Genomic DNA, 228,484 nt, shown 5'->3' on the forward strand with positions numbered 1-228,484 from the left:
GCGAGGTGCAGGGACACTGTTGCGCGCCACGGAATCAGCGGGATTGGATGACATGACGGACAGCACCATGATCAGGTGGATCGACGGCGGGGCGCCGGCGGCAATCAGCGGCGGAACCACCTGGGGCATGCCGTTTGCGCGCGGCACCGTTCCCGCCGCCTCCGCGCTGCACGTCACCGATGCTGACGGAGCCGCGGTGCCAAGCCAGGCCTGGCCGCTGGCCACCTGGCCCGACGGATCACTGAAATGGGCCGGCCTTGCGCTGCCGGCCACGGACACGCCGTCGGCAGGCTACCGCGTGGCGTACGACGCCGGCGACGCACCGTCCGGCGGCGGCCTCCCGCCGTCGTCCGTTCCGCCAGCCGTTCCCGGCGCGCGGGTCAGCGTCACCGAAGGCGCGGAGACGGTCACCGTGGACACCGGGGTCCTGCAGATGGTTATCGGCCGCGGCGGCTCAACCCTGTTCAGCGAACTCATCCGCAATGGCCGCACCGTGGCACGGGACGCGCAGCTGGTCAGCCTCCTGCAGGACGGCGTTCCGGAAGAAGCGGGAACTGCCGTCCGCAACTCCTTCACCGGCGAAGTCACCGCAGTCGTGGTGGAACAGGACGGCCCGGTCCGGGCGGTGGTGCGGCTCGAAGGGCGGCACCGCCAAGACCGTGCCGGGGCCGCGGCGCGGAGCTGGCTGCCATTCGTGGTGCGGTTCTACTTCCATGCCAACGCCCGCAGCGTGCGGATGGTGCACTCCTTCACCTGGGACGGTGACGCGGACCGCGACTTCCTGGCAGGGCTCGGCGTCCGCTTCACCGTGCCCCTGGAGGCCGAACTCCACAACCGGCACGTCCGGATAGCCGGAGCCGGCGGCGGCTTCCTTGCCGAAGCGGTCCGCGGCCTCACCGGGCTGCGCCGCGACCCGGGCGCGGAAGTACGGGCAGCCCAGGTTGCCGGTCACCCCACCCCGGACCCCTCATCATGGAACCCCGAGGTGTCCGGCCGGCTGGACCTGATACCCGCGTGGGGAGACTACACCCTCACGCAGCTCAACGCGGACGGCTTCGAACTGCGCAAACGGACCGCCCCGGGCCACGGTTGGGTGGGCATCCAGGGCGGCACCCGCTCCGGCGGCTTCTGTTCCCTCAGCGATACCGCCGGCGGACTCGGCGTGGGCGTCAAGGATTTCTGGCAGTCGTACCCCGGGCAGCTGGATATCCGTGGCGCTGCCGGCAGCGACGGTACGCTGACTGCCTGGCTCTACTCCCCCGAGGCCCAGCCGATGGACCTGCGGTTCTACCATGACGGGCTGGGACAGGACACGTTCGAGGACCAGCTTGAGGGCTTGGAGATCACGTACGAGGACTACGAGCCCGGCTTCGGGGACCCCGCCGGGATCGCCCGCACGCATGAGTTAAATCTCTTTGCCTATGACGCCACACCGTCCACCGCGAACCTTGCCGCGGACGCCGCCGCCGCATCCGTTCCGGCACTGCTGCAGGCCAGCCCGGAATACCTGCATTCGGTCAACGTCTTTGGCGACTGGGCGCCGGTGGACCGCAGCACCCCGGCACGTGCACGGCTCGAGGACAGCCTGGATTTCCTCTTCGATTTCTATGCCGGGCAGGTGGAACAGCGCCGCTGGTACGGATTCTGGAACTACGGCGACGTCATGCACACCTACGACTTCGACAGGCACACGTGGCGCTACGACCTCGGCGGCTACGCCTGGGACAACTCGGAGCTCTCCCCGGACCTGTGGCTCTGGTATTCCTACCTTCGTACCGGCCGGGCGGACATCTTCCGGTTCGCCGAGGCCATGACCCGGCACACGGGCGAGGTGGACGTCTACCACCTGGGTCGGTGGAAGGGCCTGGGCTCCCGGCACAACGTCCAGCACTGGGGCTGCAGCGCCAAGCAGCTGCGGATCAGCACCCCCGCCTACCGCCGCTTCCACTACTACCTGACCGCGGACGAACGCACCGGGGACCTGCTGACGGAATTGGTGGACAGCGACCAGAACTTCCTGGGCCTGGACCCTGTCCGCAAGGTCCGCCCGGACGCAGCCACCTACCGGCCCAACCGCGGCGCCCTGGGGGTGGGACTGGGCACTGACTGGGGCTCGCTGGCCGCCACGTGGCTGACTGACTGGGAGCGCACCGGCAACCCGCGTTCCCGGGACCGGCTGCTGGGCACCATGGCGGACATTGGCGCGCTGAAGTACGGCTTCTTGACCGGCGAGGCGCTGTACGACCTGGACGCAGGCCGGTTCGATACCGGCCGGGAGATGATCTCCGTTTCCCACCTCAGCGCCGTGTTCGGCCTGGTGGAGATCTGCAGCGAACTCATCGACCTGGTGGATGATCCCGGCTTTGAGCGCGCCTGGCTGCAGTACTGCCGGCTGTTCCTGGGCACCAAGGAGGAGCAGGTTGCCGAGGTGGGCGAACCGCTGGCGGGCATCTACCTCACCCAGGCCCACAGCAGGCTGACCGCGTACGCGGCGGCACGCCTGCAGGACCAGGGCCTCGCGGCCCGGGCCTGGGAGAGCTTCGCCGAAGGCGGAGAGCATCTGAATCACGAGTCGGCGTTCACGCTCCGCAGAATCGAACCGCCCTACGTGCTGCTGCCCGTGGATGAGGCGCCCACGGTGTCCACCAACGACGCGTCCCAGTTCGGCCTTGCGGTCATCCAGAACCTGGCGCTGGTGGGGGACCATTTGCGCTGATCCGGGTCACGGGCCGGTAACGGCGTTTTCGGCTGTGCAGAAGTTACCGAGTCGACGCCCTGGCCGTGTTTACAGCGGCTTTCGGCCCGCCATAGGGTGCTGCACCTAGCAAGGTTGATGGCGACCTTGGGAAGGGATTCGAGCACCATGAAGAGCAAAATTGCCGCCGTGGCCCTGGCCGCCGCCAGCCTGTGCCTGGCCCTGCTGGTTGGCGGCCCCACCGCGGCCAATGCTGCGGATAAACCACTGATCGGCCTGACATTCGACGACGGCCCCTCCGTCCAGCGCACGGCCTTCGTCCTGGACGTCCTGAAGCAGAAAGGCGTGAAGGCCACGTTCTTCCTCCAGGGAAACCACGCGCAGCAGTACCCGGACCTCGTCCGACGGATCAAGGCCGAGGGGCATGTCATTGGCAACCACTCCTGGGACCACGCCAATTTCCCGGACCTTAACCAGACACGGCAGCGGCAGGAGGTGGACCGCACCAACGCGGCAATCAGCGCCATCACGGGCACGGCACCCAAGCTGATGCGGTTCCCGTTCGGCAACAGCACGTCCTACTCACTGAACTACATCCGGAGCATCGGCATGAGCGGCGGAATCCAGTGGCGCTGGCACGTGGGACAACCCGGTGACTTCGAATGCCCGGGCGCAGCGGGAGTGCAGAAATACATCCTGGACGAGGCAGCTCCCGGCGCCATCATCCTCCTCCACGACGGCAACGACGTCCTGTCCTGCCCGGCATCACAGTGGAACTACCTTGCGCGCACCATTGATGCACTGCGGGCCAAGGGCTACGACTTCGGCGTGGTGGCACCCTCTGCCACGGCGGACCCGCTCAACGAGGGCTCCTACGGGGTGGTCGTGAAGCCCTGAGGCGCCATTCGTACCCGCGTTTCCGACGGCGGCACCCGGCTTCTGTTCGCAGCAGGGCCGGGTGCCGCCGTCGCGCTTTTCCCGTTTCCCCCTCCCGCCCGGGGGTAGCAAGGTTCGCCGGCAGAAGGTAACTTAATAAGCATGCTGATGATTTTCCATCGGCTTCCGGTCACAGAGCAAAGGAGACGTTATGAGCACGAAGGTGGAAAAACGCATTCTGGTGAACGTACCGGTCAGCACGGCCTACAACCAGTGGACCCAGTTCGAGGACTTCCCGCACTTCATGGGCGGCGTCAAGAGCGTCAAGCAGCTCAGCGACGACAGGCTTGAATGGGTGGCGGAGATCGGCGGGATCCGCAGGCAGTGGGAGGCCAGGATCCTCGAGCAGGTACCGGACCGCAGGGTCGCCTGGGCCGCCACGGAAGGAGCCACCAACGCCGGCGCCGTCGACTTCGAGGACGTGGGCGGCGGCCAGACCTCCCTCCAGCTGACACTGGAGTACGAACCCGAGGGCCTCATCGAAAAGGTGGGCGACAAGCTCAACGTGGTGGACCGGCAGGCAGAGTCGGACCTCCAGAAGTTCAAGGAGTTCATCGAGGACGAGGGCTACGCCAGCGGCGCCTGGCGCGGCAGCGTGAACCCCGGCGCCTCGGTGGGGACGCCCGGCGTCGAGCATGCAGGGGCATCCCTTGGCGACTCCGGCAAGGCCGGCGTCTCCGGCAAAATGGCCGCCGGCGTGGGCGCAGCGGCTGTGGCCGGGGCGGCAGCAGCCATGGCGGCCGGCGGCAACCGGAACGAACCCGAGGTCGTGGAGGCAACACCGCACACCCCGGCTGTTCCCGCTGAACACGCCGTGCCGGTCGAGCCGCTCACGGCCGGTGCCACTACCGGCTCGGCTGAGGCCGGCACCGGGGTCACCGGCGCGGGTGTCACGGGCTCGGGTGTCACGGGCTCGGGTGTCACGGGCGCTGGAGCCGCAGGAACGACGGCGGCAGCCGGTTCCGACGGGTCCGTCGCCGATCTGGGTGATGACAGGATCGGGCACCCGTTTGACCAGACCAACGGGCTGGTGGACACCTCCGGCGAATCGGATGAAACCGCCGAGGGCGAGAACCTGAGCGCCGGTGAACGCCGCGAGGACGAGCGCCGGCCCGACGGCGGCATGCCGCCGGTGGGAGGCAACCTCGGCCAACACTGAGGGACCTGGCCGGCGCTGACGGACCCCGGCCGGTCCCCGGCATCCGGGGCACCAAGCCCGGTGCCGCCGTCGGACGCTTCGGTCCCTGAAGGCCAAAGTGCCGCCCGCCCCTCCCCCGGGGCGGGCGGCACTTTGCTGCCTGCTACTTGTCGGTTCCTGCGTAGTAGACCGACGGGGCAGCGGGAGTCTCCATACCCACGCCGATGAAGAAGCTCGGGTGCGGGGGCTGGTTGTATCCCACGGTTTCCCGGGCCACACCGGTCCGGTACATGGGATCGTGCATCAGGGTCCGGAGGCGTACCTCGGTGGGTGCGGTGTTCGTGTAGATCCGCAGCTCGGTGCTGTCCGTGGACGGGTAGACGAGCTCTTCGCGCCAGTCGCCCAGCAGGTCGGCCTGCAGTGACGGGTTGCCCTTGGTGTGGTTGTTGGTGCGGGCGCCCGTGGCGGTCAGCAGCCGGTCGCTGGATTCGGTGTTCCAGTTCCACTTGGAGATGGTGGGCACGCCCATGCCGGCCTCGGCGTCGAACTCGTGGTCCACCACCTCGCGCAGGAGGTCACCGTCCCACCAGGCCATGAAGTTCGCGGCCGGGATCTTGTCGGAGATCCGCTCGCCCTTGGCGGACATCAGGTAACCCACGGTGGAGTTCCAGGCGACATCCCCGCCCACGGCCCAGCTCTCGGAGCCGGGGAAGCGTGGATCGATGTCGCCGGTGGCACCCCGGCCGGTGTCCTTGAACGCAGGAATGCTCCACAGCACCTCGCCGGTGGCGGCGTCGCGGAAGGTGGCGCCGCGGTTGCCGCTCTGGCTCATGCTTTCGTGGACGGCGAAGGTTTCCAGGCCCGGGCGGGACGGGTCCAGGTCACCGGTATGGATCGCATCGCCGTGGCCCAGCTTGGTGTTGTAGAGCGGCTTGCCGTCGTCATCAATGGTCATGGAGCCGAAGACGAACTCATCCTTGCCGTCGGAGTCTACGTCCGCGACGGACAGGTTGTGGTTGCCCTGGCCCTTGTATTCGGCGCCGGCAATGTCGGAGTCGAACGTCCAGCGCTTCACCAGCTTGCCGTCCACCAGGTCGTAGGTGACCAGGACGGTGCGGGTGTAGTAGCCGCGGCTGAACATCAGGGAGGGCTTTTCGCCGTCCAGGTAGGCAACACCGGCCAGGAACCGGTCCACCCGGTTGCCGTAGTTGTCGCCCCATGCAGCGACGCTGCCCCGCGGCGGGTCATAGGGAACAGTGTCCATGATGGTTCCGGTGGTGCCATTAAAGACCGTCAGGTACTCGGGTCCGGACAGGACGTAGCCAGCGCTGTTGCGGTAGTCCGCGGCGGCGTCGCCGATGACGGTGCCGGCTGCGTCAGTGGTGCCGTCCGCAGTCTTGAAGGAGACCTCGGCCTTGCCGTCGCCGTCGAAGTCGTAGGCCAGCATCTGGGTGTAGTGGGCCCCGGCGCGGATGTTGCGGCCCAGGTCGATGCGCCAGAGCTTGGTGCCGTCCATCTTGTAGGCATCGACGTAGACGTTGCCCGTGAACCCGGATTTGGAGTTGTCCTGCGCGTTGGACGGGTTCCAAAGCTGGATGATCTCGTAGGCGCCGTCCCCGTCAAGGTCCGCCACGGTGGAGTCGTTGGCGCTGTAGGTGTAGGGCTTTCCGTCCTTGCTGATACCGCCTGCCGGCTTGTCCAGCTTGATGGCCAGGTAGTCCTGCGCCAGCGGGGTGAAGGCGGCGCTGAGCTTGTCCTGGCCGTTGCCGTTGCCCACCGTCTTGATGACGTACTTGGAGGCGGCCGTGCCGTCCGGGTCAACGTAGGTGGTGGTGCTGCGGATGGGCTCGACGGTGATCTGCACGCCGTCGCGGATGACGTGGAAGCCCACGCTGTCCTTGTCCAGGCCCAGCATCCGCCAGCCGAGGGTCACGCCTTGGTCCGTGAGGACTGCGACGGGTGCGCGGTCGAGCTTTTCCACCTGCCTCTTAAGGGTGGCTTTGCCGGCCTGTCCGGGGGCTCCGGACGGATCCGCCTGGGCCAGTGGGAGGCCGGTGAAGGCGAGCGCGGCGGCGGTCAACGAGGCGGCTGCCGCCGCGAGGGGTACTGCTTTCCGGGCTTTGCCGGCCGTGCGTTGGGGGGTGCGTTGCGGGTGATAAACCAAAAGAACATCTCCTTTGATGCGGCGGCAGCTGAGTCTGCCACTCGGTGCTTGGAACGTTTCAATCAGGCCGTCGGCTTACCGCGTCATGGAGGTGGGCCGGAGTGGTGCTGCGTAACTGAAAACGCTTTCTGCCCCTCTGGTTTATCAGCGCCCTCCAATCAGGGTCAAGGGTTTGGCCGATACTGATTGGGAGAATTTGTTCCATTACGTTCACTTAGCCGCCGTGACGTGTGCTCTCTGCTGGCCCCTAAAGCCCGAACCCTCTCTCACATATGCCCCCTAAATTCCGAACCCTCTCTCACATATGCCCCCTCAAATCCAAACGCCCGCTCACTTGTCGTCGGTCATAACGAAACGCCCGCTCACCTCTGCCTCCCGAGGGAGGAAGGTGGGCGGGCGTTCCCGGTCTCGAGGTACGTCCGGCGGGCGTCGCCGGGTGCAGTTACCTGATCCCGCGGACCTTCACCCCCGCGGCCAGGGCCACCAGGCTGATGATGGCCACGACGCCCAGGTAGTAGCCCGGGGCCACTGCCTGCCCGGTCTGCTGCACCAGGAAGGCGGCGATCATGGGAGTGAAACCACCGAAGGCCACCACTGCTGTGTTGTAGCTGAAGGACAACCCGGTGGCGCGGGTCCGCGGGTCGAAGGCATCCGACATCACGGACGGCAGCGCACCGAAGTAGGCGGCCTTGAGCAGGCCCAGGATGGTCATCACCAGCGCGAGGACCAGGAAGGACTTGGCGCTGATGACCCACAGGAAGAGCGGTACGACGGCGAGCAGCAGCACCACCACGGTCGGCACCATGATGTTCATCCGGCCGTACTTGTCCGAGAGGTGCCCCACCACCGGGGTTCCGAAGGTCAGGATGACGCCGGTGATGATCAGCGAGGTAAAGGAGATTCCCGGCTCCAGTCCGAGTTCCTTGATGGCGAAGGTGGGCATGTACTGCAGGATGAAGTTCAGCGCAGTGGAGACGGCCAAGGCACCACCCGCCAGCAGCATGCCCGTTTTTTGCGTTGCAAAGACGTCCCGGACGGGTGAGTGCTTGTGCTCCGCAGGCCGGACCACCGGAACTTCCTGCATCTCCCGGCGGATAAGGAAGCCGGCAGGGCCTACCAGCAGGCCGAAGAGGAACGGGATGCGCCAGCCCCATTCGGTCATCTGGGCGTCGGTGAGGACGGTGGTCAGCACGGCCACGAAGATGGCGGCCAGGAGGCTGCCAAGCCCTTGGCTGGCAAACTGGAAGCTGCCCAGGAAGCCCTTGCGCTTGCCGTTCTGGGCGATGAGGTAGGCCGTGGCGGCGCCGAATTCGCCGCCGGCCGAGAAGCCCTGGATGAGCCGCGCGAGCACGATGCCGATCGGGGCCAGGATCCCGATGGTTCCGTAGTTGGGCATGAACGCCAGCAGGGCCGTGCCCAGCACCATCAGCCGGATGGTTACGGTGAGGCCCTTCTTGAGCCCGTGCCGGTCTGCAAACGACCCCAGCACCAGCCCGCCCAGCGGCCGAATGAGGTAGGAGACTCCGAAAACAGCGAACGCCTGGATGAGTTCCACCCCGGGATCGTTGCTGGGGAAAAAGTTCCGGCCGATGTAAATGGCCAGCAGGGCGTAAATGGCAATGTCGAACCATTCAAGGGCGTTGCCGATGGTGGCGGCGACGATCCCGCGGGTGGCCGCCGCGGACGGGGGGACTGCTTGCGGCGCATCCGCCGGTCCCAGCGGGCGGGCCGTGGACTGCTTCTGTTGCTGCGGGGTGCTCATGGGGACTCCAGGGTTCAGGAAACGGAGCTTGCGGTCAGTGTGCTGCTGCGGTGCGTCCCGGTGGATGCGGGGCTTGCGGCGTTTGCTAGGTCGAAGAAGAGGCCGCCGGCGATCTGGAGGCCCTCCCGGGCCACGTCCACCAGCAGATGCTCATCCGGGGCGTGCTGCCGGCACCCCGGGTGCGAGTGCGGGATCCACAAAGTGGGCAGGTTCAGGACATCGGCGAAGACAAAGCTGGGCAGTGAGCCGCCGATGTTGGGCAGCACCGTTGCCTGCCGCCCGGTGCTGGCGCGCAGGGAGCCGGCCGCCCAGGAGACCCACGGATTGTCGGGGTTGATCCGGCTGGCCGGGAAGGACATGCCCATCTTTACGTCCACCATGCCGAACCCGGCCGCGTCCAGGTGCCGACGGAGGGCCTGCTCCATGCCGGCGACGTCCGTCCCGGGCACGAACCGGAGCTGGAGCGAAGCGCGGGCAGTCCCGGGGATGGCGTTGACCGGCTTGTCCGGGTTCCCGGCACCGAGGGCCAGCACTTCAAGGGTGTTCCAGGCGTACAGCCGCTCGGCAGGGCTGAGCGTCCGGTCACCCCATGCCGGATCGGACTCGGGGTCCCCAGGATTGGGGGCCAGGTCCAGGACTTCCAGGGACTCGGCAACGGAGTGCGGGATGCCCGCGGGCAGCAGCTCCGGCAGCCTGATGACGCCGTGCCCGTCCACCAGGGAAGCGACGGCGGCCGCCACCGTGGTGGCCGGGTTCCGCAGGAGTCCGCCCCAGTTTCCGGAGTGGTACGAACCGGAACGGAGGTCGGCCACGAGTTCGAAGCTGACTCCGCCGCGGGCACCCAGGAATACGGTGGGTTTGCCGGCGGCCAGGCGGGGGCCGTCGGAGCCGATGAAGACGTCCGCCTTGAGCAGGCCCGTGTGTTCGGCGGCGAATTCAGCAAGGTCAGGGGAGCCGATCTCCTCCGCCCCTTCGAGCAGGAATACCAGGTTGAAGCCCAGGCGGCCCTGCTGTTCCAGCAAAAGCCGGAGCGCCACGATGTTGATCCAGTGCTGTCCCTTGTTGTCCGCCGAGCCACGTCCGTACCAACGGTCGCCTTCATCGCTGAGTGACCAGGGATCCCGGCCTGAGGTCCAGGCGCCGGCCTGCCCGTCAGTGACGTCGGCGTGCCCGTAGCACAGGACTGTTGGCAGGTCGGGATCCTCGTGCCGGCTGGCCACAAGGAAGGAGTTGCTGCCGCCCCGCCACGCGTCGAAGCGCTCCACCGCGCATCCCATCGCCGTGAAGGCAGGCTCAATAACCTCATCAAGGTATGACTTCAGCGCAACCCGGCCGTCGGGGCTGAAGCTTTCCGTTGGGTAAGCAACCAGCCTTTCCAATTCCTCCCGGAAGCGGCCAGAGTCCACGAACTCCGCTGCCGCATCCAGAAGATCCTTGCGTTCCTGCATTCTTGAACATCCTTTGCTTTTCGGCGTGAGTCCCAAGTTAGGTGTCCGGGGAGGAAACAACCAGTATCGTTTTGTCGATGAGCTTTGACTTTTCTGCAAACCTCGAGGCGGGCCAGCCCCGGTGAACATGCTGACGCCCGCCCTGCTGTACTTCGACGCCGTTGCGCAGGAAGGCACGCTCACCGACGCTGCCGAGAGGCTCCATGTCTCCGCGTCCGCCATCAGCCGGCAGATCAACAAGCTGGAGACATCCCTTGGCATGCCGCTGTTCAACCGGCACGCCCGGGGTGTGGAACTCACTGAGGCCGGCCGGCTTCTGTTGGCTTACGTGCGCCGTGCCGAGGCTGAGGGCGCTGTCGTGCGGGAAGAGCTGCTGGTGTCGATGCAGCGCAAAACCCGCACCCTGCGCGTGGCCTGCGCGGAGGGGTTCGCCCGGGTGTGGGTACCGTCGGCAGTTGCCGCCCTCAGCCGGCAGCATGACGACGTCGAATTCCACCTCGACGTGGTCTCCTCCTCCGAAGCGACCCGCCGGGTGGCCGAGGGCGAGGCCGACGTCGCGGTTGTCTTTTCCCTCGGCCCGCAGTCCAAGGTGACCGTGGAGCATTCCACGCCGACGCCTGTGGCCTTCGCGCTGGTATCCCCGGACCATCCGCTCGCCGCCCAGCAGAGCACCACGTTGAAGGACCTGTGCCGCTACAAACTGGCCGTCACGGCGCCGGGTTCCAGCCAGCGCGAACTGTTCGACCTTGCCATGCAGATCGAGGGCCTGACGCCCTCCATCACGCTGCAGTCGGACCACATTAACCCGGTCATCCAGTTCGCCCGCTCCGGCGTCGGCGTCTCCCTGGTGGGCGGGCTGTCCCTGGACCGGCGGGACCGGGACGAGCTGGTGATGGTGCAGCTGGACCATCCCGTGCTGCGGCAGCGGCAGGGACAGATCCAGACCATGACCGGCCGCGCCCAGCCGGCCATCCTCACGGCCTTTATTGACGCACTCATCGACGGCCTGGAGGCCCTCGCCTGATCACGGCACAAGTGAGCGCGTCGCGTGGGGCGGACGGCTACCCGGGGTGCGCCACCGCTTCCAGGAGCGGCAGGGTGCGGGTGGGCATGACTTCCACCAGGGACATTGCGGTGCTGGTGCGGACGACGCCGGCAATCGCCAGCATCGCGTTGGTCACCCGGTGCAGGTCGGCCGGGTCCCTCGCTGCCACTTTGGCGAGCAGGTCCGCGTCGCCGGTGGTGGCATGCATCTCGATGATCTCCGGGACAGTGCGCAGGGCGGCTGTGGCCTCGTCACTGGCCGACTGGCTGATGGAGATCGAAATGAACGCGATCAGCGGCAGCCCCAGGGCCTCGGTGCGGACCCGCTGGCTGAACGGGGCAAGGCTGCCGTCATTGACCAGCCGGCGCAGCCGCGCATGGACGGTGTTGCGTGCCACTCCCAGGGCCCGGGACAGCGAGAGGACCGTGGCCTGCGGGTCCCGGTCGAGTGTGAGGAGGATCTCTGCGTCAAGAGCGTCGATGCGGTGCATACTGAGCATTTTGCCACCAGGCCCCACACATAGTGCAGGATCTGTCCTGCAGCAATCTACTGTGTTGCGCAGAAGTCCTGCACTGCCGCACGATGCTGGCATGACCAGCACCCTTCCCGAAGCAGCGGCTCCCGCCCTGCGCGCCGCCGTCGCAAGCCTTCCCGCGTATGTTGCCGGCAAAAGCGCCGAGTCCGCCCTGACTGCCGCCCTGGCTTCGAACGAGAGCCACTTCCCTCCCCTGCCGTCCGTTGTCGACGTGGTCACCGCCGAGACCGCACGGATGCACCGCTACCCGAACATGGGCGTGGTGGACGCCCGCGCGGCGATCGCCCGGCACGTTGGCGTCTCCGTGGACGAGGTCGCGGCGGGCCCGGGCAGTTCCGGCGTGCTGCAGCAGATCATTTCCGCCGTGTGCGATGCCGGCGACGAGGTGGTGTTCGCCTGGCGTTCCTTCGAGGCCTACCCCATCCTGGTGACGGTGGCCGGCGCCCGGCCCGTGCCCGTTCCGCTGCTGAAGGACGAACGCCACGACCTTCCTGCCATGGCCGCTGCCATTACTGACCGCACCCGCCTGGTGATCCTTTGCTCCCCCAACAATCCCACCGGAGTGTCCATCGGGACCGCCGAGCTGGAGGACTTCCTGCAGGCGGTGCCCGAGCACGTCCTGGTGGTCCTGGACGAGGCCTACATCGAGTACCAGCGCGGCCCCGGCCTTAATTCCCTCGGGTTCTACCGCCGCTACCCGAACCTCTGCATCCTGCGCACCTTCTCCAAGGCCTACGGGCTGGCAGGACTGCGGATCGGCTACGCCATCGCCCGGCCCTCCGTGGCGGACGGCCTGCGGCGGACCGCCATCCCGTTCGGGGTGAACCGGATGGCCCAGGCGGCGGCCATCGCGTCGCTGGCCGCCGGCGACGAACTTGCAGCCAGGACGGACGTCGTGGCCGCGGAGCGGACACGCGTCATCACGGCCCTCCGCGAGGCAGGTTGGGACGTCCCGGACAGCCAGGCCAACTTCTACTGGCTGCGTGCATCCGACGAGTTGCGCGCCCAACTCCTGGAAGCCCTTTCCGCCGCGGACATCCTTGCGCGCGGCTACGCAGGAGACGGAGTCCGCATCTCGCTGGCGGACACCGAAACGAACAACCGGGTCCTCGAGGTCCTGGCCGGCCGCGGACGGTTCGCGGCCCAGTGAGCACCACCATCACCACCGAAAAGACCACCGCCGCACAAGGCACCACCGCGGAAAAGGGCCCGACGGCGGCACCCGCCGCACCGCCGTCGGCCGTCCGGCATACGCTGCTCGAGGATGTCCTGGGCATCCTGACGGGCACGTTCGCGGCGTCGCTCGGCCTGTTCCTGCTCAAGTCCAGCGAGGCGGTGACCGGCGGAACAGCGGGGCTGGCACTGCTGCTCAGCTACAGCCTCCCGCTTCCTTTCGGCGTAATCTTCGCGGGTGTGAACCTGCCGTTCTTCGGCTTGGCCATCTGGAAGAAGGGCTGGAACTTTGCGCTGCGCACCGGTGTGGCCATCGCCCTGGTGTCCGTGATGGCCAGCCTGCACCCGTGGGCGTTTGGGTCCCTGGACCTGGACCCTGCGTACGGGGTGCTGGCCGGCAACCTGCTGGCCGGCGTTGGCCTCCTCATCCTCTTCCGGCACGTGTCCAGCCTGGGCGGCTTCAACATCATGGCGCTGCTGCTCCAGGAGAAGCTGGGCTGGCGTGCCGGGTATGTGCAGATGGTGCTCGACGTGGCCATTGTGGTGTCGTCGCTGGCTCTGGTGACGCCGCTGATGGTGCTGCTGTCCGCTGTGGGCGCGGTCCTGCTGAACCTCATCCTTGCGCTCAACCACAAACCCGGGCGGTACCTGGGGATGTAGGGGCGGCCCGTCGCCGCCGGATGGCCGCTTTATTCCCGTTCCGGGCCAGAAATATCTGTGCGGGGGCCGCTGTTGCCGCCGGTATGACAACAATCGGAATCATCGGTGCAGGACATATCGGAAGCCAGGTTGCCCGGAAGGCGGTGGAACTCGGCTACGACGTGGTCATCAGCAACTCCCGCGGACCGGAAACCCTTACGGACCTTGTGGCGGAACTGGGCCCCAAAGCCAGGGCAGCCACCGCGGCCGAAGCGGCGGCCGCCGGAGACTTCGCCGTGGTCACCGTGCCGCTGAAGAACTACAGGGACATCCCGGTGGAGCCGCTGGCCGGCAAGGTGGTCATCGACACCAACAACTACTACTGGGAACGCGACGGGCGCATCCCCGCCCTGGACAACGGTGAAACCACCACCTCCGGGCTGCTCCAGGAACACCTGCCCCAGTCCAGGGTGGCCAAGGGCTTCAACCACATCATGGCCAAGGACATCACCACGGACGGCAGCCCGGCAGGCACGGAAAACCGCCGCGCCCTGGCCACGGCCAGCGACTATCCGGACGCCGCGGAACTGGTCACCCGCCTGTATGACGAGTTCGGCTTCGACACCGTCAACATCGGGCGGGTGGAGGAGAGCTGGCGGGTGGAACGCGACCGGCCGGCGTACGTGAAGCGGCAAAACGCCGGCGAACTCAAGGACAACCTCGCCAGGGCGCCCCGCACCATCTGACCCGTGCCCGCCCCTGATGGCTGGCAGCAGGCGTCGTCATAACCCGGCTGAGATACCTGCTGCCAGCGGCCTGGGGCGGTTTAGCGGGCGGGGACCAGCACCACCTCGTACTGCGTGGGCGGAGGCTGCACATTGAACTTCGCGTTCACGGCGGCCAGGGTATCGCCGAATTTGGCCACCGTGGTGGGAACGTTGAAGGCTTTGCTGGTGATCTCGTCCTTGAGGGTACCGGAGGTGAGGTCGCCGGAGAGCTTGATCCGGGCGATCTTGTTGGACATGTTCTGGACGGCCCAAAGCGTGCGTCCCTGCACCAGGATGCCGTCCACGTTGGGCAGCGGCGGGGTGTCAATCCTGGCGCTTTCCCCGCTTTCCGGATCCACCGTGTAAACCGCCTGATCACTGCTGTGGGCCACGATCAGCACCTTGCCTCCGTTGGCTGATGCAATGCCGTTTAGGTTGAAGTCACCCGTCAGTTCCTTGGCGGGGCCTTTCAAGGCGAGGGTTTCGCGGTCCATCAGCTTCCCGTTGCGGTCCACCGCGATCCGGTACAGCTCGCCCTTGGCCGAGTTGGTGAACCAGGCGCCGTCACCGGTCAGTGTCACGTCGTTGATGAAGCCGGGTGCGAGGTCGTACTCGCCCACGGATTCGCGGGTCCGGGTGTTGTAGGCGAACGCCTTTCCGGTGGGGCCTCCGGCCACGAACAGGAGGTTCCGGCGCTCGTCGAATTTCATGCCGACGGCGGACCGGCCTGCAGGTGCGTCGATGAGGCGTCTGGCTTTGCCGCTGCCGATGTCGCCCCTGAAAATGTCGCCGGTTCCCAGGTCGCCGGCGTAGAACGTGGTTCCACGCCCGGCCGCGATGCCTTCGGCGGAGGTGGCACCGTCGAGCACGATGACGTCGGGATCGGATGTTGATGCCGCGGCTGGAAGGGCCCCTGGTGCGAGCAGCGCGAAGAGCGCCATGAGTCCTGTTGCGATGCGGCGATGCACTGTTCGGCGCATGCTGGCTTCCTTTGTGTGGGGTTGATGCGCGGGGCCAATCTGCGGCAGCTCCGCACGATGGTGTAGCAATTTTAAGCGCGCGGAACAGGCCCGCCAAGGCATCGAAGCCCCCCTTCTGCTTACAATCGAAACCTCAATTGCCTACTGAGGGATCCATGAAGAAACTCGCCACAGTCCTGTTCGCCGCGGGCCTCCTTGCCTCCGCCACGGCCTGCTCCTCTTCCCACCAGCTGTCCACCGCCGAAACCTGCGAGCGTATTCAGTCAGTGGTGTCCAACCCCGCCAACGGCGCCGGCAAGACGGGCATGAACCGGCTTGCCAACCAGATCCGCCCCATCCACGCGGTTGCCTCGGACGATCTCAAGCCCGCGCTGAAGTCCATCCTGGATTACACCGACGAGCAGGCCAAGGAGACTCCGGACGAGGCCAAACTGGCCGAACTCCAGTCCGGCTACCAGCAGGCCAGCAGCACCTACACGCAGTTCTGCAGCTGAGCCGCGGCTGAGGGGTCCGGCCGCCTACAGGGTGGCCGGGTCCGTATTGGCCCCGCACAACACCACCGCGACGCGTTCCCCCGGCTCGGGCACATACGCGCCGGAGAGCAGCGCCGCCCAGGCCGCCGCGGCACCGTGCTCCACCACGATCCGGTAGCCGTTCCACAGCGCGCTGCGGGCGGCGATAATGTCCGGGTCCGTCACCAGGACGCTTTCGACGCCGGTGCGGACCGCCACGGAGAACCCGATGTCGCCGATGCGCCGGGCACCCAGGGAGTCCGACGCGACGCCGGACACCGGCACGTCCACCGGCTGGCCCGCCGCGAGCGCGGCGTGCAGCGTCGGCGCCCCGTCCGGTTCCACCGCCACCACCCGCGCCCGCCCTTCGACTGCGGCGGCGATGCCGGCCATCAGGCCTCCGCCGCCGACGGCGACCAGCAGGGTGTCCACGTCCGGCACCTGCTCCAGCACCTCGGAACCGACCGTCCCGGCGCCGGCCGCGATTTCCGGCTGGTCATAGGCGTGGCAGTAGACTGCACCGGTTTCCGCTGCGTGTGCCACCGCCGCCTGGTAGGCCACGGCGTATTCGGAGCCGCCCTGCACCACCACGGCACCGATGGCCTTGAGCTTTGCCACCTTCACCGCCGGGGCGGCAGCGGGAACAAAGACGGTGGCGGGAACGCCCAGCCTGGCCGCGGCGAACGCATTCGCCAGCCCGGCGTTTCCGCCTGAAGCCACCACGATGCCGGCAGCGGTGAGCTCACCGCGTTCCTTGCTGGCCAGGATCCGGTTTAGGGCACCGCGGGCCTTGAAGGTGCCGGTGTGCTGCAGGAACTCGCATTTGAACCAGGCTTCCCCGGGAACTTGGCCGCGGTCGGCTTCCAGGACGGGTGTGAGCCGGGTAAGCCCGGCGATGCGGTGGGCGGCCCCGTTGACGTCGTCGCGGCTGATCATCCTAGACGTCGTCGTCCCAGGTGCCCTGTTCCTTCAGCGCATCCTCGGGTTTGCTTTCCTGCCCCTCACCGGCCGCACCCGCTTCCGGCCCGTCGGCGGTGGCGTCGCCGCTGCCAACGTAGGACGCCGGGACGGCGCCGGCAGCGTGCGCCTGCTGCTCTTCACGGATGTTTCCGGCGTGGGGCTGGTCGGGGTGCTGCCCGGTCTGCGGCGCTGTGGCTCCCGGTTCCCGGTTCCCGCCGGCTTCCTCCGGATCGCCCGGTCCCCGCAGGTCCGCGGTGTTCAGGGGCTCGTCGCTCTGTGTGCTCATGGTGCTGCCTTTCCTCGGGAACTGGCTTCGCGGGACAGGCCATGGGCCGCCCCGGATCCAGCCTACTTCGCCTGTGAGTTGCCCCTCACCCGGGACGCCGGGCGCGGGCCCGTCGTTGTAGTGGTGGAAGGAGGCCCACATGATCATTGTTCTCACCGGCATTGACGGCTCGGGGAAGTCGACGGCGGCCCGGTCCCTGGTGCAGGCCGTGCGGGCACGCGGAGGCAAGGCGCTGCTGCTGAGCAATCATGCCGGCCGGCGCACCATGTCCATCATGGCCGCGGCCTGCGGCGTCCGGATTCCGGGCCGACTGGCGGACGCGGTGGAGAGCGCAGTCCGGACGGCCAACGTCCTGGTCTCACACCTGCGGGCCTCGCGCTTTGACGGGCTGGTGGTCATGGACCGGCACCTGCACTGCCAGCTGGGGCTCCGCTCCGCCAAGGGACTGCCACGCGGACGCTTCCTGCCCTGGCTCCTGGCGGCACTTCCCCGGCCTGCCGCCGTCGTGCATCTGGACCTGGACCCGGCGGAGGCGCACCGCAGGATCACCGCCCGGGGCACCGACGCGGAAACACTGGCAGACCTTGTGGCGTTCCGTGACGGGTACGCCGCGCTGCCCGGATTCGGCGCCTTCATCCGCGTGGATGCCTCGCTGCCCGCCGCTGAACTGGCCCGACGTCTAATGCAGGCGGTGGATGGGCTCCCCGCCACGCTTCCCCACTCAGCACCCGGCACCAGCGGGGAGCCATCAGTCACAAATGGGAATTAAGCATTTCACATAGCGGAAATGCTTTTTCCTCTTGTGGAAGAGTGTGACCGGCGTTACTTTTGCCATAGGCCCCGGGCGTACCGGGCTGTTCCCAAAGCAAAAGGCAAAGGTCATGAAGATCCCCAACCCTGAGGCACTGAAGGCGAGTTCGGTGCCCACGAAGAGGAAGCCGCTGTACAAGTCGCTCTTCTTCCAGATTCTGATCGCCGTCGTGGCAGGTGTCCTCATCGGGCATTTCTGGCCGGACCTTGGATCACAGCTGAGGCCGCTCGGAGATGGCTTCATCAAACTCATCAAGATGATCATCGCGCCGCTGATTTTCCTGGTGATCGTCACCGGCATCTCAGCCGTAGGCGACGTCAAGGCGGTTGGAAGGGTTGGGGTCAAGGCCCTGCTCTATTTCACGGCAGCCACACTGTTCGCGCTGATCTTCGGCCTGGTGGTGGGCAACCTGGTCCAGCCGGGCGCCGGGCTGAACATCGATCCATCCACGCTGTCGCAGGCTGACCTGGACGCCAAGACCGGTTCGGCAGCGCCCAAGGACGCAGCGTCCTTCATCCTGGACGTGATCCCGGCCAGCGTGATCGGCGCGTTCGCCAGCAACAGCCTGCTGCAGGTCCTGTTCTTCTCGGTCTTCTTCGGCGCGGCCATCGTGGTCATCGGCCGCGAACGCTGCATGCCGGTCATCAGCCTGATGGAAACGGTCCTGGAACTGATCTTCAAGATCATGTCCTGGATCATGAAGGTTGCCCCCATCGGCGCGTTTGGCGCCATGGCGTTCATCATTGGCCAGTACGGCCTCAGCACGCTCAGCACGTACGCCCTGCTGATCGCCGCCTGCTATGGAGCCGCGGTGGTCTTCATCGGCCTCCTCTTCGTCGTCGCCTGGATCACCGCCCGCGTGCCGCTGTGGCAGTTCCTCAAGTACACGCGGGAGGAATTCCTGCTGGCACTGGGTACAGCTTCAACGGAAGCCGTGATGCCCCGGATCATGACCAAGCTGACCAACGCCGGCTGCTCCCGGGCCACCACCGGCCTGGTGGTGCCCACCGGCTACTCCTTCAACCTCGATGGCGCAGCCATCTACCTGTCCATCTCCCTGCTGTTCCTTGCGCAGGCCTTCGGCCACAACCTCGACCTGGGCCAGCAGCTTGCCGCCCTCGGCGTCCTGCTGCTGACCTCCAAGGGCATGGCAGGCGTTCCCGGCTCCTCGTTCCTGGCCCTCTCCGCCACCGCGGCTGCCCTGGGCATCTTCCCCGTGGCCGGCGTGGCGCTCCTGCTGGGTGCCGACCGGCTGATGGATTCCATGCGCGTGGTGGTCAACCTGCTGGGCAACTGCGTGGCCACGTTCGTTGTCTCCAAGTGGGAAGGCCAGTTCGACCGCAGCGTCATGGTCAGGGCCTTCAAGGGCGAAATCACCAACCACGATTCCGCCATCATGCTCGGCAAGGAAGAGGTCTTCGAAGACCAGGAACTGCAGCGCATCAGCGAAGGGCAGGCACCCTCACCCAAGTTCCGGGGCGGTCCCAACCCCGAGGAAGTTCCGCGGTTCCAGATGAGCAAGGCCACCCGGGCAGGAACCGGCAACAGCCCGGACTGACGCCCGGAACCGGCCGCATGCAACATCAGGGCGGGCAGGACCACTGGGCCCTGCCCGCCCTGTCTTTGCGGCCCGCGGGGCGCTGGCCGCCGTCAGCCCGTCAGCGCGACGCCGTGGGCGACGGCGATCCGCTTTCTTCCATTTCCGACTCCGTCGCCGAGGGCGAGGCCGTACCGGTGGGCGAGGCGGAGCCGGACGTCGTGCTGCCGGAAGTGCCCGTGGAGGTGGACGCGGGGCTGGACGTGGCCCCGCCGGCGTCGTCCGCTTTCTCCAGTACCTTGTTGATCAGGTCCTCAAGTTCCTTCTGGTCCGGATCGCCGAGGCTTGCGCCGCTCTTGGTGGCCACCACCAGCAGGCGGCCCTCCGCCGCGGAGACCTGCATCAGCTTTTGCCGGTTCTCTCCGCTGCGGGTGCTGACCGTGGCGAAGGTTTCCTCGGCATCGGTGTCCGCAGAGAGTTCCTCGGAGGAAACCTCGTAGGTCTGGCCCAGCGCCGTCACCTTGAAACTGCTGCACTGGCCCATCTTGCCCTTGATGTCGCTGAGGACCTTCTCGGCATCCGGGCCCTCGCTGCCGGACTGGGCGGACAGGGTGCGCGGCTGGTCGCCCTCGGACAGCGCCACGGCCACCTCCCCGCTCTCCACCTTGTCCAGCAGCCCGGCTGTTGCAATGTCCTTGCAGTCCTGCGGGTCCACGGTGGCGGTGCTCATCAGGAGGTTGGCGATGTTGCCGCCCTGGTCCACCTGCTCCTTGGAGTAAAGCTGCAGTTCGTTGCCGTCGCCGTCCTTTTGGCCGGAGATCAGGTCACGCAGCTCATCCTCGGTGAAGACCTTGGCCTCAGCCGTCTGGCTGGCCGAGGCGCTCGACGTCGGCGACGGACTTGCGGTGCCCCCGCCTCCGCCCGAGCAGCCGGCCAGGGCAAGCATTGCAGCCGCCATAAGTCCAAGAGCAGGTACTTTTCGCATCAGGAACAACCCCTTCAGAATAGAAAGCATGCTTAGTGTTTCTACTCTAGGACTGCATCCCCCAGACCGGAAGCACCGCGGGGTGCCGGCTTCGCTGTGCTGCCGCCCAAGATCCGTCGATGGGTTGGAGCAGCCGCAGAATGTCAGACCCTCCCGCGATGATGTTGATATGGGAAACGCAGCGGCTGGAGCAGTGGTGATGGAGGGTCTTCGGGCCTCTGTCGCAGGCCTTGACGCGTTGTTTCTTGAGGACGCAGGGCTGGAGGGGGCTGCCCCTGATGTTGATGTGTTGGAGCGGAAGTCGGAGGTTCGGCTGCAGCGGCTGGCGGTATGGGCCCGCCTGGAGGCCCAGATTGCCGCAGGGAAGGCATTGGACGCTGCGGAGTTCGCAGAGTTCCAGGAGGCGATGACGCCGCCGGAGGCCACCGGGTCGGAGCGGGCGTTCGTGGAGATGTCCACGACGGCGGAGGTCGCCGGGGTCCTGACGCTCTCGTCCGGCGCCGCGGATGCCCTGATCGGCGGGTCACGGAAGATCTGCGCCATGCCGCTCGTGTGGGGCGCACTGGCAACGGGGTCGATGTCCTGGCGGCACGCGGTGATCGTCGCCGACGAAGCCGACTGCCTCGCCCCGGACGGTACTGAGGCGTTGGTGGCGCATTTCTTCGACCCGGGCGCACCCCACCGTGCCCGGGGGTCTGCGCCCGGTGACCTCGTCCCGTCCCAGTTCCGCCGGAAAGTACGGTCCTGGCGTGAACGCAGCTACCCCGACTCCGTCCAGGAACGGCACAGCAGGCGTGTGGCGGACCGGCGGATGGAATACCGCCCGGACGCCGACGGGATGGCATGGATCAACCTTCACCTGCCCGGGGACACCGCGTGTGCCATCTGGAACAAGACCACTGCCATCGCCCGCGGCCTCCAGGGACCCGACGAGACCCGCACCCTCAGCCAGCTTCGCCCGGACGTCGCCGCAGCGCTCCTGCTCGGCGCCCACACCGGTACCGCTGACCCGGCCCGGTCCGACGACGGCCAAGAACCAGGCAACACAGCCGGCTCCCACGGCACCGGCACGCACGGCACCGGCACGCACGGCACAGGCATCCAGGGCACCGACCCCTATGCCGTTGACCTCAGCAAGATCCCCGCCCCCAGGGCAGACGTGCTGGTCACCGTCCCGCTGTTCACCCTCATGGGGACCACGGACGAACCTGCTGACCTTGATGGGTACGGGCCCATCCCCGCAGCCATGGCCCGCCAACTCGTCGCCAACGGAACCAGCTCGTTTTACCGGGTCCTGGTTGACCCCCGCAACGGTGCACCATTGGAGATCGGCCGGACCAGCTACCGGCTCACCGAAGCGATGAAACGCTGGATCCGGATGCGCGACGGACACTGCACCTTCCCCGGCTGCACCAACCCCAGCACCGACAACGACACCGACCACCTCACCGCCTGGCACCACCACGGAACAACAGGCGTCAGCAACCTCGCACAACTCTGCCCGAGACACCACAGGCTCAAGCACAACAGCGGCTGGACACCCACACCCGCCACCACAACCGAACCACCCGGCTGGACCTCACCCGCAGGCCGCCACTACCCGGCCCAACACCCCGACCCACAACCACCCCACTGGCCACCCGGACTACTCACCGGACAAACTGCCCTGCCCGGAGGCACGCCCGGCGGGTCAGTCCTGCCATCCGCGGGCACGCCCGGCGGATCAGCCCTGTTATCCGGCGGTACGCCCAGCGGGTCAGCCCTGCCGTCGAGCCGCTCGGACGGAATGACCGGCACGCCCGCCGACGATACGGAACTCAGCCCCCTCGAAGCGGTACTCACGGAAATCCTGGTCGCTTAGCGGCCCGCCTGTCCGTTCGTCTACGCGTACATCACCCATCGGCGCCGGGAAGGCTGACTTCCACGAGCCCGTCGTTGGTCCGTGTGTCGAAGCGTGGCTGCTTCGCTGTTGCCGGGCCCGCCACCACCTCGCCGGTCCGCAGCGAGAACGTGCTCCGGTGCCATGGGCAAACGACGCAAGGGCCGCCGTCGTCCGCGAGGTTGGAGCTCTTCAGCTTGCCCTCATGCAATGGCCCGGAGAGGTGGCTGCACACGTCGGACAGGACGCTGACCCGCTCCCCCTCACGGAAGACGAGCAGGGGCAGACCGGCAACCACGCGCTGATCCAGCTTCCCCTCGGGCAGCTCCGCCAGTGGCGCCAGGGCATGCCAGCCGGCGGGGAACCGGTGCGGGATTTCCTCGCTGTGGTTCACCCCTGCGGCCTGCCGGTAGGTCAGGTGCCCGCCGAGGAATCCCCCGCCGCTGACCGCCGCAAGGCCCAGGTAGGCCAGGACCTTTCCGCTCCCCTCCCGGCCCCTGGCGCGTTGTACCAGCGACGCGGTGTACAGGGTTGTTGCTGTGACGTTCGCTGCGGCGTGCACCAGCCCCACCCGCTGCTGCTGCGGGTGCAGCTGGGTCCAGTCAGTGAATCCGGCCACGGCGGACGGCAGTGCACTGAGGGCACCCACTCCCACCAGGACCTTGGCTGCCTGGCCCGTTCCCGGAACGGCATCCAGCACTGCAGCGGAAATCCAGGCGCCCATCGGCACCTGGACGGCCAGCGGGTGGACGGGATGGCCGATCGGCACGCCGTGCAGGAGGTCGCGGAGCCAGCCCGGCCGAACCACCTTCCGTACGGCTTTACGGACGCTCTTAGCCAGGGGATCCAGCCATTCGGCGTCCTCGAAACGGGTGACAAGCTCAAGTGCAGGCAGCGGCTTCATGGAACTCCCTTACCCCGGTATCCCGGTTGCAGTCGATGCCCACAGAGCCTAGCCGTGAAGGGTGGTCCGCAACAGGGCCCTATGGGAGTACCCAGCCAACCCGTTAGTCCAGACGATGTAGAATTTGGAGCCGTGCTTTCCCCGTCTGGGCCGGAAAGCCTGCCGGCAGCCGGAGGTACCCGTTGGATCAGCCACAGCAGCCCGCTGCTGCACCCGTCTCCCGACCTGCCAGGAGCGGCGCAGTGGAGGCGGCCCTGGCCGTTGCCCTGGGTGTCCTGTCGGCAGCGTTTGGCCTGGCGCCATGGCTCCTCACCGGGGCGCGGTCGCCGCTGCAGAATTTGTGGGCCGGGGAGGCCCTGCCGGCGGACATGCCGGTCACCCTCCTTCCGCTGAGCCAGTACCACGCAACCTCCATCGTGGCCCTCCTGACGGTCGGCGGAGCCGTGGCAGGCCTTGCGGTCAGGATCTGGCGTCCGGGGCGGCGCCGACTGGCCACGGGTTGCGCCGCGGCCGGGGTTTCCGCCGTTCACGCCATCGCCGTGCTGCAGGCTTTCACAACCGTCGGCGGGGGGTTGACCGGCGGGGCGGCGGCCGCCCTCTATGTGGCAGGACTCCTGGCGGGCACGGTGGTGGCCATGGCTGCAGCGGTGGCAGCCGCACTGCTGCTGGCGGCGGAGTCCAAGGCGCCGGCCGCCTTGGGCGTCGGCCTGATGGCGGTGCCGGCAGCATCCTGGCTGGCCTTCGCCGCATCTTCGGCGGCGGGGCCCGGAGGTACCCCGGCTTTCCTGGCGGCGGCCTGGCGGTGGCTGCCCGCTGTGCTGGTGGGAGCGGCACTGGCCTGGTGCGGTTTCCGGCCGGCCGTCCGCCTGGTGGTGTGGGTGGTAAACCTCCTGTTGCTGTGGCTGGTTCCCGCACTCTTCACCAGCGTCAGCTACGTCCTCGGCACCCGCACCTACCTGGGCGACTTCGGCGAAATGTCCCTGCTGGCGCGGCAGATCCTGGCAGCAACACTGGGACCCGACGGCGGAGCAGGCCCCACCGTCGCGGTGGCGCTGGCCATCGGACTGGCCGGGGCCGCCGCGCTGGAACTGCGCCGGCGGCGGGTCGGCAGCTGACCTGGACCCAGGCCGGCCCCGCGGCGGGCCGAAAGCCCGCTGCAGGACCGGGACGGCTCAAATCAGGGCATGCAGCCCGTAACTTCTGGGGCGCCCATAAGAGGCGGCGCCAAGGAATTCGACGGCGACGAACGGCTCGTCGCCCACCACCCACTCGTCGTGTCCCGGCGGGAGCGCATAGGTGTCGTGGGCCCTGATGGATGACCTGCCGCCGTCGGCCGTTGCCACCTCCAGGCATCCGGAAATGCAGTAGCCCAGATGGTGGTGTTCGCAGAGCGCCGTCAGCTCGGCGGGCCTGGCGGACTCGGTCCAGCGCCAGCCTGGTGCAAGGATCAGGCGCGCCACTGAGTAGTCGTCAACGGTGACAAGATCGAACTCGGCCTTGTCGGGGCAGCGCTTCCTGTCGGGAACGTCCAAGGACTTAACTGCCAAAGCTCTGATGAAGTTTGCGGTCACCGGAACACAATCTGTGAATCAGGGACGGAACCCGCCGTGTGGGCGGGCAATGAAGTTGACACCGCAAGCGGTTGAGTACATCGAGACCTGTTGCCGCAAGCGCCTGGCCCCCGGCGCATGCCCTTTGACCAGACTGCTGGCTATCTCTAACCGTAACCCTCAGGTACCTGAAGTCAATGGTGGGCGGCAACCCGACCTCCTGCTTCCGCACACCGCCGTCGAAGCCCATTTAGGGTATTTCGGCACATGGCTGGCCGCCCGGGACGGGGCAGGATTTAATCACCGGATGTCGACCTCCGGTCAGTCACGTCCCCGCTCAGCCGGGCGTGCTGTTTGAAACAACACAGGCAGGCCGCGGCCGCCACACGAACACCGCGACGCGCCTGGTCGCGCTTAGCGCACATCGGTAGGGACACCCGCACCCTACAAAATGGGAACGCATGCTCTTGAAGGGCAACAGAAATGAGAACTACCCCAACAACAAATTCCCGGTCCATCAGGGCGAAGATGGCTGTTATTCCGGCCCTGACGCTGGCCCTGCTCGGCGGCGCCGCAACCGTTGCCGCCCCTGCCCAGGCCAACGACAACCACCGGAGCGGCTGTACCGTGGACCCGTTGAAGCCAACGGACCTACGTGGCAAGAAGGTTGATTTCAGGATCCGGGTGGACTGCAACGGTGAAAAAACCGTCCAGATCCGCCAACTGCGCTACGAAGACGAACGCGGCCCGCGCCGCAGCGACGACTTCCTGGGCAGCTCGTACTTCAACGAGCACTTCGACCGGCGGGACGACGCCCGGACCCTCCACAGTGTTGACCGCGTTCCGAACCTTGACCGCAGGGGCAGCGAAGAGGTCTACCACATCGTCTCCTTCCGGGTGAAGGACGACAGGGGACGCTGGTCCGACTGGACCCGGTGGGAAAAGAGCCCCGTCGCTGAAGTGCGCCGATAGGGGCACAGCAGCGGGATCCGATTGATCACCCGCACAAAGGCCAGGGGCGCAGGCTCCTGGCCTTTTCCTGCGCAGGCCCGCCCTGGTGGCCCAGGTCCACTACCCCGCCAGCTCGAGTCCGCCGGTATGGACCACGGCGCCGCTCGCCGTCGTATCCGGATTCAGCACCCACCCCACCCTCTTCACGGTAGTCAGCATGACCACGCTCTCCACGACGTCGATGCCGGGCACCTTCTGCTGCAGCGTCAGCTCCGCGGTCATGACGTCCGCCAGGGTCTGCAGCCACATGATGATCACGAAATTCGTGGGCCCGGTGGTCGAGGCACTCAGCCTGACGTTGCTGATGGTGCGGATCGCCGCGGCCGCTTCCTCGTGCCGGCCGGCCGGCACGTTGGCAAACCACTGGCAGGTCACCGGATAGGACGTCAGCCCCTGGGCCACCTCGCACCGGAACAGCAGCGTGCCGCTGCCCAGGACACGGTTGAGCTGGCGCTGCACGGTGGCGGGCTGCCGGCCCAGCCCCCTGGCGATCTCCGCCGCGGTGGCCCTTCCGTCCCGGGCCAGGTATGGCAGCAGGTCCTGGTGGCTGGCGGGAAGCTGCGCACCCGCCGGACCGGCGCCGGCGGGGGCAGGGTTCCCCAGGGTCCTCAGCATGGCAAGCTGGGCCTTGTCCAGCACGTTCAGCCGCCAGGCGTCACCACTGCTGTGCAACCTGGTGCACAGCGCGGTCTGGTACTTGGTCAGGCCGTCGATGGCCTTCAGCCGGGACACCACCTTTTCGCTGAAGTCCCCCAGGTTCCGGGTGATCACCGTCAGCATCAGGTCGCGCGTACTGGCGGCTTCCTCCACCGTGACGATCTCCGGGATGGCGATGAGCTGGGCGGTCACGGCATCACGCTGGTTCATGTCGCAGTCGACGGCCACGAACGCCAGGAGCATCTGGTGCGGATCGCCGGCCAAATGGGCTGTCACCCAGGCGGCGCCGGACGACCGCAGCTTTTCCCACCGCGCCGCGAGGGTTGTGGCGTGCACGCCGAGCACCTTGGACGCATCAGCCCAGCCCAGCCTCGGCCACGTTTGCAGGACCTGGATCAGGGCAAGGTCCTCCTCGCTCAGTTCCACGGACCATCCACCAGCTTTCATGAATCCTGCAGACAGCCCACACCAAGCGCATATTTCCTGCGCTTCAGGAGAATGTGAACCACGCCACTTCAGAATAGTCGACGAAACGGAACCGAACCGCCGAGGAGCTGGAATGACGATCACCACCGATGCCCTGGACCTGCAGGAGGACCTGGTCCGCTTGCGCCACGACCTCCACCGGCAGCCGGAAATCGGGCTCCATCTCCCCCGCACCCAGGAAAAAGTCCTGCAGGCCCTGGACGGCCTTCCGTACGAGATCACCCTGGGCAAGGAGACGACGTCGGTCACCGCGGTATTGCGCGGCGGCGCCGGTCCGGGAGAAGGCAAGGACGCCGCCGGACGGCCCGCAGTCCTCCTCCGGGCGGACATGGACGGGCTTCCCGTCCAGGAAAAGACCGGCGTGGACTTCACCTCCCGGACCGATGGCGCCATGCATGCCTGCGGACACGACCTGCACACGTCCATGCTCGCCGGGGCCGCCACCCTCCTGGCCGAGAAGCGGCACCAGCTGGCCGGCGACGTCGTCCTCATGTTCCAGCCCGGCGAGGAAGGCTGCGACGGCGCCCGGTACATGATCCGCGAAGGCGTCCTGGACGCGGCCGGGCCCCGGGTCCAGGCGGCCTACGGCATGCACGTCTTCTCCTCGCTCGAACCGCACGGCACGTTCTGCACCAAACCCGGCGTCATGCTCAGCGCCTCGGACGGCCTCGAAGTCACGGTGCTGGGCGCCGGCGGCCACGGCTCCGCCCCGCACTCGGCCAAGGACCCGGTCACCGTTGCCGCGGAAATGGTCACCGCACTGCAGGTGATGGTCACCCGGCAGTTCAACATGTTCGATCCCGTGGTCCTGTCCGTGGGTGTGCTGCACGCCGGCACCAAGAGGAACGTCATCCCCGAATCGGCACGCATCGAGGCCACCATCCGGACCTTCTCCGAAGCATCGCGGCTCAAGATGAAGGATGCCGTACCCCGGCTCCTCAAAGGCATCGCCGCCGCGCACGGGGTGGAGGTCGCCGTCGACTACCTCGAGGAATACCCGCTCACCATCACCAACGAGGATGAAACCCACACCGCCGAGAAGGTCATCGGCACCCTGTTCGGCGAGCGCCGCCTTGCCCGCTGGGCCACCCCGCTCAGTGGTTCGGAGGACTTCTCCCGCGTGCTGGCCGAGGTTCCCGGCACCTTCATCGGACTCAGCGCCGTTGCACCCGGCGCCGACCACGCCACGTCACCGTTCAACCACTCCCCCTACGCAACCTTCGACGACGGCGTGCTGGCTGACGGAGCAGCGCTCTACGTCGAACTCGCCGTCTCGCGGCTCGCCGCCCTGTCAGCGACGTAGCCGGCCGGCATCGCGGCCGCCCGGCATCCACACCCCACCGACCCCCAGGAAGTCACCATGTCCATTGCAGTAACCAGGCAGCAGACTGGACGCATGTCCACCGCCAAGACCATCGTCGGCACCGGCATCGGCAACGCCGTCGAATGGTACGACTGGGCCATCTACGCCACGTTCACGCCGTTCATCGCCAGCCAGCTCTTCAGCAAGCAGGACCCGGCCTCGGCCGTGCTGTCCACCCTGGCAATCTTCGCCGTCGGCTTCGTCGCCCGCCCCTTCGGCGGCTTCCTGTTCGGCTGGATCGGGGACCGGGTGGGCCGGAAAGCGTCCATGACCCTCGCCGTCGGCCTCGCATCGCTGGGCAGCCTGATGATCGGCATCGCCCCGACGTTCGCCGCCGTGGGCGCCTGGGCGTCCCTGATGCTGCTGGTGGCCCGCCTGGTCCAGGGCCTCGCGCACGGAGGCGAGCTGCCGTCGTCGCAAACGTACCTGTCCGAGATGGCACCCAAGGAACACCGCGGGTTCTGGGCCACCCTGATCTACACGTCCGGAACAGTGGGCATCCTCTTTGGCACCCTGCTGGGCGCCGTCCTGAACATGGCGCTGACCGCCGAGGCCATGAACGCGTGGGGCTGGCGAATCCCCTTCCTGCTCGGCGCCGCCATGGGCCTGTACGCGCTGATCATGCGCTCCCGGCTGCACGAGACCGAGGCCTTCGAAGGTGAGACGGCATCCCAGAAGCGGGCGCCCATCTGGCCGCAGATTGTCCGCTACCGCAAGCAGGCCCTGCAGGTGATCGGACTGACCGTCGGCCTGACGGTGATCTACTACATCTGGGGCGTCGTGGCTCCGAGCTACGCCACCACCGCCCTGAAGATCGACCGCGGCGAAGCCCTGTGGGCCGGCGTCGTCGCCAACATCGTCTTCATCGCGGCCCTGCCGGTGTGGGGCAGGCTCTCTGACCGGATCGGGCGGAAGAAGGTCCTGTGGGCCGGCGCCATCGGTTCGGCAGTGTTCCACTTCCCCATGACCTGGCTGCTGAAGGACTCAGCCTGGCAGCTGGCAGTATCCATGTCCGTCATGCTGGTCTTCATCGCCGCCAGCGCAGCGATCGTGCCCGCCGTCTACGCCGAGCTGTTCCCGACGTCGATCCGCACCGTTGGCGTCGGCGTCCCCTACTCCATCTGCGTGGCCCTCTTCGGCGGCACCGCCCCCTACCTGCAGCAGTGGCTGGGGACCTCACTGGGCGCGCCCCAGGTGTTCAATGCCTACGCGGTATTGCTGCTGGTCATCAGCGCAGCGTTCGTCTTCAGCATCCCCGAGACGAAGGGCAAGGACCTCACCCACTGAGTGGCAAGCCACGCCGCCTTCAAGGGCCCCCGCTGCGGAAACCCCGCACCGGGGGCCCTTCGGCGTGCAGGAAACAGGGGTTCAGCGAGCCAGCCTGCCGTGGTCAAATGGGAGGGTTGCACCGGCTGCCCGAGTCCAACCGCGGCCTCGGCCCAACGGAAGGAAGAAGCACATGACCGAACCCCAGGACCATCCTCCGGTTCCTGCTCCCGGCAGCGCCCAGGGGACGGACCAGAAGGCCGCGGGCGGTTGCCCGGTGGCCCACGACAGCGTCACCGCCCATGGCAGCGAGAGCGAAAACCCTGCCATCGACTCCCCGCAGCCCAAGGGGCACCGCCCCCGGACCATCGCCGACTGGTGGCCCAACCAGCTGGACCTCTCCGTGCTGCACGCCAACCATCCGAAAGGCAACCCGCTGGGCTCCTCCTTCAGCTACCGGGACGAATTCCGGAAGCTCGACGTCGAGGCCCTCAAGCGGGACATCACCGACGTCCTGACCACCTCCCAGGAATGGTGGCCCGCCGACTTCGGCCACTACGGCGGCCTGATGATCCGCATGAGCTGGCATTCCGCAGGCACCTACCGCGTCCAGGACGGCCGCGGCGGGGCGGGCGACGGCGGCCAGCGCTTCGCGCCGCTGAACAGCTGGCCGGACAACGCCAACCTGGACAAGGCCCGCAGGCTGCTCTGGCCGGTAAAGCAGAAGTACGGCCAGAAGGTGTCCTGGGCGGACCTGCTGGTCCTCGCCGGCAACGTGGCACTGGAGTCCATGGGCTTCAAGACATTTGGCTTCGCTTTCGGCCGTGAGGACGTGTGGGAGCCGGAGGAAATCTTCTGGGGTCCGGAGGACGCCTGGCTGGGCGACGAACGCTACGTGGGCGAGGGCAAAATGGCCGACGACGTCGGCGCCACCGAAATGGGCCTGATCTACGTCAACCCGGAGGGGCCCATGGGCAACCCGGACCCGGTCAAGGCCGCGGCCTTCATCCGCGAGACATTCAAGCGGATGGCCATGAACGACGAAGAAACATTCGCCCTGATCGCCGGCGGCCACACCTTCGGCAAGACCCACGGCGCGGGCAGTGCCGATGACCATGTGGGGCCGGAACCCGAAGCCGCCGACCTTGAGGCGCAGGGCCTTGGCTGGCTGAGCACCTATGGCAGCGGCAAGGGCGGCGACACCATCACCTCGGGCCTCGAGGTCACGTGGACGGACAAGCCCACCCAATGGAGCAACCGCTTCCTGGAAATCCTCTTCGAGTACGAGTGGGAACTCGTGGAGAGCCCTGCCGGCGCCAAGCAGTGGGTGGCCAAGGACGCGCCGGAGATCATCCCGGACGCCCACGACCCCAACAAGAAGCACCGCCCCACCATGCTCACCACTGACCTGTCGCTGCGCTTCGATCCCGCCTACGAAAAGATCGGCCGCCGCTTCCTGGCGAACCCGGACGAGTTCGCCCTGGCCTTCGCCAAGGCCTGGTACAAGCTGCTGCACCGCGACATGGGCCCGGTGGGCCCGCACCTGCTCGGGCCGTGGGTTCCGGAAGCCCAGCTGTGGCAGGATCCCGTTCCCGCCGTCGACCACGACCTGGTGGACGAGGCGGACGCCGCCTCGCTCAAGGCCAGGCTGCTGGACTCCGGCCTGACCGTGGCCCAGCTGGCCGGTACGGCCTGGGCCGCAGCGTCCACCTACCGCAAGACCGACAGGCGCGGCGGGGTCAACGGTGCCAGGATCCGGCTTGAGCCGCAGCGCAGCTGGGAAGCCCACGAACCCGAACAGCTGTCCGGCGTGCTGCAAACGCTGGAGCGCGTGCAGGATGAGTTCAACTCCGCCCAGTCCAACGGAAAAAAGGTTTCGCTGGCGGACCTGATTGTCCTCGGCGGCGCGGCAGCCGTGGAGAAGGCCGCGGCCGACGCCGGGTTCCCCGTCACGGTGCCGTTCCGTCCGGGACGCACGGACGCGGCCCAGGAACAGACCGACGTCGAGTCGTTCCAGTACCTCCAGCCCCGGGCGGACGGGTTCCGCAACTACCTGCGCCTTGGCGGAAAGGTCCCCCCGGAGACCCTGCTGCTGGACCGGGCCTACATGCTGGACCTCTCCGCCCCGGAGATGACGGCACTGGTGGGCGGCATGCGCGCCCTGGGCACCAACGTCGGCGGAACCCGGCACGGCGTCCTCACCGACCGTCCGGAGGTGCTGACGAACGACTTCTTCGTCAATCTCCTGTCGCCCGGAACCAAGTGGAAAGCCTCCGAGAACGAGGAGAACGTCTACGACATCACGGACGTTGCCAGCGGTGAACTGAAGTGGACGGCCACCCCGGTGGACTTGGTCTTCGGCTCCAACTCCCAGCTCCGCGCCCTCGCCGAGGTGTACGCCAGCGAGGACGGCCGCGGGAAGTTCGTCAACGACTTCGTCGCCGCCTGGTCCAAGGTCATGGAACTGGACCGCTTCGACCTGGGCTGAGGGTAACGCCCGGACCTCACAGGAAGGCCGACTGTACGTGAAACGTTCACGTGCAGCCGGCCTTTTTCCGGTGACCAGCCAGCCCTCACCCTGCGCTCTGAAGCTGCTTCCAATCCAAGAGAGCCTGGACCTGACCGGAAACCATACCGGCGATGTGCCTGCAGCAGGGCTCCTCGGCTCCGGCCATTACCAGCCACATCCAGCTCCGCTCCTGCGCCATTTGCGGTTCGAGGTCGGAGGCAAACCGATACGCGGTCGCAGCGACCTCCAAATGATTCGGCTTACCGATGACGCCAAGCTTGGCGGCCAGCCTGTGCGGAGCCGAATCCGGGCTGCGCCGAGCCATCCCGCCAAGTATGGACAGGGCTTCCTGTTGAAGATCGAGAATCAGGCCTTCCGCTGCTCCTCGCCGCTCAGCCGCGTCCCGCGCGGTGAGCGCATCCCTGCCCATCCACAGGCGATCCATCATGACCCAACGGAGCCGTTCGGCCGGCAGTGACCTTACGCATTCAATGAGAAGCGAATGAAACTCAAGCTCCTCCAGCCCGTCGTGTGCGTTGTCCACCAGCAGCCGGGGTTCGAGCGGTGGATGCTGACGACGTGGATCCACCCCCAGGTCAGCCGTTTTCAGGCCCAAATCTGCCGCAGCCACAGCGGAAAGGCACCCCGAACACACGCACGCAGCATAGAGGTAATCCCGGCCGGCGCTTTGATAGCTCTTCCGAAACACATGGAGCGTTTCGCCATCAACAGGGCATTTCGTAGCTGTCGAACCGCCGTAGAACCATCCTGGCTGCCTAAAACGCGCGTGCCTGACATCCGTAAGGGTCACGCCCAGGGCCACCCGGGCCGCGTGCTCCAATGTCCCCAACTCTTCTTTGCCCGTCTCCGTCACTTCCACGCGTCCAATGCTAGGCAACGGTACAGACAACTACTTGACGCCCGTCACCACCCTTCCCTACACTTTTCATAAAGCAGAATCTAAATTCCACAAAGCGGAAGAAGACCGCAACGGTGTTGACGCCGGAAGCAAGGGAAGATAGATCAAAGCCCCTCCCTCGGAAGGACCTACGATGACGTACACAGTGAACTGCTCCATCCTCCTCACGGAGCTTCCCCTGCTGGAGCGCCCCGCCGCCGCCAAGGCAGCAGGCTTCGACGCTGTCGAGTTCTGGTGGCCCTTCGAGACGTCCGTCCCGGCGGACAGCGAGATCACCAAATTCGAGAACGCCATCACGGACGCCGGAGTCCAGCTCACCGGCCTGAACTTCAACGCCGGCAACATGCCCGGCGGCGACCGCGGCCTGGTTTCCTGGAAGGGCCGCTGCTCGGAGTTCAAGGACAACATCGACGTCGTGGCCGGCATCGGCGAACGCCTGGGCTGCAAGGCCTTCAACGCCCTCTACGGCAACCGGCAGGACGACTTCACCCCCGAAGAGCAGGACGAACTGGCCGTCAAGAACCTGGTGGCAGCAGCCGAAGGCGTCGCACGCATGGGCGGCACCGTCCTCCTCGAACCGGTGAGCGGCGCACCCAGGTACCCGCTCCTCACCGCCGAGGACGCGCTGAAGGTCATCGCCCGCACCAAGGCGGAGGCCGGCGTCGGGAACATCAAGCTCCTCGCGGACTTCTACCACCTGGCCGTCAACGGCGACGACGTCGAATTCGTCATCGAAAACCACGCCAAGGACTTCGGCCACATCCAGATCGCCGACAACCCCGGCCGCGGCGCTCCGGGCACCGGCACCCTTCCGCTCGGCGAATGGATCGCCCGCAGCCGCGAACTCGGCTACGAGGGCTACATCGGCCTCGAGTACAAGGAACCGCAGGAATCGGCCTTCAACTGGGCCATCCGCGAGCGCGTCGCCAAGTAATCCCCCACCCTCACCCAACTAAGTAGCAGCAAGTGTCGTTTTGAGCCTCCAAAACGACACTTAGCGCGACCTAGTTGGGAACCTTCCACGCAGACTTTCCAGAAAGAGAACCATCATGAGCAACGTTGCAGTCATCGGCCTCGGAATCATGGGCCTGCCCATGGCCATCAACCTCGTCAAGGCCGGCCACACCGTCACCGGCTTCAACCGCAGCCAGGACAAGATCGACAAGCTGGTCTCCGAAGGCGGCAAGGGCGCCTCCAGCATCGCCGACGCCGTCAAGGAGGCCGACGTCGTCATCACCATGGTGCCGGATTCCCCCGACGTTGAGGGCGTGGTCAGCGGCCAGGACGGCGTGTTCGCCAACGCCAGGCAGGGCACCCTGTGGATCGACGCGTCCAGCATCCGCCCGGATGTTGCCAAGCGCCTTTCCGACGAAGCCCGCGAAGCCGGCATCCGCCCCCTCGACGCGCCGGTCTCCGGCGGCGAACAGGGCGCCATCGACGCCGTCCTCTCCATCATGGTCGGCGGCGACAAGGCAGACTTCGACGACGCCCAGGACGTCCTGAACGCCGTCGGCAAGACCATCGTCCACGTCGGCCCCTCCGGCTCCGGCCAGACCGTCAAGGCAGCCAACCAGCTGATCGTCGCCGTCAACATTGAGGTCCTCGGCGAGGCCATCGCTTTCCTTGAGGCCTACGGCGTGGACACCGACGCCGCTCTCAAGGTCCTCGGCGGCGGCCTGGCCGGCTCCAAGGTCCTGGACCAGAAGGGCCAGAAGATGCTGGACCGCAACTTCGACCCCGGCTTCCGCCTCGCCCTGCACCACAAGGACCTGGGCATCGTCACCTCCGCTGCCCGCGAAGCCAACGTCGCCATCCCGCTCGGCGCAGTCGTCGCCCAGCTCGTCGCCGCCACCGTCAACCAGGGCGACGGCGCACTGGACCACTCCGGACTCTTCAAGCAGGTCCTCCAGCTCAGCGGCCGCAAGTAAGGCCAGGCGCACAGGCGCCTAAGAAACACAGCAGGGAGCCCGCCGTCGTACCTGAAACGACGGCGGTTCCCTCACCACACCCAAAAACAGACTTTTCAAGCTTTCAAGGAGCACCCCATGAGCAAGATGCGTACCGTTGATGCAGCGGTGGCCATCCTGGAAAAGGAAGGCGCCACCGAGGCGTTCGGCCTGCCAGGCGCGGCCATCAACCCCTTCTACTCCGCCATGCGCGCCCACGGCGGCATCCGCCACACCCTGGCCCGCCACGTTGAAGGCGCCAGCCACATGGCCGACGGCTTCTCCCGCGCCAAGGACGGCAACATCGGCATCTGCATCGGCACCTCCGGCCCCGCCGGGACCGACATGATCACCGGACTCTATGCAGCCTGGGCGGATTCCATTCCCATGCTCTGCATCACCGGCCAGGCCCCCGTGTCCAAGCTGCACAAGGAAGACTTCCAGGCCGTGGACATCGAATCCATCGCCAAGCCGGTCACCAAGTTCGCCATGACCATCCTGGAGCCGGGGCAGGTTCCGGGTGCCTTCCAGAAGGCCTTCCAGGTGATGCGCTCCGGCCGTCCCGGCCCCGTGCTGCTGGACCTGCCCATCGATGTGCAGATGGCTGAAATCGAATTCGACATCGATGCCTACGAGCCGCTGCCGGTCGAGAAGCCCAAGGCCTCCCGCAAGCAGCTGGAAAAGGCCCTGGACATGCTCCTGGCCGCCAAGCACCCGCTGATCGTTGCCGGCGGCGGCATCATCAACGCCGGCGCCTCCGCGCAGCTGGTGGAACTGGCCGAGACCCTGAATGTGCCGGTCATTCCCACCCTGATGGGCTGGGGCACCATCCCGGACGACCACCAGCTGATGGCCGGCATGGTGGGCCTGCAGACCAGCCACCGCTACGGCAACGAGAACTACCTGCAGAGCGACTTCGTGATCGGCATCGGCAACCGCTGGGCCAACCGCCACACCGGCGGCCTGGAGACCTACACCGCGGGCCGGAAGTTCGTGCACATCGACATCGAGCCCACGCAGATCGGCCGCGTGTTCTCGCCGGACCTGGGCATCGCGTCCGACGCCGGCGCGGCGCTGGCCGGGCTGGTTGAGCTCGCCAAGGAGCGGGCTGCTGCCGGGTCCCTGCCGGACTACAGCGCCTGGGTTGCCGAATGCGCCGGCCGGAAGGCATCCCTGCACCGCAAGACGCACTTCGAGAACATCCCCATCAAGCCGCAGCGCGTGTACGAGGAGATGAACAAGTCCTTCGGCCGCGACACGGTGTACGTGTCCACCATCGGTCTGTCGCAGATCGCCGGCGCGCAGATGCTGCACGTGTTCGGCCCGCGCAAGTGGATCAACGCCGGCCAGGCAGGCCCGCTGGGCTGGACCGCCCCGGCAGCGCTCGGCGTCGCCCGTTCAAACCCGGACCAGACCGTGGTGGCCCTCTCCGGCGACTACGACTTCCAGTTCATGATCGAGGAACTGGCCGTGGGCGCGCAGTTCAATCTGCCGTACATCCACGTGGTGGTGAACAACTCCTACCTGGGCCTGATCCGCCAGTCCCAGCGCGGCTTCAAGATGGAACAGAACGTGTCCCTGGCGTTCGAGAACATCAACAGCTCGCACCTGTCCGAGGACACCCGCGGCTACGGCGTGGACCACCTGAAGGTGGCCGAGGGCCTGGGCTGCAAGGCCGTCCGCGTGGAGGACCCCAACGACCTCGCGGCCGCGTTCGACAAGGCCAAGGCCCTGATGGGCGAGTTCCAGGTTCCCGTGGTGGTGGAAGTGATCCTGGAAAAGGTCACCAACATCTCCATGGGCGTGGAAATCAACGCCGTGAACGAGTTCGAGGAACTGGCGGAATCCGCCGCCGACGCTCCCACCGCCATCCTGGCCCTGCAGGCCTAAACCATGCGGATCGTGATTGCCCCGGACAAATTCAAGGGATCGCTGTCAGCCCCGGAGGTGTGCAGCCACTTGGAAAAGGGCCTGCAGCGGGGCGCCGGCGGAAACCTTGAAATCGTCCGGATTCCGGTGGCCGACGGCGGCGAGGGCACCCTCGATGCCGCCGTCGGCTCCGGCTTCACCCGGCGCACGGCAACGGTCAGCGGCCCCACCGGGCAGCCGGTGGAGGCGGACTTCGCGGTCCGGGACCATGAGGCTGTCATCGAGATGGCCACCGCGTCCGGGCTGGCGCTGGTTCCCGGCGTCCTGAAGGGCGGCCGGCCCACTCCTGCCGAGGCCACGGCGGCCAGCAGCCTGGGTACGGGCCAGCTGATCCGGGCCGCACTGGACGCGGGCTGCCGCAGGATCGTGCTGGGCGTCGGGGGCAGCGCGAATACCGACGGCGGCGCCGGGCTCCTGCAGGGCCTGGGCGCCCGGTTCCTGGACAGCAGGAACAACGAACTTCCACCGGGCGGGGCTGCGATGGCCAACCTGCACAGCATCGACTTCACGCATTTCGAGCCCCGGCTGGTGGACACACGCTTTGTGTTGGCATCCGACGTCGACAATCCGCTGCTGGGCGCCCAGGGCGCCGCGGCGGTGTTCGGCCCGCAGAAGGGCGCCACGCAACAGGATGTCGGCCTGCTCGACGCCGCCCTGGCCAGGTTTGTCGAAGTCCTGGCCAGGGAAATCGGATTCCGCGCCGTGAAGGCTGCCGAGGCTCCCGGAGCCGGGGCAGCCGGCGGCGTGGGCTATGCCGCCATCGCCGTCCTGGCCGCAACGCGGCGGCCGGGCATCGACGTCGTCCTGGAATTCACTGAATTGAAGCAGAGACTGGCCGGTGCGGACCTGGTGATCACCGGCGAAGGCAGCCTGGACGAACAAAGCCTGCTCGGCAAGACCCCCATGGGGGTGGCCCGGGCGGCGTCGGAGCAGGGCATTCCGGTCGTCGCCGTTTGCGGCCGGACCACCTTGGAGCCCGGCCATACGGCGGCGGCGGGCTTCGAAGATGTTTACGCTTTGACCGAACTCGAAACCGATGTAAACAGGTGCATATCAGAGGCAGGACAGCTTCTGGAGCAGCTGGGCACCCAGATCAGTGGGCGGCTGGCGGCCGGATGGCCCGCCCGCACCCCAAGTACCAAGGAGGACCTCCGTGTCTGAAGAACGTTTTGACCTGGTCATCCGGGGCCAGCGCATCCTCACCACCGCCGGCATCGCACCACGCGAGGTGGGTGTCCGCGGCGGCAAGATCGTGGCCATCGAGCCCCTCGGCAACGGCCTGGCCGGTTCCGAGGTCATCGAGCTGGCCGATGACGAAACCCTGCTCCCGGGCCTGGTGGACACCCACGTCCACGTCAACGAGCCCGGCCGCACCGAGTGGGAGGGCTTTGCCTCCGCCACCCGGGCCGCAGCAGCCGGCGGCGTGACCACCATCATCGACATGCCGCTGAACTCGGTACCGCCCACCACCACTGTGGCGAACCTCAAGCTCAAGCGCGAAGTGGCCGAGGACCAGGCCTTCATCGACGTCGGGTTCTGGGGCGGCGCCATCCCCGGCAACAAGGCGGACCTGCGCCCGCTGCACGACGACGGCGTCTTCGGCTTCAAGTGCTTCCTGCTGCACTCGGGCGTGGACGAGTTCCCGCACCTGGACGCGGACGAGATGGAAGAGGACATGGCCGAGCTGAAGTCCTTCGACTCGCTCATGATCGTCCATGCCGAAGACTCGCACGCGATCGACCGGGCACCGCACCCCGGCGGCGGCCACTACTCCACCTTCCTGGCCTCCCGCCCCCGCGGCGCCGAGAACAAGGCCATCGCCGAGGTCATCGAACGGGCCCGCTGGACCGGTGCGCGGGCGCACATCCTGCACCTGTCGTCGTCGGACGCGCTGCCTATGATCGCCAGCGCCAAGCGCGACGGCGTCAAGCTCACCGTCGAGACGTGCCCGCACTACCTCACCCTGATGGCGGAGGAGATCCCGGACGGCGCCACCGCCTACAAGTGCTGCCCGCCCATCCGCGAGGCCTCCAACCGGGAACTGCTGTGGGAGGGCCTGCTGGACGGCACCATCGACTGCATCGTGTCGGACCATTCCCCGTCCACGCTGGACCTGAAGGACCTCGAGAACGGTGATTTCGCCGTGGCGTGGGGCGGCGTGTCCTCGCTGCAGCTGGGCCTGTCCCTGATCTGGAGCGAGGCCCGGCACCGCGGCATCCCGCTGGAGCAGGTGGTTTCCTGGATGTCGGAGAAGCCCGCCAACCTGGCCCGGCTGACCAACAAGGGCCAACTGGCCCTCGGCTACGACGCCGACTTCGCCGTGTTCGCCCCGGATGAGGCGTTCGTGGTGGACGTGTCCAAGCTCAAGCACAAGAACCCCATCACGCCTTACGACGGCAAGACCCTCTCCGGAGTGGTCCGCAAGACCTTCCTGCGCGGCGCCGTGGTGGACGGCCAGACCCCCACGGGCAAGCTGATCCGCCGCGGCGGCGTCTAGGACCGCCATGGCAGTGGAAGCCCACCATCCGCGGACGGCGTGCCCTTCGGGGGCCGCTGCCCGTCCGCGGATGGTCCCGCCGAAAGCTGCCGCACGCGGGCTGGCCGTCTGGGTTGTCCCGGCGGAAGGAACCAGCCCCGAGATCCTGGCCCGGGCCGCCGAACTGGTGCTCGCCCGCGCCCTGCAGACTGCTCCGGAGGCGGAAGTCCACTGGCCTGCCGCCGGAGCCCCCACGTCCGGGGCCTCCGCCGCGGAAGGAGCCACAGACCACTCCTCCCGCACTCCTTCCATGGCGGAGGTACCCGGCGCCACCACCGGCAGTCCGGACGGCGGCCGCCCCGGCGCTGCCGGCCAGGCACCCGGAGATGACGACGACGGCACGCGCCTGCCGCCGTCGGCCGGGCCCGTCAGCACCGTGGCCGTGGACCTCGCCGCCGACACCGTCCTGCTGGACGGCGCCCCGGTGTCCCTGACGGGGGTCGAATACAAAGTGCTGCGGTTCCTCGTCACCCACCTGTCCAGGACCGTCAGCCGCGAGGAACTCCAGGACTTTCTGGAAGCCCTGGACTTCCCGGGCGCCACGGCACGTTCCATCGACGTGTACGTGGGCCGGATCCGCCGGAAACTCGGCAATGCCCGGCACGCCGTGGCCACTGTCCGCGGCGGCGGATACCAGTTCATTCCCGGCCCGCACGCCACCGTGCGCGGGCCCGCCGAATACTCCATCTAACCCCCAAGGAGCAGCATGACCAGCACCGAGGCCACCACCCTGCCCGCCCCCGCCGCGCCCACCGGCGCCCTGCCCTACACCGCCCGGCTCCAGCCAGGCGCGGCGGCACCGGCGTTCACGCTCCCCGACGCCGCCGGCACCCCGGTTTCCCTGGACTCGTTCCGCGGACGGAGTGTCATTGTGTACTTCTACCCCAAGGCCGCCACCCCCGGCTGCACCACCGAGGCCTGCGACTTCCGCGACAACCTGGCCTCGCTGCAGGGGCTCGGCTACGAGGTCCTGGGAATTTCCCCCGACCCGCAGGACGCCCTGGCAGCTTTCACGGCCGACCACCTCTTGACGTTCCCGCTGCTCTCCGACCCGGACAATGCCGTGGCGAAGTCCTACGGCGCCTGGGGCGAAAAGCTCCTCAACGGCGAGATCACCGAAGGCGTCCTGCGCTCCACCGTGGTGGTGGGCCGGGACGGAACCGTCACGCTGGCCCAGTACCAGGTGGACGCGCAGGGACATGTCGCCGCGCTCCGGACCGAACTGGGCCTCTAAACCCCAACACACACTCACTTCCAGGCACCCGCCCGGTAGTTGCTCTATCAGTTTTGGTTCCTAAAACAGGGGTTTAGGGACGTTATCTGATGGCGCAAGTGCCGGGCCTGGGCCGCCTTCCAGGCCGTGTATGACGCGGCCGTTGCCGATCTTTACGTGCGGCCCCACGCTCATGGAACCGCAGCCGGCCTCCTGGCCTCAATTGCCGCCGTCGTATCCTTCAGCGACGGCCTCACAGCCGGGGAACTGGCTGGTGAAACCCAGACTCTGAAGACTCTTATCCGGGAAACGCGCAGAGGCGCTCAAGGGCCCGGTTCGGGCTTCCGGGCGGCGTCCACAGCACAGGTGAAGGAATACCGGGTGTGACGGCGGAGTTGTTGCCAGTGACGGAAAACCGCTTCACTTGATGTTGGCCATTATTGACCGAATCTCCAAAGGAACGCCATGAGCCAGACCTTGACCACCAAGCTTCAGCCCGGCACCCCGGCACCCGATTTCACCCTCCGGGATGCCCAGGGCCGGGAGATCGCCTTGGCCGATTACCGTGGCAAAAATGTCATCGTGTACTTCTACCCGAAGGCCGCCACCCCCGGCTGCACCACCGAGGCCTGCGACTTCCGCGACAGCCTGGCTTCGCTCCAGGGCCACGGCTACGAGGTGGTGGGCGTCTCCCCTGACGCGCAGGAAGCCCTGGCTGGTTTCAGCGGCGACTTCTCCCTGACCTTCCCGCTCCTGTCCGACCCCGACCACGCCGTCGCCCTGGCCTACGGTGCCTGGGGCGAAAAGCTCGTTAACGGTGAAATCGTCGAGGGCATCGTCCGCTCCACCGTTGTGGTGGACGCAGAAGGCAAGGTTGTCCTGGCCCAGTACCAGGTGCAGGCCGATGGCCACGTGGCCCGCCTGAAGGAAGCCCTGGGCATCTAGCCACAACGCCGTCCCGCACCAGGGACTGTTACCCTCCAACGCTCCGGCATGGTTTGTGCCGGGGCGTTCGGTGTCTTCCGGGCCGGTCTTCCAGGCCGGTCTGCGGGCGGTCCTCCCGGCCGGTTGCCGCCCCCACCTGCCGGTGGCAGGATGGCCGCATGGCGATCGAGGTCCGTCCCGCAACCGTGTTCGAGGACGTCAAAATCCTGGTCGGCCCCAAGCGGCTTGACGCCAACGTCTGCTGGTGCCTGAGTTACCGCATCAGCTCACGGCAAAACCAGCAGCTTCGGGGAACCGAACGCGGGGACTTCGTCAGGAAACTGGTCGCCGAGGATCCGCCGCCCGGTGTGCTGGCGTACGACGGCGGCACACCGGTGGGGTGGGCAGCGGTCCACCCCCGCTCGGACACCAGTTTCGCAACGAACCGCCGCATCCCGCATGTGGACGGCCCGGACGCCTGGTCCGTCTGGTGCATCCGGGTCCGGCCGGGCCACCGCGGCTCCGGGATCTCCCATGCGCTGCTGGCCGGTGCGGTGGATCTGGCCCGAACCTGCGGGGCCGCCGCCGTGGAGGGCTACCCGGTGGACAACAAGGGCCGGAAAGTGGACCTCACCATGGCGTATGTGGGAACCCGCAAACTTTTTGAGGACGCCGGATTCGCCAAGGCCGCGGACACGGATTCGGTGCTTAACGGCTTCCCGCGCGTCCTGATGCGCCTGGAACTGAACTCCTAGCGGGGGCGTAGCTTTAGGCTGGAACCCTCACCACGGCGCGCGGAGGCACTATGTCAGAGTCAGTTGACGGAATCATGGCTGAGCTGGCGGAGCTGGATGACCCGAAAATGCGCCAGGCCAACCTGAAACGCGGCGATGACCACGGGGTCAACCTGTCGAAGCTCCGGGCCGTAGCCAAACGGCTGAAAACCCAGCAGGACCTGGCCCGCGCCCTGTGGGCTACCGGGGACACTGCGGCCAGGCTGCTGGCCCTGCTGGTTTGCAGGCCCAAAGACTTCGACAGGGCAGGGCTGGACACCATGCTGCGCGAGTCCCGGGCTCCCAAGGTCCATGACTGGCTGGTCAACTATGTGGTCAAGAAGAGCCCGCACGCCGAAGCCCTGCGGGTGGCGTGGATGGCCGATCCGGACCCTGTGGTGGCCAGCGCGGGATGGGCCCTGACCACCGAACGGATTGCCAAGGACCCGTCGGGGCTGGACCTGCCCGGCCTGTTGGACACCATCGAGGCGGACCTGAAGACTGCGCCGGACCGGCTGCAGTGGGCCATGAACCACACGCTTGCCCAGATCGGGATCGAGCACCCGGACCAGCGCCGCCGGGCCATCGACATCGGCGAGCGGCTGGAGGTCCTCAAGGATTACCCCACGCCACCGAACTGCACGTCACCCTTCGCGCCGGTGTGGATCAGGGAGATGGTGGGCCGCCGGGAACCGTGACAGCCGGGGTGGTGGCTACTTCCGCCGCCAGTACTTGCCCCAGTCCACATCCATGGCCCACAGTGCCAGGAGCAGCGCATCCATGGTCATGAGTCCGGCCAAGAGGTAGGCCCAACCTGCCATCCAACCCATAGCAATCTCCTGACTGTATCCCCCAGCCAATCGATTGCTCCCCAGTGTGGCATCTAAACCGCCGCGACGGAACGCCCCCAACCCACAGTCTTAAAAAGGGCTTCGAAGCGGTGGTGCGCCTCTGTTTCGAGCTTGAGCCTGCGGGTCAGCTTCTCCACCTGCTGCGACATCTCGTCGCCCACCGGCAGGCGGTCCCCCGGCCAGTTCCAGACGTCCCGGGACTCGCCCAATGCAGCGGCGAGTTCACGGGCCGCCGCCCGCACCTTGCGGGAATGGATGTACAGCCGCAGGAGTGCGTGGGTCTTGGCAACGCCGGCCTCCACGACTTCCCGCACAATCAGGTCCAGCCCCACGCCGTGGACGGCTGCACTCCCGGCCTGGGATGCGGGCTGCGCCTGCTCCCGTGACGCGGGGTTGGCCGCTGCCGTGCCCGTGGCCTCCTCCGCGCACGTGGTCTCATCCCTGCGCGCGGCCTTCCCCAGGCTCTTGGCCCGTCCCATGCTCTTGGTGCGCCTTTTGGTGTGTCCCATGGATTCCCCGCTATCCCGCCGGCTGTGCTGCTTCGGCGGGGACCGCCGTCGTCCCCTGCTGTCCGGAAGCTGTTGCCTTCCTTCGATGGTGGCGGGCCACCCTCAATGTCCGGGCAAGCGGATCCCAAGATTTCCGCAAGATCCCCGCGGCACCTGCAAACGGCACCCCCGCCGGCGGAGCACGACGCCTGCACGGCAGCCGAAGAAGCGCCGTGAACAGCGGTTTTGTTGGAAACTGTGAAGCCCTAAGACATGCCCTGTCCGCCTTAATACGGTAGAAGTAGAGCTATGGTCTCTCCCTCCGAAGTGCGTCGTGCCGTTGTCATTGAGGATGACCCGGACATCCGCGGCCTGCTGGTCCGCGTGCTCACCAAGCAGGGCTTCGACGTGACCGAAGCGGGCGCAGGCCTTCCGGGAGTGGAGGAAGTCCGGAACAGGCAGCCGGACCTGGTCACGCTGGACCTGAACCTGCCGGACCTTGACGGCCTGGAAGTCTGCAAGCTGCTCAGGGAGTTCTCCGACGCGTTCATCGTCATGCTGACCGCCCGCGCCGACGAGCTGGACAAGCTGACCGGCCTGGACAACGGCGCCGACGAATACATCAGCAAGCCGTTCAGCCCGCGCGAGCTCCAGTCCCGCATCAACGCCCTGTTCCGCCGGCGCCCCTCCCCTGCCGCGGACTCGGCCGCACGCAGCGAACTCCAGCGCGCCACCGAGGTGCAGCAGAGCCTCCTGCCCAAGGAGGACATCCGGGTTGACGGCTATGACGTCGCCGGCATGTTCCGCCCGTCCCGCAGCGTGGGCGGGGACTTCTATGACTGGTACCAGACCCCGGACGGCCTGCACCTGACCTTTGCCGACGCGATGGGCAAGGGCATGGGTGCTGCCCTGATCGCCGCCACCGTCCGCGCCGTCATGCGCTCCACCGGGCGCCGCCAGGACCTGGACGGAGCCTTCGCGTCCGCGAGCAAGGCCATCGCCACGGACCTGGACTCCTCCAACTCCTTCGTCACCCTGTTCCACGCCCGGCTGGACGCGGCGTCGGGAACGGTCAGCTACGTCGATGCCGGCCACGGACTGGCACTGCACATCGGGGCAGACGGGACGGCACACCGGCTGCCGTCCGGCGGACCGCCCGTTGGGGCGTGGGCGGGATCCGAATGGCCGCAGTCCGGCCTCGAACTGGCCCCCGGCGACTCCCTCGTGGTGGTCAGCGACGGCGTGCTCGATGTCTTCGACTCCGTGGAAGATTTCACCGAAGCCGTCCGCCGCACCACCCAGGCCGAAGCCTCGGCACAGGGAGCCAGCAGCGCCATCCTGTCCCTTGCGCCGGCGGAAACAGCGGAGGATGACGTGACGGTGGTTGTGGTCCGCAGGCTCCCGCAGGAGGTGGCGGCATGACGCGTTTCTGGACCCGCCTGGTGGTGGTGCTGACCATCATCACGGGCGTGAACTACATTGCCTGGCGCTGGCTCGCGTCCCTCAACTGGGATGCCTGGTGGATTGCGCTGCCGCTGGTCATCGCCGAAACCTACAGCCTGATTGACGTCATGCTCTTCGGCATGACGGTGTGGAACCTGAAGATCCGCAAAGGCGCCCCGGAACCGCCGGCGGACGCCACCGTGGACGTCTTCATCACCACGTACAACGAGGACCTGGACATGGTGCTCACCACGGCGCTGGCCGCCCAAAAGATCAGGCATCCGCACAGTACCTGGATCCTGGACGACGGCGCCCGTCCCGAACTCAAGGCCCTCGCCGAAAAGCACGGGCTCGGCTACGTCACGCGCAGCGAGGACTGGACCAAGGACCTGCCCCGCCATGCCAAGGCCGGCAACCTCAACAACGCACTCATGCAGACGGACGGCGAGTTCCTGCTGATCCTGGACGCCGACCAGATCCCGGAACCGGACATCCTGGAAAAGACGCTGGGCTACTTCAACAACCGCAGGGTGGCCCTGGTCCAGACCCCGCAGTACTTCAGCAACGTCCCCGCCGACGACCCCCTGGGCAGCCAGGCACCCCTGTTCTACGGCCCCATCCAGCAGGGCAAGGACGGCTGGAACGCCGCGTTTTTCTGCGGCTCCAACGCCATCCTGCGCCGTGAAGCACTGATGCAGCTGGGCCTGGTGGGCTACGTGAAGGAAACCGAGAAGAGCATCCGCCGCGCCCTGGCTGCCTCCCGTCAGGCCATCCGGCAGGCGCGCAAGTCCACGGACATGGACTCGCCGCTGGTGGCCCAGGTCCTCGACGAGGTGGAAGCAGCCACCGTCGAGGCCCAGCAGGAGCTCGACGCCGGCATGGCGCTGAGCGAGATCACCTACCGGGTGCGCCGCCGCGTGGACACCGCCGTGCAGACCCTGGTGCAGGCCGACGTCGAAGCCCTGCAGTCCGACCTTGAGGAAATCGCGGCCATGGAACTCGCCCATGTGGGCGAGGCCGGTGTGCCGGTGGTGGCCGACGACGCCGTGCAGCGCATGTCCGCCCGTGACTGGTCCCCGCTGGGCGCTCTCGAATCCGTCCAGGCGGTCCTGGACGCCCTCTCCGTGGAACGCAACGACGAGGCCCAGCCGGTCATGCCGCTGGCCACCATCTCCGTCACCGAGGACATGGCCACCGCCATGCGCATGCACGCCATGGGCTGGCAGAGCGTCTACCACCACGAAATCCTGGCCTACGGACTGGCCCCGGAAGACCTGAAGACCATGCTCACCCAGCGGCTCCGCTGGGCCCAGGGCACCATCCAGGTGCTGCTCCGCGAGAACCCGCTGGTGCAGAAGGGCCTCAAGATCGGCCAGCGGCTGATGTACTTCGCCACCATGTGGACCTACCTGAGCGGCTTCGCTGCCGTCATCTACTTCGCGGCCCCCATCATCTACCTGCTGCTGGGCATCCTGCCGGTCACCAGCCTCAGCTGGGACTTCTTCATCCGGTTCATCCCGTTCATGGTGGTCAACCAGCTGCTCTTCGCGGTGGCCGGCCGCGGCATCCCCACGTGGCGCGGCCAGCAGTACAGCCTGGCGCTGTTCCCCACCTGGATCAAGGCGTGCACGACGGCGGCCCGCAACGTCTGGTTCGGACGTCCCCTGGGGTTTGCCGTCACGCCCAAGGCGCGGCAGAGCGGCGGACCCAGCTGGAGCCTCATCCAGCCCCAGATCGTGGTGTCCATCCTGCTCGCCGTGGCCGCCGTAGTCGGCATCATCCGGCTGGCCACGGGCCTGGCCGAACCGCTGGGCACCCTGGTGAACGTCGCCTGGGTGATCTTCGACCTGGTGGTCATGAGCATCCTGGTCCGCGCCGTGCTCTACAAGGGGTACGAACCGCCGGCAGAACCCGCAGATCCTGCACCGACAGAGAGGAAACCCGATGGAGTTTAGCTATGAGGTCAAGGACTCATACGCGGAAGTGAAGGCGGACGGCCGGCTGAACATGGTGTCCGCCCCCAAGCTGCGCGAGTTCGTCACTGACGTGATCGCCGGCGGATCCAACCGGATCGTGGTGAACCTCGAAAACACCGCTTTCATGGATTCCTCCGGACTGGGCGCACTGATCGGCTGCCTCAAGGCGGCCCGCCACGCCGGCGGTGACCTCCGGATCGCGGCGGTGCAGCCGCAGGTGAAGATGGTCCTCCAGCTCACCAGCATGGACAAGGTCCTCACCGCTTACACCTCCGCCGAAGAGGCCTTCAGCAATGACTGAGATCCTCGCCTCGCGCAGCTTCAGGGGACTTGCCGCGGACGATGCCATCAACGCCGTCCACAATGATCTCGACAGCCTGTGGCGGGACGTTCCGTTCGTCTCCGACATGGACCAGATGACGTTCACCACCGCGGTCATCGAATCGGCGTCGAACATTGTCCAGCACGCCGAGCCGGCAGCGGGCGAGCCCGTGGAGCTGGGCGTGGACATCACCGTGCAGCCCACGCTGCTGCAGGCACGCGTCAGCGCCTACAACGCCAAGCCGCCGTTCGGGCCCATGGAACCGGCCACGCCCGGAGAAGACGCGGAGTCGGGCCGCGGCCTGGCGCTGATCGAGGCGCTGGTCACCACGGTTACGTTCGAGCGCCAGGACGGCACCAACACCTGGGTGTTGTCCCGGACGTCATCCCAGGACTGAAAGCTCCCGGGCGCCGGGGAAAAGGACCGAGACGGTGGTTCCCCCGCCCGGTGTTGCGCTGATGGCCAGCGCACTGCCGTGCGCCTGGGCAATCCGCTGGCAGGTGGCCAGGCCCAGCCCGGTGCCCGGCCCGTCGCCTGGCCGCTTCAGCCGGACCAGCGGTTCCACGGCGCGCTGCCTGTCCGCCGGGGTGATGCCCTTGCCGTTGTCCGCCACGTGGACGGTGACGCCCTGGGGGCAGGTGGCAGCTGTTACGGCCACCTCGAGCGGCCTCTCCGGCGAGCGGTAGTTCAGGGAATTGGCCAGCAGGTTCTGCAGGAGGGTCCGCAGCTGTGCCCGGTCCGCGAATACGGCGGCGTCCTCGCAGAGGATCCCGCTTCCCAGCCCCAGGTCCACGCCCAGGTCCTGGGCGGCCTCGGCGGTGACGGCCAGCAGTGACACCGTTTCGGGTGCCAGCTCACCGTCGGCGCGGGAGTAGTTCAGCACGTCGTCGAGCGTGCCGAGCATCCGCCGCCCGCCGGTGCCGATCAGGCCCAAGTACTCCACCACCGGGTGGTCCTGCGGGATGCCGGGATCGTCCTCGGCCAGTTCAACGTATCCCAGGATCGTGGTCAGCGGCGTGCGGAGGTCGTGGCTTACCCGCCCGGCGAACTCGGACAGCATGGCGTTGCTGCGCTGGAGTTCCGCCATGGCCCGGTCAAGCTGCAGGGTTTTGTGCTGCAGCTCGAACAGTTCCACCACCTGCTGTGCCAGCACTTCCACCAGCTCCATCTGTTCGGGGCCGGGCATCCCTGCACGGTCCGAGAAGACACACAACGTGCCAAGGATCAGGCCGGTGGATGCCCTCAGCGGCACCGAGGCGTAGAAGCGGACATCGGCAATCTCGCCCGTCACAAACGGGTTGGCTGCAAAGCGGGGGTCCTGGGACGCATCCGGCACCAGGGTGGTTCCCGGTGTGAGGAACACCGAGGCACACATCGAGTCTTCCCGGGAGCAGACGTCCGGTTCGATCCCGGAGGCAGCCACCTGCAGCTGCCGGTCGGAAGTGATGATGTTGACGACGCTGTACGGCACCCCGCACAGCGAGGCGGCGACGCGGACCAGGTTGTTGAGCGCACTTTGCGCCTGGCGGTCCAGCAGCGTGGGAAGGGTCCCGTCCACCTCCGGCAGCAGTCCGTACTGCTGCAGGCCGTGGTCGCGGTCCGTTTCCTGATCGGTCAGCATTTGCATAGCGTCCCGTCCATATTCTTTTTGACTCCCCAGTCTCAGTCACAGGGCTCCAGGACCCTTTAGCGTGATGATACCGAACGGCCGGCACGGCTGTTGTAGTCTCTTGACACCGGACGCGTCCTGCCCTTGAATAATTACGTATGCTGAAATAACAGTTCCATGATGCGGAAGCCCCATGACCGGACCTACAGTCCGGCCGTGAAAAGGGTGCCGGGCAGTCCGGCCTCCGCATAGCCGTCACCATGGATGCCAGCATTGTCACCGAGGAACCAGCCAGCATGAAGCTCGCCGAATTCAACAGTGCGGACCCCGCCACCGCGGCGGATACCCTTCGACCCTGCATAGACGTCACCCGCTGGGTGGATGCCGTCGCCGGCGCCCGCCCGTTCACCAGCAGGGACGCCCTCCTGTCCTTCGCGGCCGCCGCCGCAGATCCGTTCACTCCCACCGAGGTGGAATCCGCCATGGCGCACCATCCCCGGATCGGGGAACGGCCGACGGCGGGCACGGCCGAGGCGTCCATGTCCCGGTCCGAACAGGCCGGGGTGGATCCCGCCGATGCCGCGGCAGCGGAGGCACTGGCCCGCGGCAACCGCGACTACGAAGAGAAGTTCGGGCGCGTCTTCCTGATCCGCGCGGCGGGCCGGACCGCACCCGAAATCCTGCAGGCACTGAACACCCGCCTTGCCCACACCCCTGCGGAAGAAGACACCATCGTCGCCCAGCAGCTCCGCGAAATTGCCGTACTCCGGCTTGAAGGACTGATCACCGAATGAGCGTTTCCCACGTCACCACCCACATCCTTGACACCGGCGCCGGGCGTCCGGCGGCGGGTGTCGCCGTCGTACTCTTCGCGAACGACGCCGGCACCTGGCGTGAGCTTGCGGCCTCCACTACCGACGCGGACGGCCGCGCAAAGGACCTGGGCCCGGAGCAGCTGGAGCCTGGCCAGTACAAACTGAACTTCGCGACGGGCACGTACTACGCCGGCCTGCAGACGGCCACCTTCTTTCCGGAAGTGGACCTGGTCTTTGAAGTGTCCGGCCCCGAGCACTACCACGTTCCCCTCCTGCTCAGCCCCTTTGCCTACTCCACGTACCGCGGCAGCTGACCGCCGCATGTCCGGCCCCGCGGGGCACCATGTGACGGCTGCCCCGGGGTCCGCGATTGCGGTTAAGTGGCACCCCGCGGCATAGGATCAGGAAGTATGGCTTCTAAAAACGACCCGGAACCCGACGCCGAGGCCGAGGGCGCCCAATCCGGCGGAGTGCAGTCCGTGGAGCGCGCACTGACGGTCTTGGAGATCCTGGCCCGTGAAGGCAGCGCCGGCGTCAGTGAGATCGCCGAGGAAATGGGGATCCACAAATCCACCGTCTCCCGGCTGATGGGCTCACTGGTCAGCCGCGACATGGTGCAGCAGAACAGCGACCGCGGGAAGTACCAGCTGGGCTTTGGCATCCTCCGGCTGGCCAGCGTGATTCCCGGCCGCCTCAGCCTGGTCCATGAAGCCCGGCCGGTCCTGGAAAGCCTCGCCGAGGAGTTCAAGGAAACCGTCAACCTGGCAGTCCTCCGCTCCAACTACGCGGTGAACGTGGACCAGGCCATGGGCCCCTCCACCCTGGCCACCTACGACTGGGTAGGCAGCCTGACTCCGCTGCACGCCACCTCCAGCGGCAAGATCCTGCTCGCAGCCCTGAGCACGGACGAGCGCGACCGCATCCTGAAGGAAACCGGCCTTCCGCCCCGCACCTCCCGCACCATCACGGACCGGAAGGAACTGGACCGGCAACTCCTCGACGCTGCCGGCAAGGGCTTTGCGATCGTCCGGGAAGAGTTCGAGATCGGACTCAACGCCATTGCCGTACCGGTCTTCAACCACCAGGGAAACGTCGTGGGTGCGGTGAGCATCTCCGGCCCGGCTTTCCGGTTCGAGCCGGAAAAGATTCCCGGCCTGGTGGAATCGCTCAAGGAAGCGGGACTGCAGGTCAGCGCAAACATGGGCTACGCCCGGCGCTGACAGCTGCAGCACCCCGAGGACCCCGGCCCAAAAGGGGCGGGGTCCTCGGCGTTAGCAGAGGATGCTCAGCCGTCTGACCTGCACCGACAACACCGCAGCGTCGCTCATGACGCACCATGGTTCGCCTTATGCAACAACTGGATTTCGCTTTGCTCACTGTCAAGCGCTCCCGACTTGTAGCAGAAGCGCTGCGAAATACCTTGACTTTAAATGTGGCGTACCGCACTCTGTTGCCTAACGCGAATACTGTTGATCCTTGCGAAACACTCCCCAGGTGTCTTTATCCACCCTGCGGCCCCATGGCCCCTGACCCGGCGAACCCAACCTTCGCCGCATCTGCCGGGCTCTGCCCTGCCTTCAGCAATTCCATGACCCGCCGAGCAAAGGACCCGCTCATGGCAATCAATAGTGAATTAACCCCCTCCAAACCCGACGAGCTGCCCGCGGACACCGATCCGCGGGCGGCCGGCACCGACAGCGACGGCACCACCCCCGGGCTCCCCGGATCCGATGCCCCGCCTGCCACTGCCGAGCCCGCCACGGACACAGAAGAATACGAACAGATCCTCGAGGAACTGCGGCTCTCCAGGACGGAGCAGGCCGTCAGCCAGCGCCGCAACCGCAAACTCGGCCTGGATAAGGTCACCTTCGGAATCACGGGCGCCATCGCCGTCGCCTTCGTGATTTGGGGATTTACCGGCCGGGACAGCCTCGCCGCCACCTCCACTGGCGCCCTTAACTGGGTGATGGAGTACACGGGCTGGCTGTTCATGGTGCTCGCCTCCCTGTTCGTCGTCTTCGTGCTGTGGCTGGCCCTTGGCAAGTTCGGCAACATCCCCCTCGGCAAGGACGGCGAAAAGCCCGAGTTCCGGACCGTCTCCTGGGTGGCCATGATGTTCGCCGCCGGCATGGGCATCGGGCTCATGTTCTACGGCGTGGCCGAACCGCTCTACCACTTCGTCTCGCCGCCGCCGGGAACGGTGGACGGCCGCACGCCGGACGCCATCCAGACGGCCATGGCCACCTCGATCTTCCACTGGACCCTGCACCCCTGGGCCATGTACGCCGTGGTGGGCATCGCGATGGCCTACGGCACCTACCGGCTGGGCCGCAAGCAGCTCATTTCGACTGCCTTTACGTCCCTGTTCGGCGTCCGCATGGTGGAAGGGCCGGTAGGGAAGTTCATCAACATCCTCGCCATCTTCGCCACCTTGTTCGGCACTGCAGCTTCCCTGGGCCTCGGCGCCCTGCAGATCGGCAGCGGCCTGACGTCCAACGGCTGGATGGGCGAGGTGGGAACCCCCATCCTGGTGGTCATCGTGGCCGTCCTGACCTTCTGCTTCGTGGCGTCCGCCGTCTCGGGCATCAGCCGCGGCATCCAGTGGCTGTCCAACATCAACATGGTCCTGGCCGTCGTCCTGGCCCTCATCGTGTTCGTCGCCGGGCCCACCCTGTTCATCCTCAACCTCATCCCGTCCGCGATCGGCGACTACGTCCGCGACCTGGCGGAGATGTCCTCCCGGACCGAGGCCGTGGGTGACGAGGCACTGCGGAGCTGGATGACCAGCTGGACCATCTTCTACTGGGCCTGGTGGATCTCCTGGACGCCCTTCGTTGGCCTGTTCATCGCACGCATCAGCCGCGGCCGCACCATCCGGCAGTTTGTCACCGGCGTGCTGCTGGTGCCCAGCATCGTGAGCGTCATCTGGTTCGGCATTTTCGGCGGCGCGGCATTCAACGTGCAGCAGGAAGCGGACAAGGCAGGAACCGGCGGCCTGGTCACCATGGTCAACGGCGCACCGTCCGTGAACTTCGACGGCGCCCTCTTCGATCTGGTCAAGAACCTGCAGATGCCGGACTGGTTCACGGCAGCCGTGATTGTCCTGGCCATGGTCCTCGTGGCGATCTTCTTCGTCACCGGCGCCGACGCAGCCTCGATCGTCATGGGCTCGCTGAGCTCCAACGGCGCGGAGCACCCGCGCCGCGCGGTGGTCATCTTCTGGGGAACCCTCACCGGCGCGGTGGCAGCGGTCATGCTGCTGGCCGGCGGCGACGAGCCCTCGGAAGCCTTGTCCGGGCTGCAAAGAATCACCATCGTGGCGGCGTTGCCGTTCATCATCGTGATGCTGCTCCTCTGCTTCGCCGTGACCAAGGACCTGCGGCGGGACCCCCTCTCGCTGCACCGGCGCCTGGCCACCTCCGTGGTGGACCGCGCCATCCGCACCGGCGTCGAACAGCACGGCGGCGTCAAGTTCGATCTCGTAACCAAGCACGAGTGCGGCGAACAATGCCAGGACCCGGCGTCCTGCCCCGGCGGAAGCACCGCGGACCCGGCCAAGAGCCAGGACCCCGTGAAGGGCTGATCTCCGTAGATCCAACGCAAAGCCGGGCCCCCGTGTTCATCCACGGGGGCCCGGCTTTTGCGTTGGTGCCCGTCAGGCGGAGGCCCGGGACGCAACAGCGGCCCCACCCTGAGGGGCGGGGCCGCTGTCCCGTTGCGAGGGGCTTGGCAAATCAGTTGATGGCAGCCTGGAGTTCCTTGGCGGCCAGGGCGGGATCGGCTGCACCGTAGATGGCGCCGCCGGCCACAGCCACGTCGGCACCTGCGGCCTGGACCGCGGCAATGGTGCCGGCATTGACGCCGCCGGCCACGGAGAAGGGCACCTGCGCCGCCTCACCGGAACGCAGCAGTCCGTTCAGGTCGAAACCGGGCTGTGCCTGCTCGTCCAGTCCTGCATGGAATTCCACGAACGTGGCACCAAGGGCACGGACCTCGCGTGCGCGGGCAGCCTTGTCCTGGACACCGATCAGGTCCACCACGATGCCCTTGTTGTGGGCGGTGGCTGCCTTGACGGCACCGGAGATGGTGGAGTTGTCCGCGCTGCCCAGGACGGAGACGAGGTCGGCTCCTGCCTTGAACGCGATGTCGGCCTCCAGCTCGCCGGCGTCCATGGTCTTCATGTCCGCAAACACGGTCTTGTCCGGGTGGGCCTCCTTGATGGCAGTGACCGCGGAAAGCCCGGCGGCCTTGATCAGCGGCGTGCCCAGCTCGATGATGTCCACGTACTCGGCAACCTTGCCGGCCAGCTCGAGGGCATCTTCGACGGCGAGGAGGTCGATGGCTACCTGAAGTTTCATGTCTGTCGCTTTCTTTAGGGGGTGTATCGGAAGGGTCGGGAAAGGGTTCTGCTACTCGAGGTTGGCGTGCCGCAGCCACAGCTGTTCCGCCGGCACGTCCACCGCATCCCACAGGGACTGGAAGAGGGCCTCGGTGGCCACGAAGAGGGCCTGTTCAAACAGGCTTCCGGAGTACTGCCGGGACACGCCGGAACCATGGTGGGTCTTCTGCTGGGCAGGGACCACCACGACGGCGTCCGCAACGGCCGCCAGCGGGGAACCGGGGTTGGCGGTGAAGGCTGCGATGAGGGCCTGCGCCCTGGCCGCAGTCTCGGCGGCCTTGACCACGCCGCTGGTGGTTCCCGAACCGGAGGCCACCAGCAGCAGGTCGCCCTCCCGGATGGCCGGGGTAGTGGCGTCCCCCGCCACGTGGACCTGCAGGCCCAGGTGCATCAGCCGCATGGCGGCCATCCGCAGCACCAGGCCGCTGCGGCCGGCACCGGCAACGAACACCCGGTCCGCCCGCTCGAGCAGCAGCGACACTGCCGCCAGCTGCTCTTCACTGATGGCCGCGGCAGTATCCGTGATTTCACCCAGCACCAGGGAAAGGTTCCCGGACACAGCTGCCCGGTCCACCTCCAGGCCGCGCGTGCTCGTGACGGTCGGGGTCACTTGTCCTCCTTCAAAGTGGCTTTTATCCATCCTCCGACCCCCGCCGGGTAGGTGAAACGCTGATTTGGGATGGTTCCGCCTATCCTTTCGGGTAGTGCAGGCACCTGTGTTTCGCATACGCTGGCCGGATGGCCCACCCCAACGCACCCGGTCACGCCGCTCCCGCAGCACCCGCCCCTCCGTGGCCGCTGCTGCATGCCGTCGCCCGGATCGCGGATGCGCCGTTGTCGCAGATAGCCGAGCGGCTTCGTGAAGCGCTGCTTCCCTTCACCGGCGGGGACGCGCTGGTGATTTTCACCGAGGAATGCACGGGACGGCCGCAGAAGAAGGCCGGCAACAAGGACGTCACGGCCCGGGTCTCCGTGGCCGAACTGCAGCAGCTGCGGGAGTCGCTGGCCGGGCACCCTCACTGGCAGGGCGAGGCCCTGATCGCGGGCAGGGACCGGCGGGTCCAGGCCCTGTCCTACCCGCCCAGCAACGCCATCCTGGTCATCACCTACCCGGACGAGGCCAAGGCCCGCACCCCGGATACCGGAAAAGACCCCGGCACAGGTGGTACCGCTGAGGCGGGCGGAGGCCCCGGCGCGGAGGATGACACCGCCGCAATGGTGCGCTACCTGTGGGACCTCGCGGCCGGCCGCATCCAGGAAAAAGTCAGCGACGCGCCGCCGTCGTACCTGGTGGAATCCCGCGCGGCGTCGGCGGAACGGCTCCGGGTGACCAGCGAACTCGTGGACCTGCATTCCACCACGCTGGAAACGCTGCTGGCGGCGGCCCGTTCGCCGTCGCTGGACGACGCCGCCGCCAGGGCATCGGTCACGGACCTCGCGGCGCGCGCACTGGTGGAACTCCGCACGCATAATGACCGCACGGCGGACCAGATCGAAGAACCGGTGGCTTCAGCGTTCGAGAGGCTGCGGGACGACCTGCGGCCGCTGACAAGGTTCGGCGGTGTGGACGTCCAGTTCATCGAGCCGCCGCTGAACGGCAGGGCTCTGCCCGGGGAAGTCGCCGTCGCGGCCCGGGCGGTGGTGCGGGGGCTGCTGCTGGCCATGATGGAGCAGCCGGAAGTCCGCCGCGTCCGTACCCAGTGGGACTGCGACGGCGAAAACCTGCTGATCAGCGTCCGTGACGACGGCGACGGCGGACTGTCCGCGGAATCGCCGGCCATGGGGAGGCTGCAGCGGAGGGTGCAGGCCCTTGCCGGGCGGATGGAGGTGGACCTGCAGCCGGGATGGGGATCTGATATTTCGGTAACGCTGCCGCTCGACCCTCCGTCGTCGCCGGGCGACGTGGCCGGATGGGAACTGGCCGCCCGGGAGCTCGAGGTGCTCCAGCTGCTGGCCGCAGGGCAACGCAACCGCAGCATCGCCGCGGCGTTGACCATCAGTGAGAACACCGTGAAGTTCCACGTCAGGAACCTGTTCAGGAAGCTGGGCGTGGCCTCGCGGTCGGAGGCTATCGCACTGGCCCACAGCCGGGGGCTGCGCTAGGAACAGTCAGCTGCGGTTCTGCGCGGGCTGGGGATCAAACCCACATCTGGTAGCCGGTGGACTTGTCGAAGAGCCGGCGCGTATTGGCGCCGGCTCCTGCCAGCCACAACACGGAGTCATCGTCGGCCGCCTGGTCCACGATCCCGCTGGCCACGTATTCGCCCGAAAGCCAGACCTCCACGGCATGGCCCGGCAGCCGGGCCCAGTCATGGCGCATGCCCTGGACCGGGGAATTGCCCGCCAGCCCGTTCCTGGCCGCTGCAGCTGCGTGGCTTCCGGCGTCATTGACGGCTGGCGCGCTGGTGTTCATCTCTTCCTCCGGGTGTCGTCATCGGGTGCCGCAGCCGGCACTGATATTTCTTTGATATATCAAAGATGAGGAAAGTATGACCCAGCTCACACAGTGCGTCAATCCCCGTCCAACAACCCCAGGGGAGAAGTCCTAGGCGCTGAAGAGCGCTTCCCGGACGGCGCGTTCAAAGCCGCTGACATGGACGCGGGCCAGTTCGGCTGCCTGCTCCTCATCGCCGTCTATGACTGCGCGCAGGAGGTTCAGGTGCTCGTGGACGTGGCCGGACAGGTCCGGAAGACGGTCCACCACCATGCACCAGATCCGGGTAGCCAGGTTGTCGTAGCGGATCAGGATGTCCTCGAGATGCGGGTTAGCCGAGGCTGCGTAGATGCCCTGATGGACCCTGGCATCCAGCTGCAGGGTTTCCATGACCGGGGCGGAGCTGACATCGAAGGCTTCCACCTCCGCCAGGATCGCCTTCAGCTGGGCACGCACACCGGCGGAGGCCAGCCGGGCCGCGCGTGACGCTGCCAGTGGTTCCAGCTGGGCGCGGATCTCGGAAATGAAGGAAAGGTCCGTCACGTCCACGCGCGTGGCAAAGGTTCCGCGCCGCGGGTAGGTCACCACCAGCCGGTCAAGTTCCAGCCGCTTCAGCGCCTCGCGGACCGGGGTGCGGCCCACGCCCAGCGACTTGGACAGCGCGTCATCATTCAGGAGCTCGCCGGGCTTGATGTCCAGCATCAGCAGCCGGTCGCGGATGCTCTCATAGGCCACGTCCGCAAGCGACTTTTTTCCGGCATCTTCTGAAAGCGCCAATGTTTCAAATGCCACCGCGGGACCTCTTCCTCTGAGTCGGAAAAACCTATTGACCTCGCCCAGTGACCAGTATACGCTGATCTGCAACCTAATATATCAGTACGCAACACAGGAATATATCTTTAGGAGGAGGAGACATGACCCTCGTGGAAACAGCCCCTTTGACGGCACCCGGCGCATCAGTGGCATCCGCACCGGCTGAACAGCAGACCCAGCAGAAATTCGTGCTGACCCTGTCCTGCGGCGAGCGCGCGGGCATCGTCCAGGCGGTGACGACCTTCCTGTTCGACCGCGGCTTCAACATCGACGAGCACCAGCAGTTCGATGACAGCCTCCGCGAAACGCTGCACCTGCGCACTGCGTTCTCCGGTTCGCCGTCCTACAGCCCGGACCAGCTCGAAGAAGAGTTCCGTCCCATCGCGGACCGGTTCGGCATGAAGTTCAGCTTCAACGACCAGACCCCACAGCGGGTCCTGGTGATGGTGTCCAAGTTCGGCCACTGCCTCAACGACCTCATCTTCCGGTGGCGCGGCGGCACCCTCGGCGGAGACCTCGTGGCCGTCGTCTCCAACCATGAGACCCACCGCGCCATGGCGGAGGCCGCCGGCCTGCCCTTCATCCACATTCCCGTCACGCCGGACACCAAGGCCGACGCCGAGCAGCGGCTGCTGGAGCTCGTGGACGAATACCAGGCGGACCTGGTGGTCCTGGCCCGCTACATGCAGGTCCTCTCCAATGACCTGTGCCGCTCCCTTGAGGGCCGCGCCATCAACATCCACCACTCCTTCCTGCCCGGCTTCAAGGGCGCCAAGCCCTACCACCAGGCCCACGCCCGCGGCGTGAAGCTCATTGGTGCCACCGCCCACTACGTCACCGCCGACCTGGACGAGGGACCGATCATCGAGCAGGAAGTCATCCGCGTGGACCACAGCTACGGCCCGTCCGCCCTGTCCACCGTCGGGCAGGACGCCGAGGCACTCGCGCTGTCCCGCGCCGTCCGGTGGCACTGCCAGCACCGGGTCCTGCTGGACGAGACCAGCACCGTGGTTTTCCGCTAGCCGGCACCGCACGCACAGACACTAATACGTAGAGCAGCAGGAGAACCTTATGGAATCGACGCCTCGCATTGTCATCATCGGAGCCGGCATCGTCGGCACCAACCTCGCGGACGAACTCGTCACGAAGGGGTGGAACAACATCACGGTCCTGGACCAGGGCCCCCTCAACATGCCGGGCGGCTCCACGTCCCACGCCCCCGGCCTGGTCTTCCAGACCAACCCCTCCAAGTCCATGGCACTGTTCGCCAAGTACACGGTGGAGAAGCTGCTGTCCCTCACCGAAGACGGCGTCAGCTGCTTCAACCAGGTGGGCGGCCTGGAAGTTGCCACCACCGAAACCCGCCTCGCGGACCTGAAGCGCAAGCTCGGCTACGCGCAGGCATGGGGCATTGAAGGTTCCATCCTTTCCCCGGCCGAGTGCAAGGAGCTCTACCCGCTCATCAACGACGAGGACATCCTCGGCGGCCTCCACGTTCCCAGCGACGGCCTGGCCAGCGCCGCCCGCGCCGTCCAGCTGCTGATCAAGCGCACCGAGACTGCCGGCGTGAAGTACATCGGCAACACCGAGGTCACCGGCATTGAACAGTCCGGCCGCCGGGTCACCGGCGTCCAGACTCCCGACGGCGTGATCCCGGCAGACATCGTCGTCTCCTGCGCCGGCTTCTGGGGCGCAAAGGTCGGTGAGCTGATCGGCATGTCCGTGCCGCTGCTGCCCCTGGCCCACCAGTACGTCAAGACCACCCCGGTGCCCGCGCAGCAGGGCAAGAACGAACTGCCCAACGGCGCGCAGCTTCCGATCCTACGGCACCAGGACCAGGACCTCTACTACCGCGAGCACGGCGACCGTTACGGCATCGGCTCCTACGCCCACAAGCCCATGCCCGTTGACCTGGACGAGCTCGGCAGCTTCAAGCCGAACGAGATCAGCGAACACAACATGCCCTCGCGCCTGGACTTCACCCTCGAGGACTTCCTCCCCGCCTGGGAAGCCACCAAGCAGATCCTCCCGGCCCTGCGCGAAAGCGAAATCGAGGACGGCTTCAACGGCATCTTCTCCTTCACCCCGGACGGCGGCTCCCTGGTGGGCGAGTCCAAGGAACTGGACGGCTTCTTCGTGGCCGAGGCCGTCTGGGTCACCCACTCGGCAGGCATCGCCCGCGCCGTGGCCGAGCTCCTGGTGGACGGCAAGTCCTCCATCGACCTGGGCGACTGCGACATCCACCGCTTCGAGGACGTCCAGCTGACCCCCGAATACGTCAGCGAAACCTCGCAGCAGAACTTCGTGGAAATCTACGACGTCCTGCACCCGCTGCAGCCCAAGCTCTCCCCGCGCAACCTGCGTGTCAGCCCCTTCCATGCCCGGCACAAGCAGCTGGGCGGCTACTTCCTGGAAGGCGCCGGCTGGGAGCGCCCCTACTGGTTCGAGGCCAACGCCGAACTGCTCAAGGACATGCCCGCGGACTGGCAGCCCCCGGCCCGCGATTCCTGGTCCGGCATGTTCAGCTCCCCCATCGCCGCGGCCGAGGCATGGAAGACCCGCACCGCCGTCGCCATGTACGACATGACCCCGCTCAAGCGGCTCGAAGTTTCCGGACCCGGCGCCCTGAAGCTGCTGCAGGAACTGACCACCGCGGAAATGGACAAGAAGCCCGGAGCCGTGACCTACACGCTCCTGCTGGACGACCAAGGCGGCGTCCGAAGCGACATCACCGTGGCCCGCCTGGACGAGCAGACCTTCCAGCTCGGCGCCAACGGCAACATCGACACCGCCTACTTCGACCGCGCCGCCCGGCACCAGACCGCAAACGGCGGACCCGAGGACTGGGTCCAGGTCCGCGACACCACCGGCGGCACCTGCTGCATCGGCCTCTGGGGCCCCCTGGCCCGTGAAGTCGTCGGCGCGGTCAGCAGCGACGACTTCACCAACGACGGCCTGAAGTACTTCCGGTCCAAGCAGGTGGTCATCGGCGGCGTCCCGGTCACCGCCATGCGCCTGTCCTACGTCGGCGAACTGGGCTGGGAACTGTACACCAGCGCCGACAACGGCCAGCGCCTCTGGGACGCACTGTGGAAGGCCGGCCAGCCGTTCGGCATCATCGCCGCCGGCCGGGCCGCCTTCAGCTCGCTCCGCCTGGAAAAGGGCTACCGCTCCTGGGGCACCGACATGACCACCGAGCACGATCCCTTCGAGGCCGGACTCGGCTTCGCGGTGAAGATGGCCAAGGAGGACTTCGTCGGCAAGGCAGCCCTGGAGGGACGCACCGAGGAAAACTCCGCACGCCGCCTGCGCTGCCTGACGGTCGACGACGGACGCAGCCTGGTCCTGGGCAAGGAACCGGTGTTCTACAAGGACCAGGCGGTGGGTTACGTCACCAGCGCCGCCTACGGCTACACGGTCCGCAAGCCCATTGCCTACTCCTACCTGCCCGCGGAGGTCTCGATCGGCGATTCCGTGGAGATCGAGTACTTCGGCCGCCGCATCGTGGCCACCGTGACCCAGGATCCGCTGTACGACCCCACCATGTCCCGGCTGCGCGGCTGAGCATGGCGGAACAGCAAGCGAACAGCGCGGCGCCGGCAGGCGCCGGTTCGGCCGCCACGGACTCGATTGGTACCGAAACCATCGGCAGCTACCTCGCACGGCTCGCCTCCCGGCAACCCACGCCGGGAGGCGGGGCGGCGGCCGCACTCCACGCCGCCCAGGGTGCAGCCCTGGTGGCCATGGTGGCGCGCTATACCACCGGCCCCAAGTATGCAGAGCACGAAGCCCTGGTGGAGCGGACCACGAAGGTGGCCGATGAGCTTTCCTCGGAGGCACTGCGGCTGGCCGACTCCGATGAACAGGTCTTCCAGGCCGTCATCGACGCCTACCGGCTTCCCTCCGACACCGGGGAGCTCAAGGCCGCCAAAACGTCAGCCATCCAGGCAGCTTTGGTCCAGGCGGCACAGACCCCTGCCCAGCTGGTCAAGCTGGCCGGCGCGGTGGTGGACCTCGCAGACGGCCTTGCCGACGTCGCCAATCCGAACGTGATCAGCGACGTCGCGGCAGCGGCAGATGCGGCACGTGCCGCTGCCACCACCGCACGGGTCAACATCGACATCAACGTCGTGGCCATCAAGGACCAGGCGGTGCGGTCACTGCTCAAGGAGCAGACCGACGGCATCGAGGAAAAAGTGGTGGCGGCTGCGGACGCCCTCGTGGCGCGGGTACGGGAAAGGATCCTCCAATGAGCACCCAGTCGCTCTCCGGAAAGGAACTGGCCGGGGAGATCCGGCGCCGGGCCCGCGAACAGGCCCGCGACCTCGAGCAGGGCGGCATCCACCCCGCCCTGGCCGTGGTCATCGCCACCGACGACGGCTCCACCCACTGGTACGTCCGTTCCATCGAACGTGCCGCGGAGGCGGCCGGCATTGGCTGCCGGATCATCGACCTCGGGCACGATGCAACGGAGCAGGTCCTGGCCAGCGTCCTGCGCGACCTGGGCGCAGAACCGTCGGTGCACGGCATCATCCTGCAGACGCCGCTTCCGGCCGGCGTCCGCACTGACGCCCTGGTGGGCCTGATCCCGCCCGAAAAGGACATCGACGGCGCGAACCCGCTGAGCCTTGGCCGCCTGGCCGTGGGGCAGCCGGCCTTTGCGCCGGCTACGGCCCGGTCCGTCGTCGAGATCCTTGAGCACTACAGGATCCCGGTGGCCGGCCGCAGCGCCGTGGTGGTGGGCCGTTCGGCAGTGGTGGGTAAGCCCCTGGCCCTCCTGCTGATGGAACGCGACGCCGCCGTGACGGTGTGCCATTCGCGCTCCGGACCGCTGGAGCGCTACACGGCCGAAGCCGACATTGTGGTGGTCGCGGCGGGAAGGACAGGGCTGCTCAACGGCAGCCACGTCTCCCCCGCCTCGGTGGTCATCGACGTGGGCACCAACGTCCTGGCCGACGGCTCCCTGGTGGGGGACGTGGACGCGGACAGCGTCCGCGGGGTTGCGGCGGCGCTCAGTCCCGTTCCGGGCGGCGTCGGCTCCGTCACTACTGCCCTGCTGCTGCTCCACACAGTGGAGGCCGCGCGCCGGAGTTCGCTGGTACCGGTTCTGGAAAATGCCTAGACACAGCCGGACGGCAGACGTAGTATCTAACTGATATATCTTTGTTTCTTACCGTGAGATATCACAAGCCCGTTGCTCGTAGACGGTGCTTCGATGGCCTGAAACCTGGGGAGGTATTCCTCGTCGAAGCACCGCTTACGGGCAACGGGCTTTTCTCTTCAACGCAGCAAGGGGCATCCCTTTGATTACCCACGAGCACACGGCAGCTCCCCCCTCCCCGACGGCGGGGCAGGGACTGCACGATCCCGGCTGGCCGGAAGCGCGGCGCCTGGCCCACGAATGCACCGGCCCCCTCCCGCCCGCGCGGCTCCCGCTGCACGAGGCCGCAGGCCGCACGCTGAGCCGTCCGGTAACGGCGCTCCAGGACCTGCCGCACTACGCATCATCGGCCATGGACGGCTGGGCCGTAAACGGCGCCGGACCGTGGCAGCTGGTGCCTTCCGGGCAGCCGCTGGCACCGGGCGGGGCCGCGGTGATCGCCACCGGCGGCCTGGTGCCGCAAGGCACCACCGCAGTGGTGCGCAAGGAACGTGGAATCGTCACCGACGCCGGCGGCAACCCTTCCCTCGAACTGACCGACGGCGGGACGGGAGCGCCGCGGCCCGGCCAGGACGTGCGCCCGGCAGGGACCGAAGCGCTGGCCGGCGAAGTGCTGGTTCCGGCCGGCACTGTCCTCAACCCCGCACACCTGGCCCTCGCGGCCGTGGCCGGGCACGACCACCTGGAGGTACAGGCGAAGCCCGTGGTCGCCGTCGTCCTCACCGGGTCCGAAGTGGTGACCGCCGGGGTTCCCGCCCCCGGACAGGTACGCGATACCTTTGGCCCGCAGCTGGGCACCGTCATCGGCCAGCTGGGTGGCATCGCAGGGCAGTTTACCCGGATCGGGGACTCCTTCGACGCCTGGCTGGGGGCCCTGGCGGATGCGGGGACCGGGTCCAACCGCGCCGATGTGGTCATCACCACCGGCGGAACGGGCAAATCCGGAACGGACCACTTCCGCAACGCCGTGGCGGCCCTGGGCGGCAGGCTGCTGCTCGACGGCATCGCCATGCGCCCGGGCCACCCCGCCGTCCTGGCCGAACTCGCCGACGGCCGGTTCGCCGTCGGACTTCCCGGCAACCCCCTTGCCGCGATGATGTCCCTGGCCACCATCGGCGGACCGCTGTTGGCAGCCTTGGGCGGCCTGCCGCTGGCGGACCTTCAGTACGCCGTCTCCGGCAGCGACGTGGGGCCCGACGCCGGCTGCGGAAGCGGGCCCGGGCGTACACGGCTCATCCCGTGCAGGTTCCTGTCCGGACTGGCCTTCCCCGTGGCGCACACCGGCCCGGGCATGATGCGCGGCCTGGCCTGGGCGGAAGGCATCATGGCAGTACCTCCCGCTGGCGTTGACTCCGGCGGGCAGGTCCCGGTCCTCCCACTCCCCTGGGCGCCCCTTCCGCCCAAGTCCGCCCGAGCCACAGGAGGTGCCCCATGGCACGCATGACGCAGCGCCGGAAGATCCACCGCTTCCGCCTCGACGGTTCCGGCACCGAACTTCCGGTGCGGTTCAAGGAGGACGTGATCGCCGCCGAAGAGCCCCTGGAGATCCGGCTGGGCGGGCGCTCCTTTGCCGTCACCATGAGGACCCCCGGAGACGACTTCGACCTCGTGGCGGGCTTCCTGGTCTCCGAGGGCGTGATCCGCGACCAGTCCGAGCTGGTATCCCTGCGCTTCTGCGCCGGCGGTCCCGGCGAGGAACAGACCTTCAACGTCGTGGACGCACAACTGCGTCCGGACGTCCGGCCTCCGGACACGATGCGGCACGTCTACACGTCAAGCTCGTGCGGCATCTGCGGGACCGAATCCATCGAGGCCGTCCGGAAGACCCAGCACTTCGACCCGTCCGCGGACCCGCTGACCGTCCCCGTGGATGTGGTGGCCGGGCTCCCGGACCGCCTGCGGGAGGCGCAGGCCGTGTTCGAGAAGACGGGCGGCGTCCATGCGGCCGGGCTCTTCCGCGTTGACGCTGGAGAGCCGGAACTGTTGTGCCTGCGCGAGGACGTGGGCCGGCACAACGCCGTGGACAAGGTGGTGGGTTGGGCGCTGCGCCAGGGGCTGCTTCCGCTGCGCGGCACGGTGCTCCAGGTGTCCGGCAGGGCCTCGTTTGAACTGGTCCAGAAGGCCGCCCTGGCGGGCATCCCCGTGCTGTCGGCGGTGAGTGCTCCTTCAAGCCTGGCCATCGACCTGGCCACCGAAACGGGCGTTGCCCTGGTGGGATTCAACCGCGGGGACACCCTCAACGTCTACGCCGGCCGGAACCGTTTGGACAGGCCGGCCGTAACAGAAGCCCGTCTTCGGGTGGGCGCCGGCCAGTAAGACCCTGCGCCCCGCGCCCTCGTTCCGGGCCGGTCACTCCCCTGAATCCGGGGGTGCGATTCGCGCTGCCCTTTTTCAGCGCCGCCAGGCCTGGGGTCGTGGCCCTGCGGCGGCCGCAATGTATTTGACAACCCTTGTGACCTAAAGCACTGTTTTGTTGCATAACACGAAGCTTGTTGATCATCCCGGGACGAAAGACCTTTCATATGCGCGTACCTTTTGCTCCGCGGCACCGGGCCGCGGCAACCGGGGCGCGATCAGTCACGACGAAAAACCGACCTGCGGTGGCCGCCGGCAGAGGAACCTCGTTCCCCGGCAGCTCCCGCAGTGGCTGGCATCCTGCCGCCGCAACAAACACCCAAAGGAAATGTTGATGACCATCCACGGTGGCAGCACCATCGATCAAAGCAGCGCGGAGCGCCGGAGCCCGGGGACGACGCCGTCCCCATCCTGCGGGTCCTTGGAGGCCAGCCCGGCCGGCATCCGGCCAGGCTGCCTCGTCCACCGGCCGCTGGGGGCTGCGGCTGACCGTGCATCCAGTAAACGGCGCCCTGGCGCCGCCAGCGGTTTGCGCTGAAGCCAGAAGGGAACCAATCTCCATGACCAATCCAACCAGGACGACGGCCCCCGCCGGCACCTCCAGTCCGAAAGAGACCGACGCCAAATTCAAGCGCCGCTTCATGATGCGGCTTGTCGGCGTCTTCATCGGCGGGATGTTCCTCGACGGCTACATCCTCGGAATCATCGGCCCCGTCACCGGCCCCATGCGGTCAGAACTCCAGCTCGACGCATTGTCCCTGGGCCTGATCGCAGCGGGTCCGCTGGCTGGTATTTTCGTCGGCTCACCGCTGGCCGGCTGGGCCACTGACAAGTTCGGCCGCAAGCCGATGTTCCTCGTGGACATGGGCTTGTTCCTGGCGGCGTCAGCGGCCCAGTTCTTCGTCACCTCCGGGGATGGCGCGGTGATCCAGCTGGCCATCATCCGGTTCTTCATGGGCGTGGCCATCGGCGGGGAGTACTCGATCGGCGGGCCATTGCTGTCGGAGTTCTCCCCTCCGAAGCTCCGTGGAAGACTGCTCGGGCTGACCCTGATCGCCTGGTACGTCGGCTTCATGGTGGCATTCATCGTCGGCACAGCCCTGCACGATTCCGGCACCCCGTGGCGCATCGTCATTGGCACCAGCACGATCATCGCCTTCGTGCTGTTCATCGCCCGTCTGGGCCTGCCCGAGTCGCCGAGCTGGCTCATCACCAAGGGACGGCGGGAGGAAGCACTTGCGATCACCCGCAAGTACGTCGAGTCGCCGGAAATGCAGGACAGCATCACCGAGGAGATCAACCTGCGGGTGATCCAGGAGGCCCAGGCCGCCAAGAACAAGACCGAAATCAAGGGTGCTTCCTTTGGAATGCTGTTCTCGCGGCAGAACTGGCGCACCACGCTCTTCACCTCCGGTTTTTGGTTCTGCGCGGTCACGCCGTACTTCGCGATCGCGACCTTCGCCGATGATGTTCTCCACCAGTTCGGCTTCGGCGGCGGCTGGGCCGGTGGAGTCGGCCTGTCCGCGCTGGCGGCTGCGGGCGTCGTCACCACGGTGCTGCTGATTGACAAGCTCGGCCGTCGGGTCCTCACCGTGCCTGGGCAGTGGCTCTGCGCAGGCATCCTGCTGGTCATTGGAGTCTGGGCGGATGCGCCGGCGATCCTCGTGCTCGCCCTGTTCCTCGCCTTCTCCTTCTTCAATGCCGGCTACACCACCATGACCCAGGTCTATCCGGCCGAGGTGTTCCCCGGCCACCTGCGCGGCATCGGCATGGGCTTCGCCGCGGCCTTCAGCCGCGTTGGAGCCGCACTCGGCACCTTCGCCTTGCCGTGGGCCATCAGCAACATCGGCATGGGTGCAAGCATGGTCGTGGCCGCAGGGGTCGCGTTGCTCGGAGCCATCCTCTCGCAGTGGCTCGCACCCGAAACGAAGGGGCGCACCCTCGCCGAGATTTCGTCAGATTTCTCGCACTGATCCCCAAACTGCCCGGGTACTGCCAGGAGGCCTTCGCCGCACCCAGCGGCGGAGGCCTCCTTGCTGCCATCCGACACAGTGCCGCAGACTCCCGCAATAAAACACGCGCCCCTTGACATCCGGTGTGAGCTGCGCCACCGTGTTGCATATGGTGATGCGCGTTGCTCATAGCGAAGCAGCTCTGCAACCCCCGCCGGAACCCAGCACCAACCAGGAGAACTACACGCCATGACCGCTTCGCCCCGTGTCGTCATTATCGGAGCCGGCATCGTCGGCACCAACCTCGCCGACGAACTCGCCAGCCGCGGCTGGACCGACATCAACGTCGTCGAACAGGGCCCGCTGGAGCTTGCCGGCGGTTCCACATCCCACGCTCCGGGCCTGGTGTTCCAGAACAACGGGTCGAAGACGATGACGGAATTCGCCACCTACACCGTCAACAAGCTGCTGTCCCTGACCAAGGACGGTCAGTCCTGCTTCAACCAGGTGGGCGGCCTGGAGCTCGCCACCACCCCCGAGCGGCTGGCGGACCTCAAGCGCAAGATGGGCGTCATGACCTCCTGGGGCGTGGAAAGCCGGATCATCGACGCCGACGAATGCGAAAAGATCTACCCGCTGCTGAACACCGGCAAGCTCACCGGCGGCCGCGAGGTCCTGGGCGGCCTCCTCATCCCCACCGACGGCCTCGCCCTGGCCGCCCGCGCCGTGCAGCTCCTGATCGAACGTACCCGGGAACACGGCGTCACCTACCTCGGCTCCACCACCGTCACGGGCATCGCCCGGGAGAACGGCAAGGTCACCGGCGTCGAAACCTCAACCGGCGTGGTTCCCGCGGACATCGTGGTGTCCTGCGCAGGCTTCTGGGGCCGTGAGCTCGGCAAGATGGTGGGTCTCGAGGTTCCCCTGCTGCCGCTGGCCCACCAGTACGTGGTCAGCACCCCCCTTCCCGAACTTGAGGGCGTCAACGAACTGCCCAAGGGAGCCAGCAAGCCCATCCTGCGCTACCAGGACAAGGACCTGTACTACCGCGAGTGGGGCGACCGGATCGGCATCGGCAGCTACGCCCACCGCCCCATGCCGGTGGATATGTCCGCCCTGCCCCAGGTGCCTGCCGACGAGATGTCCGACCACCGCATGCCCTCCCGACTGGACTTCACCCTCGAGGATTTCGTGCCCGCGTGGGAAGACAGCCGGGACTTGCTGCCGGCCCTGCGCAACGCAGAGATCCAGGACGGCTTCAACGGCATCTTCTCGTTCACGCCGGACGGTGGCCCGCTGATCGGCGAGCACCCTGACCTGGCCGGCTTCTTCGTGGCCGAGGCGGTGTGGGTGACGCACTCCTCCGGCGTGGCCAAGGCTGTCGCCGAGCTGCTCGTGGAAGGCCGCTCCCGCACGGACCTGCACGGAACCGAACTCACCCGCTTCGAAAAGGTGCAGACCTCGGACTCCTACGTCAGTGAGACCTCGCAGCAGAACTTCGTGGAGATCTACGACGTCCTCCACCCGCTGCAGCCGCGCAAGTCGCCCCGGGACCTGCGGGTCAGCCCGTTCAACGTCCGCCAGAAGGAGCTCGGGGCGTTCTTCCTGGAGTCCGCCGGCTGGGAACGCCCGCACTGGTTCGAGGCCAACCGCCCGCTCCTGGAGGAGCTGCCCGAAGAATGGCGCGCACCCGAGCGCGAGGAGTGGGCGAACATGTTCCACTCCCCAATTTCCGCCGCCGAGGCGTGGAAGACGCGTACCGCCGTCGGACTTTACGACATGACGCCGCTCAAGCGGCTCCAGGTCGTTGGCCCCGGCGCCGAAGCGCTGCTGCACCGCCTCAGCACAGGAAACATCACGAAGAAGCCCGGCGCCGTCACCTACTGCCTCCTGCTGGAGCACGACGGCGGCATCCGCAGTGACGTGACGGTGGCGCGCCTGGAGCAGGAGAAGTTCCAGCTTGGCGTCAACAGCAACGTGGACTTCGACTACCTGCGCGTCGAGGCCCGCAAGCAGTCTGAGGCCGACCCGGCACAGTGGGCACATGTCACCGACATCACCGGCAGCACCTGCTGCATCGGCCTGTGGGGCCCGCTGGCGCGCGAAGTGATCGGCAAGCTCAGTAGCGATGACCTGAGCAACGACGGCCTGAGGTACTTCCGCACCAAGGAAATTTCCGTGGGCGGCATTCCCGTAAGCGCCTGGCGGCTGTCCTACGTGGGTGAACTCGGCTGGGAGCTCTACACCACCGCCGAATACGGCCTGAAGCTGTGGGACCTTCTGTTCGAAGCCGGGCAGGAATACGGCATCGTGGCAGCCGGCCGCGGGGCGTTCAACAGCATGCGCCTGGAGAAGGGCTACCGGCTGTGGGGCACGGACATGACCTCCGAGCACCACCCCTACGAGTCCGGTCTCGGCTTCTCCGTGGCCAAGGACAAGACGGGCTTCGTGGGCGCGGAGGCCCTGGTGGCCCGCAAGGAGCAGCCCGCCACCCGCGCACTGCGCTGCCTGACGGTCGACGACGGCACGTCCGTGGTGCTGGGCAAGGAACCGGTGTATGTGGACGGCTCGGCCGTCGGCTACGTGACGAGCGCCGCCTACGGTTACACCGTCGGCAAGCCGATCGCCTACGCCTGGCTGCCCGCTTCCGTGGGGATCGGCGACGCCGTGGAGATTGAATACTTCGGCCACCGGGTGGCAGCCACCGTCAGCGCCGAGCCGCTGGTGGACCCGGGCATGGAGCGCATCCGCGGCTGATCTTTCATTCCTCCCATGGGGTGGTTGAGCCTGCTTGAGACCGGCAGGCCCAACCACCCTTTTGCGCGCTGGTTGAGCTTGTGAAAAACCGGCGTCGGCTCCTACTGTCGTACCCCTTTGCCATAGTGGGTTTATGGGGAAAGCGGCGGTGGTGAGGGCGTTTGAGGAGATCCGGGCTGCCCTGGCCGTGCTGGACGCGGAGGTGGATGGTGCCGGTTGCGAGCCGTTCTCTGCGGCTGATCCGTTGGCTGCTCTGGCGGGCGGGTGTTTGGACGTCCTGGCTGGTGCCCGGGCGGTTGAGGCGCGGGTTGCGGGGTTGAAGGCGAAGGCCGCGGTGGCCTATGCGGACAGTGCCGCGGTGGTTGCGGGGCCGGGGGTGCCGGCGCAGGTGCAGGAGATGTCGGCCGCGGCGGAGATCGGGTGTGTCCTGGCGTTGGGGCCGCGGGCCGCGGGATCGTTCCTGGCCACCGCACACGCCCTGGTCACGACGTTGCCCCGCACGTTGGCGGGGCTGCAGGCCGGGGCGCTGTCCTGGCAGCACGCCCTGGTGATGGCCGACGAGGCAGCCGGCCTGGACGCTGCGGGCACGGCCGCGCTGGAAGCCCATTTCCTGACCGGGATGCTGGACCCGGAGGACGCGGACGCGGCGCGGGGATGCCGGGTGGGGGAGTTGCCGGCGCACCGGTTCCGGGTCAAGGCCCGGACCTGGCGCGAACGCCACCACGCCGGGAGTAATGAGGCCCGGCACGCCAAGGGGGTATCGGAGCGGCGGGTGGAGTACCGGCCGGACCGGGACGGGATGGCCTGGCTCACCGCGTACCTGCCGGCCGACCAGGCCTCGGCGGTCTGGGACCGCCTCACCTCCGAAGCCCGTGCCCTGCAAGGCCCGCACGAGCGGCGCACCCTCGCCCAGCTCCGCGCCGACAACTACACCACAGCCCTACTCGCCACCTACCCCGCACCCGGGCCGGGAGGCAGGTCTTCAGAGCGTCCTTCCCCCGGGATCCGGGCGCAGGTGCTGGTGACCGTCCCGGTGTTCTCGCTGCTGGGCCTGACCGATGAACCGGCGGTCCTGGACGGGTACGGTCCCATCCCGCCGTCGATGGCGCGGAACCTGGTGGCCGGCGGGGCGGGCTCGTTCTACCGGGTGCTGGTGGACCCCCGGGACGGGGCGCCGCTGGAAATCGGCCGGACCAGCTACCGGCTCACCAAAGCCATGCGGGCCTGGCTGCGGCTGCGCGACGGCACGTGCCCGTTCCCCGGCTGCAGCAACCACTCCCTGGACAACGACGCCGACCACCTCCTCGCCTGGGCCAACGGCGGCACCACCGGCATCAGCAACCTGGGACAACCCTGCCCGAAACACCACAGGCTCCGCCACACCACCGCCTGGAAACCCACCCCCGCCACCAAAACCACACCACCGGGCTGGACCTCACCCACCGGCCGCCACTACCAAAGCGAACACCAGGACTGGGAACCACCCCACCGGCCACCCCCACACCACCCGCACGCCCACTGGCCGTCACCGGCAGCGACCGGCGCCATCGACATCACCCGCCACCGCGGATCCCCCTGGGAAGACGCCCTCAGCCAATACCTCAACACCCACACCTGACCAGCTTGTGGTCCCGCTAAAGAAGACTCTGTCGTGGGATGGATGTTCCAAGAACACCTGACTGCCGAATCCCGAGCCCCGCTGTGGGTGGTAAGTGGGCCCGGATTTGGGTCCGGTCTTTTACTGTCATGATGAACGAGTGGCAGCGCCCCCTAAATTCCGAAATCGCAAGCGGCGTAGCGGGCCGGCATGGCTCTTCCTCGCGTGGGCGTTTCACGACCTCGAGGAAGCCGCAACCTTCCCTGGCAGCTGCAGCTACCTGGCTGACCGTACTGGGGTTGACGCGCTGCGGATGGACTCGCGTCAGTCCTGGGCAGCGGTTGGCCTGATGGGTGTGCTCGTCGGATTCAGCTGCAGCCGCGGCGCGCAGATGGCGGGCAGTTCTCGCCTGTACCGGGCAACCGTCGCAGGGCTAGGTGCCCATGTCGGGACGCACCTCGTCGCGACTGTGCTTGCGCGGCGCTACACGGCAGGCGTCGCGACTGCGGTGCCCGTGATGCTGCCCGGCGTAATTGCGGCAGCCAGAGAACTTACCCTGGACGGAGTTCCGCTACGTGCAGGGGATGGAGTCCTGGGCGCGGTCGTCCTGGGACCAGCGGCTCTTGTTTGCCACCTCATCGTTCGTGTGACGATGAGGCGCAGGGCGAACTGATCGCCGCAGCCAACCGCCGTAGGCCGGTCCAACAACGTCCACTGACGGGCTTCAGCAGCGTTCAACCGAATCGCCGCCTTCCGGTACTTCCGGGATTCCCATATGACCCGGTCATGGCAACGGCCCCCGCCTCCGGAACGGAAGCGGGGGCGTCACCAGTTGTGGTTATCAGACGGCGCTGGCCTGCAGCGATGCCGATTCCTCGGCTGCCGCGGTTTCGCCCTTGTGCGGTTCGAAGCGGACGAACATCGCCTTGAAACCAGGGGTGTTGGACACGCGGGCCACGTTTTCCTTGTGCACCAGGGCGTTGGCCTCGGGGAAGTAGGCAGCGGCGCAGCCCTTCGCGGTGGGGTAGGCCACCAGGCGGAACTTGTCTGCCCTGCGGTCCACTCCCTGGAAGGTGCTGACGACGTCCACGAGTTCCCGGTCCTGGAAGCCTGCCTCGGCGAGGTCCTCCGGGTGGATCAGGATCACGCGGCGGCCGTCGGAGATGCCCCGGTACCGGTCGTCCAGGCCGTAGAAGGTGGTGTTGTACTGGTCGTGGCTGCGCATGGTCTGCAGCACCAGGTGCCCCTTGGGCGGTGTCAGGTATTCGAGCGGGCTGACCGTGAACCGGCCCCGGCCAATGTCCGTGGCGAAGGAGCGGGTGTCGCGCGGCGGGTTGGGCAGCACAAAGCCGTTCTTGGTGCGGACACGGGCGTTGAAGTCCTCGAAGCCGGGCAGGACACGCTCGATGTGGTCGCGGATCACGTCGTAGTCCTCGGCCATGCCCCGCCAGTCCACCGGATGGTCAGCGCCAAAGGTGGCCTCGGCCATCCGCGCCACGATCACGGGCTCGGCCAGCAGGTGCTCGGAGACGGGCGTCAGGCGGCCCTGGGTGGAGTGGACCACGGACATGGAGTCCTCCACGGATAGGAACTGCGCGCCCTTGGGGTGCTTGTCGTCCTTGTCCGTCCGGCCCAGCGTCGGCAGGATCAGCGACGTGCGGCCGTGCACGATGTGCGAGCGGTTGGGCTTGGTGGAGATATGCACGGTCAGGCCGATCCGCTGCATCCCGGCTTCCAGGGTTTCGGTGTCCGAGCAGGCCAGCGAGAAGTTGCCGCCCATCGAGACGAACACGTCCACCTCATCGCGTTCGAACGCCTCCATGGACTCGACAGCGTCGTAGCCATGGTGCCGCGGGGAGGTGATCCCGAACTCGGCGTCGATGGCGGAGAGGAGCTTTTCGCCGGGTTTTTCCCAGATGCCCATGGTCCGGTCGCCCTGCACGTTGGAGTGCCCGCGGACGGGGCAGGCGCCGGCGCCGGGCTTGCCGAAGTTGCCCTGCAGCAGCAGGACGTTGACCATTTCCTTGATGGTGTCCACGGAGTGCGGCTGCTGGGTCACGCCGAGCGCCCAGCAGAAGATGGAGGCCTTGGATGCAACGAGCATCCCGGCCACCTTCTCGATCTGTTCCCGGGTCAGGCCGGTGGCAGTTTCAGTTTCGTCCCAGTCAAGGGTGCGGCGGGCGTCGCGGTAGGCGTCGAACCCGTCCGTCTGCGCGGCGATGAAGGAATGGTCGACGACGGTCCCCGGGTTCTTCTCCTCGGCCTCCAGCAGGAGGTGGCCCAGCGCCTGGAACAGCGCCAGGTCACCGCCCACCTTGATCTGCAGGTATTCGTCGGCGAGCGGGGTTCCGCCGCCCACGACACCGGACAGCGTCTGCGGGTCGCGGAAGTTGAACAGGCCTGCCTCGGGCAGCGGGTTCACCGCCACCACCTTGCCGCCCTTGTCCTTGCATTCCTTCAGGGCGGAGAGCATGCGCGGGTGGTTGGTGCCCGGGTTCTGCCCCACCACGAAGATCAGCTCTGCGTCGTGGATGTCGTCCAGGGACACGGTGCCCTTGCCGATGCCGATGGTGGGGTTCAGCGCCGATCCGGAAGACTCGTGGCACATGTTGGAGCAGTCCGGCAGGTTGTTCGTCCCGATGGAGCGGGCAAACAGCTGGTACAGGAAGGCGGTCTCGTTCGCGGTACGGCCGGAGGTGTAGAACACGCACCGGTCAGGGGTGCTGGCCCGGACGTGCTCACCGATCAGCTCGAACGCGTCGTTCCAGGAGATCGGCGAGTAGTGCGTCTCACCCTCCCGGATCACCACCGGTTCGGAAAGCCGGCCCTGGTTGCCCAGCCAGTACTCGGTCTTCTCCGACAGTTCCGCGATGGAGTGCTTGGCCCAGAACTCCGCGCCCACCGTGCGGAGGGTGTTCTCCTCCGCCACGGCCTTGGCGCCGTTTTCGCAGAACTCGGCAGCCTTGCGCTTCTTGTCCGATTCCGGCCATGCGCAGCCCGGGCAGTCGAAGCCGCCGCGCTGGTTCAGCCGCAGCAGCGACTGCGCCGTGCGCGTCACACCGGCCTGCGCCACGGCGCGTTCCAGTGCCACCATGACCGCTTTGACGCCGGCGGCCTCGGTCTTGGGCTTGTGGACTTCGAGGTTGTCCTCGTTGATGTCCGCCACCGGGGCGGGCTGCTTACCGAACTTCATCGTTCCAACTTCCTTAGGGGCATGAATTCGTCAATCTGCAGTGGGGCGCGCCGGGTTTCCCCGGCGCGCCCCTTTGGCACACTCTGGCCGGCGTGGCTACTCGGAGACCTTCGCCAGGGTTTCCTGTTCCGCCGCGATGGTGGTGTTGTCACCGTGTCCGGTGCGGACCACCGTGCCGGCCGGCAGCGTGAGCAACCGTTCACGGATGGACTTCAGGATGGTCGGGTAGTCGCTGTAGGACCGGCCCGTGGCACCGGGGCCGCCGTTGAACAGCGTGTCCCCCGTGAAGACGGTTCCTTCGCTTTCCAGGTAGAAACACGTCGATCCGGGAGAGTGGCCCGGCGTGTGGATGGCCGTCAGCGCGGCCCCGCCCACCTCGAAGACGTCGCCGTCCGCGTGCTGCCGGTGCGGCTCAAAGTCCGGGTAGACCTGCTTCCACAGGACCAGGTCCTCGGGGTTGAGGTAGATGGGGGCCTCCACCGCCTCGGAAACCTCACGCGCGGCGCCAATGTGGTCATTGTGCGCGTGGGTCAGCAGGATGGCCTTGACCTTCCGGCCTTTGACCTGGTTGATGATCGCGGCGGCGTCGTGCGGGGAATCGATGATCACGCATTCCTCGTCGTTGCCCACGATCCAGACGTTGTTGTCCACATCCCACGTGCCGCCGTCGAGCGAGAACGTCCCCGAGGTGACCAGGTTCTCGATGGTGACGCCCATCAGGAAGCCGCCACAGGGAGTTCGACGACGGACCGGAGGACCTTGCCCTCGTGCATCTTGCCGAAGGCCTCCTCCACCTGGTCGATGGTGATGCGCTCGGAAACGAACGCGTCGAGGTCCAGGTTGCCCTGCTTGTAGTGGGACACCAGCATCGGGAAATCTCGGGACGGCAGGCAGTCGCCGTACCACGAGGACTTCAGCGACCCGCCGCGGCCAAAGACGTCCAGCAGCGGCAGTTCCAGCGTCATCTCCGGTGTGGGGACACCCACCAGGACCACGCGGCCGGCCAGGTCGCGGGCGTAGAACGCCTGCTTGTAGGTTTCGGGACGGCCGACGGCGTCAATCACCACGTCCGCTCCGTTGCCCCCGGTGAGGGCCTGGATGGCTTCCACGGGGTCCTGCTGCCGCGAGTTGATGCCGTGGGTCGCGCCGAGCGACTTGGCCATCTCGATCTTGTTGTCATCAATGTCCACGGCGATGATCGTGGTGGCGCCGGCCAGTTTGGCACCGGCGATCGCGGCGATGCCCACGCCGCCGCAGCCGATGACGGCCACGGACTCGCCACGCTTGACCTCACCGGTGTTGATGGCGGCACCGATGCCGGCCATCACGCCGCAGCCCAGCAGGCCAACGGCGGCCGCGTCAGCTTCGGGATCCACCTTGGTGCACTGCCCGGCAGCAACCAGGGTCTTCTCCGCGAAGGCTCCGATGCCCAGGGCCGGGGACAGTTCGGTGCCGTCCTCAAGGGTCATCTTCTGCGTGGCGTTGTGCGTGTTGAAGCAGTACTGCGGCTGGCCCTTGGCACAGGCACGGCACTGCCCGCACACAGCGCGCCAGTTCAGGATCACGCGGTCCCCCGGAGCCACCTCGGTGACATCAGGGCCAACAGCACTGACCACGCCGGTGGCCTCGTGGCCCAGCAGGTACGGGAAGTCATCACCAATGCCACCCTGCTTGTAGTGCAGGTCCGTGTGGCACACACCGCACGTCAGGATGTCCACCAGGGCCTCCCCCGGCCCCGGATCCGGAACCAGGATGGTTTCCAGCGACACCGGGGCATCCTTCTCCCGGGCAATGACAGCTTGGACTTTATGGACCATGGTTCTGAAGTTCCTTTCCTGGAGTCCGGACGGAAGCCGGTGAGCCGGCACCCTGTGCCAATCTAGCCGAGCATGGCGCAGCGTGCAGGCGGCTTCCGCGTAGCAGCTTCCACCCGACTCCATTGCGCATTACACAACAGGGTGCACATAGCGCTTATTCGAATATGACAGCGGCCACAGTCGCTGTCAATAGATATATCAGTCATCAGGTCAGGTATCCCGACCGGGTCCACTCCTTCCGCGATTGTGAAGGCAACCCGCAAGCCGGGCCGGCCGCCGGCGTCCGGGCTTCCCGTTATGTCGTCCATATGCCCGGCATTAGGCTGGATGGCATGTCTTTGAACGAACCGCCCGCTGAGCGTCGCGAGGTCACCGTCCGCCGGGCCCCCAAATTCGTGCCGTTCCTGGTCCTCGGCGCCCTGCTGGGATTCGCGGCGGCAGCCGTGGCGGCGTACGCAGTCCCCGGTGATGCGGAGTTCGATCCCGGGGCCGTCTTCGGCTTCCTCATGATCACTTTCGGCGCCGCCGGAGCCGTCCTCGGCGCCGTCGTGGCGCTGCTCCTGGACCGCCGGAGCGTGCGGAAGCAGGAGCGCGCCGTCGTCGAATCCGTCCCCGATTCCGAGCCGGACACCAACCCGCAGGACTGAACGCGCGGACCAGTACGGCGGTCACCGGACCATCCCCGCCCGGGACGCTGCGACAACCCGCGGTGACGGGTCAGGGTCACAAAGCGGCGCGGGAAAAAGTCATACCCCATGTCGTGCGATAATCGATCAGTGGCACGCGGCGATGGAAAACTTTCCCATGATCTTCTCCCCGGCGAAAAAGGCCCCCAGGACGCTTGTGGCGTCTTCGGCGTCTGGGCCCCCGGAGAAGAAGTAGCAAAACTTACCTATTACGGGCTGTACGCACTGCAGCACCGTGGCCAGGAGTCGGCTGGTATTGCCACCAGCGACGGCAAACGGATCAACGTCTACAAGGACATGGGACTGGTCTCCCAGGTCTTCGACGAGACAACCCTCAACACCCTCACCGGGCACCTGGCCGTGGGCCACTGCCGGTACTCCACCACCGGCGCCAGCCACTGGGCCAACGCCCAGCCAACCCTGGGCGCCACCTCCACCGGCACCGTGGCCCTGGCCCACAACGGCAACCTCACCAACACCGCCGAACTCAACGCCATGATCACTGAGCGCAACGGCGGACAGCTCACCGGCGAAATGAAGCAGGGCAATACCTCGGACACTGCCCTGGTCACCGCCCTCCTGGAAGGCGAACCGGGCAAGACCCTCGAAGACACCGCCACCGAGCTCCTGCCCAAGATCAAGGGCGGCTTCTGCTTCGTCTTCATGGACGAAGGCACCCTCTACGCGGCACGCGACACCTACGGCATCCGCCCGCTGGTCCTGGGCCGGCTGGAACGCGGCTGGGTGGTGGCCTCCGAGCAGTCCGCCCTGGCCACCGTGGGCGCCAGCTTCATCCGCGAAATCGAGCCCGGCGAGTTCATCGCCATCGACGAGGAAGGCGTGCGGTCCAAGAAGTTCGCAGAGCCGACGCCGGCGGGCTGCGTTTTCGAGTACGTCTACCTCGCCCGCCCGGACGCCGCCATTGCCGGCCGCTCCGTCTACGAATCCCGGGTGGAAATGGGCCGCCAACTGGCCCGCGAGAACACCCACGAGGCCGACATCGTCATTCCCGTTCCGGAATCCGGGACACCCGCCGCCGTCGGCTACGCCGAGGAATCCGGCATTCCGTTCGCGCACGGGTTCGTCAAGAACTCCTATGTGGGCCGCACGTTCATCCAGCCCTCGCAAACCCTGCGCCAGCTGGGCATCCGACTCAAGCTCAACGCCCTGGAATCGGTGATCCGCGGCAAGCGCGTCGTAGTGGTGGACGACTCGATCGTCCGCGGCAACACCCAGCGGGCCATCGTCAGGATGCTCCGCGAGGCCGGCGCCGCCGCGGTGCACGTCAAGATCTCCTCGCCGCCCGTCCAGTGGCCCTGCTTCTACGGCATCGACTTCGCCTCCCGCGCGGAGCTCATTGCCAACGGCGCCTCCATCGATGAGATCTCCCAGGCCATCGGCGCCGACTCGCTGGCCTACATTTCCGAGGACGGCATGATTGGCGCAACCCGCCAGCCGCGCGAACGCCTCTGCACCGCCTGCTTCACGGGCAAATACCCCATCAAGCTGCCGGACTCGGACAAGCTGGGCAAGAACCTGCTGGAGCGCCCTGACTCTGTCGGACAGGCCAGCGGCCTGAAGCCCTCCCCCGCAGCGCTTCCCGGTGAAACCGCCGCCCTGGCCGTGGACCCCGATGAGGATCCCGCGGAGAAGGCGGGTGCCACCGGCTGCGATCCGGGACCGGATTCCGAGTTCGAAAACCTGTTGACCGACGCCGACCTCGTACCCGGCACGCCCGCCGCCGCAGGCACCGACAAGAAAGAGTCCGTATGACTTCCGCACACTCCGCCGCCGGCTCCGACTCCGGGAAGGCGGGCATCACCTACGCCTCCGCCGGTGTGGACGTTGAGGCAGGCGACCGCGCCGTCGAGCTCATGAAGGACGCCGTCAAGGCAACCCACAACTCCTCGGTCATCGGCGGGGTGGGCGGCTTCGCCGGCCTCTACGATGTGTCCAAACTGCTGACTTACCGGAAGCCGCTGCTGGCCACGTCCACGGACGGCGTGGGCACCAAGGTGGCCATCGCACAGGCCATGGACATCCACGACACCATCGGGTTCGACCTGGTGGGCATGGTGGTGGACGACATCGTGGTGGTGGGCGCCGAGCCGCTGTACATGACTGACTACATTGCCTGCGGCAAGGTGGTTCCCGAGCGCATCGCGGGCATCGTCCGCGGCATCGCCTCGGCCTGCTCCGTGGCCGGCACCGCCCTGGTGGGCGGCGAAACCGCAGAGCACCCCGGACTGCTCGGTGAGCACGAATACGACGTCGCCGGCGCAGCCACCGGCGTCGTGGAAGCCGACGCCTTGCTGGGGCCGGACCGGGTCCGCGCCGGTGACGTCGTGATCGGCATGGCCTCCTCCGGCCTGCACTCCAACGGCTACTCCCTGGTCCGCCGCGTCATCAACCACGCCGGCTGGGCCCTGGACCGGCAGGTCTCCGAACTCGGCCGCACCCTGGGCGAGGAACTGCTCGAGCCCACCCGCGTCTACGCTGCCGACTGCCTGGACCTGGCCCGCGCCTTCCCGGTCACGGGTTCCGCAGCCGTCCACGGCTTCAGCCACGTCACCGGCGGCGGCCTGGCCGCCAACCTGGCCCGCGTCCTGCCCCAGGGCCTGGTTGCCACCGTTGACCGCTCCACCTGGGAGCTGCCGGCCATCTTCAAGCTGGTATCCGAGCTCGGAAACGTCCCGTTGGCGGACCTGGAACGCACCCTGAACCTCGGCGTGGGCATGGTGGCCATCGTGTCCGCCGACGCCGCGGACGCCGCTGTGGCCCGTCTGAACGAGCGCGGCCTGCCGTCCTGGATCATGGGCACCGTTTCCGAAGATTCCGGCGCCGGGGCCAACTCCGGCCCCGACTACGTCCAGGGCGCCAAGGGCGTCGACGGCGGGGCTGTCCAGCTGGTCAACGCCTACGCCTGAGCATTGAGCAGGGCTCCCCGCTGCGGGGGGCCCTGCTGTGTTTAAGTCCCGGCCTGGACCAGGCTGAGGATCCCTCCCCAAGGGTCGCGGATGGTGGCAGGCGCTTGGGGGAAATCCCCACCCGGTTCCACAAGCGCTTCGCCGCCTGCCTCCACGGCAGCACGCACCGCGGCGCCAAGAGCGGTGACGCCAAAGTAGGCCTGCCAGCCCGGCGCCTCGCCCTCCCCGGCAGGAACCACCCCGGCCACCTCCGTACCGTCCAGCATCAGCGTGCTGTAGCTGCCGCCGTCGTCCTGCGGGTATTCCGTCACCTCGTGCCCGAAGAGCTGCTGGAAGAAGCCGACGGCGGCCTGCGGCTCAGGCGTGGACAGTTCGGCCCAAACCAGCGCACCGGGTTCGTTGAACAGGGCGGTGCCGCGATGTGTTGCGGCCTGCCAGACCCCGGTGGTGCCGCCGCCGGGCGGCGCCACAAAGGCGAGGGTGCCGGTGTCCCCCACTTCCTCGGGACCGAACTCGGCTGTGCCCCCGGCGAAAGGCGCCTCCTGGACCACTGATGCGGCATCCGCTGCCGCGAAATAGACGTTCCACTGTGCAGGGGCGCGCGCCGCCAGTTGCCCCGGGTTCTGCGGCGCGATGACGGCCACAAGCTTCCCGTCTACGAACGCCTGGGCATAGGAACGCCCGTCCGGCGTGGGCAGGTCCCGGTACGTCCAGCCAAAGATGCTGCCATAGAAGTCCTTGGCAGCGGCGACATCGGGTGTTTGCAGGTCGGCCCAGCACAGTTCGCCGTGCCGGTATTGCTCTACGTGTGGCATGCGGCCAACGCTACACGCCGCCACAGACGGGCAGCACCCAAGGATCAGCCGGTGAGCGTGTGCCGTTGCCTCCTTGGGCAGCGGTGTGCAGGCCCGGGCCGGTGCGCGCAGGAAAACAGCATGGCCCCGGTAGGCCTGAATTAAGGAAGGCTGCGGACTGAGGTCCGCGGTACGGCGCCGCCTGAGATGCCGGCCACAAGGGCGGGCGGGCGGCGGCGACTAGCCGATGCGACGGGTGTCTACCTCGTCGTCGTCATCTTCCAAATCATCCGCGTACTTGTCCACGTAAGCTGAATAGTCCGGTTCAACCGGCTCATTCGCATAATGGCTCGTGGCACGACTTGACGGGCCCGTCAGCTCGCGCTGAAGTGCCGAATAGTCAGTGTTCGGGGAGTAGTACTTGATGTCCCGAGCCTGCTTAGTAGCTTTTGCCTTTTGACGGCCGCGCCCCATGGCGTGACCCCCTTTTGTACTTGGACCGGAGGTGGTCACCTTGGCGATGGTGAGGCCCCGGAATGATTGGTCAATTTGTCGTACACCTAGATTACATGCTTTCGGCGGCCCATGCTCGCCGAACGGCGCGCCCCGGCGGGTGTTTGGGATAACATTCCCCCTTGCTTCCGCGGGATTCCGGGATTTTTCTTCGGTAGAGTCGCTTCAGGCAACCGCAAAAACGGCCATTGCGGGCGGTTGCCCGAAGCGACGACAACGCAGGAGGATGCACCACGTGAACCCCCAGGACGTCCCGCCGAAACCCACGTCCCCGCCCACGGCCGGCATCCCCAGGGTGGAACCCGGCACGGACCCAGTTAGCTTCCCGCGGACAGAAACGCAGACGGAGACACCGATGGAGACGCGGACGGAGTCACACCCGGACGCTCCGGCCCCCGCCTCGGTCACGTGGTCCGCACCCCGGCCGGACCCGGAACCCGCACCTGCGGTCCCGGCAACGAAGGCCAGGACCCTGTGGAAGGTGCTCTTCGCCGTCGTCCTCCTGGCCGTGGTGGGCTGCCTGGCATGGCTGGCCGTCTGGCTCAACACCGGCGGGGCATCACCGGAGGCCGACGGCAGCCGCGAGGGGACCCTGCAAACCGTCGAGACCCCGCGTGCCACGTCGCTGCCGCTGCCGCGGGAGGGCGTCAAGTCCGCGGACTACGCCGTGGGTGACTGCTTCAAGGATTTTGATCCGGAGTCTTTGGCCGCAACGGCAGTGCCCTGCGACTCCCCGCATTCGGCGCAGCTTGTCGCCGTGTTCCACTACCCCCAAGGGGAGTCCTACCCGGGCGCCGAGGTACTGAAGGCCAAAGCCCTGGAAGCGTGCCAGGCCACGAAACTGGGGCCGGCCGCCAATGAATACCAGCTCAATTTCCAGCGCAGTTTCCCCAGCAACACCAGCTGGGACGCCGGGGACCGCAGGGCGGACTGCTACGTCTCAGCCCCGAACGGCAACGTCATAAACAAAAGCGTGCTGCCCTGACAGGACATCCCGCGGGACATCCGCCAGGGCAGCACGCACCGGGTGGCGGCTGCGGCTAGCCCTTCCGCCGCACCGACAGCCCGGTTGAGGGGGCTCCCGTCAGGGCGTCAACGTTCCCGTCGGTGAGCTCGCCCAGATCGGCAGCGGTGTCCACCACCACGGTGTCGCCGTCACTGATGTCGCCGGACAGGATGGACTTGGCCAGCCGGTCGCCGATCTCGCGCTGCACCAGGCGCCGCAGCGGCCGGGCGCCGTAGGCGGGGTCGAAACCGGACAGCGCCAGCCACGCCTTGGCCCCGTCGGTGACCTCCAGCGTGAGGCGGCGGTCATGGAGGCGCCGGCCCAGCTCGTCCACGTGCAGCTCCACGATGCGGCCCAGTTCCTCGACGTTCAGGGCGTCGAAGAGGACCACTTCGTCGAGCCGGTTGAGGAACTCCGGCTTGAAGGAAGCGTTGACGGTGGCCATCACGGCGTTCCGCTTGGCCTCCGCGTCCAGGGTCTGGTCCACCAGGAACTGGCTGCCCAGGTTGGACGTCAGCACCAGGATGACGTTGCGGAAGTCCACGGTGCGGCCCTGGCCGTCGGTGAGGCGGCCGTCGTCGAGCACCTGCAGGAGGATGTCGAACACCTCGGGGTGCGCCTTCTCCACCTCGTCCAGCAGGACCACGGAGTAGGGGCGGCGGCGGACGGCCTCGGTGAGCTGGCCGCCTTCCTCGTAGCCCACGTATCCGGGAGGGGCACCCACCAGCCGGGCCACCGAGTGCTTCTCGCCGTACTCGGACATGTCGATGCGCACCATGGCCCGCTCGTCGTCGAAGAGGAAATCAGCCAGGGCCTTGGCCAGCTCGGTCTTGCCGACACCGGTGGGGCCCAGGAACAGGAACGAACCCGTGGGCCGGTTCGGGTCGCTGATGCCGGCCCGGGCACGGCGGACGGCGTCGGACACCGCGGTGACGGCCTTGGACTGGCCAATGAGCCGCCTGCCCAGTTCCTCCTCCATGTGCAGGAGTTTCTGGCTCTCGCCCTGGAGCATGCGCCCGGCCGGGATGCCGGTCCAGGCGGAGATGACCTCGGCGATGTCGTCCGCGGTGACTTCCTCGGCCACCATCAGGGTTGACTTGTCCGTCACGGCAGCCTCGGCTTCGGCAGCGGCGTTCAGTTCGCGTTCCAGCGCGGGGATCTCGCCGTACAGGACGCGGGAGGCCGTTTCCAGGTCGCCTTCGCGGGCGGCTTTCTCGTAGGCGCTGCGGAGTTCGTCCAGCTTGACCTTGAGGTTGCCCACCCGGTTCAGGCCGGCGCGTTCGGCTTCCCAGCGGGCCTTGAGCCCGTTGAGTTCCTCTTCCCTGTCGGCCTTGTCCGCGCGCAGGGCGGCCAGGCGCTCCACCGACGCCGGGTCCTTCTCATCCTGGAGGGCAAGCTCTTCCATGGTGAGCCGGTCCACCAGGCGCTGCAGCTGGTCGATTTCTTCCGGCGCGGAGTCGATCTCCATGCGCAGCCGGGATGCGGCCTCGTCCACGAGGTCGATGGCCTTGTCCGGGAGCTGCCGGCCGGAAATGTAGCGGTTGGACAGGGTGGCGGCGGCGACCAGCGCCGAGTCCGCGATGGTGACCTTGTGGTGCGCCTCGTAGCGTTCCTTCAGGCCACGGAGGATGCCGATGGTGTCCTCGACGCTGGGTTCGCCCACGTAGACCTGCTGGAACCTGCGCTCCAGGGCGGGGTCCTTTTCGATGTTCTCGCGGTACTCGTCCAGGGTGGTGGCGCCGATGAGGCGGAGTTCGCCGCGGGCCAGCATGGGCTTGAGCATGTTGCCTGCGTCCATGGAGGAGTCCCCGGTGGCACCCGCGCCCACCACGGTGTGGATTTCGTCGATGAATGTGACGATCTGGCCTTCGGAGTTCTTGATCTCCTCCAGAACGGCCTTGAGCCGTTCCTCGAATTCGCCGCGGTATTTGGCACCGGCCACCATGGACGCCAGGTCCAGGGCGATCAGGGTCTTGCCGCGCAGGCTTTCGGGGACGTCGCCGGCCACGATGCGCTGGGCCAGGCCTTCGACGACGGCGGTCTTGCCGACGCCGGGTTCGCCGATGATCACCGGGTTGTTCTTGGTGCGGCGGCTCAGCACCTGGACGATGCGGCGGATTTCCGTGTCGCGGCCGATCACCGGGTCCAGCTTTCCGGAGCGCGCCATGGCGGTCAGGTCCGTGCCGAACTTCTCCAGCGACTGGAAAGTGTTCTCGGGATCGGGGCTGGTGACCTTGCGGTCGCCCCGGACGCCGGGGAGGGCCGCCAGCAGGGCTTCGTGGGAGGCACCGGCTTCACGCAGCAGGCGTCCGACGGCGTCACTTCCGGCGGAGAGGCCCAGCAGCAGGACTTCGGTGGACACGAAGGTGTCGCCGAGGCGGTCGGCTTCCTCCTTGGCGTTCTGGATGGCCTGCAAAGCGGGCCTGGACAGCTGGGCCTGCTGGGTGGAGCTGCCGGAGGCTGCGGGCAGGGATTTGATGGCGCTGCTCGCCTGGACACTGACGGCATCCGGGTCCGCTCCGGTGGCGCGAAGCAGCGCCACGGCCACGCCTTCGCGCTGGTCCATCAGCGCTTTGAGGATGTGGGCCGGTTCCACCTGCGGGTTGCCGGCCGTGGAGGCGTTCATGGCGGCAGCCGAGAGAGCCTCCTGGCTCTTGGTGGTGAATTTGACGTCCAAAGAGGGCTCCTTTCAGGGGCACGGTTTCTTAGAGTTGAGTGTACTACGCTCAACTTTGAAATTCGTACCCTTTTGGCCCTGTTTTCCCACAGCGAACCGGCGCCGCTTCCGCCGCGGGATGGAGTGGCGGCAGCAGGGAGCCGGCACAGAAAAACCGGCAGGTGGCTCCCCCCAGGAGCCGCCTGCCGGCCGGCCTGCGTCCGGTCTTCTGCAGGACGCACGTCAGGAAGCGCCGACCCCCGAGACGCTGGTGATCCAGCTGAGGTTGCGGGACACCGAGGCGTGGTCGTTGTAGTACCGGGTGAAGCTGGACGGGTTGGGCACCGGCAGGATGCTGGACGTTGAGAGGACGCCCACCAGCTTGCCGTTGACGATCAGCGGGCCGCCCGAGTCGCCGCCGAGGGTATGCCCGCTCTGCGACTGGGTCCGGACCGACGCCCCGCCGTAGGTGTCGGTCCCCTGCCCGGCCACGGTGACGTCGGCCGTCTTGAGGCTGTAGGACATGGTGCCTGCACCCTCGGTCTGGTCACCCCAGCCGTAGACCTTGGCAGAGGCGCCGGTGGCCGGGAACGTGCTGGAGAGGCTGACGTAGGAGCCATAGTGCGGCGTGGACAGCTTCAACAGCAGCACATCGCCCGTACTGGAGGCGTAGCGGGCGGCCACGGTCTTGACGGTGCCGCCGGATTCGAGATAGCTGGCGCCCAAGCGGACGGACTGCAGTGACGCGGAGTTGCAGTGCTTGGCGGTGATCACCCAGCTGGCCGAGATCTGGCTTCCGGTGCAGCCCACATTGGTGCCGGTGGCATCAAAGGAGATCTGCGCCGCATAGGGAGCAGCCGAAATGGTGGTGGTGCTTCCGCCGGCGATGTCCGGGCTTGCGGTGTCACCGCCCGGCGCGGGCGCGGCGTAGGCGGGCAAGGGTCCTAACAACGCGGCGGTGGCGGCGACGACGGCAAGGATTCTGGCAATTCTCACAGCGGATGGCTCCTTTGCGTACGGCCCCGCACCGCTGCGGTTTCCGCGCGAGCGGGGCCGGTTCCGGGGATGGCGGCGGCGGTGGCCGTCCGCCCATCCGGACTTTACACGAGCTCCCGGAAATTTGTCACTAGCTATGACAAAACTTGTAAATTCCTGGCGCGCTCAGGCTTCGTACACCGCGACCGCCGCGGACTTCACCACCAGATGCACCACCACTCCGGGCACCAGGCCCAGTTCGGCAGCGGCCGCCGGGGTGATGTCCGCCGCCAGGCCGCCGCCGCGGACGCGGATCTGGTCGCCGTGCGGTTCCATGTCGGAGACCTCAACCCGGAACGAGTTGCGGGGGCTTCCGTGGGCATCCGTGAGGAAGACGGAAACGGCCGACGGCGGGAACACCGCGACTCCCGGCTGCCCCGCCGCCCCGGATGGGCCGTCCGGGCCTGCCTCCTCCAGGTGTCCGGCAATGTCCAGGCCCGCGGCCACATCCTGCCCGGTGCCGGTCCGGATTCCGGCGGGGGTCAGTGTTCCGGTCACGAAGTTAAGTCCCGCCAGGCCGGCGGCGAACGGGCTTCGGGGGCGCGCCAGTACCTCACGGGTGGGACCCTCCTCCGTGATGCGTCCGTTTTCGAGGATGGCCACCCGGTCCGCCAGCATCAGGGCGTCGAGCACGTCGTGGGTGACGATGATCGTCTGCCGGCCTTTAAGGACACTCTTCAGCAGCCGCCGCAGCAAGGGGGCAGAGTGGATATCCAGCGCCGCCATGGGTTCATCCAGCAGCAGGAGGCCCGGATCCGCCGCGAGCGCCCTGGCGACGGCGACCCGCTGCGCCTGGCCGCCGGACAGGCCGGCAGGCCGGCGGCCCGCCAGGGCTTCCGCCTCAACGTCCGCCAGCCACTGCAGGGCCTGTTCCCGCGCCTGGCGGCGCGGGACACCGGCACTGCGCGGGCCGAAAGCCACATTCTCGGCGGCAGTGAGGTGCGGAAAGAGCAGTGGTTCCTGGGCAAGCAGCGCGGTTCCGCGCCGGTGCGGCGGTGTCCAGTGGTGGCTTCCGGGGCCGACCTGGAACAGTGTCCGGCCGTCCAACTCGGCGTGTCCGGTGTCCGGCCGGACCAGTCCCGCGATGGTTGACAGCAGGGTGGACTTCCCAGCGCCGTTGGGACCCATCACCGCCACGGTTTCGCCCGGCGCCAGCTCCAGCGAGACATCGAACCCCCGCTCGGCCACGGCTGCGTGGAAGGAGAAGCTCACTTCACGCTCCGCTCGAGGATGAGCGGCGGCGTCGAACGCTGTGCGAGGCCACGCCGGGCGGCTGTGCCCGGGCCGTAGGCGAGCGACACCACGGCTACCGCCACGGCGACGAGGACCAGGGAGAGCGCGACGGCGGCGTCGGGGTCGGTCTCGCGCTGGAGGTAGATCTCCAGCGGCAAGGTCCGGGTGACGCCCTGGAGGCTGCCGGCGAACGTCAGGGTGGCGCCGAACTCGCCCAGGCTGCGGGCGAACGAGAGCACGGCGCCGGATGCCAGCCCGGGAAGGATCAGCGGCAGCGTGACGCGGCGGAACACAACTCCGGGCGGCGCGCCGAGCGTGGCGGCGACCGCCTCATACCGGTGCCCGCCGATCCGCAGCGCCCCTTCCAGGCTCACCACCAGGAACGGCAGCGCAACGAACGTCTGGGCCAGGATGACCGCAGTAGTGGAGAAGGCGACCTGGACGCCCAGGACCTGGAGGGTGGCGCCCAGGAGCCCCTGCCGGCCGAAGGTATACAGCAGCGCGATGCCGCCGACGACCGGCGGCAGCACCAGCGGAAGCAGGACCAGCGAGCGCAGCAGCCTTTGGAACGGGAAGCTGGAGCGGGCCAGGACCAGTGCCAGCGGGACGCCGAGGACGATGCAGAGCAGGGTGCTGGCGGCGGATGTGCGCAGGCTCAGGCCAAGGGCGTCGAGCGCTGATTCGGACGTGACCAGCGTGGTGAAGTTCTCCCAGTCGACCTTGGCCACGATGGCCACCAGGGGCAGGACCACCACCGCCACGGCCAGCACCGCCAACGCGGAAACCCAGCGCGGAATTCCGGTATAGGGGTGGCGGGCCAGGCGGGTCACCGGCTGCCCGCGCCGAAGCCGGCTTTGGCCAGCACCTGCTGCCCTTCGGGGCCGGTGACGAGGTCAACGAACGCCTTGGCCGCTTCCTTGTCCTTCGCACCCGCCAACGGCACAATCGGGTAGCTGTTCACAGCGGCGTCCGCCTCGGGGATAGAGATGCTGTCCACCTTGCCGCCCGCGGACTTGACGTCCGTGACGTACACCAAGCCGGCGTCGGCTTCACCGGAAATGACTTTCCCCAGGACGTCAGTCACCGCGTTCTCCTCGCTGACCGGTCGGAGCGTAACCCCCGCCTTCCCTGCCACGGTGGCTGCAGCCGCGCCGCAGGGCACCTGCTTGGCGCACATCACCAGCCTGATGCCGTCCCTGGCGAGGTCCTGGAAGCCGGTGACGTTGGCAGCATTTCCTGCGGGAACGGCGATGGCAAGGGTGTTGGTGGCGAACACCCGAGGGCTGCCATCGGCCAGGCCGGCCCCGGTGACCTTGTCCATGTTCTTGGTGTCCGCGGAGGCGAAAACATCCGCGGGGGCACCCTGGCCTATCTGGGTGGCGAGGTCCGAAGAACCCGCGAAGCTGAGCGTCACGCTGGTGCCGGGGTGCTGTGCCTCGAAGGTCTTGGCCAGTTCGGTGAAGCTTGACTTAAGCGAGGCAGCAGCAAACACGGTCAGGGTTTGTGAGCCGGAGGCGCCCTCCGTGGAGGCCCCCGCCATACCTGCCGGCGCACCACCGGCACACCCCGTGAGCCCGGCCGCCAGCAGCAGGGCCGACACTGCCGGCAGGACCGCCGCCACACTTCTCCGTTTCACACTGTTCCCTTCCCCTGTGGGGTTTCGATGATGACGGTGGTGGCCTTGACCACCGCTGTGGCCACGGAGCCCGGTTCCAGTCCCAGGTCCCGGACGGCTTCGCTGCTCATCAGCGACACCACCCGGAACGGGCCGCACTGGAGTTCCACCTGGGCCATGACCTTGTCCGCGGTAATGCCGGTGACCAGTCCCACGAACCGGTTGCGGGCGGAGCTGCCGGTGCGGTGCGGATCGTCCGGCAACTGCGCGAGCTTCTGCGCGTGCCGGGCAAGCTCCAGCCCGTCCACGGCCAGCCGGCCGGAGTCGTCGCGCAAGGGCGTCAGGGAGCCGTTGTCCGTCCAGCGGCGGACTGTATCGTCGCTGACACCGAGGAAGCGGGCAGCATCAGAAACGCGGATGAGGGTCATAAGCCCATGCTACGACGCATTTGCGGAAGTTTATTGATCCGCCGTCCGCGAATTCGGTGATGACTGCATAATCGTCCGGCGGCTCCGGGGTGCCGGACTCGTGCAGGCCGCGGCACTACACTTCCTGCATGGCCATTTACCTGGACCCGCCATTGTGGCCTGCTCACGGAACGCACTTCTCGCACCTGGTCTCGGACGCATCCTTGGAGGAACTGCATGCGTTCGCCGCCGCAGCCGATATCCCCGAACGGGCGTTCGACGGCGACCATTACGATGTGCCGGAGCGGCGCTTTGATGACCTGGTGGCTGCCGGCGCCGTACCGGTCGAGGCCCGCGTCCTGGTGCGCAAGCTGATTGCGAGCGGACTCCGCATCCCGGCACGGCAGCGGAACAAGTCCCTGAAGGTGCCGCTGCTGAACCGGTGGAACACCATCATGGCCGGACACGATGCCCTCTTCCTGGACTTGCTGGACCGCTGGAGCGAACCGCACCGCCACTACCACGGCTGCACCCACCTGCTCTCGGTCCTTGAAGCCCTGGACCTGCTCACGGAGCCCGCCGGGCCGCCCCGCACCGTGCTGCTCGCCGCCTGGTTCCACGACGCCGTCTACCGCGGGGCCGCCGGCCAGGATGAGGAGGAATCCGCCCGCCTGGCTGAGGACCGGCTGACCCATGCCGGCCTTCCGGACCAGGAGGTGGACGAGGTAGCGCGGCTGGTCCGCCTCACCTCCGACCACCGGCCGGAACCGGGTGACACTGACGGGACCCTGCTCTGTGACGCAGACCTGTCGATCCTGGGCGGCGGCCCGGAGGAGTACGACCGCTACGTGGCGGCCGTCCGCAAGGACTACGCGCACATCGGTGACGCCGACTTCGCCGCCGGCCGGGCCGCCGTCGTCCGCCACCTGCTGGACCTGGACCCGCTGTTCCACCACCCCCGCGCCCGGGACCTGTGGCAGGACGCAGCACACCGCAACCTGGAGGGCGAACTGGCATGAACGCACCTGGCTCGAATCCGCGGCACACCAGGACCGCGAATGCCGCCCATTGGCAGTTGCCCTACACAGTCCGGCTGGAATGGGGCCCGGCCGCCCAGGCCATCACCTCGGGCGTGGACCTTGCGGTGGTGGTGGATGTCCTTTCCTTCACCACCTGCGTGAGCGTGGCGCTGGACCGGGGCGCCGAGGTGCTCCCCTACCCGTGGAAGGACACCAGCGCCGAGGACTTCGCCGCGCACCATGGCGCGCAACTGGCCGGACCGCGTGACGGCGGCGGGCTGAGTTTGTCCCCCGCCAGCCTTCGCGCTGCGGACAACTTGGGCCGGGTGGTCCTGCCCTCCCCCAACGGCTCGTCCCTGAGCCATCAGCTTGCAGCGGAGGTACCGCGGGTGGTGGCGGTGTCCCTCCGCAATGCGGCCGCAACAGCGGAATGGGTGGCTGCCAGCCTGCCGGAAGACGCCGTCATCGCCGTGGTCGCCGCAGGCGAGCGCTGGCATGACGGGACGCTCCGCCCCGCCGTGGAGGACCAGATCGGCGCAGGAGCCTTCATCGCCGGGCTGGCTGCCGCAGGCAAGGGGGGTTACGACGCCGACGAAGGCCGGGAGGGCAGGCACGGCTACTCGCCCGAAGCGGTGGCGGCCATGGCGGTCTTCGAAGCGGCCGAACCCCGGCTGCGGGACATGCTGTACGGCTGCGCCAGCGGCCGGGAACTGGTGGGCGCCGGGTACGCCGCGGACGTGGACATCGCCGCCGAGCTGGACGACAGCGACTCCGTGGCGTTGCTCGGCGGCGGGGCGTTCCGGCGGCCCTGACCCGGCGTCGTCGCTGGCCAGGAGGGTTTACGGATCCTCCGGGCGGTGAAACACTGCACGGATGAGCCTCCGCCTCCAAGCCATCTGCATCGACTCCACCGACCCCAGGATCCCGGCCGCTTTCTGGGACAAGGCCCTCGGCTGGCGCCGGACCCACGACGCCGATGACGAGATCGCGCTCGAGCCGCCTGCAGGCAGCCCGGAGGACGGCGTCTCACCGGACCTGCTGTTCCTCAAAGTCCCCGAAGGCAAGGCGGTGAAGAACCGCCTGCACCTGGACCTGCGGCCCGAGGACCGCGATGCCGAGGTGGCCCGGCTTGAGGAGCTGGGCGCCCGCCGCGTGTCGGTCGGCCAGGGCGCGGAGGTCACGTGGGTGGTGCTGCAGGATCCGGACGGCAACGAGTTCTGCGTGCTGCGGGCGCTGCGGCCGGACGAACTGGCAAACTGAGCCGGCCCTGGCCCGCCTGCCGGCAGGTGGACCCGCCTACCGGTAGGTGGACACGAACGGCGTGCTGGTCGGCACGATCTGCTTGCCCAGCGGCATCAGGGATACCGGGATGAGCTTCAGGTTCGCGATGGCGAGCGGGATTCCGATGATGGTGGCGGCCATGGCGATGGCCGTGGCCACATGGCCCACCGCGATCCAGATTCCGGCCACCAGCAGCCAGATAACATTGCCGAGCAACGAAAAGACACCGTTGCCGCCCGGCTTGTCCACCACCATCCGCCCGAACGGCCAGAGGGTGTAGGCCGCAATCCGGAACGAGGCGATGCCCCAAGGGATGGTCACGATCAGCACGCAGCAGATCACGCCGGCCAGGAAGTATCCGAGGGCAAGCCACAGGCCGCCGAATACCAGCCAGATGATGTTAAGCAGTGTCTTCATGCATCCCATTGTGCCCCGTGCATCCCGCCCCGGCAGGTGGGGGATGCCCCTGAACGGACCCTGAACATCCGGGCCGCGGGAGTCCGTTGCGTCAGGCGGCGGCCGCTGCTTTCGCTGCGCCCACGAAGGCCCGGATTTTCGCCAGGTCCTTGACTCCGCGTGAAGCCTCGACACCGGAGGAAACGTCCACCCCCCAGGCGTGGGCCGCGGCCGAGGCATCCGCGACATTCGCCGGGTCCAGGCCGCCGGCCAGCAGCCAGCTGCGCCCCTGCAGGACCGGCAGCGCGGCCATCGCCGCATAGTCCCAGCTTTCGCCGGATCCGGGCACTGCGGCATCGATCAGGAGGAGGTCCTCGCCCCAGTCCTCCAGTTCTTCCGGAGCGGCACCCGCGGTGACGGCCCTGACCACCTTCATGCCGGCGTCGTGCGCGGTGGCAACGTCCGCAGGCGTCCGCGCGCCGTGGAGCTGGATCCACTGGAGTCCTGCGGCGCGGGCAATGGCGATGGCGTCGGCCACGGGCTCGTGCCGGAAGACGGCGATGGGCGAGACCCCGTCGGGGACGCCGGCGAGCAGCTCCGAAACCTGCCCCGGTGAAACAACCCGTGGGCTGGCCGTCAGGACGAAGCCCACGGCGTCGGCCCCGGCGTCCACGGCTTCCCGGACAGATTCCGGCGTACTGAGACCACACACTTTGACGAACATTCCCGGGCTCCTTCAGGCTGTTTTCGTGTTGACCCCCCGCAGGAGAGTAGCAGGCAGCCGCCCAACCTGCGACGCGTGGGCTGGAACATGACCTGCGCGCCGGGGCCCGCGAACTAGGCTGGACCGATGGAGATCATCCGCTTCGCAACACTCAAGGCAAAACCCTGGCGCAACGGCGGCGGCGCCACGCGTGAACTCCTCAGCGGGCCGGCTGACCAGGAGGGCGGCTGGGATTGGCGGGTCAGCATCGCCGACGTCACCAAGGCAGGAGAGTTCTCGCCCTTTGACGGATACGAACGCGTGCTCACCGTAGTGGAAGGCGAGCTGCTGCTGCTCACCGTCGACGGCACGGAACGTCCGGTGGAAAAGTACCGCCCGTTCCGGTTCGACGGCGGCGCCCCCACCACTGCCGCATTGCCCACCGGCGACATCCGGAACCTCAACGTCATCGCCAGGAACGGTGTGTTCAAGGGCTACGCGTCGGTGATCGAACTGTCCAAAAAGCGGGCCCAGCCGGTGTTCGGCGGGCAGGTGGCCGTGCTGCTGCAGGGGCAGGCCACCGTGTCCGACGGCGCAGCTGACGCCGCCGACCTGGGCCGCTATGACGCCGTGGCAGGCTCGGATGAACCCACCCCGGAAGTGTCCGGCCGCGGCTTCCTCGCTGTGGTGTCCATCGACCCCGTGACGGACTGAAGGACGGACCGCGCCGCCCGCGGTTGGTGACCTTGGGCACCAACGGTGGATGCCCGCCGTCGTGCGTTGCTATGGTGGAAACCAAGGCTCCGCACCCGAGCCTCCGGACGACGGTTCAGTACCCGGCACGCGACAAGACTGGCCAAAGGATCTGTCATGTCGTGGTTAATCCTGGTTCTCTCCGGAGCGCTCGAAGCCGTCTGGGCCGCAGCCCTGCACCGCGCAGCGCAAGCATCCGGCAAACGCCGCATCGCCCCCTCCCTCCTGTTCCTGGCCTCCGTCGCCGCCAGTACCGGCGGCCTGGCCCTTGCCATGCAATCCATCCCCACCGGCACCGCATACGCGGTCTGGGTAGGCGTGGGCGTGGTCCTGACCTCCGCCTACGCCATGGCTTCCAAGGTTGAACGCCCGACGGCGGCGCGGCTGCTCCTGCTCTCCGGCATCGCCGCGTGCGTGGTTGGCCTGAAGGTGGTGGCGTGATGTTGCAGCGTTCCGTTCCGTGGCTGGTGCTGCTGGCATCCGCCGTCCTCGAAGCGGTCTGGGCCACCGCCCTGGGCCTGTCCGACGGGTTCAGCAAGCCGCTGCCCACCGTGGTCTTCGCCGTCACCGCCACACTCAGCATGCTGGGCCTGGGCATGGCCATCCGGACCATCCCGCTGGGTACGGCGTACGCCATCTGGGTGGGAATCGGCGCCGCCCTGACCGTCGGCTGGGCCATGGCCACCGGCGTCGAACCGTTCAGCGTACTGAAGCTGCTGTTCATCGCCGGAATCGTCGGCTGCGCTGCCGGGCTGAAGGCGTTGCCGGCCGGGAAGAAGCAGCAGGCGGCGCCGCCGTCCGAGCCTGCCCGCCGCTAAATCTCCCCACTTCTGAGGCGGGCCGACGGCGTGTCCCGGCGACGCGCCGTCGGCCGCCACCCTGTTGACGGCAAAGGTGGGGAAATTCAGCGGCCCGGCCCCGGGGATGCTGGGTAGGCTTTTGCCATGGACTCCCCCGACATCGCCCAGGCCGTGGCCGCGCTGCGGCGCCGGCTCGATTCCGGGACCCGCACCATCCTGGGCATCGCCGGGGCGCCCGGCTCCGGGAAGTCCACCTGTGCAGCATGGCTGCAGCAGCAGTTCGGTCCCGCAACGGCCGTGGTGGTGCCCATGGACGGTTTCCACCTGGGCAACGCCATCATCGACGGCACCCCGCTGCGGGACCGGAAGGGCGCCATGGACACGTTCGACGCCGGCGGGTACCTTTCGCTGCTCCGCCGCCTGGCGCGCCGGGACGAGGCGGTGGTGTACGCCCCGGAATTCCGGCGCACCTTGGACGAGCCGGTGGCGGCATCGATCGCCGTACCCGCTGAGATTCCGCTGGTGATCACCGAGGGCAACTACCTGCTGGCGGAACAGGAGCCGTGGAAGGAGGTCAGGGCCCAGCTGGACGAAGTCTGGTTCCTGGAGACGCCCCACGAGCTGCGGCTCAGCCGCCTGGTGGCACGCCATGTTTCCTTCGGGATGGCACCCGAGGCCGCGGACGCCTGGGCCAAGGGACCGGACGAAGCCAACGCCGTCCTGATCGGATCCACCCGGCACTCAGCAGACCGCATCATTCCCTGGACCTGACCCACCTAAGGAGACACAGCATGACCCCAGCAGTGCAGCTCGGCGACGGGCTCACCGTCAGCCCCCTCGGCTTCGGCGGCATGGCCCTCACCCCCGTCTACGGGGACGTAGACCCGGCGGATGCGCTCCGCACCCTGCACCACGCGGTCGATTCCGGCGTCAGCTTCATCGACACCGCGGACATCTACGGCGGGGGCAGCAACGAGGAACTGATTGCCGAGCTCCTGAAAGAACGCCGGGACGAGGTGCAGCTGGCCACCAAGTTCGCTCTGGTGGGCACCCCGGCGGACGGCTACACGGATGTCCGGGGTGACGCCGCCTATGTCCGGCAGGCGGTGGACCGCAGCCTGCAGCGGCTGGGCACCGACGTGATCGACCTGTACTACATGCACCGCCGCGACCTCCGGGTACCCATTGAGGAAACGGTGGGTGCCATGGCGGAGCTGGTGCGGCAGGGCAAGGTCAGGCACCTGGGCCTGTCCGAGGTGACGGCCCAGGAGCTGGCCGACGCGTCCGCTGTGCACCCCATCGCCGCTGTCCAGAGCGAGTGGTCCATTTGGAGCCGCGATGTGGAACGCAACGTCGTTCCGGCAGCCGCCCGGCTGGGCACGGGCTTTGTTCCCTACTCACCGCTGGGGCGCGGTTTCCTCACCGGAACGGTGGACACGGCCAGCCTGGGAAGCAACGACTTCCGCCGGCGCATACCCCGGTTCGCTCCGGACGCGGCTGCCGCCAACCAGGCCGTCGTGGACGTAGTCAGGGGCGTGGCGGACAGCCTCGGCGCCACCCCGGCGCAGGTGGCCCTGGCCTGGCTGCTGGCCCGCGGCGCCCGCCTGGGCCTGCCGGTGGTGCCCATTCCCGGTACCCGCAAGCGGAGCCGCATCGACGAGAACCTCGGCGCGCTGGCCCTTGAGCTGACCCCGGCACACCTGGACGCACTCGGGGCGGCGTCGGACGCCGTCGTCGGTTCACGCTCAGCAGACCCCGCCTGGGTGTCCGAAGGCCGCGAATAGCCAACCCCGGAGATACGCCGGAGGGCGGCCGCCCCGCAGGGTGGCCGCCCCTCCGGCGTGCAGGCCCGGCCCGTCAGGCGTTCCGGGCTTCCCGGACCAGCTCGGCGCAGCGCTCACCGATCATCATGGTGGTGATGTTCGGGTTGACGGTGGTCAGCTCCGGCATGACCGACGCATCGGCGACCCGGAGTCCGGTGACGCCCTTGACCCGCAGCTGGGGGTCCAGTGGTGACATGGCGTCGTCGTCCGCGCCCATCCGGACCGTTCCGGCCGGGTGGTACACGGTGTTGTGGGTCCTGCGGATGTACCCGGCGACCTCCGCGTCACTCTGGATGTCCTTGCCGGGGTACAGCTCGGTGCCCACCCACTCAGCCAGTGCGGGCTGCGCCGCGATCTCGCGGGCCTTCCGGATGCCTGCCACCATGACGCGCATGTCGTGGCCCTCCGGATCGGTGAAGTAGCGCGGGTCCACCTTGGGCTTGTCGCGGAAGTCCTTGCTGCGGAGCTTCACGGTGCCGCGGCTGCGGGCGTGCGTGACGTTCGGGGTGAGGCAGAAGCCGTTCTCCGTGGTGGGGAAGCCCTGCCGCAGGGTGTGCATGTCGAACGGTACGGACCCGTAGTGGAACATGAGGTCGGGGCGGTCCAGGCCGTCCTCCGTGGTGGTGAAAATGCCCGCCTCCCACCACTGGGTGGACGTCTGCGTCATGGGCTGCCTGGCCTCCCACTGGATGACGCCTTCGGGGTGGTCCTGCAGGTGCTCGCCCACGCCGGGTGAATCCACCCGGACGGGGATGCCGAACTCCTCCAGCTGGGCCGCCGGGCCAATGCCGGAGAGCATCAGCAGCTTGGGCGAATCGATGGCACCGGTGGACACCACCACTTCGGCGCGGGCGGTGAGCTGGTGGGTCTTGGCGAAGGCGTTGTCCACCACGGCCACGCCCGTGCAGCGGTTGGCGTCGTCGAACGTCAGTTCCTTGGCCCGCAACCCGGTCAGGAGGGTGAAGTTTTCCCGGTCCATGATGGGGTGGATGTAGGACACAGAGCTGGAGGACCGGGTGCCGTCTGCGCGGCGGTTGATCTGGAAAAAGCCGGCACCGTTGATCACCGTGTCGCCCGTGTTGAAGTGCGCCTTGGGGATTCCTGCCTGTTCGCAGGCTTCCAGCATGGCCCGGCCCGTGGGATCCGACGCCGGGACGTTCATCAGGTGCACGGGTCCGCTGTCGCCGTGGTGCGGTGCGTCCGGGCCGGCGTCCTCGTTGGTTTCCAGCTGCTTGTACAGGCGGTACGCCATGTCCGAGTTCCAGCCGGTGGCGCCGAACTTCCGCTCCCACTCGTCGATGTCCTCGCGCGGTGCCCAGAAGGCGATGCAGGAGTTGTGGCTGGAGCAGCCGCCCATCACCTTGGCGCGGGCGTGCCGCATGAAGGAGTTCCCGTTCTCCTGCTCCTCGATGGGGTAGTCCCAGTCGTAGCCGGATTCGAGCAGCTCCATCCAGCGGTCCAGCTGCAGGACTTCGGGGATGTCCCGGTCGTCCGGCCCTGCCTCCACCAGGGCAACCTGCACCGACGGGTCTTCGCTCAGGCGCGATGCCACGGCGGCCCCGGCGGACCCGCCTCCGATGACGATGTAGTCGAAGTCAGTCCTGGATTCGTGTGCCATGTGTCCTACTTCCCTTCTGCAGCTGCGGCGTGGTCCGCGAACCAGCCAGTGACCTGCGGGGCGATGTTCTGGTAGACGTGCTTGGCTTCCTGGTATTCGGCCAGGCCCGTGGGGCCCAGCTCGCGGCCGACGCCCGACTGGCCGAAGCCGCCCCATTCCGCCTGCGGCAGGTACGGGTGGAAATCGTTGATCCAGATGGTGCCGTGGCGGAGGGCCCGGGCCACCCGCTGGGTCTTGGAGGCGTCCCCGGACCAGACCGCGCCGGCCAGGCCGTAGTGGGTGTCGTTGCCGAGCTTCACGGCCTCGGCTTCCGTGGTGAAGGTTTCCACGGTGACCACCGGTCCGAAGGCCTCATCCACGACGACGGACATGCCGCTCTTGACCTGGTCCAGGACGGTGGGGAGGTAGTAGAAGCCCTTTTCCAGCTCCCCGCTGCCCCACGCCCCGCCGCAGCGGAGGCGGGCGCCCTCGGCGATGCCCTTCTCCACGTAGGCTGTGACCTTGTCCCGGTGGGCGGCGGAAATCAGCGGGCCGGTCTCGGCCTGCGGGTCGAAAGGACCGCCCAGGCGGATTTGTTCCGCCCGGCGGACGAGCTCGTCCACGAATTCCTCCGCTATGGATTCCTCCACGATCAGCCGGGCCCCCGCGGAGCAGACCTGCCCGGAGTGCACGAACGCAGCGTTCAGGGCGTTGTCCAGCGCGGCGTCGAAGTCAGCGTCCGCGAAAACGATGTTGGGGTTCTTGCCGCCCAGCTCCAGCGCCACCTTCTTGACGGAGGCAGCTGCGGAGGCGGCGATGGTCTTGCCGGTTTCCAGTCCGCCGGTGAAGGAGACCAGGTCCACCTCCGGATGGCTGGACAGGACAGCGCCCACAGTGTTGCCGGCGCCGAGGACCAGGTTGGCGACGCCGTCGGGGAGTCCGAGTTCCTGGAGCACGTCCATCATGAGGATGGACGTGTGCGGGGTCAGTTCGCTGGGTTTCAGGACGAAGCTGCAGCCGGCTGCCAGGGCCGGCGCGATCTTCCAGGCGGCCTGGAGCAGCGGGTAGTTCCACGGCGCAATCAGGGAGCAGACACCCACCGGTTCATACTCGATCCGGCTCACCACGGTGGGGCTGCCTGCGTCCACCATCCGGCCCGACTCCTGGCCGGCCAGCTTGCCGAAGTATTCGAAGCAGTTGGCGATGTCGTCCATGTCGATTTCGCTTTCCACCAGGCGCTTGCCCGTGTCCAGCGTCTCGGCGCGGGCGAACTCGTCCTTGCGGTCGCGCAGCCGGCCCGCCACCTTGAGCAGGAAGCTCCCCCGCTCCAGCGGCGGCGTGGCGGACCATGCGCCGGCGTCGAATGCCGCGCGTGCGGCCAGGACGGCGCGGCCGGCGTCGTCAGCGGTCCCTTCCGAGACGGCGCCCACCAGCCCGCCGTCCGCCGGGCAGTGGATCTCCCGGGTCCCGCCGTCGGACGCTGCGGTCCAGTTCCCGCCGATGAAAAGCGTGGACGTGCTCACTGTGTTTCCTCCTGCATGTCGAAGTCGGATTCCCAATTGTCTTTTGCCACCTGGTCCTCGACGAGGACGGTGTTGCCGGGTGCTGCACGGTTCAGGTGCAGGAATTCAAGGTGCTGCTCGTAGTGGTCCAGGACGTCCGTGATGACCTGTTCCCGGGTGTATCCCATGAGGTCGTAGCCGTGGCTGCCTTCCTGCGAGAACACCTCCATCCGGTAGTACCGGTCGTCGGGGTCGGCCCGCCGGGTGGCGTAGCTGGGGGTCTCGTACTGCACCGGGTAGATCTGGTATTTGAAGGCCCGTTCCTCCCCCATGGCGATCTGCAGGTCGATGCTGTGGATGCCGCAGGGTTCCACGGTGGCCACGGTCAGGGACGTCTCCGCGCCCTGGGACCGGAGCTCGGCCTCGACGTCCTGCAGGGCGGGCAGCGCCACGGTGTCGGCGAACCGGGTGGTCTGTTTCCGGCCCGGGTAGCTCATGGCGCGGGTGAGCCGCTGCCGCCAGGTCCGGCCGCCGCGCTGGTCCAGGGACCGGCCGGTGATGATGCCCGGCAGGCTGGCACGGTAGCTGTCGTTGAGCGAGTTTTCCACCCGCAGCGCCTTGTAGAGCCCCAGCATGATCAGCACCAGCAGCAGCGAAAGGGGCAGGCCCATGATGATGGTGGCGTTCTGCAGGGTGGGCACGCCGCCCACCGTCAGCATGGCCAGGGTCAGCAGGCCGGTGGCCACGGCCCAGAAGACGCGCATCCACTCGGGACCGTCGGAATCTGCGTCCTTGAGGTGCGAGGTGAAGTTGGACATCACCAGGGCGCCGGAATCGGCCGAGGTCACGTAGAAGAGCAGTCCGGTGAACGTGGCCACGGCGGCGGTGACGGGTACGGCGGGGAATTGCTCCAGCAGGCTGTAGAACCCCCGTTCCGGGTGGCTCATGGCGGCCTCGCCGAATGCGGCGTTGCCGTTCATTATCAGGTCCAGGCTGGAGTTTCCGAAGATCGAGATCCACAGGACGATGAAGATGAACGGCACGGTCATGGTGCCCAGCACGAACTGCCGGATGGTGCGGCCGCGGGAAATGCGGGCCAGGAACAGGCCCACGAACGGCGCCCAGGCGATCCACCAGGCCCAGAAGAACAGCGTCCAGGCGTTCATCCAGTCGGTGGGCCGGTCGTAGGCGAAGGTGTCCAGCGTCATGGCCGGGAACCGGCTCATGACGTCGCCGATGTTCTGGGCGATCCCGTCCAGGAGGAAGTTGGTCTTGCCGGTCACCAGGACGAAGAGCATCAGGGCGACGGCCAGGACGACGTTGAGTTCGGAGAGCCTGCGGATGCCCTTCTCGACGCCGGACACCACCGAGACGGTGGCCATCACCACGGAGAGGACAATCAGGCCTATCTGCACGGCAAGGTTTTCCGGGATGCCGAACATGAAGTTCAGCCCGTAGTTGAGCTGCACGACGCCGATGCCCAGGGACGTGGCGATCCCGAAGATGGTGCCCAGGAGGGCCGCGATATCCACGGCGTGGCCTACCGGTCCTTCGATCCTCTTGCCGAAAATGGGGTAGAGGGCGGAGCGGATGCTCAGCGGCAGGTTGTGCCGGTAGGAGAAGTAGCCCAGTGCCAGGCCCATGAGGGCGTAGAGGGCCCAGCCGGTGATGCCGTAGTGGAAGAGCGTCCACACGAGGGCCTGCCGGGCGGCTTCGGCGGTTCCGCCTTCACGCTGCGGAGGCGCCAGGTACTGGCTGACCGGTTCCGAGACGGAGAAGAACATCAGGTCGATCCCGATGCCGGCGGCGAACAGCATGGCCGCCCAGGTGAACATGCCGAACTGGGGCTTGGAGTGGTCGGGGCCGAGCTTGGTCTTGCCCACCCGTGACAGGGCGGCCACCAGGACGAAGACCACCACCGCGGTGACGATCAGGAAGTAATACCAGCCCATGTTGGTGGACACCCAGCCCACCATGGCGCCGATGACCGATTCGGCGTTGGCTTTGGCGAGGATGGCCCACAGGGCGATGGCCACCACTCCGGTGGCCGAGCCCAGGAAGACTGTCTTGTTGACCCGGGTTTTGGCCTCCGGGGCGGCGCTGCCGGTGCTTTCGCCGGCTGCCGGCGGTTTTCGTTCTTCTTTCTCGAGGCCCGCGGTGTCCACGGGCGGTGCTGCATTTCGGCTCATCGGATCCCATTCCAGTTTTGAGGCTGTGGTCCACGCCGGCCTGGCGGGTTCTTGCGACCGCGGAAAGGCATCAGCCGGCGTCTTGCAGAGTCAGGCTTGGTTTTCGACGCTAACAAGGGGCTTCCGGAAAGGCCTACTTTTATGAATCTCCTCACCGCTGCCCGGGAGCGGTGTCACACCGCCATCCCTAGACTGAACCCCATGGACTCACTTCTCTACGACCTGCCCGCGCTGACCATCCGCAGCATTTCCGTCAGCGACATGGACAACAATGTGTACCTTCTGACGGCGAAGGAGAGCGGTGCGCAGCTTCTGATCGATGCCGCGGACGACCTTCCGGCGATCCGGAAGCTGATCGCCGACGGCGCCGCGGACACGCCCGCGGAACCGCGCCTGGCGTTGATCGCCACGACGCACCAGCATTGGGACCATGTGCGGGCGCTGAAGGACCTGGTCGACGCCACCGGAGCCCGCACGGCCGCCGGTGTGGACGACGCCGGGGCCCTGCCCGTCCCCGTGGACGTGCGGCTCAGCCATGGCGATGTGGGCAACTTCGACGGGTTCGACGTGACGGCGGTGCACCTGCGCGGCCACACCCCGGGGTCCATCGCGTTCGTGTACCAGGACCCGGACGGCCCGGCGCACATCTTCTCCGGCGATTCCCTGTTTCCCGGCGGCGTGGGCAACACCCAGAAGGACCCGGAACGGTTCAACCAGCTGCTGTCCGACGTCACGGAGCGCCTGTTCGGCGCCTACCCGGACACCGCCGTCGTCCATCCCGGCCATGGCAAGCCGACGACGCTCGGCGCCGAACGCCCCCATCTTGAGGAGTGGCGCGCCCGCGGCTGGTAACCCTTAGACGCATCGAGTGCTCCGTAACCGCCCTTATGAAGCTTCAAAAGGGCAGTTACGGAGCACTCGATGCACTAACTGGTGGGGACTACCGCCCGCGGCGTTCGTTCGACGCCGGGGCGGAGGCGCGGCGCGGGCCGCTGCGCTTGGGACGGCCGGAACCGCCGTTGCCGCCGTTGCCCGAGCCGTACGAGCCGCCGGAAACCCCGCCGGTGTTCGAAGACCAGACGGCCTTGCTGCCGCCGGAGGCGCCTGCTGCGGCGCGCTGGCCGGTAGCGGGGCGTCCGCCACGCTGGCCACCGGTTGCACCGCCTGAACGCTGGCCGCGGCCGGAGCCGCCGCGCGGGGCGTCGCTGCGGGTGATGCGTGAATCGGTACGGCTTTCCGGGCTGCGCCCGTCAGATCCGCGGCCGGCCGAGGCGCGGCCCCCTGCGGCGGGAACGTCGTTGCGGTGGGTGCTGGCGGTCCCCCGGCCGCGGGCGTTGCGGCGTGCTGCAGCGGCGGCGATGGCGCGGTCCTCGTGCTGCTCGCGGACCGAATCAGCGGCGGCGCGGGCCTCGGTGCGTCCCTCGAAGGCAACGGCGCGGCGCTCGGCGCGGGTGCTCTCGCCCCGTTCGGCCGACACCTTGCCCCTGCCGCCGCGGCCACCACGGCCGCCCGCGGTGGGCGACGCCTGGCGGCGTGCGCGCTTGCGCTCGGCGTTGGCACCGGTGGAGGTGCCGCCGCCCTGCTTGGGCATCCGGGCTGCGAGGAGTGCGGCGCGGGTGCGCGGGTCCACCTTCTCGGCGACCTCGCCGACGAGTTCGGCCACGATGGGCGAGCCAGCGGTGACGCGCTCGAAGCTGACCTCGACGCCGGCGGCCTTCATCAGCTTCTTCACGTCACTCTGCTGCTCCGGCAGGGTCAGGGTGACCACGGTGCCGTCGGAGCCGGCGCGGGCGGTGCGGCCCGAGCGGTGCAGGTAGGCCTTGTGCTCGGTGGGCGGGTCGACGTGGATGACGAGTTCGACGTCGTCCACGTGCACGCCACGGGCGGCCACGTCGGTGGCCACCAGGACGCGGACGTCGCCGTTGGAGAACTCCGCGAGGTTGCGGTCACGGGCATTCTGCGACAGGTTTCCGTGCAGGTCCACGGCGGGAATGCCGGCGTCGGTGAGGGTCTTGGCCAGCTTGCGGGCGTGGTGCTTGGTCCGCATGAAGAGCACGCGGCGGCCGGCGCCGGAGGCCAGCTCCACGATCAGCTGCTTCTTCACGGTCTGGTCGTTGACCACCAGGACGTGGTGCTCCATGGTGGTCACCGCGGCCTGCGGATCGTCCACCGAGTGGGTCAGCGGGTTGGACAGGAAACGGTTGACCAACTTGTCAACACCGTTGTCCAGCGTCGCCGAGAACAGCAGCCGCTGGCCCTGCTGGGGGGTCATGTCCATCAGCTTCTTCACCACGGGCAGGAAGCCGAGGTCCGCCATGTGGTCCGCCTCGTCCAGGACCGTGATTTCCACGCCCTCGAGGGTGAGGATGCGCTGGCGGATCAGGTCCTCCAGCCGGCCCGGGCAGGCGATGACGATGTCGACGCCGGCACGCAGCGCCTTCTCCTGGCGCGCCTGGGAGACACCGCCGTAGATCACGGTGGTGTTCAGCCCGGCGGCCTTGGCCAGCGGCTCGACGGTGGCGTTGATCTGGGTTGCCAGTTCACGGGTGGGGGCGAGCACCAGGCCCATGGGCCGGCCGGGCTTGCGGAAGTAGGGCGCTTCGCGCTCGGCCAGGCGGGCCACCAGCGGAATGGCGAAGGCGATGGTCTTGCCGGACCCGGTGCGGCCGCGGCCCAGGACATCGCGGCCGGACAGCGTGTCCGGGAGGGTCTTGACCTGGATGGGGAACGGGGATTCGATTCCCTGCGCGGCGAGGGTTTCGACGAGGGCTTTGGGCGTGCCGAGGGCAGCAAAAGTAGTCATAAACTCAAAGGTCTTTCTGGCGGTATCCGTGGGGATATCGGCCCCGATGCCGGTTGGCCCGGGGGTTCGCCGAAGAAAAGTCAGGTGGTCAACCGGCGCGCTGCCGTTGTCAGGACGGCGGCCGGGACCAAATGGAACGCGTTCATCGACGCAGGATGTGCCTCTCACATGAAAAAAGCCCCGACCCCTCAACGAAGGGTTACCAGGGCATCACTGCACATCAAGTTCCACCAGTCTAGCATCCCGCCGCGGGGCACCGTCATTGGCCGTTGCCATGCGGGAGCCGGCAGGGCAGGGTGGGGGCATGAGCGAACACGCGCCGCACCAGCACGGACAGCACGACGACGGCACCCCCACTTCCCCGGACGGCACCGCCGCCGTCGGTGCGGCAGCCGTGTGGGACGAGCGCTACCGGACCAAAAAGCAGTTCTGGAGCGGGAATCCCAATCCCCAGCTGGTCCGGGAGGCGGGCGGCCTGAAACCGGGGCGTGCGCTGGAACTGGGGTGCGGCGAAGGTGCGGACGCCATCTGGCTGGCCCGCCACGGCTGGTCCGTGACCGCCGTCGACGTCTCCGCCGTCGCACTGGAACGGGCGCAGGCGCACGAAAAAGCGGTCTACGCGCGGGAGAGCGTGCAGCCGGCGGACAGCCCGCCAGCTGCACGCATCACCTGGCAGCAGGCGGACCTGGAACGGTGGGAGCCGGAGGCGGCGTTCGAGCTGGTGACCTCCCAGTTCCTGCACTCACAGGAACTGGACTGGCGGCGCCCCCTGCGCACGGCGGCAGCGGCGGTGAAGCCGGGCGGGACGCTGCTGGTGGTGGGCCACCACCCTGACCGGCTGCCGCCGTGGGGCGGCGGGCACCACCACGCAGACATGTTCTACACGGGCGAAGACCTGGTGCGGGAGCTGGGGCTGGCGGGGCCGGACTGGCAGGTGGAGGTGCTGACCAGCCGCGAACGCCCGGTCACTGGCCCGGAAGGCCAGCATGCCACCATCGCGGACGTGGTGCTGCGGGCCACCAGGCTCGCCTGAACCGGGGCCTCACCCCGCACGCGGGGCGACCCGGGGCGCCACGAACGTTGCGGCGGCACCGATGACCGCGGCGAAGGTGAAGACGCCGGCGAAGGAACTGGCCGTCGTCGTGAACGCCGCGAAGACGATACCGGTGGTGGCCAGGGCGAGTGCTCCGCCCAGCGAATCCGAGATGGACATCGCCGAGGAGTTGAATCCCTCGTTGTCCTTGGTGGACAGGGCCAGGGTCATGACGCTGAGCCGCGGGTAGAGCAGGCCCATGCCGCCGCCGGCGAAGACCCAGCCAGCAATGGCGATGGCGGCAGGCCAGTGCAGGGCAGCGGTGGCCAGCGCCAGGAGCACCGCCCCGAGGACCATGAACGCGCCGATGCGGACCGCGGCAGGGTGCGGCAGGCGGGCACCGAGGCGGCCCTGCACGGCGGCAGCTCCCGCCCACGCCAGCGCCCCTCCGGTGAGGGTGAGCCCGGCGAAGGTGGGCGGGAACGCGTACAGCTCGATCAGCAGGTACGGCAGGTACACCTCGGCGCCGAAGAACGAGGCCGAGGCGAGCCCGCGGGCCAGGATGACGCTGGGCAGGCCGGGCCGGGCCAGGAGCGTCCCGCGTGGCACCAGCGGCCGCACAGCCACCAGCGCGACGCCGACGGCGGCCATGGCCAGCACCGCCGTCGCCGCCGGGAACCCCTCCACGCGGACCTCGGCCGAAAGGTTCAGCCCGAGGACTGCGACGGCGGCGAGGGCCGCCCAGCCCAGCCGGCCGACGGCCCACGGCGGCACGCGTTCCGTGCCGGTATCCCCGGTGGTGGCCGGCCGGCCCATCCCCTTCAGGACGGGGGCGATCATGAGCAGGGCCGGAATCACCAGGCCCACCACGCCGAGGAACACCCAGTGCCAGCTGAAGACCTGTGCCACGACGCCTGCGGCGAACGGCCCCACCAGGGACGGGATCACCCAGGCCGCGGAGAACGCGGCGAAGATTTTGGGGTGGAGGACACCGGGAAAGATCCGTGCCACCAAAACGTACAGCGCCACAGTAAGCGCGCCGCCGCCCAGTCCCTGGACCAGGCGGCCGGCCACGAGCACAGGCATGGACACGGCCGTTCCGGCGATCAGCAGGCCTGCCACGAACAGCGCCACCGAGGCATAGAGGGGCATTGCCGGTCCGCGCCGGTCGGACCAGTTGCCGGCTGCCACGTTGCCGATCACTCCCGTGGCAAGGGGCCCGGCGAACGCCAGCGCGTACAGGCCCGCGCCGTCCAGTTCGCGGCTGACCAGCGGCATGATGGTGGTCACCGCCAGCGATTCGAAGGCGGCGAGGAACACCAGCGCGCAGGTGCCCACCGTCACCCAGAGGTAGGGCCGCTGCAGGATGCCCGCAGTGGACCCGGTGGCGGGGAGGGTGGGGTCTTGCATCATGGCCGCCTACTCCACGAACCGGTCGCGGCCGGCGCGGTAGCCGAAGACGGCGGCCAGCAGGCCCACGGCCAGGAACAGGACACCGGCGGCCGTGAAGGACCCGGTGGCCTGGTGCAGCTGCCCCACCAGCAGTGTTCCGGTGGAGCCGAGCCCATAGCCCACGCCCTGCATCATGCCGGACAGGTGCGCGGCGGTGTGCCCGTCCCGGGTGCGGAGCATGATCATGGTGAGCGCCACCGCGGTCAGGCTGCCCTGGCCAAGGCCCAGCAGCCCGGCCCATACCCACACCAGGTCCAGCGGCCCGAAGATGCTCAGGGCGAAGCCTCCCCCGGTCATCAGCGCCACCACGGTGTTGATGGCCCGCTGGTCCCGGAACCTTGCGGCCAGTGCGGGGGCGAACAGTGAACCGAGCATTTGCAGCACGATGCTCACCGACACGATCAGCCCGGCGGTGGCGCCGTCCACGCCGCGTTCGCGGAGGATGGGGGCCAGCCAGGCGAAGACGCTGAACGACATCATGGCCTGCAGCACCATGAAGATGGTCACCTGCCAGGCCACCGGGGAGCGCCACACGTTCACGCCGTCCTTGACGGCCGTGTGCCGGACCGCCCGCTGCCGCAGGGCCACCGGCAGGAACAGGAGGAGGACGACGGCGGCGGGCAGCGCCCAGAACCACAGCGCCGCGGTCCATTCCCCCGTCGCCGCGTATACGGGATAGGTGAAGCCGGCCCCCAGCGCGGCCGACGCGCAGATGGCTGTGGTGTAAAGCCCGCCCATCAGTCCCAGCCGGTGCGGGAAATCCCGTTTGACCAGTCCCGGAAGCAGGACGTTGCACAGGGCGATCGCGGCCCCGCACGCGGCGGTGCCCGCCAGCAGGCCCGGCAGGTGGCCGCCCGGGAGCCCCGGGCCTGCCGGGCGCAGCAGCAGCCCCGCAGCCAGGACGGCCATGGCACCCAGCAGCACGCGTTCGGCCCCGAATCTGCGGGCCAGGACGGGCGCCAGCGGTGCAAAGACACCCAGCAGCGTCACGGGAACGGTGGTCAGGACCACGATGGACCATCCCGGCAGCGACGCCTGGGCGGTGATTTCCGGGAGGACGGCGGAGAAGCTGGAGAAAACGGTCCGCAGGTTCAGGCCGATCAGGACCAGGCACAGCCCCAGGTAGGCCAAATGCCGGCGGCTCCCCACGCTGGTGGGTCCAGGTGCCGGCGATTCGTCGATCTCAGCGTCGATGAGCCCGCCGGCATCACGGCCTGGCGCCTTTACGGCGTCCGCTTCCAGGCCGGGCTTCCTTGCCCCGGCATTCGTTGCTTCCGTCACCCGCCCATTCTTGCAGCATGGAACGGCGCCGGATGTGATCCACCTGCGGGCGGCTGCGCCGGTGGGAGGTGCGGCAGGCTGCTGCCGCTTCCGGCGCCGGTATTCTGGAAGGGATGAGTGAATCCCCAGAAAACAACTCCCCGCAGCCGCATGTCCCCCGCCCGGTGACCCCGGGAACGCAGGCGTCGTTCGGTACGTACGGCGGCCGGCCGGTCAGCTTTGTGCGCCGCGGCACCCGCCTGCAGGGCCGGCGCCAGGCCGCGTGGGATGAGCACGCCGACCGCTGGGCCGTGGACGTCCCCCGCCACGTCGCCAACACCTCGGTCCACCCCGACTACACGTTCGACGCCGAGGCCGAGTTTGGCCGCAAGGCACCCCTGATCGTGGAAATCGGATCCGGCCTGGGCGACGCCGTGTGCCACGCCGCCGAAGAAAATCCGGACACCGACTTCCTCGCCGTGGAGGTCTACACGCCCGGGCTTGCCAACACCATCATCAAGATCAACAGCCGGGGACTCACCAACGTCCGCGTGGTCGAAGCCAACGCCCCCGAGGTGCTCGCCACCATGCTCCCGGAAGGGTCCGTGGACGAAGTGTGGGTCTTTTTCCCGGACCCCTGGCACAAGTCCCGGCACCACAAGCGCCGGCTCATCCAGCCTGAGTTCGCTGCCCTGGCCGGCCGGGCCCTGAAGCCGGGCGGGCTGTTCCGGATTGCCACCGACTGGTCCAACTACGCCATCCACGTCCGCGACGTGATGGCCGGGTCACCGGACTTCGAGAACCTGCACACGGGCGAGCGGAGCGGGCCGGAGAGCCCGCTGACCCAGGTATGGCAGTCCGGTGTCGAAACGGTGGTGGGCGGCGCGCCGGTCCGGGAAGGCCGCGCCCCCGTCAGCACCGGGCACACCGGCCCCAATGAGGGCGTGGACGAGACCGGCGGATGGGCTCCCCGGTTCGAAGGAAGGATCCGGACCAGCTTCGAGGCCAAGGCCCACGAAGCCGGCCGGCTGATCTTCGATCTCTGCTACCGCCGGCGCCAGGGCTAGCGAGCCGCGGCAGCGTCAGCTGACGCTGATGGCGGACACCACGTCCTTGAGCAGCTCCAGCCGCGGCTCGGTGTTCGGGCCGGCATACGGCCAGATCACCACGACGCCGATGAACCGGCCGTTTTCCAGGACGCCGACCGTGGCCGCCACCTTGGGTGATCCCTCGGCGTCGTCGTAGCCCACCACCACGGCGTACGAGGACTTGCCCGGCAGGCCGAGCTCGCCTTCGGCCAGCTGAGTGCCGCCGCGCTCTTCGCGGTAGAAGTCCGCCATGAGGTGCGCCCAGCCTGTGGCCTGAGGCGCGTCCTGCACGGAGTTGTCATCCTTGATGACGGTGACCAGGACACCGCCCAGCAGTCCGAACTGCTCGGTGTTGGGTCCGGCGCTGGAATCGTCCAGGACCTGCGTGTGCTCAGGGAAGTCCGCGGTAAACCCCAGCGGGGATTCGACGTGCACTGACATGGGTTCAGAGCCTCTCGAGCTTGGTGTCGTTGGGGACCTTATAGTACGTGGACACGTTGGTGGTGGCCGAACTCTCGGTCTTGACCTCCACCTCGCCCACCTTCACGTCGAACCCTGCCTCGTTGGAGGCGGTGACCACGTTGTTGACCTGGACGGTGGCGGAACCGGCCTCGTACAGCCGGGCAGCGTCGCGGGCCGCGCCGTAATCGTTCCCCAGGGCCACGTTGCGCAGGTAGCTGTCCACGACGGCCCGGTTCTCCGGGGTGTAGTCCACGTTGATTTTCACGGTGCCCTGGGTACCCACCGATACGGAGGACTCCACCTTGGCGGCCTTCACATCGGTACCCTCGGTCACGCCCTGCGCCACGGTGCCGTCCATGGAAACGGTCACGGACTCGATGTTGTTGCCCTTGTCCATGTTGACCTGCAGGCCGCCCTTGCCGGACGCCTCGAAGGTCCGTCCGTCCAGGTTGAGCTTGCCCTGGGCGGACACTTCGCCGCTGGCAGTTGCCGTGCCGTCGGTGAGGTTCCGTTCGTAGGACAGGTCGAGCTTGGCCGAACCCGAAGCGGTACCGCTTTCGCCCTCGGCCTCCAGGGACAGCGTTCCCTTGGCTTTGTCCGTCTGGCCGGTGGAGCCGTTGTCCCCGGCAGCCTCGTTGATGGTGTCCAGGATGTAGCCCGGCGGGTTCCCGGCAACGTCCTTGATGTCTCCGATGCTGTCCGGCGGGAGGTCGCGGTACATCTGCGCCCGCGCCGCCATGGCCTCTTCGACGCTGGCGAACTTGTATTCGCGCGACACCTCGCCGCTAAGGGTGACGCCGGCGGTTCCGGAGGTGTCGTTGACGCCCAGGCCCATGTTTCCGTAGACCTTCATGGTGGCGGACCCGTCGGCGTTCTCCACGACCTCGGTGCCCACCTCGGCGCCGCCGTGGACCCAGGCGACCCGCGCTTCGATGGAGGCCTTGCCCGTTTCGGTGTAGACGGGGATGTCCGCCTTGGCCAGTTCCTGGAGGTGTTCCTTGGCCAGCTGCTGCGCGGACGCGGGGATGCCGCCGTCCATGCGCATGAGGTCCTTGGCGAACGGTCCGTCCTCGCCCTCGCCCTCGATGAGGTACTTCTTGTCCGCTTCGGACAGGCCGGCCCACCACTTGGCCTGTTCCTCCGGGCTGGCGTCCAGCATCCGGTCCAGGCCGGACTCCAGTTCGCGGCGGTGTTCGGCTGCCGCGGCTGCGGCAGCCGCCTGCTCCTTCAGCCACTCCCGGGCCTTGTCCGCCAAAGACGTAATGCGGTCCCAGGTTCCTCCTCCGCCGCCCCCGCCGGTGGAGTTGGAGGACTTCTCCTGCTCATCGGCGTGCTTCATCAGCAGCTTCGAGTTGGCCCGCAGGCTGGAGACCACCTTCTCCAGGTTGGGCCGGTGGCTGGAGCTCCACTCCTGCCGGAACCGTGCGCCGTCGGCCCCCTTCCAGGGAGCGGACTGTATCTGGCCCTGGAGCGAGCCGGCACGGCTGCTCAGCAGGGACGCGGCCTGGTCCACTGCCTTGGCCAGCGCCCTCAGCTGGCTGACGTCAGCGCCGTAAAAAGTCATGGTGTTCCCCCGGGAAGTTCGCGGTGAGTGTGAATCGCTGAAGCTTATGGTTGCACAACAGCCACCCGGGCAGCGATGGGGATCCCTCCCCATGGGGTCCCGGCTCCTGCGCGGGCCGTGTTCCGGGTTGATCCTGCGTACTGTTCCGGGCCTGACCGGCGTGGCACGATTACTGGTGTGTGGGGCACGCACACCAGTGAACCACCGCGCCGGCCCGGCGCACGCACAAAGGAACAGCCATCAAACGAGAACTGAAGCAGGCCGTGGATGCGGCTGAAGACGTCACGAATTCGCGGACACTGGAGGTGCTGGCCAGGGCGGGCTTCGCGGCCAGCGGCATCCTGCACCTGCTGGTGGGCGGCATCGCCATCCGGCTGGCGGCCGGTGGTACAGGCAATGCGGACTTCAGCGGAGCGGTGGCCGAACTCGCCACGCAGCCCCTGGGGCCTTTCCTGCTGTGGGCAAGCTTTGCTGCCTGCGCCGCCCTTGCCCTCTGGCAGGCCAGCGACGCCATCTTCGACTACAGCCACCTGCCCGCCAAGCAGAAGGCCGGGAACAAGGCCAAAGCGGCGGCCCAGGCCCTGGTGTTCGCGGGCCTGGCGCTGACGCTGTTGTCCTTTGCCCGTGGCACCGGCTCGGGCGGCGACAACCGGAAGGCCGCCAGCGACCTGACCTATTCCCTGATGAAGGCCCCGGGCGGAGTGGCGCTGCTGGTGCTGCTCGGCGCAGCCATTGCCGTCACCGGCGTCGTTTACGCCATCCGGGGCATGCGCAAGTCCTTCGAGAAGCACCTGGTGATGCCCGCCAACCACACCGCCCGGACGGCCGTGACGGTGCTGGGCGTGACCGGTTACGTGGCCAAGGGCACCGTGCTGCTGCTGACCGGCCTGCTGATCGCCATCGCCACCTGGGAGTCCCACCCGGAGCAGTCCACCGGCCTGGACGGCGGCCTCCGCGCCCTCCGGGACCAGCCCTTGGGCGTTTACCTCCTGGCCGCGGTGGGGGCCGGGCTGATCTGCTACGGCGTGTTCATGATCGTCAGGGCCAAGCTGGCACGGATGATCGAATAGTCCGGGCCTGGCCGCCTGGCCATCCCGGCATGGCTAGGGTGGGAGCATGCCCCAGGTACGCGCCGAACGACATGTCCGCACCGACCCGGAGACTGCCTTCGCCTTCTCCCAGACCACCGGCACGTTCCGGCTGCGGTGGGATCCGTTCATTTCCGGGCAGCGGTTCCTGGACGGCGCCACCCGGGCCGGCAAGGGGGTCCGGACGCGGACGCGTTCCCGGCTGGGCCTGGTCATGGTCAGCGAGTACGTGTCCTACGCGCCGCCGCGGAACGTGGGAATGACCATGGTGTCCGGTCCCTGGTTCTTTGAAAACTTCGGCGGCGGCTGGCGCTTCACGGCGGACGACGGCGGCACCAGGGCTGTCTGGAAGTACACCTTTTCGTGCCGCCCGGCCCTGCTCCGGCCGCTGATGGAGCGGATCGGCACCTGGCTGCTGGGCCGTGAAATCGAAAAACGCATCGAGGCTTTTGCCCGCGCGTGCGAGGACCCCGGGCTGCAGGCCGGCTTCCGCGAACTGCAGTCCCGGCAGGCAAGGGAAACCCCGGACGGCAGCGGCCGGGACGCCACCGCTACGGAACGGTGATCACGGCCACGGGATGATGGGCGCCGTCCCGCAGTTCCACGCTGGAGATGCTGCCCAGCTGAATGGGCGTGGCACCGGTGACCTTGACCCGGCCGCTGGGTGTTGCCGTCCAGGCGCACGCGCGGTCCTCGCCGCCGTCGCGGTCCCTGACCCACAGCGAGAGCGTCCCGTCAGACGGCAGGCTGCTGCCGTTGACGGCGAGCTCGGTCCCCCAGGTCTTGCGGGCCATGTCGATGCTGAACCGCAGTCCCCCGCCTGACTGCACCGAATAGGTGGCATCCGGCTGCGGGGGCCGCACCAGCAGCGGCCCCGCGGCGAGGCCCACGGCCAGGGCAGCTGCGGCCGCGGCGCCTGCGAGCGCCGCCCACCGCCGTCGTAAAGTCCTGCGGCGCCGTGCCAGTTCGTGCAGCAGCGGCAGCGATTCCGGAAGGTGGCCGGCGGCCTCCCCGGCGGGTGACGGGCCCGCCGGTACTTGTTCCGCGGTTCCTGCCGCAACGCCTGCGGGTCCTGGCGTGTCGCCGGGGGCAGGGGCGAGCGCCAGTGCATCGGCCGCAGGAAGGGCGTCCAGCAGCATGGGGAGGGTGTCCAGTCCGGCGAGGTCTTCGCGGCACACCGGGCACCGGCCCAGGTGGGCTTCGAACGCTGCCCGGTCGCCGTCGTCGAGTCCGCCCAGCAGGTAGGCGCCGAGCAGCTGGTGCGGATTGCCGGTCACGGTTCCACTCCCATCTCATCCAGGATGGTCCGCAGCGCCCGGACCGCGTAGTACGCCCGGGATTTCACGGTGCCGGCGGGAATGTTCAGCAAGGCTGCGGCCTCGTTGACCGTAAGGCGGCGGTAGTGCAGGGCCACCAGGACGTCACGGTGCTCCTTGCTGAGGCGAAGCAGGGCCTCCTCGATCAGCACCCGGTTCAGCAGCCCGTCCACGCGTTCCATCACCCCGGCCTGGCGTGCGGGGTCGCCCTCAAGGGTTTCTGCGGGGCGGCGCTGGGCCCGCCGGTAGTTGTCGATCATGATGTTCCTGGCCGTCCGGTACAGGTAGCTGCGGATGCTGCCGTTAAGGTCCGGGGCCTGCTGCCAGACACGCAGCACGGTCTCCTGCACCACGTCCTCGGCCAGCTGGGGGTCCCGGGACGCGCTGAGCACAAAGCGGCGCAGGGCCGTGCCGTGTTCGCGGTAGATGGACTCCACCGCGTCCTCGTCGAGCGGCATTGCGTCCCTCCTGCCTGCGCCGTCAGCTGTCTGCCCATACAAACGCACGGAACCGGCCAACGGTTCAGCGGCACGATCCAGCGGCCCTACTGAACCATTCTTCACCCGACGGCGTTATAGGGGGCAGCTGTCTTCCCCCGCACCCGGGCTTGGCCTTGGTCCCCGGGCTGAGGGGTTTGACGGGCTGCAGGCGCCTATTGGTGGGGGACTGCCGGGACGGTGGTGGGCAGCGGAAGCTGCGGCGTTTCCGGCAGGGGCACCTGCGGCCGCTGGGGCAGCTTGTCCGTGACCTCGGGTGGCAGGACGCTGGGCATCGGCGCGGAACCGGGGACGTCGGCGGGCTGGCTGGAGTGGCCTCCCTGGGACGGGACGTCCCGGGGCGCGGCGGGTACGTCCGACGGCGGCGCCACAGCAGGTGCCTCCACCACCGGCGGAACCGTGGGAACGGAGCCGGGGCCGGCCGGGCCGGCGGGCGCGGGCGCCGCCGGCTGCGCGGGGGCCGGCGAGGGATCCGGTTCGGCAGCCGGACCGGTGCCGGTCACGAACGATGTGACGGCGTGGTTGAGCTTGGTGAACGAGTCCCGGATCCCCTGCTCGGATGCCGCGGCAACGGCCCCGCCCGCGGTGAGGGAAACCCCGAGCGCCAGGGCTGTCAGGGCGGCCCTGCGCTTGGCGCGGCGCCGCGCGGCCAGCTCGTCCACCGGCGCGGGCACCTTGCCCGTCCCCATCGCGGGCGGCGCGGCGTTGTCCGCGGCCGGTGCGGTGTTCTCCGCAGCGACTGCAGCGCCGGCCCCGGCAGCTCCGGCGCGCTGGAGCAGGGCGGCCACCGCCGGCGACGGTTCCGGCACCCCGTCGCCGAGGGCGCGGAGCTGCAGGAGGGCGGGGCGGAGCTGGCTGTCGTCGTCCATGCCGGCGTCGGCCAGCAGCTGGTCAACGAACCCTTCGCTGCGGGTTCCTGCGGTGTCACTCATGATTCGCCTGGTTTCTTGTGAGCGTCTGTGCCTTGAGATTGTGGAGGGCCCTGCGCTGCAGCTGTTTGATGGCCCCGGTGCTTTTGCCCATGATGGCTGCCACCTGGTCGATGGACAGATCCGCCACGATGCGCAGCGCCAGCACTTCCTGGTGTTCGTCCGGCAGCCCCTCGAGCATTGCTGCCGCGCCCGCGGTCAGTTCCACGGCGTGGTCCTCGGCGGACGGGGACGTGCGCGCGTCCTCCCCGGGATCGTACGGCGTCAGCCGGGGCCTGCGTTCGAGGCGGCGGTAGTGGTCCACCATGCGCGCGTGGGCGATGGAGAAGATCAGGGATTTGGCTCCCTGGAGGCCGCCCGTCAGCCCGTCGATCCTGGGATAGAACGCCAGGAAGACGTCCTGGGTGACGGCTTCGGGATCGTCAACACCGCGTGCCGTGAGGTAGCCCTGGACCGGGCCCGCGAAGGACTTGTAGGCAGCAGCGAACAACACAGCGGGATCTGTTCCGGCTGCGTCCTCGAACTGATTGATCTCTTCCTGGGCCAGAGTGTCCAGCACCGGCGGCTCCTCCATTCCGGGATGGGCGTGCGCGCCCTGCCCGGCTAGGTTTGCGGGGCGCCGCCGGTTCTCCGGCCGCCCCGCGGTGTTTCACCTTCGCTGTTCCTGCCGTGCGGTCAGGCAGGTGCGATGGTCCTGCCCCCGGCAGGATCCGGACCCTGTGGTCCGGGTGCGGCATGCAGGCCGCTGTGGACTGCGGGGCCGGCGGCAAGGCCGGTTCCCGCAGTCCACCCTAGCCAACTGCTGCTAGCGGACGGAAACCGAGGGAGCGTCCACGGCGTTGCCCGGAACGGCGGGAACAGCCGGAACTGCCGGGACCGCGGGGGCACCGTCAACGGAGGGGACGGCGGGAACGGCAGGCACTGCGGGCAGGGCCGGAGCGGACGGAAGTTCCGGGCTCTTGGCGTCCACGGAGGCCGAACCGTTGGCCGAGGCGGCAGCGTTGGCGGCGGCATCCGCGCCGGCAGCGACGTCGGCGCAGTAGCTCTCGATGTTGGCTTCGCCGTCGGCGGCGATGACCAGCGAGGAGAAGCCCTCGGAGGCTGCGTTCAGGCCACCGTGGGTGAAGGCGGTGCAGAGGCCGATGGCTGCGGCGCCGGCGGCATCCACGGCGGAGTTGGCGGCACCGGAAACGGAGCCCTTGGCAGCAACGTTGTCCTCGTTGGCCTTGGCGTCCGCGTCGGCGGAAACGGTGGCATCGGCGTCGGCCGCAGCGGTGGCGGTGGCGTCAGAAGCAGCGTCGGCGGCAGTTTCACCGGCTGCGGTTGCCGTGCCTTCGGCGGCGTCGGCAGCGTCATTGGCCAGCTTGGGGGCAGGAGCGCCGAAGAGGTCGTGGGCGGCCTGCTGGGCTTCGGCGGGAAGTACACCGGACACGGCGGCTGCGCCGGTTCCACCTACGGCCAGGGTGCCTGCTGCGAGGACTCCGGCTGCGACCTTGCTGGTGGCCAGAACGGTGAACAAAGACATAAAACTCTCCAAACCTTGACGACTTGTCGGTGGGGCCCGTGGGCCCATCACCCCCTACATCGCCGGGCGGTCCGGAAAGGTTACGGGTGTCCGGAAAGTTTTTTCGTGCCTGAGGATCCGGGCAGGCCTCGGCCGCTTCCTGCCGGGCCTCCTCGCGGAAGCGCTGGAGCAGAACACCTGAGCGGGGGCTCGCACCCCCGCCCGGGGACCTGTCAGGCGTCGACCATGCCGGCGTCAGCCTCTTCGAACTCCAAGGCCGCCACGATCTCCTGCGTCGCGGGGTTGATCATGAACGCCTCGTCGTCTTCCTCGACCATGAGGAAGTCGCCGTGGTCGGTGCTGAAGTGCCAGGCGAGGGTCTTTTCGCCGTCGTGCAGGTAGTTGGGGTCGCCCATGGTGATCCGGTTCAGCTCATAGCCGGCGATGCTGCACAGTTCGCGGATGATGAGTTCGAAGTCCGGGGCGTCCTCCAGCGCTTCGGCAGCGGCCCTGGCCTGGCGCTCCGGCAGGTCCGGGATCCCGGCGGCGAGCTCGTGGATGTACGCGCCCACCTTTTCGTCGTCGAGCACCAGCAGGTCCGGCTGGCTGCGGAGCCAGGCGGCGTTCAGTGCGGTGACGTTTTCGCGTTCCAGCAGCTCCTCGAATTCGGCGTCGAGCTCCTCCATGGCCAGGACGCCGGCGGGGACCTCGTCGTCGTCATCAAGCGGACCGTCCAGGTAGAGCTCGGCGTCCTCCTCGGAGAGGCCCTCGTAGGCTTCGACGGCCCGGTTGAACAGTTCCAGGTGGGCCGTGGCGCCCATGCCTGCCATGCCTTCGCGGATGAGGGTGTCCGTCTCCTGCCGGTCCAGCGACATGAAGGCGTACTGGGCGAAGCCGCCTTCCAGCGCCTGGGTCAGGTAGAAGTCAACGTAGTAGCTGCGGACGGCCACGGGGGACATTTCCTCCGTGTTCAGGAGCGCCGTATGCATGGAATCCACAACGCTGACGTTGGCCGCCACGGTTTCCTCATCGCTTGCTTCGATGCTGCTGCTGGTCAGGACGACGGGCTGCTGGATGGTCATGGGTATCCCTCACTGATCGCTGGTGGTGCTCCGGACGGTTTTCACGCTACGTGCGCAAAACTGCCGCCCCGTTGAGGGGGACATGAACGTCAGGCGAAGTTTTCATGGGAGGCAGGTGTTCGGCCCTCCGTCCCGGCCGCGCCGCCGGGCCAACTAAGATGGATCAGATAACCACCCAACGGACCCGGCCCTTCCGTGGGCTGCTGAAAGTAGTGCGCCCCATGCCATCCCAACCGGACGAGAGTGCGGCACTGGCAATACAGACTCCCGCCATCAACGACCGCTCGCTCGCGGCGGGGCTCGCCTATGCCATGGGCAGCCGGGTCACGGGCATGTCGTTCGACGCCGGCACCGGGCTCATGCTGGGCAAGGTCCGCGGAAGTGCCGCCACACCGTACTCCACCACCGCCAAGCTGGTCCGCAAGGGCGGCGGCTGGAGCTGCACCGTGGGCGTGTGCAGCTGCCCGGTCCGCAAGGACTGCAAGCACGTGGCCGCGCTGCTGTTCGCGGCGGAGGACAACCCTGCCATCCGGGTTCAGTTGCTGGCGCCGGCCACGTCCACCCAGGTGGCCCACCACGCCGCCGGCGCGGTCCTGTCCGACTGGGAGCAGGCGCTTAATCCGCTGATTGCAAGGCTCGGCCCGTCGGCGCCCGGCAACGGCGTGCCGCTGGCGCTGCAGTTCGAGATCGAGGAACCGGCCCCCCACTTTTCCTATACCGGCCGGCGGGATCCGGTGCGCAGCGTCCGCCAGCTCAAGGCCCGGCCGGTGATCATGGGCGCCAAGGGCAAGTGGATCCGCGGCGACGTCTCGTGGAACACCCTGAGCTACCTGAACTTCCGGCGCGAATCGAACCAGGAACACGTCGAGTGGATGCAGGAATTTTTGGCGTCGCATTCGGCCGCGGCCAGCCGGATGCACAACTCCTCCGGGCTGTGGCTGGGGCTGAACTCCTACGCGGGAAAGAACCTGTGGAGCCTGCTCGCCGATGCCCGGACCATCGGGCTCGCCCTGGTCGACTCGCGCGGCGCCGAACCGGTGCGGCTCGCGGAGGATCCTGCCGCCGTCGCGCTTTCCCTGAGCCGGTACGGCGTCCCCGTCGCGGGGACGGAGCAGCCGGACGCGGCGGCCGGCGCCTCGGGAACGGACGCGTCCGACGGCGGCCTTGAACTTGCGCCGACCATCACCGTGGAGGGGGAAGAGGTTGATCCGGCGGTCGTGGGCACGATCGGCCGGCCCGCGCACGGGATCTTCTTCACCACCGGGGACGCGTCGCTGCCGGGCGTTCCCGACCCGGACGGCGCCATCACCCTGGCCCCCTTGGAGGGAGGCCTCAGCGAGGAGCTGCTGGCGTTCGTCACGGCGGGAAGCACGCTGCACATCCCGGCCAGGGACGAATCCAAATTCCTTACCGGCTTCTACCCCAAGCTGAAGCAGGCTGCCCGGGTCACCGCCCGGGACGAGTCGGTGGAGCTGCCCACGCTGGCGGTTCCCACCCTGTCCCTGCTGGCCAATTACGGCGCCGACCACCGGGTACGGCTGCATTGGGAGTGGCACTACAAGAGCGGCAACCACGTCACGGCACAGCCGCTGTGGCGGCACCCGGGCGACCAGGGCTACCGCGACGACGTGGCCGAGGCCCGCATCCTGGAGGGGATCGGCCAGCCCTGGGACGTCGTCGCCGCCCTCGGTGAGTCCTCCACCGGCGGCTGGGGCACGCCCCGGCTGGCGCCGGCCGCAGAGCTGAAGGGGCTGGACACCCTGGCGTTCACCGAAGAGGTCCTGCCGCGGCTGCGCGAGGCACGGGACGTTGACGTGGAAACGGCGGGCGACATCGCCGACTACCGCGAGGCCGAGGAAGCGCCGGTGGTCTCGATCTCCACCAAGGCCACAGAGCAGCGGGACTGGTTCGACCTTGGCATCCAGATCTCCCTGGAGGGCCAGCCGGTGTCTTTCGCCGCCGTGTTCTCCGCCCTCGCCGCCGGCCAGACCAAGATGCTGCTGCCCAGCGGCGCCTATTTCTCCCTCGACCTGCCCGAGCTGCACCAGCTCCGGGCACTGATCGAGGAGGCCCGCTCGCTGCAGGACAACAAGGACGCACCCCTGCAGATCAGCCGGTTCCAGGCCGGCCTCTGGGATGAGCTGGCGCACCTGGGCATCGTGGACGAGCAGGCCGCGGCCTGGCGGTCCGCGGTGGGCGGGCTCCTGGACGGCGGCACTGACGGGCTGCCACTGCCGGCCTCCCTGAACGCGGAACTGCGCCCGTACCAGCTGGAAGGCTTCAACTGGCTCAGCTTCCTGTACAAGCACAGCCTGGGCGGCGTCCTCGCCGACGACATGGGCCTCGGCAAGACCGTGCAGGCGCTGGCCCTGATGTGCGCGGCGAAGGAACTGGCAGTTGAGGCCGGCACCGGTGACGCGGCCCCGGTCCCCGCCGCCCCGGGTGACGCGGCTCCGGAAACCCGGCCGGCCGGCGTCGCGCCTTTCCTGGTGGTGGCCCCCACCAGCGTGGTGGGCAACTGGGCGCTGGAAGCTGCGCGGTTCGCACCGGGCCTGACCGTGCGGACCGTCGGCGAGACGTTTGCCAAGAGCGGGCTGGACGTGGCGGACGTCCTGGGCGGGGCCGACGTCGTGATCACCTCGTACGCACTGTTCCGCATCGACTACGAGTCCTATGCGTCGCGGACCTGGTCCGGGCTGGTGCTCGATGAGGCGCAATTCGTCAAGAATCACCAGTCCAAGGCGTACCAGTGTGCCCGGAAGCTGCCGGCGTCCTTCAAGCTGGCCATCACCGGCACGCCGCTGGAGAACAACCTGATGGAGTTCTGGGCGTTGACGTCCATCGTGGCGCCGGGCCTGTTCGCCAGCCCCAAGCGGTTCGCGGAGTACTACCAGAAGCCGGTGGAGAAGAACGGCGACAAGGGCCAGCTGGAGAAGCTCCGCCGCCGGGTGCGGCCGCTGATGATGCGCCGCACCAAGGACCAGGTGATCAAGGACCTGCCGCCCAAGCAGGAGCAGATCCTGGAAGTGGTACTGAACCCGCGGCACCAGAAGGTCTACCAGACGCACCTGCAGCGTGAGCGGCAAAAGATCCTGGGCCTGATCGAGGACGTGAACAAGAACCGGTTCACCATCTTCCAATCCCTGACCCTGCTGCGGCAGCTGAGCCTGGACGTCTCCCTGGTGGACCCGGACCTTGCCGCCATCCGCTCCAGCAAGCTGGATGTGCTCTTCGAGCAGCTGGAGGACCTGGTGGCAGAGGGGCACCGGGCCCTGATCTTCAGCCAGTTCACCGGTTTCCTGGGCAAGGTGCGGGAGCGGCTGGACGAGGAGGAGATCGAGTACTGCTACCTCGACGGCGGGACCCGGAACCGTGCCGACGTGGTCAGCGAGTTCAAGAACGGCACGGCTCCGGTGTTCCTGATCTCGCTGAAGGCCGGCGGTTTCGGGCTCAACCTGACGGAAGCGGACTACGTCTTCCTGCTGGACCCCTGGTGGAACCCGGCGTCCGAGGCGCAGGCCGTGGACCGGACGCACAGGATCGGCCAGGCCCGGAACGTCATGGTGTACCGGCTGGTCGCGAAGGACACCATCGAAGAGAAGGTCATGGCGCTCAAGGCCCGCAAGTCGCAGCTGTTCGCTGACGTGATGGAGGGCGATGCCCTGGCCGGCGGCGCCATCACGGCTGAGGACCTGGCCGGGCTGTTCAAGGAGTAGCGCCCGCCGTTACGGACACGCAGCCTGGTTTTCGACGCGCATCTCCGCCTTCGCGGCCCGGATCCCGGCAGCGCCGGCGAAGATGCGCCGCGCAAATGCGTTCACGCGTCGAAAAACGCAGCCTATGCTGGTACCCAACGCAAAACTACAACGTTGGAGAAACCCCTTGTCGCAGCACATTACTGCACCGCCGGCCCTCCCCCACCTGCGCCCGGACGCCTTTGCCGCCCCGTACCGCGACCCGGTGTGGGACGGCCCTACGGATCCCGTCCTGGTGGCGGACCACCTGCGGGACGAGTGGGTCCTCTTCTACACCCAGCGCCGCGCCACCGCTCCGGGGCTGACGGGGGTTGAATGGGTGCACGGCACCGGGATCGGCGTCGCGAGGTCGTCCGACGGCGGTGCAACCTGGCGCTACCAGGGCACCGCGGAGGGACTCGTCCCGCCCGGAACGGAACTGCCGGCAACCCTCTGGGCGCCCGACGTCGTCCGTGTCGGGGAGCGCTGGATCATGTACCTCTCGGTCCTCGGCGGCAGGCGCACGGACTGGACCGGAACGGCAGGAATCGTCCAGTTCGCCAGCGGCGACCTGGAGCACTGGGAGTACCTGGGAGCCGTGGACCTGGACTCGCCGCGCGTCATCGACGCCGCCGTGGCCCGGTGCGGGGACGGCCGGTACAGGCTCTGGTACAAGGACGAAACCCGCGGTTCGAACACCTACAGCGCGGTCAGCGACACCCCGAAGGACCCGTGGTCGTGGGCCCTCGAAGGGGTGGCCATCCCGGGGCGTCCGCACGAGGGTCCCAAGGTGTTCCGGCTGGGCGGCTGGTACTGGATGATCGTGGACGAATGGCGGGGCCAGGGCGTCTACCGCTCCCGCGACGCCACCGGAGGCTGGACCCGGCAGGAGCACCTTGACGGGCTGATCCTCACGGCGCCGGAATCGGTGGACGGCCGGCCCGTCGTCGGACGCCACGCGGACGTGGTGCCGCTTGGCGTGGAGGACACGGGCGACGGCGGCGCGGAGCGGGCGCTGCTGGCCTACTTCACGCACCCGCATTGGAACGGCGAGGACATCGGCACCATGTCGCCGGATCCGCGCACCCGGCTGAGCCATGTCCGGGCGGCTGTGCTGGAAGTCCGCGACGGCATCCTGGTGTGCCGGGAGCATTGAACACAGAAGGGCCAAACCCTGGAACTATAAGCCGGCGATTGCCGGCACCGGTCCGGGGTTTGGCCCTGACTGTTGTGCTGAGTGGGACCACGCGGAGTGGGCCGTGGGTGGTGCGCCGGGCGCCGCCCCCAGCAGGCGGGCGCCCGGCAGCTTTGCTCCGGCAGGAGCGAGGAGTCAGACCCGTTGCGGCGAACCCAGGTCCACCGGGTCCTCGTCCGTCAGGTAGGCCAGTTCGGAGTGGGCCGCGAGGTCGATGCCGCGCAGTTCGTCCTCGGGCTTGATGCGCAGGCCGCCCATGGTCTTGTCCAGGATCTTCGCCAGGATCCAGGTGATGCCGAACGAGTAGGCGAGGACCGTGACCGTGGCCAGTGACTGCACGCCAAGCAGTTCGAATCCGCCGCCGTAGAACAGGCCGCTGGTGGCGTTGGGGGCGGCGTCGGTGGCAAAGAGGCCGATCAGCAGGGTGCCCAGGATGCCGCCCACCAGGTGGACGCCGACGACGTCAAGCGAGTCGTCGAAGCCGAGCCGGAACTTCAGTTCGATGGCCAGGGAGCAGACGGCCCCGGCGATCGCGCCGATGGCCAGGGCGCCGAGCGGGCTGACCGCTCCACAGGCCGGAGTGATGGCGACGAGCGCGGAGATCAGGCCGGACGCCGCACCCATGCTGGTGGCGGCGCCGTGCCGGAGCCGCTCAACGAGTGCCCAGGCGAGCAGGCCGGCGGACGCTGCCACGGCGGTGTTCAGGAAGACCACCGACGCCGAGTGCCCGGCGGACAGGGCCGAGCCGGCATTGAAACCGAACCAGCCCACCCACAGCAGGCCTGCGCCCACCAGGACCAGGGGCCGGCTGTGCGGCTTGGCGTGTTCCACCTTGGGCCAGCCGGAGCTCTTGCCCAGGACCAGCGCCAGGGCCAGGGCGGCGGCGCCGGCGTTCATGTGGACCGCGGTGCCGCCGGCGAAGTCGATGGCCTTGATGCCGTTGGCGATCCAGCCGCCCACCGTGCTGCCGTCCGCCGAGTTGAAGGCGAACACCCAGTGCGCGATGGGGAAGTAGACAACGGTGGCCCAGATGCCGGCGAAGACCATCCAGGCCCCGAACTTCATGCGGCCCGCCGCGGCACCGGCAACGAGTGCCGTGGTGACGCAGGCGAAGAACAACTGGAACGCTGCGAACAGGATGACCGGGATGGACGCCTCCTTGTCCTCGGCCATCAGCTGTCCCATGCCGGGGAACTCGGTGATGTCACCGATCAGCCCCAGGCCGCCCACGGAGTTACCGAAGGCCAGCGAGTACCCGAACAGCGCCCAGAGGACGGCCACCAGGCTGGCGCCGCCAAAGCACATCATCATCATGTTGAGGATGCGGCGCGATCCCACCATGCCCCCGTAGAACAGGGCCAGTGCGGGAATCATCATGCAGACCAGCGCCGAGCTGGCCAATATCCAAGCGACATTTCCCGAATCCATGGGAAACCCCTTTCGTGATGCGACGAAGAACGGAAAGTTGCCGTCATAACCGCTCCGCGGGACGTGGCGCGGGGTCTGTGCCATCTTCAGCGGAGGGCGGCGAATTGCCGTTGTGATCCAACTGTAGGGCGGGCTGTGGGGGCTGGGTTTCGGGCGTGTTAAATGATGGTTTCAGTCATCCACGCGCGAGTTTCAGCAGTAACAGGGCAGGCGGAAGGCGCCTGCCACGGCAGGGTTAGTGAAGCGTTTACTTGGCCGAAATGGCCAGGAACCGGATGGGCAGGTCCAGCAGTTCCAGCGGGCCGTGCGGGCCCTCGCCGTCCAGCAGCAGGGAGTCGCCGGGCTCCATGGCGTACTCGTAGGAGCCGTGGCCGTAGACCATCTTCCCGGAGAGCATGTAGATGAATTCGGTGCCGGGGTGCTGGAACAGGGGGAACACGTCGGAGGCGTCCGTGAGGGTCACCAGGGTGGGTTCCAGGGCGTCGGTCCGGCCTTTGAGGGTTCCCAGCACGCGGTATTCGTGGCCGTGCTGGGTGCCGCTGCGGACCGTGAGGCTGCCTTGGCCGTTTTTGGTGAAGGTGGCGTCCCGGTCCGTGTCCGCCCCGCGGAACAGGGCGGTGACAGGAACCTTCAGCCCGTCCGCCAGCCGCTGCAGGGTGGTGAGCGAACAGGAGGTGGTGGCGGTTTCCACCCGGGAGATCATTGCCTTGGACATGCCCGTCCGGGCTGCCAGCTCGGCCGAGGAGAGGCCCTGCGTGGTGCGGTAGTGCCGCACCTGCGCCGCAATGACCTGCTCGAGCTTGCCGGTGGGCTGGTCCGCTGCGTGCTCTCCGGCCTGTTCGGTCATGGTTGCCATCTTAGGCGGGCCGCGCGGGGTGCCGCGCACGACGCCGGCGCTAGCCACTGCTGCGTGCCTCGCCAAGGAGCCCGGCCAGGGCGTCCGCCAGGGCCACGGCGCCGGCTTCAGCGTCGCCGTCCTCCACCAGTTCGTCGGGTGAGTGCGAGATGCCGGTGGGGTTGCGGACGAAGAGCATGGCGGTGGGCAGGTGCGCCGCCAGCACCCCGGCGTCGTGCCCAGCTCCGGTGGCCAGGACGGGCGCGGACGGCAGCAGCTGCTGCAGCCGGTCCCGCAGGCCGGCGTCGAAATGGACCGTGGGGCTGAGCGACTCGGTGCCCAGGACCGCCGTGCACCCCTCCTCGGCGGCGAGGACCTGGGCATTCAGGCCGATGGCCTCCACCAGGGCGGCGGTGACCGAATCCTCCGGATGCCGGACGTCGATCCACAGGTCCACGCGTGAGGCGATGACGTTGGTGCCGCCGGGGATGGGCTGCAGCCGGCCCACCGTGGCACGGGCATCCTTGTATTTGCGGGCGGTGTCGCGGATGGACACCATGACCTTGGCGGCCGCGACCATGGGGTCCCTGCGGTCCTTCATCAGTGTGGTGCCGGCGTGGTTCCCCTCCCCGGAGATGCTCAGTTTCCAGCGGCCGTGGCCCAGGATGGAAGAGCCAACCGCCACCGGCTGATCCAGGTCGATCAGGCCCCTCCCCTGCTCCACGTGCAGCTCGACGAACTGGCCCAGCTGCAGCAGCGCCTGGTAGTCGGCGCCGATGAAGCGCGGGTCCTGTCCGTTGGCTGCTGCGACGTCGGCGTAGGTGTTGCCGTCCGGGTCGCGGAGGTTACGGGCCTTGTTGGGGTCGAGTTCGCCGGTGAGGAGCCGCGAACCCAGGCAGGCGATGCCGAACCGTGAGCCTTCCTCCTCCGGAAACACCGCGATGGCCAGGGGCCGCCGGGGCCGGACGTTGCGGGCTTTAAGGAGGTCGACGGCGACCAGCGCCGAGGCGACCCCCAGCGGGCCGTCGTACTCACCGCCGCCGGGGACGGAATCCAGGTGGCTGCCGGTGGCCACGGCGTCTTTCCGCACGCCGGTTGCCGTGTCCCACCAGGCCCAGATGATGCCGTTGGCGTCCGTGTGCACGTCCAGTCCGCGCCGGCCCGCCTGCTCGATGAACCAGGCCCGCAGGTCCGTTTCGGCGGTGGAGAACACCGGGCGGGAGTATCCGCCGCGGGTCCTGTCACGCCCGACGTCGGAGATTTCCTTCAGGAGGCCGGCAACGGTGGGTGCGCCGGTGGTTTCTGCGGGTACCGCGGGCGGTGCGGGTGCTGTCTGGGGAAGGCTCACGGGGATCCGTTCTACGTGGTGAGTGCCGGGGAGGATGCGCTGCGGAACCGGTCCGGGACGGCTGCTGCGCCGGTGGCCAGGTCCGCTGCCCACTGGCCGATCAGCGGGGCGAACTTGGCGCCGTGGCCGGAACACGGCGAGACGATGGTGAGGTTGTCCGCCCGGTCGATGAGGAAGTCCTCGGTGGGGGTGTTGGTGAACAGGCAGGTGGTTTCGGCGTACGGTTCGGGGTCCAGGCCGGGCAGGTAGCGGCGGACGTAGTCCACCACGCGGGCGCGGTTGGCCGGGTCCACCAGGCCGGTCTGGTCGGCCGCCGACGGGACGCGGGGGCCGCCGTTGTATTCGGCCACCTTCTGGCCGGCGAATCCGGCGTCCCGGCCACCGGGGAGTCCGTAGGTCTGCATGTCCGCGGCCTTGTGGATGAACGTGGGCCAGTTGGTGGCGGAAAAGCTTGAACCCTCCCGGTACCGGAAGTGGAAGGCCTGCTCCTGGCGTACCGTGAATTCCGGCAGGCCGGCGAGGAAGCCGGACGGCAGCGGCAGGGACTCCAGCAGCCGCGGCAGCCAGCCGCCGGCGCTGATGACGAGGTTGCCGGCGTCGAGCGTTTCCCCCGCGGCGGAGTGGAGGCGGTAGCCGCTGCCGGCCCCGCTGCCCAGGCGCTCAACCCGGTCCAGGCTCCAGCCCGTCAGGACAGTCGCGCCGTGCCGGACCGCGAGCGCCACCATCGCGTTGACGGACGTTTCGGCGTCGATCACGCCGGCGCCGGGGTGCCAGAGGACCTCGGTGTCGAAGGCAATCTGCGGCCAGCGTTGGCGTGCTTCCTCCGCGGTCAGCAGCTCATGCTCAATCCCGGCGCCTGCCAGGACACCCGCCAGCAACGCAGGCTGCCGGGTAGGGCCGTAGTCCACCGCGCCGAACGGGGTGATCAGCTCAGCGCCGGCCTCCAAGGCAAGGCCGTCCCAAAGTTCCTTCGCCTCCAGCACCGCCCGCGTGTAGAACTGGTCCGGGTAGGCGTAGCGGAAGATCCGGGCGGAGCCGTGGGAGCTGCCGTCGTGGGCGGCGGGCACGTCGCGTTCCAGCAGGGTGACCTGGTGGCCGCGTGCTGCGAGCTGCCAGGCGGTGGCGGCGCCGGCCAGGCCGGCGCCCACCACCACATAATCGGACGAGTCCGGAAACGCGCCGGCCATCAGAAGCTTCCCTGCACTCCGGGGATCCAGCTGGTGCCCGCCAGCGGCACCCGGGCCATGGCGGAGGCTTCAATGGTCAGCGCCACCAGGTCCTCGGGTTCCAGGTTGTGCAGGTGCGATTTTCCGCAGGCCCGGGCGATGGTCTGGGCTTCCATGGTGAGGACGCGGAGGTAGTTGGCCAGGCGCTTGCCCGCGGCCACCGGATCCAGCCGCGAAGCAAGCGAAGGGTCCTGGGTGGTGATGCCGGCGGGGTCGCGGCCGTCCTGGAAGTCGTCGTAGAACCCGGCAGCCGAGCCCAGTTCCGCGTACTCGGCGGCGTAACGGGGGTCGTTGTCACCGAGGGCGATCAGCGCGGCGGTACCGATGGCCACGGCGTCCGCGCCCAGGGCCATGGCCTTGGCCACGTCGGCGCCGGTGCGGATGCCACCGGAAACAATCAGCTGGACCTTGCGGTGCACGCCGAGTTCCTGCAGCGCCTGGACGACCTGCGGAATGGCCGCGAGCGTGGGGATGCCGACGTTCTCGATGAACACCTGCTGCGTGGCCGCGGTACCGCCCTGCATGCCGTCCAGCACCACCACGTCCGCGCCGGACTTCACGGCGAGCGCGGTGTCGTAGTAGGGCCGGGAGGCGCCCACCTTGACGTAGATGGGCGTCTTCCAGTCGGTGATTTCGCGGAGTTCGCCGATCTTGATCTCAAGGTCGTCCGGGCCGGTCCAGTCGGGGTGGCGGCTGGCGGAGCGCTGGTCGATGCCCACCGGCAGGGTGCGCATCCCGGCCACGCGTTCGGTGATTTTCTGGCCCAGCAGCATGCCGCCGCCGCCGGGCTTGGCGCCCTGGCCCAGGACGATCTCGATGGCGTCGGCCTTGCGGAGGTCGTCCGGGTTCATGCCGTAGCGGGACGGCAGGTACTGGTACACCAGGTGCTTGGACTGGCCGCGTTCCTCAGGCGTCATGCCGCCGTCGCCCGTGGTGGTGGAGGTGCCCACCTCGGACGCGCCGCGGCCCAGCGCCTCCTTGGCGTTGGCGGACAGCGCGCCGAAGCTCATGCCGGCGATGGTCACCGGGGTGGCCAGGTGCAGCGGGCGGCTGGCGTGACGGTCGCCGAGGACGACGTCGGTATCGCACTTTTCGCGGTAGCCCTCCAGCGGGTAGCGGGACATGGAGGCGCCGAGGAAGAGCAGGTCGTCGAAGTGCGGGACCTTGCGTTTGGCGCCCCAGCCGCGGATGTCGTAGACGCCGGTGGCGGCGGCGCGCTGGATGTCGGCGATGGTGGCGCGGTCGAAGGTGGCGGACTCGCGGAGCCCCAGCGCCGCGATATCAGAAGCAGCGATGCCTGCGGGTGCTTGGGCGGGGGCGGGAACGGAGGTGATGGTCATGAGGGGCCTCCTAGTAGGCGGTCGAGTTGTCGACGTGGAAGTGGTAGAGGTTCCGGGCGGAGCCGTAGCGCCTGAAGTCGGCCGGATTGTCGGTGCGGCCCGCGGCTTCGAGGAGTTCCGCGAGCTCGGCCAGGTGCTCCTCGCGCAGCGGCTTTTCGATGCAGTCCGCGCCCAGGGAGGCCACGGTGCCCTTGACGTAGATCCGGGCCTCGTAGATGGAGTCGCCCAGGGCGTCCCCGGCGTCGCCGCAGACCACCAGCCGGCCGGCCTGCGCCATGAACGCGGACATGTGGCCGATGTTCCCGCCCACCACGATGTCCACGCCCTTCATGGAGATCCCGCAGCGGGCCCCGGCGTTGCCGTCGATGACCACCAGGCCGCCATGGCCCGTGGCGGCGGCGGACTGGGAGGCGTCGCCCTTCACGTGGACGGTGCCGGACATGATGTTCTCTGCCAGTCCGACGCCGGCATTGCCGTCGACGGTCACGGTTCCCTTTTGGTGCATCCCGGCCGCGTAGTAGCCGGCGTGGCCGTCGATGGTCACGGTGACGTCTGCGGTGATGCCGACGGCGAGGCTGTGCTTGCCGCCGGGGTTGGCCACGGTCCAGGACTGGCCGTCGACGGCGTGGTGCAGGTCCTGGTTGAGGCCGCGGACCGGGGCATCGGCGAGGTCCACCTTGGTGGGCGCCTCGGCAGTAGCGGCAGTTTCCAGGCTTTCGGGGGCTGTCAGAGTGACCATGTGTAGACCTTTCCGGGTTCCGGTTCAAAGATGCGGGCGTTCTCGATGCCGGGCAGTGCTGCCAGGGCGCGGTACTCGGAGGCCATGGCCACGTAGTCGTCCGTTTCGGCGATGATGGCGGGCTTGCAGGCGATAGGGTCGCGGACCACGGCCATGCTGTCCGAGGTGGTGACCACCAGGGTGTAGAAGCCGTCCAGGACCTTGCCCAGGTTGATGAGGGCTTCCTCGAGGGTGTCGCCCTGCTGCAGGCGGGAGGCGACGTAGCGGGCGCCCACCTCGGTGTCGTTCTCGGAGTCGAACACCACGCCCTGGCGCTTGAGCTCACGGCGGACTGTGGCGTGGTTGGAGAAGGAGCCGTTGTGCACCAGGCAGAGGTCGTCGGCCACGGAGAACGGGTGCGATCCGCCCGCGGTAACGGCCGATTCGGTGGCCATCCGGGTGTGGGACAGCCCTTGGCTGCCGGCCATGGCCTCCAGCCCGTGCTCGGCGGCGATCTCCATGGGGTGGCCCACGCTCTTCATCACGGCCACGTGCTCACCGCGGCCGATGATGGTGGACCCGGGCACGGTTTCGGTGACGGCCTTGGCCAGCAGGTCGGTCCCGACGGCGGCGCTCACCAGGGTGGTGTCGCCCACCACCTTGACGGCTGCTTCAGCGTCGGACGGGAGGAGCGCTGCGACGCCCGCGGTGAGGGCCGCCGTCGTGATCCCCTGGTCCCTGCCGAGCAGGCTCAGGGTGGACGTGCCCGGGGAGACCAGGCCGGGGGTGTTGTAGACGGCGAGGCCGGCGGAGTCAGGGCCGCGGTCCACGATCTGGCAGAGCATGGAGGACAGCAAACTGCCCATCCGGGGGTGCAGCGAGGGATTGCGCAGCTGCAGCGCGGCGATTCCGCACATGGTGGGATTCCTTTACGGGGTAGGGATTAGATCGACGTGAGGTAGGTCCGGATTTCCCAGTCGCTGACCTGGTTGTGCCAGCTGAGGAACTCCTCTTCCTTGGCGTCCGCGTAGTACGTTCCGATGTCCGGGTCACCGCTGAGGCTGGCCAGGATCACCGGGTCCTTGCGGAGCGCTTCGACGGCGTGCAGCAGCGTGGCCGGCAGGACGTGGGCGTCTGGTTTGGACTCCCCCGGCCCTGAAGGCGTGCCGGGGTCGGTGGACCGCTCTATCCCGTCCAGGCCGGCCGCCACGGCGGCGGCGATGGCCAGGTAGGGGTTGGCGGAGCCGTCGCCGGAGCGCAGTTCGAGCCTCTTGTTGTCCGGGACGCGGATCATGTGGGTGCGGTCGTTGCCGCCGTAGGACGCCTTCCGCGGGGACCATGTGGCACCCGAGGAGCTGGTGGTGGCGCCGGTCCGCTTGTAGGAATTGACCGTCGGGGCCAGGAAGGCCTGCAGCGCGGGCGCGTGGTCCAGAATGCCGCCGATGAAGGAATACGCGAGGCCGGAGAGCCCCAGGCCGCGGCCGTCGCCGTCCGCCGGGAACAGCGGCGCCCCTTCCGACCACAGCGAAAGGTGGAAGTGCAGGCCGGTGCCGGTGCGGTCCGTGAACGGCTTGGGCATGAATGTGGCGGTCATGCCGCGCTGCTCGGCGAGGATGTTCAGGATGTAGCGGAGCGAGACCACCCGGTCTGCGGTGGTGAGGGCGTCCGCGTAGTTGAAGTTCTGTTCGAACTGGCCGGCGGCATCCTCGTGGTCGTTGGCGTAATTGCCCCAGCCCAGCGAATTCATGGCCTCGCTGATGGAGGTCAGGTGCTCGTACATGCGGGTGACGCCGCGGGCGTCGTAGCAGGGGCGGGGCGAGTCGTCGCGGGTGTCGGCGGTGCTCAGCGTCCCGTCGTCGTTCCTGTTCACCAGGAAGTACTCCACCTCGGCGCCCACCTTGGCCTGCATGCCCTTCTCCTCCAGCCGCGCCAGGGCGTTCTTGAGGATGACGCGCGGGGCGTAGGGCCACGGCTCACCGTTGACGTGCGGATCGCAGTGGATGATGGCCAGGCCCTCCTTGATGAAGGGGACCGGGGTGAAGGAGGTGAGGTCCGGGACGGCGATGAGGTCGGCGTCCTGGGGCTTCTGGCCGATCAGGCCTGCGGCGTAGCCGGCGAAGCCCATGGCACCGGCCTCGAGTTCGTCGGCGGCCTCCACCGGGACCAGCTTGGCGCAGGGCTTGCCGGTCATGTCCACGAAGGTGGCCAGGAGGAAGCGGACGTCGTGGGCGCGGGCGATGTCGGCGAGGGAAATGGCGGGGGCGCCGGCAGTCACGGAGGCGGCGGGCGCAGTGTTGGCGGGAGCGGGCGCCTGCAGACTGTCCTGGACGCCGGCCGCGGGGGTTACAGCAGGGGTTGCGACACTGGTCATCGAAACATTCCTGTCCGGGTTGGTGTTAGCTACTGGTAAACCTTGTTGAACCACAGTAGCCAAGCGGACGTTTCGCGCGTCGGGCCGGCAGGTTAAATGCATGTTTCTCCGGGCGCCCCGGTCCTGAACCCCGCCGGAGGGCGCAGCAAAGCGGCGGCTGCCCCGGGAAGGGACGGCCGCCGCTGCAGCAACCGGTTGGGAGTACTAGGCCGTGGCCTCCGCGGTGGCCCTCGCCGGAGCGGAGGTCACCTCCTCCACCAGCTTCCGCGCTCCGCGGACGGCAATGGCAACGCTCATCAGCGTGGGGTTCATGGCCGTGGCGGTCGGGATCAGGGCGTTGCCGCCGACGAACAGGTTGCTGAAGCCCCACACCCGGGACCACGGATCGGCAACACACGTGCCATCGTCGGCCTCCCCCATGCGCATGGTGCCCTGGTAGTGCAGGCTGGAACCGTTGGGCATGAGGCGCGGCTCGGCCACGAAGGTCCCCAGGGCGTTGCCGGCCCGGCGGAGGCGGGCGGTAGCGTCGTCGATCTCCGCGTTTTCGCGCTCGGTGAGGGCATAGCGGATGGTCATGTTGGGGAAGCCGCGATAGTCCGGCTCGTCGTCGTTGAAAGTGACGGCATCCTCGAAGCGGGGGTGCTTGCGCATGCCGTAGCCCATGTTGACGTAACCCCACCGGTTGTTGGCGTGCGGTGCCGCAGGATCCATGGGGAACGGTGTGGTCTCGGAGTACATGACCTGGACAGAGAACGGGTGCTCCGGTTCGGAGAACGGGATCCGGTTCACGGCGGCCACGGGATCAGCGGGGTTCTGGGCCCGGCGCGCAAGCTCGGCGTCGAGGTCCTCCTCGGTGGCGAAGCGCTGCATGCGGCCGGCGTCAAGGGCCACGGTTGAGATCACCACGGGGTGCTCCGTCAAGTAATGCCCCAGCGCCCGTGGCCGGATGCCGGAAGCCCACAGCAGCTGCGGCGAGCGGAAAGCGTCGGCTGCCACTACCACCACGTCCGCCGCGACGAACGACGTCGAACCCGTGCGGAGGTCCTCCACCTCGACGCCGGTGACGCGGTCCCCGTCCCGCTCCACGCGGCGGACCAAGGTGAGGTCACGGAGTTCGAACCGGGCGGAGAGGGGGCTCGCGGGGTCGATGAGCGGACCGAGCACAACGTCCGCCCCCGCCCAGCGGATGGACCCGTCCGGCTGGACATCGCCGGCAACGGGCAGGGTGCTGACGCCATAGCCCTCAGGCAGTTCAGCGCCGAATTCCTCCTCCAGCAGGGAACGGACGGCCGCCCCCACAGCGGAGTCGGCGAACGCGGCGCTCTGCACATGCAGCAGGTCTTTGGCGTTGGCGATCAGGCCATCCCATTCGGCATCCCCGATGAACGGAATCCTCTCGCTGAAGGCGGGCGACGGCGTCGCGCAGGTCCAGTGGGCACCCTGGCCGCCGACATTGGTTGCGGCAGCAGCGGCCGGGAAGGTGTCGGCATGGGCGGATCCGGTGCCGCCGAAGTCCAGCAGATGGGTCCCCTGGCGCGCGGTGAACATTCCCTCGGTCACGGTTCCCGCCGGAATGCCGAGCGACTCCCGGTATTCCCCGGCCTGCGGCCCCTGGGACATTTCGCGGGCCCGGGCCTTTGCGGCCGGATCCGCGATGTTCCGGACACTTTCACCGGGGCGGTCGGTCAGCTGCGGCCCGGCCTCGAACATGATGACCCGCGCCTGGGGCAACTGCTCCAGGAGGATTCGCGCATAGGTTGAGCCGATGGGGCCACTGCCGACGATGGCGATGGTGGGGTTGGTGGTCATGGTGTCTCCTTCAGGTCAGGCAAAAGCGGAGGTCTCAGGCCGGCAGCGATTCGGATGCCGGGACTGGCGGGTGGGCGGGAACGGGATCGTCGGACAACCTGCCGTGGGGCAGCAGCACAGCCGCAATGATGCCCAGGGCGTAGGTGGTAGCCAAGGCAACGAAGACGGGCGTGAAGGCGTTGGCGTAGATGCCCGCAATGTCCGACTGAATGGCTGGGGCGGCGTTGTGGACTGCCTGCGGGGTCAGCGTGGCGCCGTCCAGTCCGTCCGGGAGCCGGGCGGCCACCGTGGACCCGATCGCGCCGCCGATGATGGCCGTGGCCACCGTGGAACCCACTTGGCGGACCAGGTTGATGGTGGCCGTGATGCTGCCAGTTTCCCGCGCCGGGGCCGCACCCTGGACCACCGCGACGATCAGGCTCATGAACGCCCCCGTGCCGATGCCCACGGTTCCCATGACGGCCATGGGAACCCAGAGGGGCAGCCCCGCGGGGAGCACGGCCATCCCGCAGAGTCCGGCAGCTCCCAGCATGGTGCCGAGGATGGGGAAGATCCGGTAGCGTCCCGTCCGGCTGGCCAGCCAGCCGGTCAGCAGGTTGCTGATCAGCATCCCGAAGACGGTGGCGATGGGCACCAGCCCGGACACGGTGGCGCTGGTCTGGTAGGCCATCTGGACATAGGTGGGCAGGTAGGCGGTGATGGAAAACAGTCCGACGCCGATGATTGCCGAGAGCGCGGTGCCGGCGGCGATGGTGCGGTTGGCAAAGTAGCGGAACGGGATGATGGGTTCCGGAGCCCTGCACTCAATGGCGTAGAAGGCGGCGAATCCCGCGGCGCTGGCCGCCAGGGCGGCGGCGGTGGCGCCTCCCCCGGTGCCGTCGGCCGCCCAGGTCACGCCGAGCACCAGCGCCACGAGGGCGGCGGTGAAGACAGCGGCACCCGGGACATCCAGCCGGCCGGCGGCTCCGCCCGGTTCAACCCGGGGGACGGCCACGAGGGCGAGTCCCAGCGCGGCGGCGCCCACCGGCAGGTTGATCCAGAAGACCCAGGACCAGCCCCAGTAGTCGGTGATGGCACCGCCCAGCACCGGCCCGGCGAGGATGGCGATGGGAAACGCCGCACCGATGATGGCCATGTAGCGCGGCCGTTCACGCTGGGTGGTGACCCGGGCAATGATGGTCTGGGACATCAGCTGGAGCCCCGCGGAACTCATGCCCTGCACCACGCGGGCGGCGATGAGCCACGCCATGCTGGAGGCGAATCCGCAGGCCAGGGAGGCCACGAGGAAAACGGCGAGGGAAACGAGGAACACCTTCCGCGGTCCCAGGACATCCCCCAGCCTGCCGAGGACCGGCAGCAGGACGGTGCTGGCGAGGGTGTACCCCACCACCACCCAGCTCATCAGCTGCAGGGCCCCAAGGTCGCCGGCGATGGTGGCCAGCGAGGTGGAAACAACAGTGTGGTCGAGCGCTCCCAGGAAGGACACCGTGAGGAGCGAGGCAACAAGGAGGCGGAGCCTCATAGGCGATAGCGGCATGATGGTTCTGCCCGAACGATCGGGCCGTCGACGCGACTCGTTGTGCCTCCGCAGCATCGTCACCGCGGAGAACGGGCCCTTCGAGGACCCCAACGCCACTCCCAGTCTACCGGACTTTAGTCTGATTGCAACAAAAGATTGTTGTTATCAGACGGCCGCGCGGCTGCGCTCCCGGCTGCGGCTCCTGGCACGGGGCAGGGCGGGAGGCACGACGGCGGGACCCACCGTACCGGCCAGCTCACCGATGCCTTCCACCACCATGCGCACCTCATCCCCTTCCTGAAGGGGTGGGGGATTCAATTCCCCCGATCGGCCCCAGAGCTCCCCCAGGCAGCCGCCGTTGCCCACGGTGCCGGAGCCGAAGACGTCCCCGGCCACCACCTTGGAGTTGCGGGAGGCGTAGGCCACCAGTTCGGGAAAGGGCCAGCCCATGTTGGACACCAGGTCCTCGCCGACGCGTTCGCCGTTGACGTGGACCTCGGCGCGGACGGCCAGGAAGCCGTCGGCGTCCAGGAATGGCTCGAGCTCATCGGCCGTGACGATCCACGGGCCCAGGCTGGTGCCGAAGTCCTTGCCCTTGGCCGGACCCAGCCGGACTTTCATCTCCCGGGACTGGATGTCACGGGCGGACCAGTCGTTCATGATGGTGTAGCCGAAGATGGCGGCACCGGCGTCCGCGGCGTCCAGGTTGGAGCCGCCGGGGCCGCCCAGCACGGCCGCCACCTCCAGCTCGAAGTCCAGCCGCTCGGTCACCGGCGGGGCCACGGCTTCATCAGGCCCCAGGACGGTGTGCGGGTTGGTGAAGTAGAAGGTGGGTGCCTGGTACCACTCGGGCACCACTTCGCTCTTGCCGTCCACGGATGCGCTGACGCCTTCCACGTGTTCCTCGAACGCCACGAAGTCGCGGATCGAGGCCGGAACCAGCGGCGCCAGGAGGCGGACGGCGTCAAGCGGCCGGCCGGCGTCGTCCTTCACCTGTCCGAACAGGCCCCGGGCGCGCTTCAGGCCCTGGGCCAGGACCTTCGCCACCGTCAGGTTGTCCGGGAACGGCACCGCGCGGCCGCCCACCACGAAGCCTTCCCCGATGTCCGGCCCGTCCTCCCAACGTGCCAGCCTCATGCGCCCACCTGCTGGGCTGGGCGCACCTGGCCGGCCAGGAGGGCTTCGGCGTTGCCGGAGAGGATCTGCTCCGTGGCGGCGGCGGGCAGGCCTGCGTTGCGCACCTCTGCCACCGGGTCCTGCGGGCCCATGTCGAACGGGAAGTCGCTGCCCATCAGGACGCGGGATGCCCCGGCGGCTTCCACGAGGTGCGCGAGGGCGCGGGGATCGTGGACCACGGTGTCGAACCAGATGCGCTGCAGGTAGCTGGAGGGTTCGTGGGCGCAGCCATGCGCTTCGGGGCGGACCCGCCAGGCGTGGTTGGAGCGGCCGATGGCGGTGGGCAGGTAGCCGCCGCCGTGTGCGGCCACGATTTTCAGGCCGGGGTGGCGGTCCAGGACGCCGGAGAAGATCAGGTGGGACAGGGCCACCGCGTTTTCGGTGGGCTGGCCCACGGTGTTGGAGAGGTAGTAGCGGTCCAGGCGTTCGTCGAGGCTGCAGCCGAACGGGTGCAGGAACACGATGGCACCCAGCTCCCCGGCGCGGCTCCAGAACGGCTCGAGGCGCGGGTCGGACAGTTCGACGTCTCCGGCGAAGGAGGAGATTTCGACGCCCGCCATGCCGCGCTTCAGCATGGCGTCGTCCAGGCACTCCACCAATCGGCCCGGGTGCTGCAACGGCACGAGGCCGAGGCCGGTGAGCCGGTCCGGGGCGTTGGCCACGTGCTCGGCGACCATCCGGTTGGCCTCGGTGGCGATCCACACCGCCAGGTCCTCGCCGGCCCAGGGGTAGAAGTGGCTGGGTGAAGCACTGACCCACTGCCGGTCGACGCCCTGCCGGTCCATGGCCGCGAGCCGGGCTCCGGCGTCGGTCAGGAGCGGGAAGCGCTCGCCGATCATCCGGCCGGAGGCGGCAAGGCTTTCGGGGCCGTTGCGGCGGGCATCCAGGGCGGCGGCTTCCCGGAAGGCTTCCGGGGCGCGCCGTTCAACTTCTGCCTGAAGGGCGGGAAGGAGGACGTGGGCGTGGACGTCGGTGGTCATGCCGGCACCGCCATCCGGTTGGCGATCCCGAAGATCAGGCCCGGCGCGTCGGCGTCGCGGTTGCCTTCGATCTGCCACTGGCCAAGCTGGACGGAGGCTTCCACCACCGCCTGGGCGCGGGGCACGCGCCGTTCGTGGAAGGTGTCCCAGAGGCGGTCGTCCACGGCGTCGGCGGCCACCAGGAGTTCGGCAAGCACCACGGCGTCTTCCAGCGCCTGGGCTGCCCCCTGGGCGATGGTGGGCGGGCAGCTGTGCGCGGCGTCGCCGATGATGACGGCCCGGCCGCGGTTCCACCGGCCGGGCACCAGGTGCTTGGTGAACCAGGTGTAGTTGACCTTGGCGTCGGCGGTCAGGTCTTCGCGGATGGCGTTCCAGGGGCCGCCGTAGGCCATTGACTCGCCGCGCATGATGTTGGCGGCTTCCTCTCCGGTGACGCCGAACCGGTCCTGGGCCTTTTCGACGAGGAAGGCGTACATGGTGTCCTCGCCGGTGGGCGTGTAACCGGCAATGTAGACGGGACCGCCGTAGTAGAGCTCACTGTGCTCAACGTCCTGCGGCCGGGACACGAACGCCCGCCAAATGCCCATACCGGTGGTTTCGGGCCTGGTGTCAATGCCCATCAGGTCACGGACGGTGGAGTTGATCCCGTCCGCCCCGATGAGGAGGTCGTAGGTTCCGGCCGGGGCTCCGTTAACGGCGACGTCCACGGCATCCCCGTCCCGCAGCTCCAGGCCCGTGACCTTGGAGCCGAAGTGCACGGCGGCGCCTGACTTCTCTGCATGCTGCAGCAGGATCTTCGCCAGGTCCGGCCGGTACATGCCCATGCAGGCGGGGTAGTCGGGGCCGCCGGTCTTGACCTCGGGCAGCTCCGCGATGACCGGGGCGTCCGGCCCGGGCGCCCGGAGCGTGAGGCCTTCGAAGGAAAGCCCCTTCGCCTGGACGTCCTGCCACACGCCGAGGGCGTCGAAGACCCGCAGGGCGTTGCCCTGGAGGGTGATGCCGGAGCCAAGGGCGCTGAGTTCCGGTTTGGCTTCGAAGACGTCGACGGCGACGCCGGCCTTGGCGAGCTGGATGGCGGCCGCCATGGCAGCGACACCGCTGCCGGCGATGGCGACCTTCTTAACTGCTGTCATGGTGAACCCCTTCGTTCTGGGTGGGTTGGGTGCGGCGGACCGGTTTGGCAGTCCGGCCGGTGGATCCGTCCTAGAGGATGGCCACGGGATTGATGGGTGAGCCTACTGCCCCGGTGATGGGCAGCGGCGCCGCCACCAGGAGGAATTCGTAGCGGCCGCGGGTCCGGCAGGCATCGGCCAGGGCATCGAGGTCCCACAGCTCGCCCACCGTCAGCCCCATGTTGGGAATGACCACCTGGTGGAGCGGCTGGAAGGCGGGAACATCGAATTCGTTGGGCCGGACCTCGAAGCCCCAGGTGTCCGTGGCAATCGCGGCGATTTCGGTGCGGTGGAGCCAGCCGGCGGTGGTCAGGGACAGCCCGGGTGCTGCGCCGCCGGCATAGTCGCCCCAGCCGTCGCGGCGGGCCCTGGCCAGCTGGCCGGTCCTGACCAGGACGATGTCGCCCCGGCCCACGGCGCTGGTGGCGCCCTGCGCGGCGGCGCAGGACTCCAAATCTGCGGTGGTGATGGCATAGCCGTCAGGCAGTTCGCCGGTGTCCGGCTGCAGGTGCCGGCCCAGGTCCAGCAGGACGCCGCGGGAAACAGGCGACGCCGCCGCGTGCTCGATGCCGGTGACCAGGTCGCCGTCGCTGGTCACCACGTCGCCGGCGCGGCGGCCGTTCCAGGCCATGCCGTGGTCGAAGATGTGGCCCAGCCCGTCCCATTGGGTGGAGCATTGCAGCGGCATGGCGATTACATCATCCGCGCCGCCCAGGCCGTGCGGGAACCCCTGGGTGCCGCGTTCGGCGTCGGTGCCGGTGTCAAGCATGGTGTGGACCGGATTGGTGCGGCGCCGCCACCCCTTCTGCGGCCCGTTCATGTCGAACGGCTGCGAGAGCGAGATGGTCAGACCCTCGGACACCAGCGATGCGGCCTGCAGCCGCTTCCCGTCGTCGATGAAGTTCAGCGTGCCGAGCGCGTCCTCGCTCCCCCAGCGCCCCCAGTTGCGGTACGCCTCGGCCCGGCGCCGGATCTCGCCGTCGGGATCGTTGCGGTCCAGGAGGTCCGGATCGGCGAGCGCCGGCGCGCCGGCCAGGGTGTCCCGGGGGTGAACGCTCACTGTCCCTCCCCCACGCAGCGGACCACCTGGGTGCCCAGGCCTTCGATGCTGCCGGTCATGACGTCGCCGTCGCGCAGGAGGCGCCCCCAGTGCGCGCCGTTGCCTGCGGGGCTGCCGGTGAGCAGGAGGTCGCCCGGGAGCAGCGGCATGTTCTGCGAGGCTGCGGAGACCAGAGCGGGGATGTCGAAGAGCAGGTCATCGGTGGTGGCGTCCTGCATGACCTTGCCGTTGAGCTCGAGCCGGACCTTGAGGTTGGCGGGCTCCACGAAGGGCGCCGGCACCAGGAACGGGCCAGTGGGCAGGAAGCCGGGGGCGTTCTTGCCGCGGTACCAGTCGGTGCCGATTTCCTTCATGTCGCGGCGGAACACCAGGTCCCGGGTGGTGATGTCGTTGACGATGGTGTAGCCGGCAACGTGGTCCATGGCCGCGTCGCGGGAGACGCGGAAGGCTTCGGCACCGATCACGACGGCGAGTTCGAGTTCCCAGTCATGCTTCGCGCTGTAGCCGGGCAGCACGAGCGGCACGTCGTCGCCCACCACGCAGGCGGGCAGGCCGATGAAGAAGTAGGGCTCGCCGTGCTCCCTGCGCTCGTCCATCATCCGGCCGGCCCATTCGCGGGCCTCTTCGGGACTGCGCGGATCATCCTTGTCCAGGCCGGCCACCACGAGGTCGATGACGTGGGTGCGGTAATTCGCCCCCGTCTGCAGCACCTGCCGCGGCTCCACCGGTGCCGTCAGTTCGACGCTGTCGAGCGGAAGCCAGGGCCCGTCCGCTTCCGCGATGTCCTGCAGGCGGTCCCAGTCCGGTGCCGCGAGGAAGCCGTTGAGGCCCCCTGCGCCCAGGTCTTCCGGTGCCAGCGGGCGGATCCGGTCACCTGCCGCCAGCCCGAGGTGTACGGCGTCCCCGTCCCGGTAGCGGGCAAAGGCGAATGGCGCGGCCAGGTGGCCCGACGTCGTCGTCATGTGTATGTCTCCCATCGCGGACCGGAATGCGGCCCGCTTCTATTCAATGCCGGTAACGGACATCAGTACATCTTTTTGTGCTTATACCGGGCATCAGCGGCACGGATGGTTTCCGACCGCGCCGCCGATGCCCGGTACGCCGCCTTGCTAGCCGCGGCCCTGGACTGCGTAGGGGTTCAGGAGTGCCGCCTTCATCTCGTCGGAGGCTCCTTCCTCGGTGGCGGTGAACCCTTCCGCCTGCGGGAAGGACTCGGTCATGGAGTGGGGCATGGCGCCGTTGCGGTAGAAGTTGTTGGACCCCTCGGAGGGCTTCCAGGTGTTGGGCTCCCAGTCCGGCACGTAGTTGCGGTAGCCGCCGGAGTTGAGTTCCACACGCAGGCCGCTCGGTTCGCGGAAGTAGAGGAAGTTCTGCTCGCCCACGCCGTGGATGGAGGGGCCGTATTCCATGGGGGTGCCGTTTTCCATGAGCACGTCGGCGGTGCGCAGCAGGTCCTCGTGGGTGTCCACCCAGAAGGCGATGTGGTTCACCCGGCCGGCCCGGCTGGAGGTGTCCTTGACCACGCCCAGGTCGTGCGATTTCTCGTTGGTGGTGAGGACCGAGAAGACGGTGATGGGGGCCTCGTCCAGGTCCACGAAGGCCATGGTGCGGAAGCCGAGGGTGCCGCTGTACCACTTGGCGAAGCCGCGGACATCGCTGCTGGCCACCGTGACATGGTCCAGGAACCGGGGTGCGGCGGCGTGGCTGCTGCGCTTCTCCGGGCGGTCCGGGTAGATGGAGGCGTGGTCGGCGTCCGCTTCGAAGCGGTCCACGTCCCAGAACAGCTTCATGGTGTGCCCGTAGGGGCCTGTAAAGGTATAGGCCTTGCCGTGCCGGTGGCCGGATGCGGCCCAGGTGCCGGTGACGCCGTGCTCCTCGATGTTGCTGACCGCCGTGTCGAGGGCTTCCGGGCTGGTGACCCGCCACGCCATGGCGGCCAGTGCGGGCTCGGCGCCCGGGACGACCACCAGGCTGTAGTGGTAGTAGTCGCCCCAGCAGCGCAGGTAGACCCTTCCGTCCAGGCGGTCAACGATCCGCATGCCGAACTTCTCTTCGTAGAAGCGTGCCGACGCGTCAACATCCGGGCTGGCAATTTCCAGGTGGGCCAGGTGGGAGAGCAGCTTGATCATCTTCGATCCTTTCAGTGGCTGTGTTGGTGCTCACCTTCAATGGTGGCTACGACAGACGCATAAGGGAAGGGGATATTACCTATGCTCGGAATCCATGTCGTTTATGCGGAGCTCATGGCGCTGACCACGGCGGCGTCCAGCAGCAGTTCGCGGAGGTCGGACACCTCCCGGCTATCGGCGCACGCCGCGGCGGCCCGCCGCAGCGCCAGGCGCGCGGAGGCTTCGAAACGGGCCGGAGCAACGAGGCCGCCGTCCGCCGTCGACCGCTGGACGCGTGCCAGGCCGGCCGGCTGGTCGATGGTCACCTCGGTCCGGACAGTTCCCAGCGCCAGCACTCTTACCAGTCCCCCGCAGCGCTTCCCCTGCAGGACAGCAGCCAGGACGGAGACCGGGACGGCCCCGCCCGGCAGGCCGGCATCCAGCAGGGCCATCCTGCCGTGCGGCGTGGCGGCCGCGGACCGCAGCGCCGGCGGCACGTCCGGCGCACCGGCGAGCGTCCGGGCCCAGCCGACAGCGTCCCGCAGCACGGCCTCGAAGCCTGCCGATGCTGCCGCTGCCTCGATCGATATCAGTGTGGGTCCGTCCTCCCGGCCGGACAGCGCATCCGCCGCGACGTCCGGACGCAGCCGCGGGCGCTCCACGATGACGGGGATGTCCGGCGGCATGTCCAGCGCGTCGACGGCTTCCGGAGGCACGGTGACGGGGTCCGCCACAATGGCGGCCGCAGCACCGGCGTCGCGTGCCGCCAGGATGCCGCGCCACCAGGGCCCGACGCCGGGAACCACCACCAGCGCGCCGCGCACCTGGGCACTGCCCGCGGGATCCAGCGGCACGGCGGTGACCGGCAGTTGCGCAGCCGCGGCGTGATAGGCCGGCAGTTCCGTGACAATCCGCAGTCCGCGCGGCCCGCTCACCGCAGCACCCCTTCCGCGACCAGCGCTGCCGCGGCCTCGGCGAGGTTGATGGCGTAATGCGCGTCCGCCAGCAGCTCGTCGTACTCAACCGGCGTGCCGCCGTCGAGCATCGCGGCCAGGAGCCGCCACTGCGCCAGGTATCCATCCTCGGCATCCCGGGCGAACTCCGTCCAGCGTCCGTCAGGACTGCGAACACGCGACAGTGCACTGCCGGCATGGACGAAGGCGGGCGGGAAGTCCAGTTCCACCCGGTCGTGGGTGGTGGCAACCGCGAGGCGCCACAGGGCGTCGGGGCCTTCCGGGAGCATGGTGAGGCAGAGCTGGACCAGCAGGTCGCCGGCGCGGTATCCCACGGCATAGCCAATTGGAGGAACCAGGCGGGCATAAACCACTTCGTCCAGCACCGGTGCGAGGTCCCGCACGGCGGGAAGGTCATGGACGGCCAGGCCAACAAGGAGCTGGCGCAGGACATCCGCCGCGACCGCCGGGTCTGACAGGTCGGGCCTGCCCCGGCCTGCCGGCTGGAAGGGTCCGCCTTCGGAAACAAGGCGGTGGTAGCGGTCGTTGGGCGGCAGCGCCAGGGTGAGGGACACCGTGAGCACCTTGCCCTCAAGTACTACCAGATGGTGCTTCGCGTTGCCCCAGGCGGCGTCATACAGGTGGTTGGTGCCCACCAGCAGAACGGTCCCGGCCTGCCGGCAGGCTTCAATGGCCGCCTCGGCGCCGGCCGTCGACGTTGCCAGCGGCTTTTCGCAGAAGACCGCCTTCTTGCCGGCATTGACGGCCGCCAGGATGTGGCCGGCATGCCGGTCCGGCGGGCTGCAGATTGCCACCAGGTCCACATCGGGATCACCGAGCAGCTGCTCCTCCCCCTTGGACCACCGCGCCCCCAGCGGGCCGGCCAGCTCCTGCGCCCGCCCGCTGCCGCCGTCGGCAATGTGGACCACGCGGAAGCCTCCCGGCATACCGCCCAGGATGGGGAGGTGCAGCGCTGAGACCCCGGGGCCGGCCCCGAGCACACCTACATTCCACGCCATGACACCCACCCTTCTTTTGCACTTATTATTCATAAGTAGGAACTGATCTGGCTATAGTCGCAACCAATCACACCTTAGTGGCCTTTGGTATGGAAGAATCCTTACTATGTCGACCGACTCAACACTCCGCTTTGGAGCCCAGACCGATGAAGTCACGAGCCTGCTGCGGATCGTCAACCTGGTGCGCACCGGGGAAGCGACCACGCGCCCCGAGATCGGCCGCGTCACGGGACTGGGACGCGGCGTGGTCACGCAGCGGGTCGACCAGGCAATCCAGATGGGCTTCCTCGGCGAGGGAGACTTCGGCGCCTCCTCCGGCGGACGCGCGCCCCGGACTCTGCGCTTCAGGGCCGAACAGGGCCACATCATTGTCTGTGCCCTCGGCGCCGCGCACATCAGGGTGGGCGTCACCGCCCTGGACGGAGACATCCTCGGCCACACGCACCGCGCGTGGGACATCGCCAAGGGGCCGGCCAAGACCCTGGGCGCGGCCATGGACATGGTCGATGAGCTGATGAAGGACTTCCCCAAACTCCCGGTGTGGAGCGTAGTGGTGGGCCTGCCCGGGCCGGTGGACTTTGCCACCGGCCAGCCCGTGGCCCCGCCCATCATGCCGGGTTGGAACGGCGCCGATGTCCGGACCCCTTTCGAGGAGCGGTTCAACGCCCCGGTGTGGGTGGACAACGACGTCAACCTGCTGGCCTTCGGAGAGCGCGCGCGGCGCCGTGAGGCCCTGGCCGACCTCATCTACTGCAAGATAGGGTCCGGCATCGGCGCGGGCCTGCTCTCCCAGGGCCGGATCCACCGCGGTGCCAACGGGGCCGCGGGCGACATTGGCCACGTCCGGGTCCCCGACTCCCGGGAAACCTGCCGCTGCGGCAAGGTGGGTTGCCTGGAGGCCGTGGCGGGCGGATGGGCCCTGGTGCGGGACGCCGGGCAGGCGATTGCCGGGGGTGCCGCGAGTTCGATGGAGGGCAGGGCCAACAAGGGTGCGCTGACACTGGAGGACATCACCACGGCGGCCGAGGGCGGCGACCCGCTGGCCATCAGCCTGGTGCAGAAAGCAGCCCGGGTGATGGGGGAGTCCATCGCCGCCCTGGTCAACATGTTCAACCCCGGGGTGATCGTCATCGGCGGTGCGATCGCCGCCGCGGGCGAGGTCTTCCTGGCCGAAGTGCGCCAGCGGGTCTACGAACTCTCGCTTCCGCTCGCCACCCGCGACCTCACGATCGTCCTCTCCGTCAATGACGAGCGCGAGCCCCTCCGGGGCGGTGCCGAACTGGCCCGTGAGCAGCTCTTCGACATCACCTTCCCGCGCTGGTTCGCTGACGGCAGGCCCTCCCCCGAGCGCATCGCCGCCTGACCCCCGGAACCGCCGGCAGGCCACTCTCAGGCTACGTCGCGCGCTGCGCCGGCCGGGAGCAGCCCGCCGTCCAGCTCCACTTCGGCCTCCGCCACGAAGGGCAGGATCAGCGGCCGGCCGGGGCCGGCCTGGAGGTATGGCACCAGCAGCTCGAAGGAAACCCTGACCGCGTGCATTCCCGGATCCAGCCGGTGCGGGGCAGCCAGGACCAGCCGGTCCCGTACGAACCACCAACCTGCTTCCCGTTCAAGCCCGGCAGCCGGGACGCGCCGGTGCCCCAGAACGACGTCCAGGCTCCCTGCCGGTACAGGCACTCCGGCGACCGTCGCCTCCAGTGACAACACGCTGGACAGCGGCATGGAACGGATCCAGGGAAGCGACAGCCGCAGCCGGAAACCGTCAGGGGCAGAGGTGAGCGCATCGCTGCGCAGGGCACCGGAAAGCATTGATTTCCTCCATTGCCTGTCTTTATCATTAATCAGACATAAGTCTGACACAAAGATGCATAAGCGGGAAGGTGCCCATGGCTGCCTCACTACCCCAGGGCTGGACACTGTGCGCCAGCGCGTTCAACTGGGCTCCGGATATCATCGCGGCGCACCGGCCCGCCCCGGAGATCGTCACCGCCATCGTCGAGGAAGGCGTCGCGGATACGGTCGAGCTGGAACCGGGCCTGCTGTGGCGGTCCTTCCCGGAGCCCGATGGTGGCGAGGTGGACCGCTTCCGGAGCGGCCTGGCAGCGGCCGGAGGCCGGGTCAGCACGGTGGGCGTAAGCCTGGATGACTTCTCCTCCCCCACCCGGGCCCGTCCGCCCCAGGAGCGGCTGGACTTCCTGGTTCCCCAGCTCCGTGCTGCCGCGCGGGTGGGAGCTTCCGGAGTCCGCCTCCCCATCGGCCAGGCGGGGCCGGACCTGCTCCGCCGCCTCCTGCCACTCCTGCACGAACTGGACCTGGTGCTGTACGAGGAGATCCAGGGCCAGCAGGCTCCTTCAACTCCCGCCACAGCTGCAGCGTTGGAGACTGTGGCATCCATCGGTGACCCGCGACTCCGGATCCTGGTGGACATCAGCATGCTGATGCCGGCATTGCCGGTCAGCTACCTCGATGAGCTGTCCCGGGGCGGCATACCGGCGGACCTGGTGGCGCGGCTGGCCACTGAGTGGCAAAGCCCGGAAACCCAGGATGCCGTGGCCTCGTTCCTGCGGTCAGGCAACGTGCCGCCACAGGTGCACACGCTGTACATGAACCTGCTCATCCGCTTTGGCCGCAGCCACGCACGGGACCTGCAGGACGTCCTTCCGCTGGTGGGCGCCTTCCACCTCAAGTTCTGGGATTTGGAGGACGACGGCGGCAGGATCTCCCGGCCGATCCGCGACCTGGGGCGTCTCCTCGGCAGCGAAGGCTTCACCGGTACGCTGACCAGCGAGTGGGGAGGACATGAGTGGCTCCGCGACGACCCCACCGCGATGACACGGCAGCACCTGGCCCTGGCCTCCCGGTCGCTGGCGTCGTAGGCGATGCGTCGCAGGCGCCGGCATCCCTGCCGGCGCCGTCACCGGCTTGGGGCCGCGAAGCGGTCAGCCCGGCAGCACTGCCGACCACCCGCCGTCGATCATGAGGTTTGCGCCAGTGACGTAGGAGGCCTCGTCGGAGGCGAGGAAGAGGGCGCAGGCGGCCACCTCCTCCGGCGTACCGATGCGGCCCAGCGGGATGGCCGACGCGATGCTGTTCATGGGATGGTCCGGCGCCAGGAGGTCCTTATCGGTGGCCTCGGTGCGGATCATTCCCGGGCTGACGGCGTTGGCGCGGATGTTGTGGGGTGCGCCTTCAGCTGCCAGCTGCCTGGTCATGGCCACCACGGCCCCCTTGGTGGCGGTGTGGGCCAGGCGGCCGTTGGTCACGGAGCCGGTCACGCCGGCGGTGGACCCCACCAGGACCACGGCCGCTCCCCCGGCGGCCTTGAGCTGGCCCCAGAAGTGCCGGACCGGAAGGAAGACGACGTCCATCTCATGGGCGACGTTCCACTGCCAGTCCTCATGGCTGATGCTGTCCACCGGCGCGAAGCGCGTGGCCGCGGCGTTGGCGTAAAGGATGTGGACCTGGCCGTGGTCCCGGGAAACGTTGCTTGCCCGGGCGGCAACGGCCGCGTCATCCGTCAGGTCCACGCGGCTGGAGAAGGCCTCTCCGCCGGCCTGCCGCACCAGGCCCACGGTGGCGGCAGCGCCGCCGTCGTTCATGTCGCAGCCAACAATGACCGCGCCCTCCGCCGCAAACAGCAAAGCGGCCGCGCGGCCCTGGCCGCTGGCGATGCCGGTGATGACGGCAGTCTTGCCTTCCAGCCTGGGTCTGCGCGGCCGCATAGCCACTCCTATTTGGTGCTGAAAGCGGCATCAAAAGCCGCGGCAGACGGTTCGTAGCCGGACAGCCTGCGGACGAAAGCGAGCGCCTCGGGGGCACCATCCAGCCGGTCCATGCCGGCGTCCTCCCACTCGACGGACAACGGCCCGCGGTAGCCGATGGAGTTCAGCATCCGGAACGCGTCCTCCCACGGAACGTCACCGTGGCCGGTGGAGATGAAGTCCCAGCCGCGGCGTGGGTCCGCCCAGGCCAGGTGCGAGGAGAGCCGGCCGTTCCGGCCGTTGGCCAGGCGCTTCTTCGTGTCCTTGCAGTGCACGTGGTAGATGCGGTCCTGGAAGTCCCAGAGGAACCCCACGGGGTCGATGTCCTGCCAGACCATGTGGGACGGGTCCCAGTTCAGCCCGAAGGCCTTCCGGTGGCCGATCGCTTCCAGGGCGCGCTGCGTGGTCCAGTAGTCGTAGGCGATTTCGGACGGGTGCACCTCGTGGGCGAACCTGACCCCCTCTTCGTCGAAGACGTCCAGGATGGGGTTCCAGCGGTCGGCGAAGTCCTTGTAGCCGGCGTCCACCATCGCCTCGGACGCGGGCGGGAACATGGCCACGTACTTCCAGATGGAGGAACCGGTGAAGCCGGTGACGGTCTTGACGCCGAGTTTCGCGGCGAGCCGGGCGGTGTCCTTCATCTCCTCGGCAGCGCGCCGGCGTACGCCCTCGGGGTCGCCGTCGCCCCACACAGAATCCGGCAGGATGCCGCGGTGCCGTTCGTCGATCGGGTCGTCACAGACGGCCTGGCCTTTGAGGTGGTTGGAGATGGTCCACACCTTCAGGCCATGGCGCTCCAGGATGTCCAGCCTGCCCTGCACGTAGGCGTCGTCGTTCCACCGTGTTGGGTCCAGGTGGTCGCCCCAGCAGGCGATCTCAAGGCCGTCGTATCCCCACTCGCCCGCGAGCCGTGCCACTTCCTCGAAGGGAAGGTCGGCCCACTGGCCAGTGAAGAGGGTGATGGGTCGTGGCATGATTTGTCCTTTCCTAGCCGGCCTGGACCGGCACATCGACGGCGACCGGCGCCCAGGCGGAGTCATTCGCGGAACTGCGTTCGACCGCCTCGAGCACCCGCTGCACGCGCAGCCCGTCCGCGAAGGTGGGGTGCGGGTCGTTGCCCTGCACAATGCCTTCAACGAGGTCCTTGACCTGGTGCGAGAACCCGTGCTCGTAGCCGAGCATATGGCCGGCGGGCCACCATGCCGCGACGTAGGGATGTTGGGGCTCGGTGGCCAGGATCTTCCGGAACCCCTGCCGGTCGGCGGGGGCGGTACGGTCGTAGAAGTGGACGCTGTTGAGGTCTTCCAGGTCGAAGGCGAGGGCGCCCTTGTCCCCTGACACCTCGATGGCGAGCGCGTTCTTCCGGCCGGTGGCGAAGCGTGAGGCTTCAAAGGAGCCCAGGGCGCCGGATTCGAAGCGGCCGGTGAAGATGGCGATATCGTCCACCGTCACCTGGCCGTAGCCCGTTGCCGCGGTGCCTGACAGGCCGCTTCCCGAGCCTTGGAGCGGGCGTTCCTTCACGATGGTGTCGACGACGCCGGAGACCTTGGCCAGGTTCTGGCCGGTGACGAACTGGGCGAGGTCGATGGCGTGGGCGCCGATGTCGCCGAGCGCGCCGGAGCCGGCGTGTTCCTTCTGGAGGCGCCAAGCCAGGGGCATGTCCGGGTCCACCAGCCAGTCCTGGCGATAGGAGGCGCGCACCTGGTTGATGGTGCCCACGGCCCCCTCGGCAATGAGGTTCCGCATGAACGTGACCGCGGGGACCCTGCGGTAGGTGAAGCCCACCATGGCCCGGATTCCGCGGGCGGCGGCCCGTTCCGCGGCTGCGGCCATGGCTTCAGCCTCTTCCACGGTGTTGGCCAGCGGCTTTTCGCACAGCACATGCTTTCCGGCCTCCAGGGCCGCGATGGCGATTTCGGCGTGGGAGTCGCCTGGCGTGACGATGTCGACGACGTCGATGTCGTCACGTGCCACCACCTTCCGCCAGTCGGTGGCCGACTCGGCCCAACCCCATTTGCGCGCCGCCTGGTCCACGGCTGCGGCGTTGCGTCCCACCAGGACGGCCATCTCCGGTTCGGCGGGAAGATCGAACACGCGGTGCGCAGTCCGCCAGCCCTGCGAATGGGCGGCTCCCATGAACCCGTAGCCAATCATGGCCACCCGGAGGCTGGTCATGCGAGCACTACCTTGCGGTCAACGGCCACCCGGTTGCCCACGTAGCGCATGGGGGCGATCTGCATGTACAGCAGGCGCAGGGTCAGGACCACCTCGACGTCGATCTCCTCGCCGGCGTCGGGGACGCGGTCCAGCGGGATGATGACCTCCGGCTTGTCGGCGACGAACCAGAGGGTCTCCCACTGGTCCGGCAGCTCGGCAATGGAGTAAGACCGGCCCTGCAGTTCGAAGCGGAGGGCTTCTTTGGAGATGTCCACACCGTTGACCCTGGCCGCGACGTCGTCGACGGCGGAGAGCCACAGGCTGCGGTACCAGGGCAGCTGCACTGCCACGGCGATGCCCTCGGGGTGCCTGCGCACGTCGGTGTCCTGGAAGAGGGAGTTGTGGGTTGCCATGGGTTTTCCTTACTTGAAGGTGTCGGTAAACGTGTCGTGGGGAGTGGGCGGCGGCGGGTCCAGCACCTGCCGCGAGGTGGGGCTGTAGGGGTGGTACTCCTGCGGAACCGGTTCGTCGGCGGGCGGCATGAAGACTGGCTTGCCGTCGTCGCCGAAGTACATGAGGTCCAGGGCGAAGGCGTGCTGGTTCTTCTCCGCGAAGCTGATCCAGTTCTCCTCGAACGGGGCCCGCAGGAGCTCGTAGCAGCGGAACTTCCAGATCTTCCATTCACCGTCCTGGCGGAGGAAGTCCACGGCGTACTTGCACCAGACCCAGTGGGCCCAGACCTTTTTGCCCTGCACTTCGCCGGGCGAGTACATGTAGTCCGGGCTGCCCTTGGCCACTTCCGGGTCCGTAAGGCCGGACTCGTTGCCGGCCATGATCCAGACGCCCTTGGCGGTCTTGCCGTCGGCGGCCACCTCGATGACGGGAGTGGTGGTGTAATGCAGGATCAGCTTGCCCTCCGGGCGCGGACGGCCCTGGTGATAGCGGATGACGCTGTCATAATCCGTGTACTGGCCTGCGTTGGTGTAGCGGGCACGGATGCCGGGAGTGCCCGGTTTCACCCAGAGCGGGATGATCTGTTCGTCCTCGAAGGCGTTGTGGAGGTACATGTAGCGGTTGAACAGGTTCTCGATGTCGCCCCGGTCACTGGCCTTGCGGGCCAGCTTCAGCGCTTCGGCGAGTTCCGCGCGGAGGCGGTCCAGCTCGGCGGCGAGCCCGGTTGATGTTTCGACGGCGGCAGTTTCGGCTGCAGTCATGGCTCCCCTTAGGCCGGGACGACGGCGTCTTCGATGGCCTGGCGCATCAGCGTGTGCTGCTTCTTCACCAGGTCGATCGGGTCGGATTCACCGAGGTCAGCAAAGGCGTGGCCTTCCCATTCGCTGGAAAGGAAGCCCTGGTAGCCGCCCTTGACGAACTGGCGCACAATCCGCGGGATGTCCATGGCGGGCTCGTTGCCCTCGGCGTCGATGTCATAGAACTTGGCGTGCACGTGGAACATCTGCGGCATGATGTCCAGCCATTCCTCTGGCGGGACCAGGCCGTGCATGTTGAACGCGAGGCGGGTGAACGGGCCCAGCCGGGCGGGGTCGAAGTTGTTCTCCCGGAGGTAGTCCTCGAACTCCTGGTTGCGTTCCTGCATGGGCAGGGGCTTGCGCCAGATGTCCTGCATGACGGCGAAGTGTTCCTCCGGCAGGCCCATCTGCGTCAGGGTGCGGAAGAGGGTGGGCGAGAGGCTGTGCATGGTGGAGCTGAAGTCGGCGGTGAAGCCGAGCCGGTCACTGCCGAGCTCCTCGTACATTTCGCGGATCTGGAGGATCTTGGGATCGTTGGGTCCCTGCGGGGCATGGATTTCGTAGCCGAGCTTCTGGTCGTACTTCTCGGCCAGGGGCAGCAGGCGGCGCAGCAGCTCCTTGCCTGCGGAGCGGATGACGATCTTGTTGAAGCCCAGGGTATTGGCGGTCTTCAGCTGCCGGGCGAAGAAGTCGTATTCCTCGTCGGGGGTCATGTCCCGGTCCTTGCGGCGGCCCATGTCCAGGTTGGTGCCCACGGCGCTGGGGGTGAGGCCGTAACGGTCCATGCTGTCGCGCCAGAGCTTCACGAAGTCGTTGTCGACATCAGGGTAGGTGCGCAGCATCTGCGCGATGTTGAATTCGACGCCGGGGCCGAGGCCTTCGTCTGCGACCGCCTTGATCAGCGTCTCGGGTGTGTAGAGCCCGGCGGCGAACTCGGAGGTGAGTGAATAGAGCGTGATGCCCAGATCGATGCCCGAGCCGGCGATTCCTTCTGACATGTCTTCGGGTTTCCTTTCCTGTCAGCCGCGGACGGGCTGCGCGAGGTGGCTGTTGAGGATCCGCCGCGCTTCGGCGGGATCGGTGACCATGGTGGAGCCGGCATCGGCTGCTGCGGAGCGCTGTACGGCCTGTTCGCCCCGGATGATGTCGAACGGGTCCTGCCAGTTGTTCCAGTGCCAGCCTTCGTATTCGCTGGAGATGGCTCCGGAGTAGCCGTTCTCCACCAGCTGCCGGACCAGGCCGCGGACCGGCACTGAGGGCTCTTCGCCGGTCTCGTCGATGCCGAAGAACTTGCCGTGGACATGGCGGACCCAGGGCATGATTTCCAGCCAGGTGTCCAGCGGTGCGGGGCCGAAGAGCCCGGTTCCGTTGATGGCGAAGTCGATGCCGAGATCAGGCCGGCCATTGCGTGCCGCCAGGCCGATGAAGGCACCGAAGCGTTCGCCGTGGACCTTCTGGGTGTTGGGCGGGCCTTCGGCGTAGAAGCCGTTCCAGAGGTCCACCAGTTGGGCGAGGAGCTCTTCGGAGGCGCCGCGGCGGCGGTACGCCTCAAGGAGCGAGGGGGCGAAGCCGGTGACGGTGGCGCCCCAGTCGGCGGTGAACCCGAGGAGCGGCGAGTTGAGCTTCTCGTACCGGTCCCGGAGGGCGAGGATGCGCTCATGGGCTCCGTGCTGGTCGGCGTGGACCTCCAGTGCCAGGGTGACGCCGTACTGTTCTGCGACCGGCAGCAGGCTTTCCATGGCGTCGGGAGTCAGGGAAATCTGCACCCTGGCGATCGGGAAGCCCAGGCGGGCGGCAACCTCGATCTGCTTCCGCATGTATTCGACCAGCTCGTCATGGTTCATGAGCCTGTCGCGGCGGAGCCCGGTATCCACGTTGACAGCCAGCGAGGTGGGGACCAGGTCCACCTCGGCCACGAGGTCGCGGAAGTGGCCCACGAAGTTGTCGTCAATGTGGTCGGGGAAGCCGCGCAGGCTGGAGAAGCCGATGATTTCCAGACCCGGGCCGAACCCGTCGGCGGCCACCTTCCGGATGAGGCTGTCGAGGTCGTACTGGCGGGCGTGGAAGGCGCGGGTGAAGCTGTAGAGGGTAACGCCCTGGATGGGCGTGCCGGGACTGGTCATCGCTGTGCCGCCTTCATGGTCTTGGTGTCGTGCTCTTCGATGTGGAGAACACCGTGGTCGGTGATGATGTACGGGATGTAAAGCTTCAGGTCCACGCGCACCTCATGCTCGGCCTGGGGATCATCCACGGCCAGCTCACCGGAGAGGACGGCCGAGTCCAGGGGGAACCACCACTCGTCCGTACGGTCCACAAGTTCGTCGAAGCTGAAGGTGCGCTCATTCATGGTCCAGCGCAGCGACTCCGCGGGCGCTGCCACTCCGTCCACCGTCAGGGCGGCGCCTGCGATGCAGGAGCCCGGAAGTGCCCGATACCAAGGGATGCGGACTTCCACAGCCGTGCGGCCGTCCACGGTGGTCAGTGTTCCCTGCTCAATGATGCGGTCGGCGATCATCAAGACCTCCTCGTCTTTGCCATGCAGCAAAGCCGCATGGGTCGCTTATTCATTATTTAGACATTCTAATGTCTGTTTTTGACATAAGTAAAGGACTGCCCAGGTCTGTTGCGATTTTCCGCGCCCCACGCACCGCGAGCGCCACTGCGGTCAGGGTGGGGTTGCAGGCGGTGGGCGTGGGGATAACACCGTTCCCTGCCACGAACAGGCCGGGGACGCTCCACACCTGGCTGTCGGGCGAACAGACGCTCCCGCCGTCGTCCGTCTCCCCCATACGGGTGGTGCCCTGATAGTGCAGGGACGCGCCCGGGGGGAGGACAAAGGGGCGCTCATCCAGCGGTTCGCCCACGGCGTTGCCCAGCCTGACGATCTCCTGCTTGGCCCGTTCCAGCACCTCGTGGTCCTTGCCGGTCAGGCGGTAGTGGATGCGCATCGCCGGCATGCCGTAGCTGTCCAGGCTGTCGTCGTCGAACGCCACCCTGTCATCGCGCTGCAGGTCCTTGGCACAGAAGAGCCCCAGCCCCACGATTGATCCGGGAACCACGGGGTCGTCCTCAGCGAGTGGTACCGGCGAGGCGTCGAGCTGCATGATCTGGCCGTGGAAGGGCGCCTCGTCGGTGTAAGGAACCCAGGTGACGCCGCTCTGCTCCTGGAGCGCACCGTCGGCCCGGGATACGGAACCGTTAGGGCTGACGTCACGGAGCCGGCTCGCGAACACCACCTGGGCCTGGTCGTTGAGGTACCGTCCCAGGGCATCGGGACGGATGCCGGAGGCCCACAGCAGCTGCGGCGTGCGCAGCGCGTCCCCGCCCACCACTACGCAGCGGGCCGCGACGCGGTGGGTCTCACCGGTGCGGCGGTCCTCCACCTCGAGGCCCGCGGCGCTGCCGTCTTCGACGAGGACGCGTCGGACCAGCGACTGGTCGAAGAGTTCGAACCGCGGATTTTCGCGGGTTACGTCCCCCATGACGACGTCGGACCCGGACCAGACAAGGCGGCCGTCGCCGCGCCGGTGGACGGCGAGCGGCATGGGCTGGACCCGGAAGGCCGGCTCACGGCCGGCGTCAACGGCACTGGAAAGGCGGCTGTGGACGAGGCCGGAGAAGGGGGCGCCGTCAAAGGCATGCGTGGTAACGCCCAAGAGCCGGTCCGCTTCGTCCAGCAATTCGTCGAGGTCGGAGAGGAAGCCGATGCGTTCGCTGCCGCCGGGCCGAGGGCAAGCAGCGGTCCAGTGCGCGGCCATCCCGCCGACATTGCTGGACATGGCCGCCACGGGCATGCCGTCCTCACCCGGGAAGGCGTATCCGTCCTGGAGCAGGAAGGTTCCCGGGCGGGCACGCCGTTCGCCGCTCTTAACGGCGCCGGGCGAGCTCACCGTTGCCGCGCCGGCGCCGGGCCCTTCCGATGCCCGCTGCGCCTGGCTGCGGCGGTCCTGGTCCTCGATGTTCTTGACGTGGGCGCCGGGCGGGTTGCTGACGGTGGGGCCCACTTCGAACATCGCGATGGTGGCGCCAGGTGCCTGCTCACTGAGGATGCGGGCGTAGGCGGATGCGGTGGGTCCGCTGCCGACGATGGCGACATCCACGGCAGCCGGATAGCGGCTCACAGCTTTGCCACCAGGTCCTGGATCCACTGCACGGACTTGGCGGACTCAATGGTGGGGTAGTACTCGAGCCCCACGGGGCCGCTGTACCCGCTGTTCGCCAGGTCGGCGAGGCGGGCGGGCCAGTCGATGGACCCCGAGCCGGGTTCGCCGCGGCCGGGTGCGTCAGCGATTTGCACGTACTTGACCAGGCTGCCGGCGTTGGCGAGTTCGGCAGCCACGTCTTCACCCTCGACGGTGGAGTGGTAGAGGTCGTAGAGGATGCCGAAATTGGGGGAATCGACGCCCCGGGCGATGTACGCGGCCTCGGCAGTGCGGTCCAGGAGGGCACCGGGGTGGTCAACGCGGACGTTGACTGGCTCCAGGACCAAGGTGATGCCGGATCCGTCGATGTGGGCCACGCCCTTGGTGAAGATCTCGATGAGTTCGTCGAGCTGGTCCTGCCGCTTGCGGCCGCCGAATCCGGTGCCGCTTCCCACCACGATGCGGGGGCAGCCCAACTCCTGTGCCACCTTGACCCCGGCATCAAGGCCCTCGTAAAAGGGTTCGTGGTTCCGGGGCGGAATCATGAACTGCATGCGGGGCTCGGCCAGCTGGGCGGTGAGCTGGACGCCGGTTTCCTCCAGGGCTGCCTTGAGTGCGGGAATGTCCTTGCCGGTGGGGCCCCACATCTCCACCGCGTCGAAGCCTGCCGCGGCCGCCGCGCGCACCCGGTCGGCGGCACTTTCGCCGGCTTCGGTGAACAAAAGGTCGATATTAGGCGAAAGTTGAAACATGGGTGTCTCCTGGAAAGTCGAGGTATCTGTAGGGAAAGTGCGGGGGCGCCTGCGGCGCTTCAACCGGTTTTGGGTGTGCGGGACCGCCGCGCAGCGCCGGAACGCTGTGCGTGGTCGACCGCCGGGTCAGCCTTTCAGCCCGCCGGAGAAGCCTTGGATGAAGCGCTTCTGGGCGAAGAGGAACAGGGCGAGGATGGGGATCATGGACACGATCACGATGGCGAAGATCGAATTCCACTCCGACACCAGGGAGCCGATGTAGTAGTACATGGCCACGGGCAGTGTCTGGTTGGCCGAGCCGCCCAGGAAGATCAGGGACGTGAAGAAATCGTTCCAGACGATCAACCCGGCGAAGATGGTGACCGTTCCGGTGGCGGGGGCCATCATGGGGAAGACCACCTTGGAAAAGATTTGTGACTTGCTGGCGCCGTCGATAGTGGCTGCTTCCTCATAGTCCGTTCCGAGGCCACGGAAGAAGTTGGAGTACAGGAAGATCGAAAGCGGCAGCAGCATGCCGGTGTAGAGGATGATCAGGCCCCAGGCCGAACCGGTCAGGCCAAGGGACCGTGCGCCCATGTAGAGGGGGACGGCGCCCAGCTGGCCGGGGAGGATGATGGCCACCAGGAAGAGGTAGTAGGCGGCTTTGCTCCAGCGCCGGGTGCTGCGCGAGATGACGTAGCCGGTGACCGATCCGAGGGCCACCAGCCCCAGGATGCTGCCGGCGGTGATGATGACGCTGTTGACCAGGCCCATCAGCACATTGGAGTTTCCCTTCGCGGACAGGACTGCCACGAAGTTGCTGAAGTCCGGGTTGATCGGCGGCGCCAGGGCAGAGGTGGTGAAGAGTTCGTTGGCCGGCTTCAGGGCCGTGGTCACGAGGAAGTAAAAGGGTGCGAGGAACAGCAGGGCAAGCGCCCAGAGGCCGATTTCGCGCAGGAGGGTGAGCTTGGTGTAGCGGAACATGGCTTAGTCCTCAGGGTTCGAGCGCGTCAGCCGCTGCTGGATGACAGCGAAGAACAGGATGATGGCGGCCAATACCAGGGCCAGGGCGGCGCCGCCGCCGAAGTTGCCCAGTGCGAAGGCCTGCTTATAGACCTGCGTGGCCAGGGTTTCCGTCGCCCCGGCAGGGCCGCCGCCGGTGAGGGCCATGATGGGGTCGAAGACGCGCAGTCCCTGGACGATGCCCAGGGTGGTGGCAATCGCGACGGCGGGCCGGATGGCGGGCAGGGTCACGTTGCGGAACCGTTGCCACAGGTTGGCGCCGTCGATGGCCGCTGCTTCCTCGACCTCGACCGGGACGCCGGCCAGGCCTGCCATGAAGATGACCATGGCAAAACCCGTTGAGGACCAAACGAGGACAACCAGGACGGTCCAGATGGCCCACTGGGGGTCGGCCAGCCAAGGCTTGGCCTGGTCCCCTGCGCCGATGGCGGTAAGGAAGGCGTTGAGCGGGCCGTCGAAGTCGAAGATGTATTTCCAGATGTAGGCGGTAGCCAGCGGACTGAGCACCACCGGCATGAAGAAGAGGGTGCGCAGGACATAGCGCGTTTTGATCACCCGGTTCAGTCCGAGGGCAATGACCAGCCCGGCGATGTTGCCCAGCAGGACCGAGCCAAAGGCCAGGAAGAGGGTGTTGGAGAGGGCCCCCACTTTGGTGGGGTCCTTGAAGATTGCTTCAAAGTTGACCCAACCGGTGACCTTGAACGCGCCGATGCCCGTCCAGTTGGTGAAGGCGAAGAAGCCGCCCACGCCGGTTGCCACGTAGTGGATGGCGAAAACCAGGGCAATGCCGGGCAGGGCCCACCACCAATGCCCGAATTCCAGGCCGCGGCCCCGGGAGCGGGTGGTGACTCCCGCCCCCGGAGCGCGCCGGCCCCGCCGGGGTGCTTTGGCTGCTTCCATTTGAGGTTGCATCGTCGCAGTCATGATATTCCTTGCTTGCTTGTCCCGTAGGGCCGGTCGAACGGTGGTGGTCCGGGCCCTTTAACCCCAGGCCGCGTCCATGGCCTGCAGCACCTGGTCAGGGGTCTTCTGTCCGGTGATGATGCCCTGCACGCCGGTGGCCAGCGCGTCATAGACGGCGGAGTTGGGCCACTGAATATTGGGCAGCGGACCGTACTTTCCGTCTTTGATCAAGTCCCCCACGTTCTTGTAGGCGCCGCCCTCGAAGTCGTAGCTGTCCAGGCCACTTACCGGGAGGGCGCCGTCGATCTCGGCGAAGGCCTTGGTCTGCTCAGGCTCGGCTGCCCACGCGAGGAAGGCTTTGGCAGCTTCCTTATTTTTCGAGGCTGCGTTGATGGAGAAGGCGTAGTTGGCGCTGGCGTACAGGAAGTCCTTACCCGAACCCTCCTCGGCCGGGAGCGCGCGCACTCCGAATTCCGAGCCCGCCGTAGCTGACTGAAGCTGCTTCCAGCTTGTCGCGGGGATGAATCCTGCCAAGGCAGTACCACTGGCCAGGCCCTTCGTGATGGCGTCAAAGCCTGCACCTGCGGCGCCCTTCTGGAAGCAGCCGGCGTCCTTGAGGGTGTTGACTGCTTCGAGGGCGGACTTCCAGCCTTCGGAACCGGCGAAGGTTACTTCCTTGGCCGCGCGTTTGTCATTCCACTTAGGGTCCTGCGCGTAAACCCTGGAAGCTGCCAGCGACATCGCCGTAAGTCCAGTGTTGGGGGGTGCTGCGCCAGCGAGTGCGAACAGTGACTTCCCCGACGATTCCAAGGTTTTGCACTGTTCTTCAAGAGCTTCGAAGTCTGCGGGGAATTCTCCCGCCTCCTTGACAGCCCCCTCGTTGGTGACCAGCGCCGACACGGTGATAGCAGTTGCCTGGCCGAAAACCCTGCCATCCGGGCCGAACGTGCCGGCACTGCCTTCCGGGAGGAGTTCCTTGGCGGTATCGTCCAGCGGCTCCAGGAAGCCAGCCTCGGCCAACGGCAGGATACTGCGCCCCTGGCCGCTTCCCGGCGAAGTCACCACGATGTCGGAGGCGTTGCCGGCCTGCAGCTGTGTCCGCAAGGTCTGGTCATAGGAGTCGTTGGGTTGCGGGTTGAACGTGATTTTGACGTCCGGGTTGGCCTCCATGTACTTCTCGGCGAGTACCTGGAAAGGGCTTTCGATCGTATTGGAAGTGGCAAAGGACAGCGAGAACTCCTTCGACCCTCCGGATGAGTCGCTGCCGCCGGCGGAAGCCGAGCAGCCGGTCAGTGCGAGGGCTGCGATCGTGGGGATCGCAAATGCAGCGGCCTTCAGTCGTGAAGAGCGGCGGTGCTGTGTCATATCCAGCCTTTCTGACTTCTTTGTCGAAAAATCTCCGGGGCCGTGACCCCGGTCACTCATCAGTATGAGTGAGATGTGCCTAAAAAGCACATAAGTGTTACCGATAGCAGACATAAGTTCAGGCCCGAGGCCGGGGCGGCCGTCTTCATCAGGATCTTTGATGTCCCATGCCCAAAGCATCCGTTGCGCGGATACAATGGGGCCACTGAACGTCCTCCGCCGAAGGGTCGCCACACAGTGACGAATCACGCCCTGCTTTCCCGCCTTGACCTCAACCTGCTGATCTCGCTGGATGCGCTCATCACCGAGCGCAGCGTGACCCGGGCCGCGGAGAGGCTGCACCTGAGCCAGCCGGCATTGAGCGCATCACTGGCGCGGCTGCGCTCCCACTTTGGTGATCCCATCCTGGCCCGCCGGGGCAACTCCTACGAGCTCACGCCTTTCGCCCTTCGGCTGGCGGACCACACCACTACCGCCCTTGAGGCCGCCCGCCGGGTTTTCGAAAGCCAGGCGACGTGGGAACCGGCGGAGTCGGAGCGCGAGTTTTCGATCTACGGTTCCGACTACGGTTTCACCACGATCGGCCGGGTGGCTTCCGAGCTGGCTGCCGAACGTGCTCCCGGCGTCAAGTTCAGGTTCATGCTCCACAACCCCGTAGTGGTGGAGGACGCGGCCAACCGGCTCAGGTCCGTGGACGGCATGGTGATTCCCCACGGGTTCCTTTCCGGGCTGCCCTACCTGGACCTGTGGAAAGACAACTGGCTGGCCATGGTGTCCTCGTCCAACGATGCCGTTGGCGGGCGGGTCACCATGGAGAACCTGGCGGACCTGCCCTGGGTGATGACCTATCAGTCCCGCTCGGCTTTCACGTCAGCCGAACGGCAGATCCAGCAACTGGGCATCGAGCCCAAGGTTGAGGTGGTGGTGGAGAGCTTCCTGTCACTCCCCCACTTTGTGGTCGGCACCCGGCGCATTGCCCTCATCCAGGCCGCACTGGCACCGTATGCGCAGCGCCTGGGCGGGGTTCGGATCCTGCCACTGCCCTTCGACGCCACGCCGCTGGTGAGCGCCCTGTGGTGGCACCCGGTGCACAACCGGGACTCGGAGCACGAGTGGATGCGCGGGCTCTTCGAGGAGGCCGCGGGAATCGTGGCGGCCTCCGTGGCGGCACAGAAAACCTCCTGAGGAGCAGTGATGCCCGGCCGGAACGTTCCGGCCGGGCATCGTTGCGTGCCTCCGTGGACCCCGCAGGATCCCCCGGGCGCGGGAGCAGGCCGGGTCAGGCTGACGTGAGCGCGCCCCGCATGCTGCGGCGGATGAGGTCGTGCTGGCGGCGCACCAGGAGGAGCGGATCCACTTCGCCAAGCTCGGCGAAGGCGTGCCCCTCCCATTCGCTGGACCAGTAGCCGCGGTAGCCGCCCTCGACAAAGACGCGGACCAGCTCCGGGTAGTCGATCGCGGGCTCGTTGCCGGCGTCGTCGATGTCGTAGAACTTGGCGTGGACGTGCATGATCTGCGGCATGATCTCCGCCCACTCCTTCGGATCAATGTGGCCATGCATGTTGAAGGCCAGGTGCGCGAAAGACCCCAGCCGGGCAGGGTCGAAGTCCCGCCCCTTGAGGTAGCCGATAAATTCCTCCTGCCGGGCGCGCATGGGAGCATCGGTGGCCCAAATGGCCTGCAGCTGCGCTACGGCGTCGTCATCCAGCCCTGCCCGCCGGACGGCCCGCAACAGCGTGGGCGACATGCTGTGCATGGTGGAGGAGAAGTCAGCCACGAATCCCAGCAGCGGTGAATCGAGCTCCGCATAGACGTCCCGCACCTTCATGATCTCGGGCGAGTTGGGGCCCAGCGGTGCGTGGATCTCATAGGCCAGCTTGAGCTCAAGCTGTTCAGCGAGCGGCAGCAGGCGGCGGAGCAGGTCCGGTTTGGCGCTCTGGATCCTGACCAGGGGGAAACCCAGCTTCTTTGCCCCGTGGAACAGGGTCTCGGTGAACCCGTATTCCTCGTCCGGCGTCATGTCCCGGTCGCGGCGTCGGCCCATGTCCAGGTTGGCGCCAAAGGAGCTCGCAGTGAAGCCGTGCCGGTCAAAGGCAGCATGCCAGTCCGCTGCGAATTCGTCGGTCACCACGGGATAGGTGGGCAGCACCTGGGACGCGACGATTTCGATTCCCGGTCCGATGCCCAGGCCCGCCACGCGGTTGAGCAGGCCGTCGAAGTCGTACCAGCCCGCACGGAATTCGGCGCTGGCCGAGTACAGGGTCAGGCCCAGTGCAAAGGGATCGTCATCCGCTGCAGGCGGGGGCGGGGTTTCGGCGGCGGAAAGGCCGGGGGCCGGAGCGGCGCGGTCCGTGACCGCCAGCTGCAGTTGCTGGTTGACGAAGTTGGGCACGTAGAGGCCGGGGTTGCCGTCCTGGCCGGGTGCGATCTGCATGTAGGGCAGGCGCAGTTCGCCCTCCAGGTGGATGTCGTGTTCCTCGCCCGGGGATGCTGGGCGGTCGCGGCGCACCACCAGGAGCGGGTGCTCCTGCAGGAACCAGAGGGTTTCACTCTGGGCCGGCAGGTCCGCGATGGAGTAGCGGATGCCGCCCAATTCCAGTGACAGGTCCGCTTCGGGGACCTGAAGACCGTAAATGGCCAGCTTCAGCGAAGTGACCGAGGACAGCCACAGGCTGCGGTACCAGGGCAGCGTGAGGGAGAGCGCCAGGCCCTCCGGGTGGGCGCGCAAACTTGAACTGTCGATGAGTCCGTTAGGCATGGGATGTCCTTGCTGGTCGGGGTGGGGTCAGACGAGTCCGGCGGCGATGCCGCGGATCAGTGAGTGCTGGCGGCGGACCTGTTCCAGGGCCCGCCAGGGAGTCCGTTCACCTTCATATTCGCTCGAAAGGTAGCCGGTGTATCCGGCTCCGGCCAGGGCCTTGAGGACGGGCTCCCAGGGAATCTGCCGGTCCGCGAGGTGTTCGTCGATGTCGTGGAACTTGGCCTGGACGAACACCACATACGGGGCGATGTCCGCAAGGTCCGCCGGGTCGACGCCGATGCCGTCCAGGAAGGCCGGACGGGTTTCACGCGTCTCACCTTCGCGCAGCGGAATGGGCCGGTCCTGGAAGATCCCGGTGTCGATGAGCAGGCCGAAGTTCGTGGTGCCGGTGCGCTCGATAAGGCCGATGTAGTCGTCCACTACCGGGTGCTTGATCGGCGTGGGTGAGTGGATTTCCGGGCAGATGGTGATGTCCAGGCTGTGGGCCAGGTCCAGCGAGCGCTCGACGGATCCGGCCCAGATGGGATCGGGCACCAAATCGCCGGACACCACACCGATTTTGGGCCGGACATAGCGGAAGCCCAGCCGGGCGGCCAGCTTCAGGTCGCGCTGGAGCGCGGCGGCGCCTTCTGCGACAGTCATTTCCCTGCCCGGATGGAGGCGGGTATCGATCCATGACCCGTAGTTGGTGGGCTCCAGCGAGTGCTTTTCGAGCAGGTTGAACCAGCTGTCCAGCCAGGCGGTGGACGGCTCCGGGTACCCGGGGACATGTCCCTCGCCGAGGATCTCGACGCCGGTGGCATTGACATCCGCAACCGCAGCCAGCGTGGTTTCGAGGTCCATCACCGTGCCGTAGTCCCCCATGAAGCTGTAGAGGGAAACGCCGTACTTGAACGGGCCATCCCCGCCCTCGGGTGCCAGGGTCACCTTCCGCGAGGTGCGGTGCACCGTGGGCTGGTGCTCGAGGGGAATGTAGGACATCCGAAGGCGCAGGTCGATGGAGACTTCGTGCACTCCCTGCGGCAGGCCTCCGTCGAGCGGCACGGTGATGACCGCAGCCTCCTCCAGCGGCCAGCGAACGCCGTCGCTGTTCCACAGCTCCTGCAGCGTGTAGGTGGTGCCGCCGAAGGTCCACAACGGGACGTCAGCAGCCACGTCCACCAGGCTTCCCACCCGGACGGCGATGCCATCGATCAGCGAGGCCGCCATGCCACGGTAGGAGGGCATGCGCACCCGGAACTGGAATCCGGTGACCTTTCCGCCCTCCCGGACGTTGCGGAATCCGGTGGATTGGATGAGGTCTCTTTCGAGAAGCATCGTTGCTCCCTCTCAGTTGGATCAGTGCCAGGCGGCGGAGGCGTGGGTCACCTTGAGGGTAGCATTATATGTAGTTTTCGTACATAAGTTTGTTTAGTTGTCACATAAAGGCGCGCTACGGACCGTCGGACATAGGTAGCATCACGTGCCGGGTGGAGTGTCCGCCCCGCGGGCAAGGGTGTCGGCCACGCTTTTTGCCCACCGTGATGCGGGGTAAGAATTGCCGCATGGATGCTCAGGAGATGGAGCGGGTGTGGCATGGGCGCCACCGCAAGGAGCAGGCAAAAATCTGGTCGCTGGCCTTTGTCTGGTGCGTCCTTGGCCTCGTGTCGGTTTCAGTGCTGATGACAGCCCTGCCACTGTGACAGGCTGCCTCGAGGCCCGGCCGGGCATACCGGCCGGGCCTCCCCTATGCGGGCAGGTCTGCGGCGTTGTTCCACACCTCGGACAGCTCCTGGCGGCTTGAGACGCCCAGCTTGCCGTAAGTCCTTTGCAGGTGCGCGTTGACCGTGTTCACCGAGATTCCCAGGCGGATGGCTGCTTCGGCACTGCTCAGTCCCGAAGCGATCAGCCCGGCGACTTCCCGCTCACGGTTGGACAGCTTCCCGAGGTCCGGGAACCCGGCAGGCCGTACCGCACCGGGCTGCCGGTCGCTGCCGTACAGCTGGTCATCCCCGTCCCCGGGAACGTCGGCGTAGCCGGGCAGGGAGTCCTCAGGACCCGGCAGGGGCAGCTCTTCACCGGTTTCACCCAGCAAGCCCGGCGTGACGCTCCACACGAGGTCCGTCACCGATACTTCCTGCGGGCGGAGCCCGCGCGCGCCCGTCCTGGCCGCGAGCCCGAGGTTCAGGTTTTCCAGGGCCCGGTGGCCGCGCCTTCCCGCCGTCTCCGCCATCAGCAGCAACCGGCGGTTGGCAGCGGCAGCTCCGCTGACCACCGAGCGGGCAGCGGACGAGTAGCTGTCTGCCAGCCGGGCGGCCAGGTAGCTGCCGGCGGTGCGGCGGGCATCATAAGCCGCCAGCGCCCGCCGCACCTGCCCGACGTCGCCCAGCAGCCAGGCGGCAGCCGCAAGTCCGCCGAGGGTTATGGGCAGGAGGCCTTCCGGATCGGCCTCGTCAAACCGCGTTTTGGCCTGCCTGAAGTGTTCGCACGCGAGGTCCAGGCTGCCCTGCCTGGCCAGCACGAAGGCACGGTAAAGGTGGGCCGGACCCTCGAAATAGCTCAGCCTCCCCACCCCGCGCCGCGGGGGGCCGCAACACACCATCTCCTTACCGCCCCATTGGCCGCGCCAGATGAGGTTGGAGCCGTGGATGACCAGGACCACCGCGTGAAAATCCACTGTGCACCGCGGCAGGCGTTCCAGGGATTCCAGGGCTGCCGTTGAAAGCTCCACGGCCTCGGCGAACCGGCCGCCGACGGCCAGCCCCTGGGAAACCAGCGCCATGAGCAGCACGCCGGCCTCCGTGGCCGGCAGTGCCTCCGCAGCCGCCGGGTGCCTTGGCCCGTCGCCGGCAGCCGCATTCCCTGCCGCAGCGGGATCCGCGGCGTGTTGCCGGGCGAGCCGCTGGTACAGGGCGTCACCGGGGCGCGGCCAGCTGCCCGCCTGGGCGTCGAGGTAGATCTGCAGGACGGCAAGTTCGTCCCTTGCCTCCTGCACGCCGGCCGAGCCGTTTCCGACGGCGGACTCCACCCGCCGTCGGGCTTCGTCAAGGATGGCCTGAAGAACGTTGGGGGACGGGGCGGTGGGGTGCAGTGCCCGCACCAGGAGGCGTACGGCGCGGACGAAGTCCACGTCGCCGGGCCCGTCCGGTACAGCCAGCAGCCGGCGCAGCAACTGGATGCTGCCGTAGCTGTCCCCGAGCAGGTACAGGGCCCGCGCCTGTTCCACGCCCGCGGGCAGCCGGAGCTCCGGGTCCGTGACGGCGGCGGCAGCGCGGCGCGCGCGTTTGCTGTCGTGCAGGTCATTGGCTGCGACGGCGACGGCCAACAGGTCTGCCTGCGGCGTCGGAAGCCCGGTGTCCTGCTCCAGCGCAACGCGGCGGAAGAGGTTCCACAGCGAACCACCCGTCCCGGCTGCCATCTGCCCGTGCAGGGCCAGCCGCAGCCCCTGCCGGCGCTCCTGCGGGAGCTGCTGGAGGGCGGCCGCGGACTCCAGGACGTGGGACAGGGTGGCCGTTGCCCCGCCGGCCGCGTTCCCGGGAGCCTGGATCCGCACCGTCCCCGCCGCAGCAAGTTCAGCCAGCGCCGCCTTCCCCGCCAGGGCCTCGGCGACGCCCACCGCCACCGGTTCGCCCACCGCCAGGACGTCGATCAGCCGCCGCTGGTGGCGGGGGTACCTGGCCAGCCGGTGGGCCATCAGCTCCTGCACGGGGGACGCGTCGTGCCCTGCGCCGCGCGAAAGGGTCCATTCGCCGTTGAGACAGGTGAGGTTCCCGTCGTCGGCCGCGCTGTCGAGGAGCAGCCTGGCCGCCAGCATGTTTCCCCCTGAAGCCGCGTGGACCTCCCGGACGAGGTTCTCCGACGGGCTTCCCTGCAGGCAGGATGCCAGGAAGTCGCGCATCCGGCCCTGGCCAAGCCCCGCCAGGTTCACCAGCGACAGCTGCCGGGCCACCACCGATTCCATGAGTTCCATCCGCAGCGGACGGTCCGACCGGTGCGTGGCCAGCAGTTTGATGTCCGGCTCTGAGACGATCCGGTTGAGCAGCCAGAGGGACAAGTCGTCCAGCACATCGATGTTGTCCAAGGCCAGCAGCACCGGCATTCCGGGCGGACCGGCGCTGCGGAGCGCCCTGCGCGAAGCCTGCAGCAGGAACCTGGGCGAGGGATTGGGCGTGGCGGGCAGGTCAGGGACCAACGCCATGGCAATGCCGAAGGGGACGTCGGCAAAGGACGGTGCAGCGGTACGGGCCACGACGGCGAAACTGCCCTCCAGTACAGAGGCTGCAGCGTCCAGCAGCGTGGTCATGCCGGAACCGCCGGCTCCGGAGATCAGCACGCCCGCAGGTTCAGCCCCCGAGAGGGCGACAACAATGTCATGCAGCTCAGCTGCCCGGATGATTCCCTGAGCGGGATGGTTCCCTGCCGCGTTATCCATGGTCCTGTCTTAGGTGGGGGCCTCCGGGCGCATTTCCTGGTGGCCGCGGGTGGGACCGTTGACGAGATGCACACACCGTATCCGCCCCGATCAGGCAGGGATTGAGTGTGTACTACTTGGTTTTTCGGATACCGGACCGGGTGTCGGGAATTCGGGTGCCGGCGGCCCGGTGTGTAAGGTGGGGTGGCGTGGGCAGGTTCCGGCGCCTGCGGCTGGGGAGTTGACGTGCCGCCGATTGATGTAGCTGCCCCACCGCGATCTTCTCATCCGGGCAGCAGTCCCCTGGGCAAGTGAAACAACGCGCAGCGTTGCCGCTGGGCGTTGCTGTCGCGCGCCCGCGAAAGGTCGCCATGGTCTCGCCGTCCATGCACCCAACAGATATGACACGTAATGAAACACCTCTTCACGGCGCTGGCAGCAGTACTGCTCCTGGCCGTCGGCGGACTGTTCGCGGTTTCGGCCACCCAGTCCGCGTCAACCTCGTCCGCGGCTTCGGTGAAGCCCGTAACGGAACAGGGCGCAGCCAAGGCACCCGGACAGGACAAGGCGAAACCGAAAGGCACGCCGGCCCCGTCCCCCAGCACCACGCCTCCCCCTGCCGCTCCAGTGGCCGCAGCGCCCGCCCCGGCCACCCAGGCACCGGCCCCCGCCGCGCCAACACCGGCCCCGGCGATCGTTCCCGCGGCTGCCACCGGGACCGGCAACAGTGCCTACCCGCTGCACAGCAACATCATCAGCACGACGTTCTGGGTGGGGGAAATCTTCAACGCCAGCCTCTCTGACGGCTCCCAGGTGTGCTCCACCTACAACAGCCAGTGGGCCTACCAGCACACGGGCGTCAACCTCGGAACCGTGGACGCCGGCGCTGCCGGCTGCCCCGGAAGCTACTACGGCGGCTGCGACGGAATCAGTTCGGGCACCGGCGCCGGCTTCACCTGCGCCACCGAACGCCGCGTGGCGGACAACGGCTACTTCCCGCTGAACCAGCCGACACCGCTGGAGAACCCGTTCTACCTGGACCTGCCCTACGACGACCTGAATGATCCCGTTGCCTTCCAGGAGCGCTGCCGGGTCATCCCGTGGGCCGCTGCGGACAACGCCGCCGCCGGGGTGGACAACTGCGCCAACCCCAACCACAGCTACATGAAGAACCATTGGGTCCAGATCACCGGGCCGAACGGCAACACCTGCTACGGCCAGATCGAGGACGCCGGCCCCTCCAGCGGGTCTGAGTACCACGACTCCGCGTACGTCTTCGGCAGCGGTGATGCCCGGCCGGTCAACCAGAGCTTCTCCGCCGACGCCTCACAGGGCGCCGGGATGGACGTCTCGCCAGCCCTCAACGGCTGCCTGGGCTTCGCCGAACTGGACGGCAGCAGCGACCGCGTTTCGTGGCGCTTCATTGACCGTGCCGACGTCCCGGCCGGTCCCTGGCTGACCGTGGAGACCACCTCCGGAGTCGGCAACTAGCCGCTGCCGGCCGGAACCTGGGCCAGGTCCTTGCCCTGCACCCTGCGGGCGGGACTGACCCAGGTGCCGGTCGACGTCGACGAAAACGCCTTGGGCAGGACCTGGAGGCACAGCACGGCGTCGAGTATCCGCATCAGCGGGAACAGCGGGGCCATGAGCAGCATCCCCGGTTTCCGCAATGACACCGCGGCAAGGACCGTCAACAGGAAATCCGGGAGCAACACGCCGAACAGGACGTCCTGCGGCCGCAGCAGCCCGGACAGGAACACCATGACTTCCCAGGTATTGCCGAACGCCGCCACCTGGAGTGCCGCGAAGCTGGACACCAGGAAAACCGGCAGCAGGAGCACAAAGAAGACGCAGCTCATCAGCAGCTCGAAAATATAGGTGGCCAGCACCAGCCAGAAACGGCCGGTCTGCTTCCGGTGGCGGCGCACGGTCTGCCAGAACCCCAGGATCCAGCGGCGCACCTGCTTCATGTAGTCCTGCAGCCGGTCCGGATCCTGCGTATACGCCACCGCCGCTGACGGGTGGAACGCGATCCGGCCAAGTTTCCTGGCGTGGATCTCGAAAGTCATGTTGAAGTCCTCAATCACCAGGCCGGGCGCGACGACGTCGATCTCCTCGAGCGCGGTGGTCCGGTACATGCTGGCGAACCCGGGCACGATGGACACCACGTTGGCTCCGCGTGCGGCCTGCCCGTACTTCAGCAGGAGCTGCACCACGATATACAGGCGCTCCCGGTAGGCCACCAGGAACCGTCCCATGGCAGAGGGCGACGGCGGATCCATGATGGACTTCGCCCGTCCGGCCACCGCCACCACCGTGGGGTCCGAAAACAGCGGCAGCCCGGTGGTGAGGTAATCCTCCGTAGGACGGGTGTCCGCGTCCAGCAGCATCACCACCTTGTACCGCCGGCACAGGTTGAAGTGCGCGATTCCCGCTGCCAGGGCCCCGGCCTTGCCTCGGTTGGGATCGAGCTCCAGGACCTTGACGCCGGCGGCGCGTGCCAGCTGGGCGGTGTTGTCCGTGGACATGTCCGAGACCACGTGGATGTTGCGGCGCGGCACCAGCCGCGCCGCCGCCCGGATGGTCTCGTTGATAACCAGGGCCTCATTGTGGGCAGCCACCAGGACTGCCACCTGTGACGGCAGGATGCGGGTGCCGGCCCGCCGGTGGCGGCCGCGCGGCGGGCGCGGTGCCACTGCGGGCAGCCCGGCCCGGGCGGACCGCCAGGCCCGGTACCGTCTCCGCCATTCCTCAAGCAGCCAGGCGTTCTCCCCGGTCAGGCGCACCAGCCCAACAAGGGTCCAGAAGATGGTGCTGACCCCGAGCACCAGGATGATGGAAACAGCTATCACAGCGCCGGAGCCCCCACGGTGTCGTACATGGCGTAGTCATCGGTGATGAGCGTGCCGTTGCTGAAGAGGTTGAGCCCGAAGCTGATGGCGGTGGCGCCGGCGGGCAGCGCCGGGGTGGTGAAGCTCGCCTGGGTGTAGGTGCCGGCCGCGGCAAGCCAGGGACTTGAGGTCCAGTACACCCATGCACCCGCGGAGTTCCGGTAATAGACCGCGAACTGGGTGGTGGCGGTGGAGGTGTACCAGGCACGGAGGGAGTAGGTCTTTCCGGCGACGGCGGGCGGAGCGCAGCTTCCGGTGTCCAGGGACGGGAGCAGCTTGCTGTCGCCGCTGGAGTAGTTGGTCATCACCAGGCGCACGGCCTTGGTGCCGGAGTGGGCCCCGCTGCTCAGCGTGGTGTAGGTGGGCGTGTTGGTTCCGTAGCCCGCGGCCTGCCAGCATTGCGGCAGCGTCCCGGTCCCGGCGGTCTCCAGGCCGGCGTTCTGGACCAGGTTGGTGCCGGCCGCCGGAGGCGGAGGCGGAGGGGTCGCGGCGGCGTCGAACATCTCCGCATCATCGGTGACCAGTGTCCCGTTGCTGAAGATGTTCAGGCCGAAGCTGATGCCGCTGGCCCCCTGGGGCAGGGCCGGGGTGGTCCAACTGGCCTTCTGGAAGGTGGAGGCGGCAGCGAACCACGGACTTGAGGTCCAGTACGTCCAGGATCCGATGCCGGTGCGGTAGTAGAGGGCGAACTGCGTGGCCGCCGTGGATTTGTACCACATGCCCAGGTTGTAGGTGTGGCCGGGCGTCCCGGCGGGCGAACATCCGCCCAGGTCCAGGGAGGGCAGCCATTTGGCGTCCCCGTTCGAGTAATTGCGCATGACGATCTGGGCGCCACGTCCGGTGCGGCCCTGCGTGACAGTGCTGAACGTGGGGGTGTTGGTGCCGTACCCGCCCTGCTGCCAGCACTGCGGGACACCGTTGGTCAACGTTTCAAACCCCGGGTTCTTGACCAGGTTTCCGGTGCCCGGCGGGGGTACCGCCGGACCGGAAACCAGGGGCTTGACCGTCCCCCCGATGACCTGGTCCACGGTCTTGACGGTGGTGGTGGACGGTCGGGTCTTCAACCAGTTGGCGAACTGGTTGAAAAGGGTCGGCGAGATGGTGATGGGATCCGACGGGTTGTTGGCGATGTGGTGGAAGGTCAGCTGGACCCATCCGCCCGCTCCGTTCTCCGCCTGCGTAACGCTCCGCTGAAGGTCGGCCAGGGTCCAGGTGTTCTCCACCTGGTCCGGCGCCTTCGTGAAGTAGGGGTCCGCGGGCGGCATGGATTCGCCCACGGCGCAGGTGCCGCAGCTGAACCGTGTCCGGATGTCACCCAGGCCGCGGGCACTGTTGTATCCGCAGTTCTTCACGATGGTCTCGGTGGCGGCGTTGGCTGCCGCGAACGGGTGCGCGAAGCTGGTGACCCTGAAGCCCCAGTTGGCCAGGTTGACACGGTCATTGCAGACCTGCCGGGTGGCTTCGTCGCTGGGCAGCGTGGTGAGGTCGGGGTGGGTGACGGTGTGGCCGCCGATCTCGTGCCCTGCGGCAGCGAGCGCCTGGACTTGGGCAAGGGTGAAGTAGTTGGGCGTGTTCACCACGCCGGAGGTAACGAAGAATGTGGCTTTCAGGCCAAGCGAGTTCAGGGTCTGGGCCGCGGCCACCTGGTCCGCGTGGCCGTCGTCGAACGTCAGGCTGACCACGGTGGGCGCCGCGGCTTGGGCGGCCGGAGGGCCCACGGCCACACCGGCCACCGCCAACGCCACAGCAGCAGCCGCTGTGACCAGCGGTTTGGCCCATCGGAGCAGTCCCCGCCGGGGGACGTGGCGCGACGGCAGTTCTTCCACAGGCGGGCGGCCGGCAGTTTCCATGGCATACCACTCGATTCTTTATTGCGGGCCCCGGGGGCGGGGCGGCTCACTGGGCTGGAGGCGGCGCCCCCACGGTGTCGTACATTTCGTAGTCGTCTGTGGCCAGCTGGCCGTCGCTGAACAGGTTGAGCCCGAAGCTGATGGCCTCGGCGCCTTCGGGAACCGGCGGCGTCTCCCAGACCGCCTGGCCGTAGGTGGTCCGCGCCGGGAAATACGGGCTCGCGGTCCAGAACTGCCAGTCGCCCACGGAGTTGCGGTAGTAGACCGCGAACTGTGTCCGCGCCGTTGACTGGTACCAGGCACGCAGCGAATAGGTGCGGCCGGCGGACACACTCGGTGCGCAGGCTCCGAGATCCAGGACGGGGAGCATCTTCACATCCCCCGACTTGTAGCCGGAAACATCGAGCCGCCGGGTGACGCCGCCGTTGAAGCCGGGGGTCAGTGTTGCCAGTTCGGAGGAGTTTTCGCCGTAGCCGGACACCTGCCAGCATTCGGGCAGGCCGTACTTCCCGGGAGTTTCCAGCCCGGGGTTCCGGAGGGCGTTGACGCCGGGGCCGGCCGGCGTGGGGGCCGGTCCCGGGACGACCGGTTTGGCCACCTGCCCGATCACCTCGTGGACGGTCCGCACCCCCATGGTTCCCTCGACGGTGCGGGCGTCCAGCCACGCCGCGAACTGCTCGAAAAGGGCGGGTGTGACCGATCGCGGGGCGCCGGAGTCGTCCACATCGTAGAACGAGAGCTGAAGCCAGCCGCCTGCGGCCTGGGCCTGTTCAACGGTCTGCTGCAGTCCCTCCAGGGTCCAGCCAGCACCGGCCTCCGCAGTGGCGCGGGTGTTGAATGGATCCTGCGGGCGGACGGTCTCGGTGGCGTCGCAGTCAGGGCAGGAGTACGGGGTGCGGATCTTGTCCATCCCCCTGGCGCTGTTGTAGCCGCAACCCGAGACAATGTCCGCCGCGGGGGCCGACGACGACCCGAACGGATAGGCGAAGGAGGTGACCTTGAAACCCCATTCCGTCAGTTTTGCGCGGTCGTTGCACACCTGCCGTTGCGCTTCGGCGGGCTCGACGGCGGTCAGGTCGGCCAGCGTGACCGTGTATCCGCCTATTTCGTGGTGCTGCCCGGCGAGGCTGTTCAGGTCTTCCTGGTTCATGAAGTCCGGGGCGCCGACGAATCCTGAATTGACGAAGAATGTCCCCCGCAGGTGGTGGTCCGCGAGGATCCGGGCGGCCGTCCGCTGGCTGGACCGGCCGCCGTCGAACGTGAGGGAGACGGACAGCAGCGGCGGAGCGGAGGTACTGGGCGCCTCCGACGACGGCGGACCGCCCCGAACGTCCGTGGGCGTTCCGCGCCCGGTGGCCATGAATGACCCTCCGGTCAGCACGGCGAGGACCGCAATCCAGGAGACGGCGAGCAGTCCCACGCGCCTGCGGGACGCCTTGGCCTGCATCAGGCCGGGTGCCCCCGCAGCATGGCCGGCGGGTCCGGTTCCGGACTCCGCGGGATCCGGGCCCGTCACCGGGCCGCTCCTGCCGTGGACCGGCGGGCGCCGGTGCCCGCCGGGGGACGCAGGGCATGCCGCCTCCAGACGGCAGTGTCCTTCATAGAGGAAGTTTTCATGGTGAGACCCGTTTCTCCACCGAGCGATGTCAGCCGTTCACAACCTCAGCCTAGGGAGGCCCCTTCCCGGCGGACACGAGTAGGCGGTACCCGTATTTGGCGGGGGCATTACCCAGCCCCGCGCGGCTGCTACTCGGCGGCCGTCCGTGCCCCGGAGGCAGCGGGAACCTGTGTGGAAGATGCCCGGCCACGCAAGGGCCGAACGGCCGCAGCTGTGGTCAAATGGTGCTTCAGGGGATTGGACAATTATCCGAGCATGACGGGGGAAGTGTGGCTGCCAAACCGGTCTCAGGCCAGGTCCTCCGGGCTGCCTCAACGGCAACGCGCTCCCGGCAGGGTACGCCTGGCGGGCCATCGAACACAGCATTGCGTCACAGACGGCTGGCGTGGGTCGCTGCAGCAGCAGCCCTGGCGCTGGTGGCAGGGGTTTTCGTGTGGCGTTCCATGACGGAGGCAGGCATGGCGCAGGAGCCGTGGTTTTCAGGTTATGCCGATGTGACGGTTGATCCGCCCTATGATTTTGGCGGCACGGCGCTGCCACAGCCGCGGAACGTCACCTTGGCGTTCGTCGTGGCCGACGCCTCGGACCCGTGCAGGCCAACCTGGGGCAGTGCCTACAGCCTTGACGCGGCAAAGGATGCCCTGAACCTTGAACAGCGGATTTCGGCGCTGAAGTCCAAGGGCGGGGCCATCGCGGTGTCCTTTGGCGGCTCCGTGAACACCGAGCTTGCCGTGGCCTGCCAGAACCCGGAAAGCCTCCTGTCTGCCTACCGGTCGGTGGTGGACCGCTATGCCCCGTCCACCATCGACTTCGACATCGAAGGCGATGCCTTGCTCAATGCGCCGGCCGGGGAGCGGCGGGCCGCGGCCGTTGCCGCCCTCCAGAAGGAGAAGGAAGCATGGGGCGGGCGCCTCGATGTGTGGCTCACGCTCCCGGCCTCGCCCCGCGGCCTGACGGACGACGGCGTCGCATCCGTTGACCAGATGCTGGCGGCGGGTGTCCGCCTCGCCGGCGTCAACATCATGACCATGAACTACGGCTCCAGCCGGCCTGCGTCGCAAAGCATGCTCGACGCGGCGGTGGCCGCGGCCGGGGCGGCACATGACCAGATCAGCATCAGCTACCAGCGCATCGGCACCAACCTGGGCAGCGCCGAAATCTGGGCCAGGATGGGCTTGACCCCCATGATCGGCGCCAATGACCTGCCGGGTGAAGTCTTCAGCCTCGACGATGCCCGTGGCTTGAATGCGTTTGCCGTGGAGAAAGGCATCCAGCGGGTCTCCATGTGGTCGCTGAACCGGGACGTGCAGTGCAGCGCGGCCTCCCCCGGTGGCCAGGCAAGCCACGTCTGCAGCGGTGTGGAGCAGGACGCCGGGCAGTTCGCCGGACTGCTGGCGGCGGGGTTCGGCGGCCGGCTGCGCTGACGCTCCCGGCCCCCGGCTTGGCGGTCCGCGCCCGCGCCTGCGCCCCGGTCAGCGGACCTGGCTGGTGGTGACGATGTCCAGCCAAGGACCCGCCGGGACCTGGTCCCTGGAGACGAACTGCCAGTCAACCCGGTCCGACTCGCCATTGACGTCCTCAAAGCCCAGGCACCCGTTGAGCGCCGGAGATACATCCATCCCTGCCCCGTTGAACTCCTTGTTGGCCGGCCGGGCGTCATCCGAGCCGAAGACATAGTCCTTGTCGTGGTACTGGCCGGGGCCGGCATCCTGGATTTGGCCGTAGCATTCCTGGTCGCCTTTGCGGATGCGGACCCACTGGTTTTTCATGTAGCTGAAGGATTTATCCTGTTCACGGCCGGCATAGGCGGGATCGTTGGCCCACGGAATGACATCGGCCCGCTCCGCAAATGCTTTGCTGTCATTGACGTCGTCATAGGGCAGGTCAAGATAAAAGGGGTTTTCCTTGGGAGTCATTCCGGTGGGCATATAACGGTTCGCTTCGGTCCTTTTTTCCGTTTCGCATTTTCCTGATTTCAGCACCCCGTCGCAGCCGCCATAGTTCCGCATCCAGCCGGAATCGTAGGTGGACATGACCTGGCTGCCGTCATCGGCACTGGGGTCGAACAGTTCCCCCACCCAGAAGGTGGTGGCCACAATGTCGGTATGCCAGGGATACCCGCCTTCCGTGCCCCTATTGTCCGGCGGCCCGGGGTTTGGCGTACAGCCGGAAGCCGCAAGTGCCAGGGCGCACAGGATTCCGGCGGCGGTCCACCGCTTTCGGGTTGCTGACCCGCGGCCCGGCACGCGCAGCAATTCCGGTGCTCGCCGTGTATTCAGCGCTGCCGCCTTTTTCATTCGGGACTCCTTTAGCAGTATCCCTTTATTTTCCGCGACCGCAGGCGGATGACGGGAGGTATTTCCAAGGATTGACAGTGAATTCACAGCAACCCCAAAAGGCAGGCAGCGACCGGACCGGGGATGTATTCCCCGGCCCGGCCGCGTATTCACCATATGCCTGGAATTCTTCCTGAAATAAGCAGGGTTGCAGGGATCAGGAGGCGAGGATGACCTTCCAGCGCGACGCGTCAGTGCTGTTCGCCGTCCGGTTGTCGGCAGCGACGTTCGTGATGATCTGGTCCACGGTGGTCTTCGGGTCGAAGCCCACCAGGTCAAAGGCCTTGCTGTTGTCCGGCACCCGCCGGCGCATGTCCTCATACCCTTCGGAGTAGGCCTGTTCGTAGGGGACCAGAGTGATGGGACTGTCGCTGCCCACCAGTTCCACGATCCGCTGCGCCAGGGCCAGGATCGAGATCTCATGGTTGCCGCCGAGGTTGTAGGCGTTGCCATAGGCGCGCTCATCTTCGGAGATCCTCGTAATGGCTGGCACGATGTCCCCCACGTAGGAGAAGCACCGGGTCTGGTGCCCGTCCCCGTACACGGTGAGCGGTTCGCCGGCCAGGGCCTGGCGCACCAGCCGCGGCACCACCATGCCGTAGCGTCCCGTCTGGCGCGGCCCCACGGTGTTGAACAGCCGGACGATCGCCACCCGAAGCCCGAACTGCCGCCAGTAGGCGTGGGCGAAGGCCTCATCGATGCCCTTTGCTGCCGCGTAGGTCCAGCGGGACTTGAGCGCGGAGCCAAGGATGCGGTCCGACTCTTCAGAGAGGCTGTCCGAGGTGTTCTTGCCGTAGATCTCGCTGGTGGAGGCCAGAAGGAGGCTTGCGCCGGCTTCGAGGACGGAATCGAGGACCACCTCTGTTCCGTGGATGTTGGTGCGGAGGCTCTCCAGCGGGTGGTCGACGATAAGGTTGACGCCCACGGCCGCGGCCAGGTGGAACACCCGGTCCGCCCCGGCAACGGCTTTGTCCACGGCAGCACGGTCCAGGATGCTGCCCTCGATGAAGCGGAACCTGCGGTGCCCGATGACGCCTTTGAGGTTTTCGAGCCGGCCGGTGGACAGATCGTCCAGGACAATTACCTCGTCCCCCGCCGCCAGGAGGTGTTCCACGAGGTGGCTCCCGATGAATCCGGCACCGCCGGTAATTGCTGTTCTCATGCTTCCTGCTTCCGGGTGAAAGGGGGTTGGTCAGAGCCTGATGGTGTTGTCTGCCTTGGGCAGCCGGTACGTGGTGTCCAGGACGGCGGGCGCGCCGGCCAGCCAGTCGAGGTCCATGTCGGTGTGCCTGGTGTGCAGGATGACGAGGTCCGCCTCCCACAGCTGCGGCGCAGGATTGGAAATCAGCGTTCCCCCGCGGCCGTCCGGCGCGGTGAGGCACCAGGGGTCCGAGTACGCCACTTCCGCACCGTCGGCGATCAGTTCGGCAATGATTTCCAGGGCGGGCGATTCGCGCAGGTCCTCGACATCCGGCTTGTAGGCCACACCCAGGACCATCACCTTGGCGCCGGCGAGGCCGTGGTTGCGGTCGGACAGGATCCGGCGGGCCTTCTCCACCACCTGGTGTGGCCTGCCGGCGATGCCGATCATCGCCTGCTCGATCACGGGGGCCGTAATGCGCGCCTTGCGGAGCTGCCACAGCAGGTAGTGCGGGTCGCAGGGGATGCAGTGTCCGCCCACCCCGGGTCCGGGGGTGAAGGGCATGAAGCCGTAGGGCTTGGTGGCCGCGGCGTCGATCACGTCCATCACTTCCATGTCCAGTTCGTGGCAGATCTGGGCGAATTCGTTGGCCAGGGCAATGTTCACGGCCCGGAAGGTGTTCTCCACGAGCTTGGTCATTTCCGCCGCGTCAGCGGAAGGAACCACATGGACGCGCTTGGTGCTGGCGCTGAGCAGCCGTTCGGCCGCCTCGCCGCAGGCGGCGGTGATCCCGCCGACCACCCGCGGAACGTCCTCGTGGGAGAAGGAGTCGACGCCGGGGTTGATGCGCTCCGGCGAAAAGGCCACGAACACGTCCCGCCCGGGGATGAGTCCCTTGGCTGCCAGGGGCATCGCCAACAGGTCCCGGGTGGTGCCCACGTAGGTGGTGGACGTCAGCATCAGCAGCTGACCCGGCACGGCGTATTCCACCACCGAGGCGCAGGCCGCGCGCAGGATCCCGAGGTCCGGGACGAGGTATTCGTCAACCGGGGTCGGGACGCAGACCACGACGGCGGCCGCGTGGGCCAGCAGGGACAGGTCGCTGGTGAGCATGAACGACGGGTCGAGCAGGGCCGTCTTGAGGCGTTCCTTGTCCGAGTCCAGCAGGTCTGCCTGCTGTTCCCGGATGACCGTCAGCCGCCGTTCGGACACGTCGAGCCCAAGGACCCGGCGCCCCGAGGCGTTGATGGCCAGGGCGGTGGGCAGGCCCACGTATCCCAGCCCGACAATTGCGACGTCGAACGTGAACACCTGGTCCTGCGCCGGTGCCCTGTTCGCGGTGCCTTCGGCCCATTCCACTGCCGGAGCCGGCAGGGAATGGGAATCGACGGCGACCTTTTTCTTGAGGGTTTTGACTCTCGTGTTCGGTGCCATGGTCAGTCGACCTCCCGGTGCATGTTGTCTCCAGAGTGAATAAAAACCGGCTGCGGACCGGCGTGCGCCCGGCCCCCGGGCACATCTGCCTTCGCTGCCGGCCCGTTTTGGGGGGTCGCCGCCACCGGCGGCAGACCTGTCGCATCGGAGCTGCCTTCCCGGGCGGCCGTCATGAGGCCGTCCTGTGGAAAGGAGATCTTCCTGCGTTTCATGTCGAGGCCCACTTCCCCTCGTGCTGGCGGTTGCCAACAAGACGAGGGTATTAATCAAGTCCTTGGGCGGGCGCGAGTGGGGTGTACCCGTCTTTGCCCCTTTTTCGTGGCTGTGGCGGCGAGACTACGTGGCGAGCGGCGTTGCACCACTCGATTGGGTACTCGGTGGCCCACGTTCCGCCCCGTTGCCGCTGAACACGCGGAAAACACGGCCAACCAGCGCCGCCCGGGCAGCGCTGGTTAACGAACAAGGACGCGCTAGGCGGTGTTTTCGGGGCCGTGGCGGCCGTTGATGAGCTTTTCGCGGTCGCTGATTCCAAGTTTTGCGAACATCCTGTACAGGTGGCCTTCAACCGTCCTCAGCGAGAGGCCGAGACTGAGTGCGATGTCCCGGTTGCTGGAGCCGGTCTGCACCAGTGCGACGATTTCCTGTTCGCGCCGGGTCAGTTTCGACAGGTCCGGCATGCCCTGGGTTGTGGCCGCCGGGGCCTTTCCCAGGGCTGCGGTGCGACGTTTGAGCAGCCGCTGCGCTTCGAGCTGGCGGGCCTTGTCCCCCCGGGTTTCCAGGATCCGCAGGGCATGGCCTGCGTAATCCGCTGCCGCCAGCTCCAGTCCCTCCCTGGCCGCCGATTCGCTGAGCGCCATGAGGGCGGCCGCATCCTTGGCTTCGAGTGCCTGCGTATAGGAGAACGCAAACTCGGCGGTGCGCCCTTCGCTGGTCTCCGCCAGGGAATTCAGGCGGCGCACCACTGAAAGGTCTCCGGCGCGGAGCACCAGCACCAGGATGTCTATTTCCGGGCCCACCGCACCGTTGGCGGCAGCCATGTCTGCCAGGGACATGAGCCTGGCCAGGGTTGGCCGCAGGCCCACCTGCTGCAGCCTTGCCATGGCGGCGTAGGCACGTCCCAGCAGGGATGCTTCCAGCCCTTCCCGCAGCAGCGCCTCGTAATCCTGGGAACAGGATGCGGCTACTTCCCGGAATTTCAGGAGTGACGCCGCGTACGCGGCGGCGGCGACGGCGTCGGGAAGATCGCTCTGCAGGTCGGAGACCCGGAGCATGCTCACGGACTGGCGCAGGCACGGGAGCGCTGCCGCCAGGTTCCCGCGGCGCAGGTCCACGCTGCCGGCGCTGAAGTGCAGCATGCCGCCGTCGTAGATCAGTGAATTGGGGGCCTGCGACACATGGTTGCGCAGGTACTCTTCGAGGACCGTGAATTCACCGGCGTGCATCAGGGCGAGGATGTACCGGCGCTGGAAGAACCCGTTGTGCTGGAGGCCCCAGTGGCCCGCTGTGTCGAGGATGTCGCGGACGTCCGCCAACACCTGCAGCGCGGACAGCGGTTGTCCGGTCACGGCCATGGCCTCTGCCAGGAGGGTTCCGGCCAGCAGCCGGGTTTCGCCGTCCTCCGTGCGCTGCAGGATCTGCCGCAGTTCCCGCTCCGTTTCGACGTGGCGCCCTTCGGCCTGCATGCCCTCGAGTACCAGGAGCCTGCTGCCCAGGCGGCCCAGCTCCAGTTCGGCCGGGTCGATACCGCGCGGAGACTCCGCCAGCCTGGCCAGCGCGGCTTCCCACTCGTAGGCCGCCTGTTTCACCGCCCCTGCACCGGCACCCTGCCGCCGGGCCAGCTGCGCAGCGAGCATGGACACCTGCCGCAAGGTGGAGGGATCGTTGGTCCGTTCGACGATGCCGCCGATCTCCCAGGCGGTCCCGCGGATGTCGCCGCGGTACCACTTGGCCCGTGCCACCTCCACCCGGGCGGCGAGCTTGAGGGCGGGGTCCCGGATGGCCCCCGCCACCCGTTCCACGTAGCTGGGGATGAACAGCCGGTTGGCCAGTTGCGCCGCTTCCAGGATGTCCCGGTCCGGGATCCTTGCCCCGGCTTCGAGTCCCCAGGAGACGTAGCGCAGCAGGCCGTCCATGGTCTGCGGCCTGCTGTCCAGGAGTTCCAGGATGTGCTGGCGGATCCTGAGGCTGCGGGCCGCGGGCACGATCTGCCGCAGGACCTCCCCGACCAGCGGCTGGGCCAGCCGGACGTGCTGCCCGTCGTCGGCATCAATGGCGATAAGCCGCATTTCCTGCAGTTCGTCCACGGCGTAGTGGTCCGTGGCCTGCCGGAGCACGTCCAGCGGTACCGGCTCCGCCACGGCAATAGTGTCCAGGGCTTCCCGTTGCGCGGTGTCCAGGTGGACGATCTGGTTGCGGACCAGGTCCACGAGCCTGAGGCTGTTGCCCCGCAGCTCCGAGGTGAGCATCCAGGCACCGTTCCGGCAGACCAGCTGCCCATCGGACCTGGCGTGTTCGATGAGTTCAAGCAGGAACATCGGGTTGCCGCCGGAGGCCTTGCGGAGTACGGCGGCGGCGGTGGGAACCGCGGGTGAGCCCAGCACCTGCGTGCACAGCTGGTCAACGTCCTCTCCGCTGAGCGGCTGCAGGTCGAAGCGGTCCAGGAGACCTTCTGACCACATGGAAAAGATCTCCGCCGGCGGCGCGGGGTGCGGGCGGCAGACGAAGACCACTTTGGCGGTTTCTGCGGCGGTCAGCTGGGCCAGGACCGCCACGCTTCCCTCGTCCAGGTGCTGGGCGTCTTCCACCACCAGGACGGGGGCCACCGATTCGGGGCCCCGGGAAGGACTCAAGGCGGCCGTGACCGCTTTGAGCACCGAGAGCGGTTCATTGATCTGTTGCGGTGTGAGCGTAGTGAGCAGGGGCGCCAGGGCCGCAAAAGGAACTCCGGACAGCGTGGCTCCGGCAAACACCCGGAAGGGCCGCACCCGATGCCCCAGCTCGTGGATCACGGCGTTGACGAGCGCGGTCTTGCCCAGCCCCGCGTCGCCGAGCAGGAGGACGCCGGGACCGTTGCGGTCCAGCAGGCAGTCTGCGACGGCGGCCAGGACGCCCGAGCGGCCCACGAGCGTTTCGCTTGCCAGTACTCCGGTCACGGCCGGCCTCCTTCAACGAGTCCCAGCGCGAACGGCAGCTCCGACCGCTCCATGATCTGCAGCTTGCCGTAGATCTGGTACAGGTGCCCTTCCACGGTCCGTACCGAAATGTGCAGCTTCGCGGCGATCGCCTTGTTGGTATGGCCCTTGGCCGCCAGGCTGGCGATCTCCAGTTCCCGCGCGGTGATCCGGTCTTCCTGCTGCGCGGATTCCTGCGGGGCCCGCATGCGGTGGCGGCACGTCTCCGCAATGCGGCGGGCCTGCAGGAGCAGTGCACGGTCTTCCGGTGGCTGGGCGCGGTGGACTACGGCTTCGGCGGCATCGAAGGCGAAGCGGTCGTGGTTGAGGTCCTGGGCAAGTTGGGCGGCGGCCACCAGCCGTGCGGGGTCGTCAGCGAGCACGGCCTCGGCGTAGGCGGTGCACAGGGCGGCGAACCTGCCGTCGCATTTCAGGGCCGCTTCCCGGAGCCGGGGTGCCACGTCGTTCCGGCCAAGCCTGACCGCGGCGGCCAGTGCGAGGATCTCCAGGCCGTGGTTGCCGGCGTCGTGGTCCGCGTCGGCGAGCCGGAGCAGGCCGTCGGCCACCGTCACGTGGCCTGGGGTGCCGCCGCCGGCCAGGACGGTGAAGCAGTCCGTGAGCCATTCGACGGGCCTCCCGGGACGGGCCGGAGCGGAACGGGCGTCCGCCAGGAACTTCTCCGCCTGCCACTGCTCTCCCAGCTGGGCCGACGCGTAGGCTGCGGCCGCGCAGGCGGCCGGGAGCAGGCCTTCGTCGTCGCGCACCCGGAGTTGCCCTATCAGCGGAACAAGGGATTCCATGCCCTCATGGGCCCTTCCCTGCAGGCAGCGGACCAGGGCGAGGGCAAGGTCGAAGGACGCCGGGAAGGGTTGGCCGGCGGGCGGCGGGGAGTCCCAGTGCGGCTGCTCCATGGAGGCGGCCTCATCCCAGCACCCTGCCAGCAGCAGGGACATCCGCAGCCGGCCTGCGGCGGTCCAGGCTGCCACGGCGGATATCCTCGGGCTCCTGCTGTCGGCCAGCAGCTGTCCGGCCATGTCAGCGGCCTCGGCTTGCCGTCCCGTGAGCGCCCAGGCCTCGCACAGCCAGCTTCCGGCCAGCAGGCGGAATTCGGGGCCGTGGGTTTCAAAGTCCTGCAAAGCTTCTTCGAGCTGTGATGCGGCCTCGGCGTACCGGCCCAGGTAGCCCGCACTCCGGGCCTCGGCGAAGACCAGCTGTTCCCGGAGCCAGGCCAGGCCACCCGGGTCCCTGTCCGCAGCGTTGCCTCCCGGCGGGTCCCGGTCGAGCATTTTCCGCGCATGCCGGAGTCCTTCGGCGGCCTGGTCCAGGGTGTCCCGGCCGGCCTGGAGGACCGCGACTTCAGCGAGCGCCAGCCGCGCTGCCTGCAGGTGCGAGGCATGGTCCTCGGCTTTCCCTGTTGCTGCGTCATCACCGCCCGCGTGGAACTGTTCCAGCACCGCGCGGGCCTCTGCAGGGGCACCGAGGGCCGCGAGCGCCGTCGTTTCTTCCGCCACGGCAGCAGCGTTGTACTGGTGGCCGGGCACCGACCGGACCAGCCGGAGCGCCAGGGAGTGGTCCGCCCGGGCATTGGCGATCGCCGCCGCCCGGAGGGCTTCGTCAGGGTCCAGCGGCGAACCGCAGTCCAGGGCCCACGCAGCCAGGGCCACGGTCAGCGCGGGGTGCATGAGGGCGGGATCCACCGCGTCGCGGAACTGCCGCCGCAGGTCGCTGCTGCGCCCGGTGGGGATGTTGGCGCGGATCACGTCGCAGAGCAGCTGGTTCTGCACCCCCACCATCCGGGGCAGGGAGTCGTCCACCACCAGGATTCCGCGTTTTTCCAGGGCGTCGACGTCATCGGGTGCCGCGATGGCCAGCAGTGCCTCCAGGGGAACGGCCCTGGCCAGGGCCGTGATTTCCAGTGCCGTGCGCTCGCCACGGCCCATCTTGCCGAGCCTGGTCACGATCAGGTCCGTGATGGCGGGCCCATGCGGCTTTCCGGTATCCGTCAGGACCCAGACGCCGTCCCGCACGGTGAGGGCGCCCGAGTCCACGAGTTCCCCCGCGAGCATCTTCAGGTAGTGCGGATTCCCGCCGCTCGCCGTCCAGAACTCGTGGGCCGCCGAGGCCGAGATCCGGCCGCCCAGGCCGGCTTCCAGCCAGCTGACGGCGTCCGCCAGCTGCAGCGGTTCCAGGTCGATCCGGGCCAGGTAGCCGTCCGTGAAGAGGCGGGAGATTTCGCTGCACAACCGCTGCGGGTCGGTGCAGGTAAGGATCAGGCCGGCGGTGCCGTTGCGGGCGAGCTGGGAAATCACCACGCCGGCGAATTCATCCACGTCCGCCGCGTTCTCGATGACCAGGTACACGGGTTTGCCCTCGGCCCGCGTAGCCAGCAGGTCGGTCACCGCGGACAGCACCAGGGCAGGATGGGCCAGGAGCCGGGAATCAAGGTCCCGCAGCAGCACGTTCAACGCACCGTACCGGCTGCCGGCGAGGCCTGCACTGGCGCGGAGCACCACAATGAAGGAGCTGTCGCGGATCTCCTTGAGCAGGAGGCCGGTGAGGTAGCTTTTGCCGCTCCCGGACGCTCCGGTGATGAGCACTCCGGAGCGGGAGGTTTCAAGGGCGCGGACGAGGTCTTCGGCGGTGGTCCTGCCGCTAATCTGCGGCCAGGTCCTTGCGCTCACCCCGCTGCCCCCTCTGCTGGTAGACGTCCAGAGGCCCGGTCCCCCGGGGCCCGTGGTTCGGGCACCGGCAACCGGGCTTTCGGGGGCCCCTAATGCGCCATGCGCCACTACGAGCAGGTCCCCGCTGTTCGAGTAGTGACAGCCCCAATTAATCAGTTGGGACCTTGACAGGCACCAGTAGCGGGTACTCGACTTCGGTACTCCCCTGACTACTTTGCTACTCGCGGGTACTCGACAACGGAGAACGGTTGATGGGTGGCAGCAAGCGTTCCCTACTCGGAAACGAGCCGGGCGAGTGCCGCCGCGACGTCGATCGTCGTGCCGTCCGGGAAGGCGAAATGGCCGTCGGCCATCGGCGTCGTGCCGGCCGATCCGGCGCCGCCGCCTTCCCCGGAGAGGACGACGACGGCGGCATAGTCTCCATCCGCCACGGCACCTGGGGTGCCAATCCAGGGGATGGACAGGTGCTCCCCCACGGGGTGCGGCGCCGCACGGTGCCAGGTGCCGGCGTCGGGCAGCTCCCCGCCCCAAGGGACCGGCCGGACCGAGCCGGCCAGCGCGGATGACGCGTCCACAGGCCAGCCGCCGATCCTCAGCCGGGCACTGCATCGGCCGGCGTGGCGGACCCGGACCACGCGCAGTTCCACGGCTCCCCGCGTCAGTGACGCCACTGTCACGTCGGGGCCCGGCGTGGCGGTCCCCGCGGCGCCGCTGCCATGGTCCGGGCCGCCGTCGGGGTCCACGTCAATCCAGTGCGCGGTGAACCGGCACCCTCCCACCTGCACGCCGTCCTGCTCGAAGTGGCCCAGGAAGGAGAATCCGGTGCGGTGGGTCAACCGGCCGGCCTCATCCGCGAACACCACCGCGTTGTCCAGCGATTCCGGAACCAGGTCCGGGAACGTGGCAGTGGAGTAGCCCAGGCGGGCGTACAGGGGGGAATCGGCCACGCGTACCCCGGGGTTGGCGTGGTCGGTGCCGTGGTTCCGGACCCGGACGATGCCGTCCGCGGCAGTTCCGTCCACCTGCCAGCCGGGAGCGCCGATGAGCCGCTGGAAGTCGCCGGACTCGACCGGCAGCGGTTCTTCCACGGCCGTCCACACCGGATGGCCGGCCGGAAGCGCGAGCCCCATCATTCCCTTCGCGGCCCAGTACGGGGACCCGGCGCCGGAATAGGACTGCTTCATGCCGGGGAACTCCCCATGGAAGCCGATGCTGAGCAGCCCGTCGTCGTTAATGGCACCGCGGTCCAGGAAGTATTTCAGGATGCCGGACGCCGCCCGCCGCGTTGCGCCGGGCGTTAGGCGCGTGTGGCCTGCCAGCTGGCCGGCCCAGAACGGGGCCGCCGCCGCGAACCGGTAAATGAGGCTGCGGCCCTGGATCAGCGGCGCACCGTCGGCACCCACCAGGTGGATGGCGTCATCCAGGAAGTCTGCCAGCCGTTCCCGGTCCACCGCCGCCCGGGCCTGGACGCGCGGATCGGTGGGCGCCATCAGCTGCAGCAGCTGGGGGTAGACCTGGAAGGCCCATCCCACATAGTGGTCGTAGGCGCGCTCCGGGCCGTCGGCAAACCAGCCGTGTCCCCGGTACAGGGAATCGTGGATGGCCAGGCCGGCGTCGATGTCCGCCGCCGAGGAGCGGCCGCCCACGCTTGCCAGGAACATTTCGACGACGATCTGGAACCATACCCAGTTGATGGGCGGATACGGCTGTCCGATCACCGTTTCGAACCAGGCCACCAGCTGTTCCTGCACCCGCTGCGGCAGCTTGTCCCACAGCACGCCGCGGGTCAGCGCCAGCCCGACGGCCAGCGAGGCCGCTTCCACCTTTGCCTGGTCCAGTTCGCCGGGCGTGGGCCAGCGGTCCGGGTTGGCCGGGTTGGTGCCGGCATCAAGCCCCTGCGCGTACCAGGCGGCCAGCCGGCCCGTACCTTCCGGATCGCCGGCGATCCGGAAGGACGCCAGCAGGAAGGTCCGGGCGAACGCTTCCAGTGAATCGCTTTTCCGGCCGTAGGCACTGGTGGCTCCCGGCAGGTAGAGATTTGCATGGTCCGCTGTTGCGTGCCGGTGTGCGGAGCGCAGGAGATGGTCTGCGTAGCCGCACCAGTGGTCACGGGTCAGTCCGGTGAACGGTGAGAGCGTGAAATCCAGCGGCGGAAGGACCGGCGCCGCGGCCGGCGCGGCCGTCACAGCGAGTCCTGCAGCACGCCGGCCGCCGGCACCCGCGGGGCGCCGATGGATGATTCCCGCAGGATCAGGTCCGGGTTCAGCTCGATCCGGTGGACCGGCCGCAGGCGCCCCTCCGCCAGCCGGGCGGCCATCAGCTGCACCGCCACCTTCCCCACGTACTGCTTGGGCGGCCGCACCGCGGAAATGGCCGGTTCCGCCAGGTAGGCAACCTCGTCGTCGTACCCCACGATCGCCATGTCCCCCGGCACCGCCATTCCGCGGTCCACGCAGTGCTGCTCGAACGCCACCGCCTGGGTGTCCGAGTGCACCAGCATGGCCGTGGTGCCGGTCTTCGCGCACAGTTCGAGGACATGGTCGAAGTGGCTGGCGCGCGCACCGTTCTCCTGCCCGGCGGAGTCCTCGTGGACCGAGCCTTCCAGCGGAATCTTGAGTGCAGCCAGCGCCTGGTGCCAGCCCCTGACCACGTGCGGGCTGGTGGGGCTGGTGGAATCGGTCAGGCAGCCGATCCGGCGGTGTCCCTCCTGCCACAGGTGCCGGACGGCCATCCCGGCCCCGAAGGCATGGTCGGTGGCCACCCATTCGAGGCGGTGGGCCGGAATCTCGGCCGGAGCCCGCCGCTCGGCCAGCACCACCGGGATGGGCAGGGCGTTCAGCCACCGCAGCAGTTCGGGACCGTGCGCTCCGCCCATGTCCGGCGCCACGATCAGGCCATCGATGTTCTGCGTGTCCAGCAGCGCCTGGACGTGCCGCCGGTTGTCCGCGGCGTCGTAGGCCGAGCCCCGGACCACGATCCGCAGGTTCTGCTCCTCCGCTTCTGCCCGGGCGCCGCTGATCACCTGCGGCCAGTAGTAGTCCAGGGACGGAACCACCATGCCGATGGAGTAGCTGTGCTGTGCGGTGCGTCCGGAGGCGGAACGGTCCAGCGGGCTGGGCAGCGTAGCGCCTCCGTGGACCCGGGACACCAGGCCCTCGTCGGCGAGGATGTTTACGTCGCGGCGGATGGTGAGTTCGCTGACGCCCATTTTCGCGGCAATGTCGCGGACGGTGATAGCGCCGTGGGCACGCAGTTCCTCCATCAGCCGTTCGCGGCGCTGCAGGGAGAACAGTGACCTGCCGGCGGTTTCGGCGGGTTGCTCGGGACTCATGGTGTTGCCTCCACGGTGAGGGTGAATGCGCCTGCGGCGCGGGTTTCAGCGGGCATGCGGAACCGCAGCCGGGTCAGATGGTGGCCCCAGACGCCGCTGAGCAGCGGATCGTCGAGCTGCCATTCGTCCACGAGGACGACGGCGGTGGCGGGCTTCCAGCGCAGCCGCACCCCACGCCCGCCGGGCACGGCCGGGATGCCCTCGGGCAGGACGGTCGCCGTCGCGTCCTGGCCCAGGCGGACGGTGCCGGCGGCGAGGTAGGTGATGTCGACGTCGTCCGTGGCGCCCGGAGGCGGGGACGGCAGGGTCCAGCGGTCATCGATCACCGCCGCCGCGGCGTCCCTGTTGAGCAGCGCGGTGCGGATCCACTGCTCGGGGTGGTCCAGCCCGTAGGCGGCGCCAAGGCCCAGTGCGAGGGCTGGTTCGCCGGCGGTGGGTTCCTGCAGCACAGTGGCAGCGAAGGACGCTCCGGTGCCCTGCTCCAGGCCGTAGGGGGCCGGGACGTTGTGCCAGGAACTCTGCATGGCGCGGATGAGGTAACGGTCCGGCCCGAAGGTCTGCGCGGTATAGGTCGGCTGGCCGGCATCTACCAGCAGCGGAATCCCGTCCATGGCTACCACCACGGAGCCGACGTCCCGGTGGTTGTGGTGCTCGCCGTTGTGGCCGCCCTTCGCGGCCAGGGTCAGTCCGAGCGGGGCCCCGCCGTGTTCACGGGCCACCATGATCTGCACTGACGGCAGGTAGCTGAACGCGGGCAGCGGCGCGGCGGCGGGCCGCGCCCCGGCGTCCGGTTCATCGAGCAGCGAGTGCAGCACCCGGCCCAGGCCGGCGGCCGCATCCGGCCGGCCGCTCGCCAGGGAGGCTGCGTGGGCTGCCGCCGCGGTGTCACCCAGCCGGACCGCCCAGCGGCGGAGCATGTCCCAGGGGAGGGCGTCCGCCGCCCGGGCCGGACCGTCGGCGACGTTGAGGAACCAGGTGCCGCCCAGGTGCATGCGGTACGGGAAGGCAGCCAGCGCGCGGACCACCGGCAGGCCGCCGTCGAGGGCTCCCGCCGTGGCCTGTTCCAGCAGGCGCAGTCCTTCCAGCGCCCGGCCTGCACCGTTCCACCAGTAGGCGAAGCCCTCGTCGATGGCGCCGTCGCCGGGGATGGACGCCAGGAACCTGTCCAGGCCCTCGATGCAGCGGGCCACCGCATGCGCCTGCAGCCGGGGCTCCTCCACCAGGAACAGGGCGCCGGCCAGCAGGTTGGAGTGGATCCAGGGGTTCCAGTTATGGACGTCCCCGTCCAGGCCCAGCCAGTGCCAGTCCAGCCGCTCCAGGAAGGGCCGGATGGCCCGGTCCCGCACCTCGTCCCGGATCCGGCGGCGCAGCCCGGGGGCGCGGCCGTCCAGCTGCGGGCCAAGCACGTGGTCAATCCACGCCAGCTGGGCTGCGACTTCCCCGGCCCCGAGGTCCAGGTACGGCACCGCCGGTTCCGGCACTACGTTGCCGGTGCGGGAGTGGACGTCGTCATGGGCGGCCCAGCACCAGGAACTTTGCTCGCACAGCAGGAACGCGCCGTCGATGACCTCGTCGAGCCATGCTTCGGCGTCCGTGCCGGCCGGGTCATCGGACACCGCGGCCAGTGCCATCACCACAGCCCGGGTGAGCCGCTGCTGACGGGCGGCGACCAGGCCTTCGTAGGCCGTCCGGTTGCCGTCGCGGAAGTACCGCGCGTAATGGGACACCAGCGGCTGGGGCCAGGCCGTTCCGCGCTCCGTTGCGGCCTGGCGGCGCAGGTCCGCGATCCGCGCGTCATCCGCCGAGGGCCAGGCCCGCGGTCCTGCCGGCGGCACGTCCACCCGGACGGCGGCACTCTCAAGGAGGCCGGCCAGGGAGTCAGCGGAAGCGGCTGCTCCCCAGGCGGTGGCAAGCGGGCCGGCGCCTGCCGGGCCGCTGCCGGACCTCGCCGTAGGGCCGTCGGGCGTGGCGCGAAGGGGCGTGGGAAGAACCGGCATCAACCCACCTCATGTTTGTTTATGATCATTTTGGATCGATTCAGACTGGCTTGGTTGTTCTGTCTTGTTCATGAGTATCTACTGATTGTTAGATGTGATGCAAGACATGAAGTGCAGGAAAGAGCACGAACGAACACAACAGAAAGGAGGCCCCGATGACGCCCAAGCCCAAGGCCCTGCTGGTCATGAACCGTGGAACCTTCACGGACCAGTTCGATGCCACCCGACTGGACCGGCTGGCGGGCCTGGTGGACCTCGGCGGCCAGCCGTGGACCGACTCCCTGGAAGATCCCGGGCTCCAGGAACGCCTGGGAGACGTGGAAATCCTGCTCACCAGCTGGGGCGTGCCGCGGCTGGATGCCGCGGCACTGCAACGGATGCCCAGGCTCCGCGCCGTGTTCCACTGCGCCGGAACCGTCCGCAGCTTTGTCACCCAGGAACTGTGGGACCGGGACATCCTGGTGACCAACGGGGCCGATGCCAACGCCATCCCGGTGGCGGAGTTCACCTTCGCGTCCATCGTTCTGGCGGGCAAGAAAGCGCACGTGCTGGCCAATGACGCCCGCACCTGGCGCGAAGACTGGAGCTACACCACGGCCCGCGGGGAACTCGGCAACATCGGCCGGGTGATCGGGGTGATCGGGTTCTCCCGCATCGGCCGGCGGGTGGTCCGCCTGGTCCAGCAGCTGCAGGACGTGACCTGTCTGGTCAGTGATCCGCACGCAGACCCGCTCGAGGTGGCAGCGGCCGGCGGCAGGCTGGTCCCGCTGACGGAACTGCTGGCAGCCTCGGACATCGTCTCAGTCCACGCTCCGGCCCTCCCGGAAACCCGGCACATGATCGGCGCGGCGGAACTGCGGACCATGAAAGACAACGCCACCCTCATCAACACTGCCCGCGGCTCGCTGGTGGATACGGCGGCGCTCGAAGCCGAATGCGCCACCGGCAGGATCCACGCCCTGCTCGACGTCACCGAGCCCGAGCCGCTCCCGGCAGGCTCGGTCCTCTACAGCCTGCCCAACGTCGTCATCACACCCCACATCGCCGGGTCCCTTGGAACGGAAACCCGGCGGATGTCCGATGCCGCCCTGAACGACCTTGAACGGCACCTCACCGGTCAGCGGCTCGTGGCGCAGGTGGTCTCCGAAGACCTCTCCCTCAGCGCCTGAAACACCCGGCCGCACCAGCGGCAGACAAAAATCCAGTAAGGAGCACGCAATGAAGCGCACCACCCTCGCCGCCATCGCACTGGCTGTGACCGCAGGGCTGGGGCTGTCCGGCTGTGCCGGCGCCGCCGGTCCCGCGGAGCCCCAGGCCCAGGACGGCAAGACCCGCCTGACCGTTTCCGTGTGGAACTATGAGGGCACCCCCGAGTTCAAGGCCCTGTTCGACAGCTACGAGGCAGCCAACCCGGACATCGATATCGAACCGGTGGACATCCTGGCCGATGACTACCCCCAGAAGGTCACCACCATGCTGGCCGGCGGTGACACCACGGACGTCCTCACCATGAAGAACGTCATCGACTATGCCCGCTACGCCAACAATGGCCAGCTCCAGGAGATCAACGGCGTGGTGGACACCGTGGGCAAGGACAACCTGGCCGGCCTGGACGCCTTCGACATCAGCGGCAAGTACTACGCCGCACCCTACCGGCAGGACTTCTGGCTGCTGTACTACAACAAGGACCTGCTGAAGGCCGCCGGCGTGGAGAACCCGGCGGACCTGACCTGGGACGAATACACGGCCCTGGCCAAGAAGCTCACCACGGAGGCCAACGGCAAGAAGGTCTACGGCACCTACCACCACATCTGGCGTTCCGTGGTCCAGGCCATCGCCGCCGCACAGAACGGCGCGGACCAGAACAGCGGCGACTACGGCTTCTTCGAGGACCAGTACAACACCGCCCTGGACCTGCAGAAGAGCGGCGCCACCTTGGACTTCGGCACGGCCAAGAGCCAGAAGACCAGCTACCGCACCATGTTTGAGACCGGCCAGGCCGCCATGATGCCCATGGGCACCTGGTACATCGCCGGCATCCTGCAGGCCAAGAAGGATGGCAAGTCCACGGTGGACTGGGGCCTGGCGCCCATGCCGCAGAAGAACGACGACGGCAAGGTCACCACGTTCGGTTCGCCCACCGCGTTCGCGGTGAACAAGAACGCGAGCCACTCCGAGGAGGCCAGGAAGTTCATCGAATGGGCCGCCGGTGAAGAAGGCGCCAAGGCTATCTCGAAGATCGGTGTTGTCCCCGCCCTGCAGAACGATGCCATCACGGCGGAGTACTTCAAGCTGGACGGGATGCCCACGGACGAGCTGTCCAAGAAGGCCTTCACCCCGGACACGGTGGCCCTGGAGATGCCGGTCAGCGACAAGTCGGCCGCCACGGACAAGGTCCTCAACCAGGAGCATGACCTGATCATGGTAGGCGAGCGCTCGGTGGCCGATGGCATCGCCGAGATGGGCAAGCGCGTCAAGAGCGAAGTCCTGGGCCAGTAACAGGCAGCCATGACCACTGAAACACTTCCTTCGACGGTTGCCCCGGCCCCGGGCCGGGGCAACCGGAAGCAGGCCAGGCGCAACACCCTGATCGGCTGGACGTTCATCCTGCCGAACTTCCTGGGCTTCCTCGCCTTCACGCTCATCCCGGTGCTGGCAGCGTTCGCCCTCTCCTTCATGGAGTGGACCTCCTTCACCGCCCCCAAATGGGTGGGACTGGCCAACTTCCAACGCATGCTGGGCAGCGACTCGTTCTGGGTGGCGCTGCGGAACACCGTGGTCTACGCTATCGGCCACGTCCCGCTCACCATGGCCCTGGCCCTGCTGCTGGCGATGCTCCTGAACCGCAAGCTCAAGGGCATCGGCTTCTTCCGGGTGGCCATCTTCTTTCCGTACATCACCTCCCTGGTGGCGGTGGCCGTGGTCTGGAACATGCTGTTCAGCCCGGACAACGGCCCCATCAACCAGTTCCTGCACGCCGTGGGCATCGCCAATGCCCCGGGCTGGACCTCCAGCTCGGACTGGGCCCTGCCCGCCGTCATCATCACCAGCGTCTGGCGGGACATGGGCTACTACATGGTCCTCTACCTGGCCGGGCTGCAGGCCATCCCCACCGAGCTTTACGAGGCCGCGGAGGTGGACGGTGCCAGCGCCTGGCAGCGGTTCTGGAACGTCACCATCCCGTCGCTGCGGCCCACCACGTTCTTCGTGGTGGTCATGCTGACCGTCTCCAGCTTCAAGGTGTTCGACCTGATCGTCGTCATGACCAACGGCGGCCCGGGACGGTCCACCACCGTGCTCTCGCAGCTGATCTACCAGGAGGGCATCGGCGAAGGGAAGTTCGGCTACTCGTCCGCCATCTCCCTGGTGCTCTTCCTCATCGTGCTGACGGTCACCGTGCTCCAGTTCAAGATCCAGCAGCGGAGGGAACGCTGATGACCCACATGGCAGAAGACCTCAAGGCCTCCCTTTCCAAGGATGCGGCCCGCCTCCCGGACCGTGCACCGGCCGCGGAAGAACGCCGCCGTACGCCTCGCGGGCGCTCCACCCGGGAACGGAAGAAGCGGACCGCGGACGTCGTCATCTACGCCGTCCTTGCCGTGCTGGTGGTGGGGCTGATGGTCCCGTTCATCTGGATGGTGTCCTCCTCGCTGAAGGAGAACAACCAGGTCCTCACGGTGCCCATCCAGTGGATTCCCACCGAGTTCGTGTGGAGCAACTACACGGACATCTGGACCCGCATCCCCATGATGGGCTACCTGCAGAACTCGCTGTACCTGGCCGTGATCATCACCTGCCTGCAGGTCCTCACCGGGTCGCTGGCCGCCTACGGATTCTCCAAGGTCCGCTTCCCCGGCCGGGATGTGCTGTTCCTGGCGTACATCGGCACCATCGCCGTGCCGTGGCAGGCCTACATGGTGCCGCAGTACATCATGATGCAGAACCTGGGCCTGACCAACAGCTTCAACGCCCTGATCCTGCTGCAGGCCTTTGGTGCGTTCGGCGTGTTCCTGATGCGCCAGTACTACATGACCATCCCGGACGAACTCTGCGAGGCGGCCCGGATCGACGGCCTCAGCGAGTACGGCATCTGGGCCCGCGTCATCCTGCCGCTGTCCAAGCCCGCCCTGGCCAGCCTGGCGCTGCTGACGTTCGTGAACACCTGGAACGACTACATGGGCCCGTTTATCTACCTCACGTCCAACCGGCTCTGGACAGTGCAACTGGGCCTGCGCTCCTTCGTGGGCCAGTTCGACGCCGAGTACGCCATGATCATGACCGGTTCCGTGATCTCGGTGATCCCCATCCTGGTGATCTTCCTGATCGGCCAGCGGTACTTCATCCAGGGCATCGCCACGAGCGGCATGAAAGGATGACGTCAGTGGCACAGCACCCCACCCAAGGCACAACGCAGCGTCCGGCGCAGGCAAACCGGCGCGGCCTGGCCGGGCGCATCCCCTCCCCCGGTTTTGAAACGTTTGGCGGCATCTTCGGCTTCGTCTACACCTTCCTGGCCGGGAACGTGCTGATGGCATTGGCCAACGCTCCGCTGGTGCTGTGCCTGGCCCTGGTCGCGGACCCCGCCGCTGCCTGGCCGTTCTTCCTGGCATTGTCCGTCACCATCCCTCCGTCGCTCGCCGGCCTCTTCGCCGCCTTCCAGGCCCTGCACGACGACGGCGCCGCGGTCAGGCCCGTTGCCTCCTTCCTGCGGGGGTACCGGAACGGCTTCCGCCGGACGGCCCCGCTGGGGCTGGCCGCCGTCGCGGTGCTGCTGTTCCTCGGCGTGGACCTCGTAATCGTCCAGTCGATGCCCGGGGCCGGGGTGCTGGTGCCCCTGATCGTGGTGGCCACAGCCGCCGCGGTGAGCGTCGCCGTGACGGCGAGTGCCGGCGTCGTGCTCCTTCCGGCGGCGCGGCTGCGAAGCGTGCTGAAGGCCTCGCTCTACCTTGCCGTCCAGCGCTGGTACCTGAGCCTGGCCATGCTGGTGCTGCTGGGGATCATCGCCTCCGCGGCTGTGCTGCAGCCGGTCCTGGGCGTGGCGCTGGCTCCGGCGCCGCTGCTGTTCGTGGTGTGGAGCAACGCCTCCTACGCCTTCTCCACCGTTCTCCGCGACGCCTGACTGATTTGGATCCTTCCGTGCACACCTTCGCCATCGGCAGCCGCGACTTCCTCCTGGACGGCCAGCCGTTCCGCATCCTCTCCGGTGCCATCCACTACTTCCGGGTGCACCCGGACCTGTGGACGGACCGCATCCGGAAGGCACGGCAGATGGGCCTGAACACCATTGAGACCTACGTGCCGTGGAACGCCCATTCCCCCGCCCCGGACACCTTCCGGACGGACGGCGCGCTGGACCTGGGCCGCTTCCTGGACCTGGTGGCCGCCGAGGGGATGCAGGCCATCGTCCGGCCCGGCCCCTACATTTGTGCGGAATGGGACAACGGCGGGCTGCCGGCGTGGCTGTTCACGGACCCGTCGGTGGGTGTCCGGAGCAGCGAACCCGGCTACCTGGCGGCCGTGGACGGGTTCATGGACCGGCTGCTGCCCATCGTGGTGGAGCGGCAAGTCACCCGGGGCGGGCCGGTGATCCTGTTCCAGGTCGAGAACGAATACGGCGCCTACGGCTCGGACAAGGACTACCTGCAGCACCTGGTGGACACGGCGAAGCGCGCGGGGATCGATGTGCCCCTGTTCACCTGCGACCAGCCGTTCGGGACCATGATCGAGGACGGCTCGCTGCCAGGGCTGCACAAGACCGGCACGTTCGGGTCCCGGGCCGGCGAGCGGCTGGAATTCCTGCGGGAACGGCAGCCGGACGGTCCGCTGATGTGCGCGGAATTCTGGAACGGCTGGTTCGACAACTGGGGCACCCACCACCACACCACCGACGCCGCAGCGTCCGCGGCGGAGCTCGACGTGCTGCTCTCCGCCGGGGCGTCCGTGAACATCTACATGTTCCACGGCGGCACGAATTTCGGGTTCACCAACGGCGCCAATGACAAGGGCATCTACGAACCCACCATCACCTCCTACGACTACGACGCCCCGCTGACCGAGGACGGCCACCCCACGGACAAGTACTTCGCGTTCCGCGACGTTATTGCCCGGCATTTTCCCGTGCCGCCGGAAACCCCTGCGCGGCGGTCCCCCGCCCCGGAGTCCGTGGTGTCCGTCGCTGCGGGCGCCCCGCTGCTGGACGTTACCTCCACGTTCCCTGCCGTAGCGGTTCCCGGTCCGGTGCCGCCGGCTGAGGCCACCGGGCAGTACAGCGGCTTCTTCCTCTATGAGCGGCGGCTCCGCGGCGGCGGTGTCCTCAGCTTCGGCGAGGTCCGCGACCGGGCACAGTTCTTCCTGGACGGCGCCCCCGTGGGCACCCTGGGCCGTGAGCACGGCGAGGGCAGCATCGTCCTCCCCCGCGGCGGACTCCTCCAGGTCCTGGTGGAGGACCAGGGCCGGGTGAACTACGGGCCGCGGATCGGCGAGGCGAAAGGCCTTGTTGGGCCGGCGCTGCTCGACGGCACTGAACTGGAGGAGTGGAGCGTCCGCGCCGTGGACCTCTCGTCGCTGGACCCGTTTCGGGCATCAGCCGTGGAGCTTCCGGCCGGCAGTTCGGGCCGGGGCGGTGTTGCCGGGCCCTCGGTTTCGTTCGGTTCGTTCGAGGCCGACGGCCCCGGCGACAGGTATCTCCGGCTGGACGGCTGGACCAAGGGCAACGCGTTCGTCAACGGCTTCAACCTGGGCCGGTACTGGAGCCGCGGCCCGCAGCGGACGCTGTACGTGCCCGGCCCGCTGATCCGCGCGGGCGCCAACGAACTGGCCATCCTGGAACTGCAGGGCAGCGCCACCCGGACGGTCCGCTTCGTGGCAGCCCCTGACCTTGGCCCGGACGAAAAGTAGCGGCTGAAATCCTGACCGGCCCGGAACCTGCCCGTGGCCCCACTCCCCCCGTTCCCATCCCAACTAGGTAGCGCTAAGTGCCGTTCTGAGCCTCCAAAACGGCAGTTAGCGCTACCTAGTTGGGCTGGTTGCTCAGTCAGGCCGGCGCACGGTACAGAGCCGGGCGGCACGGAGCCTGGCCACGAGCGTGGCCGCCAGCAGCGCCGTGGCCAGTTCCAGTCCGATGACGAGCAGCAGTTGGGCTGCGGCTTCCGTTCCCGCACCGGAGTTAGCCGCAGCGGACGACGCCGCCGCCCCGCCGTGGGCGTGCCCCGCACCGCCGCCGCCCATGCCGGACAGCAGGAGGGCGGCGTGCACGGCCACCATCACCAGCGCCGAGGCCGTGACCTGGTGCAGCGCGCGGGCGCCCCGGGCAGGTCCCGCGCTGTGCCGCCAGATATGGACAGTGCAGGGAACGCAGACGGCGGCGAGCGCCACCATCAGGATCCCCAGCCACGGGCCGTGGTGGCCCGCGGCCGCCAGCCACAGGTGTGCCGCGCAGGAGACCGCGGTGACCACGGCCAGCAGCCGGGCGTGCAGGACGGGCCGCCGGGCACGGACCCGGCCCGCCGCCGTCGTACGCTCCGCCGCCGGTGCGGCAGTGGCTCGTGCGGGGACGAGGCTAGTGGCAGCCACCGCTGCCACCCTCAGTGTGGCATGAGGATTCCTGCCGGTTCGGGTTGGCGGGGACGTCCAGGCCCGGGCTGCGGTCGAAGAAGCCTTCAGGGCGCAGTTTGAAGCCCACCGTGTCCACAGGCATGATGGGCCAGTCCTCCACCCGCGGAAAGTGCGTGAGGCCGAAGGTGTGCCAGACGACGATGTCCTGGCCATCGATGTCCCGGTCCTGCGCCACATAGGCGGGCAACCCGGCGCCGCCGGAGTGCTGGTTCACGAAGTCGCCGGTGGGGTAGCGCTCGTTATCGGCGTGCCGGGTGACCCACAGGTCCTTGGTGGCGAACGCTGCGCGCCGGGCAATCGATGAGCCCGGGTCCGCCATCAGGGTGGGCTGGTTGTGGGAGTGGAGCTTGTAGCCCACGGGCTCGCCCAGCCGGTTGCGGGATTCCGGGTTGGAGATGATCCAGGTGCGGCCCGCCCGGGCGTCGGCCTCCCGGACGCCGTCGGATTCCCGGGCCAGCAGGGTGCGCTTTCGGGTGAAGGCGTTGCCCCGTTCGTTGCCGGGGCCCATGGGCTGGCGGACCACGTCCTCTTCCTCCACGCGGTTGGTGAACCCGTCCACGGCCATGTCCAGCCGCGCGCTGAAGAGGTGCTGGTGGAAGGGTGCGCCCAGGCCGGGGGCCAGCTGGGAGATGTTGTCCGAGCCGCCCTCGGGGAACGCGGAAGTGAACACGATGCCCGTGGCCTTGGCCTCGAATTCGATGGTGCCGTCCAGGTAGAGGTACCAGTAAAAGCCGTAGTCGTAGTTGCCGATGGTGGTGAAGAAGGAGATCACCAGGCGGCGGTTGCGGCGGGTGTAGGTGACGCCGCTCCACAGGTCGGAGTGCTTGGAGAGGATGCTCCAGTCCTCCTCGTGCATGCAGATGCCGTTGCGGATTTCGCGCGGGTTGCCGAACGGGTCGGAGATGACGGGGCTGAGGTAGGTGATCTCGCCCAGGCAGTCGCAGCCCAGTTCGAGGGAGTTGGCATACTGGCCCACCAGGTATTCGCCGGTGTCGAAGTAGTTCTGCCAGGACCTGATGGGCGACGGGTCGCCGTACGGGACCACCATTTCGGCGATGGACGCGCGGTTGATGATGGGCCGCTTCCGGCCGCCGTCCTGGAAGGCGAGGTTGTGCAGGACCACGCCTTCACGGACATCGAAGCCAACGTCCACGCTCCACTTTTCCCATTCCACGTGGTTGCCGCCGGTGACGGTGAAGCTGGGGCCTTCCGGCTGGGTGATGCTGATGGGCTTTTGGGTGTCGCGGATGGGGCCGGTCAGCTCCGGATCGGTGTAGTTGCCGTGCTCGGCGGGGATGGGCATTGCGCCGAGGTCGATCACCTGGGTGACTTCCTTGCTGACCACATCCACGTAGGCCACCAGGCCGTCCACCGGGTGCGCCCAGGCGCTGTCCTCCGGGAAATCCTGGACGAACGCCAGTCCGCGGAGGATGCGGCGGCCCTTTTCCTCCGGGTATTCGAACACGCCGGCGGACAGCGGGGCGACGCGGACCTTTTCGACGTCGAGCCCGCGGCCGGCGAGCGCCTTGAGCCAGCGTTCGTCCGTGGCCAGCAGGGATTCCACCACCTCGAACTCCTCCTCGAGGACCGGCAATTCGCCGGTCACCGCGGTGTCGAGTTCGACGGCGGATTCCACCGTCCGGCGCGTCAGGGAGACGACGACGTCCCGCGGGGCAGCCCCGGAGACGTCGTGGATGAATGCGCGGAAGCGCCGGTCCGCGGCTCCTGCCTGAGCAGCGGGGTGGCCGCCGCGCGCCGGGTCCAGCAGGCCCAGGTAGGCGATCCGGTGCCGCGGGCCGAACAGGCCTTCGGCTTGCAGGATGGACCGTACGTCCAGGATTTCCGGCGCCGTTGCCAGTCCGTAGGCCGCTACGGAGGCGGACGCAGTATCGGTGGAAGTAAGTGTCATGGGAAAACCTTCGAAAGGACCGTCAACCGGCCACTGGGTTTATTTTCTATAGTTGTAGAGAATAAACGTCCGTAACATGGCTCACAAGAGTCAGGGCCAAAAAATTTCCGGGGGAGTTGCCAGCGGTGCCGAAGATTGTTGACCATGACGAGCGCCGCCTTGAACTGGTGGACGCCACCTGGCGGATCATCGCCCGGCAGGGCCTCGAAGGCGCCACCATGCGGGAAATCGCCCTGGAGGCCGGCTTTGCCAATGGCGCCCTGAAGCCCTACTTCCCCACCAAAGACACCCTCCTGGAATTCGCCTTCAGCCACGTCTTCAACCGCACCAACCGGCGGATCGCCGAGGTTACCGCGGGCAAGGCGGGGCTGGACGCCCTGAGGGCCTTCTGCCTTGAAGTCCTGCCGCTGGATGAGGAGCGGGTCAATGAAGCGCGGATCGTCATCCCGTTCTGGCAGAAGGCCGTAAACGATCCCCGGAAGGCGGACATCCACCGGCAGTCCATGGAGGAATGGGTGGCCGGGCTGCGGCGCTGCCTGGCGGAGGCGCGGGACGCCGGAGACGTGCGGACCGCCGTCGACGATTCCCTCCTGGCCCGGCAGCTCCTGAACATGCTGCTGGGCGCGCAGATCGAGGCCGCCCTGGCCCCCGACGGCGCGCAGGACTTTGGCCACGCCGCCCAGCTGGAAGGATACCTGGAGCTGCTCCGGAACTGACGCCAGCCGGGCAGGAAAGCTGGGAGTTCGCACAAAAGACGCCGGGAAAAGGCCACCTGAACCAAAAGCATGCTTAGTATTGGAAGGTCAGGTTCCGGGACATCCCGGAGCGGGTACGAACGCAAGGAGCAGCTCATGGGTTTGGACGACAAGATTGACAACGCCGCGGAAAAGCTTGGCGGCAAGGGCAAGGAAGCTGCCGGCCACGCCTCGGGCGATGAAAACCTGAAGGCCGAAGGCAAGACGGACCAGGCCAAGGCTGACCTCAAGCAGGCCGGCGAAAAGGTCAAGGACGCCTTCAAGAAGGACTAACCGGACGCCGGTTTGCCTTTGGATGAAGGGGTGCAGCCCCCGCGGGGCTGCACCCCTTCCGCATGTCCGGCTACCGGATCAGGCCCGACACAAGGTTGATGGTGGTGGCCAGCACGATGGTCCCCAGCAGGTAGGACAGCAGCGCCTGCCGCAGGACGGTTCCCCGGATGTCCCGGGTCTTCAGGTCGGTGTCCGACACCTGGAACGTCATACCGACGGTAAAGGCCAGGTAGGCGAAGTCCCGGTACCGCGGCGGACCCTCCTCGTTGAAGTCGATGCCGCCGCGGTCGCGGTAGTAGAGCGAGGCGTACCGCAGGGTGAAGAGCGTGTGGACCAGGAACCACGACAGGGCAATGCTGCCCAGGGCCATGGCCACGATGGCGTCCTTGGAGTACCCCTCCGCCCCGGAGGCGTTGACCAGCACCAGCGCCGTGAAAAGGCCGACGGCGAGCATCACCAGCAGCCGCAGGCTGGAGTGGTGCGAGCGGGAGTTGAAATCCCGCGCAGTTCCGGACGAATCGCCCCTGCTTTCCATGGCCCGATCATGCCATGCCGCATCTGCTGCAGGGAGGTCCGCTGCCGGGAGATGGCAGGGAGTTGCCTGCAAATCTTTTTTCGCCAACTGTTGAAAAAAGATTCCGCCGCCCCTAATCTGTTAGCACTGTGTTCCAGCACACAGTTCCGGGGGATCGTCCAATGACCACTCGTCAGGAGCATCCATGCCAGCAACCGTCCGGGCCGCCGCCCCGGCAGGCCAACGCCTCACCACGGACACCGCGGCTTCCTTCGACCATTGGAAGCACCTGGTGGCGGAATCGTTCGTGCCCCTGGCCGCGCAGACGTCCGACGTGGACGGCTTCCGTGGCCGCCTGCGCTCCCGTGTGGTCGACCGGATGTCCATCGTGGAGGTCACGGCGACATCCCACGAGGTGCACCGCACCCCAGCCCTCATAGCCCGGGCCCAGGAGCGGTACTTCAAGCTCAACCTGCAGCTGGAAGGCACCGGCCTCCTCATCCAGGACAACCGGGAAGCCGTGCTCCGCCCCGGCGACCTTGCCATCTATGACACCAACCGGCCGTACACCCTCGCTTTCGAGGAACAGGCCCGGATCATGGTGGTCATGTTTCCCTGCGACGCCCTGGCCCTGCCCACGGACTACGTGGGCCAGCTCGCCGCCGTCCGGATGGCGGGCGATGCTGGGCTGAGCGGCATCGTGGGCCAGTTCATCCGGCAGCTGGCCGGAAACCTGGACGTCCTGAACGGCCCCAGCGGTTCCCGGCTGGCCGCCAACGCGCTGGACCTGGTGTCCACCATGCTGCACGCCGAGATGGACATCAGCCCGGACCGGATGAAGCCGCAGGCCCTGCTGGCCGTCTCGGTGCGCGAGTACATCGAGGCCAACCTGTCCGATCCCGGCCTGTCCCCCGCCAGCATTGCCGCGGCCCACTTCATCTCCACCCGGCACCTGCACAACCTGTTCCATGAATCAGGGACCACGGTGGCCGGCTTTATCCGGTCCCAGCGGCTGGACGGCGCGCGCCGCGACCTCCGGGACCCGCTGCACGCCGGCCTGCCGGTGGGTGCGGTGGCGGCCCGGTGGGGTTTCCTCGACGCGGCGCACTTCAGCCGCACCTTCCGCGACGCCTTCGGCGTCCCGCCGTCCGACTGGCGCCGCGCCGGGTAGACGGGCAACGGCCCCGGGGGACGCGCCCTGGGACCAGGACCTTGGATCAGGCTTTTAGATCAGGCCCTGCGCCAGCATGGCGTCGGCCACTTTGACGAACCCGCCGATGTTGGCGCCGAGGACATAGTTGCCCGGCTCGCCGTACTCGTCGGCGGTGGCGGCACACCGGTCATGGATGCCCACCATGATCTCCGTGAGCCGCTCTTCGGTGTGCTCGAAGGACCACGAGTCACGGCTGGCGTTCTGCTGCATTTCCAGGGCGGAGGTGGCGACGCCGCCTGCGTTGGCGGCCTTGCCGGGTCCAAAGAGGACCCCGGCGTCCTGGAACACCGCCACCGCATCACGGGTGGAGGGCATGTTGGCGCCCTCACCCACCGCGAGGAGTCCGTTGCGCACCAGGCGGGCGGCAGCACCGCCGTCGAGCTCGTTCTGGGTGGCGCAGGGCAGCGCCACCGTGGCGTCCACGTCCCACACCGAGCCGCCGTCAACGTAGGAGACTCCCGCGCGGCGTTCCGCGTAGTCCTTCAGGCGGCCGCGCTCCACTTCCTTGACCGCGCGGAGAAGTCCGACGTCGACGCCGGCCTCGTCCACGACGTAGCCGGAGGAGTCCGAGCAGGCCACCACGGTGGCGCCGAGCGATTGGGCCTTGGCGATTGCGTTGATGGCCACGTTGCCGGATCCGGAGACCACCACGCGCTGGCCGTCGAAGGAGGTGCCGCGGGTTTTCAGCATCTCCTGCGTGAAGATGACCGTGCCGAACCCGGTAGCCTCCGGGCGGACCAGGGAGCCGCCCCAGGAGATGCCCTTGCCGGTGAGCACGCCCGATTCGTACCGGTTGGTGATGCGCTTGTACTGGCCGAAGAGGTAGCCGATTTCGCGTCCGCCCACACCGATGTCCCCGGCCGGAACGTCGGTGTATTCGCCAATGTGCCGGTAGAGCTCGGTCATGAAGGACTGGCAGAAGCGCATCACCTCGGCATCGCTGCGGCCACGGGGGTCGAAGTCGGAGCCGCCCTTGCCGCCGCCGATGGGCATGCCGGTCAGTGCGTTCTTGAAAATCTGCTCGAAGCCGAGGAACTTGACGATCCCCAGGTAGACAGAAGGGTGGAAGCGCAGGCCGCCCTTGTAGGGGCCCAGGGCCGAGTTGAACTCCACCCTGAAGCCGCGGTTGATCTGGACCCGGCCGGCGTCGTCGGTCCAGGGGACACGGAAGATGATCTGGCGTTCAGGTTCGCAGAGCCGCTCCAGGATGGCGGCCTCGAGGAGTTCGGGGTGCCGGTCGTGGACGGGCCCCAGGCTCTCGAAAACTTCCACCACCGCCTGGTGGAATTCCGCTTCGCCCGGGTTCCTGGCGAGGACTGTATCCCTGATGGCCTCGAGCCGTGCATCCATGTCATTTTCCTTACCGTGGCCGAACGCAGGACGGCACGCATAAGGCGGCTCCGTCCTCAAAGGTTTACATTTCAACCTAACCGATTACGACTGGAGACCGTTAAGCGATCGGGCAGTTGCAGCGCTAATCTCCGTATTGTGACTCTGGAATTCCATACTGTGATAACTGCGCTCAGGCCTGCCTGCAGCTGCGGGGCCGGCTGACATGCCGCACATCTGCCTGCTGCTCTCCGCTGCTGCCCTGCTGATTAATGGCCTGGCAACTCTGGGCCGGTTGCCCTGGCGGGACGCCGGCGTCCTGAACCTGGCAGTGGGCGCCGTCCAGCTGCTGCTCGCCATCCTGTCGCTGTCCGGCAGCGCCACTCCCCTGCCGGCTTCGGCCGGAATGTTCCTGTTCGGGCTGACCTACACCTATGTCGGGCTGGATGCCTTGCTTGCCCTGGGGTCGAAGGGGCTGGGCTGGTTCTGCGGCCTGGTGTCCGGGCTGGGCGTGCTGCTCGCCGGCGCCTGGCTGGCCGGCGATCCGCTGCTGGCGGTCCTGTGGCTGGCCTGGGCGGTGCTGTGGGGCTGCTTGTTCGCGTCGCTGGCGCTGGGCAGGAAGCGGCTGGACCCGTTCATCGGCTGGGCCCTCGTGCTGGCCAGCCCCGCAACCGCCGCCATCCCGGCTTTCCTGGGACTCACCGGCGCCTGGCCCGGCGGTCCGGAAACGGCGTGGGCGGCGGCGGTGGCGCTGGCGGGAATGTTTGCCGCTGCACGGCTGCTGGCCCGGCGCGAAGCGTCTGCTCCGCACCGGGCCGAATCCTTGCCGCCGGAGCCTGCCGCAGGCCAGGCCAACGTCAGCTGAGCGTCTCCCGCGCGGCACCCAGGCCCGGGGTGCCGGTGGCTGGGGTGCCAGCGTCTGCGGTGCCCGTGCCCGCCGTACCAGCGTCCGCAGCCTCCAGTCTGCGCTGCACGCGGGCTTCCACCAGCACTCCGGCTGCAAAGACCACCGGGACGGAAGCCAGCAGGGCCGCCGCGGTTTCGGCGCTGCCGCCGATCAGGGCGGTGAAGTTGCTGAGCACCAGGAACAGCACCCAGCCCAGCAGCACGGCGGCCAGCGAGGGTGCCACGAGCGTCTGCCACAAACCCGCCCCGGCCGGTTCGCGGCGGAAGAAGCCCACCACCGCAACCGAGCACAGAATGTACAGCACCAGCAGCGCCGCCACGGCAAGCCCGCTGAACCAGGAGAACAGCGTGAGGACGGGGTCCAAGGCCAGGAGAGCGAACGGCATCACCAGCACGACGGCGGCAGCGGTCTGGATCCAGGCGGCAACAGCGGGTGCCCGGTGCCGGTTGGTCCGCGCCACCTTTGCGGGCATGGAGCCGCGCAGGGCGAGCGAGTGCAGGTAGCGGTTGATGCCGTTATGGAAGGCGATGATCCCGGCCAGCAGTGATGTCACCAGCAGGATGCCGGCCACGGTACCCGCCCACGGTCCGAAGAGTTCAATCATCGGCCCCAGTACGAAGGACGTGGCATCGCCTGATGCGAGTGCCGCGCCGGCGGCGTCCATCACCCTCGACGGTCCGTAGTAGCTGACCAGCATCCAGGAGATGAAGGAAAAGAAGATGGAGATGACGCCGACGGACAGGTACGTTGCCCTGGCCACGGTGCGGTGGGGGTCCTTGGCCTCGGCCGAGTAGATGGCGGTTGATTCGAAGCCGAACATGGAGGCGACCGCGAACATGATGGCCACTCCGGGGGCGCCGGCACCGATGGCCTGCGGCGAGAAGGAGGCTGCCACGCTGATGCCTTCCGGGCCGCCGCCGCTGAAGAGGACGGTGACGCCGAAGAGCAGCAGCACGGCCACCTCGAGTCCCACCAGCAGGGCCAGGACGCGGGCGCCGAGTTCGATGTTCAACGAACCGAGGACCTGCACGCCGGCCATGGTGGCCAGCGCCAGCACCCACCACGGTACGTCCAGTCCGGCATTGGCGAGGAGCCCGGAGAACGCTGCCCCGTACAGCCCGTACATGGCAGCCTGGACGGTATTGTAGGCCAGCAGCGCCAGCCAGGCCGCGCCGGCGCCGGTCTTCCGGCCGAAGGCGGCGGTCACGTAGGCGTAGAAGGCGCCGTTGGCCTGGATCCTGCGGCTCATCGCCACGAATCCCACGGCGAAAATGACGATCACGATGCCCACGATCAGGTAGGCACCGGGGGCGCCGGCACCGTTGCCGAGGGCCGCGGCCAGTGGAGAGGCGCCCACGATGCCGGTCAGGGGCGCCTGGGCGGACAGGACGAAGAACAGGATGCCCAGTACGCCGATGCTCCCGGAGCGCAATGCGGTGGAGTGATCCTTGGCCGGAGCGTCGGTGGTCCGGGGTTCGGAATTGGAAATACTCATAGGGTCCTTCTCACGGTCATGAGCGGGGAAGTTGTGGTTGGGATCCAGCTTGGCAGCGGGGCCGGCGGCTGCCTTGTCCGCCGGCGATCAGTTGTTGTCGGTCAGCGCAGCGGTGGTTATGACAGTCCTTTACTCCCGCAACGCCGGGGGTTCCACGAATAGCCCCCGCACCCCGGGGTACGGTGAATTCGTGCGCAAGGTGTCCCGGGGCTTCGCTCCGGACCATGGAAGCAACCTTCGGAAAGAGGAACCATGAGCGAACCGACCACCAACGAGGGGATCTTTGACGCGGATGCCCTTGACGGCGAGGAGACCCGGGAGGCGGCCGCTGCATCCGAGCCCGCGGCCGACGCGGAGGTCAGCTACGACGAACAGTTCTACCCCGCCCGGCCCAAGGCCCTGAGGCCCATCGCCCGGCGCCGCCAGTACCTTGCCACCCGGCCATCCTTCGAGTTCGACGGGCGCAACGCCGCCTACGTGGAGTGGCTGCGGAACCAGGCGATGCTCGGCGACGCCAACACGCTCGCCCGGCAGCTCTCCGGCCAGGCCAGCATGTGGCAGAACTCCTATGCGCATCCCAACCCGCGTGCCGCCGTCGAACGCGCCCCTGTCTGGTTCACCGCCTACCCCCTGTCCTTCATCACGAAGCCCGGGCAGTCCTTCCTCTCGGCGCTGGGCGACGAGAAGATGTGGGAGGCGTTCCGGGACATCGGCATCCGCGCCATCCACACCGGGCCGGTGAAACTGGCAGGCGGCATCAGCGGCTGGATGCAGACCCCCAGCGTGGACGGCCACTTCGACCGGATCAGCATGGGCATCGACCCCGTGTTCGGTGACGAGGACGAATTCCGCCGGATGTGCGAGGTGGCCGCCGACCACGGCGGAACCATCATCGACGACATCGTCCCGGGCCACACCGGCAAAGGTGCGGACTTCCGCCTGGCCGAGATGAACTTCCGGGACTACCCGGGGATCTACCACATGGTGGACATCCCCGAGGAGGACTGGCACCTGCTGCCGGACGTCCCGGAAGGCAAGGACTCGGTGAACCTGAGCCCCGACGCCGAGCGGGCACTGCAGAAGGCGGGCTACATCATCGGCCGGCTGCAGCGGGTGATCTTCTACGAGCCCGGGGTCAAGGAAACCAACTGGAGCGCCACCCGCCCCATCGTGGACACCGCCGGCAAGACCCGGCGCTGGGTCTACCTGCATTACTTCAAGGCCGGCCAGCCGTCCATCAACTGGCTGGACCCCACCTTCGCGGGCATGCGCCTGGTGGTGGGCGACGCCCTGCACTCGCTGGTGGACCTGGGCACCGGGGCGCTGCGGCTGGACGCCAACGGCTTCCTGGGCGTGGAGAAGAGCGCGGAGGAGGAGCCGGGCTGGTCCGAGGGGCATCCGCTGTCCGAGGCAGCCAACCAGCTCATCGGCTCCATGATCCGCAAAGTGGGCGGCTTCTCCTTCCAGGAGCTCAACCTCACCATCGACGACATCAAGGCCACCTCGGAATCCGGGCCGGACCTCTCCTATGACTTCATCACCCGGCCGGCGTACCACTTTGCCCTGGTCATGGGAGATACCGAGTTCCTGCGGCTCACGCTCCGGCTCTCCATGGAAATCGGCGTGGACCAGGCGTCCCTGGTCCACGCGCTGCAGAACCATGACGAACTCACTTACGAGCTGATGCACTTCGCCGCCGGCCACCGTGACGACGTCTTTGAGCTCGGCGGCCAGGAGCTGACCGGCGCCCAGATCGCCGAGCACGTCCAGCAGACCATGCGGGACAGGCTCACCGGCGAGAACGCCCCCTACAACTCCGTATTCACCATGAACGGCATCGCCTGCACCACCGTCAGCTTCATCATGGCCAGCCTGGGGGTCCAGGACCCGGAGGAGCTGACCCCGGAGCAGGAGGCCCAGGTCCTGGACGCGCACATCCTGCTGTCCATGTACAACGCACTGCAGCCCGGCGTGTTCGCACTGTCCGGCTGGGACCTGGCCGGGATTTCTGTGCTGGACCGCGGCAGCGTTGACGAGCTGATCGCGCAGGGTGACACCCGCTGGATCAACCGCGGCGCGCACGACATCATGGGGACCAGCCCCGAGGCCAGGACCTCCTCGGCCGGGATGCCCCGGGCCCGCAGCCTCTACGGGTCACTGCCGGAACAGCTCGACGACGAAAACTCCTTTGCCCGCCGGCTCCAGCGCATCCTGGCTGTCCGTGAGGAGCACGGCATCGCCACCGGCACGCTCCTGGATGTTCCGGACGTCTCCCACCGGGGTTTGCTGGTTCTGGTCAACGAAGTGGCCGGCGGGGCCCTGGAAGTCACGGTCCTGAACTTCTCGGACCAGGACATTTCCGGCAGCGTCAGGTCCACGCACCTCCAGCCTGGCGCCAGCGTGCGAGACCTCTTCAGCGGCGAAACGGTGGGCCAGGTGGACGACCTGCACAGCTTCTTCCTTGACCTGCCCGCCTATCAGGGCACGGCGCTGCTGCTTGAGGTGGAGGAAGGGGACGACGACGGCGGGCCGGCTTCGGAGGCCTGATCCGTTCCACGGGGCTGCTTCCGCGCAGGAGGCAGCCCCGGGCGGACCGGAAGCACAGCGGCGAGGACGAGGACCAGGACACCGGCGAGCGGGACCACCAGCAGTCCGGTCCTGACGCTGGTGGCGTCGGCGATGAGACCCACCACAGGCGGTGAGCAGAGGAAGCCCAGGCGCATCAGCCAACTGACGAGCGTCAGGCCGGTGCCGTGCCGCAGTCCGGGCAGTTCATCCGCGGTGTGCATGGCCGCGGGGACCAGCGTGGCCACGCCCAGGCCGGCGGCGGCAAACCCGGCGATGGTCCCGGGAACGGACGGCCACACCAGCGCGGAGCCCATCCCGGCCAGTACCACCAGGCCTCCGGCCCGGGCCACGGCACGCTGGCCGAACCGGTCCACGAGCCTGTCCCCCATGAGCCTGCCGGCGAACTGGGCGCCGGTCAGCGCCACGAATCCCAGGGCAGCGACCGGCGCCGCCGCCCCCAGCGCGCCGGAGAGGTACACCGCGGACCAGGTGCTGCCGGCATCTTCCACCAGGCTGCCGGACACTGCAATCAGGACCAGCGCCGCCAGGACCGCCCAGACAGTCAGCCCGGGCCGGGTGGCCTTGGCTGCCGCGCGGCGCCCGTCATGCTCAGCAGCTGCGGGGTCGTGGCCGGGCAGGAGAAGGCGGAGGGCAACCAGTGCCACCCCAGCGAACATCAGGCAGGACAGTCCGAGGTGGAGTCCGCGGGACAGCCCGGCCAGGATGGCGCCGGCCCCCATGAGGCCGCCCAGTACCGCCCCGATGCTCCACACCGCGTGGAATGAATTGAGGATGGACCGGCCGTAGAGGCGTTGCACCCGGAGGCCGTGCGAATTCTGCGCCACGTCCGTGACGGCGTCGGCGGCCCCCGCTGCAAAGAGCGCACCGGCCAGCAGGGCCCACGACGGCGCCACACCCGCCGCCAGCACCCCGGCGCCGGTCAGGACCGTGCCCGCCACGGCAACAGCGCCTGACCCGAACCGGCGGATCAGCACCGCGGCGGCCAGCCCAGCCACCAGGGCGCCGAACGGGAATGCTGCCACGGCCAGCCCGAACTGCGCGTTGGTCAGCCGCAGTTCATCCATGATGGCCGGATACCGCGGCAGGAGGTTGGCGAACAGGGCGCCATTGGTCAGGAACAGCAGCGCCACCCCGGTCCTGGCCCGGCGGAGCCGTGCTGCCGGGAGTGAACTGCCCTCAGGACGGACTTCCTGCCCGGAGGCAGCAGGGCCGTCGGAAGGAACGGGGTTGTCGGAGGAAGCCATGGGGCGGCCTTTCTGGGGGTGTTGCGTCAGTGGTGCCGTGCGGTAGCGGTGCGGTAGCGGTGCGGCGCGTCAGTGGAACGGTGCGGCAGGCGTGGTGATGCGGGCTACCGCCTCGGCAGTGGCTGTCCGGTGGTGTTCTTCGGTGTCCAGTGCGGCATGGAGGGACAAGCCTTCAATCAGGGCGTCCAGCATCCGGCACGTGGCGGGGTCGAAGTGCCGGGCCAGCGCGTCCCGGCTCTGCTTCATCCAGGCGTGCGTGATCTCCCGGTAGGCGGGCTCGCGGGCCGCCAGGGTGTATAGCTCCTGGGTGAGGACCAGTTCGCGGGATGAGCCGGTGAGGTCCTCGTGGATCAGGTCCACCACGGCGGCACGGGCCTCGTCGAGGGTGGCTGCCTGCGCCATCCGGGCTTCGAAGCGGACGGCGATGGTGCCGGCGAATCGGGTGAAGGCTTCACGCAGCACCTCATCCATGCCGGTGAAGTGGTAGGTCATGGATCCCAGCGGCACGTCCGCCCGGGCCGCGATCTTCCGGTGGGACGCCCCGGCCACCCCTGATTCGGCAATGACGTCCAGGGCTGCGGCGATGATCCGGTCGCGCCGTTCCGGGTCGAAGCGGCGCTGGGTTACTGCCACGGGGAAACCTTCACGGCAGGTCCCTGACCACCCGGGCGGGGTTGCCAACGGCCACCACGTTGGCGGGGATGTCCTTGGTGACCACGGCACCGGCGCCGATCACGGAGTTTTCCCCGATGGTCACGCCCGGCAAAACGATGGCGCCGCCGCCCAGCCAGACGTTGTCGCCGATGGTGATGGGCTTGGCCGCTTCCAGCTTGTCGCGGCGGGGCCGGGCTTCGAGAGGGTGGGTGGGGGTCAGCAGCTGCACGTTGGGGCCGATCTGGCAGTCGCGCCCAATGGTGATCGCGGCGACGTCAAGGGCCGTCAGGTTGGAGTTGATGAAGGTGCCGTCGCCCACGGTGATGTAGCTGCCGTAGTCCACCGTGACCGGAGGCCGGACGTCCACGTTGTCACCCACGGATCCCAGCAGTTCCGCCAGGACGGGCCGGGCCGATTCCGGGTCCTCGATGTAGGCCGCCGTGTAACGGGCCTGCAGCTTCAAGGCGCGGTGGAAGGCTGCTGCGTTGTCCGGATCGTCCGCAATATAGAGGTCCCCCGCCAGCATGCGCTCGCGGTTGGTGCGCGGATCCCCCGCGAAATAATCGGTCATGTGTACGATCGTACATAACGATCCGTTGCCTTGACCATGTCCTGCACCGGAAACCACAAAACCCCGCCACGGCGCCCGAAGGCGCGGTGGCGGGGTCTTGGGGGTCTGCCTGGACTTAGCCGCGGTTGTACATGACGTGCTTGGTGCGGGAGAAGTCGTCCAGGGCGTAGCTGGACAGGTCGCGGCCGTAGCCGGAGCCCTTGAAGCCGCCCCAGGGCATTTCGGTGGCGATCACCAGGTGCGAGTTGACCCAGACGGTCCCGAAGTCCAGCTTCCGCGGAACGTTCAGCGACCGGGCGGAGTCCTTGGTCCAGACCGAGGCGGCCAGGCCGTAGATGGTTTCGTTGGCCCGGGTGACGGCTTCCTCGTCGGTGCTGAAGGTTTCCACGGAGACGACGGGGCCGAAGATCTCGTTGCTGCTGATCGGGGCGCCGGCCGGGACGTTGGTGACCACGGTGGGCTCGATGAAGTAGCCGGGACCTTCGATGGCGCGGCCGCCGACGGCAATGGTGTGGCCATCCTTGCGGACGTCGTCGAGTGCGGCGAGGACCCGCTCGTAGTGGGCTTTGGAGATCATGGAGCCGATTTCGGCGTCTTCGGCGCCGGGGGTGCCGACGGTGATCTCGCTGATTTCCTTCACGAGCAGTTCGGTGAACTTGTCGGCCACTGATTCGTGGACGAGCACGCGGCAGGCCGCGCCGCATTCCTGGCCGCCGTTCCAGAACCCGGTACTGCGGACGCCCTTCGCGGCGGCCTCGAGGTCGGCGTCGGCGAACACCACGACCGGTGCCTTGCCGCCCAGCTCGAGGTGGACGCGCTTGACCGAGCCAGCGGCGCTGGCGGCCACCTTCTGGCCGCTGCCGACGCTGCCGGTGATGGCCACCAGGTCCACGCGCGGGTGCTCGGACAGGCGGTTGCCCACCACGCGGCCGGGGCCGGTGACGATGTTCACGACGCCGGCCGGCACCTCGTCGGCGATGAGTTCTGCGAGCTTGAGCGTGGTCAGCGGCGTCTGCTCGGAGGGCTTGAGGACCAGGGTGTTGCCCGCGCCAAGGACCGGGGCGATCTTCCACGCGGCCATCAGCAGCGGGTAGTTCCAGGGGGTGATCACCCCTACCACGCCAACGGGTTCGCGGTGGATCACCGAGGTGTGGTTTTCGGCGTAGTCATCGGAGCCGAGGGTGCTGTAGGCGCGGGCGGCGCCGGCGGAGAACCGGAAGGTGTCGATGGCGCTGGAGATGTCGTCCTCCGCCACCGCGGCCGGCTTGCCGGTGTTGGCTGCTTCTAGGGTTTCGAACACTTCCCGGTTGGCCTCGATGATGTCCGCGATGCGGAGCAGGACGGCGGACCGGTCCCGCGGCGTGGTCGCCGCCCACGCGTCCTTGGCGGCCACTGCGGCTTCGACGGCGGCGTCCACGTCCTCCGCCGTGCCGGCCGGCACCTGGGTGAGGATCTCCTCGGTGGCCGGATTGACGACGTCGACCTTCTCCGTGGAGGTGGAGGCAACAAACTGTCCGCCGATGAACTGGCCAAAGGGCGGCAGGGACGGCACCGGCGGCGCGTCTGCCCGGAGGACTGTGAACAGTGTTTTTTCTGCGGTGGTCATGGCGTGCCCGGGGTCCTTTCGGTGGGGTTGCTGGCGTGGTGGAGGTGATGGTGGTGGTGCTCGACGGGGACCTTTTCCTCCCAGAAGTCGGCGCCCTCGATGCCCAGCGCCCTGGGGTCGAAGGTGGGGTCCTGGCCGAGTTTCCGCTGGCGTTCGTAGTCCTTGTAGATCTTTCGGACCAGCGGGAACAGGAAGACCAGGCAGATGAGGTTGACCCAGGCGATCAGGCCAAGCCCGATGTCGCCGGCGGCCCACATGACCTGGGCGTTGACGATCGAACCGAAGAAGACGATGGCCATGGTGCCGATCTTGAGGACGTTCTTCCACCGGTGTCCGGGACGTCCGTCCAGCAGGTACAGCAGGTTGGAGTTGGCGACGTAGAAGTAGGCGAGCAGGCAGGTGAAGCCGAACAGGAGCACGGCGACCGCGACGAACCCGGCGCCCCAGCCCGGGACCAGGGTGTCAATGGATTCCTGCACCCAGTTGGCGCCGACCGGAACGCCCGGCAGGTTGTTGACCAGGTAGCCGCCGGAGCCGTCGGAGACGTTGTACTTGCCCGAGACCACCATCATGAGGCCGGTGGCCATGCAAATCAGCAGCACGTCGATGTAGATGCTGAAGGTCTGGACCAGACCCTGCTTGCCGGGGTGGGACGTGCGGGCCGCGGCAGCGGCGAAGGTTGCCTCGCCCAAGCCGTTGGAGGAGGCGAAGACCGCCCGGCGGACGCCCCAGGCCACTGCTGCGCCGGCGATGCCGCCCAGGACCGGGTGGATGCCGACGGCGGACTGGAAGATCAGGGCGACGGCTGCGGGGACGCTGCCGAAGTTGATGGCGATGACCGCCAGGGCCAGGACCAGGTAGCCGATGGCCAGGACCGGCACGAGTGCCTGCGTGACCTTCACCAGGCGGGTGGTGCCGCCGAAGATGACCAGGGCGATCAGGACGGTGACCAGGACGGCCGGGATCCAGCTGTCCAGGTTGAAGGCCAGTTTGGCGGTGGCCGCGATGGTGTTGACCTGCAGGCCGGGGAAGACGAAGCCGTAGCCGATGACGCCCAGGACCGCCACGAGGGCCCCGACCTTGGGCAGCTTGAGGCCGTACTTGATGTAGTACGGCATGCCGCCGATGTCCTCGTTGGCGTTGCGGCGGTCCTCGTCCTGGACCTGGCGCTTGAAGGTCTGGGACAGGGCAGCTTCGGCGTAGCCGACGGTGCAGCCCACCAGGCCGGTGATGGCCATCCAGACGAGGGCGCCGGGGCCGCCGGCACCCACCGCAGTCGCCACGCCGGCGATGCTGCCGACGCCGACGCGGCTGGCCAGCGCCAGCACGAGGGCCTGGAAGGAGGAGAGGCCGCCCTCTCCCCCTTCGCTGTCCTTCAGCTGGCGGAGCATGTCCGGGATGCGGCGGAACTGGATGCCCTTGGTGGCGATGGAATAGGCGACGCCGAGGCCCAGGACCACGTAGGCCATGGGCGCCCAGATGGCGTCGGAGACGGTGGACAGGAAGGCGCCGAAATCGGTATCCATGGGCTAGCCGACGGTCTGGTACAGGGCGGACAGGGCATCCTTGACCCGGGCGAGGTCCTCGGTGCCCAGGTCCGCGGTGGGACGGCGCGGCGAGCCGGCCGGGATGCCCTGCAGGGTCAGCCCTGCCTTGACGGCGGGGATGAAGGGCACGGACAGCAGCGCGTCGATGACGGGGTAGACCTTCTTCCACTGCTCCAGCGCACCCTGGAGGTCACCGTCGGAGATGCTGCGGCTGACCTCGACGATTTCCTTGGGGACCACGTTGGCGGTGCCCGCCATGACGCCGGCCGCGCCTTCGACGAGGGCGCTGTAGAGGTAGACGTCCCAGCCGATGAAGGTGCCGATGACGTCGCTGTGGTGGTGGATCAGCTGCAGGGCCTGTTCCCAGTTGGCGCTGGAGTCCTTGATGTACTTGATGTTCGGGACTTCTTCGGCCAGGGCACGGACGGTGGCCGGGCCCAGGTTGACTCCGGTGACGGCCGGGATGTTGTAGAGCATGACCGGAAGGGTGACGGACCGGGCCACGTCCTTGATGTAGATGACGGTTTCCTCGAGGGTCAGCGGCTCGTAGTAGGGGGTGACCAGCATCAGGACGTCCGCGCCGAGCTTTTCGGCGGCCTGGGACAGGCGGATGGCTTCGGCGGTGGAGGTGGCCCCGGTGTTGGCGATGACCGGGACCCGGCCGTTGGCCTGCTTGATGACGGTTTCGATGAGCAGGAGCCGTTCCTCGGAGGACAGGGCGCCCACTTCGCCGGTGGAGCCGGCGGCGACAACGCCGTCAACGCCGCCGTCGATGGAGCGGTCGACAATCAGCTTCAGGGTCTCGACGTCCAGGGTTTCGTCCTGGGCGAAGGGGGTGGAGAGGGCGGTGAGGACGCCGCGGAGTTCGTTGGTCATGGGTGTTTCCTTCTGTGGATAGGTGCGGGGTGGTCAGGGGTGGCGCTGCTGCTCAGGCCACGATGGACAGGGACTGCGGCGGGGCCTGGCGGTGGGTTGCCAGTACGCTCGCGGCCTCCTGCGCTGCGGAGAAGCCGGTGGTGATGGAGCTTTCGGTGTAGAGGGTGCCCAGGTAGTCGCCGGCCAGGAACACGCGGTCGGCGCCGCGCATCAGGGTGGACTGGATCTTGGCCCGGCCCGGGAAGCAGTAAGGGGAGGCGTTCTTCCAGCGGTCCACCTTGGCCTCGACGACGCTGTCTGCGAAGCCGTGGCCGAGGACCTGGTCGAGGTCGGTGAGGTGGGTCTTGATGACCTCCTCTTCGGGCTTTTCCAGCAGGGCCTTGCCGAGGCTGGCCGGGGAGAACGTCATGAAGCTGCCGCCGGGCTTGCGGACGGACTCGGTGCCACGCACGATGCTGGCCTGGTTCAGCGCGATGGCGAAGGAGCGCTTGGGTGCCGCGATGGCGTAGATGTCATCCCACGGCTTTGCGGTGGTTTCGTTGGTGAGGAAGGCGGTGCTGACGTGCGGGCCGTACTTGATCTGGCTTAGGGCCCCGCGCAGGTCTTCGGGCAGGTCCACGCCCACATTGTGGGAGACGTCGGCAGTGGTGGCCAGGACCACGGTGCGCGCCTCGACTTCGCGGTCGACGCCGTCCTGGCGGTACCGGACCACGACGGAGTCCTTCTTGTGGACTACTTCGTGCACGGCGGCGCCGAGCTCGATCCGGTCCCCGCCCAGGGCGGCGGCGATGGATTCGGTGAGCGTGGAAGGTCCGCCCACAATGCCCCGGCTCAGCCCCTGGCCGAAGCTGAGGACCAGGCTGAAGTAGCCGATGCCGGCCCCGGCGGAGATCTGGTCCATGTCACCGGCGGAGCGCGTCACGGTGGTCTTGAACAGGGCGGCCGCGTCCTCGGACAGGTTGCCGACGAAGTCCTGGAAGGACGTGTTGTTCTCGAAGTCGTAGATGCGCTGCTGCCGCATGGCGCCGGACTCGCCGGTACGCTTGCGCACCACGCCGGTGTACTTGGCAACTCCGCTTACCACTTTCAGCCCTGCCCGCATGGTGTCCACGCGGGCGGCCAGGGACATCGGGATGCGGAACGGGTAGGTGGCGATGTGGCCCTGCTTGATGAACTTGCCGTTCATTGACAGGCCCTGCAGCGAGCCGGGAATCTGGACGGCCATGACACCGACCTCGTTGAGCAGCGCGTCGGTGGAGGATCCGGCACCGGCAAAGACGTGCCCGCCCCAGTTCAGCCAGTAGTCACCCCGGCGTTCGGAACGGATGCGTCCACCCACGCGGTCCCCGGACTCCAGGACGACGGTGTCCCAGTGCCGGAGCCGCCAGGCTGCCGCCAGTCCGGCGAGTCCGCCGCCGATGATTACTGCGTCTTTCATCTTGCATTCCTTGCTGTTGGTTCGTGGTGGTTGCCGGGCGCCTTTGCCGGCGCCGCCGGAGTTTCATGGCCTGCCGCCCGTTCCCCCGGGGCTGCAGAAACGTGCACTGCTGCGGTGTGATACAAACCACCCTAAGATGTGATCACAGATCACACAAGACCTGCACTGAACATTTCTTTTTGGTCCGGGGGCTCGCTTCGGCCGCACCGGGGCAGCCCTGTCCCGGCCGTATATTGGACGGGTGGCAATATCCAAGCGCGTCGAACCCACCCTGCTGACCGACCAGGTCTTTGCGACGATCCACGCCTCGATCCTCAGCGGCGACCTGCCCGCCGGCTCCAGGCTCAAGGTGCGCGACCTCGCCGAGCAGGTGGGAACCAGCGTGATGCCCGTCCGCGAGGCAATCCGCCGGCTGGAAGAGATGGGACTCGCGGAGCGTGAGCCGCACAAGGGCGCGGTGGTCAAGAGCCTGTCCTTCGAGGAACTGATCCACGTGTACGACGTCCGCAGGCTGCTGGAGACCGAGGCCGCCCGGCTGGGCAGCGAAAGAATCACACAGGAGGACTGCGACCGGATGCAGTCCGAGTATGAACTCATGCGCGAGGCCATCCGGGAGCAGCGGGTCATCGACCTGCTGGATCACGACGAGGAGATGCTGGCCATCCTCTACCAGGCCGCCGGAAATCCGGTGCTGCTCCAGATGATCCGCACCTTGTGGCAGCAGTGCCGGGCATACAAGATCGTGGGCGCCCAGGGCTCCCTGGACGCCGGCAAGGACGATTCCCTGTGGCGCTACCAGCAGGACCTGGTGACGGCGGCCCGGAACGGCGACCCCGCGGCTGCAGCGTCCGTCAACGAGGCGTCACTGGTTGACGCCACCGAACGCATCAAGGCCCGGCTGGCCGAACAGGCAACGCCGTAGTGCTCGACATCCCGCTGGTGGGGCGCCCGGGACGACAGGTTCCGGGCGGCGCACCTTTCTGCTGCGCCCGCCGCCGACCCCTTTCCCCCATCCCCCTTCCCGATGCCCTATCAGATCGAGTCCCCATCCACCCCAAATAACAGCTCCAAGTGATAGGGCAACCGGAGTTTAGGCAGGGCAAAGGGGTCGGGATGTAACGCCCCTACGGAGGAATGCGGCCGCCCTGGGTTCGCAGCAGCGACGGTGCGGCCCGCACCAACCCGGGCGGCCGACGTCGACCCTCACCACAGGTGCCCCACTCCCCCAGGATGCCCTATCAAATCGAGCCCCCATCCACCCCTAATAACAGCTCCAACTGATAGGGCAACAGGGCATTTAGGCAGGGCAGGGGTCCGGATGTACCGCCGATACGGAGGAATGCTGCCGCCCTGGGTTCGCCGCAGCGACGGTACGGCCGGCACCCAACCCGGACGGCCGACGTCGCCCTCACCACAGGTGCCCCACTCCCCCAGGATGCCCTATCAGATCGAGTCCCCATCCACCCCAAATAACAGCTCCAAGTGATAGGGCAACGGGGGTTCAGGCGGGGCACCAAGGGACGGCAAAAAAGCGCGGCTGGCCGCCCTCGGGGGCAACCAGCCGCGCTTTCGGCTGTTCAGATATCCAGTTATGCGGTGACGGGTGCCGCCACCTGGAGGAGGTGGTGTGCTTCCAGGAGTTCCGGTTCGATCCAGGCCTCGTGGCCCTCGTACGCGCTGTAGAGCGTGCGGCCCTGGCTGGAGTCTGCCATCAGCCACAGCATCGAGGAGTCCGGCATGGCATCGTCCACCACGCCGGAGCGGATGGCGGTGCCGTACTGCCGGATCTGGACGGGGATGCCGATCAGCCGGCTCCAGTCAGGGAAGGGGACGCGGGCCACGGCTATCGGAGCACCACGGTGCGGTTGCCCTGCAGGATGACGCGGCCTTCGCAGTGCCACTTGACCGCGTTGGAGAGGGCCTTGCATTCGGTGTCGCGGCCGGCGGCCACCAGGTCCTCCGGACCGTAGGTGTGGTCCACGTCCACCACCTGCTGGGAGATGATGGGCCCTTCGTCCAGCTCGGCGTTGACGTAGTGAGCGGTGGCGCCCACCGTCTTGACGCCGCGGGCGTAGGCCTGGTGGTAGGGCTTGGCGCCCTTGAAGCTGGGCAGGAACGAGTGGTGGATGTTGATGGCCCGGCCGTCCAGCTTGCGGGTCAGGTCGTCGCTGAGCACCTGCATGTAGCGGGCCAGCACCACCAGTTCGACATCGAGCCCGTCCACCAGTTCCATCAGCGCGGCCTCCGCGGCCGGCTTGGTGTCCGCCGTGACGGGGATGTGGTGGAACGGAATGCCGTGCCACTCCACCAGCGCCTGGTGGTCCCGGTGGTTGGACACCACGGCCACGACGTCCACGGGAAGTTCCCCGATGCGGGCGCGGAACAGCAGGTCGTTGAGGCAGTGCCCGAACTTGGACACCATGATCAGGACCTTGCGCTTGGACCCGTGCCGCTCCAGCTGCCATCGCATGCCGAACTTCTCCGCCACGGGGGCAAAGGAAGACCGCAGCAGCTCAAGCGTTGATTCGTCCCCTTCGGAGACGAAGTGCACGCGCATGAAGAAATGGCCCTCGGAGCGCTCACCGAACTGCTTGTTGTCGATGATGTCGCAGCCGTGCTCCAGCAGGAAGCCGGACACCGCGTGGACGATCCCGGGGCCTTCCGGGCAGTCGAGGGTCAGGACGTGCTCCACTGTGGTGGGCGCCTTCGGGGCGGGGACGTGGGTTTCAGTTGCAGTCATGGTTCAGCACTCGATCACATTCACGGCGAGTCCTCCTCGGGACGTTTCCTTGTACTTGGTTTTCATGTCGGCCCCGGTGTCACGCATGGTCTTGATCGCCTTGTCCAGCGAGACCTTGTGGCTGCCGTCCCCGTGCAGGGCCAGCCGGGCCGCGTTGATCGCCTTGACGCTGGCGATCGCGTTCCGCTCGATGCAGGGGATCTGCACCAGCCCGCCCACGGGGTCGCAGGTCAGGCCCAGGTTGTGCTCGATCCCCACCTCCGCGGCGTTCTCCACCTGCGCGGGCGTCCCGCCAAGCACTTCGCAGAGGCCGGCCGCAGCCATCGAGCAGGCGGAACCCACCTCGCCCTGGCAGCCCACTTCGGCGCCGGAGATCGAGGCGTTGGTCTTGAACAGGATCCCGACGGCGGCCGCGGCCAGGAGGAAGCGGACGACACCGTCGTCGTCGGCTCCCGGAACAAACTTCACGTAGTAGTGCAGGACGGCCGGCACGATGCCCGCTGCCCCGTTGGTGGGGGCGGTGACGATCCGCCCGCCGGCGGCGTTCTCCTCGTTCACCGCCAGGGCGAACAGGTTGACCCATTCCATGGCCAGCAGCGGATCCGCAGGTGCCTGGACGGGCGACGGCGTTGCTGCCGCGGCTTCGGCGGTTGCCGCCGAGGCGGTGAGGGTGCGGAACAGGGACGGGGCACGGCGGGTGACCTTCAGGCCGCCCGGCAGGATGCCCTCGGCGTTGCAGCCGTTCTGCACGCATTCCTTCATCACGGCCCAGAGCCCCAGGAGTTCTTCCCGGAGTTCGGCCTCGCTGCGCCAGGTGAGTTCGTTGGCGAGCATGACGTCGGAGATGGACATGCCTTCGCGGCTGCAGATCTGCAGCAGCTCGTCCGCCGTGGAGAACGGGTACGGCAGCACCGTGTCATCGGCCACCACCTTGTCCGCGCCCTCGGCGTCGCCGTCCACCACGAACCCGCCGCCGATCGAGTAGAAACTCCGCTCGCTCAGCACTGCGCCGGTGCGGTCAAACGCCCGGAAGGTCATGCCGTTGGGGTGCGCGGGCAGGGACTTGCGCCGGTGGAGGACAACGTCCTCTTCCCAGTTGAAATCCACCCGGTGGGAACCGGCCACGTGAAGCTCGGCGTTCAGGGCCGCGGCAGCCACCTGGTCATCCGCGGTAAAGGTATTGACCGTTTCGGGCTCGAGGCCCTGCAGGCCCAGGACCACCGCCTTGTCGGAGCCGTGGCCCCGGCCGGTGGCGCCCAGCGACCCGAAAAGTTCGGACTGGACGCGCGCCGTGGAGGCCAGCTGGCCGTCGCCCTTCAGCCCGTCGGCGAAGAGCTTGGCCGCCCGCATCGGGCCCACCGTGTGTGACGACGAGGGCCCGATGCCGACAGAAAAGAGGTCGAGGACGCTCAGCGCCATCAGGGGACCTCAGGGGACGCGTACTCCCGCATGCCGTCCAGGAGCCAGCGGCCCAGGAACTCGGCGAACGAGGCCCGCGGGAATACCCGGAAGGAGTCCTCGCCCGTCTTCCACAGGAGGGCCGGGATGTTCCCGATCTCCGTGGAGTAGGCGGTGCCGGCCTTGAAGACCCGGGGGTGCAGGTCCAGCGAGCAGCCCTTTTCCAGGACGGACCTGGCCTGCGGACCGGTCAGCTCGAAGGTGGTGCGGTTGGCGGAAAGGTCAACCACCTGGCCTGCGTCACCGCCCAGCGCTTCGCGGAGGGCCTGGATCAGGTCACCGCCGAGGGATTCGTGCGCCTCAGTGGGAGCGACGACCAGGAACTCGGACGGGCCCAGCCACAGGACGGAGATGTCCCCGCTGCCGGCCACGTCCCCGGACCGGGCCGGCAGGCCGCCGGTCACATCGGCGATGCGCCGGGCAGCGTCGGAGCCGGCGGCTGCCCGGATGCCCACCATGGTGAGGAAGGGCAGTTCGGCGATCTCGACGGTTCCGGCCAGGGAGCCCGCCGCGAACGCGTCGCGGAGCGAGCCTGCCGGGCTGGTGCGCACTGCGAGGTCCTTCTCCGCGGGGGTCTTTGCGGGGGTGGGGGAAGCTGCTGTCTCAGCCATCTTTGCGGGTCCCTTCGGAGTCAAAAAGCACTGTCTCTGCGACAACCACGTCCACCAGCTGGTCGCCGGCGGCGGCAATCAGCGTTTCGCCGATGCGGTTGCGTCCGTTCTTGATCAGGGCCAGGCCGAACGACCTGCCCAGCGCTGCGCTGTGGTAGCTGGAGGTGACGAACCCTTCCATCGGCACGGGGCCGTAGGCGGGGTTGGTGGAGCGTCCCTTTTCCACGAGCTGGGTGCCTTCGGGCAGCCGCAGCGTGCGGTCCACGGGAAGGACGCTGACCAGGTGCTTGCGGTCCTCACGCTGGGCGTCCACCCGGGAGTAGGAGCGCTTGCCGATGAAGTCCTTGGCCTTGGAGACAATCCACTCCATGCCGGCATCCTGCGGGGTGACCGTGCCGTCGGTGTCCTGCCCGACAATCGGGTAGCCCTTCTCGGCGCGGAGCACGTGCATGGTTTCGGTGCCGTACGGGGTGATGTTGAACTCGGCACCCGCTGCGGCCACGGACTCCCAGGTGTTCAGGCCGTACCAGGCCGGTACGTTGATTTCGTAGGCGAGTTCACCGGAGAAGGAGATCCGGCAGACCCGGGCGCGGACGCCGGAGGCCAGGGTGGTCTCGCGGAAGGTCATGAACGGGAAGTTCTCCGCGTCCAGGCCGCCGTTGGCTGCCAGCTCCGGCGCCACCTTGGCGATGACTTCGCGGGACTTCGGCCCGACGACGGCGATGGTGTTCCACTGCTCGGTCACCGAGGTGCACTGCACGTCCAGCTCAGGCCATTCGGTCTGCAGCCATTCCTCCAGGTGGTCCAGCACCTTCGCGGCACCGCCGGTGGTGGTGGTCATGAAGAAGGTGTCCTCATCCAGCCGGAGGGTCACGCCGTCGTCGAAGATCATGCCGTCTGCCAGGCACATGACGCCGTAGCGTGCCGAGCCCGGTGCGAGCTTCTTGAAGGCGTTGGTGTAGACGCGGTTGAGGAACTCGCCCGCATCCTTGCCGCGGATTTCGATCTTGCCCAGGGTGGTGGCGTCCATGAAGCCCACGGACTCGCGGACGGCGGCGCATTCGCGCAGCACGGCGGCGTCCATGTCCTCCCCACCCTGCGGGTAGTACCAGGGGCGCTTCCACTGTCCGACGTCCTCGAAGAGTGCGCCCTTGGCAACGTGCCACGGCTGGATCGAGGTGATGCGGGCGGGGTCGAAGAGCTCGCCGCGCTGGCGTCCTGCCAGTGCCGCGAACGCCACCGGGGTGAACGGTGCACGGTAGGTGGTGGTGCCGATGTCACCGATGCCGCGGGAGGCCTCGCCTGCGGTGCGCAGGGCTGCTGCGATCACGCCGATGGCGTTCACGCCGGAGGTCTTGCCCTGGTCGTTGGCGGTGCTGATGGAGGTGTACCGCTTCACGTGCTCCACGGAACGCATACCCGCGCCGGTGGAGCGGAGGACGTCCGCCACGGACTGGTCGCGCTGGAAGTCCACGAAGTGGTGGTGCCAGTCGTCCGGGGTTCCGTTTTCCCCGGGCACCAGCCACAGCTGGCGGGTGGGGGCGGAGGCCTTCGGTGCGCCGAGCACGGCAGGCTCGACGGCGGACGCAAAGCCTGCGGCGGTGGCCGCCTTCGCGCCGGCGGAGATGCCCTCGGCGACGCAGTCCTCGGTGCCGAAGGAGCCGCGGCCGGAGCCGATGGTCTGCTGGTTGGGGACCTCGGTGCTGGGCACGAAGGCGGCCAGGTCCTCGTCCCAGCGCAGCTTGCCCTGGCGCTGAGAGTGCAGGTGCACCAGCGGGCTCCAGCCGCCGGAGACGGCCAGCAGGTCGGCGGCGATCTGCTCGACGCCGGAGGTGAGTTCGCCGTCGTCGTTGATGCTGCGGACGGTGACGCCGTCCAGGCGGCCTGCGGAGTCAGCCGACGTGTTGGCTACGGCGCTGCCGATCAGGACCCGGAGGCCGGATTCGACGGCGGCCGTTGCCACCGGGGTCAGCGCCGGACGGGCGTCGACGATTGCGGCGACCTTGACGCCGGCGGCGGCGAGGTCTGCGGCGACGGCGTAGGCGCTGTCATTGGTGGTGCTGATGACCACGCGCTGGCCGGCGGCCACGGCGTAACGGTTCAGGTAGGTCCGCACTGCCGAGGCGAGCATGATGCCGGGGCGGTCGTTGTTCTCGAACACCAGGGGACGCTCGTGCGCGCCCGGTGCCAGCACCACCTGGCTGGCACGGATGTGCCAAATCCGCTGGCGGGAGACGCCGGTGGCTGCGGGGCTGGTGAGGTGGTCGGTGCGGTTCTGGACGGCGATGACGTAGTTGGCGTCGTAAGCACCGAACGCGGTGGTGCGGTTCAGGACGGTGGACTCGGCGCCGGAGACGAGTTCGGCTTCGACGTCGGCCACCCACTCCAGGGCAGGCTTGCCTTCGATGGTTTCGGCCAGGCCCTCGGCGGTGGAGCCGGAGAGCAGGGAGCCACCCAGTTCGGGCTGGTCGTCCAGCAGCATGACGCGGGCGCCGGTGCGGACCGCCTCGCGGGCCGCGGCGAGTCCGGCAGGGCCGCCGCCGATCACCAGGACGTCGGTGTGGACGTACTTCTTGTCGTATTCGGCGCGGTCCTCTGCGGGATCCAGCTTGCCCAGGCCGTTCAGCTGCAGGGCCTGCAGCCCGTCCACGAGTGAAACGGTGGTGGCGGGGAGCATGGATTCGGCAACATGGCCGGGGAAGCGGGCTTCCACGCGGACCAGGGCGTTGGCTTCTTCGACGCCGGCGGACATGATGCCGCGGGGGCGGTCCTCGTAGAGGGAGTTGCCGGCGGCGATGCGGCCGTTGGCCAGCAGCGCCGAGGCAAGCGTGTCGCCGGGGTGGCCGGTGAATTCCTCGCCGTCCACGGTGAAGCGCCAGGAGATGGTGCGGTCGATGCGGCCGCCGGTGGCCAGGCGGGCGTTCTGGGAGGTCACTTGGTGGCTCCTTCCGGGGCGGAGGCGGGCGAGATGCTGGTGCCTGAAATGTCGGGCGCGGCGGTCCCGGTGGTGGTGCTGTCCGCGGCAAGGCTGGCGGTGCCGGATTCGGCGGCCGGGGCTCCGGCCTGGTCAGGCCGCTTCGCCCCCATCGGGTAGATGGCCTTGATGTCATAGCTGACGGTGTCTCGGAGCATGTTGAACCACTGGCGGCAGCCGGTGCTGTGGACCCACCGTTCGGCGAAGATGCCTTTGGGGTTCTCACGGTAGAAGAGGTAGCGGGACCACTCCGTGTCGCTCAGCTCGTTGGGGTTCTCCGGGTAGGCAACGTGGGCCTGTCCCCCGTAGTGGAATTCGGTTTCGTCCCGCGGGCCGCAGTTGGGGCATGGGATCAGCAGCATGTGCGTTAGTCCTTTTCTGGTGGCGGCGGCTAGTGGGCCACGGCGGCGGCGCCGTGTTCGTCGATGAGGGCGCCGGTTTCGAAGCGTTCCAGCGAGAACGGCGCATTCAGCGTGTGCGGAGCGCCGGTGGCGATGGTGTGCGCGAAGGTCAGGCCGGCCGCGGGGGTGCCCTTGAAGCCGCCGGTTCCCCAGCCGCAGTTCACGAACATGTTCTCCACCGGGGTGGTGCCGACGATCGGCGAGGCGTCCAGGGTGGTGTCCACGATGCCGCCCCAGGTCCGGAGCACGTGTGCCCGGGCGAAGATGGGGAAGAGCTCGACGGCGGCGGCCATCTGCTGCTCAATGACGTGGAAGGAGCCGCGCTGGCCGTAGCCGTTGTAGGAGTCGACGCCGGCGCCCATGACCAGTTCGCCCTTGTGCGCCTGCGAAACGTAGACGTGGACGTGGTTGGACATGACCACGGTGGGGTGGACGGGCTCGTGCAGTTCTGACACGAGGGCCTGCAGCGGGTGGGACTGGATGGGCAGTTCGAAGCCGGCCATTTCCGCCAGGACCGAGCTGTGGCCGGCGGCGCAGAGGCCCACCTTTTCGGTGTTGATGGTGCCGCGGTTGGTCTTGACGCCCACCACGCGGTCGCCGTCCTTCAGGAAGCCGGTCACTTCGCAGTTCTGGATGATGTCAACGCCCATTTCGTCGCACTTGCGGGCGAAGGCCCAGGCAACATGGTCGTGCTTGGCGATGCCGGCGCGGGGCTGGTAGGTGGCGCCCATGACCGGGTAGCGGATGTTGTCGCTGATGTTCAGGATGGGGCAGAGTTCCTTGACCTGCTGCGGGTCCAGCCACTCGGCGTCCACACCGTTGAGCTTGTTGGCGCCCACCCGGCGCATGCTTTCGCGCACGTCGCCCAGGGTGTGGGCCAGGTTCATCACACCGCGCTGGCTGAAGAGGAAGTCGTACTCGAGCTCCTCCGGCAGGATCTCCCACAGCTTGAGGGCCTGCTCGTAGATGGCCGCGCTCTCGTCCCAGAGGTAGTTGGAGCGGATGATGGTGGTGTTACGGGCCATGTTGCCGCCGGCCAGCCAGCCCTTTTCCAGGACCGCGATGTTGGTCATGCCATGGTTCTTGGCCAGGAAGTACGCGGTGGCCAGTCCGTGCCCGCCGCCGCCCACGATCACGGCGTCATAGGAGGACTTGGGTTCCGGGTTCCGCCACAGGAAGTCCGGGTGCTCAGGAAGGTGCGGTGCGCTCACTGGGCTGCTCCAATCAGTTCTGCCTCGGCGCCGGCCAGGCCTGCGCTGTTGCTGTCGGAAAGATGCGGGTAGAGGGGGAACTTGCCGGCCAGTGCGGTGACGCGTTCGCGGAGTTCGACGGCGGTGTCCCCGGGGAGGGTGCCGGTCCCTGCGGCGGCGATGAGCGCCGTCGCGATGATGTCCGCAACCTCGGCGAATTCGGCGGCGCCGAAGCCGCGGGCGGCCAGGGCGGGGGTACCGATCCGGAGGCCGGAGGAGACCATCGGCGGGCGGGGGTCGAACGGGACGGCGTTGCGGTTGACGGTGATGCCGATATGGTGCAGCGCGTCTTCACCCTGCTGGCCGTCGAGCTCGGAGTTGCGCAGGTCGACGAGGACCAGGTGGACGTCGGTTCCGCCGTTGACCACGGAGATGCCGGCTTCCTGGACGTCGGCCTGCAGGAGGCGGTCGGCGAGCAGCTGGGCACCCTGCAGGACGCGTTCCTGGCGTTCCTTGAACTCGGGGGATGCGGCGAGCTTGAAGGCCACGGCCTTGGCAGCCACCACGTGCTCCAGCGGGCCGCCCTGCTGGCCGGGGAACACTGCTGAGTTGATCTTCTTGGCGTATTCCTCCTTGGCGAGGATGACGCCGCCGCGGGGGCCGCCGAGGGTCTTGTGCGTTGTGGTGGTGACCACGTCCGCGTAGGGGACGGGGTTGGGGTGCAGGCCCGCGGCGACGAGGCCGGCGAAGTGGGCCATGTCCACCATCAGGTAGGCGCCCACCAGGTCGGCGATGCGGCGGAACTCGGCGAAGTCCAGCTGGCGGGAGTAGGCGGACCAGCCGGCCACAATCAGCTTGGGCTTGTGCTCGAGGGCAAGGGCTTCGACCTCTGCCATGTCGATCCGGAGGTCCTCTTCGCGGACGTGGTACGGAACCACGTTGTAGAGCTTGCCGGAGAAGTTGATCTTCATGCCGTGGGTCAGGTGGCCGCCATGGGCCAGCGACAGGCCCAGGATGGTGTCGCCGGGGTTCAGCAGGGCGAACATCGCCGCAGCGTTGGCCTGGGCGCCGGAGTGCGGCTGGACGTTGGCGAATTCCGCACCGAAGAGGGCCTTGACCCGGTCGATGGCGAGCTGTTCAATGACGTCCACGTGCTCGCAGCCACCGTAGTAGCGCTTACCCGGGTAGCCTTCGGCATACTTGTTGGTCAGTACCGAACCCTGCGCCTCCATCACGGCCGTGGGAGCGAAGTTCTCCGAGGCGATCATTTCCAGGGTGGACTGCTGGCGGTGCAGTTCCTGTGCAACGGCGGCGGCGACGTCGGCGTCCACCGTGGCAAGCGAGGCGTTGAGTGCGTCCTGCATGTTTCTCCTTATCGAGCCCTTGAAAGTTCTGATCTGTAACTGATCTGTAACTGATATATTAGAACTGTCGTAATAGTATGTTCCAGATCACTTTGCAGTCAATAGCCACCCGGGAAGCGAGCGCAACATGGGCGTAATGCTGGAGAACTCCATCGCCGGCGAGGAGGATCTGTCACTCTCCGAGCGGGCCTACCGGCACCTGCGGGACCGCCTGATCATGCTGGACATCCGGCCGGGAGACCCGATCAACGACGGCAAGCTCGCCGCCGAATTGGGCATCGGACGGACTCCGGTGCGCGAGGCCCTCAAGCGCCTGGAAAGCGACCACTTGGTGGTGTCCTATCCCCGCCGGGGAACGTTCGCCACCATCGTGGACATCACCGAACTCGCCGATGTCTCCGAACTCCGCGAGTCCCTGGAGCCGCTGGCCGCCAGGCGCGCCGCCAAACTGGCCACCCCCGCGCTGCGGGCGGAAATCCGGGAGACGGCAACGGCCATCGCCGGCATGGCACTGGACAACGATCCCTACGACCTGATGCGCTACGACATCAAGGTCCACCGGCTGATCTACCGGGCCGCCGCCAACGCGCACCTCGAGGATGTGCTGATCCGCTACGACAACCTGGCCACCCGCATCTGGTGCATGGTGCTGGAGAAGGTTCCCTCCGTGGCTTCCCACATCGCGGAACACGTGGAGCTGCTGGAGGCAGTGGCCGACGGCGACGCGGACCGCGCGGGCAAGCTCGCCCTGGAACACGTCACCAGTTTCGAGCAGGCCATCCGCAGCGTGCTGTAGCACCGAGGCGCGCGGGGCAAGGAGGATTCGGGGTCAAGCCGGCGGCTCAAGCCGCCTGCGCAGGAGGCAGAACTCGTTGCCCTCCGGGTCCTGCAGGACATGCCACTGCTCGTTGCCGGACTGCCCGACGTCGGCCGGGCGGGCTCCGAGCGCGAGCAGCCGCTCCAGCTCGGCGGCCTGGTCCCGGTCCACGGGATTGACGTCGATGTGCAGCGGCAGGCGGCCCGTCCGCGGATTGCTGCTGGGGCTCAGGATGAGGGTGGGCTGCAGCCCGCCGAACCCCTCCGGCGGGCCGATCTCGATGGCACCGTCTTCACGGTCCAGTTCCACGTACCCCAGGACCCCGCACCAGAACTGCGCCAGCAGCCCGGGGTCGGCGCAGTTCAGGACCAGTTCGCTGATGCGGCATGACATGCTGGCCAGTGTAGGGGCCGCCCGCCGCCGCGGACCCGATTGCGGCCGCGTGTCAGGGTTGGAGTGCGCGCGGCAGGAACGCCATGGGTTCATGCCGGATGCCCGTCAGCGCCGATTCTATGGCCCCCTGCACCACGGCATCGGCCCCTAAGCTGCTGGCGACGAGTTCCGGAAGCGGCAGTCCGGAGTCCACGGGCAGCAGGCTGCGGGCATGCTCAAGGACCGGGTCGATGCCGCGGGCAATGCCGCCGGCAATGACCACCCGCTCGATGTCGAGCAGGCTGGAGAGAACCACCGCGATCCGTGCCAGCCGGACGCCGAGCCGGGCGATGATGTCGCCCGCCAGCGGATCACCCTCGCGGGCCGCCTGGAAGACGTCTTCGGCATTGATCCCGTCTTCGGGAAGCCGGCGCAGCGACGTGGTCCCTTCATAGGAATGGACGCGCTTCCGGGCCCACTTGCGTGCGAGCGCACCAAAGCCGTCCGAGATTCCCTCGTCATCGGGCTTGTTGTCCGCGAGGATGTCCAGGAAACGCATCTCGCCGGCGCCGCCCCGGCGTCCGCGCAGCAGCCGGCCGTCCACGATCAGGCCCGCGCCGAACCGCTCCCCTGACAGCAGCGTGGCCACGTTGGCGGACGGCTGCTGGGCCTGCTCGGCGATGGCGGCCAGGTTGGCGTCATTTTCCACCAGGACCTTGCCCTGCAGGTCCTGGTCGAATCCGCTGTTCATCAGCTGCCAGAACTCTCCGCCCCCGGGTGACCGGCCCTCCGCGTCCACCGGCGCGGGAACACCCACCACGGTCAGCAGGACATCGTCGGCGTCGCGGCCAACGTCGGCGAGCGCCAGCCGGATGAGCTCCCGCGCGCTCCTGACGCGTCCCGCCCGGCCCAGGGCATGCGAGTCGATGCTGCGCCGGCGTTTCCCCAGTTCCCGGCCCCGCAGGTCCGCGACGATGACCGTGAAGTGGCTTTCGCCGGCATCCAGCCCCACCACCACACCCGCGGCTTCCCTCAGCTGGTACCTGCGGGCCGGCCGGCCCTTGGGTGCCCGGCCGGCCTCGGCGCCGTCGTTTACTTCCTCGAGCCAACCGGCATCCACCAGGCCGTCACAGACGCCCAGTACCGTGGCGCGCGTGAGGCCGGTTGCCGCCATGGCCTCGCCGGCGGTGAACACCTGTTCCTGGAGGGCGAAGCGTAGCAGCGCCTCCGAGTTGATCTGCCGTAACAGTTGGGTCGAGCTCGCCGTAGTTCCGTCCACCCCTTGACGATAGCCCCTGCGTCCCCCATCCTCGTATAGGACCTAAATATAAGATCCAAATAAATTGAGCAGTGACCCCCATAGGAGCCGATGTTGCCACCTTTGACGTCCGCCGGGACGCGCCTGTCCCGACGAACTTTCCTCGCCGCTGCCGGAAGCTCCTTGGCCGCCGCCGGCCTTGCCGCCTGCAGCCCGGCGGAGGCCCGCCCCACCATCAACTTCCATCAGTCGAAGCCGGAAGCCGTGCCGTATTTCCGCGACCTGGCGGCCAAGTTCACCGGCTCCCAGGATCGCTTCCGCGTCCTGCACGACATGGCCACGAACCTTTCCGCCAGCTTTGTCCGCAGCAGCCCTCCCGACCTCGGGTGCCTCAACTACAACCTCGAAATGGCCCGCTTCATGGAGCGCGGCGCGCTGTCCGACCTCGCCGACCTCCCGGAAGCTGCATCCATCCGGGACGACGTCCTGGACCTCACCAACTGGTACCCCACCTACGCCGGCCGCACCAGCGTGATCCCCTACTCCGTCATGGCAGCCTCCGTCATCTACAACCGCCGCATCTTCGCGGACAACGGCCTGGAGGTACCC

197 protein-coding genes and 1 riboswitch (1 of these 198 only partly in view) are annotated in these 228,484 nt (G+C 67.9%); of the genes, 84 read left to right on the forward strand and 113 right to left on the reverse strand.

Annotation, left to right across the window (positions count from 1 at the left end; all coding sequences use genetic code 11):
- The first annotated feature begins 52 nt into the window (after window positions 1–52).
- The 3 genes from AS031_RS08870 (at window position 53) to AS031_RS19785 (ending at window position 4,790) form a co-directional block, all read left to right on the forward strand.
- Entirely contained in the window at window positions 53–2,716 is a 2,664-nt protein-coding gene (locus tag AS031_RS08870; RefSeq protein WP_058268066.1) for an exo-rhamnogalacturonan lyase family protein, read from the forward strand.
- 147 nt (window positions 2,717–2,863) lie between these two features.
- Window positions 2,864–3,592 carry a polysaccharide deacetylase family protein gene (locus AS031_RS08875; RefSeq protein WP_058267780.1) on the forward strand — a complete coding sequence of 243 codons (729 nt, stop codon included), beginning with the start codon at window positions 2,864–2,866 and terminating at the stop codon, window positions 3,590–3,592.
- Window positions 3,593–3,782: 190 nt separating this feature from the next.
- A complete protein-coding gene (locus AS031_RS19785) occupies window positions 3,783–4,790 on the forward strand; it encodes an SRPBCC family protein (protein WP_058267781.1) in 1,008 nt (335 codons plus the stop codon).
- Between the two features lie 142 nt (window positions 4,791–4,932).
- Here AS031_RS19785 and AS031_RS08885 read toward each other — a convergent pair whose 3' ends face one another.
- From AS031_RS08885 to AS031_RS08895, 3 genes are all read right to left on the reverse strand, one after another.
- Window positions 4,933–6,933, reverse strand: a complete 2,001-nt coding sequence (locus tag AS031_RS08885; RefSeq protein ID WP_058267782.1) for a rhamnogalacturonan lyase — start codon at window positions 6,931–6,933, stop codon at window positions 4,933–4,935.
- Window positions 6,934–7,375: 442 nt separating this feature from the next.
- Complete coding sequence (locus AS031_RS08890) at window positions 7,376–8,695, reverse strand: MFS transporter (protein ID WP_058267783.1); 1,320 nt, start codon at window positions 8,693–8,695, stop codon at window positions 7,376–7,378.
- A gap of 14 nt (window positions 8,696–8,709) precedes the next feature.
- Entirely contained in the window at window positions 8,710–10,143 is a 1,434-nt protein-coding gene (locus AS031_RS08895) for a M20 family metallopeptidase (protein WP_058267784.1), read from the reverse strand.
- A 127-nt stretch (window positions 10,144–10,270) separates the two neighbouring features.
- On the opposite strand from AS031_RS08895, the gene AS031_RS08900 reads away from it, so the two are divergent.
- Complete coding sequence (locus AS031_RS08900) at window positions 10,271–11,167, forward strand: LysR family transcriptional regulator (RefSeq protein WP_074446952.1); 897 nt, start codon at window positions 10,271–10,273, stop codon at window positions 11,165–11,167.
- 37 nt (window positions 11,168–11,204) lie between these two features.
- Here AS031_RS08900 and AS031_RS08905 read toward each other — a convergent pair whose 3' ends face one another.
- Complete coding sequence (locus AS031_RS08905) at window positions 11,205–11,687, reverse strand: Lrp/AsnC family transcriptional regulator (protein ID WP_058267786.1); 483 nt, start codon at window positions 11,685–11,687, stop codon at window positions 11,205–11,207.
- 91 nt (window positions 11,688–11,778) lie between these two features.
- On the opposite strand from AS031_RS08905, the gene hisC reads away from it, so the two are divergent.
- From hisC to AS031_RS08920, 3 genes are all read left to right on the forward strand, one after another.
- Window positions 11,779–12,873, forward strand: coding sequence for a histidinol-phosphate transaminase (hisC, locus tag AS031_RS08910; protein WP_058267787.1), 1,095 nt, complete (start codon window positions 11,779–11,781; stop codon window positions 12,871–12,873).
- Window positions 12,870–13,556 carry a YitT family protein gene (locus AS031_RS08915; RefSeq protein WP_371325978.1) on the forward strand — a complete coding sequence of 229 codons (687 nt, stop codon included), beginning with the start codon at window positions 12,870–12,872 and terminating at the stop codon, window positions 13,554–13,556. Before hisC ends, AS031_RS08915 begins: the two co-directional genes overlap by 4 nt.
- 83 nt (window positions 13,557–13,639) lie before the next feature.
- On the forward strand, window positions 13,640–14,281 hold the full coding sequence (locus tag AS031_RS08920; protein ID WP_058267788.1) for an NADPH-dependent F420 reductase: 642 nt from the start codon (window positions 13,640–13,642) through the stop codon (window positions 14,279–14,281).
- 80 nt (window positions 14,282–14,361) lie between these two features.
- Here AS031_RS08920 and AS031_RS08925 read toward each other — a convergent pair whose 3' ends face one another.
- Window positions 14,362–15,282: an SMP-30/gluconolactonase/LRE family protein gene (locus AS031_RS08925; RefSeq protein ID WP_058267789.1), complete on the reverse strand. Its 921-nt coding sequence runs from the start codon at window positions 15,280–15,282 to the stop codon at window positions 14,362–14,364.
- Window positions 15,283–15,437: 155 nt separating this feature from the next.
- On the opposite strand from AS031_RS08925, the gene AS031_RS08930 reads away from it, so the two are divergent.
- Window positions 15,438–15,776: a hypothetical protein gene (locus AS031_RS08930; RefSeq protein ID WP_058267790.1), complete on the forward strand. Its 339-nt coding sequence runs from the start codon at window positions 15,438–15,440 to the stop codon at window positions 15,774–15,776.
- A 24-nt stretch (window positions 15,777–15,800) separates the two neighbouring features.
- On the opposite strand, the gene AS031_RS08935 is transcribed toward AS031_RS08930, so the two are convergent.
- Window positions 15,801–16,730, reverse strand: coding sequence for a threonine/serine dehydratase (locus AS031_RS08935; RefSeq protein WP_058267791.1), 930 nt, complete (start codon window positions 16,728–16,730; stop codon window positions 15,801–15,803).
- 1 nt (window position 16,731) lies between these two features.
- A complete protein-coding gene (locus tag AS031_RS08940) occupies window positions 16,732–17,040 on the reverse strand; it encodes a hypothetical protein (protein ID WP_058267792.1) in 309 nt (102 codons plus the stop codon).
- Between the two features lie 139 nt (window positions 17,041–17,179).
- Between AS031_RS08940 and AS031_RS08945 the strand changes: the two genes are divergently transcribed.
- Window positions 17,180–17,809, forward strand: coding sequence for a nucleoside/nucleotide kinase family protein (locus tag AS031_RS08945; RefSeq protein WP_058267793.1), 630 nt, complete (start codon window positions 17,180–17,182; stop codon window positions 17,807–17,809).
- Window positions 17,810–17,921: 112 nt separating this feature from the next.
- Window positions 17,922–19,409, forward strand: coding sequence for a cation:dicarboxylate symporter family transporter (locus AS031_RS08950; protein ID WP_058267794.1), 1,488 nt, complete (start codon window positions 17,922–17,924; stop codon window positions 19,407–19,409).
- A gap of 100 nt (window positions 19,410–19,509) precedes the next feature.
- Here AS031_RS08950 and AS031_RS08955 read toward each other — a convergent pair whose 3' ends face one another.
- Window positions 19,510–20,346 carry a hypothetical protein gene (locus tag AS031_RS08955; protein WP_228379596.1) on the reverse strand — a complete coding sequence of 279 codons (837 nt, stop codon included), beginning with the start codon at window positions 20,344–20,346 and terminating at the stop codon, window positions 19,510–19,512.
- 196 nt (window positions 20,347–20,542) lie between these two features.
- On the opposite strand from AS031_RS08955, the gene AS031_RS08960 reads away from it, so the two are divergent.
- Entirely contained in the window at window positions 20,543–22,234 is a 1,692-nt protein-coding gene (locus AS031_RS08960) for an HNH endonuclease signature motif containing protein (protein ID WP_228379597.1), read from the forward strand.
- Window positions 22,235–22,265: 31 nt separating this feature from the next.
- Here the strand turns inward: AS031_RS08960 and AS031_RS08965 are convergent, their stop codons facing one another.
- Window positions 22,266–23,156, reverse strand: coding sequence for a Rieske (2Fe-2S) protein (locus AS031_RS08965; protein ID WP_058267797.1), 891 nt, complete (start codon window positions 23,154–23,156; stop codon window positions 22,266–22,268).
- A 242-nt stretch (window positions 23,157–23,398) separates the two neighbouring features.
- Here AS031_RS08965 and AS031_RS20250 point away from each other — a divergent pair, with 242 nt between their 5' ends.
- Complete coding sequence (locus tag AS031_RS20250; RefSeq protein WP_257122379.1) at window positions 23,399–24,271, forward strand: hypothetical protein; 873 nt, start codon at window positions 23,399–23,401, stop codon at window positions 24,269–24,271.
- 57 nt (window positions 24,272–24,328) lie between these two features.
- Here AS031_RS20250 and AS031_RS08975 read toward each other — a convergent pair whose 3' ends face one another.
- Window positions 24,329–24,703, reverse strand: a complete 375-nt coding sequence (locus AS031_RS08975; protein ID WP_306589604.1) for a cupin domain-containing protein — start codon at window positions 24,701–24,703, stop codon at window positions 24,329–24,331.
- A gap of 531 nt (window positions 24,704–25,234) precedes the next feature.
- Here AS031_RS08975 and AS031_RS08980 point away from each other — a divergent pair.
- On the forward strand, window positions 25,235–25,678 hold the full coding sequence (locus AS031_RS08980; protein WP_058267800.1) for a hypothetical protein: 444 nt from the start codon (window positions 25,235–25,237) through the stop codon (window positions 25,676–25,678).
- 99 nt (window positions 25,679–25,777) lie between these two features.
- Here the strand turns inward: AS031_RS08980 and AS031_RS08985 are convergent, their stop codons facing one another.
- Window positions 25,778–26,821 (reverse strand): Lrp/AsnC family transcriptional regulator, encoded by a 1,044-nt coding sequence (locus AS031_RS08985; protein WP_058267801.1) that lies wholly within the window; start codon window positions 26,819–26,821, stop codon window positions 25,778–25,780.
- Between the two features lie 112 nt (window positions 26,822–26,933).
- Here AS031_RS08985 and AS031_RS08990 point away from each other — a divergent pair, with 112 nt between their 5' ends.
- The 3 genes from AS031_RS08990 to katG all read left to right on the forward strand — a co-directional run bounded on the left by AS031_RS08990 (window position 26,934) and on the right by katG (window position 31,977).
- Window positions 26,934–28,163, forward strand: a complete 1,230-nt coding sequence (locus tag AS031_RS08990) for a M20 metallopeptidase family protein (RefSeq protein WP_058267802.1) — start codon at window positions 26,934–26,936, stop codon at window positions 28,161–28,163.
- A 57-nt stretch (window positions 28,164–28,220) separates the two neighbouring features.
- Window positions 28,221–29,510, forward strand: a complete 1,290-nt coding sequence (locus AS031_RS08995) for an MFS transporter (protein WP_058267803.1) — start codon at window positions 28,221–28,223, stop codon at window positions 29,508–29,510.
- A gap of 172 nt (window positions 29,511–29,682) precedes the next feature.
- Window positions 29,683–31,977: a catalase/peroxidase HPI gene (gene katG / locus AS031_RS09000; protein ID WP_058267804.1), complete on the forward strand. Its 2,295-nt coding sequence runs from the start codon at window positions 29,683–29,685 to the stop codon at window positions 31,975–31,977.
- A gap of 85 nt (window positions 31,978–32,062) precedes the next feature.
- Here katG and AS031_RS09005 read toward each other — a convergent pair whose 3' ends face one another.
- The gene (locus tag AS031_RS09005; RefSeq protein ID WP_141688790.1) at window positions 32,063–32,878 is read right to left on the reverse strand and encodes a hypothetical protein; all 816 of its coding nucleotides are present in this window, start codon (window positions 32,876–32,878) and stop codon (window positions 32,063–32,065) included.
- Between the two features lie 172 nt (window positions 32,879–33,050).
- Here AS031_RS09005 and AS031_RS09010 point away from each other — a divergent pair, with 172 nt between their 5' ends.
- The 10 genes from AS031_RS09010 to AS031_RS09055 all read left to right on the forward strand — a co-directional run bounded on the left by AS031_RS09010 (window position 33,051) and on the right by AS031_RS09055 (window position 42,936).
- Window positions 33,051–33,851: a hydroxypyruvate isomerase family protein gene (locus AS031_RS09010; protein WP_058267806.1), complete on the forward strand. Its 801-nt coding sequence runs from the start codon at window positions 33,051–33,053 to the stop codon at window positions 33,849–33,851.
- Between the two features lie 115 nt (window positions 33,852–33,966).
- Window positions 33,967–34,845 (forward strand): 2-hydroxy-3-oxopropionate reductase, encoded by an 879-nt coding sequence (locus AS031_RS09015; protein WP_058267807.1) that lies wholly within the window; start codon window positions 33,967–33,969, stop codon window positions 34,843–34,845.
- A gap of 117 nt (window positions 34,846–34,962) precedes the next feature.
- Window positions 34,963–36,753: a glyoxylate carboligase gene (gene gcl, locus AS031_RS09020; protein WP_058267808.1), complete on the forward strand. Its 1,791-nt coding sequence runs from the start codon at window positions 34,963–34,965 to the stop codon at window positions 36,751–36,753.
- A gap of 3 nt (window positions 36,754–36,756) precedes the next feature.
- Window positions 36,757–37,953: a glycerate kinase gene (locus tag AS031_RS09025; RefSeq protein ID WP_058267809.1), complete on the forward strand. Its 1,197-nt coding sequence runs from the start codon at window positions 36,757–36,759 to the stop codon at window positions 37,951–37,953.
- Window positions 37,946–39,289 (forward strand): allantoinase AllB, encoded by a 1,344-nt coding sequence (allB, locus tag AS031_RS09030; RefSeq protein ID WP_058267810.1) that lies wholly within the window; start codon window positions 37,946–37,948, stop codon window positions 39,287–39,289. Before AS031_RS09025 ends, allB begins: the two co-directional genes overlap by 8 nt.
- A gap of 7 nt (window positions 39,290–39,296) precedes the next feature.
- Entirely contained in the window at window positions 39,297–40,019 is a 723-nt protein-coding gene (locus tag AS031_RS09035; protein ID WP_058267811.1) for a winged helix-turn-helix domain-containing protein, read from the forward strand.
- 15 nt (window positions 40,020–40,034) lie between these two features.
- Entirely contained in the window at window positions 40,035–40,562 is a 528-nt protein-coding gene (bcp, locus tag AS031_RS09040) for a thioredoxin-dependent thiol peroxidase (RefSeq protein ID WP_082641978.1), read from the forward strand.
- Between the two features lie 444 nt (window positions 40,563–41,006).
- Window positions 41,007–41,486, forward strand: coding sequence for a thioredoxin-dependent thiol peroxidase (gene bcp, locus AS031_RS09045; RefSeq protein ID WP_058267812.1), 480 nt, complete (start codon window positions 41,007–41,009; stop codon window positions 41,484–41,486).
- Window positions 41,487–41,644: 158 nt separating this feature from the next.
- Window positions 41,645–42,220: a GNAT family N-acetyltransferase gene (locus AS031_RS09050; protein WP_058267813.1), complete on the forward strand. Its 576-nt coding sequence runs from the start codon at window positions 41,645–41,647 to the stop codon at window positions 42,218–42,220.
- Window positions 42,221–42,270: 50 nt separating this feature from the next.
- Window positions 42,271–42,936 carry a DNA alkylation repair protein gene (locus tag AS031_RS09055; RefSeq protein ID WP_058267814.1) on the forward strand — a complete coding sequence of 222 codons (666 nt, stop codon included), beginning with the start codon at window positions 42,271–42,273 and terminating at the stop codon, window positions 42,934–42,936.
- Window positions 42,937–43,121: 185 nt separating this feature from the next.
- Here the strand turns inward: AS031_RS09055 and AS031_RS20155 are convergent, their stop codons facing one another.
- A complete protein-coding gene (locus tag AS031_RS20155) occupies window positions 43,122–43,598 on the reverse strand; it encodes a hypothetical protein (protein WP_228379598.1) in 477 nt (158 codons plus the stop codon).
- A gap of 288 nt (window positions 43,599–43,886) precedes the next feature.
- Here AS031_RS20155 and AS031_RS09065 point away from each other — a divergent pair, with 288 nt between their 5' ends.
- The 4 genes from AS031_RS09065 to AS031_RS09080 are packed head-to-tail and all read left to right on the forward strand — an operon-like array spanning window position 43,887 to window position 47,715.
- Entirely contained in the window at window positions 43,887–44,999 is a 1,113-nt protein-coding gene (locus tag AS031_RS09065) for a PP2C family protein-serine/threonine phosphatase (protein ID WP_058267815.1), read from the forward strand.
- Window positions 44,996–46,975, forward strand: a complete 1,980-nt coding sequence (locus tag AS031_RS09070) for a glycosyltransferase (protein ID WP_058267816.1) — start codon at window positions 44,996–44,998, stop codon at window positions 46,973–46,975. The genes AS031_RS09065 and AS031_RS09070 overlap by 4 nt, the downstream gene beginning before the upstream one ends.
- Complete coding sequence (locus AS031_RS09075; protein ID WP_058267817.1) at window positions 46,965–47,297, forward strand: STAS domain-containing protein; 333 nt, start codon at window positions 46,965–46,967, stop codon at window positions 47,295–47,297. The genes AS031_RS09070 and AS031_RS09075 overlap by 11 nt, the downstream gene beginning before the upstream one ends.
- Window positions 47,290–47,715, forward strand: a complete 426-nt coding sequence (locus AS031_RS09080; protein ID WP_058267818.1) for an ATP-binding protein — start codon at window positions 47,290–47,292, stop codon at window positions 47,713–47,715. The genes AS031_RS09075 and AS031_RS09080 overlap by 8 nt, the downstream gene beginning before the upstream one ends.
- Here AS031_RS09080 and AS031_RS09085 read toward each other — a convergent pair.
- The gene (locus AS031_RS09085; RefSeq protein ID WP_058267819.1) at window positions 47,701–48,945 is read right to left on the reverse strand and encodes a GAF domain-containing sensor histidine kinase; all 1,245 of its coding nucleotides are present in this window, start codon (window positions 48,943–48,945) and stop codon (window positions 47,701–47,703) included. The two genes, AS031_RS09080 and AS031_RS09085, sit on opposite strands and share 15 nt — an antisense overlap.
- Before the next feature lie 278 nt (window positions 48,946–49,223).
- Between AS031_RS09085 and uraD the strand changes: the two genes are divergently transcribed.
- The 4 genes from uraD to AS031_RS09105 all read left to right on the forward strand — a co-directional run bounded on the left by uraD (window position 49,224) and on the right by AS031_RS09105 (window position 53,325).
- Complete coding sequence (gene uraD, locus AS031_RS09090) at window positions 49,224–49,721, forward strand: 2-oxo-4-hydroxy-4-carboxy-5-ureidoimidazoline decarboxylase (RefSeq protein ID WP_058268070.1); 498 nt, start codon at window positions 49,224–49,226, stop codon at window positions 49,719–49,721.
- Window positions 49,718–50,056 carry a hydroxyisourate hydrolase gene (uraH, locus tag AS031_RS09095; protein ID WP_058267820.1) on the forward strand — a complete coding sequence of 113 codons (339 nt, stop codon included), beginning with the start codon at window positions 49,718–49,720 and terminating at the stop codon, window positions 50,054–50,056. Before uraD ends, uraH begins: the two co-directional genes overlap by 4 nt.
- A 96-nt stretch (window positions 50,057–50,152) precedes the next feature.
- Window positions 50,153–50,962: an IclR family transcriptional regulator gene (locus tag AS031_RS09100; RefSeq protein WP_058267821.1), complete on the forward strand. Its 810-nt coding sequence runs from the start codon at window positions 50,153–50,155 to the stop codon at window positions 50,960–50,962.
- A 395-nt stretch (window positions 50,963–51,357) separates the two neighbouring features.
- Window positions 51,358–53,325 (forward strand): BCCT family transporter, encoded by a 1,968-nt coding sequence (locus tag AS031_RS09105; RefSeq protein WP_082641979.1) that lies wholly within the window; start codon window positions 51,358–51,360, stop codon window positions 53,323–53,325.
- Window positions 53,326–53,476: 151 nt separating this feature from the next.
- Here the strand turns inward: AS031_RS09105 and hxlA are convergent, their stop codons facing one another.
- Window positions 53,477–54,100, reverse strand: a complete 624-nt coding sequence (hxlA, locus tag AS031_RS09110; RefSeq protein WP_058267823.1) for a 3-hexulose-6-phosphate synthase — start codon at window positions 54,098–54,100, stop codon at window positions 53,477–53,479.
- Window positions 54,101–54,151: 51 nt separating this feature from the next.
- Window positions 54,152–54,751: a 6-phospho-3-hexuloisomerase gene (gene hxlB / locus AS031_RS09115; protein ID WP_228379599.1), complete on the reverse strand. Its 600-nt coding sequence runs from the start codon at window positions 54,749–54,751 to the stop codon at window positions 54,152–54,154.
- Window positions 54,752–54,879: 128 nt separating this feature from the next.
- Here hxlB and AS031_RS09120 point away from each other — a divergent pair, with 128 nt between their 5' ends.
- On the forward strand, window positions 54,880–56,244 hold the full coding sequence (locus AS031_RS09120) for a helix-turn-helix transcriptional regulator (RefSeq protein WP_058267824.1): 1,365 nt from the start codon (window positions 54,880–54,882) through the stop codon (window positions 56,242–56,244).
- A gap of 34 nt (window positions 56,245–56,278) precedes the next feature.
- Here the strand turns inward: AS031_RS09120 and AS031_RS09125 are convergent, their stop codons facing one another.
- Window positions 56,279–56,554, reverse strand: a complete 276-nt coding sequence (locus tag AS031_RS09125; protein ID WP_228379600.1) for a hypothetical protein — start codon at window positions 56,552–56,554, stop codon at window positions 56,279–56,281.
- Between the two features lie 132 nt (window positions 56,555–56,686).
- Complete coding sequence (locus tag AS031_RS09130) at window positions 56,687–57,367, reverse strand: GntR family transcriptional regulator (RefSeq protein ID WP_058267825.1); 681 nt, start codon at window positions 57,365–57,367, stop codon at window positions 56,687–56,689.
- Window positions 57,368–57,489: 122 nt separating this feature from the next.
- On the opposite strand from AS031_RS09130, the gene purU (AS031_RS09135) reads away from it, so the two are divergent.
- The 10 genes from purU (AS031_RS09135) to AS031_RS20300 all read left to right on the forward strand — a co-directional run bounded on the left by purU (AS031_RS09135) (window position 57,490) and on the right by AS031_RS20300 (window position 71,883).
- A complete protein-coding gene (purU, locus tag AS031_RS09135) occupies window positions 57,490–58,410 on the forward strand; it encodes a formyltetrahydrofolate deformylase (RefSeq protein ID WP_058267826.1) in 921 nt (306 codons plus the stop codon).
- A gap of 49 nt (window positions 58,411–58,459) precedes the next feature.
- Window positions 58,460–60,952: a GcvT family protein gene (locus AS031_RS09140; RefSeq protein WP_058267827.1), complete on the forward strand. Its 2,493-nt coding sequence runs from the start codon at window positions 58,460–58,462 to the stop codon at window positions 60,950–60,952.
- Between the two features lie 2 nt (window positions 60,953–60,954).
- Window positions 60,955–61,641 (forward strand): cyclodeaminase/cyclohydrolase family protein, encoded by a 687-nt coding sequence (locus AS031_RS09145; RefSeq protein ID WP_082641981.1) that lies wholly within the window; start codon window positions 60,955–60,957, stop codon window positions 61,639–61,641.
- Entirely contained in the window at window positions 61,638–62,510 is an 873-nt protein-coding gene (locus AS031_RS09150) for a bifunctional 5,10-methylenetetrahydrofolate dehydrogenase/5,10-methenyltetrahydrofolate cyclohydrolase (protein WP_058267828.1), read from the forward strand. Before AS031_RS09145 ends, AS031_RS09150 begins: the two co-directional genes overlap by 4 nt.
- Before the next feature lie 181 nt (window positions 62,511–62,691).
- Window positions 62,692–63,993: a molybdopterin molybdotransferase MoeA gene (locus AS031_RS09155; RefSeq protein ID WP_058267829.1), complete on the forward strand. Its 1,302-nt coding sequence runs from the start codon at window positions 62,692–62,694 to the stop codon at window positions 63,991–63,993.
- A complete protein-coding gene (fdhD, locus tag AS031_RS09160) occupies window positions 63,981–64,865 on the forward strand; it encodes a formate dehydrogenase accessory sulfurtransferase FdhD (RefSeq protein WP_058267830.1) in 885 nt (294 codons plus the stop codon). Before AS031_RS09155 ends, fdhD begins: the two co-directional genes overlap by 13 nt.
- Before the next feature lie 599 nt (window positions 64,866–65,464).
- Window positions 65,465–66,877: an MFS transporter gene (locus AS031_RS09165; protein ID WP_058267831.1), complete on the forward strand. Its 1,413-nt coding sequence runs from the start codon at window positions 65,465–65,467 to the stop codon at window positions 66,875–66,877.
- 228 nt (window positions 66,878–67,105) lie between these two features.
- Window positions 67,106–69,613: a GcvT family protein gene (locus AS031_RS09170; protein WP_058267832.1), complete on the forward strand. Its 2,508-nt coding sequence runs from the start codon at window positions 67,106–67,108 to the stop codon at window positions 69,611–69,613.
- Between the two features lie 133 nt (window positions 69,614–69,746).
- Window positions 69,747–71,231 carry an HNH endonuclease signature motif containing protein gene (locus AS031_RS09175; RefSeq protein WP_058267833.1) on the forward strand — a complete coding sequence of 495 codons (1,485 nt, stop codon included), beginning with the start codon at window positions 69,747–69,749 and terminating at the stop codon, window positions 71,229–71,231.
- 139 nt (window positions 71,232–71,370) lie between these two features.
- Window positions 71,371–71,883 carry an HXXEE domain-containing protein gene (locus tag AS031_RS20300; RefSeq protein WP_058267834.1) on the forward strand — a complete coding sequence of 171 codons (513 nt, stop codon included), beginning with the start codon at window positions 71,371–71,373 and terminating at the stop codon, window positions 71,881–71,883.
- 168 nt (window positions 71,884–72,051) lie between these two features.
- Here AS031_RS20300 and AS031_RS09185 read toward each other — a convergent pair whose 3' ends face one another.
- From AS031_RS09185 to AS031_RS09195, 3 genes are all read right to left on the reverse strand, one after another.
- A complete protein-coding gene (locus tag AS031_RS09185; RefSeq protein WP_058267835.1) occupies window positions 72,052–74,403 on the reverse strand; it encodes an FdhF/YdeP family oxidoreductase in 2,352 nt (783 codons plus the stop codon).
- A gap of 96 nt (window positions 74,404–74,499) precedes the next feature.
- On the reverse strand, window positions 74,500–75,120 hold the full coding sequence (locus tag AS031_RS09190; RefSeq protein ID WP_058267836.1) for an MBL fold metallo-hydrolase: 621 nt from the start codon (window positions 75,118–75,120) through the stop codon (window positions 74,500–74,502).
- Window positions 75,120–76,220 carry an S-(hydroxymethyl)mycothiol dehydrogenase gene (locus AS031_RS09195; RefSeq protein WP_058267837.1) on the reverse strand — a complete coding sequence of 367 codons (1,101 nt, stop codon included), beginning with the start codon at window positions 76,218–76,220 and terminating at the stop codon, window positions 75,120–75,122. The genes AS031_RS09190 and AS031_RS09195 overlap by 1 nt, the downstream gene beginning before the upstream one ends.
- Before the next feature lie 332 nt (window positions 76,221–76,552).
- On the opposite strand from AS031_RS09195, the gene AS031_RS09200 reads away from it, so the two are divergent.
- The 3 genes from AS031_RS09200 (at window position 76,553) to purM (ending at window position 79,833) form a co-directional block, all read left to right on the forward strand.
- Entirely contained in the window at window positions 76,553–76,867 is a 315-nt protein-coding gene (locus tag AS031_RS09200) for a hypothetical protein (protein ID WP_058267838.1), read from the forward strand.
- Window positions 76,868–76,996: 129 nt separating this feature from the next.
- A complete protein-coding gene (purF, locus tag AS031_RS09205; protein WP_058267839.1) occupies window positions 76,997–78,679 on the forward strand; it encodes an amidophosphoribosyltransferase in 1,683 nt (560 codons plus the stop codon).
- Window positions 78,676–79,833 (forward strand): phosphoribosylformylglycinamidine cyclo-ligase, encoded by a 1,158-nt coding sequence (gene purM, locus AS031_RS09210; protein WP_058267840.1) that lies wholly within the window; start codon window positions 78,676–78,678, stop codon window positions 79,831–79,833. Before purF ends, purM begins: the two co-directional genes overlap by 4 nt.
- 41 nt (window positions 79,834–79,874) lie before the next feature.
- On the opposite strand, the gene AS031_RS09215 is transcribed toward purM, so the two are convergent.
- Both AS031_RS09215 and AS031_RS09220 read right to left on the reverse strand, forming a co-directional pair.
- Complete coding sequence (locus tag AS031_RS09215; protein ID WP_058267841.1) at window positions 79,875–80,648, reverse strand: VOC family protein; 774 nt, start codon at window positions 80,646–80,648, stop codon at window positions 79,875–79,877.
- Between the two features lie 219 nt (window positions 80,649–80,867).
- Window positions 80,868–81,101 carry a DUF3073 domain-containing protein gene (locus AS031_RS09220; protein ID WP_058267842.1) on the reverse strand — a complete coding sequence of 78 codons (234 nt, stop codon included), beginning with the start codon at window positions 81,099–81,101 and terminating at the stop codon, window positions 80,868–80,870.
- A gap of 265 nt (window positions 81,102–81,366) precedes the next feature.
- Between AS031_RS09220 and AS031_RS09225 the strand changes: the two genes are divergently transcribed.
- A complete protein-coding gene (locus AS031_RS09225) occupies window positions 81,367–82,125 on the forward strand; it encodes a septum formation family protein (protein WP_371325979.1) in 759 nt (252 codons plus the stop codon).
- 55 nt (window positions 82,126–82,180) lie between these two features.
- Here AS031_RS09225 and clpB read toward each other — a convergent pair whose 3' ends face one another.
- The 6 genes from clpB to AS031_RS09255 all read right to left on the reverse strand — a co-directional run bounded on the left by clpB (window position 82,181) and on the right by AS031_RS09255 (window position 89,113).
- The gene (clpB, locus tag AS031_RS09230; protein WP_058267843.1) at window positions 82,181–84,823 is read right to left on the reverse strand and encodes an ATP-dependent chaperone ClpB; all 2,643 of its coding nucleotides are present in this window, start codon (window positions 84,821–84,823) and stop codon (window positions 82,181–82,183) included.
- A gap of 222 nt (window positions 84,824–85,045) precedes the next feature.
- A complete protein-coding gene (locus AS031_RS09235) occupies window positions 85,046–85,798 on the reverse strand; it encodes a S1 family peptidase (protein ID WP_058267844.1) in 753 nt (250 codons plus the stop codon).
- Between the two features lie 165 nt (window positions 85,799–85,963).
- Window positions 85,964–87,049, reverse strand: a complete 1,086-nt coding sequence (locus AS031_RS09240; protein WP_058267845.1) for a sulfate/molybdate ABC transporter ATP-binding protein — start codon at window positions 87,047–87,049, stop codon at window positions 85,964–85,966.
- Complete coding sequence (locus AS031_RS09245) at window positions 87,046–87,900, reverse strand: ABC transporter permease (RefSeq protein ID WP_141688791.1); 855 nt, start codon at window positions 87,898–87,900, stop codon at window positions 87,046–87,048. The genes AS031_RS09240 and AS031_RS09245 overlap by 4 nt, the downstream gene beginning before the upstream one ends.
- Window positions 87,897–88,706, reverse strand: coding sequence for a molybdate ABC transporter substrate-binding protein (modA, locus tag AS031_RS09250; protein WP_058267846.1), 810 nt, complete (start codon window positions 88,704–88,706; stop codon window positions 87,897–87,899). The genes AS031_RS09245 and modA overlap by 4 nt, the downstream gene beginning before the upstream one ends.
- Entirely contained in the window at window positions 88,703–89,113 is a 411-nt protein-coding gene (locus AS031_RS09255; protein WP_058267847.1) for a TOBE domain-containing protein, read from the reverse strand. The genes modA and AS031_RS09255 overlap by 4 nt, the downstream gene beginning before the upstream one ends.
- Window positions 89,114–89,241: 128 nt before the next feature.
- Here AS031_RS09255 and AS031_RS09260 point away from each other — a divergent pair, with 128 nt between their 5' ends.
- The 3 genes from AS031_RS09260 to AS031_RS09270 all read left to right on the forward strand — a co-directional run bounded on the left by AS031_RS09260 (window position 89,242) and on the right by AS031_RS09270 (window position 91,371).
- On the forward strand, window positions 89,242–90,111 hold the full coding sequence (locus tag AS031_RS09260; RefSeq protein WP_058267848.1) for a DUF4031 domain-containing protein: 870 nt from the start codon (window positions 89,242–89,244) through the stop codon (window positions 90,109–90,111).
- Window positions 90,108–90,923, forward strand: coding sequence for a 2-phosphosulfolactate phosphatase (locus tag AS031_RS09265; protein ID WP_058267849.1), 816 nt, complete (start codon window positions 90,108–90,110; stop codon window positions 90,921–90,923). Before AS031_RS09260 ends, AS031_RS09265 begins: the two co-directional genes overlap by 4 nt.
- Window positions 90,924–90,984: 61 nt before the next feature.
- Window positions 90,985–91,371 (forward strand): VOC family protein, encoded by a 387-nt coding sequence (locus AS031_RS09270; protein WP_058267850.1) that lies wholly within the window; start codon window positions 90,985–90,987, stop codon window positions 91,369–91,371.
- A gap of 36 nt (window positions 91,372–91,407) precedes the next feature.
- On the opposite strand, the gene AS031_RS09275 is transcribed toward AS031_RS09270, so the two are convergent.
- Complete coding sequence (locus AS031_RS09275) at window positions 91,408–91,809, reverse strand: YccF domain-containing protein (RefSeq protein WP_058267851.1); 402 nt, start codon at window positions 91,807–91,809, stop codon at window positions 91,408–91,410.
- Between the two features lie 91 nt (window positions 91,810–91,900).
- Window positions 91,901–92,512, reverse strand: a complete 612-nt coding sequence (locus AS031_RS09280) for a phosphoribosylanthranilate isomerase (RefSeq protein WP_058267852.1) — start codon at window positions 92,510–92,512, stop codon at window positions 91,901–91,903.
- A gap of 126 nt (window positions 92,513–92,638) precedes the next feature.
- Here AS031_RS09280 and AS031_RS09285 point away from each other — a divergent pair, with 126 nt between their 5' ends.
- From AS031_RS09285 to AS031_RS09305, 5 genes are all read left to right on the forward strand, one after another.
- The gene (locus tag AS031_RS09285; RefSeq protein ID WP_058267853.1) at window positions 92,639–93,205 is read left to right on the forward strand and encodes a HutD/Ves family protein; all 567 of its coding nucleotides are present in this window, start codon (window positions 92,639–92,641) and stop codon (window positions 93,203–93,205) included.
- 81 nt (window positions 93,206–93,286) lie between these two features.
- A riboswitch (guanidine-III (ykkC-III) riboswitch) is annotated at window positions 93,287–93,352 on the forward strand.
- Window positions 93,353–93,361: 9 nt separating this feature from the next.
- On the forward strand, window positions 93,362–93,685 hold the full coding sequence (locus tag AS031_RS09290) for a DMT family transporter (RefSeq protein ID WP_058267854.1): 324 nt from the start codon (window positions 93,362–93,364) through the stop codon (window positions 93,683–93,685).
- Window positions 93,685–94,062 (forward strand): DMT family transporter, encoded by a 378-nt coding sequence (locus AS031_RS09295; RefSeq protein ID WP_058267855.1) that lies wholly within the window; start codon window positions 93,685–93,687, stop codon window positions 94,060–94,062. The genes AS031_RS09290 and AS031_RS09295 overlap by 1 nt, the downstream gene beginning before the upstream one ends.
- Window positions 94,063–94,188: 126 nt before the next feature.
- Window positions 94,189–94,815, forward strand: coding sequence for a nucleoside/nucleotide kinase family protein (locus tag AS031_RS09300; RefSeq protein ID WP_058267856.1), 627 nt, complete (start codon window positions 94,189–94,191; stop codon window positions 94,813–94,815).
- Window positions 94,816–94,835: 20 nt separating this feature from the next.
- Window positions 94,836–95,828 (forward strand): aldo/keto reductase, encoded by a 993-nt coding sequence (locus AS031_RS09305; RefSeq protein ID WP_058267857.1) that lies wholly within the window; start codon window positions 94,836–94,838, stop codon window positions 95,826–95,828.
- A gap of 73 nt (window positions 95,829–95,901) precedes the next feature.
- Here AS031_RS09305 and AS031_RS09310 read toward each other — a convergent pair whose 3' ends face one another.
- From AS031_RS09310 to betT, 3 genes are read right to left on the reverse strand one after another with little or no spacing between them, the layout of a single operon-like run.
- On the reverse strand, window positions 95,902–97,485 hold the full coding sequence (locus AS031_RS09310) for a GMC family oxidoreductase (RefSeq protein ID WP_058267858.1): 1,584 nt from the start codon (window positions 97,483–97,485) through the stop codon (window positions 95,902–95,904).
- 5 nt (window positions 97,486–97,490) lie between these two features.
- On the reverse strand, window positions 97,491–98,987 hold the full coding sequence (locus AS031_RS09315; protein ID WP_141688792.1) for an aldehyde dehydrogenase family protein: 1,497 nt from the start codon (window positions 98,985–98,987) through the stop codon (window positions 97,491–97,493).
- Entirely contained in the window at window positions 98,984–101,155 is a 2,172-nt protein-coding gene (betT, locus tag AS031_RS09320; protein ID WP_058267860.1) for a choline BCCT transporter BetT, read from the reverse strand. Before betT ends, AS031_RS09315 begins: the two co-directional genes overlap by 4 nt.
- 201 nt (window positions 101,156–101,356) lie before the next feature.
- On the opposite strand from betT, the gene AS031_RS09325 reads away from it, so the two are divergent.
- Complete coding sequence (locus AS031_RS09325) at window positions 101,357–102,007, forward strand: MBL fold metallo-hydrolase (protein WP_058267861.1); 651 nt, start codon at window positions 101,357–101,359, stop codon at window positions 102,005–102,007.
- 88 nt (window positions 102,008–102,095) lie between these two features.
- On the opposite strand, the gene AS031_RS09330 is transcribed toward AS031_RS09325, so the two are convergent.
- Window positions 102,096–103,958: a DEAD/DEAH box helicase gene (locus tag AS031_RS09330; protein WP_058267862.1), complete on the reverse strand. Its 1,863-nt coding sequence runs from the start codon at window positions 103,956–103,958 to the stop codon at window positions 102,096–102,098.
- A gap of 304 nt (window positions 103,959–104,262) precedes the next feature.
- Between AS031_RS09330 and AS031_RS09335 the strand changes: the two genes are divergently transcribed.
- Complete coding sequence (locus tag AS031_RS09335) at window positions 104,263–104,991, forward strand: class I SAM-dependent methyltransferase (RefSeq protein ID WP_058267863.1); 729 nt, start codon at window positions 104,263–104,265, stop codon at window positions 104,989–104,991.
- Between the two features lie 9 nt (window positions 104,992–105,000).
- Here AS031_RS09335 and AS031_RS09340 read toward each other — a convergent pair whose 3' ends face one another.
- Window positions 105,001–106,401 (reverse strand): MFS transporter, encoded by a 1,401-nt coding sequence (locus AS031_RS09340; RefSeq protein ID WP_058268076.1) that lies wholly within the window; start codon window positions 106,399–106,401, stop codon window positions 105,001–105,003.
- A gap of 9 nt (window positions 106,402–106,410) precedes the next feature.
- Window positions 106,411–107,724: a CynX/NimT family MFS transporter gene (locus tag AS031_RS09345; RefSeq protein WP_371325980.1), complete on the reverse strand. Its 1,314-nt coding sequence runs from the start codon at window positions 107,722–107,724 to the stop codon at window positions 106,411–106,413.
- A gap of 113 nt (window positions 107,725–107,837) precedes the next feature.
- Between AS031_RS09345 and trmB the strand changes: the two genes are divergently transcribed.
- Window positions 107,838–108,770, forward strand: a complete 933-nt coding sequence (gene trmB, locus AS031_RS09350) for a tRNA (guanosine(46)-N7)-methyltransferase TrmB (protein WP_058267864.1) — start codon at window positions 107,838–107,840, stop codon at window positions 108,768–108,770.
- Between the two features lie 15 nt (window positions 108,771–108,785).
- Here trmB and AS031_RS09355 read toward each other — a convergent pair whose 3' ends face one another.
- Window positions 108,786–109,232 (reverse strand): hypothetical protein, encoded by a 447-nt coding sequence (locus AS031_RS09355; RefSeq protein WP_058267865.1) that lies wholly within the window; start codon window positions 109,230–109,232, stop codon window positions 108,786–108,788.
- A 4-nt stretch (window positions 109,233–109,236) separates the two neighbouring features.
- Window positions 109,237–110,817, reverse strand: a complete 1,581-nt coding sequence (locus tag AS031_RS09360; protein WP_058267866.1) for a WXG100 family type VII secretion target — start codon at window positions 110,815–110,817, stop codon at window positions 109,237–109,239.
- Window positions 110,818–111,068: 251 nt separating this feature from the next.
- Here AS031_RS09360 and AS031_RS09365 point away from each other — a divergent pair, with 251 nt between their 5' ends.
- Both AS031_RS09365 and AS031_RS09370 read left to right on the forward strand, forming a co-directional pair.
- Window positions 111,069–111,887 (forward strand): DUF1206 domain-containing protein, encoded by an 819-nt coding sequence (locus tag AS031_RS09365; protein ID WP_058267867.1) that lies wholly within the window; start codon window positions 111,069–111,071, stop codon window positions 111,885–111,887.
- A 46-nt stretch (window positions 111,888–111,933) separates the two neighbouring features.
- On the forward strand, window positions 111,934–112,470 hold the full coding sequence (locus AS031_RS09370) for a type II toxin-antitoxin system RatA family toxin (RefSeq protein ID WP_058267868.1): 537 nt from the start codon (window positions 111,934–111,936) through the stop codon (window positions 112,468–112,470).
- Here AS031_RS09370 and AS031_RS09375 read toward each other — a convergent pair.
- The 6 genes from AS031_RS09375 to AS031_RS09400 form a co-directional block, all read right to left on the reverse strand.
- Entirely contained in the window at window positions 112,457–113,182 is a 726-nt protein-coding gene (locus AS031_RS09375) for a zf-HC2 domain-containing protein (protein ID WP_058267869.1), read from the reverse strand. The two genes, AS031_RS09370 and AS031_RS09375, sit on opposite strands and share 14 nt — an antisense overlap.
- Entirely contained in the window at window positions 113,179–113,679 is a 501-nt protein-coding gene (locus AS031_RS09380; RefSeq protein WP_058267870.1) for a sigma-70 family RNA polymerase sigma factor, read from the reverse strand. The genes AS031_RS09375 and AS031_RS09380 overlap by 4 nt, the downstream gene beginning before the upstream one ends.
- A gap of 194 nt (window positions 113,680–113,873) precedes the next feature.
- Window positions 113,874–114,650, reverse strand: coding sequence for a hypothetical protein (locus AS031_RS09385; RefSeq protein ID WP_058267871.1), 777 nt, complete (start codon window positions 114,648–114,650; stop codon window positions 113,874–113,876).
- The gene (locus tag AS031_RS09390) at window positions 114,643–115,221 is read right to left on the reverse strand and encodes an RNA polymerase sigma factor (RefSeq protein ID WP_082641983.1); all 579 of its coding nucleotides are present in this window, start codon (window positions 115,219–115,221) and stop codon (window positions 114,643–114,645) included. The genes AS031_RS09385 and AS031_RS09390 overlap by 8 nt, the downstream gene beginning before the upstream one ends.
- Window positions 115,222–115,452: 231 nt before the next feature.
- Window positions 115,453–116,172, reverse strand: coding sequence for a hypothetical protein (locus tag AS031_RS20160; protein WP_058267873.1), 720 nt, complete (start codon window positions 116,170–116,172; stop codon window positions 115,453–115,455).
- A gap of 212 nt (window positions 116,173–116,384) precedes the next feature.
- The gene (locus tag AS031_RS09400) at window positions 116,385–117,233 is read right to left on the reverse strand and encodes a DMP19 family protein (protein ID WP_058267874.1); all 849 of its coding nucleotides are present in this window, start codon (window positions 117,231–117,233) and stop codon (window positions 116,385–116,387) included.
- A 221-nt stretch (window positions 117,234–117,454) separates the two neighbouring features.
- Between AS031_RS09400 and AS031_RS09405 the strand changes: the two genes are divergently transcribed.
- Window positions 117,455–120,949 (forward strand): DEAD/DEAH box helicase, encoded by a 3,495-nt coding sequence (locus tag AS031_RS09405; protein WP_058267875.1) that lies wholly within the window; start codon window positions 117,455–117,457, stop codon window positions 120,947–120,949.
- A 166-nt stretch (window positions 120,950–121,115) separates the two neighbouring features.
- A complete protein-coding gene (locus AS031_RS09410) occupies window positions 121,116–122,123 on the forward strand; it encodes a glycoside hydrolase family protein (protein WP_228379602.1) in 1,008 nt (335 codons plus the stop codon).
- A 174-nt stretch (window positions 122,124–122,297) separates the two neighbouring features.
- Here the strand turns inward: AS031_RS09410 and AS031_RS09415 are convergent, their stop codons facing one another.
- The 18 genes from AS031_RS09415 to AS031_RS09500 form a co-directional block, all read right to left on the reverse strand.
- Complete coding sequence (locus AS031_RS09415) at window positions 122,298–123,590, reverse strand: ammonium transporter (protein WP_058267877.1); 1,293 nt, start codon at window positions 123,588–123,590, stop codon at window positions 122,298–122,300.
- A gap of 247 nt (window positions 123,591–123,837) precedes the next feature.
- Window positions 123,838–124,437, reverse strand: coding sequence for a helix-turn-helix domain-containing protein (locus tag AS031_RS09420; RefSeq protein WP_058267878.1), 600 nt, complete (start codon window positions 124,435–124,437; stop codon window positions 123,838–123,840).
- A gap of 49 nt (window positions 124,438–124,486) precedes the next feature.
- Window positions 124,487–125,773, reverse strand: a complete 1,287-nt coding sequence (locus AS031_RS09425) for an allantoate amidohydrolase (RefSeq protein ID WP_058267879.1) — start codon at window positions 125,771–125,773, stop codon at window positions 124,487–124,489.
- An 11-nt stretch (window positions 125,774–125,784) separates the two neighbouring features.
- On the reverse strand, window positions 125,785–126,960 hold the full coding sequence (locus AS031_RS09430) for an FAD-dependent oxidoreductase (RefSeq protein ID WP_058267880.1): 1,176 nt from the start codon (window positions 126,958–126,960) through the stop codon (window positions 125,785–125,787).
- A complete protein-coding gene (locus AS031_RS09435; RefSeq protein WP_058267881.1) occupies window positions 126,960–128,339 on the reverse strand; it encodes an FMN-binding glutamate synthase family protein in 1,380 nt (459 codons plus the stop codon). Before AS031_RS09435 ends, AS031_RS09430 begins: the two co-directional genes overlap by 1 nt.
- Before the next feature lie 10 nt (window positions 128,340–128,349).
- Entirely contained in the window at window positions 128,350–129,078 is a 729-nt protein-coding gene (locus tag AS031_RS09440; RefSeq protein ID WP_058267882.1) for a GltB/FmdC/FwdC-like GXGXG domain-containing protein, read from the reverse strand.
- Window positions 129,066–129,974, reverse strand: coding sequence for a class II glutamine amidotransferase domain-containing protein (locus tag AS031_RS09445; protein ID WP_058267883.1), 909 nt, complete (start codon window positions 129,972–129,974; stop codon window positions 129,066–129,068). The genes AS031_RS09440 and AS031_RS09445 overlap by 13 nt, the downstream gene beginning before the upstream one ends.
- A gap of 26 nt (window positions 129,975–130,000) precedes the next feature.
- Window positions 130,001–131,428, reverse strand: a complete 1,428-nt coding sequence (gene glnT / locus AS031_RS09450; RefSeq protein ID WP_218918353.1) for a type III glutamate--ammonia ligase — start codon at window positions 131,426–131,428, stop codon at window positions 130,001–130,003.
- A gap of 204 nt (window positions 131,429–131,632) precedes the next feature.
- Window positions 131,633–133,237: a GMC oxidoreductase gene (locus AS031_RS09455; protein ID WP_058267884.1), complete on the reverse strand. Its 1,605-nt coding sequence runs from the start codon at window positions 133,235–133,237 to the stop codon at window positions 131,633–131,635.
- 34 nt (window positions 133,238–133,271) lie between these two features.
- The gene (locus AS031_RS09460; protein WP_228379603.1) at window positions 133,272–134,759 is read right to left on the reverse strand and encodes an MFS transporter; all 1,488 of its coding nucleotides are present in this window, start codon (window positions 134,757–134,759) and stop codon (window positions 133,272–133,274) included.
- A gap of 162 nt (window positions 134,760–134,921) precedes the next feature.
- Window positions 134,922–135,893, reverse strand: coding sequence for a fumarylacetoacetate hydrolase family protein (locus AS031_RS09465; protein ID WP_058267886.1), 972 nt, complete (start codon window positions 135,891–135,893; stop codon window positions 134,922–134,924).
- Entirely contained in the window at window positions 135,890–136,912 is a 1,023-nt protein-coding gene (locus AS031_RS09470; RefSeq protein WP_058267887.1) for an amidohydrolase family protein, read from the reverse strand. Before AS031_RS09470 ends, AS031_RS09465 begins: the two co-directional genes overlap by 4 nt.
- Window positions 136,909–138,045: an FAD-dependent monooxygenase gene (locus AS031_RS09475; RefSeq protein ID WP_058267888.1), complete on the reverse strand. Its 1,137-nt coding sequence runs from the start codon at window positions 138,043–138,045 to the stop codon at window positions 136,909–136,911. Before AS031_RS09475 ends, AS031_RS09470 begins: the two co-directional genes overlap by 4 nt.
- Window positions 138,046–138,115: 70 nt before the next feature.
- Entirely contained in the window at window positions 138,116–139,144 is a 1,029-nt protein-coding gene (locus AS031_RS09480) for a cyclase family protein (protein WP_228379604.1), read from the reverse strand.
- Window positions 139,141–140,106 (reverse strand): fumarylacetoacetate hydrolase family protein, encoded by a 966-nt coding sequence (locus AS031_RS09485; RefSeq protein WP_058267889.1) that lies wholly within the window; start codon window positions 140,104–140,106, stop codon window positions 139,141–139,143. Before AS031_RS09485 ends, AS031_RS09480 begins: the two co-directional genes overlap by 4 nt.
- 147 nt (window positions 140,107–140,253) lie before the next feature.
- Window positions 140,254–141,273 carry a VOC family protein gene (locus AS031_RS09490; RefSeq protein ID WP_058267890.1) on the reverse strand — a complete coding sequence of 340 codons (1,020 nt, stop codon included), beginning with the start codon at window positions 141,271–141,273 and terminating at the stop codon, window positions 140,254–140,256.
- 101 nt (window positions 141,274–141,374) lie between these two features.
- Window positions 141,375–142,187 (reverse strand): hypothetical protein, encoded by an 813-nt coding sequence (locus AS031_RS09495; protein WP_074446948.1) that lies wholly within the window; start codon window positions 142,185–142,187, stop codon window positions 141,375–141,377.
- Window positions 142,184–143,224 carry a Gfo/Idh/MocA family protein gene (locus AS031_RS09500; RefSeq protein ID WP_058267891.1) on the reverse strand — a complete coding sequence of 347 codons (1,041 nt, stop codon included), beginning with the start codon at window positions 143,222–143,224 and terminating at the stop codon, window positions 142,184–142,186. The genes AS031_RS09495 and AS031_RS09500 overlap by 4 nt, the downstream gene beginning before the upstream one ends.
- Window positions 143,225–143,330: 106 nt before the next feature.
- On the opposite strand from AS031_RS09500, the gene AS031_RS09505 reads away from it, so the two are divergent.
- A complete protein-coding gene (locus AS031_RS09505; protein WP_058267892.1) occupies window positions 143,331–144,587 on the forward strand; it encodes an ROK family protein in 1,257 nt (418 codons plus the stop codon).
- Between the two features lie 26 nt (window positions 144,588–144,613).
- Here AS031_RS09505 and AS031_RS09510 read toward each other — a convergent pair whose 3' ends face one another.
- Window positions 144,614–145,033: a hypothetical protein gene (locus AS031_RS09510; RefSeq protein ID WP_058267893.1), complete on the reverse strand. Its 420-nt coding sequence runs from the start codon at window positions 145,031–145,033 to the stop codon at window positions 144,614–144,616.
- A gap of 77 nt (window positions 145,034–145,110) precedes the next feature.
- Between AS031_RS09510 and AS031_RS09515 the strand changes: the two genes are divergently transcribed.
- On the forward strand, window positions 145,111–146,100 hold the full coding sequence (locus AS031_RS09515) for a hypothetical protein (RefSeq protein ID WP_058267894.1): 990 nt from the start codon (window positions 145,111–145,113) through the stop codon (window positions 146,098–146,100).
- 63 nt (window positions 146,101–146,163) lie between these two features.
- On the opposite strand, the gene AS031_RS09520 is transcribed toward AS031_RS09515, so the two are convergent.
- From AS031_RS09520 to AS031_RS09580, 13 genes are all read right to left on the reverse strand, one after another.
- Complete coding sequence (locus tag AS031_RS09520; protein ID WP_058267895.1) at window positions 146,164–146,946, reverse strand: SDR family NAD(P)-dependent oxidoreductase; 783 nt, start codon at window positions 146,944–146,946, stop codon at window positions 146,164–146,166.
- Between the two features lie 8 nt (window positions 146,947–146,954).
- A complete protein-coding gene (locus AS031_RS09525) occupies window positions 146,955–147,959 on the reverse strand; it encodes a sugar phosphate isomerase/epimerase family protein (RefSeq protein WP_058267896.1) in 1,005 nt (334 codons plus the stop codon).
- A 13-nt stretch (window positions 147,960–147,972) separates the two neighbouring features.
- Window positions 147,973–149,160 carry a Gfo/Idh/MocA family protein gene (locus AS031_RS09530; protein WP_058267897.1) on the reverse strand — a complete coding sequence of 396 codons (1,188 nt, stop codon included), beginning with the start codon at window positions 149,158–149,160 and terminating at the stop codon, window positions 147,973–147,975.
- Complete coding sequence (locus tag AS031_RS09535; protein ID WP_058267898.1) at window positions 149,157–149,555, reverse strand: C-glycoside deglycosidase beta subunit domain-containing protein; 399 nt, start codon at window positions 149,553–149,555, stop codon at window positions 149,157–149,159. Before AS031_RS09535 ends, AS031_RS09530 begins: the two co-directional genes overlap by 4 nt.
- Before the next feature lie 9 nt (window positions 149,556–149,564).
- Window positions 149,565–150,356: a nuclear transport factor 2 family protein gene (locus AS031_RS09540; RefSeq protein ID WP_058267899.1), complete on the reverse strand. Its 792-nt coding sequence runs from the start codon at window positions 150,354–150,356 to the stop codon at window positions 149,565–149,567.
- Window positions 150,357–150,364: 8 nt separating this feature from the next.
- Entirely contained in the window at window positions 150,365–151,390 is a 1,026-nt protein-coding gene (locus tag AS031_RS09545; protein WP_058267900.1) for a sugar phosphate isomerase/epimerase family protein, read from the reverse strand.
- Window positions 151,391–151,411: 21 nt separating this feature from the next.
- Entirely contained in the window at window positions 151,412–152,515 is a 1,104-nt protein-coding gene (locus tag AS031_RS09550) for a sugar phosphate isomerase/epimerase family protein (RefSeq protein WP_058267901.1), read from the reverse strand.
- A complete protein-coding gene (locus AS031_RS09555) occupies window positions 152,512–152,907 on the reverse strand; it encodes a C-glycoside deglycosidase beta subunit domain-containing protein (protein WP_058267902.1) in 396 nt (131 codons plus the stop codon). Before AS031_RS09555 ends, AS031_RS09550 begins: the two co-directional genes overlap by 4 nt.
- A gap of 52 nt (window positions 152,908–152,959) precedes the next feature.
- A complete protein-coding gene (locus tag AS031_RS09560; protein ID WP_058267903.1) occupies window positions 152,960–154,513 on the reverse strand; it encodes a GMC oxidoreductase in 1,554 nt (517 codons plus the stop codon).
- Complete coding sequence (locus AS031_RS09565) at window positions 154,510–155,286, reverse strand: TIM barrel protein (RefSeq protein ID WP_058267904.1); 777 nt, start codon at window positions 155,284–155,286, stop codon at window positions 154,510–154,512. The genes AS031_RS09560 and AS031_RS09565 overlap by 4 nt, the downstream gene beginning before the upstream one ends.
- A gap of 126 nt (window positions 155,287–155,412) precedes the next feature.
- A complete protein-coding gene (locus AS031_RS09570) occupies window positions 155,413–156,249 on the reverse strand; it encodes a carbohydrate ABC transporter permease (protein ID WP_058267905.1) in 837 nt (278 codons plus the stop codon).
- 3 nt (window positions 156,250–156,252) lie between these two features.
- Window positions 156,253–157,212 (reverse strand): carbohydrate ABC transporter permease, encoded by a 960-nt coding sequence (locus tag AS031_RS09575; RefSeq protein ID WP_058267906.1) that lies wholly within the window; start codon window positions 157,210–157,212, stop codon window positions 156,253–156,255.
- Window positions 157,213–157,269: 57 nt separating this feature from the next.
- On the reverse strand, window positions 157,270–158,556 hold the full coding sequence (locus AS031_RS09580) for an ABC transporter substrate-binding protein (RefSeq protein WP_058267907.1): 1,287 nt from the start codon (window positions 158,554–158,556) through the stop codon (window positions 157,270–157,272).
- A 237-nt stretch (window positions 158,557–158,793) separates the two neighbouring features.
- Between AS031_RS09580 and AS031_RS09585 the strand changes: the two genes are divergently transcribed.
- Window positions 158,794–159,741 (forward strand): LysR family transcriptional regulator, encoded by a 948-nt coding sequence (locus AS031_RS09585; RefSeq protein ID WP_058267908.1) that lies wholly within the window; start codon window positions 158,794–158,796, stop codon window positions 159,739–159,741.
- Between the two features lie 94 nt (window positions 159,742–159,835).
- Here the strand turns inward: AS031_RS09585 and AS031_RS09590 are convergent, their stop codons facing one another.
- Both AS031_RS09590 and AS031_RS09595 read right to left on the reverse strand, forming a co-directional pair.
- Window positions 159,836–161,314, reverse strand: a complete 1,479-nt coding sequence (locus AS031_RS09590; RefSeq protein WP_058267909.1) for a C-glycoside deglycosidase beta subunit domain-containing protein — start codon at window positions 161,312–161,314, stop codon at window positions 159,836–159,838.
- A 27-nt stretch (window positions 161,315–161,341) separates the two neighbouring features.
- On the reverse strand, window positions 161,342–162,634 hold the full coding sequence (locus AS031_RS09595; protein ID WP_058267910.1) for a C-glycoside deglycosidase beta subunit domain-containing protein: 1,293 nt from the start codon (window positions 162,632–162,634) through the stop codon (window positions 161,342–161,344).
- A 227-nt stretch (window positions 162,635–162,861) separates the two neighbouring features.
- Here AS031_RS09595 and AS031_RS19940 point away from each other — a divergent pair, with 227 nt between their 5' ends.
- Window positions 162,862–162,999, forward strand: a complete 138-nt coding sequence (locus AS031_RS19940) for a hypothetical protein (protein WP_158505824.1) — start codon at window positions 162,862–162,864, stop codon at window positions 162,997–162,999.
- Window positions 163,000–163,043: 44 nt separating this feature from the next.
- On the opposite strand, the gene AS031_RS09600 is transcribed toward AS031_RS19940, so the two are convergent.
- On the reverse strand, window positions 163,044–165,728 hold the full coding sequence (locus AS031_RS09600) for a LuxR C-terminal-related transcriptional regulator (protein ID WP_058267911.1): 2,685 nt from the start codon (window positions 165,726–165,728) through the stop codon (window positions 163,044–163,046).
- 390 nt (window positions 165,729–166,118) lie between these two features.
- On the opposite strand from AS031_RS09600, the gene AS031_RS09605 reads away from it, so the two are divergent.
- The gene (locus AS031_RS09605; RefSeq protein ID WP_058267912.1) at window positions 166,119–167,198 is read left to right on the forward strand and encodes a hypothetical protein; all 1,080 of its coding nucleotides are present in this window, start codon (window positions 166,119–166,121) and stop codon (window positions 167,196–167,198) included.
- Here the strand turns inward: AS031_RS09605 and AS031_RS09610 are convergent.
- Genes AS031_RS09610 through AS031_RS09620 form a run of 3 tightly spaced genes read right to left on the reverse strand, consistent with a single transcriptional unit; the run spans window position 167,195 to window position 171,964 of the window.
- Window positions 167,195–168,559, reverse strand: a complete 1,365-nt coding sequence (locus AS031_RS09610; protein ID WP_058267913.1) for a glycosyltransferase family 2 protein — start codon at window positions 168,557–168,559, stop codon at window positions 167,195–167,197. The two genes, AS031_RS09605 and AS031_RS09610, sit on opposite strands and share 4 nt — an antisense overlap.
- Window positions 168,556–170,448 (reverse strand): polysaccharide deacetylase family protein, encoded by a 1,893-nt coding sequence (locus tag AS031_RS09615; protein ID WP_058267914.1) that lies wholly within the window; start codon window positions 170,446–170,448, stop codon window positions 168,556–168,558. The genes AS031_RS09610 and AS031_RS09615 overlap by 4 nt, the downstream gene beginning before the upstream one ends.
- Window positions 170,449–170,494: 46 nt before the next feature.
- Window positions 170,495–171,964 carry a polysaccharide deacetylase family protein gene (locus AS031_RS09620; RefSeq protein WP_058267915.1) on the reverse strand — a complete coding sequence of 490 codons (1,470 nt, stop codon included), beginning with the start codon at window positions 171,962–171,964 and terminating at the stop codon, window positions 170,495–170,497.
- A gap of 467 nt (window positions 171,965–172,431) precedes the next feature.
- Here AS031_RS09620 and AS031_RS09625 point away from each other — a divergent pair, with 467 nt between their 5' ends.
- Window positions 172,432–173,490: a chitinase gene (locus tag AS031_RS09625; RefSeq protein ID WP_058267916.1), complete on the forward strand. Its 1,059-nt coding sequence runs from the start codon at window positions 172,432–172,434 to the stop codon at window positions 173,488–173,490.
- Between the two features lie 48 nt (window positions 173,491–173,538).
- Here AS031_RS09625 and AS031_RS09630 read toward each other — a convergent pair whose 3' ends face one another.
- From AS031_RS09630 to AS031_RS09665, 8 genes are all read right to left on the reverse strand, one after another.
- Entirely contained in the window at window positions 173,539–174,162 is a 624-nt protein-coding gene (locus tag AS031_RS09630; protein ID WP_228379606.1) for a hypothetical protein, read from the reverse strand.
- Window positions 174,163–174,559: 397 nt separating this feature from the next.
- Window positions 174,560–175,564: a dTDP-glucose 4,6-dehydratase gene (locus AS031_RS09635; protein ID WP_058267918.1), complete on the reverse strand. Its 1,005-nt coding sequence runs from the start codon at window positions 175,562–175,564 to the stop codon at window positions 174,560–174,562.
- A 30-nt stretch (window positions 175,565–175,594) separates the two neighbouring features.
- Window positions 175,595–176,977, reverse strand: coding sequence for a nucleotide sugar dehydrogenase (locus tag AS031_RS09640; protein ID WP_082641984.1), 1,383 nt, complete (start codon window positions 176,975–176,977; stop codon window positions 175,595–175,597).
- Between the two features lie 470 nt (window positions 176,978–177,447).
- Complete coding sequence (locus AS031_RS09645; RefSeq protein ID WP_058267919.1) at window positions 177,448–180,129, reverse strand: helix-turn-helix transcriptional regulator; 2,682 nt, start codon at window positions 180,127–180,129, stop codon at window positions 177,448–177,450.
- Window positions 180,126–182,828: a LuxR family transcriptional regulator gene (locus tag AS031_RS09650; RefSeq protein ID WP_058267920.1), complete on the reverse strand. Its 2,703-nt coding sequence runs from the start codon at window positions 182,826–182,828 to the stop codon at window positions 180,126–180,128. Before AS031_RS09650 ends, AS031_RS09645 begins: the two co-directional genes overlap by 4 nt.
- A gap of 272 nt (window positions 182,829–183,100) precedes the next feature.
- A complete protein-coding gene (locus tag AS031_RS09655) occupies window positions 183,101–185,014 on the reverse strand; it encodes a DUF2264 domain-containing protein (protein WP_058267921.1) in 1,914 nt (637 codons plus the stop codon).
- Window positions 185,011–186,159 carry a LacI family DNA-binding transcriptional regulator gene (locus tag AS031_RS09660; RefSeq protein WP_058267922.1) on the reverse strand — a complete coding sequence of 383 codons (1,149 nt, stop codon included), beginning with the start codon at window positions 186,157–186,159 and terminating at the stop codon, window positions 185,011–185,013. Before AS031_RS09660 ends, AS031_RS09655 begins: the two co-directional genes overlap by 4 nt.
- Window positions 186,156–188,156: a heparinase II/III family protein gene (locus AS031_RS09665; RefSeq protein ID WP_141688793.1), complete on the reverse strand. Its 2,001-nt coding sequence runs from the start codon at window positions 188,154–188,156 to the stop codon at window positions 186,156–186,158. The genes AS031_RS09660 and AS031_RS09665 overlap by 4 nt, the downstream gene beginning before the upstream one ends.
- 155 nt (window positions 188,157–188,311) lie before the next feature.
- Between AS031_RS09665 and AS031_RS09670 the strand changes: the two genes are divergently transcribed.
- Genes AS031_RS09670 through AS031_RS09695 form a run of 6 tightly spaced genes read left to right on the forward strand, consistent with a single transcriptional unit; the run spans window position 188,312 to window position 195,053 of the window.
- A complete protein-coding gene (locus AS031_RS09670; protein WP_058267923.1) occupies window positions 188,312–189,325 on the forward strand; it encodes a hydroxyacid dehydrogenase in 1,014 nt (337 codons plus the stop codon).
- A 49-nt stretch (window positions 189,326–189,374) separates the two neighbouring features.
- Window positions 189,375–190,655 (forward strand): ABC transporter substrate-binding protein, encoded by a 1,281-nt coding sequence (locus AS031_RS09675; protein ID WP_058267924.1) that lies wholly within the window; start codon window positions 189,375–189,377, stop codon window positions 190,653–190,655.
- 9 nt (window positions 190,656–190,664) lie between these two features.
- Entirely contained in the window at window positions 190,665–191,591 is a 927-nt protein-coding gene (locus AS031_RS09680) for a carbohydrate ABC transporter permease (RefSeq protein WP_058267925.1), read from the forward strand.
- Window positions 191,591–192,532, forward strand: a complete 942-nt coding sequence (locus AS031_RS09685; RefSeq protein ID WP_058267926.1) for a carbohydrate ABC transporter permease — start codon at window positions 191,591–191,593, stop codon at window positions 192,530–192,532. Before AS031_RS09680 ends, AS031_RS09685 begins: the two co-directional genes overlap by 1 nt.
- A complete protein-coding gene (locus AS031_RS09690; protein WP_058267927.1) occupies window positions 192,529–193,275 on the forward strand; it encodes a DUF624 domain-containing protein in 747 nt (248 codons plus the stop codon). Before AS031_RS09685 ends, AS031_RS09690 begins: the two co-directional genes overlap by 4 nt.
- Window positions 193,276–193,292: 17 nt before the next feature.
- Window positions 193,293–195,053: a glycoside hydrolase family 35 protein gene (locus AS031_RS09695; RefSeq protein ID WP_058267928.1), complete on the forward strand. Its 1,761-nt coding sequence runs from the start codon at window positions 193,293–193,295 to the stop codon at window positions 195,051–195,053.
- 132 nt (window positions 195,054–195,185) lie between these two features.
- On the opposite strand, the gene AS031_RS09700 is transcribed toward AS031_RS09695, so the two are convergent.
- The gene (locus AS031_RS09700; protein WP_058268083.1) at window positions 195,186–195,728 is read right to left on the reverse strand and encodes a hypothetical protein; all 543 of its coding nucleotides are present in this window, start codon (window positions 195,726–195,728) and stop codon (window positions 195,186–195,188) included.
- Window positions 195,715–197,679 carry a primary-amine oxidase gene (locus AS031_RS09705; protein ID WP_058267929.1) on the reverse strand — a complete coding sequence of 655 codons (1,965 nt, stop codon included), beginning with the start codon at window positions 197,677–197,679 and terminating at the stop codon, window positions 195,715–195,717. The genes AS031_RS09700 and AS031_RS09705 overlap by 14 nt, the downstream gene beginning before the upstream one ends.
- Before the next feature lie 125 nt (window positions 197,680–197,804).
- Here AS031_RS09705 and AS031_RS09710 point away from each other — a divergent pair, with 125 nt between their 5' ends.
- Both AS031_RS09710 and AS031_RS09715 read left to right on the forward strand, forming a co-directional pair.
- Window positions 197,805–198,395: a TetR/AcrR family transcriptional regulator gene (locus AS031_RS09710; protein ID WP_058267930.1), complete on the forward strand. Its 591-nt coding sequence runs from the start codon at window positions 197,805–197,807 to the stop codon at window positions 198,393–198,395.
- 135 nt (window positions 198,396–198,530) lie between these two features.
- Entirely contained in the window at window positions 198,531–198,707 is a 177-nt protein-coding gene (locus tag AS031_RS09715) for a CsbD family protein (RefSeq protein ID WP_058267931.1), read from the forward strand.
- 70 nt (window positions 198,708–198,777) lie between these two features.
- Here the strand turns inward: AS031_RS09715 and AS031_RS09720 are convergent, their stop codons facing one another.
- Window positions 198,778–199,242 carry a DUF1345 domain-containing protein gene (locus AS031_RS09720; protein WP_058267932.1) on the reverse strand — a complete coding sequence of 155 codons (465 nt, stop codon included), beginning with the start codon at window positions 199,240–199,242 and terminating at the stop codon, window positions 198,778–198,780.
- 184 nt (window positions 199,243–199,426) lie between these two features.
- On the opposite strand from AS031_RS09720, the gene AS031_RS09725 reads away from it, so the two are divergent.
- Window positions 199,427–200,392 (forward strand): AraC-like ligand-binding domain-containing protein, encoded by a 966-nt coding sequence (locus AS031_RS09725; RefSeq protein WP_058267933.1) that lies wholly within the window; start codon window positions 199,427–199,429, stop codon window positions 200,390–200,392.
- 54 nt (window positions 200,393–200,446) lie between these two features.
- On the opposite strand, the gene gdhA is transcribed toward AS031_RS09725, so the two are convergent.
- Complete coding sequence (gene gdhA, locus AS031_RS09730; protein WP_058267934.1) at window positions 200,447–201,784, reverse strand: NADP-specific glutamate dehydrogenase; 1,338 nt, start codon at window positions 201,782–201,784, stop codon at window positions 200,447–200,449.
- A gap of 205 nt (window positions 201,785–201,989) precedes the next feature.
- Between gdhA and AS031_RS09735 the strand changes: the two genes are divergently transcribed.
- The gene (locus AS031_RS09735) at window positions 201,990–202,628 is read left to right on the forward strand and encodes an AmiS/UreI family transporter (protein ID WP_058267935.1); all 639 of its coding nucleotides are present in this window, start codon (window positions 201,990–201,992) and stop codon (window positions 202,626–202,628) included.
- On the opposite strand, the gene AS031_RS09740 is transcribed toward AS031_RS09735, so the two are convergent.
- Complete coding sequence (locus tag AS031_RS09740; protein ID WP_228379607.1) at window positions 202,621–204,165, reverse strand: APC family permease; 1,545 nt, start codon at window positions 204,163–204,165, stop codon at window positions 202,621–202,623. The two genes, AS031_RS09735 and AS031_RS09740, sit on opposite strands and share 8 nt — an antisense overlap.
- 252 nt (window positions 204,166–204,417) lie before the next feature.
- Here AS031_RS09740 and treS point away from each other — a divergent pair, with 252 nt between their 5' ends.
- A complete protein-coding gene (gene treS / locus AS031_RS09745; RefSeq protein ID WP_058267936.1) occupies window positions 204,418–206,712 on the forward strand; it encodes a maltose alpha-D-glucosyltransferase in 2,295 nt (764 codons plus the stop codon).
- Here treS and AS031_RS09750 read toward each other — a convergent pair.
- The 7 genes from AS031_RS09750 to AS031_RS09780 all read right to left on the reverse strand — a co-directional run bounded on the left by AS031_RS09750 (window position 206,643) and on the right by AS031_RS09780 (window position 214,690).
- Window positions 206,643–207,998 carry an MFS transporter gene (locus AS031_RS09750; RefSeq protein ID WP_082641985.1) on the reverse strand — a complete coding sequence of 452 codons (1,356 nt, stop codon included), beginning with the start codon at window positions 207,996–207,998 and terminating at the stop codon, window positions 206,643–206,645. The two genes, treS and AS031_RS09750, sit on opposite strands and share 70 nt — an antisense overlap.
- Window positions 207,999–208,067: 69 nt before the next feature.
- A complete protein-coding gene (locus AS031_RS09755; RefSeq protein WP_058267937.1) occupies window positions 208,068–208,631 on the reverse strand; it encodes a TetR/AcrR family transcriptional regulator in 564 nt (187 codons plus the stop codon).
- Window positions 208,632–208,641: 10 nt separating this feature from the next.
- Window positions 208,642–209,223 (reverse strand): sugar O-acetyltransferase, encoded by a 582-nt coding sequence (locus tag AS031_RS09760; RefSeq protein ID WP_058267938.1) that lies wholly within the window; start codon window positions 209,221–209,223, stop codon window positions 208,642–208,644.
- Between the two features lie 115 nt (window positions 209,224–209,338).
- The gene (locus tag AS031_RS09765; RefSeq protein ID WP_176716526.1) at window positions 209,339–210,829 is read right to left on the reverse strand and encodes an aminobutyraldehyde dehydrogenase; all 1,491 of its coding nucleotides are present in this window, start codon (window positions 210,827–210,829) and stop codon (window positions 209,339–209,341) included.
- Window positions 210,826–212,355 carry an alanine/glycine:cation symporter family protein gene (locus tag AS031_RS09770; RefSeq protein WP_058267939.1) on the reverse strand — a complete coding sequence of 510 codons (1,530 nt, stop codon included), beginning with the start codon at window positions 212,353–212,355 and terminating at the stop codon, window positions 210,826–210,828. The genes AS031_RS09765 and AS031_RS09770 overlap by 4 nt, the downstream gene beginning before the upstream one ends.
- 3 nt (window positions 212,356–212,358) lie before the next feature.
- Window positions 212,359–213,252, reverse strand: a complete 894-nt coding sequence (gene dapA, locus AS031_RS09775) for a 4-hydroxy-tetrahydrodipicolinate synthase (RefSeq protein ID WP_058267940.1) — start codon at window positions 213,250–213,252, stop codon at window positions 212,359–212,361.
- 52 nt (window positions 213,253–213,304) lie between these two features.
- Window positions 213,305–214,690, reverse strand: coding sequence for a protoporphyrinogen/coproporphyrinogen oxidase (locus AS031_RS09780; protein WP_058267941.1), 1,386 nt, complete (start codon window positions 214,688–214,690; stop codon window positions 213,305–213,307).
- Between the two features lie 241 nt (window positions 214,691–214,931).
- Between AS031_RS09780 and AS031_RS09785 the strand changes: the two genes are divergently transcribed.
- Window positions 214,932–215,612, forward strand: coding sequence for a GntR family transcriptional regulator (locus AS031_RS09785; RefSeq protein WP_218918354.1), 681 nt, complete (start codon window positions 214,932–214,934; stop codon window positions 215,610–215,612).
- Between the two features lie 667 nt (window positions 215,613–216,279).
- Here the strand turns inward: AS031_RS09785 and AS031_RS09790 are convergent.
- Genes AS031_RS09790 through glyA form a run of 8 tightly spaced genes read right to left on the reverse strand, consistent with a single transcriptional unit; the run spans window position 216,280 to window position 225,428 of the window.
- Window positions 216,280–216,531: a hypothetical protein gene (locus tag AS031_RS09790; protein ID WP_058267942.1), complete on the reverse strand. Its 252-nt coding sequence runs from the start codon at window positions 216,529–216,531 to the stop codon at window positions 216,280–216,282.
- Window positions 216,532–216,533: 2 nt separating this feature from the next.
- Window positions 216,534–217,430: a formyltetrahydrofolate deformylase gene (purU, locus tag AS031_RS09795; RefSeq protein WP_058267943.1), complete on the reverse strand. Its 897-nt coding sequence runs from the start codon at window positions 217,428–217,430 to the stop codon at window positions 216,534–216,536.
- Window positions 217,431–217,433: 3 nt separating this feature from the next.
- Window positions 217,434–218,849, reverse strand: a complete 1,416-nt coding sequence (locus AS031_RS09800) for an L-serine ammonia-lyase (RefSeq protein ID WP_058267944.1) — start codon at window positions 218,847–218,849, stop codon at window positions 217,434–217,436.
- Window positions 218,849–219,499, reverse strand: coding sequence for a sarcosine oxidase subunit gamma (locus AS031_RS09805; RefSeq protein ID WP_058267945.1), 651 nt, complete (start codon window positions 219,497–219,499; stop codon window positions 218,849–218,851). Before AS031_RS09805 ends, AS031_RS09800 begins: the two co-directional genes overlap by 1 nt.
- On the reverse strand, window positions 219,492–222,434 hold the full coding sequence (locus AS031_RS09810; protein ID WP_058267946.1) for a 2Fe-2S iron-sulfur cluster-binding protein: 2,943 nt from the start codon (window positions 222,432–222,434) through the stop codon (window positions 219,492–219,494). Before AS031_RS09810 ends, AS031_RS09805 begins: the two co-directional genes overlap by 8 nt.
- Entirely contained in the window at window positions 222,431–222,835 is a 405-nt protein-coding gene (locus AS031_RS09815) for a sarcosine oxidase subunit delta (protein WP_058267947.1), read from the reverse strand. The genes AS031_RS09810 and AS031_RS09815 overlap by 4 nt, the downstream gene beginning before the upstream one ends.
- 29 nt (window positions 222,836–222,864) lie before the next feature.
- Entirely contained in the window at window positions 222,865–224,085 is a 1,221-nt protein-coding gene (locus AS031_RS09820; protein WP_058267948.1) for a sarcosine oxidase subunit beta family protein, read from the reverse strand.
- Entirely contained in the window at window positions 224,082–225,428 is a 1,347-nt protein-coding gene (gene glyA / locus AS031_RS09825; protein WP_058267949.1) for a serine hydroxymethyltransferase, read from the reverse strand. The genes AS031_RS09820 and glyA overlap by 4 nt, the downstream gene beginning before the upstream one ends.
- A 127-nt stretch (window positions 225,429–225,555) precedes the next feature.
- Here glyA and AS031_RS09830 point away from each other — a divergent pair, with 127 nt between their 5' ends.
- Window positions 225,556–226,224: a GntR family transcriptional regulator gene (locus tag AS031_RS09830; protein ID WP_058267950.1), complete on the forward strand. Its 669-nt coding sequence runs from the start codon at window positions 225,556–225,558 to the stop codon at window positions 226,222–226,224.
- A 33-nt stretch (window positions 226,225–226,257) separates the two neighbouring features.
- Here the strand turns inward: AS031_RS09830 and AS031_RS09835 are convergent, their stop codons facing one another.
- Together AS031_RS09835 and AS031_RS09840 are read right to left on the reverse strand one after the other, a co-directional pair.
- Window positions 226,258–226,638 carry a VOC family protein gene (locus AS031_RS09835; RefSeq protein WP_058267951.1) on the reverse strand — a complete coding sequence of 127 codons (381 nt, stop codon included), beginning with the start codon at window positions 226,636–226,638 and terminating at the stop codon, window positions 226,258–226,260.
- Window positions 226,639–226,690: 52 nt separating this feature from the next.
- Entirely contained in the window at window positions 226,691–227,896 is a 1,206-nt protein-coding gene (locus AS031_RS09840) for an ROK family transcriptional regulator (protein ID WP_058267952.1), read from the reverse strand.
- Between the two features lie 90 nt (window positions 227,897–227,986).
- On the opposite strand from AS031_RS09840, the gene AS031_RS09845 reads away from it, so the two are divergent.
- Window positions 227,987–228,484 carry the beginning of an ABC transporter substrate-binding protein gene (locus AS031_RS09845; RefSeq protein ID WP_176716527.1) on the forward strand. 780 nt of this gene lie beyond the right edge of the window, so 498 of the gene's 1,278 nt are visible here — the first part of the coding sequence; it begins with the start codon at window positions 227,987–227,989; its stop codon lies off the right edge, out of view.

The sequence above is a fragment of the Pseudarthrobacter enclensis genome (assembly GCF_001457025.1).
GTDB classification, from domain to species: domain Bacteria; phylum Actinomycetota; class Actinomycetes; order Actinomycetales; family Micrococcaceae; genus Arthrobacter; species Arthrobacter enclensis.

Bases quoted from the DNA above. Each gene is read 5' to 3' on its own strand.
- AS031_RS08870 (WP_058268066.1), top strand. From the start codon at position 53: ATGACGGACAGCACCATGATCAGGTGGATCGACGGCGGGGCGCCGGCG.
- AS031_RS08875 (WP_058267780.1), top strand. From the start codon at position 2,864: ATGAAGAGCAAAATTGCCGCCGTGGCCCTGGCCGCCGCCAGCCTGTGC.
- AS031_RS19785 (WP_058267781.1), top strand. From the start codon at position 3,783: ATGAGCACGAAGGTGGAAAAACGCATTCTGGTGAACGTACCGGTCAGC.
- AS031_RS08890 (WP_058267783.1), bottom strand. From the start codon at position 8,695: ATGAGCACCCCGCAGCAACAGAAGCAGTCCACGGCCCGCCCGCTGGGA.
- AS031_RS08895 (WP_058267784.1), bottom strand. From the start codon at position 10,143: ATGCAGGAACGCAAGGATCTTCTGGATGCGGCAGCGGAGTTCGTGGAC.
- AS031_RS08900 (WP_074446952.1), top strand. From the start codon at position 10,271: ATGCTGACGCCCGCCCTGCTGTACTTCGACGCCGTTGCGCAGGAAGGC.
- AS031_RS08905 (WP_058267786.1), bottom strand. From the start codon at position 11,687: ATGCTCAGTATGCACCGCATCGACGCTCTTGACGCAGAGATCCTCCTC.
- hisC (WP_058267787.1), top strand. From the start codon at position 11,779: ATGACCAGCACCCTTCCCGAAGCAGCGGCTCCCGCCCTGCGCGCCGCC.
- AS031_RS08920 (WP_058267788.1), top strand. From the start codon at position 13,640: ATGACAACAATCGGAATCATCGGTGCAGGACATATCGGAAGCCAGGTT.
- AS031_RS08925 (WP_058267789.1), bottom strand. From the start codon at position 15,282: ATGCGCCGAACAGTGCATCGCCGCATCGCAACAGGACTCATGGCGCTC.
- AS031_RS08930 (WP_058267790.1), top strand. From the start codon at position 15,438: ATGAAGAAACTCGCCACAGTCCTGTTCGCCGCGGGCCTCCTTGCCTCC.
- AS031_RS08935 (WP_058267791.1), bottom strand. From the start codon at position 16,730: ATGATCAGCCGCGACGACGTCAACGGGGCCGCCCACCGCATCGCCGGG.
- AS031_RS08940 (WP_058267792.1), bottom strand. From the start codon at position 17,040: ATGAGCACACAGAGCGACGAGCCCCTGAACACCGCGGACCTGCGGGGA.
- AS031_RS08945 (WP_058267793.1), top strand. From the start codon at position 17,180: ATGATCATTGTTCTCACCGGCATTGACGGCTCGGGGAAGTCGACGGCG.
- AS031_RS08950 (WP_058267794.1), top strand. From the start codon at position 17,922: ATGAAGATCCCCAACCCTGAGGCACTGAAGGCGAGTTCGGTGCCCACG.
- AS031_RS08955 (WP_228379596.1), bottom strand. From the start codon at position 20,346: ATGGCGGCTGCAATGCTTGCCCTGGCCGGCTGCTCGGGCGGAGGCGGG.
- AS031_RS08960 (WP_228379597.1), top strand. From the start codon at position 20,543: ATGGGAAACGCAGCGGCTGGAGCAGTGGTGATGGAGGGTCTTCGGGCC.
- AS031_RS08965 (WP_058267797.1), bottom strand. From the start codon at position 23,156: ATGAAGCCGCTGCCTGCACTTGAGCTTGTCACCCGTTTCGAGGACGCC.
- AS031_RS08980 (WP_058267800.1), top strand. From the start codon at position 25,235: ATGGCTGTTATTCCGGCCCTGACGCTGGCCCTGCTCGGCGGCGCCGCA.
- AS031_RS08985 (WP_058267801.1), bottom strand. From the start codon at position 26,821: ATGAAAGCTGGTGGATGGTCCGTGGAACTGAGCGAGGAGGACCTTGCC.
- AS031_RS08990 (WP_058267802.1), top strand. From the start codon at position 26,934: ATGACGATCACCACCGATGCCCTGGACCTGCAGGAGGACCTGGTCCGC.
- AS031_RS08995 (WP_058267803.1), top strand. From the start codon at position 28,221: ATGTCCATTGCAGTAACCAGGCAGCAGACTGGACGCATGTCCACCGCC.
- katG (WP_058267804.1), top strand. From the start codon at position 29,683: ATGACCGAACCCCAGGACCATCCTCCGGTTCCTGCTCCCGGCAGCGCC.
- AS031_RS09010 (WP_058267806.1), top strand. From the start codon at position 33,051: ATGACGTACACAGTGAACTGCTCCATCCTCCTCACGGAGCTTCCCCTG.
- AS031_RS09015 (WP_058267807.1), top strand. From the start codon at position 33,967: ATGAGCAACGTTGCAGTCATCGGCCTCGGAATCATGGGCCTGCCCATG.
- gcl (WP_058267808.1), top strand. From the start codon at position 34,963: ATGAGCAAGATGCGTACCGTTGATGCAGCGGTGGCCATCCTGGAAAAG.
- AS031_RS09025 (WP_058267809.1), top strand. From the start codon at position 36,757: ATGCGGATCGTGATTGCCCCGGACAAATTCAAGGGATCGCTGTCAGCC.
- AS031_RS09035 (WP_058267811.1), top strand. From the start codon at position 39,297: ATGGCAGTGGAAGCCCACCATCCGCGGACGGCGTGCCCTTCGGGGGCC.
- bcp (WP_082641978.1), top strand. From the start codon at position 40,035: ATGACCAGCACCGAGGCCACCACCCTGCCCGCCCCCGCCGCGCCCACC.
- bcp (WP_058267812.1), top strand. From the start codon at position 41,007: ATGAGCCAGACCTTGACCACCAAGCTTCAGCCCGGCACCCCGGCACCC.
- AS031_RS09050 (WP_058267813.1), top strand. From the start codon at position 41,645: ATGGCGATCGAGGTCCGTCCCGCAACCGTGTTCGAGGACGTCAAAATC.
- AS031_RS09055 (WP_058267814.1), top strand. From the start codon at position 42,271: ATGTCAGAGTCAGTTGACGGAATCATGGCTGAGCTGGCGGAGCTGGAT.
- AS031_RS20155 (WP_228379598.1), bottom strand. From the start codon at position 43,598: ATGGGACACACCAAAAGGCGCACCAAGAGCATGGGACGGGCCAAGAGC.
- AS031_RS09065 (WP_058267815.1), top strand. From the start codon at position 43,887: ATGGTCTCTCCCTCCGAAGTGCGTCGTGCCGTTGTCATTGAGGATGAC.
- AS031_RS09070 (WP_058267816.1), top strand. From the start codon at position 44,996: ATGACGCGTTTCTGGACCCGCCTGGTGGTGGTGCTGACCATCATCACG.
- AS031_RS09075 (WP_058267817.1), top strand. From the start codon at position 46,965: ATGGAGTTTAGCTATGAGGTCAAGGACTCATACGCGGAAGTGAAGGCG.
- AS031_RS09080 (WP_058267818.1), top strand. From the start codon at position 47,290: ATGACTGAGATCCTCGCCTCGCGCAGCTTCAGGGGACTTGCCGCGGAC.
- AS031_RS09085 (WP_058267819.1), bottom strand. From the start codon at position 48,945: ATGCAAATGCTGACCGATCAGGAAACGGACCGCGACCACGGCCTGCAG.
- uraD (WP_058268070.1), top strand. From the start codon at position 49,224: ATGAAGCTCGCCGAATTCAACAGTGCGGACCCCGCCACCGCGGCGGAT.
- uraH (WP_058267820.1), top strand. From the start codon at position 49,718: ATGAGCGTTTCCCACGTCACCACCCACATCCTTGACACCGGCGCCGGG.
- AS031_RS09100 (WP_058267821.1), top strand. From the start codon at position 50,153: ATGGCTTCTAAAAACGACCCGGAACCCGACGCCGAGGCCGAGGGCGCC.
- AS031_RS09105 (WP_082641979.1), top strand. From the start codon at position 51,358: ATGGCAATCAATAGTGAATTAACCCCCTCCAAACCCGACGAGCTGCCC.
- hxlA (WP_058267823.1), bottom strand. From the start codon at position 54,100: ATGAAACTTCAGGTAGCCATCGACCTCCTCGCCGTCGAAGATGCCCTC.
- AS031_RS09120 (WP_058267824.1), top strand. From the start codon at position 54,880: ATGGCCCACCCCAACGCACCCGGTCACGCCGCTCCCGCAGCACCCGCC.
- AS031_RS09125 (WP_228379600.1), bottom strand. From the start codon at position 56,554: ATGAACACCAGCGCGCCAGCCGTCAATGACGCCGGAAGCCACGCAGCT.
- purU (WP_058267826.1), top strand. From the start codon at position 57,490: ATGACCCTCGTGGAAACAGCCCCTTTGACGGCACCCGGCGCATCAGTG.
- AS031_RS09140 (WP_058267827.1), top strand. From the start codon at position 58,460: ATGGAATCGACGCCTCGCATTGTCATCATCGGAGCCGGCATCGTCGGC.
- AS031_RS09145 (WP_082641981.1), top strand. From the start codon at position 60,955: ATGGCGGAACAGCAAGCGAACAGCGCGGCGCCGGCAGGCGCCGGTTCG.
- AS031_RS09150 (WP_058267828.1), top strand. From the start codon at position 61,638: ATGAGCACCCAGTCGCTCTCCGGAAAGGAACTGGCCGGGGAGATCCGG.
- fdhD (WP_058267830.1), top strand. From the start codon at position 63,981: ATGGCACGCATGACGCAGCGCCGGAAGATCCACCGCTTCCGCCTCGAC.
- AS031_RS09165 (WP_058267831.1), top strand. From the start codon at position 65,465: ATGACCAATCCAACCAGGACGACGGCCCCCGCCGGCACCTCCAGTCCG.
- AS031_RS09170 (WP_058267832.1), top strand. From the start codon at position 67,106: ATGACCGCTTCGCCCCGTGTCGTCATTATCGGAGCCGGCATCGTCGGC.
- AS031_RS09175 (WP_058267833.1), top strand. From the start codon at position 69,747: ATGGGGAAAGCGGCGGTGGTGAGGGCGTTTGAGGAGATCCGGGCTGCC.
- AS031_RS09185 (WP_058267835.1), bottom strand. From the start codon at position 74,403: ATGAAGTTCGGTAAGCAGCCCGCCCCGGTGGCGGACATCAACGAGGAC.
- AS031_RS09190 (WP_058267836.1), bottom strand. From the start codon at position 75,120: ATGGGCGTCACCATCGAGAACCTGGTCACCTCGGGGACGTTCTCGCTC.
- AS031_RS09195 (WP_058267837.1), bottom strand. From the start codon at position 76,220: ATGGTCCATAAAGTCCAAGCTGTCATTGCCCGGGAGAAGGATGCCCCG.
- AS031_RS09200 (WP_058267838.1), top strand. From the start codon at position 76,553: ATGTCTTTGAACGAACCGCCCGCTGAGCGTCGCGAGGTCACCGTCCGC.
- purM (WP_058267840.1), top strand. From the start codon at position 78,676: ATGACTTCCGCACACTCCGCCGCCGGCTCCGACTCCGGGAAGGCGGGC.
- AS031_RS09215 (WP_058267841.1), bottom strand. From the start codon at position 80,648: ATGCCACACGTAGAGCAATACCGGCACGGCGAACTGTGCTGGGCCGAC.
- AS031_RS09220 (WP_058267842.1), bottom strand. From the start codon at position 81,101: ATGGGGCGCGGCCGTCAAAAGGCAAAAGCTACTAAGCAGGCTCGGGAC.
- AS031_RS09225 (WP_371325979.1), top strand. From the start codon at position 81,367: ATGCACCACGTGAACCCCCAGGACGTCCCGCCGAAACCCACGTCCCCG.
- AS031_RS09255 (WP_058267847.1), bottom strand. From the start codon at position 89,113: ATGACCCTCATCCGCGTTTCTGATGCTGCCCGCTTCCTCGGTGTCAGC.
- AS031_RS09260 (WP_058267848.1), top strand. From the start codon at position 89,242: ATGGCCATTTACCTGGACCCGCCATTGTGGCCTGCTCACGGAACGCAC.
- AS031_RS09265 (WP_058267849.1), top strand. From the start codon at position 90,108: ATGAACGCACCTGGCTCGAATCCGCGGCACACCAGGACCGCGAATGCC.
- AS031_RS09270 (WP_058267850.1), top strand. From the start codon at position 90,985: ATGAGCCTCCGCCTCCAAGCCATCTGCATCGACTCCACCGACCCCAGG.
- AS031_RS09275 (WP_058267851.1), bottom strand. From the start codon at position 91,809: ATGAAGACACTGCTTAACATCATCTGGCTGGTATTCGGCGGCCTGTGG.
- AS031_RS09280 (WP_058267852.1), bottom strand. From the start codon at position 92,512: ATGTTCGTCAAAGTGTGTGGTCTCAGTACGCCGGAATCTGTCCGGGAA.
- AS031_RS09285 (WP_058267853.1), top strand. From the start codon at position 92,639: ATGGAGATCATCCGCTTCGCAACACTCAAGGCAAAACCCTGGCGCAAC.
- AS031_RS09290 (WP_058267854.1), top strand. From the start codon at position 93,362: ATGTCGTGGTTAATCCTGGTTCTCTCCGGAGCGCTCGAAGCCGTCTGG.
- AS031_RS09295 (WP_058267855.1), top strand. From the start codon at position 93,685: ATGTTGCAGCGTTCCGTTCCGTGGCTGGTGCTGCTGGCATCCGCCGTC.
- AS031_RS09300 (WP_058267856.1), top strand. From the start codon at position 94,189: ATGGACTCCCCCGACATCGCCCAGGCCGTGGCCGCGCTGCGGCGCCGG.
- AS031_RS09305 (WP_058267857.1), top strand. From the start codon at position 94,836: ATGACCCCAGCAGTGCAGCTCGGCGACGGGCTCACCGTCAGCCCCCTC.
- AS031_RS09310 (WP_058267858.1), bottom strand. From the start codon at position 97,485: ATGGCACACGAATCCAGGACTGACTTCGACTACATCGTCATCGGAGGC.
- betT (WP_058267860.1), bottom strand. From the start codon at position 101,155: ATGAGCCGAAATGCAGCACCGCCCGTGGACACCGCGGGCCTCGAGAAA.
- AS031_RS09325 (WP_058267861.1), top strand. From the start codon at position 101,357: ATGGACTCACTTCTCTACGACCTGCCCGCGCTGACCATCCGCAGCATT.
- AS031_RS09330 (WP_058267862.1), bottom strand. From the start codon at position 103,958: ATGACTACTTTTGCTGCCCTCGGCACGCCCAAAGCCCTCGTCGAAACC.
- AS031_RS09335 (WP_058267863.1), top strand. From the start codon at position 104,263: ATGAGCGAACACGCGCCGCACCAGCACGGACAGCACGACGACGGCACC.
- AS031_RS09340 (WP_058268076.1), bottom strand. From the start codon at position 106,401: ATGCAAGACCCCACCCTCCCCGCCACCGGGTCCACTGCGGGCATCCTG.
- trmB (WP_058267864.1), top strand. From the start codon at position 107,838: ATGAGTGAATCCCCAGAAAACAACTCCCCGCAGCCGCATGTCCCCCGC.
- AS031_RS09355 (WP_058267865.1), bottom strand. From the start codon at position 109,232: ATGTCAGTGCACGTCGAATCCCCGCTGGGGTTTACCGCGGACTTCCCT.
- AS031_RS09360 (WP_058267866.1), bottom strand. From the start codon at position 110,817: ATGACTTTTTACGGCGCTGACGTCAGCCAGCTGAGGGCGCTGGCCAAG.
- AS031_RS09370 (WP_058267868.1), top strand. From the start codon at position 111,934: ATGCCCCAGGTACGCGCCGAACGACATGTCCGCACCGACCCGGAGACT.
- AS031_RS09380 (WP_058267870.1), bottom strand. From the start codon at position 113,679: ATGCCGCTCGACGAGGACGCGGTGGAGTCCATCTACCGCGAACACGGC.
- AS031_RS09385 (WP_058267871.1), bottom strand. From the start codon at position 114,650: ATGAGTGACACCGCAGGAACCCGCAGCGAAGGGTTCGTTGACCAGCTG.
- AS031_RS09390 (WP_082641983.1), bottom strand. From the start codon at position 115,221: ATGGAGGAGCCGCCGGTGCTGGACACTCTGGCCCAGGAAGAGATCAAT.
- AS031_RS20160 (WP_058267873.1), bottom strand. From the start codon at position 116,172: ATGTCTTTGTTCACCGTTCTGGCCACCAGCAAGGTCGCAGCCGGAGTC.
- AS031_RS09400 (WP_058267874.1), bottom strand. From the start codon at position 117,233: ATGACCATCCAGCAGCCCGTCGTCCTGACCAGCAGCAGCATCGAAGCA.
- AS031_RS09405 (WP_058267875.1), top strand. From the start codon at position 117,455: ATGCCATCCCAACCGGACGAGAGTGCGGCACTGGCAATACAGACTCCC.
- AS031_RS09415 (WP_058267877.1), bottom strand. From the start codon at position 123,590: ATGGATTCGGGAAATGTCGCTTGGATATTGGCCAGCTCGGCGCTGGTC.
- AS031_RS09420 (WP_058267878.1), bottom strand. From the start codon at position 124,437: ATGACCGAACAGGCCGGAGAGCACGCAGCGGACCAGCCCACCGGCAAG.
- AS031_RS09430 (WP_058267880.1), bottom strand. From the start codon at position 126,960: ATGGCCGGCGCGTTTCCGGACTCGTCCGATTATGTGGTGGTGGGCGCC.
- AS031_RS09435 (WP_058267881.1), bottom strand. From the start codon at position 128,339: ATGACCATCACCTCCGTTCCCGCCCCCGCCCAAGCACCCGCAGGCATC.
- AS031_RS09440 (WP_058267882.1), bottom strand. From the start codon at position 129,078: ATGGTCACTCTGACAGCCCCCGAAAGCCTGGAAACTGCCGCTACTGCC.
- AS031_RS09445 (WP_058267883.1), bottom strand. From the start codon at position 129,974: ATGTGCGGAATCGCCGCGCTGCAGCTGCGCAATCCCTCGCTGCACCCC.
- glnT (WP_218918353.1), bottom strand. From the start codon at position 131,428: ATGACCAGTGTCGCAACCCCTGCTGTAACCCCCGCGGCCGGCGTCCAG.
- AS031_RS09455 (WP_058267884.1), bottom strand. From the start codon at position 133,237: ATGACCACCAACCCCACCATCGCCATCGTCGGCAGTGGCCCCATCGGC.
- AS031_RS09460 (WP_228379603.1), bottom strand. From the start codon at position 134,759: ATGAGGCTCCGCCTCCTTGTTGCCTCGCTCCTCACGGTGTCCTTCCTG.
- AS031_RS09465 (WP_058267886.1), bottom strand. From the start codon at position 135,893: ATGAGGCTGGCACGTTGGGAGGACGGGCCGGACATCGGGGAAGGCTTC.
- AS031_RS09470 (WP_058267887.1), bottom strand. From the start codon at position 136,912: ATGACCACCGACGTCCACGCCCACGTCCTCCTTCCCGCCCTTCAGGCA.
- AS031_RS09475 (WP_058267888.1), bottom strand. From the start codon at position 138,045: ATGACAGCAGTTAAGAAGGTCGCCATCGCCGGCAGCGGTGTCGCTGCC.
- AS031_RS09485 (WP_058267889.1), bottom strand. From the start codon at position 140,106: ATGACGACGACGTCGGGCCACCTGGCCGCGCCATTCGCCTTTGCCCGC.
- AS031_RS09490 (WP_058267890.1), bottom strand. From the start codon at position 141,273: ATGATCAAGCTGCTCTCCCACCTGGCCCACCTGGAAATTGCCAGCCCG.
- AS031_RS09500 (WP_058267891.1), bottom strand. From the start codon at position 143,224: ATGGCGTGGAATGTAGGTGTGCTCGGGGCCGGCCCCGGGGTCTCAGCG.
- AS031_RS09505 (WP_058267892.1), top strand. From the start codon at position 143,331: ATGTCGACCGACTCAACACTCCGCTTTGGAGCCCAGACCGATGAAGTC.
- AS031_RS09510 (WP_058267893.1), bottom strand. From the start codon at position 145,033: ATGCTTTCCGGTGCCCTGCGCAGCGATGCGCTCACCTCTGCCCCTGAC.
- AS031_RS09515 (WP_058267894.1), top strand. From the start codon at position 145,111: ATGGCTGCCTCACTACCCCAGGGCTGGACACTGTGCGCCAGCGCGTTC.
- AS031_RS09520 (WP_058267895.1), bottom strand. From the start codon at position 146,946: ATGCGGCCGCGCAGACCCAGGCTGGAAGGCAAGACTGCCGTCATCACC.
- AS031_RS09525 (WP_058267896.1), bottom strand. From the start codon at position 147,959: ATGCCACGACCCATCACCCTCTTCACTGGCCAGTGGGCCGACCTTCCC.
- AS031_RS09530 (WP_058267897.1), bottom strand. From the start codon at position 149,160: ATGACCAGCCTCCGGGTGGCCATGATTGGCTACGGGTTCATGGGAGCC.
- AS031_RS09535 (WP_058267898.1), bottom strand. From the start codon at position 149,555: ATGGCAACCCACAACTCCCTCTTCCAGGACACCGACGTGCGCAGGCAC.
- AS031_RS09540 (WP_058267899.1), bottom strand. From the start codon at position 150,356: ATGACTGCAGCCGAAACTGCCGCCGTCGAAACATCAACCGGGCTCGCC.
- AS031_RS09545 (WP_058267900.1), bottom strand. From the start codon at position 151,390: ATGTCAGAAGGAATCGCCGGCTCGGGCATCGATCTGGGCATCACGCTC.
- AS031_RS09550 (WP_058267901.1), bottom strand. From the start codon at position 152,515: ATGACCAGTCCCGGCACGCCCATCCAGGGCGTTACCCTCTACAGCTTC.
- AS031_RS09555 (WP_058267902.1), bottom strand. From the start codon at position 152,907: ATGATCGCCGACCGCATCATTGAGCAGGGAACACTGACCACCGTGGAC.
- AS031_RS09565 (WP_058267904.1), bottom strand. From the start codon at position 155,286: ATGTTTCAACTTTCGCCTAATATCGACCTTTTGTTCACCGAAGCCGGC.
- AS031_RS09570 (WP_058267905.1), bottom strand. From the start codon at position 156,249: ATGTTCCGCTACACCAAGCTCACCCTCCTGCGCGAAATCGGCCTCTGG.
- AS031_RS09575 (WP_058267906.1), bottom strand. From the start codon at position 157,212: ATGACTGCGACGATGCAACCTCAAATGGAAGCAGCCAAAGCACCCCGG.
- AS031_RS09580 (WP_058267907.1), bottom strand. From the start codon at position 158,556: ATGACACAGCACCGCCGCTCTTCACGACTGAAGGCCGCTGCATTTGCG.
- AS031_RS09590 (WP_058267909.1), bottom strand. From the start codon at position 161,314: ATGCCTAACGGACTCATCGACAGTTCAAGTTTGCGCGCCCACCCGGAG.
- AS031_RS09595 (WP_058267910.1), bottom strand. From the start codon at position 162,634: ATGCTTCTCGAAAGAGACCTCATCCAATCCACCGGATTCCGCAACGTC.
- AS031_RS19940 (WP_158505824.1), top strand. From the start codon at position 162,862: ATGGATGCTCAGGAGATGGAGCGGGTGTGGCATGGGCGCCACCGCAAG.
- AS031_RS09600 (WP_058267911.1), bottom strand. From the start codon at position 165,728: ATGGATAACGCGGCAGGGAACCATCCCGCTCAGGGAATCATCCGGGCA.
- AS031_RS09605 (WP_058267912.1), top strand. From the start codon at position 166,119: ATGAAACACCTCTTCACGGCGCTGGCAGCAGTACTGCTCCTGGCCGTC.
- AS031_RS09615 (WP_058267914.1), bottom strand. From the start codon at position 170,448: ATGGAAACTGCCGGCCGCCCGCCTGTGGAAGAACTGCCGTCGCGCCAC.
- AS031_RS09635 (WP_058267918.1), bottom strand. From the start codon at position 175,564: ATGAGAACAGCAATTACCGGCGGTGCCGGATTCATCGGGAGCCACCTC.
- AS031_RS09640 (WP_082641984.1), bottom strand. From the start codon at position 176,977: ATGGCACCGAACACGAGAGTCAAAACCCTCAAGAAAAAGGTCGCCGTC.
- AS031_RS09660 (WP_058267922.1), bottom strand. From the start codon at position 186,159: ATGAGTCCCGAGCAACCCGCCGAAACCGCCGGCAGGTCACTGTTCTCC.
- AS031_RS09665 (WP_141688793.1), bottom strand. From the start codon at position 188,156: ATGCCGGTTCTTCCCACGCCCCTTCGCGCCACGCCCGACGGCCCTACG.
- AS031_RS09670 (WP_058267923.1), top strand. From the start codon at position 188,312: ATGACGCCCAAGCCCAAGGCCCTGCTGGTCATGAACCGTGGAACCTTC.
- AS031_RS09675 (WP_058267924.1), top strand. From the start codon at position 189,375: ATGAAGCGCACCACCCTCGCCGCCATCGCACTGGCTGTGACCGCAGGG.
- AS031_RS09680 (WP_058267925.1), top strand. From the start codon at position 190,665: ATGACCACTGAAACACTTCCTTCGACGGTTGCCCCGGCCCCGGGCCGG.
- AS031_RS09685 (WP_058267926.1), top strand. From the start codon at position 191,591: ATGACCCACATGGCAGAAGACCTCAAGGCCTCCCTTTCCAAGGATGCG.
- AS031_RS09690 (WP_058267927.1), top strand. From the start codon at position 192,529: ATGACGTCAGTGGCACAGCACCCCACCCAAGGCACAACGCAGCGTCCG.
- AS031_RS09705 (WP_058267929.1), bottom strand. From the start codon at position 197,679: ATGACACTTACTTCCACCGATACTGCGTCCGCCTCCGTAGCGGCCTAC.
- AS031_RS09715 (WP_058267931.1), top strand. From the start codon at position 198,531: ATGGGTTTGGACGACAAGATTGACAACGCCGCGGAAAAGCTTGGCGGC.
- AS031_RS09720 (WP_058267932.1), bottom strand. From the start codon at position 199,242: ATGGAAAGCAGGGGCGATTCGTCCGGAACTGCGCGGGATTTCAACTCC.
- AS031_RS09725 (WP_058267933.1), top strand. From the start codon at position 199,427: ATGCCAGCAACCGTCCGGGCCGCCGCCCCGGCAGGCCAACGCCTCACC.
- gdhA (WP_058267934.1), bottom strand. From the start codon at position 201,784: ATGGATGCACGGCTCGAGGCCATCAGGGATACAGTCCTCGCCAGGAAC.
- AS031_RS09735 (WP_058267935.1), top strand. From the start codon at position 201,990: ATGCCGCACATCTGCCTGCTGCTCTCCGCTGCTGCCCTGCTGATTAAT.
- AS031_RS09740 (WP_228379607.1), bottom strand. From the start codon at position 204,165: ATGAGTATTTCCAATTCCGAACCCCGGACCACCGACGCTCCGGCCAAG.
- treS (WP_058267936.1), top strand. From the start codon at position 204,418: ATGAGCGAACCGACCACCAACGAGGGGATCTTTGACGCGGATGCCCTT.
- AS031_RS09750 (WP_082641985.1), bottom strand. From the start codon at position 207,998: ATGGCTTCCTCCGACAACCCCGTTCCTTCCGACGGCCCTGCTGCCTCC.
- AS031_RS09760 (WP_058267938.1), bottom strand. From the start codon at position 209,223: ATGACCGATTATTTCGCGGGGGATCCGCGCACCAACCGCGAGCGCATG.
- AS031_RS09765 (WP_176716526.1), bottom strand. From the start codon at position 210,829: ATGACCACCGCAGAAAAAACACTGTTCACAGTCCTCCGGGCAGACGCG.
- AS031_RS09770 (WP_058267939.1), bottom strand. From the start codon at position 212,355: ATGGATACCGATTTCGGCGCCTTCCTGTCCACCGTCTCCGACGCCATC.
- dapA (WP_058267940.1), bottom strand. From the start codon at position 213,252: ATGACCAACGAACTCCGCGGCGTCCTCACCGCCCTCTCCACCCCCTTC.
- AS031_RS09780 (WP_058267941.1), bottom strand. From the start codon at position 214,690: ATGAAAGACGCAGTAATCATCGGCGGCGGACTCGCCGGACTGGCGGCA.
- purU (WP_058267943.1), bottom strand. From the start codon at position 217,430: ATGACTGCAACTGAAACCCACGTCCCCGCCCCGAAGGCGCCCACCACA.
- AS031_RS09800 (WP_058267944.1), bottom strand. From the start codon at position 218,849: ATGGCGCTGAGCGTCCTCGACCTCTTTTCTGTCGGCATCGGGCCCTCG.
- AS031_RS09805 (WP_058267945.1), bottom strand. From the start codon at position 219,499: ATGGCTGAGACAGCAGCTTCCCCCACCCCCGCAAAGACCCCCGCGGAG.
- AS031_RS09815 (WP_058267947.1), bottom strand. From the start codon at position 222,835: ATGCTGCTGATCCCATGCCCCAACTGCGGCCCGCGGGACGAAACCGAA.
- glyA (WP_058267949.1), bottom strand. From the start codon at position 225,428: ATGCAGGACGCACTCAACGCCTCGCTTGCCACGGTGGACGCCGACGTC.
- AS031_RS09830 (WP_058267950.1), top strand. From the start codon at position 225,556: ATGGGCGTAATGCTGGAGAACTCCATCGCCGGCGAGGAGGATCTGTCA.
- AS031_RS09835 (WP_058267951.1), bottom strand. From the start codon at position 226,638: ATGTCATGCCGCATCAGCGAACTGGTCCTGAACTGCGCCGACCCCGGG.